Genomic DNA, 175,484 nt, shown 5'->3' on the forward strand with positions numbered 1-175,484 from the left:
GCGGCGTGAACGCCTTATCCGGCCTACAAAACCATATAAATCAATATGTTGTTCTCATTGTAGGCCGGATAAAACGCACAAGCGTTGCATCCGGCATATAAACCCATATAGATCAGTATGTTGCGCTCATTGTAGGCCGGATAAAACGCGCCAGCGTTGCATCCGGCATATGGCACCGATTGCCGGATGCGGCGCATCCGGCAATACCCACAATCACATCACTTCTTACGTGCGTATTTCAGTGAATCCAGCGCCACGGCGAAGATAATAATCGCCCCTTTGATGATGTACTGCCAGTATGGGTTTACGCCGATGTACGTCAGGCCATAGTTGATGACGGTAAAAATAATCACCCCGGTCACCACGCCAATCACCGTCCCCACACCGCCGCTGAACGATACGCCGCCCACCACGCACGCCGCGATAGCATCCAGTTCATACATAAAGCCGAGGTTGTTGGTGGCAGAGCCGATACGTCCGGCTTCTAACATCCCGCCGAAGGCATAGAACACGCCAGACAACGCGTAGATCATCAGCAGGTTCAGGCCGACGTTGACACCAGATACTTTCGCCGCTTCCGGGTTACCGCCAATGGCAAAAATGTTCTTACCGAAGCGGGTTTTGTTCCACAACACCCAGACGAACGCCACCGCAATCAACGCGTAGAAGGTGATGTAAGAGAGACGGAAACTCCCCAGCGCGACAAAGCCCTGAGCAAAGGTAGAGAAGCCACTGTCGAAACCAGAAATCGGCGACGCCCCGACAAAGTCGTAATAGAGCGAGTTGATGCCATAGACGATGATCATCGTGCCGAGCGTGGTAATGAACGGCGTCACGTTGAGATAGGCGATAATCAGACCGTTGATCAAACCGATCACCGCACCAATGGCACAGACAATCAGAATAACCAGCGCAATCGGCATCGTCGCCATTTCCGGGAACACTTTGTTGGCGTTATCCATGGACTGCAATAACGTCGCCGCTACTACTGCCGCCAGCCCCACCTGGCGACCTGCAGAAAGGTCGGTCCCCTGGGTGACAATTAACCCTGCCACACCGAGCGCGATAATAATACGCACCGATGACTGGGTGAGAATATTACTTAAGTTCAACAGACTTAAAAATGTTGGGTCCTGGAAAATAATAATTGCCAGCAAAACTAAAAGAACGACGTAAATACCGCCCTCTTTCAGGTAAGTAAGAAAACTTTTCTTATTTAACGCACTCATGGGAAGCCCCTAATCTTAAAGGTGCAAAGACGCAAGACGCAGAATTTCGTTTTGCGTTGTTGTTTTTGTATCGACAATTCCGGAAACGAGACCATTGCTCATGACCAGAATACGGTCTGTTATCCCTAACAACTCAGGCATTTCAGAGGAGATAATAATAATCCCTTTGCCTTTCTTCGCCAGTTCGGCAATTAACTGATAGATCTCAAACTTCGCTCCGACATCAATACCGCGCGTCGGTTCATCGAGCATTAATATTTCTGGTTGCGTTAGTAGCCAGCGACCAATAATCACCTTTTGCTGATTACCGCCGGAGAGCGAACCAATTTGCGTCCGATGCCCCGGTGTTTTTACCCGCATCGAATCAATCACCCACTGGGTATCGCTTTTCATCCGCGAGTTATCCAGTAAACCAACTTTATTTTTGTAGTTGCGAATATTGGAAATTAACGAGTTAAAACCGATATCCAGATAGGCATAAATTCCCGTTGAGCGGCGCTCTTCAGTTACCAGTGCAAATCCGTGGTTTATGGCTTCGTTGGCATTATGGTTATTGATCTTTTTGCCGTGCAACGTAATGGTGCCAGCCGATTTCTCGCGAATACCAAATAACGTCTCAACAATATCGGTACGTTTCGCCCCCACCAGACCGGCAATACCGAGGATCTCCCCTTTATGCAGATCAAACGAGACATCGCGAATCGACGGCTGGCGCAGCGACGTCAGGTTACGCACTTCAAGAATCACTTCGCCCGGCTTGTTTTCTTTGTCAGGGAAACGCTGGTTAAGAGAACGCCCAACCATCATGGCGATGATCTTGTCCATCGTCAGTCCTGCCAGCGGTTCAGTGGCGATCCACTGACCGTCGCGCAATACGGTAACTTCATCACATAACTGGAAGATTTCTTCCATTTTATGTGAGATATAAACAATACCGCAGCCGCGCTCTTTTAATTTACGAATAATAGTGAACAGATGATTGACCTCTTTTTCGGTTAACGAAGAAGTCGGTTCATCCATAATCACAATTTTCGCGTTATAGGAAAACGCTTTGGCGATTTCGATCATCTGCATTTGCGAAACGGATAATGTGCCGACGCGCGCACGCGGATCGATATCAATATCCAGTTCATCAAAAATCGCTTTGGTTTCGCGGTACATTTTGTCCTGATCGACAAACATGCCTTTGGTGGGATATCGCCCCAGCCACATGTTATCCATCACCGAACGTTGTAATACCAGGTTTAACTCCTGGTGTACCATCGAAATACCATTTTCCAGCGCTTCTTTGGCAGAATGGAAATCGATCTCTTTACCCTGGAATAAAATGGTGCCGGAGTCTTTTTGATAAATACCAAACAGGCATTTTAATAATGTTGATTTTCCTGCGCCGTTTTCCCCCATTAATGCATGGATAGAATGTGGCCGGACTTTTAAATTAACGTTATCAAGTGCCTTAACACCAGGAAAAGACTTGTTGATACCGCTCATTTCCAACAAGTATTCTCCGGAAGACGGAGTCGTTGAGCTGACCATATAATTTTACCTTGTTGGCCATACAATAAGGGCGCAGCAAACGACTGCGCCCAATCAGTCTTATTTCTTGCTGAATTCAGCCAGGTTGTCTTTATCTACGCCAACATAAGGTACGCGGACCACTTTGTTGTCGATTTTCCAGTTGGTGCCATCAGCCGCACCTTTACCATCGGCCAAGTTTTTCGCCAGATCAAAGGTCGCTTTCGCCTGGTTGTTAGCATCGTTCAGTACGGTGCCCGCCAGTGCACCGGATTTCACCAGCGCCAGCGCTTCTGGCAGCGCATCGACGCCAAACACCGGAATGCTGGACTTGTTGTGTGCTTTCAGTGCTTCTACCGCGCCCATTGCCATCGCATCGTTGTTGGCGATAACCACTTCGATTTTGTTGGCGTTCGGGCCAGACAGCCAGGCGTCCATCTTATCTTTCGCCTGAGCGGTGTCCCACATAGCGGTATCTAACTGTAACTGTTCAGTTTTGATGCCTTTGTCGTTCAATTCTTTAATCACGTAAGTGGTACGTGCTTCTGCATCCGGATGGCCCGGTTCACCTTTCAGCAGTACGAACTGAATCTGACCGTCTTTGTTCAGATCCCACCCCTGATTCGCCGCCCAGTGTTTAGCAATCAAATCGCCCTGAATAATGCCGGACTCTTTGGAGTCAGTGCCAACGTAGTAGGCTTTGTCGTAGCTATCCAGCGCCTTACGAGACGGTTCTTTGTTAAAAAAAACCACCGGCACGTTTTGCCCACGCGCTTTCTCAATCACCGTACCCGCAGCTGCCGGGTCAACCAGGTTGATTGCCAGTGCCTTCACCCCTTTCGCCAGCAATACGTCGATCTGATCGTTCTGCTTGGACTGGTCATTCTGAGAATCATTCATCAGCAGCTGAACATCTGGCGCGGCTTTCGCATCTTGCTCAATAGCCTTGCGCACCACAGACATAAAGTTATCGTCGTACTTGTAGATTGTTACACCAATGCGAGTATCAGCAGCGTGTGCAGCGGCACCGAATAACATGCTGGCCATCACAGCAGACAGGGTTAACACCTTCTTATTCATGGTATCTCCGGTTTTTCTTATGCAGGGTAGTGCTTGAGATAAATGCTCGGCGGAGCAGTAGAGTTAATGAAGTGTTACTGAACGCCGAAGCTCACTTTTTAAAATTCGTTCTTCCATGCCCGGTAACGCTCCAGAAAACGGCTTTAATTGTTGTTATGACGCTATTACCTCGGTGAAAGTGATTATTCACTGTTACATACGGGTTACAACGTTAAAACGGTGCAATCATAGCTATCGCATTGTTAAGATACTGTGAAATCACTCACAGATTGAAAGCGGTTACATCGCCTGATTTGTTGAGTTAGTGATCGCCGCCGCATTCTGGCGTGTTGCGACAGAATGGCGACGCACTAACGTCGGCATAAAACAGTGGCTGGCACGAGGATCAATATTGCCTGCTGCCCCCTGCAAGGCCAGTTCGGTGGCTAATTTCGCCATTGAAGCAATGGGATAACGTACGGTCGTTAATTGCGGGTCGGTGTAACGGGCGATGGGAATATCATCGAAACCGATGATGGAGAGATGTAACGGAATCGCAATGCCATTATCTTTTAATGCTGTCAGTGCGCCAGCGGCCATATTGTCGTTATAAGCAAATACAGCGGTAAGTTGTAGATTGCGCCCCAGCAGTTCAACCATCGCCGCCTCACCGCCCGGCATGTCAGGCGTGCCAGTGCCAATCCAACTTTCCGGCGGAATAATATCCTGCTCTTTCAACGCACTCATCCAGCCTGCTTTACGCATGGCGTCATCTTCAATGCCGTGGCTGGAAGAAAGATAACCAATACGTTGATGACCGTTATTCAGCAACATGCGCGTCGCCATTCGGGCACCGCTGAGATTATCCAGGCAAACGCAACGATGGGCGTACCCCGGCACAACGCGGTTGATTAACACCATACCGGGAATGTTATCCATAAATTGTGCCAGTTCATCGTCACTCAATGCTTTTGAGTGAACAATCAATGCATTACAACGCTGGCGAATTAACACCTCAATGGCGTGACGCTCTTTTTCCGCTTCATGATAGCTATTGCCGATTAGCACGTATTTCTGATGCTGCTGGGCGACCAGATCCACCGCTTTTACCAGCGCGCCGAAAAACGCATCAGAAACGTCCATCACCACCACGCCAATGGTGTCGCTAACCTGAGTTGCCAGCGCCTGGGCATTGGCATTTGGTCGATAATCCAGCTCACTAACGGCTTTCATTACTGCTTCACGCGTGTCGGCACTGACCAGCGTGCTGTTATTGAGCACTCGGGAAACCGTTGCCACAGAGACGCCAGCCTGACGCGCTACATCACGAATGGTGATCATATTCACTACCTGTTATGAGATTGCAGTAAATGACTGCTTGCTGGCGGCTATTTTGTCAGCACTGAATACAGGACTTCGTGAATCGAGTCACAGCAATGGAAACGGTTACAGCCGTTTTGTTAACGAATGTGATCCAGATCGTTATCTTGATGTTTTAGATATTGTCGGTCCGACAGCACGCAAAGTTAACTGACGCCAGAGCCATTCCACCGGCCCCTGGCGGAAGTAACGCAGCCAGATAACAGAGAAGAAGATATTCGCCAGCCATACCGGAATAACAAACGCCAGCAGCTCCAGACGGTCAAACTGCATAAACAAACCGAGGTGGTAAAAAAGCGTAGTACAAATCAGCGTTTGCAATAGATAGTTGGTCAGTGCCATCCGTCCGACACAGGCGATTGCCAGCACCAGCTTAAAGCGGCTTAATTGCGGCCAGAAGCCATAAAACAGCGACGCATAGCCAATCGCCTGAAACGGCGCACTCAGTTCCCGCGGCATTTGAAGTAAGAAGGCACACCAGCGATACGCCCAGTCCAGCTGCCATTGCAGGGCGATGGCAGGAAGGTTAATGGTCACCCCAATCGCCACCAGCACAAAACCAGTACGACGATAGTGACGTAAGCTGAACTGCCCTTTCAGCCAGCCGCTGCGCATCAGCGCCGCACCAATGAGCATCATCCCTGCCAGTTGCCAGCCATACTGTGCGCCCAGTGCCAGTAAACTGTTGCCAACACCATCGGCACGATTACCGATCGCTTCAACGCCGCCGTGAAGTTTCCAGTACTTTTCATACAAAATAGCCGATGCATCAGGTGTCCAGGCGCGGCTGGTCTGGCTATCGGAAATCAACCCCAATAACAGCAAAACGCCAAGACCCACCAGATAAAGCATGACGCCGGTATTAAACAGGCTTTTTACCGATGGCGCATCGCGCACCAGCCGCCAGCAGATTAAGCCCACCAGCCCGTAAGCCAGCAGAATATCGCCGTCCCAGAACAATAAACCGTGAATAAAGCCCAGCAAGACTAACAGCGTTAACCGCGACTGGATCCAGCGTCTGCCACGGGGCAGCAACATTTGCAGGCCAGCACCAAACAGCAGCGCAAAAAGCGTGAGGAATTTCACCTGGCCGATGAGATCGAGAAATGCCCAGGTCCATGCATCCTGTGGCGTAATAGCGCCGTACCAGGCGGGATTGAGATAAGCCGCCTTTGGTAGCCCAAAGGCGCTGATGTTTAATAGCAGGATCCCCAGAATGGCGACGCCGCGAACAAAATCGAGCGTGACGTTGCGCTCCACGGTTCCTGCCTTTTTATCAGTTGTGATGACGCACAGCGCGCAGAAACTCGTGGCGCGTATTCTGACTGGATTTGAACAATCCACCAAGAGAGGTCGTTGTCGTGGCACTGGTTGCATCGCGGATGCCACGAGCCTTCACGCAGTAATGCACCGCGTCGATAGAGACAGCCACATTATTGGTGCCCAGCAGCGTTTGTAGCGCAATGAGAATTTGCTGCGTCAGACGTTCCTGTACCTGCGGACGCTGGGCAAAGAACTGCACGATACGGTTAATTTTTGACAGGCCGATCACCGAATCTTTCGGGATATAAGCCACCGTCGCTTTGCCATCGATGGTAACAAAATGGTGTTCACAGGTACTGGTCAGAGTGATATCGCGCACGGTGACCATTTCATCGACCTTCATTTTGTTTTCAATGAGGGTGATTTTCGGGAAATTGGCGTAATCCAGACCGGAGAAAATTTCATCGACATACATTTTAGCGATGCGATGCGGCGTTTCCATCAAACTGTCATCAGCCAGGTCGAGATTCAGCAGCTGCATGATTTCGGTCATATGACCAGCAATAAGGCTTTTGCGCGTTTCGTTATCCATTTCATGCACGGGCGGGCGCAGCGGTGTTTCCAGTCCTCGCGCAACTAACGCTTCATGAACCAGGGCCGCTTCTTTACTGAGTGATGGCATTTATGATTTCTCCTGCAGGTGTGACGCCTCCGCCCTGCGTGGGGGCAAAGTTATTAAGCTGATTTACAGCCTGATTATTGTGCGTGAGGCGGCGCACATAATCCAGTATTCACAGCGATAATTATTGTAATTGCCGCTGCCTTTCATCAGCAGATGTTAAAACATCGTTATGCAAATACGGAAGTGAAAGTTACTCACAGCACATTGAATAAACGGTATGATGAAGAAATTGCAAACAACACAACAAGGAGCCACGCATGGAAATGCTCGAAGAGCACCGCTGTTTTGAAGGCTGGCAGCAACGCTGGCGACACGACTCCAGTACCTTAAACTGTCCGATGACGTTCAGTATCTTTCTCCCACCACCTCGTGATCACACCCCGCCACCAGTGCTGTACTGGCTTTCCGGATTAACCTGCAATGACGAGAACTTCACCACCAAGGCGGGTGCCCAGCGCGTGGCGGCAGAACTGGGGATTGTACTGGTGATGCCAGACACCAGCCCGCGCGGCGAACAGGTTGCCAACGACGATGGCTACGATTTAGGCCAGGGCGCAGGCTTTTATCTTAATGCCACGCAACCGCCGTGGGCGACGCATTACCGGATGTATGATTATCTGCGCGATGAATTACCGGCGCTGGTTCAGTCGCAATTTAATGTCAGCGACCGCTGCGCTATTAGCGGTCATTCAATGGGTGGTCACGGTGCGCTGATTATGGCGCTGAAAAACCCGGGCAAATACACCAGCGTTTCCGCCTTTGCGCCGATTGTGAATCCATGCAGCGTACCCTGGGGCATTAAAGCGTTTAGCAGCTATTTAGGTGAGGACAAAAATGCATGGCTGGAATGGGACAGTTGTGCGCTGATGTATGCCAGTAACGCGCAGGATGCGATCCCGACGCTTATCGATCAGGGTGATAATGATCAGTTTCTTGCCGACCAGCTGCAACCCGCAGTGCTGGCAGAAGCCGCCCGCCAGAAAGCGTGGCCGATGACGCTGCGTATTCAGCCGGGATATGATCACAGTTACTACTTCATCGCCTCTTTTATAGAGGATCACCTGCGCTTCCATGCGCAGTATTTACTGAAGTGAAAGTCCGCCCGGTTCGCCGGGCATCTTCTCATCAGAAGCGATAATCCACTGCCATAAAGTAACGACGTCCGTCTTCGTTATAGCTGTAGTCGTCACGACTGAGATCCTTGTCGCCAAGGTTCAGCACGCCTGCGCGCAGTTTGACGTCTTTAGTCACCTGCCAGGCCGCACCGGTATTCCAGATGGTATAACCGCCCGGTGTTTTAGCCGTCGCGCTGTCGGCGCGTTTCTGCCCAGTATAGTGTCCGGAAACATAGAATGACCAGTCTTCCAGCGCCAGCGGTTTCCAGTCCAGCGTACCGTTAGCGGTATGGAACGGCAGATCGGATAAAGGTTTATTTTCGCCGTTGCTGACATCACGACCATCGTTGTAGGTGTAGTTGAGTGACAGTTTCCATTCATCGTTGAACGGAATTATCAGCTCGGTTTCCACGCCCTGAATACGTGCTTTGTTAACGTTGTAGTAGCTAAATACCGGCACACCGTTCGCTGTAAAACCAACAAAGTTTTGGTAGCCTGGTGCAGCATTGACGTCAGACGTACGGCTGATGCTGATACGATCTTTCACATCGTTACGGAAAACGGTAACGCTGGATTCAACCCCTTCCAGCCAGCCTTCTTCGCCCATGTAGTAAAGCCCCAGCTCCCAACTTTCGCTGGTTTCTGGTTTCAGATCCGGGCTACCCACAATCTTACATGCGCCACGGCAGGAATTGCTCGTCCAGTCAGGGCTAAGTTGCAACAGAGAAGGTGCTTTAAATGCCGTCGCCCAGCCCCCTTTCACCGTTACGGTGTCGGTGGCGTTATAAACCAGGTAGGCACGCGGACTCCAGTGTTCACCGTAGGTTTCATGATCGTCCATACGTACGCCGGTCGTCAGCGCCAGCGGCTCGAAGATCCGCCATTCATCTTCAACAAATAGCGCGTACTGGCTTGCAGATGTTTTGGAGCTGGTTCCCCCAGTCAGGTTCACCGCATCGCTAAGTTTGTCGTGACGCCATTCACCGCCAACCGTGAGAAACTGATTAATCGCCGTCAGCGGCAACGTGTATTTGCCGTCGACCGTATTGCTTTCGGAAGTTATCGGGCTGCTGTTGCCAGGGTTTTTGTTCTCGACTTTCTCACCGTAGTATTTCAGTTCGCTGGTGCCGTAATCCCAACGCCCATTATGGCTGACGGAGTAGTTCTGGCGTTCCAGGCGGTTTTTGTCCAGCGAGTCGGAATCACGATCCTGACGGTCGAAACCGTATCCGGCAGTAAAATCGTGATTTTGATTCGGTGTCCAGGCAAATTCCACATTGCCGTCGCGGCTGGAGAATCCTTCAATACGCGGCGTTTCTCCGGTATCGGTGGTCGTTGAGTTTTGCGGGTCATCCTTTTCACGTTTTGCCAGGCTGCCGTAAGCTTTCATTCCCAGCACACCATCAATTAATGGTCCGCTGGTAAAGAACTGACCGTTATAGGTATCACCGCGATCGCGATGTTCCTGAATGGTGGTATCGACGGTAACGGTACCCGACCATTTCTGACCGATTTTTTTGGTGATGATATTCACTACACCGCCGAGCGCATCGGAACCGTACAGCGACGACATCGGGCCACGGACCACTTCAATACGTTCGATGGAATCGACCGGGATCCAGTTCAGATCGAAATCATTGTGGCGGAAGACGGCATTGCGGGAGTTAACGCGTTTACCGTCGACGAGAATCAGGGTGTAGCTGCTGTCCAGACCACGAATACTAACGCCCTTACGGTTATCCCCTTCGTTCGTCAGTTGTACGCCAGGCACTTCTTTGAGGACATCCTTCAGATTCTGTACCGGTTTTCGCTGCAGGTCTTCCTAGGTAATGACGCTGATACTGGCGGGTGCATCTTTAAGGTTTTGCTCAACGGAAGATGCAGTGACAACCATCGTTTCGCCATCATCATCGACCGCTAACACAGGCCATGCACAAGAAATAGCGGACAAACACAGCCCGACCCGTACGAAAGGGTTCAACCTAAACATTCCATATCTCCATGAGGTAACTACGAAAATAAAATGGGTTATCGCTCACATCTTCTTCACGTCCCCTTGCGTATGGCAGCATCGCGGTGGACTTATTTGTATGCAGGTGATCATCCCAGAAAGCCAGACCAGCCTCTGATTTGTCAGCCTTTTTTGATTGCGGCGTAACGATAATGCAAACGATAACAATTATCAATCCAAATGTTAAATTTTATATCCGCATGATTTGTCAGGGAAATGGAATTGAAAAAGCCCTCTCGGTTGAGAGGGCTTAGCAAGGAAGGGAGGAAACTTATTTCTTATCGTTCTGCGGGAACTTCATTTCGCTGTAACGTACGAAGTGAGTTCCTTTAATCAGCTTGTAGCCGAACCAAATAATCAGGAACAGCGGGATACCAATATACGTTGCCGCTACGCCGCCCCAGTCAATGGTATCTTTCAGGAACGCTTCGTAGTTCTGGCCCAAAGTGATAATCAGACACAGAATGAATGCGAAGATCGGCCCCAGTGGGAAGAAACCTGAACGGTACGGCAGATCGTTAATGTCGTGTCCCTGCAATACGTAACCGCGACGGAAGCGATAGTGGCTAATGGCAATCCCCAGCCAGGCGATAAAACCGGTCATCCCGGAGGTGTTCAGCAGCCACAGGTATACCGTCTGGTTGCCAAACATGGAGGTCAGGAAGCACAGACCGGCAATCACCGTCGTCGCATACAGCGCATTACGCGGCACGCCACCACGCGACAGTTTAGCGAAAATGCGCGGCGCTTTACCGTCACACGCCAGGGTGTACAGCATACGAGTAGACGCATACATACCGGAGTTACCCGCTGACAGCACCGCCGTCAGAATAACTGCGTTCATCACCGCCGCCGCAGAGAGCAGACCCGCGTGCTGGAACACCAGGGTGAACGGACTGACGCTGATGTCTTTAACATCGTTACGCAGCAGGCTCGGATCGGTGTACGGAATAATCAGGCTGATAATCAGGATCGCGAACACATAGAACAACAGGATTCGCCAGAACACCTGACGTACCGCGCGTGGAATGTTTTTCGCCGGATCCTCGGACTCGCCTGCAGCAATACCGATCAGCTCGGTTCCCTGGAAAGAGAAGCCGACAATCATAGCTACGCCGATCATCGCCGCAAAACCACCAGCAAACGGCGCTTCGCCGATTGTCCAGTTGCTCCAGCCCGCAGGCTGCGCGCCTTTGAAGATACCGATAATCATCAGCACGCCAACGATGATAAAGACAATAACTGTCGTGACTTTGATCAGTGAGAACCAGTATTCCGCTTCACCAAAGCCGCGAACTGAGATGTAGTTCAGCAGGAAGATAACGCCGAGGAACAGCGCACTCCAGATCCAGCCCGGTGTATCCGGGAACCACCAGCTCATGACCAGCTGAGCTGCAACCAGGTCAACGGCGATAGTCACCGCCCAGTTGTACCAGTAGTTCCAGCCCAGCGCGAAGCCAAAGCCTTCTTCAACATAGTTCTGACCATAAGTGGCAAACGAACCGGAAACCGGCATATATGCAGCCAGTTCACCGAGACTGGTCATCAGGAAGTAAACCATCAGGCCAATCAACATATACGAGAGCAATGCCCCGCCCGGACCTGCCTGAGAAATCGTTGCGCCAGAGGCAACAAAAAGACCTGTACCGATGGAACCGCCAATGGCAATCATCGTCAGGTGACGCGCCTTTAATTCACGGCGTAAGCCCGGCGCTTCTGTGGTTTTAGTTTCGGAAACCATACAAAAATGCTATCCATCTTAAAAATGAGGCGCGATTGTAGCAGACGATTGGCAATCCTTCCGGCAGAAATACACGGTTATAAGACACCTTCATGATCGCCCAGGGATTATAAGTAAAGCAGCCAATCTCTTTTCTGGCGAATGCATGCTGAGGGCGCTGCGTCACGAAATCGACACAGCACCAGCATGTTCTTGTACAGCAACTTAACGCGGTACATTCGCGGGATCGCAATAGTCCAGAAAGCGCCTTAGCGCGTTGGAAAGGTGTTTTTGCCGATGATGTATACGCCACAACGTACGCATCAGGCGCGGCAGAGGGACCGCAACTTCACTTAATGTGCCTGCCTGCAATTGATCTTCAATCACCCGTCGCGACAGGCAACTAATTCCCAACCCATGACGCACCGCATGTTTGATTGCCTCGGAGTTACCTAATTCCATCGCCATCTCAAACTTCGGTAAATGTGACAGCAACAGATAATCGACAATCTCCCGCGTGCCGGAGCCGCGTTCACGCAGGATCCACGGCGCAGCGGCCAGCTGTTCTAAGGTGACCGGACCACGAGCCAATGGCGAAGTCGGCGCGGCGAAAACCACCAGCTCGTCTTCCAGCCACGGTTCAGAAATGATTTCAGTGCTGTGGCACGGTCCTTCAATAAAGCCAATATCAACGCGGAAATCCAGCACCGCTTGCATCACGTCCTGGCTGTTCCCAACGCTAAGTTCAATCGGCAACTGCGGATAATCATGGCGATAACGGGCAATGACTGCAGGCAGAATGTAGTTACCGATAGTACTACTGGCATAGATACGAATCGCGCCGTTGTCTTCGCGAAACAGTTGTTCGATTTCAACCGCCTGTTCAAGCAGTGCCAACGCGCGCGGATAGAGCAGCCGCCCGTGTTCATTAACAACCAGTCTTTTCCCCACGCGATCAAACAGTTGCACGCCAAGCTGCCCTTCCAGGTCGGTCAAGGCTGCGCTCACTGCTGATTGCGACAACGCCAGCATCACCGACGCCTGGGTGGTTGATCCACTTTTCAATACTTCTGCAAAAACTTCCAACTGTCGGAGGGTGATGTGCATAGTCGCTTACCACTTATAAAGATTAATTATAAATATATAATCAATTTTATTTTTAAACCAGTTAGTCGTAACCTTATGCCCGGTTAAAGGAGAGGGTTATGACGAATATCACCTTACAGAAACAACATCGTACACTGTGGCATTTTATTCCGGGGTTAGCCCTGAGTGCAGTTATCACCGGGGTCGCCCTGTGGGGTGGTTCCATTCCCGCGGTTGCGGGTGCCGGGTTTAGTGCCCTCACCCTCGCAATCTTGTTGGGGATGGTTTTAGGCAACACCATCTATCCGCACATCTGGAAAAGCTGTGACGGTGGTGTGCTGTTTGCCAAGCAATATTTATTACGTCTGGGTATCATTCTTTATGGCTTCCGTCTGACGTTCTCGCAAATTGCCGATGTCGGTATCAGTGGGATCATCATTGACGTGTTGACGCTGTCCAGTACCTTCCTGCTGGCTTGCTTCCTGGGGCAGAAAGTGTTTGGTCTGGATAAGCACACCAGCTGGTTGATCGGTGCCGGTAGCAGTATCTGTGGTGCTGCCGCGGTACTGGCGACTGAGCCGGTAGTGAAAGCGGAAGCCAGTAAAGTAACCGTGGCTGTTGCAACCGTTGTTATCTTCGGGACCGTGGCGATTTTCCTCTACCCGGCGATATATCCGCTGATGTCTCAATGGTTTAGTCCGGAAACTTTCGGTATCTACATTGGTTCTACTGTGCACGAAGTGGCGCAGGTGGTGGCGGCAGGTCATGCCATCAGCCCGGATGCAGAAAACGCAGCAGTTATTTCCAAAATGCTGCGCGTGATGATGCTGGCTCCGTTCCTCATCCTGCTGGCGGCGCGTGTTAAACAGCTGTCTGGGGCGAACAGCGGCGAGAAAAGCAAAATCACTATTCCGTGGTTTGCCATCTTGTTCATCGTAGTTGCCATCTTTAACTCGTTCCACCTGTTACCGCAGAGCGTGGTGAACATGCTGGTAACGCTGGATACCTTCCTGCTGGCAATGGCGATGGCGGCGCTGGGTCTGACCACTCACGTCAGCGCGCTGAAAAAAGCCGGGGCGAAACCTCTGCTGATGGCACTGGTACTGTTTGCCTGGCTGATTGTTGGTGGTGGTGCGATTAACTATGTGATTCAAAGCGTCATCGCATAAACCACTACATCTTGCTCCTGTTAACCCGCTATCATTATCGTTTTCCTCCAGCGGGTTTAACAGGAGTCCTCGCATGAAATACATTGGAGCGCACGTTAGTGCTGCTGGCGGTCTGGCAAATGCCGCAATTCGCGCCGCCGAAATCGACGCAACCGCGTTTGCCTTGTTCACCAAAAACCAACGTCAGTGGCGTGCCGCACCGCTCACGACGCAAACCATCGATGAATTCAAAGCCGCCTGTGAAAAATATCACTACACATCGGCGCAAATTCTTCCCCACGACAGTTATCTGATTAACCTCGGACATCCGGTCGCTGAAGCTCTGGAAAAATCGCGCGATGCGTTTATAGATGAAATGCAGCGTTGCGAACAGCTGGGGCTTTCTTTGCTCAACTTCCACCCTGGCAGCCATCTGATGCAGATTTCAGAAGAGGATTGCCTTGCGCGTATTGCCGAATCCATCAACATTGCGCTGGATAAAACTCAAGGTGTGACAGCGGTGATTGAAAACACCGCCGGTCAGGGCAGTAACTTAGGGTTTAAATTCGAACATCTCGCGGCGATTATCGACGGCGTGGAAGATAAATCCCGCGTCGGCGTCTGCATTGATACCTGCCATGCTTTCGCTGCCGGGTATGATTTGCGTACTTCTGCCGAATGCGAGAAAACGTTCGCGGATTTTGCCCGTATTGTCGGCTTTAAGTATCTGCGCGGGATGCACCTTAACGATGCGAAAAGCACCTTTGGCAGCCGCGTTGACCGCCATCATAGCCTCGGTGAAGGCAATATCGGTCATGATGCGTTCCGCTGGATCATGCAGGACGACCGTTTCGACGGCATTCCGCTGATCCTTGAAACCATCAACCCGGATATCTGGGCAGAAGAGATCGCCTGGCTGAAAGCGCAACAAACTGAAAAAGCGGTGGCCTGATCGATGAACGACAGGGAAAAGCAGATTCTTAAAATTTTACGGCGTAACCCGCTGATTCAACAGAACGAAATTGCGGATATGCTGCAAATCAGCCGTTCGCGCGTTGCGGCGCATATTATGGATTTAATGCGCAAAGGCCGGATTAAAGGCAAAGGTTACATTCTCACCGAGCAGGAATACTGCGTAGTGGTGGGGACAATCAATATGGATATTCGCGGGATGGCGGATATCCGTTACCCGCAAGCGGCTTCTCATCCCGGTACCATTCATTGCTCGGCAGGCGGCGTTGGACGCAATATCGCCCACAATCTGGCGCTGTTAGGCCGCGACGTCCATTTGCTTTCAGTGATTGGCGATGACTTTTATGGCGAAATGCTCCTGGAAGAAACGCGCCGCGCCGGCGTGAATGTCTCCGGCTGCGTTCGTTTACATGGCCAAAGCACATCGACGTATCTGGCAATTGCCAATCGAGACGATCAAACCGTGCTGGCGATTAACGATACCCATCTGCTGGATCAGTTGACACCGCAACTACTGAACGGGTCGCGCGATTTACTTCGTCATGCGGGCGTGGTACTTGCTGATTGTAACCTGACAGCCGAGGCGCTGGAATGGGTCTTTACCCTCGCTGATGAAATCCCGGTGTTTGTCGATACCGTTTCAGAATTCAAAGCGGGCAAAATCAAACACTGGCTGGCGCATATTCACACCCTGAAACCCACTTTACCGGAGCTGGAAATTTTATGGGGACAGGCGATCACCAGCGATGCTGACCGTAATGCCGCAGTGAATGCGTTGCATCAGCAAGGCGTTCAGCAACTGTTTGTTTATTTGCCCGATGAGTCAGTTTATTGCAGCGAAAAGGATGGAGAGCAATTTTTGCTGACAGCGCCAGCGCATACGACAGTAGACAGTTTTGGTGCTGACGATGGTTTTATGGCGGGCCTGGTATATAGCTTTCTGGAGGGAAACAATTTCCGTGACAGCGCCCGTTTTGCGATGGCCTGCGCGGCAATTTCACGCGCCAGCGGCAGCTTAAACAACCCTACCCTGTCTGCCGATAACGCGCTTTCATTAGTGCCGATGGTGTAACAATGTTGCCGGATTCGACGCTTGACTACATCTTATCCGGCTCATAACTCGCGCACTACGCTAAGCCAATAAAGAATCCTGCAATGGTTGCACTCATCAGGTTAGAAAGTGTCGCCGCCGCCAGCGCGCGTAAACCAAGCTGGGCGATTTCCGGTGCACGGTGTGGCGCAACCGCAGAAAACGCCCCCACCACCACCCCGATAGAACCAAAGTTAGCGAAACCGCACAACGCGAAGGAAATAATCGCCACGGTTTTAGCATCCAGAGTGCCAGCTGTTTGCAGATAAGGTGAGAAATTGAGGTAAGCGACAAATTCATTTATTGCCAGTTTCTGTCCAATCAAACTCCCGGCAAGATTCGCATCACTCCAGTCAACACCCATTACCCACGCCAGTGGGGCCAGCAGGTAACCTAAAATGGACTCCAGCGAGGCATGTTCAAAGCCAAACCAGCCGCCAACGCCGCCGATAATACCGTTAATTAACGCAATGATGGCGACAAATGCCATCACTACTGTCGCCACACCTGCGGCGATTTTCAGCCCGGTCATTGCCCCTGTCGCAGCGGCTTCAATAATGCTTTTTGGCGGTGTTTCGGTGAAAGAGAGGTTATTAAAGGAAACCTGCGAAGATTCTGTTGCCGGGCTTAACAGGCGGGCAAACAAGATCCCGCCGGGGATCGCCATTAACGATGCCGCCAGCAGATATTCCACAGGCACGCCCAGTGCGGCGTAACCAATCATTGTCGAACCAGCAATCGAGGCCATCCCGCTACAAATCGCTGTAAATAATTCATTGCGATTCAGACGATTGATAAAGGGTTTGACGATTGCCGGAATTTCGTTTTGCCCGAGGAAAATGGTAGTGACCGCGACGAATGACTCAATCTTGCTGATATTCAATGCTTTCTGGAATATACCGCCGAGAATGCGAATTAAGATCCCCATCACACCGATGTAGTAGAGAATACTCACCAGTGCTGTAACGAAGATAATTGCCGGTAATACCCTGAAACCAAAGATAAATCCTGCGCCATCAAATAAGGTATCCATTTTTGGTCCGACCAGAGAACCAAAGATAAATGCGCTACCTGCATCGCTGTACGCCATCACTTTATGCACGCCAAAAGCGACTTTTTCTGCGACCCAACGCCCTGGTGGTAACCAAAGCATAATGCCGCCAATCACGACCTGTAACACTAACGCCGCGCCAACGGTACGCAGGCTGATCTTCTTCTTGTTTACTGACAGCAAAAACGCAATTGCCAGCAATACCACCATTCCCAGAACACTTCTCATGACATCCATAGTTATTATCTCTTCATGTCATTTTGGGCGACGGCTTTCTGCCCATCAGAAATAGCCGGGCCTGCATCTTGCGATACTGTCCCGGCTTGTTATCAACACTTAATGGGTTTTGATGTAGCCGCGCACGCACTCTTCGACTAATCCCCAGAACCAGTCAGTATCAATAGTGATGCCGACTTTGGTATTGGCGGGCTTGCCAAGAACGCCCAGCTCGTCGCAGACCGTACGCCCGTAGCAAGGGCCGCTGTTAACGTCCACTTCGACGTACATCTCCTGGGTTTTAATGCCATCAGGGTTAATCAGATAACCGATGCAGGTGGCGTCATGCACCGGGCCGCCAGCCAGGCCGTAGTTTTCGAACTGGGTTTTGAGAGTGAAGTTCATGATGTCGCTGAACAGCTCTCCGGCAGGGCCGCCTGCCCTTTCCATCCGAGCAATCACGTCCGGGGTGCAAACGGTCTGGTTGGTGAGATCGAGGCCCATCATCACTAATGGAACGCCGGAGGTGAACACCACGCGTGCGGCTTCCGGGTCAGCAAAGATGTTGAACTCGGCAGATGGGGTGAAGTTGCCAGTACCGTAAGCGCCGCCCATCAGCACAATTTCACGGATTTTCGGCAGGATCGCGGGTTGCATACGCATTGCCACCGCGATATTTGAAAGTGGGCCAACCGGCACCAAAGTGATATCGCCATCGCTTGCCATCAGGGTATCAATGATATATTTCACCGCATGAGTGCTTTCTGCCTGGCGGGTCAGCGGCTCGAATACCGGGCCATCCAGTCCGGTTTCACCGTGAATATTATCGGCAACGATTTGTTGACGCATAATGGGCTGTGGCATCCCCGCATAAACCGGAACATTAATCTCCAGTTTCTGGCAAACATTCAGGCCATTAATTAATGTTTTATCAAGCGTCTGATTACCCGCCACAATGGTGATACCTAATAAATCAATCGCCGGATGTTTCGCTGCCATCATTATGGCAATAGCATCATCATGACCCGGATCACAATCCAGAATAATTTTTCTCTTTTCCATTGTTTATTTCCTCTGTTTCCAGTTGCGTTATTTTTTCTACAGCAAAGAAAATTCGATCGGGCCGATGATTGAATCTTAACAACAGCGTAAGTATGCTAAATATGAGAAATCTCATAGCGGATAAACATCGTGAAAGAAATCCACAATAATGACCTTAAGCAGCAATTGATGAGTGAATCTGCGTTTAAGGATTGCTTTTCAACGGATGTTTCAGCCGATACGCGGCTGTTTCATTTTTTAGCGCGTGACTACATTGTGCAGGAAGGGCAACAGCCGTCATGGCTGTTTTATCTGACGCGAGGCCGCGCCAGGCTTTACGCCACGCTTGCTAATGGTCGCGTGTCGCTGATCGATTTCTTTGCCGCTCCCTGTTTTATTGGCGAGATTGAGTTAATCGACAAAGACCATGAACCGCGTGCGGTGCAGGCTATTGATGAGTGTTGGTGCCTTGCGCTCCCTATGAAACATTACCGCCCGCTGTTATTAAACGACACGCTATTTTTACGAAAACTCTGCGTCACCTTAAGTCATAAAAATTATCGTAATATTGTTTCTTTAACTCAGAATCAATCATTTCCGTTAGTGAATCGCCTGGCAGCTTTTATATTACTCTCGCAGGAAGGTGATCTTTATCACGAAAAGCATACGCAAGCGGCAGAGTATTTAGGTGTTTCTTATCGACATCTTTTATATGTTCTCGCGCAATTCATTCACGACGGTTTATTAATTAAAAGCAAGAAAGGGTATCTAATTAAAAACAGAAAGCAGTTGTCAGGACTGGCACTGGAGATGGACCCGGAAAATAAATTCTCAGGGATGATGCAGTAAAAATTATTTGCAATAGAGCGATTGCCGGATGTGACGCTTAATAAGCGCGTACATCCGGCAATGACACTCAAGCTAAACCAATAAAGAACCCGGCAATGGTCGCGCTCATCAGGTTGGAAAGCGTTGCTGCTGCCAGCGCCCGTAAACCAAGCTGGGCGATTTCCGGTGCGCGTTTTGGCGAAATAGCCGAAAATGCGCCAACGACAACACCGATAGAACCAAAGTTAGCAAAACCACAAAGCGCAAAGGAGATAATCGCAATGGTTTTCACTTCCAGCGTGCCGCCCGTTTGCAGGTATGGGGAGAAGCTCAGGTAAGCGACGAATTCGTTAATCGCCAGTTTCTGCCCAATCAGGCTACCCGCCAGGTTGGCATCACTCCAGTCCACACCCATGATCCACGCCAGCGGTGCCAGCACATAGCCAAAAATACTTTCCAGAGAGGCATTGGCGAAACCAAACCAGCCGCCAATTCCGCCGATAATGCCGTTGATCAGCGCAATAATTGCGACAAACGCCATTACCACCGTCGCCACACCAGCGGCGATTTTCAGCCCGGTCATCGCACCGCTCGCCGCCGCTTCGATAAAGCTTTTTGGCGGCGTTTCGCTGAACGACAGATTTTCAAATGTCACCTGCGAAGGCTCGGTGGCTGGGCTAAGAATACGTGCAAACAAAATACCACCAGGGATCGCCATTAGCGATGCCGCTAACAGGTAATCAATTGGTACGCCCATTCCGGCATAACCAATCATCATCGAACCAGCAATGGACGCCATCCCGCTACAAATTGCGGTAAACAACTCGTTGCGATTCATGCGATCGATAAACGGTTTAACGATCGCCGGGATCTCATTTTGCCCGAGGAAAATAGTGGTAACCGCAACAAAAGATTCGATTTTGCTGATGTTGAGGGCTTTCTGGAAAATGCTGCCAAGGATGCGAATCAGCAGCCCCATCACGCCAATGTAGTACAGCAGACTGATGAGCGCAGTGACGAAGATAATCGCCGGAAGTACGCGAAAGGCGAAGATAAAACCCGCACCGTCAAAGAGGACATCCATTTTCGGCCCGACCAGCGAACCAAAAATGAAGGCGCTACCGGCATCACTGTAAGACATCACTTTATGAACGCCTAATGCCGCCTGTTCTACCGCCCATTTTCCTGGTGGAAAATAGAGCATGATTCCGCCAATGGCGATTTGTAGCAGCAACGCGGCTCCAACCGTGCGCAAACTGATGCTCTTTTTATTCACTGACAACAGAAATGCTATTGCCAGTAACACCACCATCCCCACAACACTTCTCATTATATCCATATTGATTTTCCCTTCATGCCAGTAAACCCGGCGTCAGCGCCAGGTTTTGGTATGCTTGATGAGTACGGGCGACGGCTTTCTGCCCGTCAGAAATTAACCCGCGAGACGCTGGTATTCTTTGGCTATTTCACTCGCCAGGATGGCGTTGTTGAACACCAGCTGGATGTTGGATTTCAGGCTGTCACCGCCGGTCAACTCAGCAACGCGCGCCAGCAGGAATGGCGTACTTTCTTTACCAATAACACCCTGCGCTTCAGCTTCAGCTACCGCCTGATCGATCGCCGCATTGATAGTGTGTTCCGGCATAGCAAACTGTTCCGGAATCGGGTTCGCTACCACGAGGCCACCGTTCAGCCCGCTTTGCCATTTCACCGCCATTGCACGGGCAATTTCGCTGGCGCTGTCGAGACGAATGCTCACGTCAAACGGGCTGGTGCGGCAGAAAAACGCAGGCAGCGCTTTGGTCTGATAGCCAATTAGCGGTACACCGAAAGTTTCTAAATATTCGGTAGTTAAGCCTAAATCGAGAATAGATTTCGCCCCGGCACAAACAACGGTGACATTAGTATTTGCCAGTTCTTGCAAATCGGCAGAAATATCGAAGGTATGTTCCGCCCCGCGATGCACACCACCAATTCCCCCCGTGGCAAATACTTTAATTCCGGCAAGCGCCGCAATAATCATCGTTGAAGCAACGGTGGTTGCGCCATTTTTTCCGGCGGCAACAACAAAAGGTAAATCGCGACGACTAACTTTGGTCACGTTATGCCCTTCACGACCCAGCAATTCAATTTCTTCTTTGCTTAAACCCACTTTCATCACGCCGCCAATAATGGCGATAGTGGTAGGTACAGCACCCTGTTTACGAATAGTTTCTTCAACCTCAATTGCGGTCTGGGCATTTTGTGGGAACGGCATCCCGTGAGAAATAATGGTCGATTCCAGCGCCACAACCGGTTTTTTGTTTTTTAAAGCGTCCTGCACTTCTGGGGAAATTTGTAATAATTCAGGGGAAATTTTTAATTCAGACATTCTGCGTTCTCCACTAACGATATAACGTTGGCAATCGATAAATCGGGGTTATTGGTGTATTCACAGGAGAGCGCCATTGACGAACATCCCTGTGCGAAACGAACAGATTCGGCAAACGGCATTCCGTCTACCCAACACGAAGCAAGCCCCGCCATCATGGCATCGCCCGCTCCGGTAACATTAATGACATTGGTTTTGATCGGCGCAGACCAACCACTTTCACCGCTGATATCACTGTAATAAACGCCGTCGCCGCCCATGCTCAATACCATTCGGTTCAGGCCATGTTGATGGAACCAGGCAGCAACTTTTGCCACATCTTCACGCCCTGACAGCGTAATCCCACTCAGGGTTTCCGCTTCAAGGCGGTTTGGCTTCAGGGTGTGGATCTGATTTAGACGGTCGCGCACTTTGACACATTTCCATGCCGAAACCGGATCGACAAATACAGGTACATTGGCGGCATTATCCAGAATCCATGCCAGTGCCTCTTCACTGATATTACAGTCTGCGACAATGACCTTTGCCCTCTGAATAAATTCACGGTGCTGTGCGAGATATTCAGCTGTAATAGCGTTGCTAATATTCATGTCATTTATAGCAACCAGCATTTCACCGGTATTATCGAGTAATGATAAATAGCTTGACGTATTTTCTCCCGGCACAATCAAGCATTTATCGACATAAACGCCAGATTGATTGGTTTGCGTTAGCAGCGATTGACCATAAAAATCACTGCCTACGGCGCTCAGTAGCCAGGCTTTGTTCCCCAGCAACGCCAGGTTTTGTGCAATATTGCGCCCGACTCCACCAGGCGTAAATTTTATTTTACCTGGATTTGAATCCGCATAATTTAATGATTCATGTGAATATCCGGCGACATCAATATTCGCCGAACCTATAATTACGACATAATCCTTTTCGCGCATAGCACGTCCTCTGGTAAAAAATTACCAACCCTGTCAATCCACAAGAATATTGATACTGCAAAGACGGTTTAAACATGTGTTCATATTTAAACATGTGCTCATAGTATGCATGTTTTACGTAAAGTAAATTACCGCCAGAGAGGCAAAATGGGCAGATTTGAGCAGGCTCACAAAACGCGATTAAATGCCTGAATTATAAAAACGGGGAATTTGTGACGGGATGCACAGAACAGGAACAATAAAAAAGGGCAGAAATTAATCTGCCCTTGAGGAAATAACCTTAGTGTTTGATGAAGGTTTCAGGTTTCTACTAAAAGATAAAACCATTTAAATTCATAAAATTACATTCACAAACCGGTCATTCTCTTTGCGCGCATCAAATGTTACAGGGCAGGAAATTTCTGCCCTGTAACACACCTTTTATTACGCTGCTTTCGCTACTGCGTCCACTTCCGGACGTTTCAGGAAGGCATAGGCCAGACCCGCCACCAGCGTACCGGCAATAATGGCTACCAGGTAACCCAGTACCGGCGTAATAGCGCCAGGGATCAGCAGAACAAACAGACCACCGTGTGGTGCCATCAGTTTCGCACCAATCGCCATTGAGATTGCGCCAGTCAGCGCCCCACCAACGATACAGCACGGTAGCACACGCATCGGATCACGAGCAGCAAACGGAATTGCACCTTCCGAAATAAAGCACAGACCAAGTACCAGAGCGGCTTTGCCACCTTCCTGCTGCGCTTTGTCGAATTTGCGACGCGCCACCATTGTTGCCAGACCCATTGCCAGCGGTGGCACCATACCTGCCGCCATAATCGCCGCCATCGGGCCATAGGTTTGAGTACTCAGCAGACCCACACCGAATGCGTACGCTGCTTTGTTTACCGGACCGCCCATGTCAGTACACATCATGCCACCGAGGATCGCCCCCAGCAGAACCGCATTCGCAGTCCCCATGGTCTGCAGCCAGTGAGTCAACCCTTCGAGAATGCCAGCAACCGGTTTACCGATCAGGTAGATCATCGCCAGACCGACCACCAGACTGGAAATTAGCGGAATGATCAGGATCGGTTTCAGCGCCTCCATACTCTGCGGCAGTTTCAATTGCGTACTGATTAACTTCGCAATGTAACCAGCCAGGAAGCCCGCAATAATACCGCCAATGAAGCCAGAACCGGTGCTGACCGCCAGCATACCGCCAATCAGACCCGGCGTGAGACCCGGACGATCGGCAATGGAAAAGGCAATATAACCTGCCAGTACCGGCACCATCAACGCAAAGGCTGAACCACCACCAATCTGCATCAGCGCCGCAGCCAACGTACCCGGCTCTTTAAACGCTTCGATACCAAAAGCAAAAGAAAGCGCGATACACAGACCACCTGCAACGACCATCGGCAGCATGTAAGAGACGCCCGTCAGCAAGTGACGGTAAGCGCCTGCACCCTCTTTCTTACTTTCAGTGGTCGCTGTTTGAGCTTTGCCCGCCGGTTCATACGGCGTTGCTTCAGCAACCGCTTTATCCAGTTCCTGCGCGGTTTTCTTCAGCGCCAGACCGGTAGAGGTGCGATACATCGGTTTACCAGCAAATTTCGCCAGATCCACTTCGATATCTGCCGCCACAATCACCAGATCCGCTGCTGCGACTTCTTCGGGAGTGATTGCATTACCCGCGCCAACCGAACCACGGGTTTCAACTTTCACCCACCAGCCACGTTTTTTCGCTTCGGTTTCAATGGCTTCAGCCGCCATAAAGGTGTGTGCTACGCCAGTCGGGCAAGCAGTCACCGCAACTACGCGTTTCGGACCGCTGGCGGCAACCGGTGCTGCCGCAGCGACCGGCGCAGTGTAAGGTTTCGCATGGCCTTTGGCTTCACTCAGGAACAGCTCAGGGTGCGCAACTGCCCGGGAAATATCACCCAGCCAGACATTTTTACCGTTCAGCGCGCTGTCATTCGGGATGGAATCACCGAGAACAATCGCCATTTCTGCGTCGTTCGGATTGTCGATGATTTCCAGTTTTGCTTTTCGCGCCGCCGCGCCCAGCAGGGTCTTCGCCATATAGGCGCGTGCCTGACCGAGATTAGCGTCAATAATCAGCAGCGTTTTCATTATGCCTCTCCTGCTGTCAGTTAAAAGGTTGTAAGTCGACGCGCGCCATCATTGCGGCCAACTGCGGACGATCGGTAATACCCACATTGCTTTGACTTACCGCCAGGGCTGCAACAGCTGTCGCCAGACGCAGTGTGTGTTCACTGGATTCACGCATCAGCAAGCCATAAATCAGGCCACCAACCATAGAATCCCCTGCGCCAACGGTGCTTACGACATCGACTGACGGTGGTTTGGCGATCCATTCGCCGGAGGCATTAACCCAAAGCGCGCCTTCGGCACCCAGTGAAATAACAACATGCGCGATGCCTTGTTCACGCAGCGCATGCGCAGCTTCAATCACATCTTTCATTTCAGGCAGTTTACGGCCTGCCCAGATTTCCAGCTCGCGGCGGTTAGGTTTCACCAGCCACGGTGCCGCTTTCAAACCTGCTACTAACGCTTCACGGCTACTATCAAAGATAATGCAAGGACACTGACTACGCAGGCGAGTCATCCAGTCGGTGAACGCTTCCGGGCTGACGCCTGACGGTAAGCTTCCGCTGACACAGACCATATCGAACTGACCGAGCCAGCTCAGAGAATCAGTCACAAAGCGTTCCCAGTCGGCGGGGGTGACTTCAAAACCCGAGAAGTTGAAGTCGGTCACTTCGCCGTCTTTTTCCGTCAGCTTAACGTTAATTCGGGTGCGCCCCTGTACAACCTGGAAACGGTTGGCAATGCCCAGCTCGCTGAACAGTTGCTGAAAACCATCCTGATTGTCTTTACCCAGGAAGCCGCCAACGGTGACATCAATTCCCAGGTCTTTTAATACTTTGGCCACGTTGATGCCTTTACCCGCCGCATGCAGACCGGTGGTTTTCACCAGGTTCACTTCGCCGCGTTCAATTTCCGGGCAGAAACCAACAAGGTCATAAGCCGGATTAAGGGTGATCGTAGCAACACGTCTACTCATTATGCGCCCTCCCCAAGACCAGCAGCGATAGCGTCGCCAATGGCTTTCAGCGCCTGTTCAGCATCTGCACCCTGGGCGGTAAAGCGTAGGCGATGACCTTTCTTAACGCCAAGTGCCACAACTTTCATCAGACTACGTCCGTTTGCCGGTTTGCCGGTGCCATCAAGGTTTGTCACGGTAATATCACTGTTAAATTGTTTAATGGTATTGACCAGCATGGTACCTGGACGAGCATGCAGGCCGTGTTCATTGCGCACCACAAACTCCGCGCTTAACACGTCGTCGGTCGGCGCATCATCGCTGGTCAGCAGCGCCAGCAACGTTGCCGCATCCGCTTTCAGCAAGCGGTCAGCTTTATTATCGAGCAACAAATCAGCGAGACGCTTAAGAACCGCGATGGGCTGATCGTCATTCATCGCCACACTCACCAGCATGGCTGCCGTTTCGCCGTCCACATCAAAAGCATTTGCCGCACGGCTTACCGCAATCGCGCTACGCAGATTGCCTTCGGCGCTATCGCTCAGCCAGATACCCTGCCCGAGGTTCAGCGGTTGTTCATTGATGGCTTTGGTGACGAAAGTGGCGTCAACTGCCCCCGCCTCTTTCAGACGCGCAGCGTTCAGCGCCTGAAGAGTCAGCAGATCGCTGGCGACGATATCCAACGTCAGCATTTCGTTGTCGAGCTTCAGCTGCTCACTCTGCTTTTCGTCCATCAGCAATGCGCGAAGTTCTTCTGCTGTTGTTGCTGACTTCAGTTGTTCAGCAACGGAATCATCGCTCAGTACGTGGGTCAGCTGGCGTAGCAGGCCCAGATGTTCATCCGAGCTGGCAGCAATACCGATCGCCACGTACGCTACCTGGCCGTCACCCCAGGTGACGCCTTCCGGGAACTGAAATACCTGAACGCCGGTTTTCAGCACCTGATCGCGGGTGTCGGTAGTGCCGTGTGGAATAGCAATACCATTGCCGAGGAACGTTGAGGTTTGCTGTTCGCGCGCCAGCATGCCATTGACGTAGCCTTCAGCTACATTACCGGCCTGCACCAGCGCCGCAGCGACCTGGCGAATCGCCTCTTCTTTGTCTCCGGCCTTTTCGCCCGGATGGATGTCCTGTACGGATAACTGGAACATAGTTCTCCTCTCTTGCTGAATTGAAACGATTCAGCTCCTATGAGAAAAAAGCGCCAACCTGGCTTAGGGTTAAAGACAAGATCGCGCTGAAACGTTTCAAGAAAGCATAATACTTTTGTTTCAGCACGCAAGGAAAGCCGTAAAGTTATGAGCAAAAGTTTGATGTGCTGCACAATTTTTTGTCATTTTTCCTAATTGCTGATGGGAAAATCCGTTATCAGCAATTTCATTTCAGCAGCGTCAGCAGCCAATCAGCAACAGTGAAATGGCATTTTGATTATTCGTGGCGCTTTTGATTTCGCTGTCTGTTTATTTTCTGACAAGCAGCGTAAACTCCGCGTCTTCCTCTTCCAGTGATCGACCAGCATGCATAACTCCCCCGCAGTCACCAGCGCGAAATCGTTTGACCTGACCTCGACGGCGTTTTTAATCGTTGCCTTTCTCACCGGTATTGCGGGCGCTCTGCAAACCCCGACACTCAGTATTTTTCTTACTGATGAAGTACATGCCCGTCCGGCGATGGTGGGATTCTTCTTTACCGGCAGCGCTGTCATTGGGATTCTGGTGAGTCAGTTTCTCGCCGGGCGCTCTGATAAGCGCGGCGATCGCAAATCGCTGATTGTCTTTTGCTGCCTGTTAGGCGTGCTGGCCTGCACCCTTTTTGCCTGGAATCGCAACTACTTTGTTTTGCTATTCGTTGGCGTCTTTCTTAGCAGCTTTGGCTCAACCGCTAACCCGCAAATGTTTGCCCTTGCCCGTGAACATGCTGACAAAACCGGACGTGAGGCGGTGATGTTCAGCTCTTTTTTACGCGCTCAGGTTTCACTGGCATGGGTCATTGGCCCACCGCTGGCTTATGCCTTAGCGATGGGTTTCAGCTTTACGGTAATGTATCTGAGCGCAGCGGTAGCGTTTATTGTTTGCGGCGTGATGGTGTGGCTGTTTTTGCCGTCGATGCAAAAAGAGCTTCCGCTGGCGACCGGCACGGTTGAAGCGCCGCGCCGTAACCGTCGCGATACGTTGCTGCTGTTTGTCATTTGTACATTGATGTGGGGCTCGAACAGCCTGTACATCATCAACATGCCGCTATTTATTATCAACGAACTGCATCTTCCCGAGAAACTGGCCGGTGTGATGATGGGGACCGCCGCAGGGCTGGAAATCCCGACCATGTTGATCGCCGGATATTTTGCCAAACGTCTGGGTAAGCGCTTCTTAATGCGCGTTGCTGCCGTGGGTGGCGTCTGTTTTTACGCAGGAATGCTGATGGCGCATTCACCTGTCATTCTGTTGGGCTTGCAGCTGCTAAATGCTATTTTTATTGGCATTCTGGGCGGCATCGGGATGCTCTATTTTCAGGATTTGATGCCCGGTCAGGCAGGTTCAGCCACCACGCTCGATACCAACACGTCGCGCGTGGGCTGGATCATCGCAGGATCAGTGGCGGGCATCGTCGCCGAGATCTGGAATTATCACGCTGTGTTCTGGTTTGCGATGGTGATGATTATCGCTACTCTGTTTTGCTTACTGCGAATTAAAGATGTTTAAGGCGCGGTCAGCATTTCCAGATCGATAAGCCAGGTCATTGCCTGCTGACGCGAGTTACCGCACATTTCAGCGCTGGCTTGTAAGCCTGCACAGACTTTCGGTCGCAGTGGCGAGGTGAAAATTTTACAGCGTTGCTGTTCATCAAGCTGAATGCAGGGCGTATTGGCGGGCTTGCCATCTGGCATACCGGGAATAGGGCTGGAAATTGAAGGGGCAGTGCAACACGCCCCGCAACCCGGACGGCATTCCATACGTTGTTCTCTTAAGGTTAACCACCGGATTGATGAGCGCGCACAGTACCACCTTTTTTGCACCAGCAAAAGTGCGAATACCACTTGCCCGAAAGGCCCGTCGCGAGTACTTTGTCGCGATATTTTTGACATTTTCGACTACAGGAATTTTTCGATGCCAAGAGCGAACGAAATTAAAAAAGGTATGGTACTGAATTACAACGGCAAACTGCTGCTGGTTAAGGACATTGATATTCAGTCGCCCACTGCCCGCGGTGCCGCTACGCTGTACAAAATGCGTTTTTCTGATGTCCGTACCGGGCTGAAAGTAGAAGAGCGTTTCAAAGGTGATGATATCGTTGACACCGTGACGCTGACCCGCCGTTACGTTGACTTCTCCTATGTCGATGGCAACGAATATGTCTTTATGGATAAAGAAGACTATACCCCGTATACCTTCACCAAAGATCAGATTGAAGAAGAGTTGCTGTTTATGCCTGAGGGCGGCATGCCGGACATGCAGGTGCTGACCTGGGACGGTCAACTGCTGGCGCTTGAGCTGCCGCAGACCGTTGATCTGGAAATCGTTGAAACTGCACCAGGCATCAAAGGGGCATCTGCCAGCGCCCGTAACAAACCGGCGACATTGAGCACTGGTCTGGTGATTCAGGTACCAGAATACTTAAGCCCGGGCGAAAAAATTCGTATCCATATCGAAGAACGCCGTTATATGGGGCGTGCTGACTAACTTCAGCCGCATGCAGAAAAGGGATAGCTCAGGCTGTCCCTTTTTTAATTTATTATACCAATCTTCTATTTTGCGCTTCCTGAACACCTTACACCCGCAATATTCACTCGTTGATTGATCGCCCTCACACTTCATCGCATTAACAATCCAGACCAATTTCAATTGCTGTCATATAACTTTACACTGTCATTGTTAATTAATCGTTACTAAGACGTGACTCCTATGAATACAATCGCCTCCGTTACGCTCCCGCATCATGTACACGCTCCACGCTACGATCGCCAGCAGTTGCAATCACGTATCGTTCATTTTGGCTTTGGAGCCTTTCACCGCGCTCATCAGGCGTTACTGACCGATCGTGTGCTGAATGCCCAGGGCGGCGACTGGGGGATCTGTGAAATCAGCTTGTTCAGCGGTGATCAACTGATGAGCCAGCTCCGCGCACAGAACCATTTATATACCGTGCTGGAGAAAGGGGCGGACGGCAATCAGGCGATAATTGTCGGTGCCGTTCACGAATGCCTTAATGCAAAACTGGATTCCTTAGCGGCAATTATTGAGAAATTTTGCGAGCCACAGGTGGCAATTGTTTCCCTGACGATTACCGAAAAAGGCTATTGTATTGACCCAGCCACCGGTGCACTCGACACCAGCAATCCGCGGATTATTCACGATCTTCAAAATCCTGAAGAACCTCACTCCGCGCCGGGTATTCTCGTCGAAGCACTGAAACGACGCCGTGAACGCGGCCTTGCACCGTTTACCGTACTCTCCTGCGACAATATTCCCGACAATGGCCATGTGGTGAAAAACGCGGTGCTGGGGATGGCGGAAAAACGTTCACCAGAACTCGCCGGGTGGATAAAAGAACACGTCAGTTTTCCGGGAACCATGGTCGACCGTATTGTTCCGGCAGCAACCGACGAATCACTGGCGGAAATCAGCCAGCATCTGGGGGTGAATGATCCCTGTGCGATTAGCTGCGAACCGTTTATCCAGTGGGTGGTGGAAGATAACTTCGTCGCTGGGCGTCCTGCCTGGGAAGTCGCAGGTGTACAAATGGTGAATGATGTCCTGCCATGGGAAGAGATGAAACTGCGTATGCTTAATGGCAGCCACTCTTTTCTCGCTTATCTGGGTTACCTCTCAGGATTCGCGCACATCAGTGATTGCATGCAGGATCGCGCATTTCGCCATGCCGCCAGAACATTAATGCTGGATGAGCAAGCGCCGACACTGCGGATTAAAGATGTCGATTTAACACAATATGCGGATAAGTTAATTGCACGTTTTGCTAACCCGGCGCTGAAACATAAGACCTGGCAAATCGCAATGGATGGTAGCCAGAAATTACCGCAACGTATGCTGGCAGGTATTCGCATACATCTGGCGCGCGAAACGGACTGGTCGTTGCTGGCATTAGGCGTTGCAGGCTGGATGCGTTACGTCAGCGGCGTTGATGATGCCGGAAATACCATTGATGTTCGCGATCCGCTTAGCGATAAAATTCGCGATCTTGTTGCGGGCAGCAGCAGTGAGCAACGCGTCACCGCCCTGCTTTCCCTGCGTGAAGTTTTCGGTGATGATCTGCCAGATAACCCGCATTTTGTGCAGGCCATCGAACAAGCCTGGCAACAAATCGCACAATTCGGCGCGCATCAGGCGCTATTAAACACCCTCAAAATTTAACGATTTCTGCGGTTAAAGCGGATGAAGCTCGCCTTCGTCCGCTCTCCCCTTCTCTTTTCTGCCGTTTTTAGCCAGGATTAACGCTCAGTTAACTTTTAAGAGTATTGCGGAGCCGTTGTGACCAGGACCAACCTCATCACCGGTTTTCTCGGCAGCGGGAAAACCACGTCGATTCTTCATCTGTTAGCCCATAAAGATCCCAACGAAAAATGGGCGGTACTGGTTAATGAATTTGGGGAAGTCGGAATTGATGGTGCTTTGCTCGCCGATAGCGGCGCATTGCTGAAAGAGATCCCCGGCGGCTGCATGTGCTGCGTTAATGGTTTACCCATGCAGGTAGGATTGAATACCTTACTGCGTCAGGGAAAACCAGACCGCTTGTTGATAGAGCCGACCGGACTGGGTCATCCGAAACAGATCCTAGATCTCTTAACCGCGCCCGTGTATGAACCGTGGATAGATCTGCGCGCCACGTTGTGCATTCTCGATCCACGCCTGCTGCTGGACGAAAAAAGCGCCAGCAATGAAAACTTCCGTGACCAGCTGGCTGCCGCAGACATTATTGTCGCCAATAAATCCGACCGTGCGACGCCCGAAAGTGAGCAAGCGCTACAGCGCTGGTGGCAGCAAAATGGTGGCGATCGGCAATTAATTCACAGCGAGCATGGGAAAATTGACGGTCATCTTCTGGATTTGCCGCGTCGCAATTTAGCCGAGTTGCCCGCCAGCGCCGCGCATTCTCATCAGCATGGCGTGAAAAAAGGGTTAGCAGCGTTAAGCCTGCCAGAGCATCAACGCTGGCGTCGCAGTCTGAACAGCGGGCAAGGATATCAGGCCTGTGGCTGGATATTCGACGCTGATACGGTATTCGACACCATTGGCATTCTGGAATGGGCGCGACTTGCACCGGTGGAACGCGTCAAAGGCGTGATGCGTATTCCCGAAGGGCTGGTGCGAATCAACCGTCAGGGCGATGACCTGCACATTGAAACGCAAAACGTTGCGCCACCGGACAGTCGTATTGAGCTGATTTCCAGCAGCGAAGCTGACTGGAATGCCTTGCAGAGCGCGCTGTTGAAGCTTCGTTTAGCGACCACCGCGTAAGGTTGCCTGCGTTTTTCAGTAAGATAATTAGAGAAAATATGATTAAAAATTTGCCGCAAATAGTGTTGTTGAATATTGTCGGCCTCGCGCTGTTTCTTTCCTGGTATATTCCCGTTAATCATGGATTCTGGTTGCCGATTGATGCGGATATTTTTTATTTTTTTAATCAGAAACTGGTCGAAAGTAAGGCCTTTTTGTGGCTGGTTGCATTGACCAACAATCGCGCTTTCGACGGTTGTTCACTGCTGGCGATGGGAATGTTGATGCTGAGTTTCTGGCTGAAAGAAAACGCCCCAGGCAGACGACGTATCGTGATTATTGGTCTGGTCATGCTATTAACTGCAGTGGTATTAAACCAGCTGGGTCAGGCATTAATTCCTGTAAAACGGGCCAGCCCAACATTGACTTTTACCGATATTAACCGCGTCAGCGAACTGCTCTCTGTTCCCACGAAAGATGCCTCACGAGATAGCTTTCCCGGCGATCACGGTATGATGCTGCTTATTTTTTCGGCATTCATGTGGCGTTATTTCGGCAAAGTTGCAGGCCTTATCGCCCTTATTATTTTTGTGGTGTTTGCGTTTCCCAGAGTAATGATTGGCGCACACTGGTTTACTGACATCATTGTCGGTTCGATGACCGTGATATTGATCGGTTTGCCCTGGGTGTTGCTGACGCCATTAAGTGATCGATTAATCACCTTTTTTGACAAATCACTACCGGGAAAAAACAAACATTACCAAAACAAATAACTCACAGTAATTAACATCATCAGGTTTATTTTCATAGAGAGGATAATCCTGATGATGCCCCCCTGCTTTAATCCATCGTACGCAAAAATCATTCTCTAAGTAAATGAATGGATTGCATGCGCTTCACTCAATCGTACTTTAATTGACCAATCCCGCTTATTAACTTTCTGTATCACTTTTTCTTATAAAAAATCATGTAAAACCGCTCGCCAAGACCGCACCAATCGGGTAATCTCGAACTCGTTTTGCCTCGGCGGTAGATTATCCTCACAGCATATAATTTTGTGCGTTAGTCCACAGATTTGGCCTTAAGGAATTGTTTCAACATGCCCAGGTAATTAGTCTCGTGTCGCTTGGCATTTTTTTATAACGATATTTGTCGTTAAGGACTTCAAGGGAAAACAAACAACATGGTCAAATCTCAACCGATTTTGAGATATATCTTGCGCGGGATCCCCGCGATTGCAGTAGCGGTTCTGCTTTCTGCATGTAGTGCAAATAACACCGCAAAGAATATGCATCCTGAGACACGTGCAGTGGGTAGTGAAACATCATCACTGCAAGCTTCTCAGGATGAATTTGAAAACCTGGTTCGTAATGTCGACGTAAAATCGCGAATTATGGATCAGTATGCTGACTGGAAAGGCGTACGCTATCGTCTGGGCGGCAGCACTAAAAAAGGTATCGATTGTTCTGGTTTCGTACAGCGTACATTCCGTGAGCAATTTGGCTTAGAACTTCCGCGTTCGACTTACGAACAGCAGGAAATGGGTAAATCGGTTTCCCGCAGTAATTTGCGTACGGGTGATTTAGTTCTGTTCCGTGCCGGTTCAACGGGACGCCATGTCGGTATTTATATCGGCAACAATCAGTTTGTCCATGCTTCCACCAGCAGTGGTGTTATTATTTCCAGCATGAATGAACCGTACTGGAAGAAGCGTTACAACGAAGCACGCCGGGTTCTCAGCCGCAGCTAATAAACCGTTTGGATGCAATCCCTTGGCTATCCTGACGAGTTAACTGAAAGCACTGCTTAGGCAGTGCTTTTTTGTTTTCATTCATCAGAGAAAATGATGTTTCCGCGTCTTGATCCAGGCTATAGTCCGGTCATTGTTATCTTTTAAATGTTGTCGTAATTTCAGGAAATTAACGGAATCATGTTTATACGCGCTCCCAATTCTGGACGTAAGCTCCTGCTTACCTGCATTGTTGCAGGCGTGATGATTGCGATACTGGTGAGCTGCCTTCAGTTTTTAGTGGCCTGGCATAAGCACGAAGTCAAATACGACACACTGATTACCGACGTACAAAAGTATCTCGATACCTATTTTGCCGACCTTAAATCCACTACTGACCGGCTCCAGCCGCTGACCTTAGATACCTGCCAGCAGGCTAACCCCGAACTGACTGCCCGCGCGGCGTTTAGCATGAATGTCCGTACGTTTGTGCTGGTGAAAGATAAAAAAACATTCTGTTCATCTGCGACTGGTGAGATGGACATTCCACTAAAAGAATTGATTCCGGCGCTCGACATTAATAAAAATGTCGATATGGCGATCTTACCCGGTACGCCGATGGTGCCGAACAAACCCGCAATCGTCATCTGGTATCGCAACCCGTTGTTGAAAAATAGTGGCGTGTTTGCCGCGCTGAATCTCAATCTGACGCCTTCTCTCTTTTATAGTTCACGGCAGGAAGATTACGATGGCGTCGCCCTCATTATTGGTAATACTGCGCTATCTACCTTTTCTTCACGTTTGATGAACGTTAATGAATTAACCGACATGCCGGTCCGTGAAACTAAAATTGCGGGCATTCCTCTGACCGTTCGGCTTTATGCAGATGACTGGACATGGAACGATGTGTGGTACGCATTTTTACTGGGTGGCATGAGTGGAACTTTCGTTGGACTTCTCTGCTATTACCTGATGAGTGTGCGTATGCGCCCAGGCAGAGAAATCATGACCGCCATCAAGCGCGAACAATTTTACGTGGTGTATCAACCGGTGGTTGATACACAAGCTTTGCGGGTAACGGGCCTGGAAGTACTGCTACGCTGGCGGCATCCAGTAGCAGGTGAAATCCCCCCGGATGCCTTCATTAACTTTGCCGAAGCGCAAAAGATGATTGTGCCACTGACTCAGCACCTGTTTGAGTTGATTGCCCGCGATGCCGCAGAATTAGAAAAAGTACTGCCGGTAGGCGTCAAATTTGGCATTAACATTGCGCCGGCCCACTTGCACAGCGAAAGCTTTAAAGCGGATATCCAGAAACTGCTCACTTCCCTGCCCGCACACCATTTCCAGATTGTGCTGGAAATTACCGAGCGCGATATGCTGAAAGAGCGAGAAGCCACACAACTCTTCGCCTGGCTGCACTCGGTCGGCGTAGAAATTGCTATTGATGACTTCGGCACCGGGCACAGCGCGCTTATCTATCTTGAGCGTTTTACGCTCGATTATCTGAAAATTGATCGTGGATTTATCAACGCCATCGGTACGGAAACGATCACTTCACCCGTACTTGACGCGGTGCTGACACTGGCGAAACGTCTCAATATGCTGACAGTTGCTGAAGGGGTCGAAACGCCAGAACAGGCACGATGGCTAAGCGAACGCGGCGTTAATTTCATGCAAGGCTACTGGATTAGTCGCCCGTTACCGCTGGACGATTTTGTTCGCTGGCTGAAGAAACCGTATACGCCGCAGTGGTAAGGTGTGCTTACGTCCCTTATTATTCATAGTGAAAGCATGCCGGATTGCGGCTAATGATGAGTAAAAGGAAATCCGTTGCAGATGATTGTGCGCATACTGCTGCTGTTTATCGCTCTGTTCACCTTTGGTGCGCAGGCGCAGGCTATCAAGGAAAGCTATGCCTTTGCCGTACTGGGCGAACCCCGGTACGCATTTAATTTCAACCATTTTGATTATGTGAACCCCGCCGCGCCAAAAGGTGGGCAAATAACGTTGTCCGCCCTCGGCACCTTCGATAATTTCAACCGCTATGCACTACGCGGCAACCCGGGCGCACGCACCGAGCAGCTGTACGACACGCTATTTACGACTTCCGATGACGAACCAGGCAGTTATTACCCGCTGATTGCTGAAAGCGCACGCTATGCTGACGATTATTCCTGGGTGGAGGTCGCTATTAATCCGCGCGCCCGTTTTCATGATGGTTCGCCCATTACTGCCCGCGATGTAGAGTTTACTTTTCAAAAATTTATGACCGAAGGCGTGCCGCAATTTCGTCTGGTCTACAAAGGCACCACCGTCAAAGCCATTGCGCCGTTAACCGTGCGCATTGAGTTAGCTAAACCCGGCAAAGAAGATATGCTGAGTCTGTTTTCGCTGCCGGTATTTCCAGAAAAGTACTGGAAAGATCACAAACTTAGCGACCCGCTCGCCACGCCTCCGCTTGCCAGTGGTCCGTACCGCATTACGTCCTGGAAAATGGGGCAAAATATTGTCTATTCCCGCGTGAAAGATTACTGGGCAGCAAACTTACCGGTAAACCGTGGACGCTGGAATTTCGACACCATTCGCTACGATTATTACCTCGATGATAATGTCGCCTTTGAAGCGTTTAAAGCAGGTGCCTTTGATTTGCGTATGGAAAACGACGCCAAAAACTGGGCCACGCGCTATACCGGTAAAAATTTCGATAAAAAATACATCATCAAAGATGAGCAAAAGAACGAATCAGCCCAGGATACGCGCTGGCTGGCGTTTAATATCCAACGTCCGGTATTCAGCGATCGCCGGGTCCGGGAAGCGATCACTCTCGCCTTTGACTTTGAATGGATGAACAAAGCGTTGTTTTACAATGCCTGGAGTCGCACGAACAGTTATTTTCAGAATACCGAATATGCGGCCAAAAATTACCCCGACGCCGCGGAACTGGTGCTTCTGGCACCAATGAAAAAAGATCTACCGCCAGAAGTCTTCACGCAAATCTACCAGCCGCCGGTATCCAAAGGCGATGGCTACGATCGTGACAACCTGTTAAAAGCCGACAAACTTCTCAACGAAGCAGGCTGGGTGCTGAAGGGTCAGCAACGCGTTAATGTCACAACGGGTCAGCCACTCAGCTTTGAATTATTGCTTCCCGCAAGCAGCAATAGTCAGTGGGTATTGCCGTTCCAGCACAGCCTGCAACGGCTGGGTATCAACATGGACATTCGCAAGGTGGATAACTCGCAAATCACCAACCGCATGCGCAGTCGCGACTATGACATGATGCCGCGCGTATGGCGGGCGATGCCGTGGCCCAGTTCCGATTTACAGATTTCCTGGTCATCGGAATATATCAATTCCACTTATAATGCCCCCGGCGTGCAAAGCCCGGTTATCGACTCGCTGATCAACCAAATCATTGCCGCGCAGGGAAATAAAGAAAAATTACTGCCGTTGGGGCGAGCACTGGATCGCGTATTAACGTGGAATTATTACATGCTGCCAATGTGGTACATGGCGGAAGACCGTCTCGCCTGGTGGGATAAATTCTCCCAACCCGCTGTACGCCCTGTTTACAGTTTGGGTATCGATACCTGGTGGTATGACGTTAATAAAGCGGCCAAACTGCCGTCAGCCAGACAACAGGGAGAGTAGATGGGCGCTTATCTGATTCGCCGTCTGTTGCTGGTGATCCCAACGTTATGGGCGATTATCACTATCAACTTTTTCATCGTGCAAATTGCGCCTGGCGGTCCGGTCGACCAGGCCATCGCCGCCATTGAGTTTGGTAATACTGGTGTATTACCCGGTGCAGGCGGTGAAGGTGTTCGCGCCAGCCATGCACAAACGGGCGTCGGTAATATCAGCGACAGTAATTACCGTGGCGGACGCGGATTAGATCCAGAAGTGATCGCCGAGATCACTCATCGCTACGGTTTCGATAAGCCGATCCACGAACGTTACTTCAAAATGCTCTGGGACTACATCCGTTTTGATTTTGGCGACAGCCTTTTTCGCAGCGCCTCGGTGCTGACGCTGATTAAAGACAGTCTGCCGGTCTCCATCACCCTCGGATTGTGGAGCACGCTGATTATCTATCTGGTGTCGATTCCGTTAGGCATTCGCAAAGCTGTTTATAATGGGAGCCGTTTTGACGTCTGGAGTAGTGCATTTATCATCATCGGCTACGCCATTCCGGCCTTTTTGTTTGCCATCCTGCTGATTGTCTTCTTCGCGGGCGGCAGCTATTTCGACCTGTTCCCTCTGCGCGGCCTGGTTTCCGCTAACTTTGATTCGCTGCCGTGGTATCAGAAAATCACCGATTATCTGTGGCATATCACGCTGCCGGTGCTGGCGACAGTGATTGGCGGCTTTGCGGCTCTGACCATGCTGACAAAAAACTCATTCCTTGATGAAGTGCGTAAGCAATACGTGGTGACGGCACGTGCGAAAGGGGTAAGTGAAAAAAATATTCTCTGGAAACATGTGTTCCGCAACGCCATGCTGCTGGTGATTGCCGGTTTTCCGGCGACGTTTATCAGCATGTTTTTTACCGGCTCGCTGCTGATTGAGGTGATGTTTTCACTCAATGGTCTTGGCTTACTGGGCTACGAAGCGACCGTCTCGCGCGATTATCCTGTAATGTTTGGTACCTTGTATATTTTCACCCTGATTGGCCTGCTGCTGAATATTGTCAGTGATATCAGCTATACGCTGGTCGATCCGCGTATAGATTTTGAGGGACGTTAATGTCGCGACTCAGCCCCGTCAATCAGGCCCGTTGGGCGCGTTTTCGTCATAACCGTCGCGGCTACTGGTCGTTATGGATTTTCCTCGTCTTGTTTGGTTTGAGTTTGTGTTCTGAACTTATCGCCAACGATAAACCGTTGCTGGTGCGTTATGACGGCAGTTGGTATTTCCCGTTGTTGAAAAACTACAGCGAAAGCGATTTTGGCGGCCCGCTGGCAAGTCAGGCTGATTATCAGGACCCGTGGCTGAAACAACGGCTGGAAAATAACGGCTGGGTACTGTGGGCACCGATTCGCTTTGGTGCTACCAGTATCAACTTTGCTACCGATAAGCCCTTCCCTTCTCCACCCTCCCGGCAAAACTGGCTGGGAACGGATGCCAATGGCGGCGATGTGCTGGCGCGCATTCTCTATGGCACGCGGATCTCGGTTCTGTTTGGCCTGATGCTGACTCTCTGTTCCAGCGTGATGGGCGTGCTGGCGGGGGCGCTACAAGGCTATTACGGCGGTAAAGTCGATCTCTGGGGGCAACGCTTTATTGAAGTATGGTCAGGGATGCCGACGCTGTTTTTGATTATTTTACTTTCCAGCGTCGTACAGCCTAACTTCTGGTGGCTGCTGGCAATTACCGTCTTGTTTGGCTGGATGAGTCTGGTCGGCGTGGTGCGGGCGGAGTTTTTACGTACCCGTAATTTCGACTACATCCGCGCGGCGCAGGCGCTTGGCGTCAGCGATCGCAGTATCATCCTGCGTCATATGTTGCCAAATGCCATGGTCGCTACCCTCACCTTTTTACCGTTTATTTTATGTAGTTCGATAACCACCCTGACCTCACTCGATTTCCTCGGCTTCGGTCTGCCGCTCGGTTCACCGTCACTCGGCGAACTGCTGTTACAAGGGAAAAATAACCTTCAGGCCCCGTGGCTTGGGATCACCGCCTTCTTGTCGGTGGCGATATTGTTGTCTTTGCTGATCTTTATTGGTGAAGCCGTCCGCGACGCATTTGATCCTAATAAGGCGGTGTAGCATGACGCAAACTCTGTTAGCGATTGAAAATTTGTCGGTGGGTTTTCGCCATCAGCAAACCGTACGCACAGTAGTCAATGATGTTTCACTTCAGATTGAGGCTGGCGAAACGCTGGCGCTGGTGGGTGAGTCAGGTTCAGGCAAAAGCGTTACCGCGCTGTCAATTTTACGCCTGCTCCCTTCCCCGCCGGTTGAATATCTCTCCGGCGATATTCGTTTTCATGGCGAATCGCTGCTTCATGCCAGCGATCAAACGTTACGCGGTGTACGCGGTAATAAGATTGCCATGATTTTTCAGGAACCGATGGTGTCGTTAAATCCATTGCATACCCTGGAAAAACAGCTTTATGAAGTGCTTTCACTCCACCGCGGGATGCGTCGGGAAGCGGCTCGTGGCGAAATTCTTAACTGCCTTGATCGCGTCGGTATCCGCCAGGCGGCAAAACGGCTGACAGATTATCCGCATCAGCTCTCCGGCGGCGAACGCCAGCGGGTGATGATTGCGATGGCGCTGTTAACGCGACCGGAATTATTAATTGCCGATGAACCAACCACCGCGCTGGACGTCTCTGTCCAGGCGCAGATTTTACAGCTGTTGCGCGAACTGCAAGGCGAGCTGAATATGGGTATGCTGTTTATTACTCATAACCTCAGCATTGTCAGAAAACTGGCCCACCGCGTGGCGGTAATGCAAAACGGTCGCTGTGTCGAGCAAAATAACGCCGCTACGCTATTTGCCTCACCCACTCATCCTTACACACAAAAGCTACTCAACAGTGAACCGTCAGGCGACCCGGTCCCATTGCCAGAACCTGCCTCAACGTTGCTGGATGTTGAACAGCTTCAGGTTGCCTTCCCCATTCGCAAAGGGATTTTGAAGCGCATTGTGGATCATAATGTGGTGGTGAAAAACATCAGTTTTACGCTACGAGCGGGTGAAACACTGGGTTTAGTGGGCGAGTCTGGTTCCGGGAAAAGCACGACGGGACTGGCGCTGCTGCGACTGATTAACTCTCAGGGCAGCATCGTCTTTGACGGTAAGCCACTGCAAAATTTAAATCGCCGCCAGCTGTTACCTATTCGTCATCGCATTCAGGTGGTATTTCAGGATCCAAACTCCTCGCTCAACCCACGACTCAACGTTTTGCAGATTATTGAGGAAGGCTTACGGGTTCACCAGCCGACGCTTTCTGCCGCGCAACGCGAACAACAAGTGATAGCCGTGATGCATGAAGTGGGATTAGATCCTGAAACACGCCACCGTTATCCGGCGGAGTTCTCTGGTGGTCAGCGGCAACGTATTGCGATTGCCAGGGCGTTAATTCTTAAGCCCTCGCTGATCATTCTTGATGAACCAACATCATCACTCGACAAAACGGTGCAGGCGCAAATATTGACGCTATTGAAATCATTGCAACAAAAGCATCAACTGGCCTATTTGTTTATCAGCCACGATTTGCACGTTGTCCGCGCGTTATGTCATCAGGTTATCGTACTGCGACAAGGGGAAGTAGTGGAACAAGGACCGTGCGCGCGCGTGTTTGCCGCACCGCAGCAGGAGTATACGCGTCAGCTACTGGCGTTGAGCTGACGCTTAAAAAGGATTGTAGTTTGAAAAGGGTTCGGCAATTGCCACACCAAAATTTTTCAATCGGCATGTTGCAGCAAATTCGTCCTGGCGATTTACAAACAGGCACGGCTCACCTTCACACTCCAGCACCGAACATGGAACTTCGATGTCGCTTAACGCCTGGCTTAGTTTGTACATCACCGACCATGCATTATCACCATCCGGGCTAAGCAATTTAAGCGCCACCAGGCTGTTGTCACCGCACGGTCCATTTTGCGGAATCGGTTCAACCTTCGAACCTGCGAAACCAGCAGACCAGCGATAGTTCTGCGGCAGTCGATGGACGATTGAGAGTTGTAATGAAGTCACTTATTTTCCCCGGAAGTACATTTTACTTCACAATTTGTTTACATCAATTTTAACACATCATCAACAATCCGTCTTTATACAGATCGTAAAGATTGATGCCTCGCCTGCGTGGCCTCTATGGCTCTGATTTAAATAATATCTGCGGGCGTGGTCACGTTTGCGGGGCTATATGTACCCGTTTCTGCGATCTAACTCAACCTTTTTAACTACAATGATGTGACTTTTTACATAAATTGATTTTACATAAAATAAACATATATCGGGGGAATGATAGATTTGTGGTTGACATGCATCAACAAAGGAAGCCTTTTAGCTTCCTCGTTGTGCAATAGATCACCGTTTTTTCGGCCGACTGGCGTACAAACAGAAGAGAATGGAGCTGGTTGCGCAGAATGCAATTGACCAAATCATCGGCCATGCAGAGTTAAAGGTCGCAAGAGAAAGTAATGCGCCAACAATTGCCCCTATGCCGAAACGGAAGGTTCCTGCCAGCGAAGATGCCGTTCCCGCCATATGGGGAAACTCATCAAGAATGACCGCCATCGCATTGGATGACACCATCGACACGCAGCCCACAAACGCCGCAACGCCAACCACCAGCGACCAGAATCCCAGCCCCAGCAGTGCACTGATGACCATCCACGCTGCCATAATAAACTGTATCCACAACCCCGAGCGGAACATATTTAACGCGCCAATACGGCGGACGAAGCGGCTGTTAAAGATGGTCATCACGAACAGAAAAAGAATGTTTAGCGCAAAGTAATAACCAAAGTTTTCCGGCGCGACGTGGTTGATTTCAATGTAGACAAACGGTCCGGCGCTTAAGAATGAGAACATCCCGGCAAAGCTGAAACCGCTGGCCAGCATATAACTCAGGACACGCTTATGACGGAACAGCGCCGCAAAGTTACCAATAGTGGTACGAATGTGAAAAGGCTGGCGACGCTCCGGTGGTAAGGTTTCTTTGATCAGAAAGAAGATCATTGCCGAAGCCAGAATCGCCGCCACGGCGAGGATCCAGAAGATGTAATGCCAGCTCAGCCACACCAGCACCCAGCCGCCAACTATCGGTGCCATCAGCGGTGCAATGGTCGTCACCAGCATGACAAACGACATCATCCGTGAGAACTCTTCTTTCGGGTAGATATCACGCATCAAAGCGTTGATAACCACGCTGGCCGCAGCCGCAGCCAGCCCGTGGAAGAAACGCATCACAATCAGCTGATCGATGGTTTGTGCCAACGCACACGCCACCGCGGCGGCGGCAAACACCAGCGTACCGCCAAGAACCACCGGCTTACGCCCGAAGCTGTCTGCCATCGGCCCGTAGATTAACTGCCCCAACGCAAAGCCCAGAATATAAGTACTGAGGGTCATCTGCGTACTGCCCGCCGGTACACCAAACTGAGCTGAAATTACCGGTAGCGCAGGCAGATACATATCAATCGACAGCGGCATCAACATGGCCAGCAGGCCAAGGATAAAAACAATAGCAAACGACGAATGCTGTCGGGTGGTCACAACGGGCTCCTGAAAGTCATTGAAAAGTTAGACGACGCTGGCAATTTCTTCTTCAGTTAACGGACGATATTCACCGGGGGCTAAATCAGCATCCAGCGTAATGCCGCCAATACGTTCACGATGCAGCTCAACCACATGGTTACCCACGGCGGCGAACATACGTTTCACCTGATGATAACGCCCTTCGCTGATGGTCAAACGAACCTGCGTTGGGGTAATCACTTCCAGCACCGCCGGCTTAGTGAGATCTTTTTCGTTATGCAGCTGCACGCCTTTAGCAAATTGCTCTGCCGTATCGTCAGCTACGGGTGATTCCAGCGTCACCAGATAGGTCTTCTCGCAATGATGGCGCGGGGAAGTAATGCGGTGCGACCACTGACCATCATCTGTCATTAGTACCAGACCGGTGGTATCGATATCCAGACGCCCTGCAGCATGCAGTTTCCACGCTACCGGTTCATCCAGAAAATAAAGCACCGTTGGGTGATCCGGGTCGTCCGTGGAGCAAACATAGCCCTGAGGCTTATTGAGCATGAAGTAACGTGGACCGTGTTGCTGCACCAGCGGGTTGCCATCGTAAGCGACATCATGTTCAGGGAGCAGTTTGAACGCTGCATTACGGACGATTTCGCCATCGACGGTGACACGATTGCCGCGGATTTCACGCCCGGCAATAGCACGGCTAACGCCGAGTTGCTGTGCGATAAATTTATCAAGTCGCATGTGTGTGATTTTGCCTGTAAAAAACGGAGGTCGGGTAATGACCCGAAAATCTGAACTGTTGTCTGCCCAGTATAGCGGTCTAACAACATCCCTCAAGGGAAAAAGATCCATGGCATACTATTAGCAGAATAATCTACCTACGCGAGACCATGATTTTTACACTTCGCCCATATCAGCAAGAAGCCGTGGATGCCACGCTCAACCATTTTCGTCGTCATAAAACCCCTGCCGTTATCGTGCTGCCCACCGGTGCAGGTAAAAGCCTGGTGATAGCGGAACTGGCGCGGCTGGCGCGTGGTCGCGTGCTGGTGCTGGCACACGTTAAAGAACTGGTGGCGCAAAACCATGCAAAATATCAGGCACTGGGACTGGAAGCCGATATTTTTGCCGCCGGACTAAAGCGCAAAGAGAGCCACGGTAAAGTGGTATTTGGCAGCGTGCAGTCGGTCGCCCGTAATCTTGATGCCTTTCAGGGTGAATTTTCGCTGTTGATTGTCGATGAATGCCACCGTATTGGTGACGACGAAGAGAGCCAGTATCAGCAAATCCTCACTCACCTGACCAAAGTGAATCCCCACTTACGCCTGCTGGGGCTGACTGCCACGCCTTTTCGACTGGGCAAAGGCTGGATTTATCAGTTCCATTATCACGGCATGGTACGCGGCGATGAGAAAGCCCTTTTCCGTGACTGCATTTATGAGCTGCCGCTGCGTTATATGATTAAACACGGCTATCTGACGCCGCCAGAACGGCTGGATATGCCAGTCGTGCAATACGATTTCAGCCGCTTGCAGGCACAGAGTAACGGACTGTTCAGCGAAGCCGATCTCAACCGCGAGCTGAAAAAACAGCAACGCATTACGCCACACATCATCAGCCAAATCATGGAGTTTGCTGCAACGCGCAAAGGGGTGATGATTTTCGCCGCGACGGTCGAACACGCAAAAGAGATTGTGGGATTACTGCCTGCCGAAGATGCAGCACTGATTACTGGCGACACACCCGGCTCTGAGCGCGATGTGTTAATTGATGATTTTAAAGCCCAGCGTTTTCGCTATCTGGTCAACGTCGCGGTACTGACCACCGGATTTGACGCCCCGCACGTCGATCTTATCGCCATTCTGCGCCCTACCGAATCAGTGAGTCTTTACCAACAAATTGTCGGGCGCGGTCTGCGCCTGGCCCCCGGCAAGACTGATTGCTTAATTCTTGATTATGCGGGTAACCCTCACGATCTCTACGCGCCGGAAGTTGGTACACCGAAAGGCAAAAGTGACAACGTTCCGGTACAGGTTTTCTGCCCTGCCTGCGGTTTTGCCAACACCTTTTGGGGGAAAACGACCGCCGACGGGACATTGATTGAACACTTTGGTCGTCGCTGTCAGGGATGGTTTGAAGATGACGACGGACATCGCGAACAGTGTGACTTCCGTTTCCGTTTTAAAAATTGCCCGCAATGTAACGCAGAAAATGATATTGCCGCTCGCCGCTGCCGCGAATGTGACACGGTACTGGTTGATCCGGATGATATGTTAAAAGCGGCGCTACGACTGAAAGACGCGCTGGTATTACGCTGTAGCGGCATGTCTTTGCAGCATGGACACGACGAGAAAGGCGAATGGTTGAAAATCACCTATTACGATGAAGACGGCGCGGATGTGAGTGAGCGTTTCCGTCTGCAAACGCCCGCCCAGCGTACCGCCTTCGAGCAGCTTTTTATCCGCCCGCATACGCGCACACCGGGCATCCCTCTGCGCTGGATCACCGCCGCCGATATCCTCGCCCAGCAAGCATTACTGCGACACCCGGATTTTGTCGTCGCCCGCATGAAAGGTCAGTACTGGCAAGTGCGTGAAAAAGTGTTCGATTACGAAGGTCGTTTTCGTCGGGCGCACGAATTACGCGGTTAATGGTAGTTTTGATTGATGTATAAGGCGATTGAGTATAGAATCTCGCCCGCTTTTGCATACGCAAAGCAGATCACTTACCTGTTGCTGGGTCGCCTGTAGCAGGATTAATTTAAGAGAGAAAGAAATGTTTACTATCAACGCAGAAGTACGTAAAGAGCAGGGTAAGGGTGCGAGCCGCCGCCTGCGTGCCGCTAACAAGTTCCCGGCAATCATCTACGGTGGCAAAGAAGCGCCGCTGGCTGTCGAACTGGATCACGACAAAGTCATGAACATGCAAGTTAAAGCTGAATTCTACAGCGAAGTTCTGACCATCGTTGTTGACGGTAAAGAAATCAAAGTTAAAGCTCAGGACGTACAGCGTCACCCGTACAAACCGAAGCTGCTGCACATCGACTTCGTTCGCGCTTAATTGCTGAATAAGTTGTAAAAAACCCCGCTCCGGCGGGGTTTTTTGTCTCTGCAAATTATGCCTGATTACGGTATTGCTATTTTTTGCAGGCCAGATAAGGCGTTCACGCCGCATCTGGCATTCAGAACACAAAACCGATTAATTGCCGCCAGACGTCCGGCGCTGCAATTGATCGCGCAAGTTCGGCGGCGTGCCTTTAATGGTCAGGGTATCGGTTGCTGGATCCCAGAAGATGCGTTCACCTAACAGCATCGCATCAAAGTTAATAGTCAAGCCACCGCCGCTACCGGCAAACTTCGTCAACTGACGCAGTGTGCTACGGTCTGCCGGGAAGCTCTCTTCCAGTTCGTAGCCTTTTTCAGCCGCAAACTCCGTGAAGCTCACTTCGCTGACGCCTGCCAGCTCTTTCGACAGCGATTCCAGTTCAATCTCTTCACCTGCCTGCAGCTGCTCATTACAGTAGCTATAAACCTGCTGGCGCACGTTCTGTCGCTCTGCTTTATCCAGTTGTGCTTCGGCAGTGAAATCATCGACCGCTTGCAACAGCCCACGGTTTTGCGCTTTCGCGTTTAACCCTTCGCTGGCACCGAGGAAATCCATAAAGAAATCCGCCACTTTGCGCCCTACTCGCCCTTTCAGGAAAGTGAGATAGCGGGTCGACTCTGGATTGGTTTCCCACTCGGTTAAATCGATACGCGCAACAATATCCGCATGATTGATATCAAGATAATGGGTTGGGTTGATGTCGAGATTTTCGTTAACACGCATACTGCTCAGGTTGCTCAGAACTGCCACCAGCAGATACTCCACCGCCAGATAGCGATAGTGGCAAAACAGCACGAATCCACCGTCAGCAAAAGGATATTTCGCTAATTCGTCACGCAGGCGACCGGTTGCCGCGCGGCTAAATGCCAGAAAGTCCTCTTCGCCCTGACGCTGTAAGCGCAGCGTCTGCGCCAGTTCACTCTCTTCGCTAAACAAGCCGTAAGCTTTATTTTTGGCGCTATAGACCCGATGCAGTTCTGCCACCATCTCAACGACGGTTTCCGTCGGTTCCAGCAATGAATCGCGCAACACCAGCTCAAGGTTCTGCTCATCACGCTTGATAAGCTGGTGCAGAGCAATCTGGTTGATATCCAGACTCATGATAAACTCTCCTTTAAGACCGGGCGGTATTCAACCACCGCCGGTTAAGCGACGCAATAAAAGATGGCGGTCATTTTACAGAAGGCGGCGTAACGAGAATGATTTAACGCATAAAAAAGCAGAAAAAAAACCGTTGCTACGGTAATATGTTGCCCTTTCATCAACTAACTGATTTCGATTTATGCCACAAATTTCCCGCTACAGTGATGAACAGGTTGAACAATTGCTCGCAGAGCTGCTCAACGTACTGGAAAAACATAAGGCTCCGACCGACCTTTCCCTGATGGTGTTAGGCAACATGGTCACTAACCTTATCAACACCAGCATTGCCCCGGCCCAACGCCAGGCAATTGCCAACTCTTTTGCCCGCGCCTTACAGTCCTCTATCAACGAAGACAAAGCGCACTAAGGGAAACAGATAACAGGTTATGGTAACTCATCGTCAGCGCTACCGTGAAAAAGTCTCCCAGATGGTCAGTTGGGGGCACTGGTTTGCACTGTTCAATATTCTGCTTTCGCTCGTCATTGGCAGCCGTTACCTGTTTATCGCCGACTGGCCGACAACGCTTGCTGGTCGCATTTATTCCTACGTAAGCATTATCGGTCATTTCAGCTTCCTGGTGTTCGCCACCTACTTGCTGATCCTCTTCCCGCTGACCTTTATCGTCGGCTCCCAGAGGCTGATGAGGTTTTTGTCCGTCATTCTGGCAACGGCGGGAATGACGCTATTACTGATCGATAGCGAAGTCTTTACTCGTTTCCATCTCCATCTTAATCCCATCGTCTGGCAGCTGGTTATCAACCCAGACGAAAATGAGATGGCGCGCGACTGGCAGCTGATGTTCATCAGCGTGCCGGTTATTTTATTGCTTGAACTGGTGTTTGCGACGTGGAGCTGGCAAAAGCTGCGCAGCCTGACGCGTCGTCGGCGCTTCGCGCGCCCGCTGGCCGCATTCTTATTTATCGCCTTTATCGCCTCGCATGTGGTGTATATCTGGGCCGATGCCAACTTCTATCGCCCGATCACCATGCAGCGCGCTAACCTGCCGCTTTCGTACCCGATGACGGCGCGACGTTTTCTTGAGAAGCATGGCCTGCTTGATGCGCAGGAATATCAACGCCGTCTTATTGAGCAAGGTAATCCAGACGCCGTTTCCGTTCAGTATCCGTTAAGCGAACTGCGCTATCGCGATATGGGCACCGGGCAGAATGTGCTGTTGATTACTGTCGATGGCCTGAACTACTCACGCTTCGAGAAGCAGATGCCTGCGCTGGCAGGTTTTGCTGAGCAAAATATTTCGTTCACGCGCCATATGAGCTCCGGCAACACTACAGACAACGGCATCTTTGGCCTGTTCTATGGCATCTCGCCGAGCTATATGGACGGCATTCTGTCGACTCGTACGCCTGCGGCGTTAATTACTGCGCTTAATCAGCAAGGCTATCAGCTGGGGTTATTCTCATCAGATGGCTTTACCAGCCCGCTGTATCGTCAGGCATTGTTGTCAGATTTCTCGATGCCGAGTGTACGCACCCAATCCGACGAACAGACCGCCACGCAGTGGATCAACTGGCTGGGCCGCTACGCACAAGAAGATAACCGCTGGTTCTCGTGGGTCTCTTTCAATGGCACAAACATTGACGACAGCAATCAGCAGGCATTTGCACGGAAATATAGCCGGGCGGCAGGCAATGTCGATGACCAGATCAACCGCGTGCTCAATGCACTGCGTGATTCTGGCAAACTGGACAATACGGTGGTGATTATCACTGCCGGGCGGGGTATTCCGCTGAGCGAAGAGGAAGAAACCTTTGACTGGTCCCACGGTCATCTGCAGGTGCCATTAGTGATTCACTGGCCAGGCACGCCGGCGCAGCGTATTAATGCGCTGACTGATCATACCGATCTGATGACGACGCTGATGCAACGCCTGCTACATGTCAGCACACCTGCCAGCGAATATTCGCAAGGTCAGGATTTGTTCAACCCTCAACGCCGCCATTACTGGGTTACCGCCGCGGATAACGATACGCTGGCAATTACCACCCCGAAAAAGACACTGGTGCTGAACAATAACGGTAAATACCGCACTTACAACTTACGTGGTGAAAGAGTGAAAGATGAAAAACCACAGTTAAGTTTGTTATTGCAAGTACTGACAGACGAGAAGCGTTTTATCGCTAACTGATTAATTATAAATCAGTTAGCAAAATATCTTACTTGCAATCGGTGTGGAAAACGGTAGTATTAGCAGCCACGAGTCGGCACGTAGCGCAGCCTGGTAGCGCACCGTCATGGGGTGTCGGGGGTCGGAGGTTCAAATCCTCTCGTGCCGACCAAAAATCCCAAGAAAACCAACCTATTGCGGTTGGTTTTTTTATATCTGCATTTAATTCGATAAACAGACCGCGACACATCACGGCCTGTTTATTTTCTGTTATCAGAACGTCCAGACCACACCCGCCTGAGTTGTGCTGCTTTCTTCACGGGAGAAACGGCTGTCGATACCGAGCGTCAGGCCCGTCAATGTTTGCTCAAAGCCAGCTCCCGCATCAGTGTTCACGTTGTTGCGGCTGTTAATTGCCGAACTCCACATCGCCGTATCGTAATTAACGCCTTTTACGCTACCAAGACGCCCACGCACGGTGTCCAGTTCTGCATCAAATACCAGCGGTTGTGCTGCCGCCATATTCAGCACATCCGTGGTTGAAGGGGGCATTTGTACGCGATTCTCTGCGAGACTCCAGCTATGGTTGCCATTATCCAGCAAGGTATATTCATACGTACTGATATCAACAACGCTTCCGGCATTGCCCAACGTAAATGCCGCATCACCGCGCCCTCCTTTAATCGTGGGATCAGTCGCCGCGCCATAAACCTGTAGCACTCCATTATTGATCGTAGTCTGGTTTGCCGCACCACCCATTTGAACAATTTGATAACCGTCATTTAATACTGAGTATTCTGCGGTGCCATTCATTTCAATGTACTGATACCCGCCGTTAATTTCAGTATTACTACTTACACCAAATTCTTTAATATGCTGTTCTCCGCCAGGATTGATTTTCGTATTATTGGCGGTCCCTTAAACCAGCTGGATATCTTTTTCCAGGACAACACCATCAACTGTCTCACCATACTCAACTGTTGATGCCAATGCTATGGGTGAATATAACGCTGTAGCCACCAGAACAGATATTGCGGAACGACAAAGAGAAACAGAACCAGATTGATGCATTGAGCTTTCATCCTATGAAATTAATTGCTGTTAAAAGCATTGGGTAGAGAAAATACCCATAGCTCCATACCCGGAGTCAGTTTTTAAAAACTGTTTAAAGAAATGCACAAGTATTGTGATTGATTTTTTAGTTGTTTTTCTTGATGAGAAGCTGATGCAAAATTCCGTCTTTATAATGAAAATGATGCCAAAGCGAACGACAAGGTTGTAGTTTTCGCTACATGTCCATACATAAAATGGGGTAACATTCACGCGCCTGGTAGCGTTACCAACGCTACGCTCAAACATAATGATTCTAATAAAACCTCAGGAGACTACTATGCCTGAAGCAACGCCTTTTCAGGTGATGATTGTGGATGATCATCCACTTATGCGACGCGGTGTTCGTCAGTTACTGGAGCTTGATCCTGGCTTTGAAGTGGTCGCCGAAGCGGGCGACGGCGCGAGCGCGATCGATCTGGCGAATAGACTGGATATCGACGTGATCTTGCTGGATCTCAATATGAAAGGTATGAGTGGCCTGGATACCCTCAATGCCTTGCGCAGGGATGGCGTTACCGCGCAAATTATTATCCTGACCGTATCCGATGCCTCCAGCGATGTCTTTGCGCTGATAGACGCAGGCGCAGACGGTTATCTGTTGAAAGACAGCGACCCGGAAGTGTTGCTGGAAGCGATTCGTGCCGGAGCGAAAGGCAGCAAAGTCTTTAGCGAACGCGTCAATCAGTACTTACGTGAACGTGAAATGTTTGGCGCAGAAGAAGATCCCTTCAGCGTGCTGACGGAGCGCGAGCTGGATGTTCTGCACGAGCTGGCACAGGGGCTGTCAAATAAACAGATTGCCTCGGTGTTGAATATTTCCGAGCAGACAGTAAAAGTACACATTCGCAATCTGCTGCGTAAACTCAATGTCCGCTCACGCGTGGCGGCCACCATTCTGTTCCTGCAACAACGCGGGGCACAATAAAAATAGCCCGATGGCATCACCATCGGGCCTCTTTTTATTTACTCTCCTGCGGCGACAAATGTTGCATCGCCTGCGCGATACTACGTTCAATCACCGCACGGCGAGTATCGTTGGCAGGTAAGAGTTTCGACATCATCTCCCACGCGGCAACGGCTTCGCCAAATCGCTGCTGCTCAAAGGCATTAAACGCATACATGCTTAGCACACGGATATTGCTGTGGTCAGTTCTCACCAACTGGCGTAGCAGTTCACCACCGAGGCGGTTGTCGTTGGGATCAGATGAACGTGTCAACGCTTCAGCGTATCCCAGTGCAGCATCGCTGTTTTTCGGATCGAGGCGATACGCAGTGGCGTATGCATCGGTGGCGATACTGGCGTTACCCAGCGCCATGCCAACGCGGCCCAACATAATCCAGCCTTCTATATCTCCCGGATTTTTTTGCAGTTGAGTACGCATCCCCAGCGCAAGGCGCGACATCTCTTCTTCGTTGAGCGGATCGGCTTTCGGATCCAGCGCCCTGTCCAGTAACGCCGGAGCCTGTGCCGTGGCCTGCTGCCAGATTTTCACCTGCTGATAATTGCCAGTCTGGTAGTAGCTGACGCCAGCCACAATTAACGCCACCACAATACCCGGCAGATAAACAACATATCCGGCACGCTTACCTTCCGGCACGCTTTGTTCTGGAAACGCTTCCGGCACCACGCGTACCCGACGCCGCGAACGGGCGTATATGACCCAACCGCCAATGCCAATAGCCACTACTGGCAGCACCCACAGCAGCACGGTCAGCGGCGTTAACGGCGGATCGTAAGTGACGAAGTTGCCGTAACGCGCCACCATATAATCGACAATCTCTTTCTTACTTTTGCCTTCCTGCATCAGTTCATACACTTTCTGGCGCAGGTCGGTGGCAATCATCGAGTTGGAATCGGCAATGCTGTTGTTCTGGCATTTCGGGCAGCGCAGTTCTTCAGTGAGCTGACGGAACTGTTGTTCCTGTGCTTCATCTTTAAACTGCAACACGTCGATGGTCGCCAGCGCTGAGCCGGAGATCATCAGCATCAGCACGCCCAATAAAAACCTCATTGTGCGGCCTCCTTACTGTATTTCTCCCACAGTGGCTTGATCTCTTCTTCCCAGACGCGAGGATTGAGATCGCCCGCATGGCGATAGCGAATGATGCCGTTGCCGTCGATGAGGAACGTTTCTGGCGCGCCATAGACACCGAGATCCAGTCCTAACATGCCGTCGCCATCAAACAGGCTTAGTGCGTAAGGATTGCCCAGCTCTTTCAGCCAGCTGATTGCCTTCTGGCGATCGTCTTTATAGTTCATACCAACTACGCGAATGCCCTGCGCAGAAAGCTGATTCAGATATTGATGTTCCGCACGGCAGGTCGGACACCAGGTCGCCCAGACGTTAAGCAGCACTGGTTTGCCCTGAGTCAGCACATCCGCCTGATAAAACTGCCCCGGATTGTCCAGTGATTCGAGGCGAAACTTCGGCACCGGCTTGCCAATAAGCGCGGATTCCAGATTGGTCGGATCATCCCCTTCGGCATTACGCGCCAGCTGCCACAGCAGCGCCGCGGCAATCGCCAGGAAGATAATCAACGGAATTAACAATACTTTGCGCTTCATACAGCCTCCGGCGCAGTTTTCTGCGGGTTCACGCGCTTACGATAGCGAGGATCAAACAGACACAGCAGTCCGCCCAACGCCATCATCAGCCCGCCCGCCCAAATCCAGCGAACAAATGGTTTGTAGTAAAGACGCACGGCCCACGCGCCGTTTTCCAGCTCTTCACCGAGCGCCGCGTACAGGTCACGCGTGATGCCACCGTCAATCGCCGCTTCGGTCATCATCGACCCGGCAGTGTTGTAATAACGTTTTTCTGCATACAGCACTGTTTCCGGCTTGCCATCTCGCGTTACGCCGATAGTCGCCACACCGCCACGCCAGTTCGGACCGGTCACCTCTTTGACATCACGGAAGGTGAAGCGATATTCATGAATATCGACGCTATCGCCGGACTTCATGCGCACATCACGCTCAACGCTATAGTTCTGACTAAAAGCAATGCCAACAATTGTCACTGCCAGCCCCAGGTGAGCCGCCACCATCCCCCAATAACTGAAGGTGGTTTTCGTGCCGCGTGAAATACGCAGCGCAGCTTCCGCAATTGCCAGCACCGCAATCCAGCAGGCCATTGCCAGGCCGAGCACTGTCATCGCCACAACTTTGCTTTCGAACAGCCACGGCAACAGCAGCGACAGCACCAGCGTAGAGATGAAGGCGATAATCAACAAATTGCGGATTTTACGTGGGCGATCGCGCCCCCAGCGCACCAGAGGACCGACACCGAGCAGCAGCGCAAACGGCACCATCAGCCAGGTAAACATGGTGTTGAAGAACGGTTCGCCAATCGAAATACTGCCCAGTCCCAGTTGCTTGTGCACCAGCGGCAGCAGCGTCCCCAGTAATACCACCAGCATCGCGGCGACCAGCAAAACGTTGTTCGCTAACAGCAGAGATTCCCGCGACCACAGCGCATTGTTTACGCGTGAGCGAACTTTGTGTCCACGCGCGGCAAACAGCAGCAGCGAACCGCCAATCACCAACACCATAAAGGCGAGGATAAACATACCGCGCGCCGGATCAGAGGCAAACGCGTGTACCGATACCAGCACGCCGGAACGCACGAGGAAAGTCCCCAACAGACACAACGAGAAGGCACTGATTGCCAGCAGTAATGTCCACGCTTTGAAGCTGGCGCGTTGTTCAGTGACCGCCAGTGAATGCATCAGCGCAGTCCCCACCAGCCACGGCATAAACGAGGCGTTTTCTACCGGATCCCAGAACCACCAGCCGCCCCAGCCGAGTTCGTAATAGGCCCATGCGGAACCGAGCACAATGCCGAGCGTCAGGAAGATCCACGCCGCCAGCGTCCACGGGCGGGTAAAACGCGCATAGGTGCTGTCCAGACGCCCACTCAACAAAGAAGCAATGGCGAAAGCAAACGCCACCGAGAAACCGACGTACCCCATATAGAGCAGAGGCGGATGGAAGATCAGCCCCGGATCCTGCAACAGCGGGTTAAGATCGCGCCCTTCAATCGGGAAATTCGGCAGCGTGCGTGAGAATGGGTTAGAGGTAAAGAGAATGAACAGCAAAAAGCCGACACTGACCATCCCCATTATCGCCAGTACGCGGGCCACAATATCCAGCGGAATACGCTGACTAAAAATCGCCACCGCAAAGGTCCAGCCGCTCATCAGCAGCACCCACAGCAGGAGCGAGCCTTCATGCGCGCCCCAGGTAGCCGCCACGCGATACCACACCGGAAGCTGGGTATTGGAGTTGCTGGCAACATAGGTGACGGTGAAGTCGTTGACCACGAAAGCATTGACCAGCACCAGAAATGCGCCAGCCACAGACATAAACAGCAGCCAGGCAAACAAGCGGGAAGACGCCATCATGCGCGCATCTCCGCGCGCCACGCCCCATAGCGGATACACGGACAGCAGCAGCGCAATTCCCAGCGCCAGGCACAGCAGCCCGTTACCAATTTCCGGCATCATGATGCTGGGTCCTTATAAACACTCGCCGGGCGACGGTGGTTAGCTTCCATCGCTTTCTCAACTTCTGGCGGCGTATAGTTTTCATCATGTTTCGCCAGCACTTCTTTCGCGAGGATATGATTGCCTTTTTCCAGCTCGCCCTGCACCACAACGCCCTGCCCTTCACGGAACAGATCCGGCAAAATGCCTTCGTAAGAAACATCCACTGAGCCTTCAGCATCGTAAATGGTGAAGGTCACTTTCAGCGAATTGGGATCGCGCTGCACACTCCCCGGCATCACCATCCCGCCAACGCGCAGACGCTGACCGACTTCCGGCATTTGCTGAGTTTCACGCTTGCCGTAGAGAATTTCCCCCGGCGTATAAAAGAGATCGATATTCGAGCGCAGCGCATATAGCACCAGACCGATAGTCAGCGCCAGCCCTGCCAACACGGCACAGGCAATCCACAAGCGGTTTTTACGGCGAATATTCATGCAGCCTCCTGCTGTTGCGCAGCACGTAAACGCGCCTCACGCGCCCGCTGTTGCGCCACGCCACGCAGAATTGCGCGATGTTGCATCACCGAGTGCACGACCAAAACCACCAGCGGAATAACGGTCATCACCACCGCCAACCAGACAAAAAAGGCGTAACCGCCCATTGCGAAAAATTCATTCCAGGAAGCAAATGCAGGGGTCATTTACGGCCTCTTTTCAGTATCAGTTCACTCACCCACGGACGGCGTTTTTCCATCAGCAAAATCAAATTACGCATCCGCATCAGCGTCAGCGTGGCAGACAGGAGCAGGAAGCCAAAAATCGACCAGCGCAGCGGCGAACGCATCGCCGGATCGATACTTTGCTGCATCCGCGTTGATCCCTGATGCAGGGTGTTCCACCACTCAACGGAGTAATGAATAATCGGCAGATTCACCACGCCAATCAGCACCAGGATACCTGCCGCACGGCCAGCCAGACGACGGTCGTCGAAGGCGTGCCACAGGGCAATGACACCAACATACAGAAACAGCAGCACCAGTTCAGAAGTCAGACGTGCATCCCATACCCACCAGGTGCCCCACATCGGTTTTCCCCATGCAGAGCCGGTAACCAGGGCAATAAAGGTAAACACGGCACCAATGGGGGCCATCGCCGCCACCGCCAGGTTGGCCATTTTCATCTGCCAGACCAGGCCAATAAACGCTGCCACCGCCATTGATGCATAAATGCCCATCGACCAGATCGCCGCAGGCACATGCAGGTAGATAATGCGGTAGCTATTTCCCTGCTGATAATCAGCCGGAGCAAAGCCGAACCCCCAGATCCAGCCGACGGTAAGCACGACCACACTGGCAATTGCCAGCCACGGTATAAACCAGCCACAGATTTGATACAGCCGTGGTGGGATCGCCAGTTGATGCAGTGTTTTCCACATAGTTTCGATACCAGACTCGAACAAAAATCAGTAATCCAGCGTTATTGAATGCTGATTCGTAACGCTGCCGCCGTCGCAAAAGGACTTAATGTCGCGGTGCCTGCCAGCAACGCGCCTAAAATTGCCAGATACCCATCAACGGGCAAATGCATAGAAGCCGCGTCCATCGCGGCGGTGGCAAAGATGAGTAATGGGATAGTCAGCGGTAACACCAGTATGCTGAGCAGCACACCACCGCGCTTAAGTCCCACTGTCAGCGCCACGCCCGGCGCACCAAGAAAGCCAAGCGTAGGGGTTCCCAGCAGTAGCGTTAACGCCATCACTTGCCAGCCATAAACATCCATTCCCAGTAGCATTGCTACCAGGGGCGAAAGGATGAGTAACGGCAGACCGGTTACCATCCAGTGCGCCATCACCTTCGCCAGCACAGCGGCGGGCAAGGGTAACGGCAACAACATCAATTGTTCAAGACTGCCGTCCTGCAAATCGTCACGGAACAGTCGCTCGAGTGCCAGCAAGGATGAAAGCAGCGCGGCAACCCAGATAATGCCCGGCGCAATACGCGCCAGCAGTTGCGGCTCCGGACCGATACTGAGCGGAAAAAGGGTAATTACAATCAGGAAGAACCACAGCGGGTTGGCGATTTCGGCGCTATGGCGAAACGCTACGCGCAGCTCAAGACGGAAAATGCGCCAGAACATCATGCGGCCCCCGTTTGCGTCAGTGAAATGCGGCGAATTTTACTTTCAGCAACGTTGAGCGGCTGGTGGGTAGTCAGAATCACAATCCCCCCCTGCTCCGTATGCTGCGCCATACGCTGGGTCAGACGATCGACGCCGTTAACGTCAATCGCGGTAAAAGGCTCGTCGAGTATCCATAACGTGGCACGGGTCAACCACAGACGCGCTAAAGCGACGCGGCGTTGTTGCCCGGCAGAAAGTTGATTTACCGGAATATCTTCGAATCCGGCAAGCCCGGCCTGCGCCAGGGCTTCCAGACATTGTGCGGTATCGCCATCGCGATGATAAAAGTGCAGATTTTCTAACGCCGTCAGCCGGGTTTTGATCCCCGGCTGATGGCCTATCCATAACAGGTTTTGATGGTAGCTGTCGCGTACCTGATGCAAGGGCTGCCCTTGCCAGAGAACGTCACCCGCATCAGGGCGAGACAACCCCGTCAGCAAACGGAGAAGCGTTGTCTTCCCCGCGCCGTTGCTACCGGTGATTTGTACCCACTCTCCTGCGTTCAGCGTAAATGACAAGCCACTAAATAAGGTTCGTTCATCCCGCTCGCAAAGTAACTCTCTGGCTTCAAGCATACCCACGCAATAACCCTGTTAAAAACCTGGCTCGACTTCGCGCATATCGGGCAGCTTGTGCGCTATCCCTTTATGGCAATCAATACAGGTTTGCCCATCTTTCACCGCCTGGTCATGCATCTTCGCGGCAACCGATTTCTGGGCGGTTGTATCCATATACTCGAAGTTGTGACAGTTACGGCACTCCTGCGAGTTATTGTCCTTCATGCGCCGCCACTCATTCTGTGCCATCGTCAGGCGATGAGCTTCAAATTTCTGCGGCGTGTCAATAACGCCAAAAATTTTACCATACAGCTCTTTACTTGCTTTGAGCTTGCGTATCATCTTCGGCACAAACTCGTGCGGAACGTGACAATCCGGACAGGTCGCACGGACGCCGCTACGGTTGTTGTAGTGCACGGAATCCATGTATTCCTGATACACCGTGTTACGCATTTCGTGGCAGCTAATGCAGAACTCTTCGGTATTGGCTTTTTCCATCCCGGTGTTAAAGCCGCCCCAGAAGACGATGCCGCCGACAAAACCGATCAACAGCAGCGTCCCCAGCGCCAGACGGCTGGGGGTACGCCACCATTTCCACAGGCGCTTAATCAGACCAGGCTTACGGTCAGAATTTCCCATAATAACCTCTTATTTCCCGTAACCTTTTGATGGGGTAAAGGTATTCCCCACGATTGGCGCGGTATCGGCCTGCGGTACGTGACATTGCAGACAGAAATAACGACGCGGAGCCACTTCCGCGCCCACTTTGCCGTCGCTGTCCATAAAGTGAGTAGGACTAATGCGCGGCGCGCCAGTGGTGCGATAACTTTCGACACCGTGGCACTGCAAGCAGCGGTTGGTATTGGTCGTTACCTGATAACCTTCAACGCTATGCGGGATCATTGGCGGCTGATTCACATAGTTCAGCGGCATCCGATCCTGCTCTTTTGGCATCCGAATGGCCCCTTCCTGCGTCCCGGATACTTCCGGCGACTGGCTAAAATCGACGCCATTAGCCGCCCAAACCGCGCCGCTTACCACCAGGGCCAGCATCGCCGTCCATTGACACAGCGCTTTCTTCAGGTCATGGCTTTTCATGATTTCGCTCCCGAACTCCATCGTGTAGTTATTGTAAATACATCCTCAGAACAGACATCCACGCAGCGACCGCACGTCATGCAATCGCGGCTGGTGACCTGCACCGGGCTTTGTTCATCCAGCACCGGGGCACGTAGCACATGCGGTTCCGGGCAAACATGAAAACAATCCATACAGCGGTTACATTTCTGCCGATCGGTGGCCGCAACGGTAATCACACCTTTGCTACCCAGCACACCATACAGCGCGCCAACCGGACAAATGTGCCCGCACCAGCCGTGTTCAACGACCAGTAGATCAAATAAAAACAGCGCGAGAATAAGCAGCGCACCGCTGCCGAATCCCATTACCAGGCTGCGCCCCATCAGAGAAACGGGGTTGATCCATTCCCAGATGAGCGTGCCAGTTAAGGCTGATCCCACCAGAATGACCACCAACAACACGTAGCGAATGTGGCGTGGGATCGTCGCAGACTGATTGAGGTCAAAGCGCCTGCGTAACCAGTTCGCTAAGTCGGTAATCGGGTTCAGCGGGCAGACCCAGCTGCAAAATAATCGCTTTCCTGCCAGGGCGTAGAGCACGGTGATAATCACCGCACCAGTCAGCGCTACCGTGGCAGGCAGATGACCGCTGGCAAGGCTTTGCAGCGTCATCAGCGGATCGGTCAGCGGAACGGTGTCGAATAACAGGCTACTGCTGTAGTTGCCGTGCAAGATCCACACACCAAACCACGGACCGCTCAAAAACATCCCCAGCACGAAGAACTGACAAAGGCGACGTAACACTAACCAACGGTGACTGCGCCACCAGCCTTTTTTCTCCAGCGCCTCGCGCCCGGCGTCACGTTTACGATTTGCCATTGTTCCCCTCCAGCCAGCCGAAGCGGTAATGGTGACCTAACTCCCCTTTCGCTAGTGACAGCGGTAACACCTTGATTGCCGGTTGTTCCAGCACGCACACTTTTTCGCACTTACCGCAACCGGTACAGGCGTCGCTGTGAACCGTCGGCAGAAAGCGGGCGTGCTTACCGGTACGCGTGTTGCGCTCCAGCTCCAGGGTGATGGCCTCATCAATTTTCGGGCATTCGCGATAACAAACATCGCAGCGCAGCCCCTGAAAGTTGAGACAGTTTTCCTGGTCCACCAGCACCGCCAGCCCCATCCGCGCGTCGTCGATCGATTCGATCTCACGATCCAGCGCACCGCTCGGGCACACTTTGGCGCACGGAATGTCCTCACACATTTCGCAAGGAATATCCCGCGCAACAAAATATGGCGTGCCCGCCGACAGGCCAGAAGCCAGCGTCGCCAGTTTTAAGGTGTCGTAAGGGCAAGCCTGAACACACTGACCGCAACGCACACAGGCACTGGCAAAGGCGTTCTCGTTTATGGCTCCGGGCGGGCGCAACCGCACGCCAGATGCGCGTGCGGTTTGCTGTTGTAACCCCAGCGCCACACCCACGGCAGCCAGCCCGCCTGCTGTGCGAACAACATCGCGCAGAAAGCGGCGGCGACCATTTTGAGGTTTCGCTGACCGGGACATAATGGCTTACACCTTCTCCAGTTTGACCGCGCACTTCTTGAAGTCCGTCTCTTTCGAGAGCGGATCGGTCGCGTCCAGCGTCAGTTTGTTAACCAGCTGTGCGGCGTCGAAGAACGGCATGTACACCAGGCCCTGCGGCGGACGGTTACGACCGCGCGTTTCGACAATCGAGATCACTTCGCCACGGCGAGAAACCACTTTCACTTTGTCGCCACGACGCAGATCGCGCGCTTTCGCATCCAGCGGGTGAATAAACAGGACCGCTTCAGGGAAGGCGCGGTGCAGTTCCGGTACACGGCGAGTCATACTGCCGGTATGCCAGTGCTCCAGAACGCGTCCGGTAGAGAGCCACAGGTCGTACTCTTCATCCGGTGCCTCCGCCGCCGGTTCGAACGGCAGCGCGAAGATCACCGCTTTGCCATCCGGTTTACCGTAGAACTTGTAGCCTTCGCCCGCTTTCACGTACGGGTCGTTACCTTCGCTGTAACGCCACTGCGTTTCTTTACCGTTCACCACCGGCCAGCGCAGACCGCGTGCTTTGTGGTAGTCATCGAACGGCGCGAGATCGTGACCGTGACCGCGACCAAACCATGCGTACTCTTCGAACAGCCCTTTTTGCAGATAGAAGCCCAGCTCGCGGGATTCATCGTTCAGCTGATCTTCCGCCAGTTCGGATACCGGGTATTTGCTCACTTCCGGGGTGGCATACAGCACTTCGTACAGCGTTTTGCCACGCAGTTCCGGTTTCTTCGCCAGCAGCTCTTCCGGCCATACTTCTTCTGTTTTGAAGCGGCGGGAGAACTGGACTAACTGCCAGAGATCCGATTTCGCTTCGCCCGGTGCCTGTACCTGCTGACGCCAGAACTGAGTACGGCGTTCGGCGTTACCGTAAGCGCCCTCTTTCTCTACCCACATTGCGGTCGGCAGGATCAAGTCGGCGGCCAGCGCACTGACTGTCGGATACGGATCGGAAACGATGATAAAGTTGCGCGGATCGCGCCAGCCCGGCATACGCTCTTCATTAATGTTCGGCCCGGCCTGCATGTTGTTGGTACACATGGTCCAGTAAACATTCAGCTTGCCGTCTTTCAGCGCACGGTCTTGTGCCACCGCGTGCAGACCGATTTTCGCCGGAATGGTGCCGCTCGGGATATTCCACTTCTTCTCGCAGATATCACGGTGTTTCTCGTTAGTCACCACCATGTCCGCAGGCAGACGGTGAGCAAAGGTGCCCACTTCACGCGCAGTACCACACGCGGAAGGCTGCCCGGTCAGGGAGAACGGACCGCAACCCGGCTGGGAAATTTTGCCGGTCAGCAGGTGCAGGTTGTAGACCAGGTTGTTGGCCCACACACCACGGGTATGCTGGTTGAAGCCCATCGTCCAGTAGGAGATGACTTTCTTGTTCGGATCGGCATACAGCTGCGCCAGTTGTTCTAACTGGTCTTTCGGCACGCCGGTCATTTCGGCGGTTTTTTCCAGCGTATATTCAGCAACGAAGGCTTTGTAATCTTCAAAGCTCATCGGTTCGGAGGCGTCAGAACCCGGATTCTTCGCTGCTTTTTCCAGCGGATGGGTCGGACGTAAACCGTAGCCGATGTCCGTCGCCCCTTTGCGCAGGTTAACGTGTTTGCTGAAGAAGTCCTGATTTATCGCATTGTTTTGAATGATATAGTTGGCGATATAGTTCAGGATCACCAGGTCAGATTGCGGCGTAAAGATGATGCCGTTATCCGCCAGCTCGAAGCTACGATGCTGGTAGGTAGAAAGCACCGCCACGGTAACGTTCTGGTTAGAGAGACGACGGTTAGTGATGCGCGACCAGAGGATCGGGTGCATCTCCGCCATGTTTGCGCCCCACAGCACAAACGCGTCAGCCTGCTCGATGTCGTCGTAGCAGCCCATCGGCTCATCCATACCAAAGGTACGCATAAAGCCAACTACTGCCGACGCCATACAGTGACGCGCGTTCGGGTCGATGTTGTTCGAACGGAAGCCCGCTTTAAACAGCTTGGACGCGGCATAACCTTCCCAGATAGTCCACTGACCAGAACCGAACATACCGATCGATTCCGGCCCTTTTTCTTTCAGGGCAGTCTTAAATTTCTCTTCCATCACATCGAAGGCCTGATCCCAGGTGATTGGGGTAAATTCGCCTTCTTTGTCATATTTACCGTTTTTCATACGCAGCAGCGGCTGCGTCAAACGGTCTTTACCGTACATGATTTTGGGCAGGAAATAGCCCTTAATGCAGTTCAGGCCACGGTTAACCGGTGCGTCCGGGTCGCCCTGACAGGCCACCACACGCCCCTGCTGCGTTCCGACCAGAACGCCGCAACCCGTACCGCAGAAACGGCACGGCGCTTTATCCCATTTAATGGCTTCCTGCTGACCAACAACGGCGCGGGCAACGCCCGGCACGCTGAGACCGGCAGCCGCCGCAGCGGCCGCAACGGCGTTAGCTTTCATAAAGCTACGACGACTGAGTTTCATGGTGTTTCCTCACCTTGCTCTTCCTGCTGGTGATAAACCAGCGACACCGCCAGCACGCCCTCTACGTTGCGTACTGACTCAATGGTTTGGATCAGCGTTTCGCTGTCTTCTGCTTCTACCACCACAATCAACTGACCGCTCGGCGCGTCGCTGACAGCAACTTCACAGCCGGTAAAGGCGTTCAGTTGGGTGCTGATGTCTGAAATTCGTTCGCTTTTGGCCTGCACGACCAGGCTGCAAACTTGCCAGTTAGTGTGCATGGAGATACTCCGCAGTTATGGCTGATACCGGACAGCTGGCTGCACATGCTCCACATCCGTTGCAAAGTTGGCTATTAAGTTGCGGCTGGTAGATCCCGGAGAGCGTCGGGCGAAAGACAATTGCCATTGGCTCACAGCTATCCTGACAGCGGCGGCATTCAACTGACTGATACGCCAGGCACGCGTCCCCAATGGTGAACTGCAAATCCCAGGCCCTGGTGTGGCGCGGAGAAAATAGCGATTCGGGGCAAGCCTGCGCGCAGGCGTAACAGAAGCTGCACTCGTTATTTTTGAAATTAACGCTCGGATAGCCACCCGCGCCGCGTTGCAGAATGTTGTTTTCACAAGCATTAATACAGACATCACAGCGGGTGCAATGGGTCAGAAAATGAGATTCATCACCGGACCAGGGCGGACGGATACCGTTACTGGCTTTGCGCCAGCGACCAGTGAGTATGCCCCGACGGGATGCATCAATCTTCACATTGACCTTCCATCATTAACGCGCTCTGAAAATTGAGAGCGACCAAATAAACCGCATAATTAATAAGCCATTTTTATAGCCGCTAAGATATTAAAGGATGTGTCAAAGATGCATACCCCGATCGGGGTAAAACCTGTAGCAGGATCAAAAGAGTGGCGGGAAGCGTGGCAAAAACGGGCTTTTGCTCACATTTCAAATGGTTATAAACATATTTATATAGCGATTAATTCGCCAGAGATATTTCTGCTGGTTTGTTTTCTCATCAGAATTTAACACTAAAAGAGCAGGTAAAATTATCTGAATGTTCTTTAAGTTATTCATAAAGCAAATTAATAAATCTGATGAATATGTTAACCTTCAGCAACATCATCGGTGAAAACCTATAAATGAAGAAGGAAAGCAAAAAAATGAAGACCATTCTACCTGCAGTATTGTTTGCCGCTTTCGCCACCACTTCCGCCTGGGCGGCAGAAAGCGTCCAGCCACTGGAAAAAATCGCACCTTATCCACAAGCTGAAAAAGGCATGAAGCGTCAGGTGATTCAGTTAACTCCGCAAGAAGATGAATCTACCCTGAAAGTAGAACTGTTAATCGGTCAGACGCTGGAAGTCGACTGCAATTTGCATCGTCTCGGCGGGAAGCTGGAAAGCAAAACGCTGGAAGGCTGGGGCTATGATTATTATGTCTTTGATAAAGTTAGCTCGCCGGTTTCCACGATGATGGCCTGCCCGGATGGCAAGAAAGAGAAGAAATTTGTCACCGCGTATCTGGGCGATGCTGGAATGCTGCGTTACAACAGCAAGCTGCCGATCGTGGTGTATACGCCAGACAATGTGGATGTGAAGTACCGTGTCTGGAAGGCGGAAGAGAAAATTGACAACGCGGTTGTCCGCTAAACTGCTGTGAAGTGCTGCAACCTGTAGGCCGAATAAGGCGGTTACGCCGCATCCGACATCTAACGCCCGAGCCGGTTGCCTGATGCGACGCTGAAGCGTCTTATCAGCATACGCCACATCCGGCAAACCATGCCGGATGTGGCACATCATTACAACGCAATATCCGCCACTTCTTTTTGAACGGGTTGCGGTTTCAACTGCGGTTTCGGCGTACTATCTGCTGCCTGCGGCTTGTCGTATTTCAGCCCCAGCACTTCGCTGGTGTACTGCAACTCGCGTTCTGTTGCCGCTACATCACCGTTCAGCTTGCGTCCATAAGACGGAACGATCGCTTTCAACGTAGCCTGCCATTGCGGGCTGGAAACGCGATCGCCAAATACTTTTTCCAGCAGATTCAACATAATCGGCGCGGCGGTTGACGCTCCTGGCGATGCCCCCAGGAGCGCGGCAATGGTCCCTTGCTGGTCACTGACGACTTCAGTACCCAGACGCAGTACGCCACCTTTATCGGCATCACGCTTGATAATCTGCACGCGCTGCCCCGCTTGCCACAAACGCCAGTCCTCTTTTTTCGCCTGCGGATAGTACTCTTTCAACGCTTCAAAACGATCCTCTTCACTCAACATCACCTGACTCACCAGATATTTCACCAGATCGAAATTATCCAGCCCAACGTGCATCATCGGCATCACGTTAGAGGTGGTGGTGGAACTCATCAGATCCCACAATGAACCGTTTTTGAGGAATTTGGTTGAGAAGGTGGCAAATGGCCCAAACAGCACTACGCGTTTACCGTCAAGAACACGGGTATCGATATGCGGAACCGACATCGGTGGTGCGCCAACGGATGCTTTACCGTAAACCTTCGCCAGATGGTGATTAACCACGTCCGGGTTTTCCGAAACAAGGAACTGTCCGCCCACCGGGAAACCGGCGTAGTCTTTCGCCTCCGGAATCCCCGATTCCTGTAACAGTTTCAGCGCCGCACCGCCCGCGCCGATAAAGACAAATTTGGCGCGGATGTTCTGTGCAGTGCCGTTTTTCAGATCGGCAACGGTGACGGTCCAGCTGTTATCGTCATTACGCTTTAGGGCGCGGACTTCGCTGCTGAGTTGCAGCGAGAAGTTAGATTTCTTCTGTAAGGAGGCGATCAACTGGCGGGTGATCTCGCCATAGTTCACATCAGTGCCAATTTCTGTGCGTGTTGCCGCTACTTTCTGTTGCGGATCGCGCCCTTCCATCACTAACGGTGCCCACTCTTTGATCTGCGCGTGATCTTCAGAGTAACGCATACCGCGAAACAGCGAGCTTTGTTGCAACGCGGCGTAACGGGCGCGCAGGAAATTAACGTTATCCTCGCCCCAGACAAAGCTCATATGCGGAACGGTATTGATAAATGAACGCGGAGTACGCAGCACACCGCGCTCGACCTGGTGCGCCCAGAACTGGCGGGAAATCTGAAATGCTTCGTTAATGGCGACTGCTTTTTCAATACTGATGCTGCCGTCGGCATTTTGCGGGGTGTAATTGAGTTCCATCAGTGCAGAATGCCCGGTTCCGGCGTTGTTCCAGCCGTTCGAACTCTCCTGCGCGACACCTTCCAGGCGCTCCACCATGGTCATCGACCATTCAGGCTCCAGCTCGCGTAAATAGGTCCCCAACGTGGCGCTCATAATGCCGCCGCCAATCAACAGTACATCAGTTTCCTGCTCCTCGGACGCTTTCGCTTTTGCCGCCATCGAAACGGCATTAAGCCCCACGGCCATCGAGAAGAGCATGGCAGTCACTTTTTTCATCTTGTTAATGCCTTACTTTTAGTCGCTTTATTGCAGGTGAGATTTGCGCGGCATCAACGGTAACACTTAAGTAACAACATTTAAATAATGTTTATAAATTATATTCTAATTTTAGAAACATTATAATTTCGTTGATTAATTATAGGGTTATTAGAAACGAAGGTATTTTTAGAATATTGACCTGGCGGCAGCAGTCCGCCAGGTCAGCGTCGTAATATTATGCCGTCCGGGCAACGGCATCACGCGAAGCAGCATCGCGCTCTTCGCCTGTCAGCTCGCTAAGTTGCCCGTTGCGCATTTCCAGCAGGCGGTCAGCGTGGATAAAGTAATGATCATCATGACTGATGGCGAATATGGTTTTACCCATCTCCTGCATCAGCGGCAGCAGCACCTGATAAAACTCACGACGGAAGTGTGGGTCCTGATCCGCCGCCCATTCATCCAGCAGGATAATATCGCGTTCTTCTGCCAGCGCCAGCAACAGCGCCACGCGTTTTTTCTGCCCTTTTGATAACTTCAGGTTAACAATACGCCCGTTGCTTAACTCAAGCTTATGAGCCATTTTCAGCTGCACCAGCCACTTCTCAACCAGTTGCGGGTTAGCGGGTTGCCCCTCCGGCCCCAGCAGTTGATCAAACAGCCAGACATCGGTAAACACTGCCGAAAACAGTTTGCGATAATCTTCCGGTTGTTCGCCGCTGACAGGTTTGCCATCCAGCAAGATTTCGCCGCTTTGTGGCTGATACAAGCCCGTCAGCAACATCGCCAGCGTCGATTTTCCGCTACCGTTGCCACCAATCAGAAACAGCAGTTCACCACGTTTGATGGTGAGGTTAATCGGCCCAACGGAAAACGCGTTATCCTGATAAGCAAACGTCACGTTACGCAGCTCCAACGTTTGCCAGTTGGGAAACGCCTGCGGGCGCGGAAACTCTGCTTTGAAAGGCGCGAGCGCGAATTTGTTCAGCTTGTTAAACGCCACCTGCGCCGTCAGCAGCGTCGGCAATGCGCCAACCGCCGAAAGCAGCGGCGTACGCAGGAATAAAAGCGTCAACGAATAGGTCGCGGCAACGTTGGTATCAGCCCAACCGAGACTGTTCGCCATCCAGAACACCAGGCCGATAGCGCCCAGCATCATGATGTTTGACCAGTTCACGGCACTAAGATGGAAGGTGTCTGCGCGGATAATATGATGGCGATACTCTTGCGCATCAGGAATGTAGAGGTTGTTAAACACATACTCGGCGCGTTCCCGGTTCAGAGTCAGCTCTTTGCGCCCTTCGAGTACGGTTTGAAAATCCGTGTACAGCTTATCTTCGGTTTCACGCAGGGTCGCCATATGTTTGTACACCCGCGCCACCAGCACAAAACCGCCCCAGATGGTGACTGCCATCCAGATAGCCGTTACCAGCAACATTTTGCCCGACAGCATCCACAAATACGCCGCGGAACCGATAGTGAGAATGATCCCCTGCACCAGTTCCGGCAGACGCACAAAAGCAATGGTGATATTGCGCACATCGCTGGTTAACCCCGCCAGCAACGAAGCGCTACCAAGTTGTTCAATGCGCTCGACGTGGGTATCCAGAACCCGCTTGATAAATTCACTACGCAGTCGGTAAACGAAGTGATGCCCCAAAGTGGTGAGCGCCAGTTGCGATCCGAGAGTGACGGCCATCAACAGCAGCAATAACCCCAGAAACTCCGGCAATACCAGCAGACTGGTATCCGCCGTTTCGATAAGGCGCTGATTGATAAAAGCAATTAAGCCAATGCCTAATGCCGCACTGGCGAGGCTTAGCGCCATCACACTGATAAATGGCCAGCGATACTGCCGCCAGACAAGTACAAGAAGTTCCATGCAGAAAACCCGGACAATGAATTACAGCCCGCAGTTTAAACATCTTCGTGCGCACAGCAATAATAATTCTTATTTTTATTCTTTTTTACCTGCCTGACGGAATGTCAGGTTGTAGCGGCAGTCGGTGGTGAGTGGATGAACCCCCACTTTCAACGGTTGAATGCCATGATAAAACAGCCGCGACTCACCACCCCATACCACCACATCGCCATGTTCCAACAACAAACGTTTGAGCGGATCATTTCGTTTCAGGCCGCCAAATTGAAAAATCGCGGGTAAGCCCAGAGAAACAGAAACAATTGGCGCGCGCAGATCCGGTTCGTCTTTATCCTGATGCAGCGACAGTTTCGCGCCAGGAACGTAGCGGTTGATCAAACAGGCATCTGGCTGGAAATCTGGATAGCCCGCTGCCGTAGCCGCACGTTGACATAAATGATGAAAACTCTGCGGCATGGCGGGCCACGGTTTATTTGTTTGCGGATCAATGGGCGAATAGAGATAACCTTGCCGATGGGTCGTCCAGCCCAGATGCCCACAGTTGGTCATCGCCACCGACATGGTATATCCGCCTGGAGTGACCATCTGGCGAAACGGCGACTGGCTGGCAACGTCATTAATATCGCGGATCAGTTGCTCCGCAGCGTTAAAAGCAAAACGGTGCAAAATCACCGCTCCAGCCGCCAGTGGTTCTTGCCACGGTTCAGCATCGGCAAACAGATCCAACATTACCTTTCCTCATTTTCAGCTTCGCGGCGCAGCAGTTGCGCTTTGCGCGACACGCCCCAGCGGTAACCGGAAAGTGTGCCATCACCACGGACCACCCGATGACAAGGTATAACGATAGCTAGCTTGTTGGCGGCACAGGCGCTGGCAACGGCCCGTACCGCTTTCGGTTTGCCAATGGCGTTAGCCAGTTGCTGATAACTGACGGTTTCACCGCAAGGTATCGTGCGCAGTGCCTGCCAGACTTGTTGCTGAAAAGCAGTGCCGCGAATGTCCAGTGGTAACGTCAGCGGCGTATCGCGTTGATTGAGGCTGGCGATCACTTCACGCACATGTTGCTGAAACGTAAGATCGGCAGGCGCGCTGTCGGCAGCGGGAAACATCTGCTGTAACTCGCTGATTAGTGTCGCGTCATCATCGCCCAGTAATATCGCGCAAATCCCCCGCTCACTTTCTGCCACCAGGCAACGGCCCAGCTCACAATCAGCCAGCGCGTAACGCACCGCCAGATTTTCGCCACCGTGACGGAATTGTTTAGCCGTCATGCCCAGCGTTTCGTCGGCTTTACGGTAGTAACTGCTGCCGTCGGGGAATCCGGCACTGAGAATCGCCTGAGTCACGCTCTCCCCTTTTGCCAGAGACTCCCGCAATCGGCGAGCACGCCAGGCCTGCTGCCAGGCTTTCGGCGTCATTCCGGTAGTCGCTTTAAACAATCTATGCAAATGGAACGGACTCATCGCCAGCTGTTCGGCTAAGGATTCCAGCGTTACAGGCGTTTCCTGTTCCAGCAGTCGGCAGGCGTGGGTGATTTTATCAAGGCGATGTTGTTGGGGATTGGCTTTGTCTGGCTGACAACGTTTGCAGGGGCGAAAGCCAGCGGCAAGCGCCTCACTGGCATCGGCATAGAAAGAAACGTTTTCCCGCAAAGCATGTCTGGCGCGGCAAGACGGACGGCAAAAGATGCCTGTGGTGCGCACGGCGAAAACGAATTCGCCGTCGGCATTCGGGTCGCGGGCTAAGACAGATTGCCAGCGTTGATCGTCAGTTAAGCATGTGGCGTTTTTCATAATCAGCTCCCTGGTTAAGGATAGCCTTTAGTCTGCCCGGTCACCATTGCACAAAAACCAACAATCTTGCGCTTTAATTTTTTTCGCTGATAAGGAAGCTTTTAAACTGCGGCGACATCCAGGTTTTAAAACTATCACCCTCTTTGGTGATCATGTAGACCGCCAGTCCTTCCCGGCGAACAACCTCTTTGGCTTTCTCCGGCCCGAGCACCATTAAGCCAGTATCCCAGGCATCGGCCTCCAGCGCCGTCGGGGCAATCACCGTCACGGATACCAGATTGTGTTCGATAGGACGCCCGGTTTGCGGATCGATAACATGGGAAAGACGTTTGCCGTCCAGTTCGTAATAGTTACGGTAGCTGCCAGAGGTGCTAATGCCATGACCGTTGATATCCACCACCGCCTGAACCGCGTTTTCTTTATCGGTTGGTTTTTGAATCGCTACCCGCCACGGCTGGCCTGCACCGTTCATACCACGGCTGTTCAGCGCGCCGCCCACCGACACCAGATAGCGGGAAATCCCTTCCTGCTCCATCAAGCGTGCCAGGTGATCCGCCGCATAACCTTCACCGACGGTAGAGAGATCGACATATAAATCCGGCAGGTCTTTTTGCAGATATTGCTGGTGGGACTGATTAATCACCGTCAGGTGCTGTAAGCCGGTTTTGGCTTTCATCGCATCGATCTGTTCCTGGCTCGGAATTTGAACCGGCTGTTGTTCCGGGCCAAAGCCCCACAGATTCACCAGCGGCCCGACGGTAATATCCATCGCGCCATCGGTCTTCGCGCCAATGCGTAGCGAGGTGGTGACGATATCGGCCATCGCTTCACTTACTGGCCACGGCGACAAACTTTGCGAGTCGTTAAAGCGCATCAGCGCGGAATCTTTTTTATAGGTCGAAAGCAGCTGATCGTCGGCGTCCAGCTGGGTCTGAATCTTTTCTTTAAGTTCGGCACTGCGTTTGGCGTCAATGCCCGGAATGCTGGCACGCCAGAAGGTACCCATGGTTTTGCCTTCAAGAACGGTAACTTCAGTAGCGTGGGTTTTGGCGGGTTGTGGTTTTTGATCGCAACCAACAAAGAAGAGCGCGGCAGCCAGCAGTGCCACGCGGGTAAAGCTTATTTCCATACGTGATTATCCTCATGCGAACGGTCGCAAGAGTACACCAAAAAACTGTGTTTGTACGCTGAAAACAATGAAAAAAGGGCCCGCAGGCCCTTTGTTCGATATCAATCGAGATTAGAACTGGTAAACCAGACCCAGAGCTACGATGTTATCAGTGTTGATGCCAGCGTCACGAGTGAACTGGTTGTCGTCCAGCAGGTTGATTTTGTAGTCAACATAGGTGGACATGTTTTTGTTGAAGTAGTAAGTAGCACCAACATCAACATATTTCAGGATATCTTCGTCGTCGTAGTTACGAGTACCGATGGTGCCCAGGTTTTTACCTTTAGACTGCAGGTATGCTACAGACGGGCGCAGACCGAAGTCGAACTGGTACTGAGCAACAGCTTCGAAGTTCTGTGCTTTGTTCGCCCAACCCAGGGAACCTACGCGAGTTGCGTTGTAGGTCTGGGTGTACTGAGCAGCCAGGTAGATGTTGTTAGCGTCGTATTTCAGACCACCAGTGTAGGTTTCAGCACGGTCGCCAGTACCGATCAGACCAGTGTTGTTCTGATCCCAGGTACGTTTGGAGCTGGAGATCGCACCACCGATACCAAAGCCTTCGTAATCATAAGTGATAGATCCGCCAACGCCGTCGCCGTTCTGACGCAGAGCTTTACGACCATTGTTGGTGATGCCATGGCCAGTGAAATCCGGATCACTTTCACCGCTTACGCTACCATTCTGGCCCTGGTACTGAACAGCAAAGTTCAGGCCATCAACCAGACCGAAGAAGTCAGTGTTACGGTAGGTCGCGAAGCCGTTACCACGCTGCTGCATAAAGTTGTCAGAACCGTAAGTGTCGCCACCGAATTCTGGCAGTACGTCGGTCCAGGAAGTTACGTCGTAAACTACGCCGTAGTTACGACCATAGTCGATAGAACCGATGTCCTGGAATTTCAGACCAGCAAATGCCACACGGGTCCAGGAGTTGTTTTCGCTTTCCGGAGCGTTGCCCTGGATCTGATATTCCCACTGGCCGTAACCGGTCAGTTGGTCAGTAACCTGAGTTTCACCTTTGAAGCCAAGACGCATGTAGGTCTGGTCGCCATCTACAGACTTGTCGTCAGAGAAATAGTGCAGGCCGTCTACTTTACCGTACAGATCTAATTTGTTGCCGTCTTTGTTGTAAACTTCAGCAGCGTTTGCTGCGCCTGCTACCAGCAGAGCTGGGACCAGGAGGGACAGTACTTTAACTTTCATGTTATTAACCCTCTGTTATATGCCTTTATTTGCTTTTTTATGCCACTGCATACTGATTAACCCTCATTAATCAGTCGGCAAGTCCATTCTCCCCAAAAATGCAGAATAATCCAACACGAATATGATACTAAAACTTTTAAGATGTTTCATTTATCGCTATAGATGTTTCAGAATGTAAATGAAAGGGAACTTTTTAAGATTATTGCGGAATGACCAAATAAGCACCTAACATCAAGCAATATTAATTCAAGGTTAAAATCAATAACTTATTCTTAATTATTTGACAGCACTGAATGTCAAAACAAAACCTTCACTCGCAACTAGAATATCTTCCGCTATCATCATTAACTTTATTTATTACCGTCATTCATTTCTGAATGTCTGTTTACCCCTATTTCAACCGGATGCCTCGCATCCGGTTTTTTTTTACCCTTCTTTACACACTTTTCATTATTCTGTGCTACCACAGAAAAACTATAACGCTTGTTAACTATTTCACAAATAATTAACATCAGCATAATTTCCAGCAATCTTCGTTTATTTGCAATTAATTTCGTTAGGCTTTTTGTAGGTTATTTGTACAGCAAAATGGCGCTTGTACATCTATTTCCCCCAATGCAGGATGATAAATATCACGGGAGAATAGAGAATCATCAATCCGGTAAGAGTCTGGAATTTCACACTGTACCCTTTATACTGCCCTATCACTTCGCGAAGTTTTAACAGGTCATAAACACGAATGCGTCAGAAAGAGACAACGGCCACGACCCGCTTTTCACTCCTACCGGGGAGCATTACCCGCTTCTTTTTACTGTTGATCATTGTGTTACTGGTGACGATGGGTGTAATGGTACAAAGCGCCGTTAACGCCTGGCTGAAAGATAAAAGTTACCAGATTGTCGACATTACCCACGCTATCCAAAAGCGCGTCGATACCTGGCGTTACGTGACCTGGCAGATCTACGACAACATTGCCGCGACGACCACCCCCTCCTCCGGCGAAGGTTTACAAGAGACGCGCCTGAAACAGGATGTCTACTATCTGGAGAAACCACGCCGCAAAACGGAAGCGTTAATCTTTGGCTCTCACGACAACTCAACGCTTGAGATGACTCAACGGATGTCCACTTATCTGGATACATTGTGGGGCGCAGAAAATGTACCGTGGTCGATGTATTACCTGAATGGTCAGGATAACAGTCTGGTGCTGATCTCAACCCTGCCCCTCAAAGATCTCACCTCCGGATTTAAAGAATCGACCGTCAGCGACATTGTTGATTCACGTCGTGCAGAGATGTTGCAACAGGCCAACGCCCTCGATGAACGCGAAAGCTTTTCTAACATGCGCCGCCTGGCCTGGCAGAACGGTCATTACTTTACCTTGCGTACCACGTTCAACCAGCCGGGACATCTGGCAACGGTTGTGGCTTTTGATCTGCCGATTAATGATTTGATCCCACCGGGTATGCCGCTGGACAGTTTCCGCCTTGAGCCAGACGCGACGGCAACGGGAGACAATGATAATGAGAAAGAAGGGACGGATAGCGTCAGTATCCACTTTAACAGTACGAAGATTGAAATCTCCTCGGCACTCAACTCTACCGATATGCGCCTGGTCTGGCAGGTTCCTTATGGCACCTTATTGCTGGATACGTTGCAAAACATTCTGCTGCCACTGCTGCTGAACATCGGTTTGCTGGCGCTGGCGTTATTTGGCTATACCACATTTCGCCATTTCTCCAGTCGCAGTACAGAAAGTCTACCCAACACGGCGGTCAATAACGAATTGCGCATTTTACGGGCAATCAATGAAGAGATAGTCTCACTACTGCCGCTCGGCCTGCTGGTTCACGATCAGGAATCGAACCGCACTGTCATAAGTAACAAAATTGCCGATCATTTGCTGCCGCATTTGAATCTGCAAAACATCACCACCATGGCGGAACAGCATCAGGGGATTATTCAGGCGACGATCAATAACGAGCTGTATGAGATCCGCATGTTCCGCAGCCAGGTTGCGCCGCGCACACAAATTTTCATTATTCGCGATCAGGATCGCGAAGTGCTGGTAAACAAGAAACTCAAGCAGGCGCAGCGTCTGTATGAGAAAAACCAGCAGGGGCGGATGACCTTTATGAAAAACATTGGCGATGCGCTGAAAGAACCCGCACAGTCCCTGGCGGAGAGCGCGGCTAAACTCAACGCCCCGGAAGGCAAACAACTGACGAATCAGGCGGATGTGCTGGTGCGGCTGGTCGATGAAATACAGTTAGCGAACATGCTTGCGGACGATAGCTGGAAAAGTGAGACGGTGCTGTTCTCCGTGCAGGATTTAATTGATGAAGTTGTGCCTTCAGTGTTGCCTGCCATCAAGCGTAAAGGTCTGCAACTGCTGATTAACAATCATCTGAAAGCACACGATATGCGCCGCGGCGATCGCGATGCCTTACGACGTATTTTGCTGCTACTGATGCAATATGCCGTGACCTCAACGCAATTGGGAAAAATCACCCTTGAGGTTGATCAGGATGAGTCCTCCGAAGACCGCCTGACGTTCCGCATTCTGGACACGGGAGAAGGCGTAAGTATTCATGAAATGGATAATTTGCACTTCCCGTTTATCAACCAGACCCAAAACGATCGCTATGGCAAGGCGGACCCGCTGGCATTCTGGCTGAGCGATCAACTGGCGCGTAAACTGGGCGGTCATTTAAACATCAAAACGCGGGATGGGCTTGGTACTCGCTACTCTGTGCATATCAAAATGCTCGCAGCTGACCCGGAAGTTGAAGAGGAAGAAGAGCGTTTACTGGATGATGTCTGCGTAATGGTGGATGTTACTTCGGCAGAAATTCGGAATATTGTCACTCGCCAGTTAGAAAATTGGGGTGCAACCTGTATCACACCCGATGAAAGATTAATTAGTCAAGATTATGATATCTTTTTAACGGATAATCCGTCTAATCTTACTGCCTCTGGCTTGCTTTTAAGCGATGATGAGTCTGGCGTACGGGAAATTGGGCCTGGTCAATTGTGCGTCAACTTCAATATGAGCAACGCTATGCAGGAAGCGGTCTTACAATTAATTGAAGTGCAACTGGCGCAGGAAGAGGTGACAGAATCGCCTCTGGGCGGAGATGAAAATGCGCAACTCCATGCCAGCGGCTATTATGCGCTCTTTGTAGACACAGTACCGGATGATGTTAAGAGGCTGTATACTGAAGCAGCAACCAGTGACTTTGCTGCGTTAGCCCAAACGGCTCATCGTCTTAAAGGCGTATTTGCCATGCTAAATCTGGTACCCGGCAAGCAGTTATGTGAAACGCTGGAACATCTGATTCGTGAGAAGGATGTTCCAGGAATAGAAAAATACATCAGCGACATTGACAGTTATGTCAAGAGCTTGCTGTAGCAAGGTAGCCTATTACATGAACAATATGAACGTAATTATTGCCGATGACCATCCGATAGTCTTGTTCGGTATTCGCAAATCACTTGAGCAAATTGAGTGGGTGAATGTTGTCGGCGAATTTGAAGACTCTACAGCACTGATCAACAACCTGCCGAAACTGGATGCGCATGTGTTGATTACCGATCTCTCCATGCCTGGCGATAAGTACGGCGATGGCATTACCTTAATCAAGTACATCAAGCGCCATTTCCCAAGCCTGTCGATCATTGTTCTGACTATGAACAACAACCCGGCGATTCTTAGTGCGGTATTGGATCTGGATATCGAAGGGATCGTGCTGAAACAAGGTGCACCGACCGATCTGCCGAAAGCTCTCGCCGCGCTGCAGAAAGGGAAGAAATTTACCCCGGAAAGCGTTTCTCGCCTGTTGGAAAAAATCAGTGCTGGTGGTTACGGTGACAAGCGTCTCTCGCCAAAAGAGAGTGAAGTTCTACGCCTGTTTGCGGAAGGTTTCCTGGTGACCGAGATCGCTAAAAAGCTGAACCGCAGTATCAAAACCATCAGTAGCCAGAAGAAATCTGCGATGATGAAGCTGGGTGTCGAGAACGATATTGCTCTGCTGAATTATCTCTCTTCAGTGACGTTAAGTCCGGCAGATAAAGACTAATCACCTGTAGGCCAGATAAGACGCGTTAGTGTCTTATCTGGCATTTGCACCGATTGCCGGATGCGGCGTAAACGCCTTATCCGTCCTACGATTCCCATTATTTCAACAGATTACATTAAAGTAGGCCAGATAAGACACGTCAGCGTCGCATCTGGCATTTGCACTGAATGCCAGATGCGGCGTAAACGCCTTATCCGTCCTACGAATCCCGCGATTTCCTGACCCTCTCGGCATATACCGTTAGCGTCTGTTTTATCACATCCAGCGTTACCGGCTTCGACAGGCAGCTGTCCATACCGGACTCCAGACACCGCTGCTTCTCTTCAGCCAACGCATTAGCAGTTACTCCGATAACCGGCAACGTCAGTCCCAACTGACGAATGCGTTGCGTCAAGCGGTAACCATCCATATTTGGCATGTTGACGTCGCTAAGCACGATATCAATATGATTCTTGCTAAGTACATTAAGCGCATCGACGCCATCATTCGCGGTTTTACATTGATAGCCCAACGATCCCAACTGATCTGCCAGCAGACGCCGATTAATCGGATGATCATCCACGACCAGAATCATCATATCGTCATTATCGCTGACCGCTTTGTCCGTTAACGGCAGAGCGTTAGCAGGATCGTCGCTCTCCATCTCGATCAAATAAATACGCGCCAACAATGCCGGTAGCTCATGCGGGGCAGCCACACTGTGTACCCACTCTCCTGGCGCTTTCTCCAGCGGAATACCAATATGGCGACGACAGAAGGTCACAACCGCTCTACCCTGCCATTTTTTGCTCACTACCTCGTCAGTGATTAACACATCTTCGGGAGTCGGTTCCTGCCCTTCGTATGTTGTAACGACGATGCCGCTGCGCTGCAAACTGGTTTCCAGGAACTGACAGAGCGACGCATTGCGGACCGCCAGCCAGCAACGTTTACCACTCAACCCTTCCACGCCTTTTTTCTGCGGGTACTGAGCGCCGTACAACGGAATACGCACGGTAAACTGGCTGCCCATTCCCGGTTCTGAATCTACCGAGATGTCGCCGTCCATCATGCTGATCAGTTTTTCACAAATCGCCAGACCCAGACCGGTCCCCTGGAAGTTACGCTGTACGCCCGTTCCGACCTGGAAGAAGGGATCAAACAAGCGCACCACTTCTTTCGCCGGAATCCCTACGCCGGTATCGCGAACACGGATAGAGAGATAATCGCCATCAGCGCGAACATGCAGAACTATACAGCCGGTATCGGTGAATTTTATGGCGTTACTCAACAGGTTGGAGATGACCTGCTGTAAACGCATCGGGTCGCCATTTAAGGCCACTGGCACATCCGGTTCAATAAAGCAGTACAAGCCTAGCTGCTTGCGTACCACCAGCGGTAAATAGTTGGCGGTGATGTGGTTCATCACTTCACGCGGTGAAAACTCACGCGGTTCGATCTTCAACTGTTCCGATTCAATCTTCGAGAAGTCGAGAATATCGCTGATAATTTTCAACAACAGGCTGGAAGAGTTGTTCATTGCCGTCACCAGACGATCGACGCCTTTCGGTAACTCTTTGGTTTGCAACAGATCCAGGTTACCGATAATGCCATACAGCGGCGTTCGCAGCTCATGACTGACGGTGGCAAGGAACATCGATTTTGACTGGCTCGCCTGTTCCGCTGCTTGTGCCATCTCCTGCAACGACTCTTCCATCTTCACGCGCGAAGAAACATCCACCAGCACACAAATGGCCACGTTTTCATTACGATAGCGCGAATGGACGAAGCTGATTTGCAGGTTGGTATTGTTGCTGGTCAGGACATCAACAAAATTGACCTGCTGCCCACAGATAATTTGTGTCAGCCGTTGGCGGTCCTCATGCGTAAGCATATTGAGATAGGTATGCGCCAGTTCGTTACTTAAAATATTGACGCCATCAGCGGTACGCAAAATGCAGATACCCACTGGCGCGGAGGCGACAATCTTGCGATTAAACTGCTCATGTTCTTCCAGTCGCAGGGCGTCGCTTTCCGCCGGAATGAAAATACGCCGCTCGTACATCCGCGCGAGAGTAAACAATGCAGCTCCGGCAAGCACATTCAGCAAAATTGCGTTAAGGATCAACATGCGAATGCGTTCCAGCACCTTATCAACTGGCACCGAATACACGATGCTTAGCGATGAGGGTGGCAGATTTTTCTTCAGCACCAGCTCCCGGAACCCTTCCGTATAGCCAAACCAGGAGCGTTCCTGCATCCAGCGAGGATCGCCCTTAATTTTACTTTCTGGTCCGGTAAGCGAAATCAGGGTATGACCATTTTCATCAAGAATGGTAACCCCCATCGGCAACGTACCAGGTAAGAAAAAATTCTCCATCCGGATAGTCTGCTCGACACCCAAAAGCGCCTGCAACCGGTTCGCCAGATAAACTGGCGTCAAGGCGTAAAAATACCCGACGCCAGGGCGCGGACCTTCGCTGATCCAGTAGAGGTTACTGCCGCTATCATCTTGTGGTGCATTTCGATATTTATTGATGCGTTCATGCAACGCTTTCAACGCGGTATCGCGTTCCACTGGCATATCACGCAGACCGAAATTGGCCATGCAGAGGTTATCGCTGCCGATTAAAAATACCCGGTTGAGATCGTAAGCCGCAGAAAAATTATCGCGCCAGTAGCGCATAAACCACGCCAATGACTCCAGAGAGCCTCGCCAGGTGTTACTCATTGCGGAACAATCAGAGTCAGCAAACAGCGGTTCAAACGCAGGCACATCCGTCTGCGTTTCTCGTCCACGCGGGGAAAGCACACCGTTTTCTGCCGATAAGCGATTTTCGGCAATGTACTTCAGCTCTTTCATCACATCAGAGGTGCGTTGAATAAAGCGCTGAGCCTGATCGGAACTCAGATTAAATTCCTGACGAATTTCCGATTCTCGCTGATGTAACGCATTCACGATGTAAAAAACGGATGAAAAAGCAATCAACAGCCAGAGCACTAACGCCAATGCTCTGAACATGTAGCGCGAGGCTTTCAGGGTTGTACGAAAAGAAGCAAGGTATTTCAAAGGGGCGAAGCTCCGCCTCAGGTGACCGATGGAGTGTGGTTAAGGTAGCGGTAAAAGCGTGTTACCGCAATGTTCTCTCTTCTCTGGAATATGATACACCGCCGAGAAATCATCACCTTAACCTCTGATAATCGTCATATACCGGACAAGACTAGTGGATTTCAGCATGCATTATATGAAGTGGATTTATCCACGCCGCTTACGCAATCAAATGATTCTGATGGCAATCCTGATGGTCATTGTCCCAACGCTTACTATTGGTTATATCGTAGAAACAGAAGGACGTTCAGCAGTCTTATCTGAAAAAGAGAAAAAACTTTCTGCCGTGGTCAACCTGCTTAATCAGGCGCTAGGCAATCGCTACGATCTCTACATCGACTTACCGCGTGAGGAGCGTATCCGCGCATTAAATGCAGAACTTGCCCCCATTACCGAAAATATCACTCACGCCTTCCCTGGCATCGGCGCTGGTTATTACAACAAAACGCTGGATGCGATAATCACCTACGCGCCTTCAGCGCTATATCAGAATAATGTGGGCGTTACCATTGCCGCAGATCACCCTGGTCGCGAAGTCATGCGTACAAATACCCCTTTGGTTTATTCAGGCAGGCAGGTACGCGGCGATATTTTGAATTCAATGATTCCCATTGAGCGTAATGGTGAAATCCTCGGCTATATCTGGGCCAATGAATTAACCGAAGATATTCGCCGCCAGGCCTGGAAAATGGATGTGAGGATTATCATTGTGCTCACCGCCGGTTTGCTGATAAGCCTGCTGTTGATTGTCCTTTTCTCCCGTCGCCTGAGCGCCAATATTGATATCATCACCGATGGCCTCTCGACTCTGGCGCAAAATATTCCCACTCGATTACCACAATTGCCCGGTGAAATGGGGCAAATCAGTCAGAGTGTTAACAACCTCGCCCAGGCACTGCGTGAAACGCGGACACTTAACGATCTGATTATTGAAAACGCTGCCGATGGCGTCATTGCCATTGACCGCCAGGGTGATGTAACCACCATGAACCCGGCAGCAGAAGTCATCACTGGCTATCAACGTCATGAACTGGTAGGGCAGCCTTACTCCATGTTGTTCGACCATACTCAGTTCTACAGTCCAGTACTGGATACGCTGGAACATGGCACCGAACATGTGGCGCTGGAGATCAGTTTTCCAGGCCGTGACCGCACCATTGAACTCAGTGTCACTACCAGTCGTATTCATAACACGCATGGTGATATGATAGGTGCTTTGGTGATTTTCTCTGATTTAACTGCCCGCAAAGAAACCCAGCGCCGCATGGCGCAAGCAGAACGCCTCGCCACACTGGGTGAGCTGATGGCTGGCGTGGCGCATGAAGTACGTAATCCGCTAACGGCTATTCGTGGTTATGTACAGATCTTGCGCCAACAAACCGGTGACCCAATACATCAGGAATATCTGTCCGTAGTACTCAAAGAAATCGATTCAATTAACAAAGTTATTCAGCAATTGCTCGAATTTTCACGTCCACGCCACAGTCAATGGCAACAAGTCAGCCTCAATGCATTGGTTGAAGAAACTCTGGTACTGGTACAAACCGCTGGCGTACAAGCGCGGATCGACTTCATAAGCGAACTGGATAATGAATTAAGCCCGATTAACGCCGATCGTGAACTGCTCAAACAGGTACTACTGAATATCCTGATCAATGCCGTCCAGGCTATCAGTGCACGAGGGAAAATTCGCATTCGAACCTGGCAGTACAGCGACTCACAACAGGCCATTTCGATAGAGGACAACGGCTGTGGCATTGATCTCTCGCTGCAAAAAAAGATCTTCGATCCCTTTTTCACTACCAAAGCCTCAGGAACCGGGCTTGGTCTGGCGTTAAGTCAACGCATCATTAATGCCCATCAGGGTGATATTCGCGTCGCCAGTTTGCCGGGCTACGGCGCAACCTTCACGCTTATTTTACCGATCAACCCGCAGGGAAATCAGACTGTATGACTGCTATTAATCGCATCCTTATTGTGGATGATGAAGATAATGTTCGCCGTATGCTGAGCACCGCTTTTGCACTACAAGGATTCGAAACACATTGTGCGAACAACGGACGCACAGCATTACACCTGTTTGCTGATATTCACCCTGACGTGGTGTTGATGGATATCCGCATGCCAGAGATGGACGGCATCAAGGCACTAAAGGAGATGCGCAGTAATGAGACCCGGACACCCGTTATTCTGATGACGGCCTATGCTGAAGTGGAAACCGCCGTCGAAGCGCTACGCTGCGGGGCCTTCGACTATGTTATTAAACCGTTTGATCTCGATGAGTTGAATTTAATCGTTCAGCGCGCTTTACAACTCCAGTCAATGAAAAAAGAGATCCGTCATCTGCACCAGGCACTGAGCACCAGCTGGCAATGGGGGCACATTCTCACCAACAGCCCGGCGATGATGGATATCTGCAAAGACACCGCCAAAATTGCCCTTTCTCAGGCCAGCGTCTTGATTAGCGGTGAAAGCGGCACCGGGAAAGAGTTGATTGCCAGAGCGATTCACTACAATTCGCGGCGGGCAAAGGGGCCGTTCATTAAAGTCAACTGCGCGGCGCTGCCGGAATCGTTGCTCGAAAGTGAACTGTTTGGTCATGAAAAAGGTGCATTTACTGGTGCACAAACCTTGCGTCAGGGATTATTTGAACGTGCCAACGAAGGTACTCTGCTCCTCGACGAAATTGGCGAAATGCCGCTCGTACTGCAAGCCAAATTACTACGCATTCTGCAGGAACGGGAATTTGAACGGATTGGCGGCCATCAGACCATAAAAGTTGATATCCGCATCATTGCTGCCACCAACCGTGACTTGCAGGCAATGGTAAAAGAAGGCACCTTCCGTGAAGATCTCTTTTATCGCCTTAACGTTATTCATTTAATACTGCCGCCTCTGCGCGATCGCCGGGAAGATATTTCCCTGTTAGCTAATCACTTTTTGCAAAAATTCAGTAGTGAGAATCAGCGCGATATTATCGACATCGATCCGATGGCAATGTCACTGCTTACCGCCTGGTCATGGCCGGGAAATATTCGAGAGCTTTCCAACGTTATTGAACGCGCCGTCGTGATGAATTCAGGCCCGATCATTTTTTCTGAGGATCTTCCGCCGCAGATTCGTCAGCCAGTCTGTAATGCTGGTGAAGCAAAAACAGCCCCTGTCGGTGAGCGTAATTTAAAAGAGGAAATTAAACGCGTCGAAAAACGCATCATTATGGAAGTGCTGGAACAACAAGAAGGAAACCGAACCCGCACTGCTTTAATGCTGGGCATCAGTCGCCGTGCATTGATGTATAAACTCCAGGAATACGGTATCGATCCGGCGGATGTATAACGCCAAAACTTGCTATGCAGAAATTTGCACAGTGCGCAATTTTCTGCATAGCCGCTCATTCTCCTTATAAATCTCCATCCAATTTATCCCTTCATATTCAATTAGTTAAATAACAAAATCCAATAATCTCATTCTGGCACTCCCCTTGCTATTCCCTGACTGTACCCACAACGGTGTATGCAAGAGGGATAAAAAATGAAAACAAAATTGATGACATTACAAGACGCCACCGGCTTCTTTCGTGACGGCATGACCATCATGGTGGGCGGATTTATGGGGATTGGCACTCCATCCCGCCTGGTTGAAGCATTACTGGAATCTGGTGTTCGCGACCTGACATTGATAGCCAATGATACCGCGTTTGTTGATACCGGCATCGGTCCGCTCATCGTCAATGGTCGAGTCCGCAAAGTGATTGCTTCACATATCGGCACCAACCCGGAAACAGGTCGGCGCATGATATCTGGTGAGATGGACGTCGTTCTGGTGCCGCAAGGTACGCTAATCGAGCAAATTCGCTGTGGCGGAGCTGGACTTGGTGGTTTTCTCACCCCAACGGGTGTCGGCACCGTCGTAGAGGAAGGCAAACAGACACTGACACTCGACGGTAAAACCTGGCTGCTCGAACGCCCGCTGCGCGCCGACCTGGCGCTAATTCGCGCTCATCGTTGCGACACACTTGGCAACCTGACCTATCACCTTAGCGCCCGCAACTTTAACCCCCTGATAGCCCTTGCGGCTGATATCACGCTGGTAGAGCCAGATGAACTGGTCGAAACCGGCGAGCTGCAACCTGACCATATTGTCACCCCTGGTGCCGTTATCGACCACATCATCGTTTCACAGGAGAGCAAATAATGGATGCGAAACAACGTATTGCGCGCCGTGTGGCGCAAGAGCTTCGTGATGGTGACATCGTTAACTTAGGGATCGGTTTACCCACAATGGTCGCCAATTATTTACCGGAGGGTATTCATATCACTCTGCAATCGGAAAACGGCTTCCTCGGTTTAGGCCCGGTCACGACAGCGCATCCAGATCTGGTGAACGCTGGCGGACAACCGTGCGGCATTTTACCCGGCGCAGCCATGTTTGATAGCGCCATGTCATTTGCGCTAATCCGCGGCGGTCATATTGATGCCTGCGTGCTCGGCGGTTTGCAAGTAGACGAAGAAGCAAACCTCGCGAACTGGGTAGTGCCTGGGAAAATGGTGCCCGGTATGGGTGGCGCGATGGATCTGGTGACCGGGTCACGCAAAGTGATCATCGCCATGGAACATTGCGCCAAAGATGGTTCAGCAAAAATTTTGCGCCGCTGCACCATGCCACTCACTGCGCAACATGCGGTGCATATGCTGGTTACTGAACTGGCTGTCTTTCGTTTTATTGACGGCAAAATGTGGCTCACCGAAATTGCCGACGGGTGTGATTTAGCCACCGTGCGTGCCAAAACAGAAGCTCGGTTTGAAGTTGCCGCCGATCTGAATACGCAACGGGGTGATTTATGATTGGTCGCATATCGCGTTTTATGACGCGTTTTGTCAGCCGGTGGCTTCCCGATCCACTGATCTTTGCCATGTTGCTGACATTGCTAACATTCGTGATCGCGCTTTGGTTAACACCACAAACGCCGATCAGCATGGTGAAAATGTGGGGTGATGGTTTCTGGAACTTGCTGGCGTTTGGTATGCAGATGGCGCTTATCATCGTTACCGGTCATGCCCTTGCCAGCTCCGCTCCGGTGAAAAGTTTGCTGCGTACTGCCGCCTCCGCCGCAAAGACGCCCGTACAGGGCGTCATGCTGGTTACTTTCTTCGGTTCAGTCGCTTGTGTCATCAACTGGGGATTTGGTTTGGTTGTCGGTGCAATGTTCGCCCGTGAAGTCGCCCGGCGAGTACCCGGTTCTGATTATCCGTTGCTCATTGCCTGCGCCTACATTGGTTTTCTCACCTGGGGTGGCGGTTTCTCTGGCTCAATGCCTCTGTTGGCTGCAACACCGGGCAACCCGGTTGAGCATATCGCCGGGCTGATCCCGGTGGGCGATACTCTGTTCAGTGGTTTTAATATTTTCATCACTGTGGCGTTGATTGTGGTGATGCCATTTATCACCCGCATGATGATGCCAAAACCGTCTGACGTGGTGAGTATCGATCCGAAACTACTCATGGAAGAGGCTGATTTTCAAAAGCAACTACCGAAAGATGCTCCACCGTCCGAGCGACTGGAAGAAAGCCGCATTCTGACGTTGATCATCGGCGCACTCGGTATCGCTTACCTGGCGATGTACTTCAGCGAACATGGCTTCAACATCACCATCAATACCGTCAACCTGATGTTTATGATTGCGGGTCTGCTGCTACATAAAACGCCAATGGCTTATATGCGTGCTATCAGCGCGGCAGCACGCAGTACCGCCGGTATTCTGGTGCAATTCCCCTTCTACGCGGGGATCCAACTGATGATGGAGCACTCCGGTCTGGGCGGACTCATTACCGAATTCTTCATCAATGTTGCGAACAAAGACACCTTCCCGGTCATGACCTTTTTTAGTTCTGCACTGATTAACTTCGCCGTTCCGTCTGGCGGCGGGCACTGGGTTATTCAGGGGCCGTTCGTGATGCCCGCAGCCCAGGCGCTGGGCGCTGATCTCGGTAAATCGGTAATGGCGATCGCCTACGGCGAGCAATGGATGAACATGGCACAACCGTTCTGGGCGCTGCCAGCACTGGCAATCGCCGGACTCGGTGTCCGCGACATCATGGGCTATTGCATCACTGCCCTGCTCTTCTCCGGCGTCATTTTCGTCATTGGTTTAACGCTGTTCTGACGGCAACCCTACAGACAGAAGGAATATAAAATGAAAAATTGTGTCATCGTCAGTGCGGTACGTACTGCTATCGGTAGTTTTAACGGTTCACTCGCTTCCACCAGCGCCATCGACCTGGGGGCGACAGTAATTAAAGCCGCCATTGAACGTGCAAAAATCGATTCACTACACGTTGATGAAGTGATTATGGGTAACGTGCTACAAGCCGGGCTGGGGCAAAATCCGGCACGTCAGGCGCTGCTAAAAAGCGGACTGGCTGAAACGGTGTGCGGATTCACGGTCAACAAAGTGTGCGGTTCAGGTCTGAAAAGCGTGGCGCTTGCTGCACAGGCGATTCAGGCAGGTCAGGCACAGAGCATTGTGGCGGGGGGTATGGAAAATATGAGTTTAGCGCCCTACTTACTCGATGCAAAAGCACGCTCTGGTTATCGTCTTGGAGACGGACAGGTTTATGACGTAATCCTGCGCGATGGTCTGATGTGCGCCACCCATGGTTATCATATGGGGATTACCGCCGAAAACGTGGCTAAAGAGTACGGAATTACCCGTGAAATGCAGGATGAACTGGCGCTACATTCACAGCGTAAAGCGGCAGCCGCAATTGAGTCCGGTGCTTTTACAGCCGAAATCGTCCCGGTAAATGTTGTCACTCGGAAGAAAACCCTCGTCTTCAGTCAAGACGAATTCCCGAAAGCGGATTCTACGGCTGAAGCGTTAGGCGCATTGCGCCCGGCCTTCGATAAAGCAGGAACAGTCACCGCTGGGAACGCGTCAGGTATTAACGACGGTGCTGCCGCTCTGGTGATTATGGAAGAATCTGCGGCGCTGGCAGCAGGCCTGAATCCCCTGGCACGCATTAAAAGTTATGCCAGCGGTGGCGTGCCCCCCGCATTGATGGGTATGGGGCCAGTGCCTGCCACGCAAAAAGCGTTACAACTGGCGGGGCTGCAGCTGGCAGACATTGATCTTATTGAAGCCAATGAAGCATTTGCTGCACAGTTCCTTGCCGTTGGGAAAACCCTGGGCTTTGATCCTGAGAAAGTGAATGTCAACGGTGGGGCCATCGCGCTGGGGCATCCTATCGGCGCCAGCGGTGCGCGTATTCTGGTCACACTATTACATGCCATGCAGGCACGCGATAAAACGCTGGGTCTGGCAACGTTGTGCATTGGCGGCGGCCAGGGAATTGCGATGGTGATTGAACGATTGAATTAACATGTAAAAACGCCCGATAGCGAAAGTCATCGGGCGTTTTCTTGAACATTGACAGTAAAGATAACCCCATTAATCACCAGTCAAAACTTTTCACCAGCGTCAGCTCGCCAGCATTACGCATCGGTACAATAAATGTTTCCTGTTTCTCATTGACCGATCCTTCATCGGTGATCAGCGTCAGTTGGGCGGTCGTCAATTCCGTTTCGCTGCGTCCGCCATAGTAGTTGATATACACCTGATAACGTCCGTGAATCGGCGCTGGCATGGCGAAAATCTCGGGTCCGTACCCCGTCGTGACATCCATATCCAGTGCACCACTGTTTTTCAGCACCGTGTTACCGTACCAGGCGTGTTCGCCATCGGGCGTGACAACATGGAGATCGAGATCGGTATTGTCCGTATCCCACGAGAGAACCAGCCGTAAACGTGCACGAATCGTTCCTGTACCCGGCGTTGAGTAAAACTGCATTTTTTGCCGGCTTTGCCCATCCGGGCTGATGACCTGTACGCTGTTGCTGCCTTCCGTGAAAATATAAGGGCGTGCAAATGAACCATCGGATTCAATTCTCTGCGGCATACTGGCACCGTTGACCACCAGCCGGCCCTGCTGAACTTTACCCGCCGCAGCATAATTCTTTATTTTGCCGCGGATCTGCGCTGAGATATTTTGATCATCTGCCATGTTGACGGACGACGCCGGGTAATTGATCGATTGTGAAAAACTGGCATCTTCACCCTCTGCCGGATGCCAGCCAGAGAGCGGTGCATCAATCTCGACTTCCTGCACACCTTCACTGTGAGCGACAGGCGAAAGCGCCACCAGTAACAACGGAAGAAAAATCTTTCGCATAGCATTAGTCCATTAATAATTGTCGGGTAAGCGTTTCGATATAGTTCTCATCAAGCCCGGTGGGATAACCATCAAAGGCCAGGTGCAGATACTCATGGGTTAAATCCAGCCGATCCTGAAGCGTAAAGAAGTTACGAATAAACAGCCGTTTCTGCTGCCGATCGGTATAGGGGAAACCTGAGACTAAACGGCAAACCGCAAACACGTCTGGTTCGTTGTACCCCGTCTCACCTTGTAATATACGCCGCCACTGCGGCATTTTTTTCGCCAGCCAGGCTTTCGCTTTGGGTAATAACTGGCAGGTTGAGCGTGGCGCTCCCCAGCGGCTAAGGCTATTGTCGGGATAAGCAAACGCGAGTATCTGATCGTAACGCTCTCCCTGCCCCGCCTGGGCCGTGGCTTGCCGCCAGGAAAGCGTCCCTTCGGTAGCGCGACTGCCGTGATAATGAACCGGATCGCCCGCATAGATAAGATCCTGCGTCCAGGCGGTCATCGTTCGCGCCCCCGTGGTAGCTGGCGAAGCAGAAACACGCTGCGTGGCGCTGCTGTCAGGGATGGTCAGGCAATCGCCTTCCCGATTGGCGTTTTGCTGTAAAAAAGTGCGTATCGCCACGGTCATGGCTTTCGCTGCCTCAGGTGGCGTACTTTTCGCCTCACGATCCAGAACTCTGGCAACGTACTCTTCACGATCGAGATGCGACTGCAATTTCAGTTTGCCCTTTTCGCTCAGTAAGGTCGTCTCACCGTGGCTGACAAACATAATGTGGTTACCATTGGCAAACGTCACACGATAGCGCCCATTAAGTACGCCGGGTTTTACTGCCGTCGAACTCTTTTCCGCCGTGATTTTCTTCAGCGGATAGCGGGCAAACAGCTCCACCAGGACACATTGCCCACTGGCAACTTGCGTCGGCACTGGCAAAACCCGATTAAGCACCGTCGCATAACGGGTCAGTACCGTTTTGCTGGTGCCACTGCAGTCACCCACAGCGGTGTACCATCGGTTAACCAGCCGGCAAAACCACCCTGACGGATTTCCTGTTTATCATCGGCAAACCAGCTCCAGGTTTTCACCCGTACCCGACTGCCGAGCATGGATGCGACACCGATTTTCGCCTCGTCCAGCACCACATCCAGTAAGACTTCCTGAGCTTTGTTTTGCGCAGGTAACGTCGCTAATGAATCAAGCAGCGAGTTAACCGTTACCGAGGTTTCTGGCTTCAGCGTAGTAAGAGACGCTAACCACGCAGGTGCCTGACGCTGTTGCCAATATTGCCCCCACACATCTGCGCCAATATGCAACCGCTGCGGCGCAAAATAGAGCCCACAGGAACGTACCAGCGCGGTATCGCGCGTTATACTCTCCCCAGCCTGACAACAATAAACCTCTTCCGGGGAGTTTCCGCGACACTGGTAGGGCTGCTCCGGTTGATGGGTATCCTCCAGCCAGGCGTAAACATACAGTTTCCACAAACTCCCTAACGGCGTGGTGAGCGTGTCAGGTAATGCCGAGACTTTGGTCACGCCTGATGACGACAGCTGATACAGTTGATCGTGCTGCGCACCGCGCAGCACCAGTTGTAACGGCGTCTCCTCCGCAAGCGTTGGCAGAGTAACCAACGCCAATAGCCAGACGATTCTGCGCCAGTTCACTTATTTCACCTGCATCCCGGTCCATTCGCTCCCTGCCGCAACACTTTGCTGTGCAGGTGCATAGGAACGCACATAACGAGCAGGAGACAGAACGAATTGCCCTTTTTGCGAGAAGCGCAGCAAATGGCGGAAAGTGACCGTTCCCGTCAGTTCTTTCACCGGCACCATATAGGCCAGTTTGCCCATTTCATTTCGCGCTTTTTCCAGCAACTGCCCCTGCTGTTTTCCAGCGTTCGGTTTATTGACCGAAATGCCCCACGTAGTCCTCTCAACGTCAGCCCCTGGCGGGAGCGGTACTTCCACCTGACCGTAGCGCAGAACGGCATTCTGCTCGCTGGTAAGCGTAATTTCATCGAGATACAGCGCATCGCTGTCAATCTCATTGCTGGTCACCGGCTGCAGAGTAAAGCTCATCTCTTCTTCACCGGGGATAAGCCGATACAACTGGCGTTCAACGGTCACCGGAATGTTACTTTGTTGAGCCGTTTTTGCCGGTTCACGCCAGCGGACCTGCACATTTTGCGGCGATAATTCGTCACCAAAAGAGAGAATGTCCGGCACACCCTGACCAACCCAACGCCAGTCTTCGCCCCCTCCAGTTAACTTATGTTTAGCCCATGCGCCCGCAGGCGCAGGCAAAACAACTGGAGGCATTGTCGCCATATATTTCGCCAGCCAGTTCATGGCCAGCGCGCGCTCAATAGTGGATTGCTCAGCGGTCAAACCACTTAAAATAGCGGCCGCCTGGGTAGCGTCACCACCGCTATTGAGCAGCACAACCGTGTGCGCCAGCGGCTGATTGCTGTTTGCCGCTTTATCCCACGCATATTGCTGAACCTGTGGCATCACCGTGGACTTCAACTGCGCTTTTTTCAGCAACGTCATGGTTAAGACGTTTGCCACCGCATCTGCCAGTGGAGATTCCGGTGTATCGAGGATCAGGCTGTCATTGATATCGCTGGTGTCTTCCTCAGAGAAATCTTCAGTTTTAGTTCCGCGCCGGGCGATAGCTTCATCCAACCCTTTCAACAACGTTTTGCACGGTAGATTCATCTCCTGTGCCCACGCCAGCACCAGCGCGCGATGCAATATCGGCATGTTATCTGCCTGCTCGGCATAACTGTCGAGCATATGTTGCCAGTAATCCGGTTGCTGCGTTACGCCGAGCGCCTGGCTGGCCTGCCAGTCGGCGTACCATGCCCATGCCGTCAGGAAGGCGTCGCCATTGCCATCTTCACCCCACCAGGTAAAGCGCGCTCCGGGCCCCGCCAGTTGCATCAGCCGCAGACGGTTATCCTGAATCATCTGACGAATGTCGTTAGCGGCGGCACTTTGATGATCGGCAAGTGAACGCCAGGCGAGACTGAGCGGGATCAGACGGCTACCGGTGTTGATCACGCCCCCCCACGGTTCATCGACTAACGCATCAAGATTGTTACGGAAAATCTCCTGCGGCGTTTCGCTACTTTGTAGCTGGATATTGCTCGCCTGCTCGGGCAACATCAGCGCGTTATCGCCACCGCCGAGCATGACGTTTTTCTGCTGTTCAACGGGCCAGCTGTTATCCACAAAAGACAGTTTTGTGCTAATGCTGTCCTGTACTTGCCCATTTTGTTGCAGTTCTGCACTTAACAAGCCAGATTGCTGAATATTCTGCGTCAGCGAAATATAATTCGCCCCTTTGTGCAGCGTCAGCGTCTGGCGCATCTCAGCACCTGCAAATTTAGTCACCAGCGCCACCGGTTCGTTATCCTGCTGACTGAAGATAAACAGTCCTGCTGCCGGTTTGTCGCCCATGCGATACACCGTTGGCATACTCCACTTCATGTAGAGATTTTTTTCCGAACGCAGATAAGCACGCCCCTGCCCGACCAGCCCGTCGCCGTTCATCCCACGCGCGGTGATGCGCCAGCGGGTTAACGAATCAGGCATCAGGAACGTGAAATACGCTTTGCCTTGTTTATCGGTTGTGAGTGACGGCATCCATGCCGCGGTATCCACCTCTTCACGCCGTGGACGTTCAAGCATTTTTACTCGCCGCTCGCTGCGGTTAGTCGCGCCAGGCGCAACCGGCTCGCTGGAGAGCGCCTGGTCGTAGCTGATAAACGACAGACTGGAGCTGGTACGCACATTGTTACGCCCCAGCGGATAGAAAAATTTGCCGATATTCGGCGCGATTTCCGGTTGCAGCGCGTAGATCATTTCATCGACCACACCAACCGTTAGCTGCGCAGAAACAGGTTTACCTTTCAGCGACGAGGTTAATTCGACATTGACCAGTTCACCAGGCTGGTAATGGTTTTTTTCCGTTTTCACCCGGATATCCAGCTGGGGAACGGCAACTTTGATCCCGGCGTTCTGAAAACTGTACTGACCGTTACGGGTATACAGCACCGAAAAAGTGATGTTAGGCGCAAAGGAATTGCTCACTGGTATGCGGGCTTCATACTGGGTATCGTTTAAACGTTGTAACGTCAGCCAGTTTGCCGGATGCGATAGCAGCGACTGCTGTTCAACGCGATCGCGTTCCAGCGTCAATAATGCTTCATCAATTGGCTCCGGGAAGGTAATCAGCATCTTCGCGGTTTCGCCTGGCTGGTACAGCGTTTTATCCGCCACGATATCTACCGTACCCGTATGCGCCGTGCTGCCCTTACCGCTGACTGCATGGCTTAACCCGGCGAGAATTAAGCCGTCTTCATCGCGTAATGTCAGATTGTAGTTGCCAGGTTTATCGAAATTGACGGTAAAGGATTTGCCGCCTGACGGTAGATCTCCGCTATGGCTCGTGCGGTCTTCGAGACGCAACCATTCATACGTAACAGGAACCTGTTTTGAAGATTCCAGCGCGGCATAACGGAACACAACCGACTCGCCGCTATTACTGTATTGTGCGGTGGTACTTAAAGAGTAATGCGCCAGGCCGCGTTCAATGAGGATCTCTTTGGTGGTGGTGACGCGATACGCCGCGCCGTCACTGGCGGAGACGGTTAACAAATAGCGGCTCGGTTTATCGGCGGCGGGGAGATTTAAAGCCACATGACCGCTATCATCGGACACCGTTTCGCTGCCTTCCAGCGACACGGGAAAACGTCCGGCATAACGCAAATCGTTACCGACCATTGATAATTGCTGAGCGCGCAAACTTAACTGCACGCGGGCATCTTTTACCGGCTCACCATCCGGGTAAAGCAGTTGCAGTTTGCCGCTGACCGCTTCGCCAGTTTTGAACTCTTTTTTGTCGAGAGCTAAACCAATCTCGAAATGTGGCTTGATATAGTTGGCTACGCGAAAACTACTGCTATAGACCTGATTGCGGTAAGCCAGGCGTAACTCATAACCTCCGGCAACGGCATTTTCTGGCAGGCGGAAACTCCCCTGCCCGCCATTGCGCGCATCCAGCGTGACATTGACGGTTTGCAACAGACTGCCGTTAGCGTCCAGCACCGAAAGCTTCGCCGGGGCGCTGACGATGGGGGATGAATGCAACGGGTCGTGGAACTCGCGGCCCATCACTTTGACATCAACACGATCGCCTGCACGATACAGAGGGCGGTCGGTAAAGATATACAAGCGGGTGTTGTAGATTTCGCTTTCGTAGAAAAAATTCTCGGAGACAAAAACGCCGCCTTCAGCATCTTTACCCAGAATGTATGAACGTTCCGGCGATATATGTTGTAACTGCAAGGTACCGCTGTCATCGGTCACACCGCGGGTCATCACGCCAAGACCGTCAGTCCACAAGATCTCTGATCCCGGCTTCGCTTCCCCCTGTTTTTTACCCGCGGTCCACACCAGAAGCTCGTTACCTGACACTTTGCTAAGCGCCACGGTATCGGAAACAAACACCACCGTCGTCGCCCGATACCCACCTACCATCGCCTCGACGAGGTACAGCCCCGGCTCTTGCTTGCCTAGCGGAATATAGATGTTGCCCGGCTGCGGCGAGATGAAATTGCTGGATGCGCCTTCCAGTTTTACCCCTTGCTGCGGCTCGACCGGTTTAGCCTGCCATAATGGGTAACGGAACTGTTCCACCAGGGGATATTTTTTCAGCGGTGAAAACTGGTTGTTCTGTACATAACGGGAAGGTTTAATAATGGCATTACCGAGCTGTAATTCGGGTAACGCCTGAGTCACATTCTGCCGAGACTGAGAAGAAAAAGTACGCTGCATCACGCGGCGAGATTTGCCGTACCAGTTATCCCACAGCCAGGTCAGCGTATTGTTCAGCCCGTCGCCCAAATATTGCGGTTGCACCACAATGCGATGCAGGTTTTTCTGCTGGCGCAAAAATGCCATCGGGTCAGGAATACGATACAGGCGAACGTCCACGCCGCCGTACTCTTCCATCTGATAGCGTCGATAATCACGCCCCGGCGCTTCCAGTCGCACTTTCGCCTCTTCACTGCTGCTAAAACTGCTGTCAGCGAGCAAAAAGAATGTTCCCCCGGCGGGCGGCGCATAGTTGCTGGAAGGAAGCGAATCATCAGCATTGGCAAGCCCTGTTCCCACAAGAGACAGGGACAAGCACGCTGCTATCGCGCCAGAAAATTTAAACGATAAATGCCAATGAAATTGGGATTGGAATCGTTGGGTATCCATCGGGTGTCCTTCCATGTCATAAGTTGTTGCAGACTGACTGCGCGCATTCCGTTGTCAGTTTTCGTGGCGCTTCCGGTGTGGTAGATGACGTAACGCCCCATCCAGACCATTAAGTGCTGGGCATCGCCCTGATCGAAAAAAATCATATCGCCAGGCAGCGCCTGGTTTATGTCCTGGCCAATAAATTGGCTGTTGTACTGAATCAAATTAATTGCGGTCACGTAGGGGCCGGTTTTCCCGTTCCCCTGATTCCAGTTTTGCGCCAGTTGCCGCTGTTCAGGTGTTAGCGTCATCTCTGGCGGCAAATACTGGTTAGATAACCCGTTACTTTTTAGCCATTTACTGTCGTGAACTTTCAGCGTCTCGTTCGCTGCAAATCGCACCAGGCCCGCACAATCCTGCTGATACCAGCGTGGACTTGGCCCCTGGCGGAGCTGTTCCTGTGCAATGCGTACAAACCAGGCGCGAAACAGCCCGGATTGTTCGACATTCAGCATTTCGCTATGGGCAACAACACAACACAGCCAGCAAATCAGCGCCAGCAGCCCGTGTCTCATAGCGGTTGCCAGGTTATGGGTAGCCACTGCCAGGCGGCACCGGGTTCCATCTGGGCCAGCTTCATGACATAACGCGGTTGTTGAGATAAAGCGTCCAGCTTCGGCATTAATAAAGTTTGTGCGGCGTTATAAAAAACCGGTTCGAGATTCTTCGGCAGACTGGTCAGCGTTTCGTTACGCAGCAGTTTCGCCATTCCTTGTGGATTGATATAGAGCGGAACGATGCCATCAGTGGGTATTACATCCACCATTGCCGGGCGGGTTTTATTCAGTGCTTGAAGGGCGTTATTAACCAGCGTGTCATCGAGGGAGAAAAGCAGCGTTTTGTTTTGCATCGCCAGCGACACGCGGAAAAAATAATCCGACATTAATTGATCGGGTTGCGCCGCCTGCGCTTTCGGATACTGACCGTATCGGGAACTCACTTCGCGACGCCAGATTTTCGCTTCGCCCTGCTGAGTCTGGCTTACCGGCAAAACACCTTCTGGCGCTTTGCTTTCGTGCGCACCAATATTTTGCGTAAACAGTTTCCCAGGCAGTTGTGCCTGTTCGGCTGAGCCATCAAATTGACCAACAAATAGCGGGGTTTGTAATTTTGAGTCTTCATACCAGCACAGCCCGGCTGCACCATCTAACGCCCCGTTCAGCTTGTCGTTTTCCTGGCTGATGTGCGAAAGCATCTCTTCGGCAATACCATGCGAATACGGCACCGCCACACAGAAGCTGGCCCCGGCAGGCATACTGTTCCATACCGGCGTAAAATCGAAACTGGCATCTACGCTGGCGGATTCATCATTTAACGCCACAAAGCTATGCCAGCCGTCGTTGCTCATTTCGAAGCGTACGCCAGCAAAAGAAGGCATTAATCGCTGGTAGCCAAACCCCAGCAACCTGGCGCTGACAACAATACGCTGGCGTACTGGCGTTTTTTCAGCAGCACGCTCTTCCAGGCCAAAGCTGGCTTGCCAGCGTTTTTTACCGCTCAACAAATCACTTGCGATCGCCGTGGCTTCGGTATCCTGCTGGTCATCTTTAAACAGCATATCCGTACTGGAAAACACCAGCATCTTGTCCTGATAAGTCGCGAACATCAGGGCGTTATTGCCGTTATAGCGCAACTGATAAACCGGGATGGTTTCACTATTTAGCTTAATACTACTGATTTCCGTTTTGCTTAACTGGCTGTCGCTGGTAGCGGCAAACAACAATGGCTCCAACAGTTTGCTTAAACCACTGCGCTGGATCAGCACCATGTAATGTGAAAGATGGCCTTGTTTATCGTGCCATAGCGCCGCCTGCGCGGGCTGATCTAAGAGTGACGAAAAGAGCTTATCTTTCAGCGTGAGATCGTGTTCATAGACAATGCGGCGAATGCTGCCTTCAATGCCCAGACGATCGGCATGATTCTGATAATAGAAAACGAAATCTTCACTCAGAACATCGTGGAGAAACGGAATGGTAAGGAGGTCTTTGGGAAGCTGGCTCAGAGAGTCGCTGTCGAGAAAGAGGTCCGGCTCATTGAGATCGATTTGCAGATTGTTGTGCACCACCAGCGGCGACAACGTTTTTTCTGGCCCACTGCCAGCATATTGCAACGCCCAGACGCCAGCGGAAAGCAGTACTATTGCGCCCAAACCTACAAGACCATAGAACCGCCAGCCTTTCGCCTTTTTTTCACCACTCATTGCCACATTCCTTGTGTAAAGCCAGCCATTTTTTACGAGCACAGCAAAACTTTACCGCGCCCTAATACGACAAAAGCCCAGACTTTGCAGCCTGGACTTTTCAATTCAAACAAGGGAGATAGCTCCCTTTTGGCATGAAGAAGTAAAATTATTCTTCTTCTGGCTCGTCGTCAACGTCCACTTCCGGAGCGATTTCATCGTCCCCTTCCGCGGCACTGCCGTCGATGGTATCCAGATCTTCCTCGTCAACCGGTTCAGCAACACGTTGCAGACCCACTACGTTTTCATCTTCCGCAGTACGGATGAGGATCACGCCCTGGGTGTTACGGCCCACGATGCTGATTTCCGAAACGCGAGTACGTACCAGCGTACCGGCATCGGTGATCATCATGATCTGGTCGCAGTCATCTACCTGCACCGCGCCAACCACTAAACCGTTACGTTCGGTAACCTTGATGGAGATAACCCCTTTCGTCGCACGCGACTTGGTTGGGTATTCCGCCACTGCGGTACGTTTACCATAACCGTTCTGCGTTGCGGTGAGGATTGCGCCATCGCCACGAGGCACGATCAGAGAGACGGCTTTATCGCCTTCGCCTAAACGAATACCGCGAACACCGGTGGTGTTGCAGCCCATCGCACGGACAGAAGACTCTTTAAAGCGCACCACTTTACCTTCGGCGGAGAACAGCATTACTTCGTCTTCGCCGCTGGTCAGGTCAACGCCGATCAGCTCATCGCCTTCAACCAGTTTGATCGCCACTTTACCGGCGGTACGCAGACGGTTGAACTCGGTGAGGACGGTTTTCTTCACAGTACCGTTAGCGGTCGCCATGAAGACTTTCACGCCTTCTTCAAACTCGGTCACCGGCAGGATCGCAGTGATACGTTCGTCCTGCTCCAGCGGCAGCAGGTTGACGATCGGACGACCACGCGCGCCACGAGTGGCTTCTGGTAACTGGTAGACCTTCATCGAATAGACGCGGCCACGGCTGGAGAAGCACAGAATATGGTCGTGGGTGTTCGCCACCAGCAGTCGGTCGATAAAGTCTTCTTCTTTAATACGTGCGGCAGATTTACCTTTCCCGCCACGACGCTGCGCTTCATATTCAGAAAGCGGCTGATACTTCACGTAACCCTGGTGAGAAAGCGTGACCACCACATCTTCCTGGGTGATCAGATCTTCCAGGTTGATGTCGGCGCTGTTAGCGGTGATTTCAGTACGACGTTTGTCACCGAACTGTTCACGAACCAGTTCCAGCTCTTCGCGGATCACTTCCATCAGACGATCGGCACTGCCAAGAATACGCAGCAGTTCTGCGATCTGATCCAGCAGCTCTTTGTATTCGTCGAGCAGTTTTTCATGCTCAAGGCCGGTCAGTTTCTGCAAACGCAGATCCAGAATCGCCTGAGCTTGCTGTTCGGTCAGGTAGTACAGACCATCACGCACGCCGAACTCTGGCTCCAGCCATTCCGGACGCGCAGCATCATCGCCCGCACGTTCGAGCATGGCGGCAACGTTGCCCAGCTGCCACGGATTAGCCACCAGCGCAGTTTTCGCTTCTGCAGGCGTCGGCGCATGACGGATCAGTTCGATGATCGGGTCGATGTTCGCCAGCGCTACGGCTAATGCTTCAAGGATATGAGCACGATCGCGAGCTTTACGCAGTTCGAAAATAGTACGACGAGTCACCACTTCGCGGCGGTGACGAACAAACGCCGCGATGATGTCTTTCAGGTTCATGATCTTCGGCTGACCATGGTGCAATGCCACCATGTTGATACCGAAAGAAACCTGCAACTGGGTCTGGGAGTAGAGGTTGTTGAGCACAACTTCACCGACCGCATCGCGTTTCACTTCAATCACGATGCGCATACCGTCTTTGTCAGACTCGTCACGCAGCGCGCTGATGCCTTCCACGCGTTTTTCTTTTACCAGTTCCGCAATCTTCTCGATCAGGCGCGCTTTGTTTACCTGATACGGAATTTCGTGGACGATAATGGTTTCACGTCCGGTTTTGGCGTCAACTTCCACTTCAGCACGGGCGCGGATATATACCTTGCCGCGACCGGTACGGTAAGCTTCTTCAATACCGCGACGACCGTTAATGATTGCCGCCGTCGGGAAGTCCGGCCCGGGGATGTGTTCCATCAGCCCTTCAATGCTGATGTCTTCATCATCGATATACGCCAGACAACCGTTGATGACTTCCGTCAGGTTGTGCGGCGGGATGTTGGTTGCCATACCTACGGCGATACCGGAAGAACCGTTCACCAGCAGGTTAGGAATTTTGGTTGGCATGACGTCGGGAATTTTTTCCGTGCCGTCATAGTTATCTACGAAATCGACCGTCTCTTTTTCGAGATCGGCCATCAGTTCATGGGCAATTTTCGCCAGACGGATTTCCGTATAACGCATTGCCGCCGCAGAGTCGCCGTCGATGGAACCGAAGTTACCCTGACCGTCTACCAGCATGTAACGCAGCGAGAATGGCTGCGCCATACGGACGATCGTGTCATAAACCGCCAAGTCACCATGGGGATGGTATTTACCGATTACGTCACCAACGACACGGGCAGATTTTTTATAGGCTTTGTTCCAGTCATTGCCTAGTACGTTCATGGCGTAAAGTACGCGACGGTGTACCGGCTTCAGGCCATCTCGGACATCTGGCAGCGCACGGCCAACAATGACCGACATCGCATAATCCAGATAGGAGCTCTTCAGCTCTTCCTCAATGTTGACCGGTGTAATTTCTCTCGCAAGGTCGCTCATCTAACCGCTATCCCTCTACTGTATCCCGGATTCAAAGGTCGCAAATTATAACACAGCCGCGCAGTTTGAGGTAAACCTATACGCTTTATTCACCTCCAATGCCTGATATACTCGTTTGTCTTGCCAATTACGGAGTAGAAGTGCCAATGAATGCCGAAAAATCGCCGGTAAACCATAACGTAGACCACGAAGAGATCGCTAAATTTGAAGCTGTCGCCTCCCGCTGGTGGGATCTTGAAGGTGAGTTCAAACCGCTGCACCGCATTAACCCGCTGCGTCTGGGCTATATTGCCGAGCGTGCTGGCGGTTTATTTGGCAAAAAGGTGCTCGATGTCGGTTGTGGCGGCGGCATTCTGGCCGAGAGTATGGCGCGCGAAGGTGCGACGGTGACCGGTCTGGATATGGGCTTTGAGCCATTGCAGGTGGCAAAGCTGCACGCGCTGGAAAGCGGCATTCAGGTGGATTACGTGCAGGAAACCGTGGAAGAGCACGCGGCAAAACATGCCGGGCAGTATGATGTGGTGACCTGCATGGAGATGCTGGAGCACGTCCCCGATCCGCAGTCAGTGGTCAGAGCCTGTGCGCAACTGGTGAAACCGGGCGGCGATGTCTTTTTCTCGACGCTTAACCGCAACGGCAAGTCATGGCTGATGGCGGTGGTTGGCGCGGAATATATTTTGCGCATGGTGCCCAAAGGCACGCATGATGTGAAGAAGTTTATTAAACCGGCAGAGCTGCTGGGCTGGGTAGATCAGACAAGCCTTAAAGAGCGACATATAACCGGGTTACATTACAACCCGATCACTAATTCCTTTAAGCTCGGCCCCGGCGTGGATGTGAACTATATGCTGCACACGCAGAATAAGTGAGGTTGTTGTTTGGATTCATCCGGCAACCGCGCCAATGCCTGATGCGACGCTTGCCGCGTCTTATCAGGCCTACAAATGCTCTCCGTAGGCCAGATAAGGCGTTTACGCCGCATCCGGCAATAGTGATGGTCAGACAGCGATTACCATTTCACCGTCATCGACAAAAACCCTGCCGTCTGGGCAAAATCATCACTCCCTTTCTGCCACGCCACGCTGCCGCGCAGGGACACTCGCTGACTGATATTGCCCGTGACTCCCACTTTTATTTCACCCCGTTGCTTCACCCCATCGTCACTGATAGTGCTGCCATCTTCTTCAATTTCCGTCGCATGGGGATCGTGATAATAATTCAGATCTAATGTTGGTATGACATGAACAGCGGTACGCCATTCGCTGTGTAAACCCAGCCGCGTCTGAATATCATCACCCTGCGATTGTGACACGCGCGCATGGTTAGCGGCGGTAAAATCATCCTGCTGCACGCCCTGATAAATCACCTGCGCCTGCGGTTCAATCACCACACCACGCCCCGGTAACCATTGATACCCGGCTTCCAGCGAGGCGATAATCCCCGACGAGTGGTAATGATCCACGCCATCGTCTTGTTCAGAAACATCATTGTTAAACCACGCATATTACAGCCAGCTATCCAGCCAGACCCCCTGCTTCTGATTACCGTGCTGATACCAGCTTGAGGTCAGCCCAACGGCATAACCGTGGTTCTGGTTATCGGCGCGAGTTCCGCTCATATTCGAGCGGCTGTCGCCCTGGTTATCGCTGTAGCCACCAACAATCCCAAGCATCCACTCGCCATCATCACCCCAGTGCCTGCTAAACAGATCGCCGCTAAGCTGCACCGTAGAAGTGTCTTCATGCTGAGCCAACTGCCCTACCGCCGTGTAATGATAACGCCCGCCGATAACGCGTAAATTCAGCGTCTGACCATCGCCACCTGCGTGATCGCGTCGCTCCATCACAAATGCCTGATTTGCCGCACGTAGGTTATTAAAATATCCACCAACTTTGGCATTCAACACCGGCTGGTAAGCAGGCGTAGGTTCAGGGTCGGGGGTTGGGTCGGGATCCGGCGTGGGATCAGGATCTGGAGTTGGGTCTGGAACAGGCGGCGGCGTCGGATTGACTTCTTGTGATCGCAGATACCAGTCGTTGTTATCTTCCACCAGCGTGTAATCATACGCCCCCATATTGACGTAGCCGCTTCCTGCCAGACGGAACTGCGCATTGTTTTGAAACTGCGTGGGATCAGCTGCGAAATCAACCACTTTAATACCTGTAGATGTCGGCTCACCAATACCCGTAATGGGGTTAATTACCACGGCCGTGTTGCCAGCAGTATTACCGTTCAATACCAGTTGGTCACTTGCCGAGTCATCGCCGTTTAATTCGCTGTCGAGCAGTAGCGTACCGCCGCCGGTATAATCACCATTTACCGTCAGCGTGTCGCCAGCGACGCCATTTTGCAGGCTAATCGCACCGGACGTATTGGTCAGATTGCCATTAACCGTCACGTCGGAAAGATAAGTCAGGCTGTCAGTTTCAAGGTTGGTATTAAGCTCGCCTGTCAGCGTCACGCCATCGGTGGCATTCACCAACGTACCGTCGCCGCTAAACAGCGAGGCATCCAGCACCTGGTTCGTATCCTGCTGCGTCAATCGCAACACAGTACCATCGGTTATGTCGATATCGCCGCCAGAGGTGGCATCGATTGAGCGAATATCCTGATTTTGCCCGGTTTCAAAAACACCGTCTTCCCCCACCCACAGTGAAGAAACATAAGGAATAATATTCTCCGCTTCACCTTTTAGCGTTCCGTCCTCCACACGTACCGCAGACGTCGCAGTGCCGCTGGCGGTCAACTCCAGCGTACCGCCGCCACTTTTAGTCAACGTGCTTACGCTCTCCAGTTGTTGCCCGGTACTATCCGCCATCAACCCGCCCCATTGCGTATCTACGCCATCCTCAACGTGTATTTCGCCATCAGCGCGCATTTCAATATTCCTGCCCTGACCTGTTGTAGCCGAGCGAGTGTCAACATCAGTCGTCACATCCATTTCACTGTGTTGTTGGGGATCTGTGAAGATCACTGAACGGTTGTAACTTGTGTCCCCCAATTGCGAATTATCGCTGACTTCAAGCGTACCGGAGGCGATTTGCGTATTACCGAGATAACCGTTGTTATTCGCCAGCGTTACGCGCTGATCCCCCGCATTAATGACGACATAAACGCCATTCTGGCTGGCATCACTGCCGCCAATATGTAAATCATCGCCACTGCTGATATCAACGACATCATTACTGCCAATCACTGTCCCCCCGCTGCCGCTGATTTGCAGACCGTCATTGTATGAGCTATCGCCATCCCAGGTGGTGAAATCAGAGAGATCCAATACTCCGCCATTTAGCACGATCGATTGCGGATCGCTCTGCATTGCCCGTAAATCGGCCTGATTCCCCGCTAGCGACAATACGGCGTTATCTTCCACCACAATATCGCCGGTTAATGCCATCGACTGCGCCCCTGTCAGGAGATAGCTGCCATCTTGCGCTACCGTCAACTGTCCTTCACCCTGAATCGAGCCGGAAAAACCGCCCTGGTTTACGGTAACATTGCCGCCTGCGTCGATATTCAAAATGCCATTAGCAAAACCGGTTAATGAGTGCACAAACGTTTGTTGTGTATTGCCAACATTCAGTTCTGCCTGATACTCAGAATGAACAGTGCTGCCGACCATCAGACCAAAGCAATCCTGCGGATCGCTCTGACAGTGCGTGTCGCCGACATTCATTAACTCATCGCTGCGCCCCAACGTCACCTCGCCATTCTGGATACTTATCTCGCCGGTAAACGCATTATTGTCGGCATTGAGGACTAACTCTCCCGCTCCCTCTTTAACGATGACTCCCGTTCCGGCAAGAGAATCAATCGCGCCATCGTTGCTGGTATTGCCTATTACCAGCGTTTTATCGGCGGCAATGTTAAATTCAGCCACACTATGACCGATATACATAAAGCCCCCCGCCGCTGCCGTCGCCGAATGGTCATATCCCGAGGCGCTGTTATTTTCATCAATCATCACACCATTGTTTTGGTCATAATTATCATCAACAGAAATATCAATAAGATACGGGGATGTGGTGCTGCTGGTATAAATTGCTCCGCCATAACCTTCTGCATAGTTATTGGTAAAGGAGGTATTATTAATTATCGTTTTTCCTGAAAGATGTTTGTTATCCGTACTATTATCCGTAACATCAATGGCACCGCCGTCCCCATCACTATAGCTGGTTGATGTATATGCCTGATTATTATCAAAAATGACATCACTTAAATAAATATCATTATTGATAGAATAAATAGCGCCACCTTTACCATCATTGGCGATATTATTCTCAAATATTGCATTAGTGATATTTAAATCCATATCACCGGCATCGTTTGTTCCCGCAGAATAGATTGCTCCGCCATAGCCTCCTGCAACGTTACTGTCGAAAATAACATTCGCAAGATTTATCGTTGAGTTTTCTTTAGCAAAGATAGCTCCGCCATTATTATATTCGCCACTAATCGAGTTATTAGCAAACAGGGTCATCCCTGTTTCATTTTGTGGTGATATCGTAAATTCAGCACTTTGCTGCAAAAATACGGCGCCACCGCTGGCATTATTGGCCATACCCGAAAAAATCACCCATTGCCCATCGGCGATGCTCCAGTCCTGCGTAATGCCTGAAAGGCTTTGCCTGCTGGCCTGACAACTCGCTTTGATATCATATCCCTGGCATGAATCCAAAACCTCCGCGACACTGTTAACAGAGAAAAGAGATGCAATCATTGACGGGAGTAAAGATAAATACTCCTTGCGTAGAAAAATAATCCGCATATTAATCTGACCATCATTTTCTATAAGACGGCATATTTAATCGCATTATACGATATGGGTTATTTTTCTTTTGTAAATTGTTCAACCCAGTGCAATGGCTATTTTGTTATTATTTCATGAATAATATCAGTGCGTCATAATTCAAGTTAATCACCTTAAGGGATATCAGTTATGTTTAAACTGAATTAAAGTAATGAATAATTTTCTTATAATATAAGGTAAATTAACAAAATGGCTTCGCATTTAACAACAACCGAAGAGAAAACAACCATTTCGACATCAACAATCGCTTACATTCGCTTATATATTGACCATAACTGATACATCAGATTATGTGATGACTCGTGCTTAGATCAATTTTTGCAATCATTAGCCAAAAGATTAATAAACCATCTATATCAATTTATCTAACCTATTCTTCCGTTCAAGAAATCGCCGAACAGTTATTTTTAACAAATTTTTCTCTTCCCATTGACTTTCCCGGACACCTTGTCTGACCTAAGGTGCGCGAAAGCCACTTTTTCCTTCCTGAGTTATCCACAAAGTTATGCACTTGCAAGAGGGCCATTTTCACACTATCTTGCAGTGAATCCCAAACATACCCCCTATATATAGTGTTCTAAGCAGCTTCCCTCACTACAGGTAGTCTGCATGAAACTATTGCGGAAAGAATTCCAAAAACAGGTACGACATACATGAATCAGAATCTGCTGGTGACAAAGCGCGACGGTAGCACAGAGCGCATCAATCTCGACAAAATCCATCGCGTTCTGGATTGGGCGGCAGAAGGACTGCATAACGTTTCGATTTCCCAGGTCGAACTGCGCTCCCACATTCAGTTTTATGACGGTATCAAGACCTCTGACATCCACGAAACCATTATCAAGGCTGCCGCAGACCTGATCTCCCGTGATGCGCCGGATTATCAGTATCTCGCCGCGCGCCTGGCGATCTTCCACCTGCGTAAAAAAGCCTACGGCCAGTTTGAGCCGCCTGCGCTGTACGACCACGTGGTGAAAATGGTCGAGATGGGCAAATACGATAATCATCTGCTGGAAGACTACACGGAAGAAGAGTTCAAGCAGATGGACACGTTTATCGATCACGACCGTGATATGACCTTCTCTTATGCTGCCGTTAAGCAGCTGGAAGGCAAATATCTGGTACAGAACCGCGTGACCGGCGAAATCTATGAGAGCGCCCAGTTCCTCTATATTCTGGTTGCTGCGTGCCTGTTCTCGAACTACCCGCGTGAAACGCGCCTGCAATACGTGAAGCGTTTTTACGACGCGGTTTCCACATTTAAAATTTCGCTGCCGACGCCAATCATGTCCGGCGTGCGTACCCCGACTCGTCAGTTCAGCTCCTGCGTACTGATCGAGTGCGGCGACAGCCTGGATTCCATCAACGCCACCTCCAGCGCGATTGTTAAATACGTTTCCCAGCGTGCCGGGATCGGCATCAACGCCGGGCGTATTCGTGCGTTGGGTAGCCCGATTCGCGGTGGCGAAGCATTCCACACCGGCTGTATTCCGTTTTACAAACATTTCCAGACAGCGGTGAAATCCTGCTCTCAGGGCGGTGTGCGCGGCGGTGCGGCAACACTGTTCTACCCGATGTGGCATCTGGAAGTGGAAAGCCTGCTGGTGTTGAAAAACAACCGTGGGGTTGAAGGCAACCGCGTGCGTCATATGGACTACGGGGTACAAATCAACAAACTGATGTATACCCGTCTGCTGAAAGGTGAAGATATCACCCTGTTCAGCCCGTCCGACGTACCGGGGCTGTACGACGCGTTCTTCGCCGATCAGGAAGAGTTTGAACGCCTGTACACCAAATATGAGAAAGACGACAGCATCCGCAAGCAGCGTGTGAAAGCCGTTGAGCTGTTCTCGCTGATGATGCAGGAACGTGCGTCTACCGGTCGTATCTATATTCAGAACGTAGACCACTGCAACACCCACAGCCCGTTTGATCCGGCTATTGCACCAGTGCGCCAGTCTAACCTGTGCCTGGAAATCGCCCTACCGACCAAACCACTGAACGACGTCAACGACGAGAACGGTGAAATCGCGCTGTGTACGCTTTCTGCTTTCAACCTGGGCGCAATTAACAGCCTGGATGAACTGGAAGAGCTGGCAATTCTGGCGGTTCGCGCACTCGACGCACTGCTGGATTATCAGGATTACCCGATCCCGGCCGCTAAACGTGGAGCGATGGGGCGTCGTACGCTGGGTATTGGTGTGATCAACTTCGCTTACTATCTGGCGAAGCACGGTAAACGCTACTCCGACGGCAGCGCCAACAACCTGACGCATAAAACCTTCGAAGCCATTCAGTATTACCTGCTGAAAGCGTCTAATGAGCTGGCGAAAGAGCAAGGCGCGTGCCCGTGGTTTAACGAAACCACTTACGCGAAAGGGATCCTGCCGATCGATACCTATAAGAAAGATCTGGATGCCATCGCTAATGAGCCGCTGCATTACGACTGGGAAGCACTGCGTGAGTCAATCAAAACGCACGGCCTGCGTAACTCCACGCTTTCTGCCCTGATGCCGTCCGAGACCTCTTCGCAGATCTCTAACGCCACTAACGGTATTGAACCGCCGCGTGGTTACGTCAGCATCAAAGCGTCGAAAGACGGTATTCTGCGCCAGGTGGTGCCGGACTACGAGCATCTGCACGACGCCTATGAACTGCTGTGGGAAATGCCGGGTAACGATGGCTACCTGCAACTGGTGGGTATCATGCAGAAATTTATCGATCAGTCGATCTCTGCTAACACCAACTACGATCCGTCACGCTTCCCGTCAGGAAAAGTGCCGATGCAGCAACTGCTGAAAGACCTGCTCACCGCCTACAAATTCGGGGTCAAAACGCTGTATTATCAGAACACCCGTGACGGTGCTGAAGACGCACAAGACGATCTGGTACCGTCAATCCAGGACGATGGCTGCGAAAGCGGCGCATGTAAGATCTGATATTGAGATGCCGGATGCGGCGTGAACGCCTTATCCGGCATACGGCTCGGTTTGTAGGCCTGATAAGACGCGCCAGCGTCGCATCAGGCACAGGATGCGGCGTAAAATGCCTTATCCGGCATTAAACTCCCAACAGGACACATTCATGGCATATACCACCTTTTCACAGACGAAAAATGATCAGCTCAAAGAACCAATGTTCTTTGGTCAGCCGGTCAACGTGGCTCGCTACGATCAGCAAAAATATGACATCTTCGAAAAGCTGATCGAAAAGCAGCTCTCTTTCTTCTGGCGTCCGGAAGAAGTTGACGTCTCCCGCGACCGTATCGATTACCAGGCACTGCCTGAACACGAAAAACACATCTTTATCAGCAACCTGAAATATCAGACGCTGCTGGATTCCATTCAGGGTCGCAGCCCGAACGTGGCACTGCTGCCGCTGATCTCGATCCCGGAACTGGAAACCTGGGTAGAAACCTGGGCGTTCTCAGAAACGATTCATTCCCGCTCCTATACCCATATCATCCGTAATATCGTTAACGATCCGTCTGTTGTCTTTGACGATATCGTTACCAACGAGCAGATCCAGAAACGTGCGGAAGGGATCTCCAGCTATTACGATGAGTTGATCGAAATGACCAGCTACTGGCATCTGCTGGGCGAAGGTACCCACACCGTTAACGGTAAAACCGTAACCGTTAGCCTGCGCGAGCTGAAGAAAAAACTGTATCTCTGCCTGATGAGCGTTAACGCGCTGGAAGCGATCCGCTTCTACGTCAGCTTTGCTTGTTCCTTTGCCTTTGCAGAACGCGAACTGATGGAAGGTAACGCCAAAATTATTCGCCTGATTGCCCGCGATGAAGCCCTGCACCTGACCGGTACTCAGCATATGCTGAATCTGCTGCGCAGCGGCGCGGATGATCCGGAGATGGCGGAAATTGCCGAAGAATGTAAGCAGGAGTGCTATGACCTGTTTGTCCAGGCGGCACAGCAAGAGAAAGACTGGGCGGATTATCTGTTCCGTGACGGTTCGATGATTGGTCTGAATAAAGACATTCTCTGCCAGTACGTTGAATACATCACCAATATCCGCATGCAGGCAGTCGGTTTGGATCTGCCGTTCCAGACACGCTCCAACCCGATCCCGTGGATCAATACCTGGCTGGTGTCTGATAACGTGCAGGTTGCTCCGCAGGAAGTGGAAGTCAGTTCTTATCTGGTCGGGCAGATTGACTCGGAAGTGGACACCGACGATTTGAGTAACTTCCAGCTCTGATGGCTCGCGTTACCCTGCGCATCACTGGCACACAACTGCTGTGCCAGGATGAACACCCTTCCCTTCTGGCGGCGCTGGAATCCCACAATGTGGCGGTTGAGTACCAGTGCCGCGAAGGTTACTGCGGTTCCTGTCGCACGCGCCTTGTTGCAGGCCAGGTGGACTGGATTGCCGAACCGTTAGCCTTTATTCAGCCGGGGGAAATTTTGCCCTGTTGTTGCCGGGCAAAAGGCGATATTGAAATCGAGTTGTGATCGGGTACTAGCGCCAGATACGACGCTTACGCGTATTATCTGGCCTACAACGATTACATGGCGTAGTAATACGCTTTCACCTGCTCCCAGTCCGCTTTAGGGATCGGCTCCAGATATTTTTCCAGCTGGCGGAAGTCATGATTAATCGCTTTATCACGACGCAAGCGGCGACGACTTTTCTCCAGATCAAGAAAACCAGCTTCTGCCTTACCTTCTGTTTTCACATAGATATGGCGAACATAACAACAGCCATGCTGACGATTAACGCTATGCATTTTCTTAAACGCCAGCGCCACTGCTTTCAACATGGCTTGCCGTACTTCGTCAGAATAAGGCGATACTGCATGCCGGGCATACCAGTCAGCAATGCTGATGAACCCCGCCATATCTTCAGTCACCAGCAACGCGCGCCATTCACCCTCAATTTTCACCGCTTCACCAAAAACGATCTTCGGCACGATGACACCGGCCCGTTCCAGTTCTTTAATTACCGCAACCTCACGGACAATCGTTGGTCGGCCGAACGGATAACGTACGGAATGAAACAGATGATGCGTCATGCGCTTTACATACAGCTTTTTGCCGTTGCGCTCGACGCATTGCACCCCGCTCATACCATTACGGCGATAGTTAGGCTCTTCAACCCAGTCGCCCTCTGTTGCCCACCAGTGATTAAATTCGTCGTGCTTTGCTGAAACTGCCATACCCTATCGCCTGTCGTTTTTTATTAACGACAATGACTATAGATGTTTAGCTGAGGAAAATCTTAATAATACGTGTTGTATTGACGAGTATCTTATGCCGGGAACAAGTCATCTCGCTCAAAATAATTGCAATTAAGGATAACCCACAGACTTTAATGAAGAGTGGTATCGGATAGCACATAAGTGCCATCCGGTAGTTAATTTACTCTTTATTAAGGAATTTTACTGCCTTATCAGGGAAATCAGTAAATAGCCCATTTACACCCGCTTTGTTATACAGAGCATCATATAACTGATTCACATCAGTAGTGTATTCAGGCAGTTTATCTGACCGCACGGTATAAGGATGCACTACCAGTTTATTCTGCTGAGCATCTTGCACCATGCCAGTGAGTTTGATATTACCCGGCTGCGATGTCTCCTCAATCAACATATGGTAATCCGGACCAATACCATCAGCATATTCCGCCACCTGTTTCATAGCCCCCGGCTTAAACATCCAGTCGTAGTTGTAATTAACCCAGCTTCCGTCCGGCTGTATCTGCTGCGTTTCGTTCCAGTCGGTATAGGCAATCAGTTGTACCAGATTGAGATCCATACCCATTTTAGGTTCCAGCTCATTCTTAATACGCTTCAGCTCATCAGCATCAAAACATTGCAAATAAACTTTGTCGTCCTTACCGGTGTAACCATATTTCTTCAGCACTTCCAGCGTTTTTGCCGCAATATCCTTCCCTTCCTGATGATGGAACCACGGCGCTTTAATTTCTGGATAGATACCGATATTTTTCCCGGTAGAGTGGTTTAACCCCTGAACAAATTCAATCTCTTCTTCAAAGGTGTGCACCCGGAAGTCAGATTTACCCATTGGGAAACGCCCCGGATAAGTCTGCACTTTTTTACCGTTTTCAATATCGAAACCTTCGGTAAATTTCAGCGACTTAATTTCATCCAGCGTGAAATCTATCGCGTAGTAACGACCGTCTTTGCGCGCCCGATCCGGGAAACGATCGGCAACATCAGTAACACGATCGAGATAATGGTCATGCAGAACAACCAGATGGTCGTCTTTGGTCATCACCAAATCCTGTTCCAGATAATCCGCTCCCTGCGCATACGCCATCGCTTTTGCTGGCAGCGTATGCTCCGGCAAATATCCACTGGCACCGCGATGGGCGATGACTATTTTTTCGTTGCTGTCCGCCGCCATTGCACTGCTTCCCATGACTATAGTGCTCATCATGATCGCCATGCTAAGGTTTTTCAGCGTCAATTTCATGCCATTAGCCTCCGTTGCGTTTTTGCAGTAATTGTTCATGGCGACGTTTTTCGCCAATCATCACAACAATCAACAAGATAACCGCCAGAATGCTGCCGCCAATCATTACCATAAAGCCGCCATCCCAGCCGAAGAAGTCCACGGTGTAGCCAACAATCGCGCTCGCCGCCACCGAACCGCCGAGGTAACCAAACAGCCCGGTAAAACCCGCTGCCGTACCTGCCGCTTTTTTCGGTGCCAGTTCCAGCGCATGTAGACCGATCAGCATCACAGGGCCATAAATCAGGAAGCCGATAACAATCATACAAATCATATCGACGGTTGGGTTACCTGCCGGGTTCATCCAGTAAACGATAGTCGCGATGGTCACCAGTGTCATAAAGAAGACGCCGGTTGCCCCACGGTTACCACGAAAGACTTTATCCGACATCCAGCCGCACAGCAGGGTGCCCGGAATACCTGCATATTCATAAAGGAAGTAGGCCCAGGAGGATTTATCCAGCGCGAAATGCTTAACCTCTTTCAGATAAGTCGGTGACCAGTCGAGGATGCCGTAACGCAGCAGATAAACGAACACGTTGGCAATGGCGATGTACCACAGCAGTTTGTTCGGCAGCACGTACTGCATGAAGATCTGCTTCGCGGTCAGCTCCTGTTCCGCTTTTTCGTTATAGTCGTCCGGATAATCATTTTTGTACTCTTCGATCGGCGGCAGGCCACAGGATTGCGGGGTATCGCGCATCATCGCAAAGGCGAACAGTGCCACCAGAATGGCACAGAAAGCGGGCATATAGAGCGCCGCGTGCCAGTCATTGAACCAGGCCATCCCCAGCAGGAACAGCAGCGGCGGAATACCACCACCGACGTTGTGCGCACAGTTCCACACTGACACAATACCGCCACGTTCTTTCTGCGACCACCAGTGCACCATAGTACGACCACACGGCGGCCACCCCATCCCCTGGAACCAACCGCAGAGGAACAACAGTACAAACATCACCGCAATGCTCGACGTCGCCCATGGCACAAAGCCCATAAACAACATCACTGCCGCCGCCAGAATCAAACCTGCGGGCAGGAAAACGCGCGGATTCGAGCGATCCGATACCGAACCCATGATGAATTTCGAAAATCCATAAGCAATCGAGATCCCCGAAAGGGCAAAACCTAAATCACCGCGTGAGAATCCCTGCTCAACCAGATAAGGCATAGCGAGCGCAAAGTTCTTACGAACCAAATAGTAAGCAGCATAGCCAAAGAATATCCCCAGGAAAATTTGCCAGCGCAATCGACGATAAGTCGGATCGATCTCCGCGGCAGGTAAGCGCGCTTTGTGTGGCGCTGGTTTAAAAATACTCAACATTGATAGCCTCCGTGGCCCGTGGTCTTATTTATGATTAACAGCCTGATTCAGTGGGAGAACCTGCCGTTTCTTGAGTTGCCGCGATGTTAAGAAAACATTCATAAATTAAATGTGAATTACCGCACACATTATTAAATACGATGGTTGAAATGTTCAGAATGACGCATGAAATCACGTTTCACTTTCGAATTATGAGCGAATGTGCGCGAAATCAAACAATTCATGTTTTTACTATGGCTAAATGGTAAAAAACGAACTTCAGAGGGATAACAATGAAAACTCGCGACTCGCAATCAAGTGACGTGATTATCATTGGCGGTGGCGCAACGGGAGCCGGGATTGCCCGCGACTGTGCCCTGCGCGGGCTGCGCGTGATTTTGGTTGAGCGCCACGACATCGCAACCGGTGCCACCGGGCGTAACCACGGCCTGCTGCACAGCGGTGCGCGCTATGCGGTAACCGATGCGGAATCGGCCCGCGAATGTATTAGTGAAAACCAGATTCTGAAACGCATTGCACGTCACTGCGTAGAACCAACCAACGGCCTGTTTATCACCCTGCCGGAAGATGACCTCTCCTTCCAGGCCACTTTTATCCGCGCCTGCGAAGAAGCAGGGATCAACGCAGAAGCCATTGAGCCGCAGCAAGCGCGCATTATCGAACCTGCCGTTAACCCGGCACTGATTGGCGCGGTGAAAGTTCCGGATGGCACCGTTGATCCATTTCGTCTGACAGCAGCAAACATGCTGGATGCCAAAGAACACGGTGCCGTTATCCTTACCGCTCATGAAGTCACGGGGCTGATTCGTGAAGGCGCGACGGTGTGCGGTGTTCGTGTACGTAACCATCTCACCGGCGAAATTCAGGCACTTCATGCGCCTGTCGTAGTTAATGCCGCCGGGATCTGGGGGCAACACATTGCCGAATATGCCGATCTGCGCATTCGCATGTTCCCGGCGAAAGGATCGCTGCTGATCATGGATCACCGCATTAATCAGCATGTGATCAACCGCTGCCGCAAACCTTCCGACGCCGATATTCTGGTGCCTGGCGATACCATTTCGCTGATTGGCACCACCTCTTTACGTATTGATTACAACGAGATTGACGATAATCGAGTGACGGCAGAAGAAGTTGATATTCTGCTGCGTGAAGGGGAAAAACTGGCCCCCGTGATGGCGAAAACGCGCATTTTGCGGGCCTACTCTGGCGTACGCCCGCTGGTTGCCAGCGATGACGATCCGAGCGGACGTAACGTCAGCCGTGGCATCGTGCTGCTCGATCATGCTGAACGCGATGGTCTCGACGGGTTTATCACCATCACCGGTGGCAAACTGATGACCTACCGCCTGATGGCGGAATGGGCTACCGACGCGGTATGTCGCAAGCTGGGCAACACGCGCCCCTGTACAACCGCCGATCTGGCACTTCCTGGCTCACAGGAACCGGCAGAAGTCACGCTGCGCAAAGTGATCTCCCTGCCCGCTCCGCTGCGCGGTTCCGCAGTTTACCGGCACGGCGATCGCACACCAGCCTGGCTGAGCGAAGGCCGCCTGCACCGCAGCCTGGTATGTGAGTGCGAAGCGGTAACTGCGGGTGAAGTGCAGTACGCAGTAGAAAATTTAAACGTTAACAGCCTGCTGGATTTACGCCGTCGTACCCGTGTGGGAATGGGCACATGCCAGGGCGAACTCTGCGCCTGTCGCGCTGCAGGACTGCTGCAACGTTTTAACGTCACGACGTCCACGCAATCTATCGAGCAACTTTCCACCTTCCTAAACGAACGCTGGAAAGGCGTGCAACCCATAGCATGGGGAGACGCACTGCGCGAAAGCGAATTTACCCGCTGGGTTTATCAGGGACTGTGTGGTCTGGAGAAGGAGCAGAAAGATGCGCTTTGATACTGTCATTATGGGCGGCGGCCTCGCCGGATTACTCTGTGGCCTGCAACTGCAAAAACACGGCCTGCGCTGTGCCATTGTCACTCGTGGTCAAAGCGCGCTCCATTTCTCATCTGGATCGCTGGATTTGCTGAGCCATCTGCCAGATGGCCAACCGGTGACAGACATTCACAGTGGACTGGAATCTTTGCGTCAGCAGGCACCTGCCCATCCTTACACTCTTCTAGGGCCACAACGCGTACTCGATCTCGCTTGCCAGGCGCAGGCATTAATCGCTGAAAGCGGTGCGCAATTACAGGGCAGCGTAGAACTGGCCCACCAGCGGATTACGCCACTCGGCACTCTGCGCTCAACCTGGCTAAGTTCGCCAGAAGTCCCCGTCTGGCCGCTGCCCGCGAAGAAAATATGTGTAGTAGGAATTAGCGGTCTGATGGATTTTCAGGCGCATCTTGCAGCGGCTTCATTGCGCGAATTGGATCTTAAAGTTGAAACCGCTGAAATTGAACTGCCGGAACTGGATGTGCTGCGCAACAACGCCACCGAGTTTCGCGCGGTGAATATCGCCCGTTTCCTTGATAATGAAGAAAACTGGTCGCTGTTACTTGATGCGCTTATTCCTGTCGCCAATACCTGCGAAATGATCCTGATGCCCGCCTGCTTCGGCCTGGCCGATGACAAACTCTGGCGTTGGTTGAATGAAAAACTACCTTGTTCATTGATGCTTTTGCCAACGCTGCCGCCTTCCGTGCTGGGCATTCGTCTGCAAAACCAGTTACAGCGCCAGTTTGTGCGCCAGGGTGGCGTGTGGATGCCAGGCGATGAAGTGAAAAAAGTGACCTGTAAAAATGGCGTAGTAAATGAAATCTGGACCCGCAATCACGCCGATATCCCGCTGCGCCCACGATTTGCGGTGCTTGCGAGCGGCAGTTTCTTTAGTGGCGGACTGGTGGCAGAACGTGACGGCATTCGCGAGCCGATTCTCGGCCTTGATGTGCTACAAACCGCCACGCGGGGTGAATGGTATAAGGGCGATTTTTTTGCGCCGCAACCGTGGCAGCAGTTCGGTGTAACCACTGATGAGGCACTACGCCCGTCGCAGGCAGGGCAAACCATTGAGAACCTGTTTGCCATCGGTTCGGTGCTGGGCGGATTTGATCCCATCGCCCAGGGATGCGGCGGCGGTGTTTGTGCCGTCAGTGCTTTACATGCCGCTCAACAGATTGCCCAACGCGCAGGAGGCCAACAATGAACGACACCAGCTTCGAAAACTGCATTAAGTGCACCGTCTGCACCACCGCCTGCCCGGTGAGCCGGGTGAATCCGGGATATCCGGGGCCAAAACAAGCCGGGCCGGATGGCGAGCGTCTGCGTTTGAAGGATGGCGCACTGTATGACGAGGCACTGAAATATTGCATCAACTGCAAACGTTGCGAAGTCGCCTGCCCGTCCGATGTGAAGATTGGCGATATCATCCAGCGCGCGCGGGCGAAATATGACACCACACGCCCGTCACTGCGCAATTTTGTGTTGAGTCATACCGACCTGATGGGTAGCGTTTCCACGCCATTCGCACCAATCGTTAACACTGCTACCTCGCTGAAACCGGTGCGACAGCTGCTTGATGCGGCGTTAAAAATCGATCATCGCCGCACGCTACCGAAATACTCCTTCGGCACGTTCCGTCGCTGGTATCGCAGCGTGGCAGCCCAACAAGCGCAATATAAAGACCAGGTGGCTTTCTTTCACGGCTGCTTCGTTAACTACAACCATCCGCAGTTAGGCAAAGATTTAATTAAAGTGCTCAACGCAATGGGTACCGGTGTACAACTGCTCAGCAAAGAAAAATGCTGCGGCGTACCGCTGATCGCCAACGGCTTTACCGATAAAGCACGTAAACAGGCAATCACAAATGTAGAGTCGATCCGCGAAGCAGTGGGAGTAAAAGGCATTCCGGTGATTGCCACCTCCTCGACCTGTACGTTTGCTCTGCGCGACGAGTACCCGGAAGTGCTGAATGTCGACAACAAAGGCTTGCGCGATCACATCGAACTGGCGACCCGCTGGCTGTGGCGCAAGCTGGACGAAGGCAAAACCTTGCCGCTGAAACCGCTGCCGCTAAAAGTGGTTTATCACACTCCGTGCCATATGGAAAAAATGGGCTGGACGCTCTACACCCTGGAGCTGTTGCGTAAAATCCCGGGGCTTGAGTTAACGGTGCTGGATTCCCAGTGCTGCGGTATTGCAGGTACTTACGGTTTCAAAAAAGAGAACTACCCCACCTCACAAGCCATCGGCGCACCACTGTTCCGTCAGATAGAAGAAAGCGGCGCAGATCTGGTGGTTACCGACTGCGAAACCTGCAAATGGCAGATTGAGATGTCCACAAGTCTTCGCTGCGAACATCCGATTACGCTACTGGCCCAGGCGCTGGCTTAAAACTCCCATCTGATGCCCGGTAAGCATGTTGTTACCGGGCATTTTTGCGTCCACGATTCCGCGCTCAATGTATACGTTGCAACGCAGTGAAAATTCCTCTGAAAACGTCTCGCAAAGGCTGAAACTGGCAGATGTCAAAGGCCTGGGATAACCGTAATGTCGCGTTATCATAAATATCAGGTGACGGACAACCATGACCGAATCAACAACCTCCTCCCCGCATGATGCGGTATTTAAAACCTTTATGTTCTCGCCCGATACGGCGCGAGATTTTCTCGAAATACATCTGCCAGAGCCGCTGCGCAAGCTTTGCAACCTGCAAACCTTACGCCTGGAACCCACCAGCTTTATTGAAAAAAGTTTACGCGCTTACTACTCGGATGTTTTGTGGTCGGTGGAAACCAGCGACGGTGACGGCTATATCTACTGCGTGATTGAACATCAAAGTTCTGCAGAAAAGAATATGGCTTTTCGACTAATGCGCTATGCCACTGCCGCCATGCAACGTCACCTGGATAAAGGCTATGACAGAGTTCCGCTGGTGGTGCCATTGCTGTTTTATCATGGCGAAACCTCGCCCTACCCGTACTCACTCAACTGGCTGGATGAGTTTGACGATCCGCAACTTGCCCGGCAGTTGTACACCGAAGCTTTTCCGTTGGTGGATATCACCATCGTACCTGACGATGAGATCATGCAACATCGGCGTATAGCTCTGCTGGAACTGATTCAAAAGCATATTCGCGACCGCGATTTAATCGGTATGGTCGACAGGATCACCACGCTTTTGGTTAGAGGCTTCACTAATGACAGCCAGCTACAAACGCTGTTTAATTATCTGCTGCAATGCGGCGATACCTCCCGTTTCACCCGCTTTATTCAGGAGATTGCCGAACGTTCACCACTACAAAAGGAGAGATTAATGACTATTGCTGAACGGCTACGGCAGGAAGGACATCAAATTGGCTGGCAGGAAGGTAAATTAGAAGGCTGGCAGGAGGGGAAATTGGAGGGTTTGCAGAAAGGCAAAGTAGAAGGTATGCATGAACAAGCCATTAAAATTGCCTTGCGCATGCTGGAACAGGGCTTTGAACGTGAGATTGTGCTGGCGACAACCCAACTCACTGATGCTGATATTCCGAACGGTCATTAAAAGGAGAGATTAATGACTATTGCTGAACGGCTACGGCAGGAAGGACATCAAATTGGCTGGCAGGAAGGCATGCATGAACAAGCCATTAAAATTGCTTTGCGCATGCTGGAGCAGGGCATTGATCGTGATCAGGTGCTCGCGGCCACTCAGCTAAGCGAAGCCGATCTGGCAGCGAATAACCACTAATTAACACAGGCCCACAGCCGATCCCCATGGGCCTTTGATATCAATAACTACCTTTTACGCGTGGCCCATTTTTGCCTGATTTAAACATCGCCAGTCGTTGATCCAGGGCATCGCTGTAGAGCATCGTGTCAACGCCAACAGCGACAAAGTTCGCTCCCCACGCCAGGCATTGCTGCGCCATATCAGGAGCCACAGCCAGAAAACCAGCCGCTTTACCCGCAGCACGGATCCGCCGAATGCTGGTTTCAATAATTCGCTGCACTTCCGGGTGCCCGGCGTTATCCGGGTAGCCCAACGACGCAGAAAGATCCGCAGGTCCAATAAACACGCCATCAATCCCTTCAACATCGAGGATTTCGTCCAGGTTATCCAGTGCCGTTTTACTTTCCACCTGCACCAACAGACAAAGCGAATCGTTGACTTGCGCCATGTAATTCTCAATGCGTCCCCAGCGCGCAGCCCGTGCCACACTGGCCCCAACACCACGCTCACCGTAGGGAGGATAGCGCGTGGCAGACACCACCTGACGTGCCTGATCGGCAGTATCGACCATTGGGATCAGTAGAGTTTGCGCGCCAATATCCAGGACTTGTTTAATCAGCGGCTTACTGCCTTCCACCGGACGGATCACGGGGTGGCTGGCATAGGGCGCTACCGCCTGTAGCTGGTGATAAAGATCCTGAATGGTGTTTGGCGCATGCTCCCCGTCAATCAGCAACCAGTCATAACCGGAAGTGGCGGCAATTTCTGCCATATAGGCAGTCGTTGAGCTTAACCACAGACCAATTTGCACTTCGCCCTTGCGTAAACGTTCTTTAAAGGGATTGGTTAATAATGCGTTCATCGTGTTCCTTAACTATTTAATGATGTGCCACGTCGGTCTGCGCAACAGTGCGATTTACACGCAGAGTGAAAATAATCAGCGAACCGATGACCGCCACCGCTGCCAGCGTCAGTAATCCCGCCGCATCGCTGGAAAATAACGTTTCTGCTTTCACGCGCAGGATCGGGGCAATAAACCCGCCCACTGCACCAAACAGGTTTATAAAACCAATCCCCGCAGCCAGCGCCGTACCGGAAAGAAGCTGTGTCGGCATCGTCCAGAACACTGGCTGTACGGCAATAAACCCGATGGCTGCAACACACAGCGCAACGATCGCCAGTACTGGAGAAAGCAGCCCGGAGAGACCAATACCAATGCCTGCCGCCAGTAATGTCAGCGCCGCGACATTACGCCGCTCGCCGGTTTTATCGGAATAGCGCGGAATAAGCCAGGTCCCAAACAAGGCCGCGCCCCACGGAATGGCGGTGACCACCGACGCCGTAAAGCCCACTTTTGTCCCCAACAATGCAGCAACCTGCGTCGGCAGGAAGAAAATTAATCCGTAAACCGCCACCTGAATGGTCAGGTAGATAATCGCCAGTTGCCAGACTCGCCCATTACGCAGCGCATCGCTCAGTCGAGAAGTCACTTTCTGTTGTTCTTCACTTGCCAGTTGGTTGATAAGCAACGTTTTTTCTTCTTTACTCAGAAAACGTGCCTGCTCCGGCGTGTCATCAAGCCAAAAGAATGTGAATACCCCAGCGCCGACTGCCAGCAATCCTTCAATCACAAACATCCAGAACCAGCCGGGATGCCCCATAAATCCATGCATCTCCAGCAGCGCGCCGGAAAGCGGTGATCCCAGTGTTAACGCCAACGGTGCGCCCATATAGAACAGCCCCATAATGCTGGCGCGATTACGCTGCGGAAACCATTGCGAAGTGAGATAAATCATACCAGGGAAAAAACCGGCCTCCGCAGCACCAAGCAGAGTGCGAACGATCAGAAATTTCGCTTCAGTATCGGCCCATGCCATGGCAGCCGAAAGAAATCCCCACAGCAGTGTTGTCGTACCAATCCAGGTTCTGGCCCCCAGTTTGCGCATCAAAAGATTCGCCGGAACACCCAGAAACGCGTATACCACAAAGAAAATGCCTGCTCCCAGACCAGCCCTTCGATAATACTTTGCTGTACAGCTGCAGGTTGCCAGGCAAGCAGGCATTTACCTATTCCGGAGCGATAAAGCGAAAGGCTTTTTCCTTCATGGGAACGCACGCTGATAGTGGCTGATGACTCCACTTTCAAAATGTAATAAGCGCTGCCGTTATCAATAATCCCCAGGTGACATAACAGCCCAGTGGTATCCATCAGTTGCGTCAAACGCGGTCGAGCCAGTTCCCGGAGATCCATCTTGCTTAACGCATGACCGGAAAGCTCCACCAGCCTGGTCCACAAACAAAAATTTTCCTGGTGATCAAGGCTAAGAAAACGCTGACGCCTGAGTTCATTAAGCAGCAAATAGGCCGTGCTTTTAGGGATCCCCAATGTGTCAATGATCGTCGCAGCACTACAGGGACCAATGCGGGCAATCAAATTGAGAATATCAATAGCCCGTGTCAGGGCGGGAACTTTGCTTGATTCCAACATACTGGACTCCAGTCTTAGATACTGGAATCAGTCTCGTTACTCAGGGGGAGTAAAATTGTGAAGCGCATCAAATCCCGCTCCTCGTCCAGCGGACTGGAGAAATTACGCACAAATTTGTGAATTAGCGCACGGATTTTTTCTTATTGAGTACAACAGGTTGGACAAATTTTGCCGGAGGGGGAATGTGCCGGTGCAGTAAACCGGCACAGAGTGGCGGAATCAGACAGATAAAGTCATGGACTCAACAACCTCAATCCAGCCATGCTCACTGGCGATGTCCTGGCCGTTTAACCAACGGCGCAGCATATTCAGTGCCATCATTGCGCACACTTCCTGACGGATAGCCAGGCTGTAGCGCGTAGTGCTGAAACGCACACGCAGAGCGAAAGTGCCGTCTGGCGTGGCTAGCGCAAAGTTGAGATGCTCGTTCTCGAAACCCGAAACAGCCAGTGCCAGCCCGGCAAAATGGTTGGCCCGCCGTTCTGTAATCCAGTGCGCAGTTTGCGCCAGGGTTTCTTCCTGTGAAGGAACCACTTCACACGCCAGCAATGGAGCACCTGCGCGAGAAAGTTGCAAAACCAATAAACCGCCGGTGAATTGCTCGCTCAACGTCAGGCTGAACTGGCGGTTTTGCAATTCGCGACTGATCTGCGCGGGCAGTCCTTCGGTGCCTTCGAAAATCACGCTCTGTCCGGCAACACGTTTAACGTCCAGCCACAGTTTTTCCATCGCCTGTTGCTCGCTTGCCGGTCCGGTGAGTTTCAGTTCGATGATAGGCATTGAGGAGCGATAACCCATTGTTACGCCCGGCGGCAGTTGTAGAGTGTCCAGGCTTTGTGCCAGATCGCTTTCCGAACGACCAAAGGTAGTTAAACGCAGACAAACCGGCGGCTGTGGTAAAGAAAAACGCTCGCGCAGGCGCGGCAGGATTTCGTGCTCGACCATCACCTTAAATTCTGACGGTACGCCGGGGGTAAAGAACATCAGGCAACGATTAAGCTGCACGGCAAAACCACAGGCGGTGCCTACCGGGTTATTGATAAATTCAGCACTGGCAGGCAGCTCCGCTTGTTTACGGTTGCTCGGTGCCATTACTCGTCCACGTTCGTGGAAATAGCGTTCCATCTCTTTGAGCCAGGCTTCATGCAACACCAGGCCTTCACCTTTTGCTGTCGCAGCGGCGAGTGCGCTTAAATCATCGCTGGTCGGTCCCAGCCCGCCGTTAACGATCAGCACATCGGCGTGCTGACTACGTTCGCGAAGAATGGTGACTAAGTCATCAAGGTTATCCCCCACCGTATTGCGGCGAGATAATGGCAACCCCTGATGAAAGAAAAAATCGGCCAGCCAGGCAGCGTTAGTGTCAACGATTTGCCCGTGTAACACTTCATCCCCGGTGGATAGCATTTCCACTTTTAACATGGTTATCTCCTGCTTTTGTTATCGAATCACTATAACGCAAAGGGAGATAAGGCGTAGTAAGAAACTGAATGGCGCGACAGAATGCCGCGCCGGAAGGGATCAGAAACTGGCGTTAACCCCCACATACGGGCCGTCAGCCACTGCGTTGTCGCGGTTACCGTCTTTACCCGACAGATTCAGGTAGCGATAACCCGCCTCAATACTGACTGGACGCATAATGGTGTAACGCGCGCCAGCATTCGCTTCCTCATAACTTTGAATACCGCTGGAGAGCGAATCCGGAGAGTAGTAATACTCGCCAAACAAACGGAAGCTGTTGCCAATTTTCCACTGCAAACCACCTCCTACCGCTGCGGCATAACCTTCATCGCCGTAATTCGGGTTGGTGTAAACGCCTTTTCCGCCAACGGTCGCCATTAACGGCCCGAGAGGCAGATTCAACCCCAGCCCCACGCCAGCGACGTCACCGTCGTCGTCGTTATGTGTCCAGTTACCGCTTAACGCCAGGCCCGTCGATTCAGTCCCAAAACCGACACCAATATTGGTGTATTCTTTACCCGCCTGGCCGCTGATGCTCATTGCATTGACCGATGCAGAAACCAACAGCATTCCGGCCAGACCTGCTAGCGCAATTTTTTTCATTTTCCCCTCTCCCACAAGCAATAAATCAAAATTCCCAAAGCTGCGGGATTGTACTGCCTGGCACAGAGGATTCAATGAGCGAAAAAAGGGATCTAGTCACTTATTGTAACTAAATACTTCTTAAATAATTAAACGCCGAAAAAATAAACATACTTTACCGATACACACAAAAATAATAATAAGTGCAGTTATCATCGCAAAAGAGATTACTGTCACTTTCACATATTTCTGAGTTACCGTATTCTCATGGTTTCTTTTTATTTATAAGGAATACCCCTGTGCGACAACGGACTATTGTATGCCCTTTGATTCAAAATGATGGTGCTTATTTGCTGTGTAAAATGGCCGACGATCGCGGCGTTTTCCCTGGTCAATGGGCGCTTTCGGGTGGCGGCGTGGAGCCTGGCGAACGAATTGAAGAGGCACTACGCCGCGAAATTCGCGAAGAGCTGGGAGAACAGCTGCTTTTGACAGAAATCACGCCGTGGACCTTCAGCGATGATATTCGCACCAAGACGTATGCAGATGGTCGCAAAGAAGAGATTTATATGATTTACCTGATTTTTGACTGCGTTTCTGCCAACCGAGAAGTGAAAATAAACGAAGAGTTTCAGGACTACGCGTGGGTAAAACCTGAAGATCTGGTGCATTATGATTTGAATGTTGCCACCCGAAAAACGTTACGTTTGAAAGGTCTTCTTTAACAATGATGACAGCCATCACTGGCTGTCAGATTGAAAATTTAGTGGTTAACGAATTCCCCATCCAGATAAACTTTGCCTTTTTCCACATGCATGACTAAACCATCCAGATAATCAGGTTTAAATGTCGCATCACGCTTATCTTTAGCAATATATGTCAGGCAATGATTATGGGTAAAAATAACGATATTTTTATCAGGCGCTTTGCGTTGTAAGTCTTTAATTGCACTATAAATCTCATTACCGCATTGAAGAAGTCGTTTATCTACCGTCAGCTTTTTACCCGCTGAAAACCAGGTCGCCGACTGAATGGTCCGGACGGTATTACTGGAATAGAGATCGAAATCAGGGATATCAGCACTAAAAGCGTTGCCCAGTTCACGGGCATCCTGGGTACCTTTGACCGTAATACCTGTTTTATCTGACAAGCATTGATTGGTTGAACGATCGCAACGTTCAGCATGGCGAAACAAAACGACAACCGGATGCTGCTGTGCCAGTCTGGCCAGCGTTTTATTGTCGATACGTGGCAAACCATTGCTACTCCAGGCGGCATGAGTACCCAGTCCGGCAATTGCAGCGAGCGCCAGTAAAATGATGAAATATTTTTTTGACTTCAACGAAGAGCGGCAAAAAGCTAACACGTAAACTCCACCTATAGACAAGCGCAACCAGACAATTACCGTGAAATTGAGCGACATTTCTGGCGATAATTAGCAGTTGGTGTAATATTAAAAATCCTACGATGCCGGCAAAATGCCTCAAAATTTTGCCAAATGCAAAGCCTAAATAAGAAAAAATATAAAAATTTCAATATTTACGTCTAATATTAGTTTCTTAAGGTTAAGTTAATATTCTATCCTTAGAATTTCGCTCCAAATGGCAAAATATACACAACACTCTTTATAGCAAATATAAGTGGACAGGTATTCAATGGCGGAAGGAAAAGCAATGTCAGAATTTTTGCCTTTTTCGCGACCAGCAATGGGCGTGGAGGAACTCGCAGCAGTTAAAGAGGTTCTCGAATCCGGTTGGATCACAACCGGTCCGAAGAATCAGGCGCTTGAACAAGCCTTTTGCCAGTTGACGGGAAATCAGCATGCCATCGCGGTCAGTTCAGCCACCGCCGGAATGCATATCACGCTAATGGCGTTGGAAATTGGCAAGGGCGATGAAGTGATTACGCCTTCCCTGACCTGGGTTTCAACCCTCAATATGATCTCCTTGTTGGGTGCAACGCCGGTAATGGTGGATGTCGACCTCGATACGCTGATGGTCACGCCTGAAGCGATCGAGTCAGCCATTACGCCACGCACTAAAGCCATCATTCCGGTACATTATGCCGGTGCGCCAGCAGATATTGACGCCATTCGCGCCATTGGCGAACGTTACGGCATCGCAGTTATCGAAGATGCTGCCCATGCCGTAGGTACGTATTACAAAGGGCGACATATTGGCGCAAAAGGTACCGCTATTTTTTCGTTTCACGCCATCAAGAATATTACCTGTGCGGAAGGTGGCCTGATTGTTACAGATAATGAAAACCTTGCCCGCCAGCTACGGATGCTAAAATTTCACGGTCTGGGTGTCGATGCCTATGACAGACAAACCTGGGGCCGTGCACCGCAAGCTGAAGTCTTAACGCCGGGCTATAAGTACAATCTGACCGATATTAACGCCGCGATTGCCCTGACACAGTTAGTCAAATTAGAGCACCTCAACACCCGTCGGCGCGAAATTGCCCAGCAATATCAGCAAGCACTGGCAGCTCTCCCCTTTCAGCCATTAAACCTTCCCGCCTGGTCACACGTTCACGCCTGGCATCTGTTTATTATTCGTGTCGATGAACAACGTTGTGGTATCAGTCGCGATGCGTTGATGGAAGCGTTAAAAGAAAGAGGCATTGGTACCGGGTTACATTTCCGCGCCGCTCACACACAAAAATATTATCGCGAGCGTTTTCCCACGCTGTCGTTACCGAATACCGAATGGAATAGCGAACGCATCTGTTCGTTGCCGCTGTTCCCGGATATGACCACCGCCGATGCCGACCGCGTCATCACAGCCCTTCAGCAACTCGCAGGACAATAAGCCATGTTTGAAATCCACCCTGTTAAGAAAGTCTCGGTGGTTATTCCCGTTTATAACGAGCAGGAAAGCTTACCGGAATTAATCAGGCGCACCACCGCAGCCTGTGAATCACTGGGGAAAGAGTATGAAATCCTGCTGATTGATGACGGCAGTAGCGATAATTCCGCGCATATGCTGGTCGAAGCCTCACAAGCGGAGGGCAGCCATATTGTGTCTATTTTGCTTAACCGCAATTACGGGCAACATTCAGCGATTATGGCGGGATTCAGTCACGTCACCGGCGACTTAATTATTACCCTCGATGCCGATCTCCAGAATCCGCCAGAGGAAATCCCCCGTCTGGTGGCAAAAGCCGATGAAGGTTACGACGTGGTAGGGACTGTACGCCAGAACCGCCAGGACAGCTGGTTTCGTAAAACCGCTTCGAAGATGATTAACCGGCTTATTCAGCGCACCACCGGCAAAGCGATGGGTGACTACGGTTGTATGCTGCGCGCCTATCGCCGTCATATTGTCGATGCGATGTTGCACTGCCATGAACGCAGTACCTTTATCCCGATTCTGGCGAATATCTTCGCCCGCCGTGCCATTGAAATTCCAGTGCACCATGCCGAGCGTGAGTTTGGTGAATCCAAATACAGTTTTATGCGCCTGATTAATTTGATGTACGACCTGGTGACCTGCCTTACCACAACGCCGCTACGTATGCTGAGTCTGCTCGGCAGCATTATTGCGATTGGCGGTTTTAGCATTGCGGTGCTGCTGGTGATTTTACGCCTGACCTTCGGACCACAATGGGCGGCAGAAGGCGTCTTTATGCTATTTGCCGTGCTGTTTACTTTTATTGGCGCTCAGTTTATCGGCATGGGATTACTCGGTGAATATATCGGCAGGATCTACACCGATGTCCGCGCCCGCCCCCGCTATTTTGTTCAGCAAGTTATCCGTCCATCCAGCAAGGAAAATGAATAATGAAAACCGTCGTTTTTGCCTACCACGATATGGGATGCCTCGGTATTGAAGCCCTGCTGGCTGCCGGTTACGAAATTAGCGCTATTTTTACTCATACCGATAATCCCGGTGAAAAAGCCTTTTATGGTTCGGTAGCTCGTCTGGCGGCGGAAAGAGGCATTCCGGTTTATGCGCCAGATAACGTTAATCATCCGCTGTGGGTGGAACGTATTGCCCAACTCTCACCAGAGGTGATTTTCTCTTTTTATTATCGCCATCTTATTTGCGACGAGATTTTGCAGCTCGCTCCCGCAGGTGCATTTAATCTGCATGGTTCGCTGTTACCAAAATATCGTGGTCGCGCGCCGCTGAACTGGGTGCTGGTCAACGGTGAAACGGAAACTGGCGTTACATTGCACCGAATGGTGAAACGTGCCGATGCCGGGGCCATTGTGGCGCAACTGCGCATTGCCATTGCGCCAGACGATATCGCCATTACGTTGCATCATAAGTTATGTCATGCCGCGCGCCAGCTACTGGAGCAGACATTACCCACCATTAAACACGGTAATATTCTGGAAATCGCCCAGCGCGAAAACGAAGCTACCTGTTTTGGTCGCAGAACGCCGGATGACAGTTTCCTCGAATGGCATAAGCCGGCATCCGTACTGCACAACATGGTACGTGCCGTTGCCGATCCGTGGCCGGGTGCCTTCAGCTATGTTGGCAATCAGAAATTCACCGTCTGGTCGTCGCGTGTTCATCCTCATGCCAGCAAAGCACAGCCGGGGAGCGTGATTTCTGTAGCGCCACTGCTGATTGCCTGTGGCGATGGCGCGCTGGAAATCGTCACCGGACAGGCGGGCGACGGCATTACTATGCAGGGCTCGCAATTAGCGCAGACGCTGGGCCTGGTGCAAGGTTCACGCTTGAATAGCCAGCCTGCCTGTGCCGCCCGACGCCGTACCCGGGTACTCATCCTCGGGGTGAATGGCTTTATTGGCAACCATCTGACAGAACGCCTGCTGCGCGAAGATCATTATGAAGTTTACGGTCTGGATATTGGCAGCGATGCGATAAGCCGTTTTCTGAATCATCCGCATTTTCACTTTGTCGAAGGCGATATCAGTATTCATTCCGAATGGATTGAGTATCACGTCAAAAAATGTGATGTCGTCTTGCCGCTGGTGGCGATAGCCACGCCGATTGAATATACCCGCAACCCGCTGCGCGTATTTGAACTCGATTTTGAAGAGAATCTGCGCATTATCCGCTACTGCGTGAAGTACCGTAAGCGAATCATCTTCCCGTCGACTTCAGAAGTTTATGGGATGTGTAACGATAAATACTTCGATGAGGACCATTCTAATTTAACCGTCGGCCCGGTGAATAAACCACGCTGGATTTATTCGGTGTCAAAACAATTACTTGATCGGGTGATCTGGGCCTATGGCGAAAAAGAGGGTTTACAGTTCACCCTCTTCCGGCCGTTTAACTGGATGGGACCACGACTGGATAACCTTAATGCAGCGCGAATTGGCAGCTCCCGCGCTATTACGCAACTCATTCTCAATCTGGTAGAAGGTTCACCAATTAAGCTAATTGATGGCGGAAAACAAAAACGCTGCTTTACTGATATCCGGGATGGTATCGAGGCGTTGTACCGCATTATCGAAAATGCGGGAAATCGCTGCGACGGCGAAATTATCAACATTGGCAATCCTGAGAACGAAGCGAGCATTGAGGAACTGGGCGAGATGCTGCTGGCGAGCTTCGAAAAACATCCGCTGCGCCATCACTTCCCGCCGTTTGCAGGCTTTCGTGTTGTCGAAAGTAGCAGCTACTATGGCAAAGGATATCAGGACGTAGAGCATCGTAAACCGAGCATCCGCAATGCCCGCCGCTGCCTGGACTGGGAACCGAAAATTGATATGCAGGAAACCATCGACGAAACGCTGGATTTCTTCCTGCGCACCGTTGATCTTACGGATAAACCATCATGACCAAAGTAGGCTTACGCATTGATGTCGATACCTTTCGTGGCACCCGTGAAGGCGTGCCGCGTCTGCTGGAAATCTTGAGTAAGCATAATATTCAGGCCAGCATTTTTTTCAGCGTCGGCCCGGACAATATGGGCCGCCATCTCTGGCGACTGGTGAAGCCACAGTTTTTGTGGAAGATGCTGCGCTCAAACGCGGCATCGCTTTATGGCTGGGATATTTTACTGGCAGGTACGGCCTGGCCGGGTAAAGAGATTGGTCATGCCAATGCCGATATCATTCGTGAAGCGGCTAAACATCACGAAGTCGGCCTGCACGCCTGGGATCACCATGCCTGGCAAGCCCATAGCGGTAATTGGGATCGGCAAACAATGATCGACGATATCGCACGCGGCCTTCGCACCCTGGAAGAAATTATCGGCCAACCGGTAACCTGCTCCGCAGCCGCTGGCTGGCGTGCCGACCAGCAGGTGATCGAAGCAAAAGAAGCGTTCCATTTGCGCTACAACAGCGATTGTCGTGGGGCGATGCCGTTTCGTCCACTGCTCGAATCAGGAAACCCTGGTACTGCGCAAATTCCGGTGACCTTACCCACCTGGGATGAAGTGATTGGTCGGGATGTGAAAGCAGAAGATTTTAACGGTTGGTTACTCAATCGCATCCTGCGAGATAAAGGCACGCCGGTTTATACCATTCATGCAGAAGTTGAAGGCTGCGCTTATCAGCATAATTTTGTGGATCTCCTTAAACGGGCAGCCCAGGAAGGCGTGACATTTTGCCCTTTAAGCGAACTGTTATCAGGGATGTTGCCGCTCGGACAAGTTGTTCGCGGAAATATTGCCGGACGTGAAGGCTGGCTGGGTTGCCAACAAATTGCGGGTAGTCGCTGATGAAATCGGTACGTTACCTTATCGGCCTCTTCGCGTTTATTGCCTGCTATTACCTGTTACCGATCAGCACGCGTCTGCTATGGCAACCCGATGAAACGCGTTATGCGGAAATCAGTCGAGAAATGCTGGCATCCGGCGACTGGATTGTGCCCCATCTGTTAGGGCTACGTTATTTCGAAAAACCCATTGCCGGATACTGGATTAACAGCATTGGGCAATGGCTATTTGGCGCGAATAACTTTGGTGTGCGGGCAGGCGTTATCTTTGCGACCCTGTTAACTGCCGCGCTGGTGACCTGGTTTACTCTGCGCTTATGGCGCGATAAACGTCTGGCTCTACTCGCCGCAGTGATTTATCTCTCATTGTTTATTGTCTATGCCATTGGCACTTATGCCGTGCTCGATCCGTTTATTGCCTTCTGGCTGGTGGCGGGAATGTGCAGCTTCTGGCTGGCAATGCAGGCACAGACGTGGAAAGGCAAAAGCGCGGGATTTTTACTGCTGGGAATCACTTGCGGCATGGGGGTGATGACCAAAGGTTTTCTCGCCCTTGCCGTGCCGGTATTAAGCGTGCTTCCATGGGTTGCAACGCAAAAACGCTGGAAAGATCTCTTTATTTACGGCTGGCTGGCGGTCATCAGTTGCGTACTGACGGTTCTCCCCTGGGGACTGGCGATAGCGCAGCGGGAGCCTGACTTCTGGCACTATTTTTTCTGGGTTGAGCATATTCAACGCTTTGCAATGGATGATGCCCAACATAGAGCTCCGCTCTGGTACTACTTGCCGGTCATCATTGCCGGTAGCCTGCCGTGGCTGGGATTACTCCCCGGAGCACTGTACACAGGCTGGAAAAACCGCAAGCATTCCGCAACCGTCTATTTATTGAGCTGGACGATAATGCCGCTGCTGTTTTTCTCCGTCGCTAAAGGCAAATTGCCCACCTATATTCTTTCCTGCTTTGCACCTCTGGCAATGCTGATGGCGCATTACGCTTTGCTGGCAGCAAAAAATAATCCTCTGGCGCTGCGGATTAATGGCTGGATTAACATCGCTTTTGGTGTCACTGGCATTATTGCCACATTTGTGGTCTCCCCCTGGGGACCTATGAGCACGCCGGTGTGGCAAACCTTCGAGAGCTATAAAGTCTTTTGTGCCTGGTCTATTTTTTCGCTATGGGCATTTTTCGGCTGGTACACCTTAACAAACGTCGAAAAGACCTGGCCTTTTGCCGCGCTTTGCCCGCTGGGGCTGGCGTTGCTGGTAGGATTTTCAATTCCTGACAGAGTCATGGAAGGAAAACATCCGCAATTTTTTGTCGAGATGACACAAGAATCACTTCAGCCAAGCCGCTATATTCTTACTGATAGCGTCGGTGTTGCCGCAGGTCTGGCATGGAGCCTGCAACGCGATGACATCATCATGTATCGCCAGACAGGTGAGTTGAAATATGGCCTTAATTATCCGGATGCAAAAGGGAGATTTGTCAGCGGTGATGAGTTCGCAAACTGGCTTAATCAACATCGTCAGGAGGGGATTATTACACTCGTGCTTTCGGTTGACCGCGATGAAGATATCAATAGTCTCGCCATTCCGCCCGCAGATGTCATCGATCGTCAGGAGCGTCTGGTGCTAATTCAGTATCGGCCCAAATGATCTGGCTAACATTAGTCTTTGCCAGCTTGCTTAGCGTTGCCGGGCAGTTGTGTCAGAAACAGGCAACCTGCTTTGCGGCGGTAAACAAACGGCGCAAACATATCGTGCTGTGGCTGGGACTGGCGCTGGCTTGTCTTGGCCTTGCCATGGTGCTCTGGCTGCTGGTCTTGCAGAACGTACCGGTAGGTATTGCCTACCCGATGTTAAGTCTGAATTTTGTCTGGGTGACGCTGGCTGCGGTAAAACTGTGGCACGAGCCGGTATCGCTGCGTCACTGGTGTGGGGTGGCGTTCATTATTGGCGGCATTGTGATCCTCGGGAGTACGGTGTAATGGGCCTGATGTGGGGATTATTCAGCGTCATTATCGCCTCCGCTGCGCAATTAAGCCTGGGTTTTGCGGCGAGTCATCTGCCGCCAATGACGCACTTATGGGATTTTATCGCGGCGCTGTTAGCTTTTGGCCTGGATGCCCGGATACTGTTACTCGGGCTGCTGGGTTATCTGCTTTCCGTTTTTTGTTGGTATAAAACACTACATAAACTTGCGCTAAGCAAAGCCTATGCCTTGCTCAGTATGAGTTATGTGCTGGTATGGATTGCTTCAATGGTACTTCCAGGCTGGGAAGGGACTTTTTCGCTGAAAGCACTACTGGGAGTAGCCTGTATTATGAGCGGGTTGATGCTGATTTTCCTGCCCACAACAAAACAACGTTACTGAGTTTTCCCTGCCGCTTTACACTGCCGTTCCCACTCATCGGGGCTATAACAGCTTGCAGAAAGGACTTTCACCGTGTGCAGCTTTTCACGATTAATACAGTAAAGCGCATTCTGCAAAGGCGAGAGTAAATCCCCCACTTTCACGGCGAAGTCACTCTTCACTTCGGCGATCATTTTTATCGCGCCGCCAGCATCGCAGAGCATAATTACATGTCTGTTATCTTGTTTATTGCAGCACGATTTTTTGACCAGCCATTCCATTGCATTATCCTGTTTGCTAAGAGTTTTCACATCAATTTACAGATTAACAGATAAACTCTTTATCAACGGCAATGGAATGGCAGAAATGAGAAGTGAAACGGAGGGTTAATTATTGCTGGCGTTGCACCCACTCTTTTAGCGCCTGACGTGAAATTTTAATACCGCCGTTTTTCAGCTCCGGCGGCAGATTCAGCCAGCGCACCGGTTGTTGAAAACGAGCCAGCTTGTCTTTCACCCATTCGTCAAGATCAACGGTTTGCTGGTCATACTCCACCACCGCCACCGGTCGATGACCAAACTCCTTGTCGGCAACGGGGACGATAAACACCTGCAAAACCGCAGGATGTGCAGCAATTACGCGCTCGACTTCTTCCGGCTGAATACCCTCTCCGCCACTGAAGAATAGATTGTCTAAACGTCCGACAATGGTCAGCTTGCCATTATGCATCTCACCGCGATCGCGCGTAGCGTACCAGCCTTCGTCATTAACCAGTGAAACCAGTTGCCCGTTACGCCAGTAACCTTCTGCCATACTGGCAGCCCGCAGCCACACTTCATCATTAACGATTTTCACTTCCCGACCCGGCAGCGGCGAACCAACGTCTGCCAGACCGTCGGCTTCTTTCGCACACACCGTGGAGGCAAACTCGGTCAGACCATAGCCGCAAAAGCAACGAATCCCCTGCTCGCGCGCCTGTTCCGTCAACTCGACCGGGATAGCCGCGCCGCCAAGTAACACCGCTTTCAGGGAAACGGAACTGCGGTTAACCAGCAAACGCCAGAGTTGTGTTGGCACCAGTGAAGCGTGAGTACAGCCTGCCAGCATTTGCTCCAATGGCTGTTTATCACGCACCGTCATCCGCGCACCAGCGTATAACCAGCGCCACATAATTCCCTGACCGGAGACGTGAAACAGCGGTAAAGAGAGCAACCAGTCATCGTGATCGCCAAACGGAATCAACGATAACACCCCTTCGGCACTGGCAAGATGGGCCTGATAAGTATGGACAGCGGCTTTCGGCAGCCCGGTAGAACCCGAGGTCAACGTCATTGAGCACAGACGCGTCGGCTGCCACGTAGCGGCATGTGCGCCTTCAACCCGCTGAATGTGCAGCGACGTTAATGCCGGAAACGTGTTTTCCCCATCCGGCACCAGCGCAAATTGCAGCGTAAGATTGGGGAGCAATTCCTCAAGTAACGGTTGCGGCAGCTGTGGATTCACGGGCAGCACCCGCGCCCCGCATTGCAGTAACGCCAGCCAGGCCAGCAGCGTTTGCGGCGTATTCCACGCCCGCAACATCACGCCGCTGCCCTCAACCACACCCTGCATCGCAAAGCTGGAGGCTAATTCATCGACGCGAGCACAAAGCTCGCGCCAGTTGAGTTGCTCGTCATTAAGACGTAAGGCGATGGCTTCTCCCCGCACTTGCCGCCAGTGACGCCACGGCCAGTCAGAGAAGATCATAACAGCCGCTCCAGTGCATCAACGTCCACTAACGGCAGCAGGCTCCCCGGCCAGCGACGAACCTGCTGCGCCTGCATCAGATCCAGCGTGTCCAGTCCCGGAATGGTGTCTGGCGTTAACCAGGCAGCAATCCGCGCCAGTTGCGTTAGACCTAAGCTCGACTCAATGGAAGAACTGATCACCGCCGTCAGCCCCAGCGCATGCGCCGCCTGCACTTGCTCGCGTACTTTCTCCAGGCTGCCCGTGAGCGTGGGTTTGATAACTACCGCGCGCACGCCCTCTTCAGCCACAAAGGCAAAATCCGGCTCGCGCAGGCTTTCATCCCAGGCAATGGCAATGCCGGTTTCACGGGCAAACGCACGGGAATCATCGCGGGTTTTGCACGGCTCTTCGAGAAACGCGATGCGGTCGCGATAATCCGGGTTAACGTATTTGGCAAACTGCTGGCCTTTCAGCGGCGTCCAGGCGCGGTTCGCGTCAAGACGCAAATGCAGATCCGGAATTGCCTCCAGCAACAGATTGACCACCATGCCGTCGCGCACGGCTTCGTACAATCCCACTTTGACCTTCGCCACTTTCTCGCCCGGCATATCGGCAAGTTTCAGGATCAGATCGTCCGGATCGCCATTACACAGTGGTGCCGCACGATAATTGGCCGCCTGCGGGAGCGTGTCTGCCAGCTCCGCCAATGCACAGCTTACGCCAAAGGCGACGGAAGGCATTTGCGGTAGCTCGCTATCACCTGCCAGCCAGTTATTTACCCAGGCAAGCAGCCCGCTTTGTGCCTCTTCCCAGGTTTCCTGGCTGAAGCCCGGTAGTGGGGAGATCTCCCCCCACCCTTCGCGCTCGCCCTCACGCAGGCAAACATACAGCCCGTCGCGGGTTTTTAACCGCCTGTCGCGCAGAACCACCCCCGCGTCCATGGGGATCTGCCAGCGGTATACCTGCGCGCTACGCATTACGGATTCCGTTTAAATTTGCTGAAATCAGGCTGACGTTTCTGGTTGAAAGCGTTGCGACCTTCCTGACCTTCTTCCGTCATGTAGAACAGCATGGTGGCGTTGCCCGCCAGCTCCTGCAGACCCGCCTGACCGTCACAGTCGGCGTTCAGTGCAGCTTTCAGGCAGCGCAGCGCCATCGGGCTGTTTTGCAGCATTTCACGGCACCAGCGCACGGTTTCTTTTTCCAGATCCGCCAGCGGCACCACGGTATTTACAAGGCCCATATCCAGCGCCTGTTTCGCGTCGTACTGACGGCACAGGAACCAGATTTCACGCGCTTTTTTCTGCCCGACGATGCGCGCCATGTAGGAAGCGCCCCAGCCGCCGTCGAAGGAACCGACTTTCGGGCCAGTCTGACCGAAGATGGCATTATCTGCCGCGATAGTCAGGTCGCACATCATGTGCAGAACGTGACCGCCACCAATGGAGTAGCCAGCCACCATCGCGACAACCGGTTTCGGGCAGGTACGGATCTGACGCTGGAAGTCCAGCACGTTCAGGTGATGTACGCCGGAATCATCCTTATAGCCGCCGTAATCACCACGCACTTTCTGGTCACCGCCGGAGCAGAACGCTTTATCGCCTGCGCCAGTCAGAATGATCACGCCGATGTTGTCGTCATAACGCGCATCTGCCAGTGCCTGGATCATCTCTTTTACCGTCAGAGGACGGAAGGCATTGCGCACCTGCGGACGATTAATGGTGATTTTTGCGATACCGTCGGTGGATTTTTCATAACGAATGTCCTCAAAACCTTCGGAGCAGTCGTGCCATTCAACCGGTGCGTAAAGCATTGCTTCATCAGGATAAATCATATTGTGTCCTTTAGTCAGAAACGCAAGATCTGCGCCAGACTTGCGATTACGCCAGCGGGATTTTCCCGGTGCGCGTTATGTCCGGCGCGAGGAATGACATGGCATTCGGCAGCCAGTTCCGCCGCCAGGGCGCGGAATTTGCTGTCACGTTCACCACATAAATAATAAAACGCAAATGTGCGGGCGCTAAGGTTAGCACGTAAATCGGGCTGGACGGCGAGAGAAGTCGCCTCCAGCATGGCGGCAAGTGTTGCGCCATTATTGTTGCTGCGCAGCGCAACCAGCTCCCGGCGTTGTTCGTCATTGAGTGAGGCAAAAACAGGCTGTTGATACCAGTCAGCAAATACCGCCGTTAACGGTTCTGTGCGAAAACGCTGCGCCCATTGGCGATCGGAACGCTGACGTTCCGTGCGTTGTTCAGCATTTTGCAACCCAGGATGCCCGCCTTCGACAACACCCCCACAAAGCCCCGCCAGCCCCCGGCAAGCCGCCATCATCGCCACCCGTCCGCCAAGCGAGTACCCCACCAGCCAGAAGTTAAGGATGTTGTAACTAACTAAGGTTTTACGCAGTAAGTCGGTGACATCATCAAATCCATCGACGCTAATCGCCGCCGAACCACCGTGACCTGGGAGATCAACATACAACCGTGAGTAGTCGGCAAACGCCTCGCCCACTTCTTGCCATTCATGGCAATCGCCGGAAAAACCGTGCAAAAACACCAGCCAGGGTAAACCTGGTTTACCGTGTTTTGCCTGCGCGTGCAGGATCATAAATGGCTTACCTGCGCCAGCAGTTGCTGGAGGGTTTGCGCACCATCGGTGTCGTTAACCACCATTTCAATTACCGTGGTGGTCGGCGTGCGCCAGGCGTCGGCAAGTGCCGTTTCAAGTTCCTGCCAGTTTTGCGGACGATGATATTTCAGCTCGAACATCGCGGCGGCGTGCTCAAAATGGACGTTTTGCGGCATCAGATAGAAACGCTCACGCTCGTTTTTCGGCGTTGGCAACAGCGAGAAAATTTGCCCGCCGTTGTTGTTCACCACAATTAATACCAGCGGCGCGGAAACCTGACGTAATAACGCCAGCGCGTTGAGATCGTAAAGTGCTGAGAGATCGCCCACAATCGCCAGCGTCGGTTTGCCACTGGCCCGCTGAACGCCAGCGGCGGTCGAGAGCAGCCCGTCGATACCGCTGGCACCACGGTTGCTGTACACCGGGTAACCTGCCGGAAGTTGCGAAAGCGCATCAATCAGACGTACCACCAGGCTGTTACCAACAAACAATTGACCCTGTTCAGGCAGATAGTCGCTGATGCGATGCGCCAGTTGCGCTTCGCCAAACGCATCGCGACGGGCAATAACCGCCTGCATTGCCTGTTCCGCCAGGCGCGGAATTTCAACGCACCAGGGCTGGCGTTTTTCTGCCGGATGCTGCTCCAGCCAGTCGGCAATATTGGCAATTAAGCGACGTCCACGATGGTGTGCCGGATCAAGTCGCCCTTCGATGTCATCAACAATCCAGTACTCTTCCGGTTCACAGCTTGCCTGCCATTGCAGGATCCGTTTGCCCGTCAGGCTGCTTCCCAGTTGCACCACAATTTGTGCCTGTTGCAGTTCGCTGGTCGCTTTGGCATTGCCTAACCAGAGATCGGCACACGGCAGCGGCTGTCCGGTTTGCGACAGCACGTCGCCAATCAGCGGCCAGCCAAGAGTTTGCGCCCACAGTGCAACTTTTTTGCCCTCTTCCGCACTCATGCGCCCGGCAACCACCACGCCGCGCTTTTGCCGCCAGAAGAACCAGTCGCGCTGTTTTTCACTTTCCAGACGAGGCGCTTCACGCAGCCACGGTTTGTCGTCCTGCCACCAGTCGCCCAGCCGCTGTTGCCAGCTAAGCCCGGTGTCGTCCATTTCGCCATACAGCGGTTCAGCAAACGGGCAGTTGATATGGACTCCGCCCGCATGAAGCGTACCGAGAGCATGGTCGATGGTAGAAACCAGCCAACGTGCAGGAATATCCTGAGTCGGGCGCGGCAGTGAAATACTGTGCGTGGGGTGAGAGGCGAACATTCCCGGCTGACGAATCGCCTGATTCGCGCCGCAGTCAATTAGCTCCGGCGGGCGATCGGCGGTTAACAGGATCAGTTTTTCTCCGGTTAACCCAGCTTCAATCAGTGCCGGATAGAGATTTGCTACCGCCGTGCCGGAGGTCACAATCACCGCCACCGGCTGCTTGCTGACTTTCGCCAGCCCCAGCGCCAAATGCCCCAGTCCACGCTCATCGAAATGGGTGTGGTGAATGAATGCGGAATTCTCCGCCGCCGCTAACGTTAACGGTGTAGAACGCGAGCCAGGGGCGATACAGATGTGTCTGACGCCGTGACGCGTTAATGCTTCCAGAATGACCGCCGCCCAGCGTCGGTTAAATGCGCTTACTGACATGAGTTTGTCCGGTATCAATATTGCGGCTAAGTATAAGGAGCTACAAAAATAGATTATTGATATGAATCGGTAATGATGCGACTCATTACTATTCCATTTGTAATAAAGTACGCAGCCCTGCCGCTTTGTTATCGATTTCCTGCCACTCTTGCTCGGGGTCAGAACCACGGACAATGCCCGCGCCAGCATATAGCCGCACGACATTGCCACTGATTTTTGCTGAGCGCAGGGAAACGCAGAATTCGCTTTGTTGTAAAGAGAGATAGCCCGCAGAACCGGCGTACCATTCTCGGGTGAACGGTTCGTGACGGGCGATAAACTGTCGCGCCAGATCGCGCGGTAAGCCAGCAACTGCTGCCGTTGGCTGCAACTGATGTAAACAGATCACATCATCCGCTTTGTTGAGTGCAGTCCAGATACAGCGGCGAAGATGCTGCACTTTACGCAGACGCAGTACCTGCGGCGGTAAAACATCCAACGTCTGGGTATCGGCCTGCAATCGTTGGCAGATATCCTCCACCACCAACATGTTCTCGCGCTGGTTTTTATCATCCGCCATCAGCCACTCACCTAACTGCTGCGCCTGCTTATCATCAGGATGATTTGCTACCGTTCCCGCCAGCGCTTCAGTACGCAGCGCTTTGTCACGCCGCCGCCATAACCGTTCCGGTGAAGAGCCAAGAAAAGCAATTTCGCCATCAAAGGCCATGTAAAAATGGTAGCAATTCAGATTCAGTCGACGACTGGCAGCCATCATCGCCGCCGCATTGACCGGACTTGCGAAATGCAGGTCAGTTGCCCGAGCAAGCACCACTTTGTCGAGCTCACCTTCGGCGATGGTTTTCGTTGCCAGTTCGATTAATTGCGTCCAGCCCGTTTTGTCCGGCCAGTGTTGTTCTCGGGTGGTGGTTAAATGTAACCCAGGCAAGGGTTTAATACTCACCAGTGTGGCGATAAATTCTTTTGCCTTAATCGCATCATGCTGAAGGGAGCTTTCGCTGAATAGCGTCAGCCGCAGCGTGGCTTTACCGCCACAGCGTCGCCATTCGAGGCGTGGTAAAAGTAAATTGCCCTGCGACGGGTCAAACGCATTTAGCCCCCAGATGCGTAAGTCGGCGTGTTCCGGGTGCTGACGAAGAAACGTTTGTGCCTGGTCCAACGACGTAAAACGGGTAATCGCGCCCAGGACGGCAGCTTCTTCATCACCATTACGTTGTTGCCAGTAGAATTGCGGGTACGTTTGCTGACTGGCCAGCCAGCTCAAGGCATCAAAAGCGTCTTTGAGAGGGAAAGGAATACCAATAACCCGAATGCCGGGTGTCGCCGGAATCTCTTGCGACAAATGGCGCAGTAGATTTTCCAGCGCCGTAGTAAGTGATTGCACGCGGACCTCTCCCTGTTAAAAGCCTCACATTATACGGGGTACGACAAAAAAAATGCAGTACCCCGGTGTAGGGAGGTTTTAACGGCGTGCCAGCAACAGTCCTAGTACCAGCCCAACGGCCGCGCCCACACCAATTCCTTGCCAGGGTTTTTCGTGGACGTAGTCATCAGCACGATAAACAGCCTGCTTCGCCCGATAGTAATAACTGTCTGAAGCCTGGCTAACCCGTTTTTTCACATCATCCAGCGCTTTTTCTGCACGCGCTTTCAGCTCAACATATTTCTGATCGGCGGGATCGCCAGAGGAGCGGAGCACCTCTTCCAGTGTTTCACTAAGCAGCGTCAGGTCATCATCAATACGTGTATCACCAAACTGATTAGACATTCTCGTTCTCCATTTGTGTAAAACCTGTCACTAACTATAGACAAGGGTTATTGATTACGCCTGAATTACCTCGCGTGCCATCCCAATGTGTGGGATACCATCTTCTTCATAAATATCGGTCACAGGGATGAAACCAAATTGCCCATAAAAGTTTTGTAAATGCGCCTGCGCCCCCAGATAAATCGGCTTCTCCGGCCAGCGGCGAGTACACGATTCCAGCGCCTTACTCATCAATTGCTGACCGATTTTTTCACCGCGTAAGGCTTCGCTGACAATCACCCGACCAATCACAACGGGTTGCAGTTCGTCGTCACTTTTCAGAATCCTCGCATACGCCACCAGTGTCCCGTTATGCCAACCGAGAATGTGGCGATTTTCTCCCTCCAGATCGTCACCATCGATATCCTGGTAAGGACAGTTTTGTTCCACTACAAATACCGCACAACGCAGTTGTAATAAGGCATAAAGCTGAGAAACGGATAAATCAGAATGATGCAGATCTTGCCAGTCGATCATGGAAGGCTCCTTTGTGCTGTTTGCTTTATACTAGCCGGAATATTTTCAGCAGCGTGATGAACTCATGGAATTAATTTTTTTAGGTACTTCAGCCGGTGTGCCAACCCGTACGCGCAATGTCACGGCAATATTACTTAACCTGCAACATCCGACCCAGAGCGGTCTTTGGTTGTTTGACTGCGGTGAAGGCACCCAGCATCAGCTACTGCATACCGCCTTTAACCCTGGAAAACTGGACAAGATTTTTATCAGTCACCTTCATGGCGATCATCTCTTTGGTTTACCCGGCTTGCTGTGCAGTCGTTCTATGTCAGGCATTATCCAACCCTTAACGATTTATGGTCCGCACGGTATCCGTGAATTTGTGGAGACCGCGCTGCGGATTAGCGGCTCATGGACCGATTATCCGCTGGAAATTGTCGAAATTGGCGCTGGCGAAATTTTCGATGATGGCCTGCGCAAAGTGACCGCTTATCCGCTGGAACACCCACTGGAATGCTATGGCTATCGTATTGAAGAACATGATAAACCGGGTGCATTAAATGCTCAGGCATTAAAAGCTGCTGGCGTGCCGCCTGGCCCACTGTTTCAGGCATTAAAAGCGGGCAAAACAATCACGCTGGAAGACGGAAGGCAGATTAACGGCGCAGATTACTTAGCCGCTCCAGTGCCAGGTAAAGCGCTCGCTATTTTCGGCGATACCGGCCCCTGCAATGCCGCACTTGACCTGGCTAAAGGTGTCGATGTCATGGTGCACGAAGCGACGCTGGATATAACCATGGAAGCCAAAGCCAATAGTCGCGGTCATAGCTCTACACGCCAGGCTGCGACACTGGCCCGTGAGGCTGGAGTCGGTAAGCTAATCATTACCCACGTCAGCTCGCGCTATGATGACAAAGGGTGTCAGCACCTGTTACGTGAATGCAGGTCAATTTTCCCGGTGACTGAACTAGCGAATGATTTCACCGTGTTTAACGTTTAACTCTGCTTATTATTAAAAACAGGGCGAAACTTGCCCTGTTATCGCAACCCGCGCTACATATATCCACCCACACGGGTATATTGAGCGATTTTTGATATTTATTCATCTCCTCACGCACTATATTCAGAGCAATAAGTTGCCTCTTTTTATCTTCATTCAGCACAACCTTTGCAACTAAAAGGAGCCTATGATGGTTACAGTTGTCAGCAATTATTGTCAATTATCTCAAACCCAACTCTGTCAGACATTTGCAGAAAAATTTACTGTGACCGAGGAATTACTGCAGTCTTTAAAAAAACACTTATAACTCATTACAAATAATGATGAAATAACGCTTTTTATTGATAATTTACATATGAAAAAAATGACATCTCTTTGTTTTATACCATTACTACTATCGCTTACTTTTATTATTTTTTACCAACCCTGGGTCAGGGCATTACCACCAACGCCCCGACACGCTAGTCCTGAGCAATTAGAAAAAACAGTTCGTTATCTTACACAAACTGTGCATCCACGTAGCGCCGACAATATTGATAATCTGAATAGGTCCGCAGAGTATATAAAAGAGGTCTTTATCAGTAGCGGTGCCAGAGTTACCGCGCAGGATGTCCCCATTACGGGTGGCCCCTACAAAAACATTGTTGCTGATTATGGTCCTGCCGATGGACCGCTGATTATTATTGGTGCGCACTATGACTCTGTCAGTAGTTATGAAAACGATCAATTGACCTATACGCCGGGCGCGGATGATAACGCCAGCGGCGTGGCAGGATTACTCGAACTGGCGCGTTTGTTACAGCTGCAGACTCCAGGGATTGGCGTCCAACTGGTCGCCTATGCGTCGGAAGAACCGCCCTTCTTTCGTAGCGATGAAATGGGGAGCGCGGTACATGCAGCTTCGCTTGAGCGTCCAGTGAAATTAATGATAGCGCTGGAGATGATTGGTTATTACGACTCAACGCCTGGTAGCCAGGATTACCCATCCCCGGCAATGTCCTGGCTTTATCCCGATCGGGGAGACTTTATTGCCGTGGTCGGCAGAATGCAGGATATCAACGCCGTTCGTCAGGTAAAAGCGGCATTGTTGTCATCCCGGGATTTATCTGTTTATTCTATGAATGCCCCAGGTTTTATTCCCGGTATTGATTTCTCTGATCACCTTAATTATTGGCAACACGATATTCCCGCCGTAATGATTACTGACACCGCTTTTTATCGTAATAAACAATACCACTTGCCCGGTGATATCGCAGACAGATTAAATTATCAGAAAATGGCTCAGGTAGTAGATGGAGTTACAACCTTGTTATACAACAGTAAATAATAAAAATTTCTCGAGGCGGATCCAGAAAAAGCAACATGCGCATTTTATTTTCTTTCGTCTGTTTTAAGATGCGAAACATGAAATTCAACGGAGGAAAAATAAATGGGAATGATTGGCTATTTTGCAGAAATTGACTCAGAAAAGATTAACCAACTGCTTGAGTCTACTAAAAAACCTTTGATGGATAATATACATGACACGCTTTCAGGATTACGCCGACTGGATATTGATAAACGCTGGGATTTTTTACACTTTGGCCTGACGGGTACATCTGCATTTGACCCCGCGAAGAATGACCCGCTAAGTCGCGCAGTGCTTGGTGAACACAGCCTAGAAGATGGCATAGATGGCTTCCTGGGATTGACCTGGAATCAGGAGTTAGCCGCGACAATCGACCGACTGGAAGCTCTGGATCGAAGTGAGCTGCGTAAACAGTTTTCCATTAAGCGACTCAATGAAATGGAGATTTATCCGGGAGTAACCTTTTCAGAAGAGTTAGAGGGGCAACTCTTTGCTTCGATCATGCTTGATATGGAAAAGCTGATTAGCGCGTATCGACGTATGCTGCGACAAGGGAATCATGCGCTGACGGTTATTGTTGGGTGATGGTGTCAGGGCACCAAAAAAAACCGCCGAACATGTCGGCGGCTTTCTGACTTACAAACTGACTGCTTACATCAGCGGCATTGCTAACCGCACAATGCTAATCAGCGGTTGTGGCCATACACCCAGCACCAGTACCAACAGTGCAGAGATCAGCACCACGATACCGCCTGCGCTGTACTGCCAGTTTGATGGTGCATCGCGACCCGGTTGTTCCGGAGCGTGAAGGTATAAGCTCACCGCCACGCGCAGGTAGTAGTAGAGGCCGATTGCCGAACCGACAACTACGGCACCCACCAGCCACCACAAGTGTGCCTGGACACCGACCGCCAGCACGTAGAACTTACCGATAAAGCCCAGCGTCATTGGGATACCAGCCAGTGAAAGCATCATCACCGTCATCACTGCCGCGAGGATCGGACGATGCCAGAACAGACCGCGGTAAGAGAACAGGGAATCAGCATCCGGGCCACGATACGGGCTGGACATCAGGCTGACCACGCCGAACGCGCCGAGGCTGCTGAACAGATAACCTGCCAGGTAAACCCCTACCGCTTCCATCGACATCTCGCCAGTTTGCAGCGCAATCAGCGCCACCAGCAGATAGCCGAGGTGAGAGATAGATGAGTAACCGAGCAGACGTTTGATATTGGTCTGGCTCAGCGCCATCAGGTTACCGAAGATGATGGAGGCAAAGGCGATAATCGCCAGCACCACGCGAATCGCTTCGCTGTCACCCACCGGTGCGTAGAGGAACAGACGCATCACCACACCGAAGATAGCGATTTTGCTCGCCGTCGCCAGGAAAGTGGAAACCGGCGCAGGCGCGCCCTGGTATACGTCTGGCGTCCACAGGTGGAACGGCACCAGAGAGAGTTTGAAGCCGAGGCCGACAATCATCAGGCCGAAACCTGCCAGCAACAGCGGCTCGTTGAGCATACCGTCGCCGAGGTTTTTACCCAGCGCGACAAACGACAGGTCGCCAGACTGCGCATACACCAGCGCCATACCGAACAGCAGGAAAGAAGACGCTGCGGCAGAGAGAATGGTGTATTTGATACTGGCTTCCAGCGAACGTTTCTGGCGGAAAGCGTAACCGACCAGGCCAAACAGCGGCAAAGAGATCAGTTCGATACCGAGGAACAGAGACGCCAGATGGTTGGCATTCGCCAGCAGGATCCCGCCCAGGGCGGCAATTAACACCAACAGGTAGAACTCGTCCTTGTTGTCGTTATAGCCTTCAAGCCACGGGTAGGCGAAAGTACAGGTGGCGAGGCTCGCCAACAATACCAGCCCGGTGTAAAGCATGGCGAAACCATCAACGCGCATCAGTGGCGTAACGTCCATAGCGCCCGCCTGGCCGACAAACCAGAGCGAAACCAGCGCCGCGTTAAGCCCAATAACCGAGAGCGTAGCGTTGAGGAAATGATTGCGTCGCCACGCAATGGAGAGCATCACCACCACCACCGTCAAGCCGACGATCAGCAACGGTAGCAGTGCGATCAGGTTTTGTGGAGTTATTGTCATGGCGATTTACGGCCTTGTAGTAGTAACGGAATTAACAAACCACTGCTGGATATTGCCAATCGCGGAGTGCGAGGTATCCAGAATCGGCTGCGGATAGAAGCCCAGCAGTACCAGCAGCACCACCAGCAACAGGATCATAAACAGCTCACGCAGCGACATCCCTGGCAGTTCCTGGCTGGCAATCTGGCTTTTCGCTTTACCGAAGTAAGCGCGATGTAACATCGCCAGCGAATAAACAGATGCAAAGACCAGCCCAAAGGTAGAGATAACGGTAATCACCGGGACAACCTGGAAGCTGCCGAACAGAATCATAAATTCGCCGACGAAGTTACCGGTGCCAGGCATCCCAAGCGTTGCCACCGCAAAGAACAGCGACAGTGCTGGCAGCCATTTCATCTTGCTCCACAGACCGCCCATCATGCGCATGTCGCGGGTATGGATACGTTCATAAAGCTGACCGCAGAGAATAAACAGACCCGCCGCCGACAAGCCGTGCGCAATCATCTGGATTACCGCGCCCTGGTAGGCCAACTGGCTGCCAGTGTAGATAGCAATCAGCACGAAGCCCATGTGGGAAACCGAGGTGTAGGCGATCAGACGTTTGATATCGGTCTGGGCGAAGGCCATCCACGCACCGTAGAAGATGCCGATAACACCCAGCCACATAGCGATTGGCGCGAACTCTGCCGACGCGTTCGGGAACAACGGTAGGGAGAAACGCAGCAGACCGTAAGCGGCGGTTTTCAGCAAGATCCCCGCGAGGTCAACGGAACCGGCGGTTGGAGCCTGTGAGTGCGCATCCGGCAGCCAGCCATGCAGCGGAACCACCGGCATTTTCACCGCAAATGCGATGAAGAAGCCCAGCATCAACAGATATTCCACACCACTGGACATTGGCGTATTCAACAGCTCTTCATAGTTGAAGGTCCAGACGCCGGTCGCATTGTAGTGAACAAAAACCAGCGCCAGGATGGCGATCAACATCACCAGACCACTCGCCTGGGTGTAAATGAAGAACTTGGTTGCCGCCGTGATACGCGTTTTACCGTCAGAGGCTTTATGCCCCCACAGTGCGATCAGGAAGTACATCGGCACCAGCATCATTTCCCAGAAGAAGAAGAACAGGAACATGTCGATGGCAAGGAACACGCCGATAACGCCGCCCAGGATCCACATCAGGTTGAGGTGGAAGAAGCCCTGATATTTTTCGATCTCTTTCCACGAACAGAGTACCGCCAGCACACCGAGCAGACCGGTCAGCACGACCATCAGCAGCGACAGCCCGTCAATGGCGAGATGGATAGAGATACCAAAACGCGGGATCCACGGCATGTCGAATTCAGACTGCCACTGCGGAATTCCGGCGGATTGCGTCAGTGAATAACCGCCCTGCAACCACAGTTGCAGCGACAGCGCCAGCGTCAATCCCATGGTGATCAGCGCGATCCAGCGCGGCACCTTGACGCCAAAGCGTTCGGTCTGCCAGCACAGGAAGCCGCCGATAAAGGGGATTAGTATTAACCAGGGTAATAACATAGCTAAGTATGTCCCTTATATTTACTCCTGCTCAGGCTATCTCACTCGCCAGCCCGAATCCCGGCAGTGCTCGCAATCCTCACGTACTTAAGTACGCTCCGGTTGCTGTGCGCTGGCGGTATCCGGTCTGACTTCGCCGATGACGCCTGTACTTCAGGAACAGTTACCTAAAATTTATTCTTAGTTCACAGACCCGGCGCAACGCCGGGTATATTCACTCAGCCAACAACTCAACGCAGTACCATCAACAGTGCCAGCACCACGACCGCACCGATGCTCATGGATGCCACATACCAGCGCAGATAACCGTTCTCGCTTAACAGCAGACCTTTACCTGCAAAGCGGGAAAAGACAGCCGGGATGTTCATCATTGAGTTCAGCGGATCGCGTTTCAGCAACCAGGCAATACCCAGGAACGGCTTGACGAACACTTTGTCGTACAGCCAGTCAAAGCCCCAGGCGTTGTACCACCAGGTGCCCAGCAGACGGCCCGGCGCACTGTTGGCGATGGAGGTCACCAGAGTACGTTTACCCAGCCACAGCCAGGCTGCCAGCAGAATGCCGACCACCGCGACTACGCCAGAGGTAATTTCCAGGGTCAACATGCTGCCGTGCGCCAGTTCCGTCGTTTGCGGAAGCACGCCCTGCAGCGGCGGTACAATCAGTGCGCCAACGAAGGTGGAAAGGATCAGCAGCACAATCAGCGGCAGGCTGTGAGTTACCCCTTTCACGGCGTGAGCGTGAATTTGTTCTTTTCCGTGGAAGACGATGAAAATCATACGGAAGGTGTAGAGCGAGGTCATAAACGCACCGACCAGACCTGCCACCATCAGATTGATATGACCATTCGCCATCGCACCCGCGAGGATCTCATCCTTACTGAAGAAGCCCGCAGTGACCAGCGGCAGTGCCGACAGTGCTGCGCCGCCCACCAGGAAGCAGAGATAAACCAGCGGAATAGATTTACGCAGACCGCCCATCTTGAAGATGTTCTGTTCGTGATGGCAGGCCAGAATGACGGAACCGGATGCCAGGAACAGCAGCGCTTTAAAGAACGCGTGGGTCATCAAGTGGAAAATCGCCGCATCCCATGCCTGCACGCCAAGCGCGAGGAACATGTAGCCAATCTGGCTCATGGTAGAGTAAGCGAGAACACGTTTGATATCGGTCTGTACCAGCGCGGCAAAACCGGCCAGCAGCAGCGTAACCGCCCCGACAATGCCCACCAGATGCAGAACTTCCGGCGTCATCAGGAACAGGCCGTGGGTACGAGCGATCAGGTAGACACCCGCGGTTACCATCGTTGCGGCGTGGATCAGCGCGGAGACAGGCGTCGGGCCCGCCATCGCGTCGGCAAGCCATGTCTGCAACGGCAACTGCGCAGATTTACCGACCGCACCGCCCAGCAGCATCAGCGTCGCCCACATCAGCATGTTATTGCCGTCAGCAAAGTGCGCTGGTGCCAGTTCCACCATTTCGCGGAAGTTCAGGGTGCCCAGTTCGTTGTAAAGAATGAACAGCGCGAAAGCGAGGAACACGTCACCCACACGGGTCACGACGAACGCTTTCATTGCCGCTGCGCCATTCTTCGGATCGGTGTAATAGAAACCGATCAGCAGATAGGAGCACAGGCCCACGCCTTCCCAGCCGAGGTACATCAACAGTAGGTTATCGGCGAGAACCAGAACTACCATGCTGGCGATGAACAGGTTGGTGTAAGCGAAGAAGCGAGAGTAGCCCTCTTCTCCGCGCATATACCAGGAGGCATACATGTGAATAAGGAAACCCACACCAGTGACCACTGAGAGCATGGTCAGCGACAGGCCGTCCAGCACCAGATTGAAACCGATGTTAAAGTCGCCTACCGACATCCACGTCCACAGCGGCTGGCTGTATGCCTGCTCACCGTTAGCGAAGAAGTCAACGCCGATAAAGGCGGTTACCAGCGCCGCCAGGCCCACAGAGCCAACGCCGACGATCGCCGAGACGTTTTCAGACCAGCGTCCACGGGAGAACGCCAGCAGGACGAAGCCAATCAATGGCAAAATAATGGTTAAGGCAAGCATGTTCATCCGCGCATCTCACTTACTGAATCGATGTTCAGGTTCTGGCGACGACGGTGAAGTTGCAGCAGCAGCGCAAGGCCGATACTCGCTTCCGCCGCCGCGAGGCTGATGGCGAGAATGTACATCACCTGACCGTCGGTCTGGCCCCAGTAGCTTCCGGCGACCACAAAGGCCAGCGCAGAGGCGTTAATCATGATTTCCAGACCAATCAGCATAAACAGCAGATTGCGACGGATAACCAGACCGGTTAAGCCAAGAACGAATAAGATTGCCGCGAGGATCAGTCCATGTTGTAAGGGGATCATGCGTGCTCCTCCGTTTTTCTTTTCGCGCTGTCGTCTTTACGATTGCTCAGCACTTCACCCGCACGCTCTTCACGACCAACGTGGAAGGCCACAACCAGACCAGCCAGCAGCAGCATAGAAGCCAGTTCCACCGCCAGTACGTAAGGCCCGAACAGCGTAATACCCACTGCTTTAGCACTGATTGGCGTACCGTCGATACCCTGATCATTAACACCAAGGATGGCGTAAACAATCACCACCAGCATGATGGCCGACAAAATCGCCGGACCAATCCACACCTGCGGTTTCAGCCACTGGCGTTCCTGTTCGATTTCTGAACCGCCCAGGTTGAGCATCATCACCACGAACACGAACAGCACCATAATGGCACCCGCGTAGACGATAATTTCCAGCGCACCGGCGAAGTAAGCGCCCAGTGAGAAGAACACCCCAGAAATCGCCAGCAGCGAAATAATCAGGTACAGCAGCGCGTGTACCGGATTGGTATGGGTGATCACTCGCAAGGTCGCAAGTATGGCTATCAGGCCACAGATATAAAAAGCGAACTCCATTGCCCCTCTCCTTACGGTAACAGGCTCTTGACGTCGATAGGCTTGGCTTCGTTCTCTGCTTCGCCCTTATCTTTGCCGTCGATTGCCATACCTGCCATCCGGTAGAAGTTATATTCCGGGTATTTGCCCGGACCGGAGATCAGCAGATCCTCTTTCTCGTAAACCAGATCCTGGCGCTTGTATTCCCCCATTTCGAAATCCGGGGTTAACTGAATCGCCGTGGTCGGACAGGCTTCTTCGCACAGACCACAGAAAATGCAGCGTGAGAAGTTGATGCGGAAAAATTCCGGATACCAGCGACCGTCTTTGGTTTCTGCTTTTTGCAGCGAGATACAGCCGACCGGGCAGGCTACCGCGCAGAGGTTACAGGCTACGCAACGCTCTTCGCCGTCCGGATCGCGGGTCAGAACGATACGACCACGATAACGGGGCGGCAGATAGACCGGCTCTTCCGGGTACATTCGCGTTTCGCGTTTGGCGAACGCGTGCAGGCCGATCATCCAGATACTACGAACCTGGGTGCCGAAACCTACTAACAATTCTTTTAAGGTCATGGTCTTATTGCCCCTTATTGCGCCTGCCAGAGAATGACAGCCGCCGTTACCAGCAAGTTGATCAGCGTCAGCGGCAGGCAGATCTTCCAGCCGAAGGACATTACCTGGTCATAACGCGGACGCGGTAACGACGCACGAATCAAAATGAACATCATCATAAAGAACGCGGTTTTCAGCGCGAACCAGATGAATGGCGGTAACAACGGGCCTTGCCAGCCACCGAAGAACAGCGTCACCATCAGTGCAGAGATGGTCACAATCCCGATGTATTCGCCCACGAAGAACAGACCGAACTTCATGCCGGAATATTCAATGTGGTAACCATCCGCCAGTTCCTGCTCGGCTTCCGGCTGGTCAAACGGGTGACGGTGACACACCGCCACGCCCGCGATGGCAAAGGTAATAAAACCAAAGAATTGCGGGATGACGTTCCACACATGCGCCTGGCTGTTGACGATGTCGGTCATGTTGAATGAACCGGCCTGCGCCACCACGCCCATCAGGGAAAGCCCGAGGAACACTTCGTAGCTCAGGGTCTGCGCAGAAGCACGCATCGCACCCAGCAGCGAGTATTTGTTGTTACTTGACCAGCCCGCAAACAGCACCGCGTAAACCGCCAGACCGGCCATCATCAGGAAGAACAAAATCCCGATGTTCAGGTCGGCAACCACCCAACCCGGACTGACTGGCACAATCGCAAAGGCCAGCAGCAGCGAGGTAAAGGCAATCATCGGTGCCAGGGTAAAGATGACGCGATCCGAGAATTTCGGGATCCAGTCTTCTTTAAAGAACATCTTGATCATGTCCGCGACCAGCTGGAGCGAACCGCCCCAGCCAACACGGTTAGGTCCGTAACGGTTCTGGAACAGACCCAGCAGGCGACGTTCGCCAAAGCTCATGAATGCCCCACAGGTGACAACCACCAGCAGGATCACCACCGCTTTGAGGATGGTCAGCAGGATCTCAATCAGTTCCGGTGATATCCAACTCATTGTTGTGCCTCCTTGAGATCCTCAAGATGCGCGCCAGCCAGCACCGGAGCAATGCCGGACATACCCATCGGCAAGCCCACCTGCCCTGCCGTCAGTCCTTCGGCGATTTCAACCGGCAGCGTGACCGTGTTGCCATCGTAACTAAAGGAGACGCGTGTACCCGCGTTCACACCCAACTTCGCGGCATCCGCTGGGTTGAGTTTGATGTACGGCTGCGGCATACGGCTCTGGAAGACCGGAGCACGCTGTGACAATTCATCGCTACCAAACAGGTGGTAGTACGGCGCGATACGCCATTTCCCGTCCTGCGGCTGGAAGCGTGCCGGTACGCTGGTGAAGTAATCCAGACCATTTTCGCTGGTTTCAAACAGACGCACGCCCGGATCGCCAAAGCGCAGTTTGCCGCCCACTTCGTCCTGGAATTTGTTCCACGCCTGCGGGGAGTTCCAGCCTGGCGCCCAGGCAAACGGCACTTGCGAACGGTGCGCGGTCGGCTGGTTGTTACCTTCCATCGAGAAGGTGAACATGGTGTCAATATCCTGCGGCTGACGCGGCTCATGAACGCTGATATTGGCGCGCATGGCGGTACGACCGCTGTAACGGTGCGGTTCACGGGCCAGTTTCTGCCCACGAATACGGAATGTCGCATCCGGCGCAGCATCTTTGATACCCGCCAGTTCCGGGATTTTCGCCACAACAGCGTCAATCACATGGTCGAGCTGCGTCCAGTCCACTTCACGGCTCAGCAAGGTGCTGTGCAGCGAGTGTAACCAACGCCAGCTTTCCAGCATGACAGTTTTGCTGTCGTAATAAGCCGGATCGTAAACCTGGAAGAAACGTTGGGCACGGCCTTCGTTGTTAATCACCGTACCGTCGCTTTCAGCAAAGCTGGCAGCAGAAAGTACCAGATGGGCGTTTTCCATAATCGCTGTGCGTTGATGGTCAACCACCATCACCAGCGGCGCTTTAGCCAGCGCAGCATTCACGCGGGTAGCGGAAGCGTGACGATGCAGATCGTTTTCCAGCACCACCACCGCGTCGGCGCGTCCGGTTTCCAGTTCGGTTAACGCTTCTTCAAGCGATCCACCGCCCATAATGCCCAGCCCCATGCTGTTGACGGAACGGGCAATCATGGTGATACCGACGTCAGCGCCGCGACCTTTCAGGGCTTTCGCCACGTTAGCCGCAGCCTGAATCACTTCAGCGCTACCGGCGTTCGTCCCGGAGATAATCAACGGTTTCTTCGCACCTGCCAGTGCCTGCACGATGACGTCGATTTTGCTTTGCAGCTCAGGTTCAATACCGTCAACCGCTGGCGCGGAGTTATCCAGCGCATGGGCGATGGCAAAACCTAAACGCGCCTGATCTTCAACCGGTGCGCGGTAAGTCCACGCCGCGATATCATCCAGACGGGTGTCATCAACGTTGGTAACAAACAGCGGATGCTTCGCACGTTGGCCGATGTTGAGGATTGCCGCAATCTGCCAGTCAGCCACTTTCTGTGCTGCCGCCATTTCGCGCGCTTTACCTTTCACCGCCTGACGAACTGCCAGCGCGACGCGCGCGCCGGTCTGGGTAACGTCTTCGCCCAGCACCAGTACCGCATCGTAAGATTCGATTTCGCGCAGAGCCGGAGTATAAATGCCGCCTTCACGCAGCACTTTCAGCGCCAGTTGCAGACGTTCCTGCTCACCGTGAGCGATACCGGTGTAGAAGTTTTCTTCGCCCACCAGCTCACGCAGCGCAAAGTTGCTTTCCACGCTGGCGCGCGGAGAACCAATGCCGATCACTTTCTTCGACTGACGCAGAATATCTGCTGCGCCCTGCATTGCCTGTTCGGCGTTGAGGGTAATGAAATCATCGCCACGACGCTGTACTGGCTGACGCGGACGATCTTTCAGGTTGACGTAGCCGTAACCGAAACGACCACGGTCGCAGAGGAAGTAGTGGTTTACCGTACCGTTGTAACGGTTTTCGATACGACGCAGTTCGCCATAACGCTCGCCGGGGCTGATGTTACAGCCGATGGAACATTGCTGGCAGATGCTCGGCGCAAACTGCATATCCCATTTACGGTTGTAACGCTCGGAGTGCGTTTTGTCGGTAAATACGCCGGTCGGGCAAATTTCGACCAGGTTACCGGAAAATTCGCTTTCCAGCGTGCCGTCTTCCGGGCGACCGAAGTAGACGTTATCGTGCGCACCATAAACGCCCAGATCTGTACCGTCAGCGTAATCTTTGTAGTAACGCACGCAGCGGTAGCAGGCGATGCAGCGGTTCATTTCGTGAGAGATGAATGGCCCCAAATCCTGATTACGGTGGGTACGTTTGGTGAAACGGTAGCGACGGAAGCTGTGTCCGGTCATCACGGTCATATCCTGAAGATGACAGTTACCGCCTTCTTCACATACCGGACAGTCGTGCGGGTGGTTGGTCATTAACCACTCGACCACACTTTCACGGAACTGTTTCGCTTCTTCGTCGTCAATGGAAATAAAGGTGCCATCGGAAGCCGGTGTCATACAGGACATCACCAGGCGACCACGCGTGTCTTCCGCGTTTTGGTATTGCTTCACCGCACACTGGCGGCAAGCACCGACGCTTCCCAGCGCCGGATGCCAGCAAAAGTAAGGAATATCAAGGCCCAGAGACAGACAAGCTTCCAGCAAGTTGTCCGCTCCATTGACCTCGTATTCTTTGCCGTCTACATGAATTGTAGCCATTAGCATGCTTCCAGTTTTCTCGGTCAGGGACCGAGCGTTAATCGAAATTCGGTTACCAGCGCTCTTTCAGCAGGTTCGGCTGAATCCCATTAATCAAATGGGTATTGCTGAACGGCTGTTTGATTCCCGCCTCAAATTCTTCGCGGAAATATTTGATGGCGCTCTGTAACGGCTCCACTGCACCAGGTGCGTGGGCACAGAAAGTTTTACCCGGGCCTAAGAATCGACACAGTTGCTCAAGTGTTTCGATATCTCCCGGCTGACCTTCGCCACGCTCCAGCGCACGCAGAATTTTCACGCTCCACGGCAGACCGTCGCGGCACGGCGTACACCAGCCGCAAGACTCACGGGCGAAAAACTCTTCCAGGTTACGCACCAGCGACACCATGTTGATCTCATGGTCAACCGCCATCGCCAGCGCCGTACCCAGACGGCTTCCCGCTTTACCGATACTTTCGAATTCCATCGGCAGGTCAAGGTGCGCTTCAGTCAGGAAGTCAGTACCCGCGCCGCCTGGCTGCCAGGCTTTGAATTTCAGACCGTCACGCATACCACCGGCGTAATCTTCGAGGATCTCGCGTGCGGTGGTGCCGAATGGCAGTTCCCACAGGCCCGGATTTTTCACCCGACCGGAGAAGCCCATCAGCTTGGTGCCAGCATCTTTACTTTTCGAGATGTTCTGATACCACTCCACGCCGTTAGCGAGGATCGCCGGAACGTTACACAGGGTTTCGACGTTGTTGACACAGGTCGGTTTGCCCCATACGCCGGAGGTTGCCGGGAAGGGGGGTTTCGAGCGTGGGTTAGCACGACGCCCTTCCAGGGAGTTGATTAACGCTGTTTCTTCCCCGCAGATGTAGCGCCCTGCACCGGTATGGACGAACAGTTCGAAGTCGAAACCTGTTCCCATAATGTTTTTGCCAAGCAAGCCCGCTTCAGTCGCTTCGGCAATGGCGCGGCGCAGATTCACTGCCGCTTCAATATATTCGCCACGCAGGAAGATGTAGCCACGGTAAGCTTTCAGCGCAAACGCGGAGATAAGCATACCTTCCACCAGCAGGTGCGGCAGTTGCTCCATCAACAGGCGGTCTTTATAGGTGCCTGGCTCCATTTCATCGGCGTTACACAGCAGGTAACGGATGTTCATGGATTCGTCTTTCGGCATCAGGCTCCATTTCAGGCCAGTCGAGAAGCCCGCGCCGCCGCGCCCTTTCAGACCAGCGTCTTTTACCTGATTAACAATTTCGTCCGGAGACAGCCCGGTCAGCGCCTTACGCGCCCCTTCGTAACCGTTTTTGCTGCGGTATTCGTCCAGCCACACTGGCTGTTTGTCATCGCGCAGACGCCAGGTCAGCGGATGCGTTTCGGGAGTACGGATAATGTTTTTCATTTATACCGCTCCAGCAGTTCAGGGATCGCTTCCGGGGTCAGATGCGCGTGAGTGTCCTCATCGATCATCATGTTTGGCCCTTTATCACAGTTTCCCAGGCAGCAAGTTGGCAGCAGCGTAAAGCGGCCATCAAATGTCGTTTGCCCTGGTTTGATGTTCAGCTTTTTCTCGAGCGCCGCCTGAATACCCTGATAACCGTTGATATGACAGACCACGCTGTCGCAATAACGGATCACATGGCGGCCAACCGGCTGGCGGAAGATCTGGCTGTAGAACGTTGCCACGCCTTCGACGTCGCTCGCCGGAATACCCAGCACATCGGCGATCGCGTGGATCGCGCCATCCGGCACCCAGCCACGCTGCTTCTGAACGATTTTCAGCGCTTCAATGGACGCCGCACGCGGGTCTTCGTAGTGGTGCATCTCGTGCTCAATCGCTTCACGCTCTGCCGCACTCAGCTCAAAAGCCTCGGTTTGTGGTTGTTGATTCTCGTGCATAATTAGCGGTCCACATCTGACATAACAAAATCGATACTGCCCAGATAAACAATCAGGTCAGACACCAGGCTGCCGCGGATCGCCGCCGGAATTTGCTGCAAATGCGCATAACTCGGCGTGCGGATACGGGTGCGATAACTCATTGTGCTGCCGTCGCTGGTCAGGTAGTAACTGTTGATCCCCTTGGTCGCCTCAATCATCTGGAAAGATTCATTGGCTGGCATCACCGGCCCCCACGACACTTGCAGGAAGTGGGTGATCAGGGTTTCGATATGTTGCAACGTGCGCTCTTTCGGCGGCGGCGTAGTCAGCGGATGATCCGCTTTGAACGGGCCTTCCGGCATGTTGTTGAGGCACTGCTCAAGAATGCGCAGACTCTGGCGCAGCTCTTCCACTTTCAGCATTACGCGGGTGTAGCAGTCAGAAACACCACCACCCACCGGGATTTCAAAGTCGAAGTTTTCATAGCCAGAATAAGGACGCGCCTTACGCACGTCGAAGTCGATCCCGGTGGCGCGCAGGCCCGCGCCAGTGGTGCCCCACTCCAGCGCCTCTTTCGCGCCATAGGCGGCAACGCCCTGGGAACGACCTTTCAGAATGGTGTTTTGCAGCGCCGCTTTCTCGTAAGACGCCAGACGTTTCGGCATCCAGTCGAGGAACTCACGCAGCAGGCGATCCCAGCCGCGCGGCAGGTCGTGCGCTACGCCGCCAATACGGAACCACGCCGGGTGCATACGAAAACCAGTGATTGCTTCCACCAGATCGTAAATTTTCTGACGATCGGTAAAGGCGAAGAACACTGGCGTCATCGCGCCGACGTCCTGAATAAAGGTGGAGATATACAGCAGATGGCTGTTGATGCGGAACAGCTCAGAAAGCATTACGCGAATGACGTTAACGCGATCCGGCACGGTGATCCCGGCCAGTTTCTCTACAGCCAGCACGTAAGGCATTTCGTTAACGCAGCCGCCGAGGTATTCGATACGGTCGGTATACGGAATGTAGCTATGCCAGGACTGGCGCTCGCCCATTTTCTCCGCACCACGGTGGTGGTAGCCGATGTCTGGTACGCAGTCGACAATCTCTTCGCCATCGAGCTGCAAAACGATACGGAAAGCCCCGTGCGCCGACGGGTGGTTCGGGCCGAGGTTGAGGAACATGAAGTCCTCGTTTTCGGTGCCGCGCTTCATCCCCCACTCTTCCGGTTTGAAGGTCAGGGCTTCCATCTCCAGATCCTGTTTGGCTTTGGTCAGCTCAAACGGCGAGAATTCGGTAGCGCGCGCCGGGTAATCTTTACGCAGCGGGTGACCTTTCCAGGTTTGCGGCATCATGATGCGGCGCAGGTTCGGGTGACCGTCGAAAGTAATGCCAAACAGATCCCAGGTCTCACGCTCATACCAGTTAGCGTTCGGGAACAGTTTGGTGAAGGTCGGTACGTGCAGGTCGTTTTCTGCCAGCGCCACCTTCAGCATGATGTCGCGGTTACGATCGATAGAAATCAGATGGTAGAAAACGGAAAAATCCGCGGCAGGTAATCCTTCGCGGTGTGTGCGCAGACGTTCGTCCATGCCGTGTAAGTCAAACAGCATGACGTAAGGTTTCGGCAGTTTCTTTAAGAAATCGCCAACTTCCAGTAATTGTTCACGCTTGATCCACACAACGGGAACCCCGGTGCGAGTCGCCTGAACAGTAAAGGCATCCGGCCCAAAACGGTTGCGCAGTTCGCCAATCACCGGATCATCAAGATGATCGCGGGTCTGCCAGGCGGGTTCTTGCGCGGTTAAGTCGGTCATATTGTTCACCATTGCAAATGGTCCGTGGTGACTGTCGGCGCAGTAAGCTTCGCGAAATAGATTTAGGAATAAGCGAAGAAAAATCCCTTTGCCGACAGGCGCAAATTAAATCTCGTCAGGTGTACGCAGGTTGGTTACGGCAATGCGTTCACCGCGCTTGCGTTCGCGCTCTGATTGCATATTGGCGCGATAAACGCCCTGATCGCCAACCACCCAGGAGAGCGGACGACGTTCTTTACCGATAGATTCCTGCAACAGCATCAGTGCCTGCATGTACGCTTCAGGACGCGGCGGGCAGCCCGGGATATACACATCAACCGGGATGAATTTATCGACGCCCTGCACAACGGAATAAATATCGTACATACCGCCAGAGTTGGCACAGGCACCCATTGAGATAACCCATTTTGGCTCCAGCATCTGGTCATACAGACGCTGAATAACCGGTGCCATTTTGGTAAAGCAGGTTCCTGCCACCACCATCAGGTCAGCCTGACGCGGCGAAGCTCGCAATACTTCTGCGCCAAAACGCGCCACGTCATGCACCGCGGTAAACGAAGTCACCATCTCAACGTAACAGCAGGAAAGACCGAAGTTATACGGCCAAATTGAGTTTTTACGACCCCAGTTAACCATGTCATTGAGCTTGCCCATAAACACGTTTTTGTTAACTTCTTGCTCCAGAGGGTCGGTTACGATCTCCTGCTTTTGCAGGGGGTAACGGTCGTTCTCACCGTTGGGATCTATGCGGGTGAGCGTATAATCCATCTTAATGCCTCGCGGTTAGCGTTGACGATTAGCGATACTGTTCGTTTCCGGGTTCATACGCTCGCGGCGTGAACGCGCGGGCGTCCAGTCCAGCGCGCCAATACGCACCAGATAAACCAGACCTGCCAGTAACACAAAAATAAAAATTGCAGCTTCCACAAAGCCTACCCAGCCGCTTTCGCGGATAGAGGTTGACCATGCGAACAGATACAGCGCTTCAACGTCGAAGATAACGAAGAACATGGCCACCAGATAAAACTTGGCGGACAGGCGTAAGCGGGCGGAGCCGACCGAGTCGATACCGGATTCAAACGGCACGTTTTTCGACCTCGCGCGTGCGCGACCGCCTAAAAACCAACCGCCTACCAGCATCAGGCAACACAGGCCAATGGCAACGATAAGAAAGATAGCGAATGCCCAGTGATGAGCGATGACTTCAGTGGATGTTGACATACTCATTGCTTACTCATCAAAAGTAGCGCCAGATTCACTGCTCTTCACGGCAGATGGACGCCACATCGATTCATGGGGAGGAATAAAAAAAACCTTACAATCACTGTAGAAATTCTTTTATACAGCTAATTGATGTGGTCTTTTACTCCTTTCTATAACCTTTTGTCAACTTTAACAAAAGTTTCTTCACATTAGTTTACATAATATCAACACCATTAGCATTTAATGCCCTTTCACCCCAGATCCTTGACGACTCCAGGATAATTAGATGTTGTTGAATCGTGTCCGTTGTGAAGCAATGGAAAAAATACGGGTCTATTTTGACAGGAATTTGTGTCGATTCCTCCCCCCAAAAGAGAGTATTTTCTTGATCTGTGACACGCTTTTGTCATTCCATAACAAAAACGCAGCAACAAATTTACGTATTTTTTAACATCATTGTAGCAGGTGATTTTTTTCAGGCGATTATTTGTGCGTTCGGGACGTGAATCTCTGGTGATTGAAAAATGAACAGTTTTGTACGTTCTGCACGATACGAGGAAGGCTTTTTACTAAAAAAAAGCCGCTGGGGTTTAAAACACCCCCAGCGGCTCGTTTTTACACTATTGTCTCAGAAATTATCTATGGTCCGTCGATTACTCGATATCCCTTTCAATCAACAATGAGTCATCGCCTTCCGGAGCAGACATTGGGCTGTATTGCCACGGATTATGGTAGCTCTCCATCGCCTGATAGATCACCTGGGCCAGCTCATTATTACTGGACGGGTCATAGCACAGCAAATATTCGGTATCGGGTAGCGGCGGTAAGCCATCTACTCCACTCAGCACACGCAGGTCTGGACTCATCATCTCGACCGGCCTTGCCGTCACGCCAAGACCGGCTTTTACTGCCGCACGAACTGCCGGAAGCGTCGAGGCGACATAAGCCAGTCGCCATGGAATATCTGCTTTATTAAGCGTCGCCAGCACCATATCGCGAAACGGGCTAGGATCATCCAGCAATACAAGAGGGATCGGCTCGCCTTTTTGCAATACGTATTCCGCTGCGCAGTACCAGTGTGTTGGCGAGGTACGCAGGTTCAATGCCTTAAACGTTGAAGGACGATGGGTGGTTACCATCAAATCCACTTCCTGGGATTCCAGCATTTCTGCCATATAGGCATTACGTTTAACGCGGACATCCAGCGCTAGTTTCGGATAAACCGAACTCACGCGATTTAACAGGAAAGGTAAGATCGTATCGGCAGATTCATCTGAAGCACCGATAGTTAACACGCCCTGAAGATTACTGAACATTAATGATGAGCAGGCCTCATCATTAAAACGCAGAATTTTTCTGGCGTAACCAAGAAGTTGAATGCCATGTTCAGTTAACAGTTTGTTGCGACCGTGACGAGCGAACAGTTCTTTCCCAACGAGTTGTTCCAGACGCTGCATTTGCTGACTTACGGCGGACTGAGTACGACACACAGCGGCAGCTGCGGCAGCAAAAGTGTTCAGATCGGCAACAGCAACAAATGTTCTCAGCAGATCGAGGTCGAGGTTAATTATCGGACGATTTGCACTTATCATATATTATCACTTACTGGCGGCTCATACTGAGCTGGTTAATGCTGTGCACACACAAACAAGCAATTCCATTTGTAATGTGCCTCCCTGGCAGTTTCATCCGGAACCCGGACGAAAGTAAAAATGCATATGAGTTGCACTAAAAAAGCGACTCACATTGTTCCGTTATAATGCCTGAAGTAGATCACAGAATATATCTTCAGGAATCACATATCTATTAAGTTACTCACTCTTTTGTATTTATGACATGCGCGTGTTTGTATAAATGTAAATGTGAGTCCTTGTTCCACTCTCGTGCAGCATCGCTGGTCATACGCGAACACGTACAAACAGCAATGGTGAGGCGGCATCAAGAGCAGGGATCCGTCATTTATGCGAGCATTTTACCCCAAAAACCTTTTATTTATAAGGGTCATTGCGAATTATCTGATGCAAAGTTATGTTATGTTAGGCAAAGTAATCTTCTATTATTAATAAGCACAACAAAACCTTTTTGAATATTAAATAATAATTAATTAGCATCATCCTCATTCATTAATCCCGCTTAACAATAGTTTCACACCTTGCACCCATTACGACACCTCGGAAATCATCACGCTGTTAAACTCTCCGTAATGCGGAAATATCATCATCACGATTCATTAGTGAATTCTTAAACGAGGCATTTTCAAACAATTATCTTACAGATAAAAAAACCACACTCACAATTAATAATCAGAATAATTCACTACATAACATTAATTATTAAGCATATACACCTCATTATTTTGCCATTATTAAGTTATTAACAGCACAATCAAGCCTTCCACTCTGGCAAAATCTTATTCTGCAGACCTTCAAAACGCCGTCCTGGGGGAGTACATTGTTCTAAGCTGACTTCCACGGCAGGGAGTGGCGATAACAGCAAAAAAGGTCAAGATTCATGTCCCCCATTGAAAAATCCAGCAAATTAGAGAATGTCTGTTACGACATCCGTGGTCCGGTGCTGAAAGAAGCAAAACGCCTGGAAGAAGAAGGTAACAAGGTACTGAAACTGAACATCGGCAACCCTGCCCCGTTCGGTTTTGACGCGCCAGATGAAATCCTCGTTGACGTGATTCGCAACCTGCCTACCGCTCAAGGGTATTGCGATTCCAAAGGGCTTTACTCCGCGCGTAAAGCCATCATGCAGCACTACCAGGCTCGTGGCATGCGTGATGTTACCGTGGAAGATATTTACATCGGCAATGGTGTATCGGAGCTTATCGTTCAGGCAATGCAGGCATTGCTGAACAGCGGGGACGAAATGTTGGTTCCTGCACCTGATTACCCACTATGGACCGCGGCGGTTTCGCTCTCCAGCGGTAAAGCGGTGCATTATCTTTGCGATGAATCCTCTGACTGGTTCCCGGACCTTGATGATATTCGCGCTAAAATTACGCCTCGTACGCGTGGGATCGTTATTATCAACCCAAATAACCCAACCGGCGCGGTATATTCCAAAGAGCTTTTAATGGAGATAGTGGAGATTGCACGTCAGCATAATCTCATTATCTTCGCCGATGAAATTTATGACAAAATTCTCTACGACGACGCTGAGCATCACTCAATTGCGCCGCTGGCACCTGATCTGCTGACCATTACCTTTAACGGACTGTCGAAAACGTACCGCGTTGCTGGCTTCCGTCAGGGGTGGATGGTGTTGAACGGGCCGAAAAAACACGCCAAAGGTTACATCGAAGGTCTGGAAATGCTGGCTTCAATGCGCCTGTGTGCTAACGTTCCTGCGCAACACGCCATTCAGACCGCGCTGGGCGGTTATCAGAGCATCAGTGAATTTATTACCCCTGGCGGTCGTCTTTATGAGCAGCGTAACCGCGCATGGGAATTGATCAATGATATTCCGGGCGTTTCCTGCGTGAAACCGCGCGGTGCGCTGTACATGTTCCCGAAAATCGACGCCAAACGCTTTAATATTCACGATGATCAGAAAATGGTGCTGGATTTCCTGTTGCAGGAAAAAGTTCTGTTGGTGCAAGGGACGGCATTCAACTGGCCGTGGCCGGATCACTTCCGCATTGTCACGCTACCGCGTGTCGATGATATCGAGCTGTCTTTGAGCAAGTTCGCGCGTTTCCTTTCTGGTTATCATCAGCTGTAATCTTAATTTCACTGCCGGAGATTGCATCCGGCAGTGTTATCCCGCCACAATGACCTGATGATGTCATCATACGTAAGGTCACTATGAAACAGAGCCATTTTTTTGCCCATCTCTCCCGCCTGAAACTCATTAACCGCTGGCCGCTAATGCGCAACGTGCGGACGGAAAATGTGTCCGAACACAGTTTGCAGGTAGCGATGGTCGCCCATGCGCTGGCTGCTATCAAAAATCGGAAATTTGGCGGTAATGTCAACGCCGAACGTATCGCTTTACTGGCGATGTACCACGATGCCTCAGAAGTGCTTACCGGCGATCTCCCTACCCCGGTGAAATACTTCAATTCGCAAATCGCTCAGGAGTACAAGGCGATTGAAAAAATCGCTCAGCAAAAACTGGTCGATATGGTTCCGGAAGAGCTGCGGGATATCTTTGCGCCGTTAATTGACGAGCATGCATATAGCGATGAAGAGAAATCTCTGGTGAAACAGGCAGATGCACTGTGTGCATATCTGAAATGTCTGGAAGAACTCGCGGCGGGAAATAATGAATTCTTGCTGGCAAAAACGCGACTGGAAGCGACGCTTGAAGCGCGCCGCAGCCAGGAGATGGACTACTTCATGGAAGTCTTTGTTCCCAGCTTCCATCTTTCGCTCGATGAGATTAGCCAGGATTCACCGCTGTAAGCAGCCGGAGTCTGCGTCGCATCAGGCAATAAGCGCCGGATGCGACATCAGGCTCTTGTCAAAACGGAAACAGCATCGGGATCATCACCACACAAACCGCCATCACGATAATGGTGAACGGTACCCCCAACTTCACAAAGTCACTGAAGCTGTAATTTCCCGGGCCTAAAACCAGTGTGTTAACAGGTGAAGAAACCGGTGTCATAAAGGCGGCGGATGCTGCCATCGCCACGACCATCGCAAATGGATAAGGCGACACACCCATCGTTTTGGCAGCAGCCAGCGCAATCGGAGCCATCAACACCGCCGTTGCGGTATTAGAGATAAATAGCCCAATAACCGCCGACAAGACAAACAAACAACCCAGCATCATATGTGGCCCGTAACCGCCGCCAATGTCCATCAGCCCTTTCACCGCCAGCGCGACACCTCCCGTTTTCTGTAATGCCACAGCAAACGGCATCATCCCAACGATCAAAATAATGCTCGGCCAGTGTATGGATTTATAGGCGCTTTCAGCATCGATACAGCGGAATTTCCCCATCAGCAGGCAGGCGATGATAGCGGCAACAGGATTAGGAATTTCATCGGTCAGCATTAACGCCACCATTAGCACCAGACAGAAAATCGCATGGGGTGCCTGGCTGTGCGCGGGCGATGCTTCACTCACCTCTTCCGGTAAGTTCAGCGCTACGAAGTCGCGGCCCTGTTTGGCCAGCATACCGATCAGTTTCCAGTTACCCACAACCAGGATGATATCGCCCAGCAGCAGAGGCTCATCCGCCAGCGAACCTTCCATCGCCTCGCCATTGCGCTTTAGCCCCACCACATTCAGTCCGTAGCGGGTACGAAAACCAATTTCGCGCACCGATTTACCAATAAGTTCAGACTCAGGAATTAATGAAATCTCTGCCATGCCCACATCAAGGGCCTGGTCAGAAAAATACTCGCCGCGCAGTACCATCGGCTCCAGCAATTGCTCACTACAAAATTGCCGGAGATCGACATCAGCCGCAGACATATCAATAAGCAAAACGTCACGCGCGCGAAATTCAGAAACCCCATTAACGTTCACGATAACGCGACGAAAACGCCGCCAGCGTTCAACACCGATGACGTTAGCGCCATAACGCTCACGTAATTTGAGATCGTCCAGCCGTTGACCAATCATTGGCGAACCGGGGCGAATAGCCAGACGACGCGCACGCCCGGTCAGTCGATATTCACGGATAAGATCGCGAAAGGTTCGACGCGTCCAGCCTTCGCGCTGCGGGGTCTGGGTATCCCCTTTCAGCATGAAACGCATCACTAACATATACAAAATACCCAGCACCAGCACGACCAGGCCAATAGGTGTTACGCTAAAGAAACTGAAGCCGTGATAGCCTTCACGCAGCAATTCACTGTTGACTACCAGGTTCGGCGGCGTCGCCACCAGCGTCATCATGCCGCTAATCAGCCCGGCAAAACTCAACGGCATCATCAGGCGCGACGGCGAAGTTTGCATACGCATGGCAACGCTTAACACCACGGGAATAAAGATAGCGACAACGCCGGTTGAACTCATAAACGCGCCAAGCCCCGCGACGGTCAGCATCAACAAAACCAACATTTTGATTTCACTGTTGCCCGCCACTTTGACCAGCCATGTCCCCATTACAGTGGCAACACCGGTACGGACCAAACCATCGCCAATAATAAACAAGGCGGCAATCAGGACAACGTTAGGATCGGAAAAGCCGGAAAATACTTCGGGGACCGTCAGCGTTCCGCTTAATGCAAACGCGACAATAACAAACAAAGCGACCGCATCCATACGCACTCTGCCCGTCGCAAACAAGACGATGGCAACGGCCAGTAATGAAAGAACCCAAATCAATTCACCGTTCACAACTTATCCTTGTTAATTGAGGGGGATGACTTGATTCTGCCATAAAAAAGCCCCGACGAGACGGGGCTAAATCATGATCAGGTGTTTCACTGAATAATAACATCGCCATTTGGCTGTTTGGTCACAGTAATTTGCTCCAGACTGTGGAGGACCAAATCGACCTCATTCAGGCGCGGGGTATCTGCCGGAGCGTTAACCGCAATGACATGGCAACCCGCCGCCAGGCCAGAAAGCACGCCAGCGGGAGCATCTTCCACCACTACACACTCCTGCGGCGCAAGCCCCAGCAGCTGCGCGCCTAGCAGATACGCATCAGGTTCTGGTTTTCCGCGCTTCACTCGCTCAGCGGTCACAAACACCTCTGGCGCGGGAAGCCCAGCTATTTTATGGCGCGCTCGCGCTACCGGCATGGAGCCAGAAGTCACAATGGCCCACGGAATACCTGCTTTATTCAAATGATTGAGTAAGGCGATTGCCCCCGGAAGTGCGGTAATACCCTCGGTTTCCGTGGCCTCGATTTGCTCCAGACGCGTAAACTCGGCGGCAATATCAGCCTCGGATTTGCCCGCCATAAAATGGCGCAAAGAGGTGATCGCCTGTTTACCGTGAATAAAAGCCAGCACCTCTTCCGGCGCTAACCCATGACGTCTGGCCCAGTTGCTCCACGCCCGTTCTACCGCAGGCAGGGAATCCACCAGCGTTCCATCAAGATCAAACAGAAAACCTTTGCACCGCACGCGGGCCTCCTCAGGCGTTGATAATTTGATTAATTTCGTTGGCGCTCAAATGGTACTGACGCGGGCAGGCATGCCACACATTAAGCATGCGCTGATATTTTTCCCACATTGGCGTCTGGGCGTTAAAACCGTGAGTTCCGGCATCAAAATGGGTATAGCGTCCTTCCACATTAACCATAAAGCGGACATAACCGAGGTAACGTGCTTCAGTGGCGGCGTCAAAGCCGAGGAAGGTGACACGACGTTCATCGATGGATTGCTGGTCCTGCAAATTAGACCAGGAAACATGCAACGCATGATACATCTCCATAATGTCGATGATAGTGCGGCAGGTTTCTTCTTTCAGCTCGCCAAACTCGCGATCCAGTTCACGCATCTGTAATCCATAACCACGCTCAATGATTGTTTGCAGGCGACGGTAACGTTCAGCATTTGCCGGATCGAGCATAGTCATCATCTTGTACTGGTTAGACAAAATAAGACGTTGCGCGTTGGTCATTTCCATTGTTGACTCCTGTATCACTCTACTACGGTGAAAAAAAAAGAAGGCTGAGTATGCCTTCTTTTATATGCGTAATCAGGGGTCAATTACAAATCATCAAGGAAAGTTTTATCCAGTTGTTTGAAGGCGCGCTTAAGCGTGTCAGCTAATGCCTGGTAATCAGGCTTGCCTTCAACGGGTGCCAACACCTGTCCAGACTCCTGCAATTTACCGCGAACTTCATAAAACCAGTTAAGGATTGCAGGGGGTAATGGCGTTACAGAACGTTTGCCCAGCCACCACAATCCCTGCATGGGTAAACTTAAGGCGAACAGCGCAGTGGCAACTGCCGGCCCAAGCTGACCGCCCAGGGCAATCTGCCAGCAGAGAGTAAATACGGCGATCGGCGGCATAAAACGGATCGCATAACGCGTCATCTTGATAACGCGATTTTCGACAAAGACCGGGGCAAGGCGTTTTTCCAGCGGCCACGTCTTTGAGTAATGCTGTCCCCGGCGAAACAAGCTAAAAAAATTAACAGAACGATTATCCGGCGTTGACATGCTTCACCTCAACTTCACATATAAAGATTCAAAAATTTGTGCAAATTCACAACTCAGCGGGACAACGTTCAAAACATTTTGTCTTCCATACCCACTATCAGGTATCCTTTAGCAGCCTGAAGGCCTAAGTAGTACATATTCATTGAGTCGTCAAATTCATATACATTATGCCATTGGCTGAAAATTACGCAAAATGGCATAGACTCAAGATATTTCTTCCATCATGCAAAAAAAATTTGCAGTGCATGATGTTAATCATAAATGTCGGTGTCATCATGCGCTACGCTCTATGGCTCCCTGACGTTTTTTTAGCCACGTATCAATTATAGGTACTTCCATGTCGAGTAAGTTAGTACTGGTTCTGAACTGCGGTAGTTCTTCACTGAAATTTGCCATCATCGATGCAGTAAATGGTGAAGAGTACCTTTCTGGTTTAGCCGAATGTTTCCACCTGCCCGAAGCACGTATCAAATGGAAAATGGACGGCAATAAACAGGAAGCGGCTTTAGGTGCAGGCGCCGCTCACAGCGAAGCGCTCAACTTTATCGTTAATACTATTCTGGCACAAAAACCAGAACTGTCTGCGCAGCTGACTGCTATCGGTCACCGTATCGTACACGGCGGCGAAAAGTATACCAGCTCCGTAGTGATCGATGAGTCTGTTATTCAGGGTATCAAAGATGCAGCTTCTTTTGCACCGCTGCACAACCCGGCTCACCTGATCGGTATCGAAGAAGCTCTGAAATCTTTCCCTCAGCTGAAAGACAAAAACGTTGCTGTATTTGACACCGCGTTCCACCAGACTATGCCGGAAGAGTCTTACCTCTACGCCCTGCCGTACAACCTGTACAAAGAGCACGGCATCCGTCGTTACGGCGCGCACGGCACCAGCCACTTCTATGTAACCCAGGAAGCGGCAAAAATGCTGAACAAACCGGTAGAAGAACTGAACATCATCACCTGCCACCTGGGCAACGGTGGTTCCGTTTCTGCTATCCGCAACGGTAAATGCGTTGACACCTCTATGGGCCTGACCCCGCTGGAAGGTCTGGTCATGGGTACCCGTTCTGGTGATATCGATCCGGCGATCATCTTCCACCTGCACGACACCCTGGGCATGAGCGTTGACGCAATCAACAAACTGCTGACCAAAGAGTCTGGCCTGCTGGGTCTGACCGAAGTGACCAGCGACTGCCGCTATGTTGAAGACAACTACGCGACGAAAGAAGACGCGAAGCGCGCAATGGACGTTTACTGCCACCGCCTGGCGAAATACATCGGTGCCTACACTGCGCTGATGGATGGTCGTCTGGACGCTGTTGTATTCACCGGTGGTATCGGTGAAAATGCCGCGATGGTTCGTGAACTGTCTCTGGGCAAACTGGGCGTGCTGGGCTTTGAAGTTGATCATGAACGCAACCTGGCTGCACGTTTCGGCAAATCTGGTTTCATCAACAAAGAAGGTACCCGTCCTGCGGTGGTTATCCCAACCAACGAAGAACTGGTTATCGCGCAAGACGCGAGCCGCCTGACTGCCTGATTTCACACCGCCAGCTCAGCTGGCGGTGCTGTTTTGTAACCCGCCAAATCGGCGGTAACGAAAGAGGATAAACCGTGTCCCGTATTATTATGCTGATCCCTACCGGAACCAGCGTCGGTCTGACCAGCGTCAGCCTTGGCGTGATCCGTGCAATGGAACGCAAAGGCGTTCGTCTGAGCGTTTTCAAACCTATCGCTCAGCCGCGTACCGGTGGCGATGCGCCCGATCAGACTACGACTATCGTACGTGCGAACTCTTCCACTACGACGGCCGCTGAACCGCTGAAAATGAGCTACGTTGAAGGTCTGCTTTCCAGCAATCAGAAAGATGTGCTGATGGAAGAGATCGTCGCAAACTACCACGCTAACACCAAAGACGCTGAAGTCGTTCTGGTTGAAGGTCTGGTCCCGACACGTAAGCACCAGTTTGCCCAGTCTCTGAACTACGAAATCGCTAAAACGCTGAATGCGGAAATCGTCTTCGTTATGTCTCAGGGCACTGACACCCCGGAACAGCTGAAAGAGCGTATCGAACTGACCCGCAACAGCTTCGGCGGTGCCAAAAACACCAACATCACCGGCGTTATCGTTAACAAACTGAATGCACCGGTTGATGAACAGGGCCGTACTCGCCCGGATCTGTCCGAGATTTTCGACGACTCTTCCAAAGCTAAAGTAAACAATGTTGATCCGGCGAAGCTGCAAGAATCCAGCCCGCTGCCGGTTCTCGGCGCAGTGCCGTGGAGCTTTGACCTGATCGCGACTCGTGCGATCGATATGGCTCGCCACCTGAATGCGACCATCATCAACGAAGGCGACATCAATACTCGCCGCGTTAAATCCGTCACTTTCTGCGCACGCAGCATTCCGCACATGCTGGAGCACTTCCGTGCCGGTTCTCTGCTGGTGACTTCCGCAGACCGTCCTGACGTGCTGGTTGCCGCGTGCCTGGCTGCCATGAACGGCGTAGAAATCGGTGCCCTGCTGCTGACTGGCGGCTACGAAATGGACGCGCGCATTTCTAAACTGTGCGAACGTGCTTTCGCTACCGGCCTGCCGGTATTTATGGTGAACACCAACACCTGGCAGACTTCTCTGAGCCTGCAGAGCTTCAACCTGGAAGTTCCGGTTGACGATCACGAGCGTATCGAGAAAGTTCAGGAATACGTTGCTAACTACATCAACGCTGACTGGATCGATTCTCTGACGGCCACTTCTGAGCGCAGCCGTCGTCTGTCTCCGCCAGCGTTCCGTTATCAGCTGACTGAACTTGCGCGCAAAGCGGGCAAACGTATCGTTCTGCCGGAAGGTGACGAACCGCGTACCGTTAAGGCAGCCGCTATCTGTGCTGAACGTGGTATCGCAACTTGCGTACTGCTGGGTAATCCGGCAGAGATCAACCGTGTTGCAGCGTCTCAGGGTGTAGAACTGGGTGCAGGCATTGAAATCGTTGATCCAGAAGTGGTTCGCGAAAGCTATGTTGGTCGTCTGGTCGAGCTGCGTAAGAACAAAGGCATGACCGAAACCGTTGCCCGCGAACAGCTGGAAGATAACGTGGTTCTCGGTACGCTGATGCTGGAACAGGATGAAGTTGATGGTCTGGTTTCCGGTGCTGTTCACACTACCGCAAACACCATCCGTCCGCCGCTGCAGCTGATCAAAACTGCACCGGGCAGCTCCCTGGTATCTTCCGTGTTCTTCATGCTGCTGCCGGAACAGGTTTACGTTTACGGTGACTGTGCGATCAACCCGGATCCGACCGCAGAACAGCTGGCAGAAATCGCGATTCAGTCCGCAGATTCCGCTGCGGCCTTCGGTATCGAACCGCGCGTTGCTATGCTCTCCTACTCCACCGGGACTTCTGGTGCTGGTAGCGACGTAGAAAAAGTTCGCGAAGCAACTCGTCTGGCGCAGGAAAAACGTCCTGACCTGATGATCGACGGTCCGCTGCAGTACGACGCTGCGGTAATGGCTGACGTTGCGAAATCCAAAGCACCGAACTCTCCGGTTGCAGGTCGCGCTACCGTGTTCATCTTCCCGGATCTGAACACCGGTAACACCACCTACAAAGCGGTACAGCGTTCTGCTGACCTGATCTCTATCGGACCGATGCTGCAGGGTATGCGCAAGCCGGTTAACGACCTGTCCCGTGGCGCACTGGTTGACGATATCGTCTACACCATCGCGCTGACTGCGATTCAGTCTGCACAGCAGCAGTAATCTCGTCATCATCCGCAGCTTTACGCTGCGGATATCTGAACCGGAAATAGTCACTATTTCCGGTTTTTTATTCTCTTAATTTGCATTAATCCTTTCTGATTATCTTGCTTAACTGCGCTGCATCAATGAATTGCGCCATCTCAATTTGCATACTTACCACTTTGTTTTGTGCAAGGGAATATTTGCGCTATGTCCGCAATCACTGAATCTAAACCAACAAGAAGATGGGCAATGCCCGATACGTTGGTGATTATCTTTTTTGTTGCCATTTTAACCAGCCTTGCCACCTGGGTAGTTCCGGTGGGCATGTTTGACAGTCAGGAAGTGCAGTATCAGGTTGATGGTCAAACAAAAACACGCAAAGTCGTAGATCCACACTCATTTCGCATTCTGACTAACGAAGCAGGCGAACCTGAGTATCACCGCGTACAGCTGTTCACGACGGGCGATGAACGCCCGGGCCTGATGAACTTCCCGTTTGAAGGGTTAACCTCAGGATCGAAATACGGGACAGCCGTTGGCATCATCATGTTTATGCTGGTGATTGGCGGCGCGTTTGGCATTGTGATGCGTACAGGAACCATTGATAACGGTATCCTGGCGCTTATTCGCCATACCCGCGGAAATGAAATTCTCTTTATTCCTGCGCTCTTTATTCTGTTTTCACTTGGCGGCGCGGTATTTGGTATGGGAGAAGAGGCCGTCGCCTTTGCCATTATCATCGCACCGCTAATGGTCCGGCTGGGCTATGACAGTATTACCACCGTCCTGGTGACCTATATCGCCACGCAAATCGGTTTTGCCAGTTCGTGGATGAACCCGTTTTGTGTGGTTGTTGCTCAGGGGATTGCCGGCGTTCCGGTGCTTTCTGGCTCCGGGTTGCGCATCGTGGTGTGGGTTATCGCCACTCTGATTGGCCTGATCTTTACCATGGTGTACGCCTCACGAGTGAAAAAGAATCCTCTTCTGTCACGCGTGCATGAGTCCGACCGCTTCTTTCGTGAAAAGCAGGCGGATGTTGAACAACGTCCGTTTACCTTTGGTGACTGGCTGGTATTGATTGTCCTGACCGCCGTAATGGTCTGGGTGATTTGGGGCGTGATCGTTAATGCCTGGTTTATTCCAGAAATTGCCAGCCAGTTCTTCACCATGGGTCTGGTGATTGGCATCATCGGCGTTGTTTTCCGCCTTAACGGCATGACGGTTAATACCATGGCTTCATCCTTTACCGAAGGGGCGCGAATGATGATCGCCCCTGCCCTGCTGGTGGGTTTCGCCAAAGGGATTTTGCTGCTGGTCGGTAATGGTGAAGCGGGTGATGCCAGCGTGTTAAATACCATCCTCAACAGCATTGCCAATGCCATTAGCGGTCTGGATAACGCGGTCGCGGCCTGGTTTATGTTGCTCTTCCAGGCGGTATTTAATTTCTTCGTGACATCTGGTTCTGGTCAGGCGGCGTTAACCATGCCGTTACTGGCACCGCTTGGCGATCTGGTCGGTGTAAACCGTCAGGTTACCGTTCTGGCGTTCCAGTTTGGTGATGGCTTCAGCCACATCATTTACCCGACCTCAGCTTCGTTAATGGCAACGCTCGGTGTTTGCCGGGTGGACTTCCGTAACTGGCTGAAGGTGGGCGCGACACTGCTTGGACTGCTGTTTATTATGTCCAGCGTCGTGGTGATCGGCGCTCAGTTGATGGGCTACCACTAAAAATGTTAAGAGCCGCAATTGCGGCTCTTTTTTCATTCTGCCGTTTCAGTCTCTACGGCTTCATTTTTGGCATTGCGCTTCATCCACAACGCCAGCGCTTTCAGCGAGTCTGGAGTGAACTCATCGCAGCGTGCGGTGATTTCTTCCGGCGTCAGCCAGCAAACTTCGCTGACTTCATCTTCCTGTAGGGCGAAGGGACCGTGAGAGACGCAGCTGAACAACGCGCCCCAGACACGGCAATTTTTATCTTCGAAATAGAACTGCCCGTGCTCGGCAAAGGGGACACCGGCAATGCCCAACTCTTCTTCCGCTTCGCGACGCGCGGATTCCAGCAGTTGCTCATCGGCCTGGACTACACCGCCTGCGGTCGCATCTAACATGCCGGGTAAAAAGTCTTTTGTCTCGGTACGACGCTGGACCAGAATTTTGCCCATGCCATCATGCACGACGATGTAAGTTGCACGATGACGCAGACACTGTGCCCGCATTTGTTCCCGGCTGGCTTGTGCAATGACTTCGTTCTCTTCATTGACAATATCCACCCATTCAGTACTTGCCAAACGACGCTGTTCCATTATCAGGAAACCTTCTTTTTCTGGCGCTCTTACGGCGCATTTTGAGTTGTGGGTAAATTACGGATTAATCGCGACCTGCGCAATGATACTTTGATCATTGAGTGCGATTACACTAAGTACGTCATTATCCAGCATGCCATAACTCGCCGGATTACCGCCTTTAGGAATACTCACCGAGCCGGGGTTGAAGTGGAAAATCTCCCCCCGCTGTTCTGCCACTGGCAGATGGGTATGACCGTACACCAGCACATCGTTCTGGTTTAAAGCAGGTAGGTTTTCCGGGCCAAACAGATGACCATGCGTCAAAAACAGACGTTGTTTTTCCAGTAATACCTGTTGCCACGGCGCGGTTATCGGGAAATGCAAAAGCATTTGATCCACTTCGCTGTCGCAATTGCCGCGCACAGCGATAACCTTATGTGCCACTTCATTAAGCCGTTCAGCGACTTTGGCTGGCGCGTAACCCTCCGGTAAAGCATTACGCGGGCCGTGATTCAACACGTCGCCAAGGATCACCAGCCACTGGGCACCACTTTGGGCAAACAACTCCAGAACACGTTCCGTCGCCGGTAACGACCCATGAATGTCCGATGCAAACATCAGTTTCATCACTCACTCCTCGTCGAAAAAACGTAAGCTATGATACTGGATTCTGTCGTTGCTATCAGCCAGATTGCTTCGCCGAAAGAGCAATAAAACGCTGGACAGACGCTCGCTGCCACTGGAATGTTGCATAATCCACCAGGCGTTCTGGCACCTCATCGCCATGTAGTACCAGGCGGTTAATCATTAGCGCCAGATCAGTATCAGCAATGCACCATTCACCAAATAAATTCGGCTGACCCAGTGCTAACAAATGTTCTGCCATCGCGAACAGTTTCTCTGCACTGGCTTTTCCCTCCGCCGTTAATGGCGCTTTTTTCGCACCCGCAAAAACGACATCTGTCGAACGTTCTTCGCGGATGGGCATCAGATCGCTACGCAGCCAGGCCTGAATCTGTCGTGCACGCGCACGATTTTCTAAATCAAGCGGATAAATGCGTTCCCAGGTCGGTGGCGCAAATCGATCTTCCAGATACTCCGCAATGGCAGAAGATTCACTCAACTCAAAATCATCGATTTGTAATAACGGCACACGGCGTGTCTGACCGTAACCTTGCCACGTCGGCTGCAAATGTTCACCGCTGTCGAGGTCGATGGTCTTGATATGAAACGACAGGCCTTTTTCCTGCAACGCCACCCAGGCGGATAACACATAAGGGGAGAAAAAATGGGCATCTGACCAAAGCGTGATAGCGGGTTTACTCATTATGACCTCGGCAATAAAGGGGGCTGGCTATCAAACTATAGAGCCTTTTTGTCACTGTCACGTGACGAATACTCACGCAAGTCGCCGCGCTTTCTATACTTGTGGTGTTCAGATGATTAGACAACCGGAGCTGCAATGATCGATCTCTATTTCGCCCCGACACCAAATGGTCACAAAATTACGCTGTTTCTCGAAGAAGCAGGGCTGGATTATCGCTTGATAAAGGTAGACCTGGGGAAAGGCGGTCAGTTTCGCCCGGAATTTTTGCACATTTCGCCTAACAACAAAATTCCGGCAATTGTTGATCATTCTCCAGCCGATGGCGGCGAACCGCTAAGCCTCTTTGAGTCTGGTGCCATTTTGTTGTATCTGGCTGAGAAAACAGGACTCTTTTTGAGTCATGAAACGCGTGAGCGCGCCGCCACATTACAGTGGTTATTCTGGCAGGTAGGCGGACTGGGGCCGATGCTTGGGCAAAATCATCATTTTAATCACGCAGCCTCCCAAACCATTCCTTACGCTATTGAACGTTATCAGGTTGAAACTCAGCGTCTGTACCATGTACTGAACAAGCGGCTGGAAAACTCGCCCTGGCTGGGTGGCGAGAACTACAGCATTGCGGATATTGCCTGCTGGCCGTGGGTTAATGCCTGGACTCGCCAGCGAATTGACCTCGCAATGTATCCGGCAGTCAAGAACTGGCATGAGCGGATCCGTTCGCGCCCTGCCACTGGGCAGGCACTGCTAAAAGCACAACACGGTGATGAGCGTTCGGATAGTTAACAGAAACAGGTTCTCGTGTATTATTTCATCCTAAGTAAAACAACGGAGAACCTGCAATGGCACAACCTGCCGCTATTATTCGTATAAAGAACCTTCGTTTACGTACGTTTATCGGAATTAAGGAAGAAGAAATTAACAACCGTCAGGATATTGTTATCAATGTGACTATCCACTACCCCGCCGATAAAGCGCGCACCAGCGAAGATATCAACGATGCGCTGAATTATCGCACCGTGACGAAAAACATTATTCAGCATGTAGAGAATAACCGTTTCTCTTTGCTGGAAAAATTAACTCAGGATGTGCTCGATATCGCACGTGAACATCACTGGGTGACGTATGCTGAAGTGGAGATCGATAAACTGCACGCGCTGCGCTACGCCGATTCGGTATCCATGACCTTAAGCTGGCAGCGTTAACCGCCATATCGGGAGGCTGCATGAAGATAGTGATCACCGGAGGGACAGGATTAATTGGTCGCCATTTGATTCCACGTTTGCTGGAGCTGGGCCATCAAATCACGGTAATGACGCGTAACCCGCAGAAAGCCAGTTCTGTTCTCGGCCCTCGGGTGGCACTATGGCAAGGGCTTGCCGATCAAAGCAACCTCAACGGCGTTGATGCGGTAATCAACCTGGCCGGAGAACCGATTGCTGATAAACGCTGGACTCACGAGCAAAAAGAGCGTCTCTGCCAAAGCCGCTGGAATATCACGCAAAAACTGGTCGATTTGATTAATGCCAGCGACACGCCGCCGTCGGTACTCATTTCCGGCTCGGCAACGGGCTATTATGGCGACTTAGGTGAAGTGGTGGTTACCGAAGAGGAACCGCCGCATAACGAATTTACTCATAAACTCTGCGCCCACTGGGAAGAAATTGCCTGCCGGGCGCAAAGTGACAAAACGCGAGTGTGCCTGCTGCGTACCGGCGTAGTGCTGGCACCGGATGGCGGTATTCTCGGTAAAATGCTGCCGCCGTTTCGTCTTGGCCTGGGCGGGCCGATTGGTTCCGGTCGGCAGTATCTGGCCTGGATTCATATTGATGATATGGTCAACGGCATTCTCTGGCTGCTGGATAACGAGCTGCGCGGGCCATTTAATATGGTTTCGCCCTACCCGGTACGCAATGAACAATTTGCCCATGCGCTCGGTCATGCTCTGCATCGCCCGGCTATTTTGCGCGTCCCCGCAACCGCCATTCGGCTGTTAATGGGCGAATCTTCAGTACTGGTATTAGGTGGACAACGCGCGCTGCCTAAACGGCTGGAAGAAGCGGGTTTTGCGTTTCGTTGGTACGATTTAGAAGAGGCGCTGGCGGATGTCGTTCGCTGATGTGGTTTACTGCAAACATCCGCCAGTTAACTCCCGGTGTTACAGGGTTAGTGGCTTTGCGCGATAAGATCGTCTGGTGAAAGTCGGGTCACCATCATAACTAACTCTCGGTCTAAACCTCTCTCCAGCATCTCCTGAGCAATACGCAGGGCTTCTTCGCGTTTGCCAAGAATTAATCCATCATTCCGCCCTTCTTCACGTAATCTGTCAGCAATAGTCATCAGTTTCTCCTTTTCTTGTGGTGCGCGTTCCGCTATCTCACCAATAAATGCACGGAAACGCTGGGCATCCCCCGTTTGTAATACGTAATTAAACAGGGCTTTTAGCTGTCTGTCATTAGTGTTCCCTGTAACTAGCAGCGAAACAATTTGGTCGACTAATCCCAACAGATCGCGCTGACGAATATGTTTCTGAATTAACTCCAACAGCGCCATTTTGCGATGTTGCATAATCTCGTCATCCGGCACCACGGTAATATCCACCAGCGGAAAAGCCGATGAATAAATTTTGCGGGCTATAGCAGGCTCGGCAAATTCATCAAGCCAGCAGGTGATGCTGCCAACTTACTGATTTAGTGTATGATGGTGTTTTTGAGGTGCTCCAGTGGCTTCTGTTTCTATCAGCTGTCCCTCCTGTTCAGCTACTGACGGGGTGGTGCG

Annotated in this window: 146 protein-coding genes, 1 tRNA gene and 8 pseudogenes; 62 read left to right on the top strand and 93 right to left on the bottom strand. The window is 51.7% G+C overall.

The window, feature by feature from the left end; genetic code table 11:
* Positions 1–218 precede the first annotated feature (218 nt).
* The 6 genes from mglC to folE all read right to left on the bottom strand — a co-directional run bounded on the left by mglC (position 219) and on the right by folE (position 7,128).
* A complete protein-coding gene (mglC, locus tag ACJHWT_RS01965; RefSeq protein ID WP_001275118.1) occupies positions 219–1,229 on the bottom strand; it encodes a galactose/methyl galactoside ABC transporter permease MglC in 1,011 nt (336 codons plus the stop codon).
* A 15-nt stretch (positions 1,230–1,244) separates the two neighbouring features.
* Positions 1,245–2,765: a galactose/methyl galactoside ABC transporter ATP-binding protein MglA gene (mglA, locus tag ACJHWT_RS01970; RefSeq protein WP_000255032.1), complete on the bottom strand. Its 1,521-nt coding sequence runs from the start codon at positions 2,763–2,765 to the stop codon at positions 1,245–1,247.
* 60 nt (positions 2,766–2,825) lie between these two features.
* Entirely contained in the window at positions 2,826–3,824 is a 999-nt protein-coding gene (mglB, locus tag ACJHWT_RS01975) for a galactose/glucose ABC transporter substrate-binding protein MglB (RefSeq protein ID WP_001036964.1), read from the bottom strand.
* Between the two features lie 279 nt (positions 3,825–4,103).
* Positions 4,104–5,144: an HTH-type transcriptional regulator GalS gene (gene galS, locus ACJHWT_RS01980; RefSeq protein ID WP_000628659.1), complete on the bottom strand. Its 1,041-nt coding sequence runs from the start codon at positions 5,142–5,144 to the stop codon at positions 4,104–4,106.
* 141 nt (positions 5,145–5,285) lie between these two features.
* Complete coding sequence (yeiB, locus tag ACJHWT_RS01985; RefSeq protein WP_410232308.1) at positions 5,286–6,443, bottom strand: DUF418 domain-containing protein YeiB; 1,158 nt, start codon at positions 6,441–6,443, stop codon at positions 5,286–5,288.
* 16 nt (positions 6,444–6,459) lie between these two features.
* Positions 6,460–7,128, bottom strand: coding sequence for a GTP cyclohydrolase I FolE (folE, locus tag ACJHWT_RS01990; protein ID WP_001139613.1), 669 nt, complete (start codon positions 7,126–7,128; stop codon positions 6,460–6,462).
* A gap of 257 nt (positions 7,129–7,385) precedes the next feature.
* On the opposite strand from folE, the gene yeiG reads away from it, so the two are divergent.
* Positions 7,386–8,222 carry an S-formylglutathione hydrolase gene (gene yeiG, locus ACJHWT_RS01995; RefSeq protein WP_000425462.1) on the top strand — a complete coding sequence of 279 codons (837 nt, stop codon included), beginning with the start codon at positions 7,386–7,388 and terminating at the stop codon, positions 8,220–8,222.
* 31 nt (positions 8,223–8,253) lie between these two features.
* On the opposite strand, the pseudogene cirA reads toward yeiG, so the two are convergent.
* From cirA to yieE, 3 genes and pseudogenes are all read right to left on the bottom strand, one after another.
* Positions 8,254–10,233: pseudogene (gene cirA / locus ACJHWT_RS02000) on the bottom strand (catecholate siderophore receptor CirA).
* 292 nt (positions 10,234–10,525) lie between these two features.
* Positions 10,526–11,995: a lysine-specific permease gene (gene lysP, locus ACJHWT_RS02005; protein WP_000253273.1), complete on the bottom strand. Its 1,470-nt coding sequence runs from the start codon at positions 11,993–11,995 to the stop codon at positions 10,526–10,528.
* Positions 11,996–12,199: 204 nt separating this feature from the next.
* On the bottom strand, positions 12,200–13,081 hold the full coding sequence (yieE, locus tag ACJHWT_RS02010; RefSeq protein ID WP_000548294.1) for a DNA-binding transcriptional regulator YeiE: 882 nt from the start codon (positions 13,079–13,081) through the stop codon (positions 12,200–12,202).
* A 98-nt stretch (positions 13,082–13,179) separates the two neighbouring features.
* Between yieE and ACJHWT_RS02015 the strand changes: the two genes are divergently transcribed.
* The 3 genes from ACJHWT_RS02015 to ACJHWT_RS02025 all read left to right on the top strand — a co-directional run bounded on the left by ACJHWT_RS02015 (position 13,180) and on the right by ACJHWT_RS02025 (position 16,252).
* Positions 13,180–14,229 (top strand): YeiH family protein, encoded by a 1,050-nt coding sequence (locus ACJHWT_RS02015; RefSeq protein ID WP_000182053.1) that lies wholly within the window; start codon positions 13,180–13,182, stop codon positions 14,227–14,229.
* A gap of 73 nt (positions 14,230–14,302) precedes the next feature.
* Entirely contained in the window at positions 14,303–15,160 is an 858-nt protein-coding gene (nfo, locus tag ACJHWT_RS02020; RefSeq protein WP_001561664.1) for a deoxyribonuclease IV, read from the top strand.
* A gap of 3 nt (positions 15,161–15,163) precedes the next feature.
* The gene (locus ACJHWT_RS02025; protein WP_021539255.1) at positions 15,164–16,252 is read left to right on the top strand and encodes a sugar kinase; all 1,089 of its coding nucleotides are present in this window, start codon (positions 15,164–15,166) and stop codon (positions 16,250–16,252) included.
* Positions 16,253–16,307: 55 nt separating this feature from the next.
* On the opposite strand, the gene ACJHWT_RS02030 is transcribed toward ACJHWT_RS02025, so the two are convergent.
* Both ACJHWT_RS02030 and rihB read right to left on the bottom strand, forming a co-directional pair.
* Positions 16,308–17,558 carry a NupC/NupG family nucleoside CNT transporter gene (locus ACJHWT_RS02030; protein ID WP_021539256.1) on the bottom strand — a complete coding sequence of 417 codons (1,251 nt, stop codon included), beginning with the start codon at positions 17,556–17,558 and terminating at the stop codon, positions 16,308–16,310.
* A 99-nt stretch (positions 17,559–17,657) separates the two neighbouring features.
* On the bottom strand, positions 17,658–18,599 hold the full coding sequence (gene rihB, locus ACJHWT_RS02035; protein WP_000415429.1) for a ribosylpyrimidine nucleosidase: 942 nt from the start codon (positions 18,597–18,599) through the stop codon (positions 17,658–17,660).
* Positions 18,600–18,728: 129 nt separating this feature from the next.
* Between rihB and ACJHWT_RS02040 the strand changes: the two genes are divergently transcribed.
* Complete coding sequence (locus ACJHWT_RS02040) at positions 18,729–19,427, top strand: transcriptional regulator YeiL (RefSeq protein ID WP_021539257.1); 699 nt, start codon at positions 18,729–18,731, stop codon at positions 19,425–19,427.
* Positions 19,428–19,494: 67 nt separating this feature from the next.
* Here ACJHWT_RS02040 and ACJHWT_RS02045 read toward each other — a convergent pair whose 3' ends face one another.
* The 6 genes from ACJHWT_RS02045 to fruB form a co-directional block, all read right to left on the bottom strand.
* Positions 19,495–20,745, bottom strand: coding sequence for a NupC/NupG family nucleoside CNT transporter (locus tag ACJHWT_RS02045; protein WP_000353878.1), 1,251 nt, complete (start codon positions 20,743–20,745; stop codon positions 19,495–19,497).
* A gap of 93 nt (positions 20,746–20,838) precedes the next feature.
* Positions 20,839–21,777, bottom strand: coding sequence for a pseudouridine-5'-phosphate glycosidase (gene psuG, locus ACJHWT_RS02050; RefSeq protein ID WP_021539258.1), 939 nt, complete (start codon positions 21,775–21,777; stop codon positions 20,839–20,841).
* Positions 21,765–22,706: a pseudouridine kinase gene (locus ACJHWT_RS02055; RefSeq protein ID WP_021539259.1), complete on the bottom strand. Its 942-nt coding sequence runs from the start codon at positions 22,704–22,706 to the stop codon at positions 21,765–21,767. Before ACJHWT_RS02055 ends, psuG begins: the two co-directional genes overlap by 13 nt.
* Positions 22,707–23,129: 423 nt before the next feature.
* Entirely contained in the window at positions 23,130–24,821 is a 1,692-nt protein-coding gene (gene fruA / locus ACJHWT_RS02060) for a PTS fructose transporter subunit IIBC (protein WP_021539260.1), read from the bottom strand.
* A gap of 16 nt (positions 24,822–24,837) precedes the next feature.
* Positions 24,838–25,776: a 1-phosphofructokinase gene (fruK, locus tag ACJHWT_RS02065; RefSeq protein ID WP_000091263.1), complete on the bottom strand. Its 939-nt coding sequence runs from the start codon at positions 25,774–25,776 to the stop codon at positions 24,838–24,840.
* Positions 25,776–26,906 (bottom strand): fused PTS fructose transporter subunit IIA/HPr protein, encoded by a 1,131-nt coding sequence (fruB, locus tag ACJHWT_RS02070; RefSeq protein ID WP_021539261.1) that lies wholly within the window; start codon positions 26,904–26,906, stop codon positions 25,776–25,778. Before fruB ends, fruK begins: the two co-directional genes overlap by 1 nt.
* Before the next feature lie 366 nt (positions 26,907–27,272).
* On the opposite strand from fruB, the gene setB reads away from it, so the two are divergent.
* Entirely contained in the window at positions 27,273–28,454 is a 1,182-nt protein-coding gene (gene setB / locus ACJHWT_RS02075) for a sugar efflux transporter SetB (RefSeq protein ID WP_021539262.1), read from the top strand.
* Here setB and ACJHWT_RS02080 read toward each other — a convergent pair.
* Positions 28,451–28,705: a YkgJ family cysteine cluster protein gene (locus ACJHWT_RS02080; RefSeq protein WP_000389030.1), complete on the bottom strand. Its 255-nt coding sequence runs from the start codon at positions 28,703–28,705 to the stop codon at positions 28,451–28,453. The genes setB and ACJHWT_RS02080 overlap by 4 nt on opposite strands.
* Before the next feature lie 154 nt (positions 28,706–28,859).
* On the opposite strand from ACJHWT_RS02080, the gene yeiP reads away from it, so the two are divergent.
* The 10 genes from yeiP (at position 28,860) to yejF (ending at position 41,298) form a co-directional block, all read left to right on the top strand.
* Complete coding sequence (yeiP, locus tag ACJHWT_RS02085; protein ID WP_001136827.1) at positions 28,860–29,432, top strand: elongation factor P-like protein YeiP; 573 nt, start codon at positions 28,860–28,862, stop codon at positions 29,430–29,432.
* A 222-nt stretch (positions 29,433–29,654) separates the two neighbouring features.
* Entirely contained in the window at positions 29,655–31,121 is a 1,467-nt protein-coding gene (locus ACJHWT_RS02090) for a mannitol dehydrogenase family protein (protein ID WP_001091918.1), read from the top strand.
* Positions 31,122–31,238: 117 nt separating this feature from the next.
* A complete protein-coding gene (yeiR, locus tag ACJHWT_RS02095) occupies positions 31,239–32,225 on the top strand; it encodes a zinc-binding GTPase YeiR (protein WP_000198811.1) in 987 nt (328 codons plus the stop codon).
* Positions 32,226–32,263: 38 nt separating this feature from the next.
* Complete coding sequence (lpxT, locus tag ACJHWT_RS02100; protein ID WP_001317950.1) at positions 32,264–32,977, top strand: Kdo(2)-lipid A phosphotransferase; 714 nt, start codon at positions 32,264–32,266, stop codon at positions 32,975–32,977.
* A gap of 410 nt (positions 32,978–33,387) precedes the next feature.
* On the top strand, positions 33,388–33,954 hold the full coding sequence (gene mepS / locus ACJHWT_RS02105) for a bifunctional murein DD-endopeptidase/murein LD-carboxypeptidase (protein WP_000241011.1): 567 nt from the start codon (positions 33,388–33,390) through the stop codon (positions 33,952–33,954).
* A gap of 180 nt (positions 33,955–34,134) precedes the next feature.
* Positions 34,135–35,691, top strand: a complete 1,557-nt coding sequence (locus ACJHWT_RS02110) for a cyclic di-GMP phosphodiesterase (RefSeq protein WP_000470583.1) — start codon at positions 34,135–34,137, stop codon at positions 35,689–35,691.
* 81 nt (positions 35,692–35,772) lie between these two features.
* A complete protein-coding gene (locus ACJHWT_RS02115; protein WP_001317951.1) occupies positions 35,773–37,587 on the top strand; it encodes an extracellular solute-binding protein in 1,815 nt (604 codons plus the stop codon).
* A complete protein-coding gene (locus ACJHWT_RS02120; protein ID WP_000501617.1) occupies positions 37,588–38,682 on the top strand; it encodes a microcin C ABC transporter permease YejB in 1,095 nt (364 codons plus the stop codon). It abuts the gene before it with no gap.
* Positions 38,682–39,707 carry an ABC transporter permease gene (locus ACJHWT_RS02125; RefSeq protein ID WP_000088916.1) on the top strand — a complete coding sequence of 342 codons (1,026 nt, stop codon included), beginning with the start codon at positions 38,682–38,684 and terminating at the stop codon, positions 39,705–39,707. Before ACJHWT_RS02120 ends, ACJHWT_RS02125 begins: the two co-directional genes overlap by 1 nt.
* A gap of 1 nt (position 39,708) precedes the next feature.
* The gene (gene yejF / locus ACJHWT_RS02130; RefSeq protein WP_000194916.1) at positions 39,709–41,298 is read left to right on the top strand and encodes a microcin C ABC transporter ATP-binding protein YejF; all 1,590 of its coding nucleotides are present in this window, start codon (positions 39,709–39,711) and stop codon (positions 41,296–41,298) included.
* Positions 41,299–41,301: 3 nt separating this feature from the next.
* Here the strand turns inward: yejF and ACJHWT_RS02135 are convergent, their stop codons facing one another.
* The 3 genes from ACJHWT_RS02135 to rsuA all read right to left on the bottom strand — a co-directional run bounded on the left by ACJHWT_RS02135 (position 41,302) and on the right by rsuA (position 43,893).
* Positions 41,302–41,646, bottom strand: a complete 345-nt coding sequence (locus ACJHWT_RS02135; RefSeq protein ID WP_000202798.1) for a YejG family protein — start codon at positions 41,644–41,646, stop codon at positions 41,302–41,304.
* A gap of 333 nt (positions 41,647–41,979) precedes the next feature.
* Positions 41,980–43,170: a multidrug efflux MFS transporter Bcr gene (gene bcr, locus ACJHWT_RS02140; RefSeq protein WP_000213379.1), complete on the bottom strand. Its 1,191-nt coding sequence runs from the start codon at positions 43,168–43,170 to the stop codon at positions 41,980–41,982.
* 27 nt (positions 43,171–43,197) lie between these two features.
* Entirely contained in the window at positions 43,198–43,893 is a 696-nt protein-coding gene (rsuA, locus tag ACJHWT_RS02145; RefSeq protein WP_001234854.1) for a 16S rRNA pseudouridine(516) synthase RsuA, read from the bottom strand.
* A gap of 149 nt (positions 43,894–44,042) precedes the next feature.
* Between rsuA and ACJHWT_RS02150 the strand changes: the two genes are divergently transcribed.
* Both ACJHWT_RS02150 and rplY read left to right on the top strand, forming a co-directional pair.
* Complete coding sequence (locus tag ACJHWT_RS02150) at positions 44,043–45,803, top strand: DEAD/DEAH box helicase (protein ID WP_000578065.1); 1,761 nt, start codon at positions 44,043–44,045, stop codon at positions 45,801–45,803.
* Between the two features lie 124 nt (positions 45,804–45,927).
* On the top strand, positions 45,928–46,212 hold the full coding sequence (gene rplY / locus ACJHWT_RS02155) for a 50S ribosomal protein L25 (RefSeq protein ID WP_000494186.1): 285 nt from the start codon (positions 45,928–45,930) through the stop codon (positions 46,210–46,212).
* A gap of 138 nt (positions 46,213–46,350) precedes the next feature.
* Here rplY and yejK read toward each other — a convergent pair whose 3' ends face one another.
* Positions 46,351–47,358: a nucleoid-associated protein YejK gene (gene yejK, locus ACJHWT_RS02160; protein WP_000050789.1), complete on the bottom strand. Its 1,008-nt coding sequence runs from the start codon at positions 47,356–47,358 to the stop codon at positions 46,351–46,353.
* A 181-nt stretch (positions 47,359–47,539) separates the two neighbouring features.
* Here yejK and ACJHWT_RS02165 point away from each other — a divergent pair, with 181 nt between their 5' ends.
* The 3 genes from ACJHWT_RS02165 to ACJHWT_RS02175 all read left to right on the top strand — a co-directional run bounded on the left by ACJHWT_RS02165 (position 47,540) and on the right by ACJHWT_RS02175 (position 49,698).
* A complete protein-coding gene (locus ACJHWT_RS02165; RefSeq protein ID WP_001135667.1) occupies positions 47,540–47,767 on the top strand; it encodes a YejL family protein in 228 nt (75 codons plus the stop codon).
* A 19-nt stretch (positions 47,768–47,786) separates the two neighbouring features.
* Positions 47,787–49,547, top strand: a complete 1,761-nt coding sequence (yejM, locus tag ACJHWT_RS02170; protein WP_000256203.1) for an LPS biosynthesis-modulating metalloenzyme YejM — start codon at positions 47,787–47,789, stop codon at positions 49,545–49,547.
* A gap of 74 nt (positions 49,548–49,621) precedes the next feature.
* Positions 49,622–49,698: transfer RNA gene (locus ACJHWT_RS02175), tRNA-Pro, on the top strand.
* A 101-nt stretch (positions 49,699–49,799) separates the two neighbouring features.
* Here ACJHWT_RS02175 and ACJHWT_RS02180 read toward each other — a convergent pair.
* A pseudogene (locus ACJHWT_RS02180) lies at positions 49,800–50,597 on the bottom strand (pertactin-like passenger domain-containing protein).
* 319 nt (positions 50,598–50,916) lie between these two features.
* Here ACJHWT_RS02180 and narP point away from each other — a divergent pair.
* Complete coding sequence (gene narP / locus ACJHWT_RS02185) at positions 50,917–51,564, top strand: nitrate/nitrite response regulator protein NarP (RefSeq protein ID WP_001113637.1); 648 nt, start codon at positions 50,917–50,919, stop codon at positions 51,562–51,564.
* 34 nt (positions 51,565–51,598) lie between these two features.
* Here the strand turns inward: narP and ccmH are convergent, their stop codons facing one another.
* From ccmH to napF, 15 genes are read right to left on the bottom strand one after another with little or no spacing between them, the layout of a single operon-like run.
* Positions 51,599–52,651, bottom strand: coding sequence for a cytochrome c-type biogenesis thiol:disulfide oxidoreductase CcmH (ccmH, locus tag ACJHWT_RS02190; RefSeq protein WP_001211577.1), 1,053 nt, complete (start codon positions 52,649–52,651; stop codon positions 51,599–51,601).
* Positions 52,648–53,205 carry a thiol:disulfide interchange protein DsbE gene (gene dsbE, locus ACJHWT_RS02195; protein ID WP_000824439.1) on the bottom strand — a complete coding sequence of 186 codons (558 nt, stop codon included), beginning with the start codon at positions 53,203–53,205 and terminating at the stop codon, positions 52,648–52,650. Before dsbE ends, ccmH begins: the two co-directional genes overlap by 4 nt.
* Positions 53,202–55,145, bottom strand: coding sequence for a cytochrome c-type biogenesis heme lyase CcmF (gene ccmF / locus ACJHWT_RS02200; protein ID WP_000982446.1), 1,944 nt, complete (start codon positions 55,143–55,145; stop codon positions 53,202–53,204). Before ccmF ends, dsbE begins: the two co-directional genes overlap by 4 nt.
* Entirely contained in the window at positions 55,142–55,621 is a 480-nt protein-coding gene (ccmE, locus tag ACJHWT_RS02205) for a cytochrome c maturation protein CcmE (protein ID WP_001026418.1), read from the bottom strand. The genes ccmF and ccmE overlap by 4 nt, the downstream gene beginning before the upstream one ends.
* Positions 55,618–55,827 carry a heme exporter protein CcmD gene (gene ccmD, locus ACJHWT_RS02210; RefSeq protein WP_000186540.1) on the bottom strand — a complete coding sequence of 70 codons (210 nt, stop codon included), beginning with the start codon at positions 55,825–55,827 and terminating at the stop codon, positions 55,618–55,620. Before ccmD ends, ccmE begins: the two co-directional genes overlap by 4 nt.
* Positions 55,824–56,561 carry a heme exporter protein CcmC gene (ccmC, locus tag ACJHWT_RS02215; protein ID WP_001295447.1) on the bottom strand — a complete coding sequence of 246 codons (738 nt, stop codon included), beginning with the start codon at positions 56,559–56,561 and terminating at the stop codon, positions 55,824–55,826. Before ccmC ends, ccmD begins: the two co-directional genes overlap by 4 nt.
* Positions 56,562–56,602: 41 nt before the next feature.
* On the bottom strand, positions 56,603–57,265 hold the full coding sequence (ccmB, locus tag ACJHWT_RS02220) for a heme exporter protein CcmB (protein WP_000971720.1): 663 nt from the start codon (positions 57,263–57,265) through the stop codon (positions 56,603–56,605).
* Positions 57,262–57,885, bottom strand: coding sequence for a cytochrome c biogenesis heme-transporting ATPase CcmA (ccmA, locus tag ACJHWT_RS02225; RefSeq protein ID WP_000525567.1), 624 nt, complete (start codon positions 57,883–57,885; stop codon positions 57,262–57,264). The genes ccmB and ccmA overlap by 4 nt, the downstream gene beginning before the upstream one ends.
* A 12-nt stretch (positions 57,886–57,897) precedes the next feature.
* The gene (gene napC, locus ACJHWT_RS02230; protein WP_000528376.1) at positions 57,898–58,500 is read right to left on the bottom strand and encodes a cytochrome c-type protein NapC; all 603 of its coding nucleotides are present in this window, start codon (positions 58,498–58,500) and stop codon (positions 57,898–57,900) included.
* Between the two features lie 9 nt (positions 58,501–58,509).
* A complete protein-coding gene (napB, locus tag ACJHWT_RS02235) occupies positions 58,510–58,959 on the bottom strand; it encodes a nitrate reductase cytochrome c-type subunit (RefSeq protein WP_000835174.1) in 450 nt (149 codons plus the stop codon).
* Positions 58,956–59,819: a quinol dehydrogenase ferredoxin subunit NapH gene (gene napH, locus ACJHWT_RS02240; RefSeq protein ID WP_000013515.1), complete on the bottom strand. Its 864-nt coding sequence runs from the start codon at positions 59,817–59,819 to the stop codon at positions 58,956–58,958. Before napH ends, napB begins: the two co-directional genes overlap by 4 nt.
* A complete protein-coding gene (gene napG / locus ACJHWT_RS02245) occupies positions 59,806–60,501 on the bottom strand; it encodes a ferredoxin-type protein NapG (protein ID WP_000091291.1) in 696 nt (231 codons plus the stop codon). Before napG ends, napH begins: the two co-directional genes overlap by 14 nt.
* A gap of 6 nt (positions 60,502–60,507) precedes the next feature.
* Positions 60,508–62,994: a nitrate reductase catalytic subunit NapA gene (napA, locus tag ACJHWT_RS02250; protein WP_000778069.1), complete on the bottom strand. Its 2,487-nt coding sequence runs from the start codon at positions 62,992–62,994 to the stop codon at positions 60,508–60,510.
* Complete coding sequence (napD, locus tag ACJHWT_RS02255; protein ID WP_000557384.1) at positions 62,991–63,254, bottom strand: chaperone NapD; 264 nt, start codon at positions 63,252–63,254, stop codon at positions 62,991–62,993. The genes napA and napD overlap by 4 nt, the downstream gene beginning before the upstream one ends.
* Positions 63,244–63,738 carry a ferredoxin-type protein NapF gene (napF, locus tag ACJHWT_RS02260; RefSeq protein WP_065203318.1) on the bottom strand — a complete coding sequence of 165 codons (495 nt, stop codon included), beginning with the start codon at positions 63,736–63,738 and terminating at the stop codon, positions 63,244–63,246. Before napF ends, napD begins: the two co-directional genes overlap by 11 nt.
* A gap of 108 nt (positions 63,739–63,846) precedes the next feature.
* Between napF and ACJHWT_RS02265 the strand changes: the two genes are divergently transcribed.
* Positions 63,847–64,011, top strand: coding sequence for a hypothetical protein (locus ACJHWT_RS02265; RefSeq protein WP_001296243.1), 165 nt, complete (start codon positions 63,847–63,849; stop codon positions 64,009–64,011).
* 113 nt (positions 64,012–64,124) lie between these two features.
* Positions 64,125–64,634 (top strand): serine protease inhibitor ecotin, encoded by a 510-nt coding sequence (gene eco / locus ACJHWT_RS02270; protein WP_000712252.1) that lies wholly within the window; start codon positions 64,125–64,127, stop codon positions 64,632–64,634.
* Between the two features lie 149 nt (positions 64,635–64,783).
* On the opposite strand, the gene mqo is transcribed toward eco, so the two are convergent.
* The 6 genes from mqo to ompC form a co-directional block, all read right to left on the bottom strand.
* Positions 64,784–66,430, bottom strand: a complete 1,647-nt coding sequence (gene mqo / locus ACJHWT_RS02275) for a malate dehydrogenase (quinone) (RefSeq protein ID WP_000758050.1) — start codon at positions 66,428–66,430, stop codon at positions 64,784–64,786.
* 217 nt (positions 66,431–66,647) lie between these two features.
* Positions 66,648–68,291 (bottom strand): microcin J25 efflux ABC transporter YojI, encoded by a 1,644-nt coding sequence (gene yojI, locus ACJHWT_RS02280; protein ID WP_000422234.1) that lies wholly within the window; start codon positions 68,289–68,291, stop codon positions 66,648–66,650.
* Between the two features lie 75 nt (positions 68,292–68,366).
* The gene (alkB, locus tag ACJHWT_RS02285; RefSeq protein WP_000884929.1) at positions 68,367–69,017 is read right to left on the bottom strand and encodes a DNA oxidative demethylase AlkB; all 651 of its coding nucleotides are present in this window, start codon (positions 69,015–69,017) and stop codon (positions 68,367–68,369) included.
* Positions 69,017–70,081, bottom strand: coding sequence for a bifunctional DNA-binding transcriptional regulator/O6-methylguanine-DNA methyltransferase Ada (ada, locus tag ACJHWT_RS02290; RefSeq protein ID WP_000786347.1), 1,065 nt, complete (start codon positions 70,079–70,081; stop codon positions 69,017–69,019). The genes alkB and ada overlap by 1 nt, the downstream gene beginning before the upstream one ends.
* Positions 70,082–70,154: 73 nt before the next feature.
* Entirely contained in the window at positions 70,155–71,210 is a 1,056-nt protein-coding gene (apbE, locus tag ACJHWT_RS02295) for an FAD:protein FMN transferase ApbE (RefSeq protein WP_000406059.1), read from the bottom strand.
* 111 nt (positions 71,211–71,321) lie between these two features.
* Positions 71,322–72,449 carry a porin OmpC gene (gene ompC / locus ACJHWT_RS02300; RefSeq protein WP_000865545.1) on the bottom strand — a complete coding sequence of 376 codons (1,128 nt, stop codon included), beginning with the start codon at positions 72,447–72,449 and terminating at the stop codon, positions 71,322–71,324.
* Between the two features lie 739 nt (positions 72,450–73,188).
* Between ompC and rcsD the strand changes: the two genes are divergently transcribed.
* A complete protein-coding gene (gene rcsD, locus ACJHWT_RS02305) occupies positions 73,189–75,861 on the top strand; it encodes a phosphotransferase RcsD (RefSeq protein ID WP_001249154.1) in 2,673 nt (890 codons plus the stop codon).
* Positions 75,862–75,877: 16 nt separating this feature from the next.
* A complete protein-coding gene (gene rcsB / locus ACJHWT_RS02310; RefSeq protein ID WP_001061917.1) occupies positions 75,878–76,528 on the top strand; it encodes a response regulator transcription factor RcsB in 651 nt (216 codons plus the stop codon).
* 199 nt (positions 76,529–76,727) lie between these two features.
* Here the strand turns inward: rcsB and rcsC are convergent, their stop codons facing one another.
* Positions 76,728–79,577 carry a two-component system sensor histidine kinase RcsC gene (gene rcsC, locus ACJHWT_RS02315; protein ID WP_000876056.1) on the bottom strand — a complete coding sequence of 950 codons (2,850 nt, stop codon included), beginning with the start codon at positions 79,575–79,577 and terminating at the stop codon, positions 76,728–76,730.
* Between the two features lie 166 nt (positions 79,578–79,743).
* On the opposite strand from rcsC, the gene atoS reads away from it, so the two are divergent.
* From atoS to atoB, 6 genes are all read left to right on the top strand, one after another.
* Positions 79,744–81,570, top strand: a complete 1,827-nt coding sequence (atoS, locus tag ACJHWT_RS02320) for a two-component system sensor histidine kinase AtoS (RefSeq protein ID WP_001317952.1) — start codon at positions 79,744–79,746, stop codon at positions 81,568–81,570.
* Positions 81,567–82,952, top strand: coding sequence for an acetoacetate metabolism transcriptional regulator AtoC (atoC, locus tag ACJHWT_RS02325; protein WP_000125298.1), 1,386 nt, complete (start codon positions 81,567–81,569; stop codon positions 82,950–82,952). Before atoS ends, atoC begins: the two co-directional genes overlap by 4 nt.
* Positions 82,953–83,147: 195 nt before the next feature.
* Positions 83,148–83,810: an acetate CoA-transferase subunit alpha gene (gene atoD, locus ACJHWT_RS02330; protein WP_000850538.1), complete on the top strand. Its 663-nt coding sequence runs from the start codon at positions 83,148–83,150 to the stop codon at positions 83,808–83,810.
* Positions 83,810–84,460, top strand: a complete 651-nt coding sequence (gene atoA / locus ACJHWT_RS02335) for an acetate CoA-transferase subunit beta (protein WP_000339055.1) — start codon at positions 83,810–83,812, stop codon at positions 84,458–84,460. The genes atoD and atoA overlap by 1 nt, the downstream gene beginning before the upstream one ends.
* Positions 84,457–85,779 carry a TIGR00366 family protein gene (locus tag ACJHWT_RS02340; protein WP_000580278.1) on the top strand — a complete coding sequence of 441 codons (1,323 nt, stop codon included), beginning with the start codon at positions 84,457–84,459 and terminating at the stop codon, positions 85,777–85,779. Before atoA ends, ACJHWT_RS02340 begins: the two co-directional genes overlap by 4 nt.
* A 30-nt stretch (positions 85,780–85,809) precedes the next feature.
* Positions 85,810–86,994 (top strand): acetyl-CoA acetyltransferase, encoded by a 1,185-nt coding sequence (atoB, locus tag ACJHWT_RS02345; RefSeq protein WP_000786539.1) that lies wholly within the window; start codon positions 85,810–85,812, stop codon positions 86,992–86,994.
* A gap of 73 nt (positions 86,995–87,067) precedes the next feature.
* Here the strand turns inward: atoB and ACJHWT_RS02350 are convergent, their stop codons facing one another.
* The 6 genes and pseudogenes from ACJHWT_RS02350 to gyrA form a co-directional block, all read right to left on the bottom strand.
* A complete protein-coding gene (locus ACJHWT_RS02350; protein ID WP_001225852.1) occupies positions 87,068–87,844 on the bottom strand; it encodes a YfaP family protein in 777 nt (258 codons plus the stop codon).
* Positions 87,845–87,848: 4 nt separating this feature from the next.
* Positions 87,849–89,497 (bottom strand): annotated as a pseudogene (locus ACJHWT_RS02355) (YfaQ family protein).
* Complete coding sequence (locus ACJHWT_RS02360; RefSeq protein ID WP_000536556.1) at positions 89,498–94,012, bottom strand: alpha-2-macroglobulin family protein; 4,515 nt, start codon at positions 94,010–94,012, stop codon at positions 89,498–89,500.
* A 23-nt stretch (positions 94,013–94,035) separates the two neighbouring features.
* The gene (locus tag ACJHWT_RS02365; RefSeq protein WP_001362325.1) at positions 94,036–94,659 is read right to left on the bottom strand and encodes a DUF1175 domain-containing protein; all 624 of its coding nucleotides are present in this window, start codon (positions 94,657–94,659) and stop codon (positions 94,036–94,038) included.
* Positions 94,656–96,344, bottom strand: a complete 1,689-nt coding sequence (locus ACJHWT_RS02370; protein ID WP_000012343.1) for a DUF2138 domain-containing protein — start codon at positions 96,342–96,344, stop codon at positions 94,656–94,658. Before ACJHWT_RS02370 ends, ACJHWT_RS02365 begins: the two co-directional genes overlap by 4 nt.
* 148 nt (positions 96,345–96,492) lie before the next feature.
* Positions 96,493–99,120, bottom strand: coding sequence for a DNA topoisomerase (ATP-hydrolyzing) subunit A (gene gyrA / locus ACJHWT_RS02375; RefSeq protein WP_065203316.1), 2,628 nt, complete (start codon positions 99,118–99,120; stop codon positions 96,493–96,495).
* 146 nt (positions 99,121–99,266) lie between these two features.
* On the opposite strand from gyrA, the gene ubiG reads away from it, so the two are divergent.
* Positions 99,267–99,989, top strand: coding sequence for a bifunctional 2-polyprenyl-6-hydroxyphenol methylase/3-demethylubiquinol 3-O-methyltransferase UbiG (gene ubiG / locus ACJHWT_RS02380; RefSeq protein ID WP_000990764.1), 723 nt, complete (start codon positions 99,267–99,269; stop codon positions 99,987–99,989).
* 140 nt (positions 99,990–100,129) lie between these two features.
* On the opposite strand, the pseudogene yfaL reads toward ubiG, so the two are convergent.
* A pseudogene (yfaL, locus tag ACJHWT_RS02385) lies at positions 100,130–103,888 on the bottom strand (AIDA-I family autotransporter adhesin YfaL/EhaC).
* Between the two features lie 424 nt (positions 103,889–104,312).
* Positions 104,313–104,456: a protein YpaB gene (ypaB, locus tag ACJHWT_RS02390; RefSeq protein WP_001300064.1), complete on the bottom strand. Its 144-nt coding sequence runs from the start codon at positions 104,454–104,456 to the stop codon at positions 104,313–104,315.
* A 127-nt stretch (positions 104,457–104,583) separates the two neighbouring features.
* Between ypaB and nrdA the strand changes: the two genes are divergently transcribed.
* The 3 genes from nrdA (at position 104,584) to yfaE (ending at position 108,399) form a co-directional block, all read left to right on the top strand.
* Positions 104,584–106,869, top strand: coding sequence for a class 1a ribonucleoside-diphosphate reductase subunit alpha (gene nrdA, locus ACJHWT_RS02395; RefSeq protein ID WP_001075170.1), 2,286 nt, complete (start codon positions 104,584–104,586; stop codon positions 106,867–106,869).
* A 145-nt stretch (positions 106,870–107,014) separates the two neighbouring features.
* On the top strand, positions 107,015–108,145 hold the full coding sequence (gene nrdB, locus ACJHWT_RS02400; protein WP_000332037.1) for a class Ia ribonucleoside-diphosphate reductase subunit beta: 1,131 nt from the start codon (positions 107,015–107,017) through the stop codon (positions 108,143–108,145).
* The gene (gene yfaE / locus ACJHWT_RS02405) at positions 108,145–108,399 is read left to right on the top strand and encodes a ferredoxin-like diferric-tyrosyl radical cofactor maintenance protein YfaE (protein ID WP_000135039.1); all 255 of its coding nucleotides are present in this window, start codon (positions 108,145–108,147) and stop codon (positions 108,397–108,399) included. Before nrdB ends, yfaE begins: the two co-directional genes overlap by 1 nt.
* Positions 108,400–108,452: 53 nt before the next feature.
* Here the strand turns inward: yfaE and inaA are convergent, their stop codons facing one another.
* The 3 genes from inaA to glpT form a co-directional block, all read right to left on the bottom strand.
* Positions 108,453–109,103 (bottom strand): lipopolysaccharide kinase InaA, encoded by a 651-nt coding sequence (gene inaA, locus ACJHWT_RS02410; RefSeq protein WP_000301031.1) that lies wholly within the window; start codon positions 109,101–109,103, stop codon positions 108,453–108,455.
* A 202-nt stretch (positions 109,104–109,305) separates the two neighbouring features.
* The gene (gene glpQ, locus ACJHWT_RS02415) at positions 109,306–110,382 is read right to left on the bottom strand and encodes a glycerophosphodiester phosphodiesterase (RefSeq protein ID WP_000779080.1); all 1,077 of its coding nucleotides are present in this window, start codon (positions 110,380–110,382) and stop codon (positions 109,306–109,308) included.
* Between the two features lie 4 nt (positions 110,383–110,386).
* Positions 110,387–111,745 (bottom strand): glycerol-3-phosphate transporter, encoded by a 1,359-nt coding sequence (gene glpT, locus ACJHWT_RS02420; RefSeq protein ID WP_000948732.1) that lies wholly within the window; start codon positions 111,743–111,745, stop codon positions 110,387–110,389.
* A 272-nt stretch (positions 111,746–112,017) separates the two neighbouring features.
* Between glpT and glpA the strand changes: the two genes are divergently transcribed.
* From glpA to ACJHWT_RS02445, 5 genes and pseudogenes are all read left to right on the top strand, one after another.
* On the top strand, positions 112,018–113,646 hold the full coding sequence (gene glpA, locus ACJHWT_RS02425) for an anaerobic glycerol-3-phosphate dehydrogenase subunit A (RefSeq protein WP_000857228.1): 1,629 nt from the start codon (positions 112,018–112,020) through the stop codon (positions 113,644–113,646).
* Positions 113,636–114,895 (top strand): glycerol-3-phosphate dehydrogenase subunit GlpB, encoded by a 1,260-nt coding sequence (gene glpB / locus ACJHWT_RS02430; protein ID WP_001209940.1) that lies wholly within the window; start codon positions 113,636–113,638, stop codon positions 114,893–114,895. Before glpA ends, glpB begins: the two co-directional genes overlap by 11 nt.
* Positions 114,892–116,082, top strand: coding sequence for an anaerobic glycerol-3-phosphate dehydrogenase subunit GlpC (glpC, locus tag ACJHWT_RS02435; RefSeq protein ID WP_001000377.1), 1,191 nt, complete (start codon positions 114,892–114,894; stop codon positions 116,080–116,082). The genes glpB and glpC overlap by 4 nt, the downstream gene beginning before the upstream one ends.
* A 193-nt stretch (positions 116,083–116,275) precedes the next feature.
* On the top strand, positions 116,276–117,235 hold the full coding sequence (locus ACJHWT_RS02440; RefSeq protein WP_000140533.1) for an ISNCY family transposase: 960 nt from the start codon (positions 116,276–116,278) through the stop codon (positions 117,233–117,235).
* Positions 117,236–117,421: pseudogene (locus tag ACJHWT_RS02445) on the top strand (hypothetical protein); the annotation flags it as partial.
* 40 nt (positions 117,422–117,461) lie between these two features.
* Here ACJHWT_RS02445 and yfaU read toward each other — a convergent pair.
* The 5 genes and pseudogenes from yfaU to ACJHWT_RS02470 form a co-directional block, all read right to left on the bottom strand.
* On the bottom strand, positions 117,462–118,265 hold the full coding sequence (yfaU, locus tag ACJHWT_RS02450; protein WP_000992976.1) for a 2-keto-3-deoxy-L-rhamnonate aldolase: 804 nt from the start codon (positions 118,263–118,265) through the stop codon (positions 117,462–117,464).
* Positions 118,266–118,281: 16 nt separating this feature from the next.
* Complete coding sequence (locus tag ACJHWT_RS02455; RefSeq protein WP_001110518.1) at positions 118,282–119,466, bottom strand: MFS transporter; 1,185 nt, start codon at positions 119,464–119,466, stop codon at positions 118,282–118,284.
* A pseudogene (locus tag ACJHWT_RS02460) lies at positions 119,397–119,891 on the bottom strand (IclR family transcriptional regulator); the annotation flags it as partial. The gene ACJHWT_RS02455 and the pseudogene ACJHWT_RS02460, both read right to left, overlap by 70 nt.
* A 219-nt stretch (positions 119,892–120,110) precedes the next feature.
* Positions 120,111–121,313, bottom strand: a complete 1,203-nt coding sequence (locus tag ACJHWT_RS02465; RefSeq protein WP_000921627.1) for a nicotinamide mononucleotide deamidase-related protein YfaY — start codon at positions 121,311–121,313, stop codon at positions 120,111–120,113.
* A gap of 99 nt (positions 121,314–121,412) precedes the next feature.
* Positions 121,413–121,955, bottom strand: a complete 543-nt coding sequence (locus ACJHWT_RS02470; protein WP_000717009.1) for a YfaZ family outer membrane protein — start codon at positions 121,953–121,955, stop codon at positions 121,413–121,415.
* Between the two features lie 278 nt (positions 121,956–122,233).
* Here ACJHWT_RS02470 and nudI point away from each other — a divergent pair, with 278 nt between their 5' ends.
* The gene (gene nudI / locus ACJHWT_RS02475; protein ID WP_001249884.1) at positions 122,234–122,659 is read left to right on the top strand and encodes a nucleoside triphosphatase NudI; all 426 of its coding nucleotides are present in this window, start codon (positions 122,234–122,236) and stop codon (positions 122,657–122,659) included.
* 38 nt (positions 122,660–122,697) lie between these two features.
* On the opposite strand, the gene ais is transcribed toward nudI, so the two are convergent.
* Positions 122,698–123,300 carry a lipopolysaccharide core heptose(II)-phosphate phosphatase Ais gene (ais, locus tag ACJHWT_RS02480; RefSeq protein WP_001317957.1) on the bottom strand — a complete coding sequence of 201 codons (603 nt, stop codon included), beginning with the start codon at positions 123,298–123,300 and terminating at the stop codon, positions 122,698–122,700.
* Positions 123,301–123,607: 307 nt separating this feature from the next.
* Between ais and arnB the strand changes: the two genes are divergently transcribed.
* From arnB to arnF, 7 genes are read left to right on the top strand one after another with little or no spacing between them, the layout of a single operon-like run.
* Complete coding sequence (arnB, locus tag ACJHWT_RS02485) at positions 123,608–124,747, top strand: UDP-4-amino-4-deoxy-L-arabinose aminotransferase (RefSeq protein WP_024188406.1); 1,140 nt, start codon at positions 123,608–123,610, stop codon at positions 124,745–124,747.
* Between the two features lie 3 nt (positions 124,748–124,750).
* Complete coding sequence (gene arnC / locus ACJHWT_RS02490; protein WP_000461633.1) at positions 124,751–125,719, top strand: undecaprenyl-phosphate 4-deoxy-4-formamido-L-arabinose transferase; 969 nt, start codon at positions 124,751–124,753, stop codon at positions 125,717–125,719.
* On the top strand, positions 125,719–127,701 hold the full coding sequence (gene arnA, locus ACJHWT_RS02495) for a bifunctional UDP-4-amino-4-deoxy-L-arabinose formyltransferase/UDP-glucuronic acid oxidase ArnA (protein ID WP_000860280.1): 1,983 nt from the start codon (positions 125,719–125,721) through the stop codon (positions 127,699–127,701). Before arnC ends, arnA begins: the two co-directional genes overlap by 1 nt.
* Positions 127,698–128,588 carry a 4-deoxy-4-formamido-L-arabinose-phosphoundecaprenol deformylase gene (gene arnD / locus ACJHWT_RS02500; RefSeq protein WP_000169711.1) on the top strand — a complete coding sequence of 297 codons (891 nt, stop codon included), beginning with the start codon at positions 127,698–127,700 and terminating at the stop codon, positions 128,586–128,588. Before arnA ends, arnD begins: the two co-directional genes overlap by 4 nt.
* Complete coding sequence (gene arnT / locus ACJHWT_RS02505; protein ID WP_000844021.1) at positions 128,588–130,240, top strand: lipid IV(A) 4-amino-4-deoxy-L-arabinosyltransferase; 1,653 nt, start codon at positions 128,588–128,590, stop codon at positions 130,238–130,240. The genes arnD and arnT overlap by 1 nt, the downstream gene beginning before the upstream one ends.
* Positions 130,237–130,572, top strand: coding sequence for a 4-amino-4-deoxy-L-arabinose-phosphoundecaprenol flippase subunit ArnE (arnE, locus tag ACJHWT_RS02510; RefSeq protein WP_000638016.1), 336 nt, complete (start codon positions 130,237–130,239; stop codon positions 130,570–130,572). The genes arnT and arnE overlap by 4 nt, the downstream gene beginning before the upstream one ends.
* Entirely contained in the window at positions 130,572–130,958 is a 387-nt protein-coding gene (arnF, locus tag ACJHWT_RS02515; RefSeq protein WP_000523864.1) for a 4-amino-4-deoxy-L-arabinose-phosphoundecaprenol flippase subunit ArnF, read from the top strand. The genes arnE and arnF overlap by 1 nt, the downstream gene beginning before the upstream one ends.
* Here the strand turns inward: arnF and pmrD are convergent.
* From pmrD to ACJHWT_RS02560, 9 genes are all read right to left on the bottom strand, one after another.
* Entirely contained in the window at positions 130,952–131,218 is a 267-nt protein-coding gene (gene pmrD, locus ACJHWT_RS02520; RefSeq protein WP_001297897.1) for a signal transduction protein PmrD, read from the bottom strand. The genes arnF and pmrD overlap by 7 nt on opposite strands.
* Before the next feature lie 109 nt (positions 131,219–131,327).
* Entirely contained in the window at positions 131,328–132,683 is a 1,356-nt protein-coding gene (gene menE / locus ACJHWT_RS02525; protein ID WP_000577586.1) for an o-succinylbenzoate--CoA ligase, read from the bottom strand.
* Complete coding sequence (menC, locus tag ACJHWT_RS02530) at positions 132,680–133,642, bottom strand: o-succinylbenzoate synthase (RefSeq protein WP_001255597.1); 963 nt, start codon at positions 133,640–133,642, stop codon at positions 132,680–132,682. The genes menE and menC overlap by 4 nt, the downstream gene beginning before the upstream one ends.
* A complete protein-coding gene (gene menB, locus ACJHWT_RS02535) occupies positions 133,642–134,499 on the bottom strand; it encodes a 1,4-dihydroxy-2-naphthoyl-CoA synthase (RefSeq protein WP_000639996.1) in 858 nt (285 codons plus the stop codon). The genes menC and menB overlap by 1 nt, the downstream gene beginning before the upstream one ends.
* 14 nt (positions 134,500–134,513) lie before the next feature.
* A complete protein-coding gene (gene menH / locus ACJHWT_RS02540; protein WP_000600509.1) occupies positions 134,514–135,272 on the bottom strand; it encodes a 2-succinyl-6-hydroxy-2,4-cyclohexadiene-1-carboxylate synthase in 759 nt (252 codons plus the stop codon).
* On the bottom strand, positions 135,269–136,939 hold the full coding sequence (gene menD / locus ACJHWT_RS02545; protein WP_001317958.1) for a 2-succinyl-5-enolpyruvyl-6-hydroxy-3-cyclohexene-1-carboxylic-acid synthase: 1,671 nt from the start codon (positions 136,937–136,939) through the stop codon (positions 135,269–135,271). The genes menH and menD overlap by 4 nt, the downstream gene beginning before the upstream one ends.
* 88 nt (positions 136,940–137,027) lie before the next feature.
* Positions 137,028–138,323, bottom strand: coding sequence for an isochorismate synthase MenF (menF, locus tag ACJHWT_RS02550; RefSeq protein ID WP_065203314.1), 1,296 nt, complete (start codon positions 138,321–138,323; stop codon positions 137,028–137,030).
* A 78-nt stretch (positions 138,324–138,401) separates the two neighbouring features.
* Positions 138,402–138,707 (bottom strand): stress response protein ElaB, encoded by a 306-nt coding sequence (gene elaB / locus ACJHWT_RS02555; RefSeq protein ID WP_000070621.1) that lies wholly within the window; start codon positions 138,705–138,707, stop codon positions 138,402–138,404.
* A 54-nt stretch (positions 138,708–138,761) separates the two neighbouring features.
* Positions 138,762–139,223: a GNAT family N-acetyltransferase gene (locus ACJHWT_RS02560; protein ID WP_000568142.1), complete on the bottom strand. Its 462-nt coding sequence runs from the start codon at positions 139,221–139,223 to the stop codon at positions 138,762–138,764.
* A gap of 64 nt (positions 139,224–139,287) precedes the next feature.
* Here ACJHWT_RS02560 and rbn point away from each other — a divergent pair, with 64 nt between their 5' ends.
* The 4 genes and pseudogenes from rbn to ACJHWT_RS02580 all read left to right on the top strand — a co-directional run bounded on the left by rbn (position 139,288) and on the right by ACJHWT_RS02580 (position 142,138).
* The gene (gene rbn / locus ACJHWT_RS02565) at positions 139,288–140,205 is read left to right on the top strand and encodes a ribonuclease BN (protein ID WP_000419110.1); all 918 of its coding nucleotides are present in this window, start codon (positions 139,288–139,290) and stop codon (positions 140,203–140,205) included.
* Between the two features lie 187 nt (positions 140,206–140,392).
* Positions 140,393–140,503, top strand: a pseudogene (locus ACJHWT_RS02570) (deubiquitinase); the annotation flags it as partial.
* A gap of 57 nt (positions 140,504–140,560) precedes the next feature.
* Entirely contained in the window at positions 140,561–141,532 is a 972-nt protein-coding gene (locus tag ACJHWT_RS02575; protein ID WP_001317959.1) for a M28 family metallopeptidase, read from the top strand.
* A 102-nt stretch (positions 141,533–141,634) separates the two neighbouring features.
* A complete protein-coding gene (locus tag ACJHWT_RS02580) occupies positions 141,635–142,138 on the top strand; it encodes a YfbM family protein (RefSeq protein ID WP_000525372.1) in 504 nt (167 codons plus the stop codon).
* Between the two features lie 66 nt (positions 142,139–142,204).
* Here the strand turns inward: ACJHWT_RS02580 and nuoN are convergent, their stop codons facing one another.
* The 14 genes from nuoN to lrhA all read right to left on the bottom strand — a co-directional run bounded on the left by nuoN (position 142,205) and on the right by lrhA (position 158,864).
* Complete coding sequence (gene nuoN, locus ACJHWT_RS02585; RefSeq protein WP_000156701.1) at positions 142,205–143,662, bottom strand: NADH-quinone oxidoreductase subunit NuoN; 1,458 nt, start codon at positions 143,660–143,662, stop codon at positions 142,205–142,207.
* Between the two features lie 6 nt (positions 143,663–143,668).
* Complete coding sequence (nuoM, locus tag ACJHWT_RS02590) at positions 143,669–145,198, bottom strand: NADH-quinone oxidoreductase subunit M (RefSeq protein WP_000926441.1); 1,530 nt, start codon at positions 145,196–145,198, stop codon at positions 143,669–143,671.
* A 230-nt stretch (positions 145,199–145,428) separates the two neighbouring features.
* The gene (gene nuoL / locus ACJHWT_RS02595; RefSeq protein ID WP_001056616.1) at positions 145,429–147,270 is read right to left on the bottom strand and encodes an NADH-quinone oxidoreductase subunit L; all 1,842 of its coding nucleotides are present in this window, start codon (positions 147,268–147,270) and stop codon (positions 145,429–145,431) included.
* The gene (gene nuoK / locus ACJHWT_RS02600; protein ID WP_000612644.1) at positions 147,267–147,569 is read right to left on the bottom strand and encodes an NADH-quinone oxidoreductase subunit NuoK; all 303 of its coding nucleotides are present in this window, start codon (positions 147,567–147,569) and stop codon (positions 147,267–147,269) included. Before nuoK ends, nuoL begins: the two co-directional genes overlap by 4 nt.
* Entirely contained in the window at positions 147,566–148,120 is a 555-nt protein-coding gene (gene nuoJ / locus ACJHWT_RS02605) for an NADH-quinone oxidoreductase subunit J (protein ID WP_000393511.1), read from the bottom strand. The genes nuoK and nuoJ overlap by 4 nt, the downstream gene beginning before the upstream one ends.
* Positions 148,121–148,131: 11 nt before the next feature.
* The gene (nuoI, locus tag ACJHWT_RS02610) at positions 148,132–148,674 is read right to left on the bottom strand and encodes an NADH-quinone oxidoreductase subunit NuoI (protein WP_000172749.1); all 543 of its coding nucleotides are present in this window, start codon (positions 148,672–148,674) and stop codon (positions 148,132–148,134) included.
* Between the two features lie 14 nt (positions 148,675–148,688).
* Complete coding sequence (nuoH, locus tag ACJHWT_RS02615) at positions 148,689–149,666, bottom strand: NADH-quinone oxidoreductase subunit NuoH (protein ID WP_000118507.1); 978 nt, start codon at positions 149,664–149,666, stop codon at positions 148,689–148,691.
* Positions 149,663–152,389, bottom strand: coding sequence for an NADH-quinone oxidoreductase subunit NuoG (gene nuoG / locus ACJHWT_RS02620; protein WP_001296257.1), 2,727 nt, complete (start codon positions 152,387–152,389; stop codon positions 149,663–149,665). The genes nuoH and nuoG overlap by 4 nt, the downstream gene beginning before the upstream one ends.
* Before the next feature lie 52 nt (positions 152,390–152,441).
* Positions 152,442–153,779, bottom strand: coding sequence for an NADH-quinone oxidoreductase subunit NuoF (gene nuoF / locus ACJHWT_RS02625; protein ID WP_000789502.1), 1,338 nt, complete (start codon positions 153,777–153,779; stop codon positions 152,442–152,444).
* Positions 153,776–154,276 (bottom strand): NADH-quinone oxidoreductase subunit NuoE, encoded by a 501-nt coding sequence (gene nuoE, locus ACJHWT_RS02630; RefSeq protein ID WP_000545042.1) that lies wholly within the window; start codon positions 154,274–154,276, stop codon positions 153,776–153,778. Before nuoE ends, nuoF begins: the two co-directional genes overlap by 4 nt.
* A gap of 2 nt (positions 154,277–154,278) precedes the next feature.
* Positions 154,279–156,081 carry an NADH-quinone oxidoreductase subunit C/D gene (nuoC, locus tag ACJHWT_RS02635; RefSeq protein ID WP_000247878.1) on the bottom strand — a complete coding sequence of 601 codons (1,803 nt, stop codon included), beginning with the start codon at positions 156,079–156,081 and terminating at the stop codon, positions 154,279–154,281.
* A 93-nt stretch (positions 156,082–156,174) separates the two neighbouring features.
* On the bottom strand, positions 156,175–156,837 hold the full coding sequence (nuoB, locus tag ACJHWT_RS02640; RefSeq protein WP_000386733.1) for an NADH-quinone oxidoreductase subunit NuoB: 663 nt from the start codon (positions 156,835–156,837) through the stop codon (positions 156,175–156,177).
* Positions 156,838–156,852: 15 nt separating this feature from the next.
* Entirely contained in the window at positions 156,853–157,296 is a 444-nt protein-coding gene (nuoA, locus tag ACJHWT_RS02645) for an NADH-quinone oxidoreductase subunit NuoA (RefSeq protein ID WP_000062997.1), read from the bottom strand.
* Positions 157,297–157,925: 629 nt separating this feature from the next.
* Entirely contained in the window at positions 157,926–158,864 is a 939-nt protein-coding gene (lrhA, locus tag ACJHWT_RS02650) for a transcriptional regulator LrhA (RefSeq protein ID WP_000622290.1), read from the bottom strand.
* A gap of 919 nt (positions 158,865–159,783) precedes the next feature.
* Here lrhA and alaA point away from each other — a divergent pair.
* Entirely contained in the window at positions 159,784–161,001 is a 1,218-nt protein-coding gene (gene alaA, locus ACJHWT_RS02655; RefSeq protein WP_000074527.1) for an alanine transaminase AlaA, read from the top strand.
* An 83-nt stretch (positions 161,002–161,084) separates the two neighbouring features.
* Complete coding sequence (gene yfbR, locus ACJHWT_RS02660) at positions 161,085–161,684, top strand: 5'-deoxynucleotidase (protein ID WP_000813860.1); 600 nt, start codon at positions 161,085–161,087, stop codon at positions 161,682–161,684.
* Between the two features lie 58 nt (positions 161,685–161,742).
* On the opposite strand, the gene ACJHWT_RS02665 is transcribed toward yfbR, so the two are convergent.
* From ACJHWT_RS02665 to yfbV, 4 genes are all read right to left on the bottom strand, one after another.
* Positions 161,743–163,575, bottom strand: coding sequence for an SLC13 family permease (locus ACJHWT_RS02665; protein ID WP_001012889.1), 1,833 nt, complete (start codon positions 163,573–163,575; stop codon positions 161,743–161,745).
* 86 nt (positions 163,576–163,661) lie between these two features.
* Positions 163,662–164,312, bottom strand: coding sequence for a hexitol phosphatase HxpA (hxpA, locus tag ACJHWT_RS02670; protein ID WP_001203399.1), 651 nt, complete (start codon positions 164,310–164,312; stop codon positions 163,662–163,664).
* A gap of 10 nt (positions 164,313–164,322) precedes the next feature.
* A complete protein-coding gene (locus ACJHWT_RS02675; protein WP_000426124.1) occupies positions 164,323–164,817 on the bottom strand; it encodes a YfbU family protein in 495 nt (164 codons plus the stop codon).
* An 83-nt stretch (positions 164,818–164,900) separates the two neighbouring features.
* Positions 164,901–165,356, bottom strand: a complete 456-nt coding sequence (gene yfbV, locus ACJHWT_RS02680) for a terminus macrodomain insulation protein YfbV (RefSeq protein ID WP_000106627.1) — start codon at positions 165,354–165,356, stop codon at positions 164,901–164,903.
* Positions 165,357–165,693: 337 nt separating this feature from the next.
* On the opposite strand from yfbV, the gene ackA reads away from it, so the two are divergent.
* The 3 genes from ackA (at position 165,694) to yfcC (ending at position 170,825) form a co-directional block, all read left to right on the top strand.
* Positions 165,694–166,896 (top strand): acetate kinase, encoded by a 1,203-nt coding sequence (gene ackA / locus ACJHWT_RS02685; protein WP_000095707.1) that lies wholly within the window; start codon positions 165,694–165,696, stop codon positions 166,894–166,896.
* A gap of 74 nt (positions 166,897–166,970) precedes the next feature.
* A complete protein-coding gene (gene pta / locus ACJHWT_RS02690; protein ID WP_000086716.1) occupies positions 166,971–169,115 on the top strand; it encodes a phosphate acetyltransferase in 2,145 nt (714 codons plus the stop codon).
* A gap of 189 nt (positions 169,116–169,304) precedes the next feature.
* The gene (yfcC, locus tag ACJHWT_RS02695) at positions 169,305–170,825 is read left to right on the top strand and encodes a putative basic amino acid antiporter YfcC (RefSeq protein ID WP_001274493.1); all 1,521 of its coding nucleotides are present in this window, start codon (positions 169,305–169,307) and stop codon (positions 170,823–170,825) included.
* 32 nt (positions 170,826–170,857) lie between these two features.
* Here yfcC and yfcD read toward each other — a convergent pair whose 3' ends face one another.
* From yfcD to yfcF, 3 genes are read right to left on the bottom strand one after another with little or no spacing between them, the layout of a single operon-like run.
* Entirely contained in the window at positions 170,858–171,400 is a 543-nt protein-coding gene (gene yfcD, locus ACJHWT_RS02700) for an NUDIX hydrolase YfcD (RefSeq protein WP_000437935.1), read from the bottom strand.
* A gap of 57 nt (positions 171,401–171,457) precedes the next feature.
* The gene (gene yfcE, locus ACJHWT_RS02705) at positions 171,458–172,009 is read right to left on the bottom strand and encodes a phosphodiesterase (protein ID WP_000772452.1); all 552 of its coding nucleotides are present in this window, start codon (positions 172,007–172,009) and stop codon (positions 171,458–171,460) included.
* A 55-nt stretch (positions 172,010–172,064) separates the two neighbouring features.
* Entirely contained in the window at positions 172,065–172,709 is a 645-nt protein-coding gene (gene yfcF / locus ACJHWT_RS02710) for a glutathione transferase (protein WP_000042447.1), read from the bottom strand.
* 135 nt (positions 172,710–172,844) lie between these two features.
* Here yfcF and yfcG point away from each other — a divergent pair, with 135 nt between their 5' ends.
* From yfcG to ACJHWT_RS02725, 3 genes are read left to right on the top strand one after another with little or no spacing between them, the layout of a single operon-like run.
* The gene (gene yfcG, locus ACJHWT_RS02715) at positions 172,845–173,492 is read left to right on the top strand and encodes a GSH-dependent disulfide bond oxidoreductase (RefSeq protein ID WP_000566487.1); all 648 of its coding nucleotides are present in this window, start codon (positions 172,845–172,847) and stop codon (positions 173,490–173,492) included.
* A 56-nt stretch (positions 173,493–173,548) separates the two neighbouring features.
* Positions 173,549–173,911 carry a dihydroneopterin triphosphate 2'-epimerase gene (gene folX, locus ACJHWT_RS02720; RefSeq protein ID WP_000068457.1) on the top strand — a complete coding sequence of 121 codons (363 nt, stop codon included), beginning with the start codon at positions 173,549–173,551 and terminating at the stop codon, positions 173,909–173,911.
* 20 nt (positions 173,912–173,931) lie between these two features.
* Positions 173,932–174,825, top strand: a complete 894-nt coding sequence (locus ACJHWT_RS02725) for a TIGR01777 family oxidoreductase (protein WP_000706601.1) — start codon at positions 173,932–173,934, stop codon at positions 174,823–174,825.
* 47 nt (positions 174,826–174,872) lie between these two features.
* Here ACJHWT_RS02725 and ACJHWT_RS02730 read toward each other — a convergent pair.
* A pseudogene (locus ACJHWT_RS02730) lies at positions 174,873–175,373 on the bottom strand (Rpn family recombination-promoting nuclease/putative transposase); the annotation flags it as partial.
* Positions 175,374–175,428: 55 nt separating this feature from the next.
* On the opposite strand from ACJHWT_RS02730, the gene ACJHWT_RS02735 reads away from it, so the two are divergent.
* Positions 175,429–175,484 (top strand): IS1 family transposase (locus tag ACJHWT_RS02735; RefSeq protein ID WP_097491765.1); only part of this gene is annotated, 56 nt, incomplete at its 3' end.

Origin of the sequence: Escherichia sp. WS338 (assembly GCF_046486405.1) — a bacterium.
Taxonomy (GTDB): domain Bacteria; phylum Pseudomonadota; class Gammaproteobacteria; order Enterobacterales; family Enterobacteriaceae; genus Escherichia; species Escherichia coli.

Excerpts from the sequence above, each read along its gene's own strand:
- mglC (WP_001275118.1), bottom strand. The coding sequence starts at position 1,229 with ATGAGTGCGTTAAATAAGAAAAGTTTTCTTACTTACCTGAAAGAGGGC.
- mglA (WP_000255032.1), bottom strand. The coding sequence starts at position 2,765 with ATGGTCAGCTCAACGACTCCGTCTTCCGGAGAATACTTGTTGGAAATG.
- mglB (WP_001036964.1), bottom strand. The coding sequence starts at position 3,824 with ATGAATAAGAAGGTGTTAACCCTGTCTGCTGTGATGGCCAGCATGTTA.
- galS (WP_000628659.1), bottom strand. The coding sequence starts at position 5,144 with ATGATCACCATTCGTGATGTAGCGCGTCAGGCTGGCGTCTCTGTGGCA.
- folE (WP_001139613.1), bottom strand. The coding sequence starts at position 7,128 with ATGCCATCACTCAGTAAAGAAGCGGCCCTGGTTCATGAAGCGTTAGTT.
- yeiG (WP_000425462.1), top strand. The coding sequence starts at position 7,386 with ATGGAAATGCTCGAAGAGCACCGCTGTTTTGAAGGCTGGCAGCAACGC.
- lysP (WP_000253273.1), bottom strand. The coding sequence starts at position 11,995 with ATGGTTTCCGAAACTAAAACCACAGAAGCGCCGGGCTTACGCCGTGAA.
- yieE (WP_000548294.1), bottom strand. The coding sequence starts at position 13,081 with ATGCACATCACCCTCCGACAGTTGGAAGTTTTTGCAGAAGTATTGAAA.
- ACJHWT_RS02015 (WP_000182053.1), top strand. The coding sequence starts at position 13,180 with ATGACGAATATCACCTTACAGAAACAACATCGTACACTGTGGCATTTT.
- nfo (WP_001561664.1), top strand. The coding sequence starts at position 14,303 with ATGAAATACATTGGAGCGCACGTTAGTGCTGCTGGCGGTCTGGCAAAT.
- ACJHWT_RS02025 (WP_021539255.1), top strand. The coding sequence starts at position 15,164 with ATGAACGACAGGGAAAAGCAGATTCTTAAAATTTTACGGCGTAACCCG.
- ACJHWT_RS02030 (WP_021539256.1), bottom strand. The coding sequence starts at position 17,558 with ATGGATGTCATGAGAAGTGTTCTGGGAATGGTGGTATTGCTGGCAATT.
- rihB (WP_000415429.1), bottom strand. The coding sequence starts at position 18,599 with ATGGAAAAGAGAAAAATTATTCTGGATTGTGATCCGGGTCATGATGAT.
- ACJHWT_RS02045 (WP_000353878.1), bottom strand. The coding sequence starts at position 20,745 with ATGGATATAATGAGAAGTGTTGTGGGGATGGTGGTGTTACTGGCAATA.
- psuG (WP_021539258.1), bottom strand. The coding sequence starts at position 21,777 with ATGTCTGAATTAAAAATTTCCCCTGAATTATTACAAATTTCCCCAGAA.
- ACJHWT_RS02055 (WP_021539259.1), bottom strand. The coding sequence starts at position 22,706 with ATGCGCGAAAAGGATTATGTCGTAATTATAGGTTCGGCGAATATTGAT.
- fruA (WP_021539260.1), bottom strand. The coding sequence starts at position 24,821 with ATGAAAACGCTGCTGATTATTGACGCTAATCTCGGTCAGGCACGCGCC.
- fruK (WP_000091263.1), bottom strand. The coding sequence starts at position 25,776 with ATGAGTAGACGTGTTGCTACGATCACCCTTAATCCGGCTTATGACCTT.
- fruB (WP_021539261.1), bottom strand. The coding sequence starts at position 26,906 with ATGTTCCAGTTATCCGTACAGGACATCCATCCGGGCGAAAAGGCCGGA.
- setB (WP_021539262.1), top strand. The coding sequence starts at position 27,273 with ATGCATAACTCCCCCGCAGTCACCAGCGCGAAATCGTTTGACCTGACC.
- ACJHWT_RS02080 (WP_000389030.1), bottom strand. The coding sequence starts at position 28,705 with ATGGAATGCCGTCCGGGTTGCGGGGCGTGTTGCACTGCCCCTTCAATT.
- yeiP (WP_001136827.1), top strand. The coding sequence starts at position 28,860 with ATGCCAAGAGCGAACGAAATTAAAAAAGGTATGGTACTGAATTACAAC.
- ACJHWT_RS02090 (WP_001091918.1), top strand. The coding sequence starts at position 29,655 with ATGAATACAATCGCCTCCGTTACGCTCCCGCATCATGTACACGCTCCA.
- lpxT (WP_001317950.1), top strand. The coding sequence starts at position 32,264 with ATGATTAAAAATTTGCCGCAAATAGTGTTGTTGAATATTGTCGGCCTC.
- mepS (WP_000241011.1), top strand. The coding sequence starts at position 33,388 with ATGGTCAAATCTCAACCGATTTTGAGATATATCTTGCGCGGGATCCCC.
- ACJHWT_RS02110 (WP_000470583.1), top strand. The coding sequence starts at position 34,135 with ATGTTTATACGCGCTCCCAATTCTGGACGTAAGCTCCTGCTTACCTGC.
- ACJHWT_RS02115 (WP_001317951.1), top strand. The coding sequence starts at position 35,773 with ATGATTGTGCGCATACTGCTGCTGTTTATCGCTCTGTTCACCTTTGGT.
- ACJHWT_RS02120 (WP_000501617.1), top strand. The coding sequence starts at position 37,588 with ATGGGCGCTTATCTGATTCGCCGTCTGTTGCTGGTGATCCCAACGTTA.
- ACJHWT_RS02125 (WP_000088916.1), top strand. The coding sequence starts at position 38,682 with ATGTCGCGACTCAGCCCCGTCAATCAGGCCCGTTGGGCGCGTTTTCGT.
- yejF (WP_000194916.1), top strand. The coding sequence starts at position 39,709 with ATGACGCAAACTCTGTTAGCGATTGAAAATTTGTCGGTGGGTTTTCGC.
- rsuA (WP_001234854.1), bottom strand. The coding sequence starts at position 43,893 with ATGCGACTTGATAAATTTATCGCACAGCAACTCGGCGTTAGCCGTGCT.
- ACJHWT_RS02150 (WP_000578065.1), top strand. The coding sequence starts at position 44,043 with ATGATTTTTACACTTCGCCCATATCAGCAAGAAGCCGTGGATGCCACG.
- rplY (WP_000494186.1), top strand. The coding sequence starts at position 45,928 with ATGTTTACTATCAACGCAGAAGTACGTAAAGAGCAGGGTAAGGGTGCG.
- yejK (WP_000050789.1), bottom strand. The coding sequence starts at position 47,358 with ATGAGTCTGGATATCAACCAGATTGCTCTGCACCAGCTTATCAAGCGT.
- ACJHWT_RS02165 (WP_001135667.1), top strand. The coding sequence starts at position 47,540 with ATGCCACAAATTTCCCGCTACAGTGATGAACAGGTTGAACAATTGCTC.
- yejM (WP_000256203.1), top strand. The coding sequence starts at position 47,787 with ATGGTAACTCATCGTCAGCGCTACCGTGAAAAAGTCTCCCAGATGGTC.
- narP (WP_001113637.1), top strand. The coding sequence starts at position 50,917 with ATGCCTGAAGCAACGCCTTTTCAGGTGATGATTGTGGATGATCATCCA.
- ccmH (WP_001211577.1), bottom strand. The coding sequence starts at position 52,651 with ATGAGGTTTTTATTGGGCGTGCTGATGCTGATGATCTCCGGCTCAGCG.
- dsbE (WP_000824439.1), bottom strand. The coding sequence starts at position 53,205 with ATGAAGCGCAAAGTATTGTTAATTCCGTTGATTATCTTCCTGGCGATT.
- ccmF (WP_000982446.1), bottom strand. The coding sequence starts at position 55,145 with ATGATGCCGGAAATTGGTAACGGGCTGCTGTGCCTGGCGCTGGGAATT.
- ccmE (WP_001026418.1), bottom strand. The coding sequence starts at position 55,621 with ATGAATATTCGCCGTAAAAACCGCTTGTGGATTGCCTGTGCCGTGTTG.
- ccmD (WP_000186540.1), bottom strand. The coding sequence starts at position 55,827 with ATGACCCCTGCATTTGCTTCCTGGAATGAATTTTTCGCAATGGGCGGT.
- ccmC (WP_001295447.1), bottom strand. The coding sequence starts at position 56,561 with ATGTGGAAAACACTGCATCAACTGGCGATCCCACCACGGCTGTATCAA.
- ccmB (WP_000971720.1), bottom strand. The coding sequence starts at position 57,265 with ATGATGTTCTGGCGCATTTTCCGTCTTGAGCTGCGCGTAGCGTTTCGC.
- napC (WP_000528376.1), bottom strand. The coding sequence starts at position 58,500 with ATGGGAAATTCTGACCGTAAGCCTGGTCTGATTAAGCGCCTGTGGAAA.
- napB (WP_000835174.1), bottom strand. The coding sequence starts at position 58,959 with ATGAAAAGCCATGACCTGAAGAAAGCGCTGTGTCAATGGACGGCGATG.
- napH (WP_000013515.1), bottom strand. The coding sequence starts at position 59,819 with ATGGCAAATCGTAAACGTGACGCCGGGCGCGAGGCGCTGGAGAAAAAA.
- napG (WP_000091291.1), bottom strand. The coding sequence starts at position 60,501 with ATGTCCCGGTCAGCGAAACCTCAAAATGGTCGCCGCCGCTTTCTGCGC.
- napA (WP_000778069.1), bottom strand. The coding sequence starts at position 62,994 with ATGAAACTCAGTCGTCGTAGCTTTATGAAAGCTAACGCCGTTGCGGCC.
- napD (WP_000557384.1), bottom strand. The coding sequence starts at position 63,254 with ATGCACACTAACTGGCAAGTTTGCAGCCTGGTCGTGCAGGCCAAAAGC.
- ACJHWT_RS02265 (WP_001296243.1), top strand. The coding sequence starts at position 63,847 with ATGCATACCCCGATCGGGGTAAAACCTGTAGCAGGATCAAAAGAGTGG.
- eco (WP_000712252.1), top strand. The coding sequence starts at position 64,125 with ATGAAGAAGGAAAGCAAAAAAATGAAGACCATTCTACCTGCAGTATTG.
- mqo (WP_000758050.1), bottom strand. The coding sequence starts at position 66,430 with ATGAAAAAAGTGACTGCCATGCTCTTCTCGATGGCCGTGGGGCTTAAT.
- yojI (WP_000422234.1), bottom strand. The coding sequence starts at position 68,291 with ATGGAACTTCTTGTACTTGTCTGGCGGCAGTATCGCTGGCCATTTATC.
- alkB (WP_000884929.1), bottom strand. The coding sequence starts at position 69,017 with ATGTTGGATCTGTTTGCCGATGCTGAACCGTGGCAAGAACCACTGGCG.
- ada (WP_000786347.1), bottom strand. The coding sequence starts at position 70,081 with ATGAAAAACGCCACATGCTTAACTGACGATCAACGCTGGCAATCTGTC.
- apbE (WP_000406059.1), bottom strand. The coding sequence starts at position 71,210 with ATGGAAATAAGCTTTACCCGCGTGGCACTGCTGGCTGCCGCGCTCTTC.
- ompC (WP_000865545.1), bottom strand. The coding sequence starts at position 72,449 with ATGAAAGTTAAAGTACTGTCCCTCCTGGTCCCAGCTCTGCTGGTAGCA.
- rcsD (WP_001249154.1), top strand. The coding sequence starts at position 73,189 with ATGCGTCAGAAAGAGACAACGGCCACGACCCGCTTTTCACTCCTACCG.
- rcsB (WP_001061917.1), top strand. The coding sequence starts at position 75,878 with ATGAACAATATGAACGTAATTATTGCCGATGACCATCCGATAGTCTTG.
- atoS (WP_001317952.1), top strand. The coding sequence starts at position 79,744 with ATGCATTATATGAAGTGGATTTATCCACGCCGCTTACGCAATCAAATG.
- atoC (WP_000125298.1), top strand. The coding sequence starts at position 81,567 with ATGACTGCTATTAATCGCATCCTTATTGTGGATGATGAAGATAATGTT.
- atoD (WP_000850538.1), top strand. The coding sequence starts at position 83,148 with ATGAAAACAAAATTGATGACATTACAAGACGCCACCGGCTTCTTTCGT.
- atoA (WP_000339055.1), top strand. The coding sequence starts at position 83,810 with ATGGATGCGAAACAACGTATTGCGCGCCGTGTGGCGCAAGAGCTTCGT.
- ACJHWT_RS02340 (WP_000580278.1), top strand. The coding sequence starts at position 84,457 with ATGATTGGTCGCATATCGCGTTTTATGACGCGTTTTGTCAGCCGGTGG.
- atoB (WP_000786539.1), top strand. The coding sequence starts at position 85,810 with ATGAAAAATTGTGTCATCGTCAGTGCGGTACGTACTGCTATCGGTAGT.
- ACJHWT_RS02350 (WP_001225852.1), bottom strand. The coding sequence starts at position 87,844 with ATGCGAAAGATTTTTCTTCCGTTGTTACTGGTGGCGCTTTCGCCTGTC.
- ACJHWT_RS02365 (WP_001362325.1), bottom strand. The coding sequence starts at position 94,659 with ATGAGACACGGGCTGCTGGCGCTGATTTGCTGGCTGTGTTGTGTTGTT.
- ACJHWT_RS02370 (WP_000012343.1), bottom strand. The coding sequence starts at position 96,344 with ATGAGTGGTGAAAAAAAGGCGAAAGGCTGGCGGTTCTATGGTCTTGTA.
- gyrA (WP_065203316.1), bottom strand. The coding sequence starts at position 99,120 with ATGAGCGACCTTGCGAGAGAAATTACACCGGTCAACATTGAGGAAGAG.
- ubiG (WP_000990764.1), top strand. The coding sequence starts at position 99,267 with ATGAATGCCGAAAAATCGCCGGTAAACCATAACGTAGACCACGAAGAG.
- ypaB (WP_001300064.1), bottom strand. The coding sequence starts at position 104,456 with ATGGCCCTCTTGCAAGTGCATAACTTTGTGGATAACTCAGGAAGGAAA.
- nrdA (WP_001075170.1), top strand. The coding sequence starts at position 104,584 with ATGAATCAGAATCTGCTGGTGACAAAGCGCGACGGTAGCACAGAGCGC.
- nrdB (WP_000332037.1), top strand. The coding sequence starts at position 107,015 with ATGGCATATACCACCTTTTCACAGACGAAAAATGATCAGCTCAAAGAA.
- yfaE (WP_000135039.1), top strand. The coding sequence starts at position 108,145 with ATGGCTCGCGTTACCCTGCGCATCACTGGCACACAACTGCTGTGCCAG.
- inaA (WP_000301031.1), bottom strand. The coding sequence starts at position 109,103 with ATGGCAGTTTCAGCAAAGCACGACGAATTTAATCACTGGTGGGCAACA.
- glpQ (WP_000779080.1), bottom strand. The coding sequence starts at position 110,382 with ATGAAATTGACGCTGAAAAACCTTAGCATGGCGATCATGATGAGCACT.
- glpT (WP_000948732.1), bottom strand. The coding sequence starts at position 111,745 with ATGTTGAGTATTTTTAAACCAGCGCCACACAAAGCGCGCTTACCTGCC.
- glpA (WP_000857228.1), top strand. The coding sequence starts at position 112,018 with ATGAAAACTCGCGACTCGCAATCAAGTGACGTGATTATCATTGGCGGT.
- glpB (WP_001209940.1), top strand. The coding sequence starts at position 113,636 with ATGCGCTTTGATACTGTCATTATGGGCGGCGGCCTCGCCGGATTACTC.
- glpC (WP_001000377.1), top strand. The coding sequence starts at position 114,892 with ATGAACGACACCAGCTTCGAAAACTGCATTAAGTGCACCGTCTGCACC.
- ACJHWT_RS02440 (WP_000140533.1), top strand. The coding sequence starts at position 116,276 with ATGACCGAATCAACAACCTCCTCCCCGCATGATGCGGTATTTAAAACC.
- yfaU (WP_000992976.1), bottom strand. The coding sequence starts at position 118,265 with ATGAACGCATTATTAACCAATCCCTTTAAAGAACGTTTACGCAAGGGC.
- ACJHWT_RS02455 (WP_001110518.1), bottom strand. The coding sequence starts at position 119,466 with ATGCCTGCTTGCCTGGCAACCTGCAGCTGTACAGCAAAGTATTATCGA.
- ACJHWT_RS02465 (WP_000921627.1), bottom strand. The coding sequence starts at position 121,313 with ATGTTAAAAGTGGAAATGCTATCCACCGGGGATGAAGTGTTACACGGG.
- ACJHWT_RS02470 (WP_000717009.1), bottom strand. The coding sequence starts at position 121,955 with ATGAAAAAAATTGCGCTAGCAGGTCTGGCCGGAATGCTGTTGGTTTCT.
- arnB (WP_024188406.1), top strand. The coding sequence starts at position 123,608 with ATGTCAGAATTTTTGCCTTTTTCGCGACCAGCAATGGGCGTGGAGGAA.
- arnC (WP_000461633.1), top strand. The coding sequence starts at position 124,751 with ATGTTTGAAATCCACCCTGTTAAGAAAGTCTCGGTGGTTATTCCCGTT.
- arnA (WP_000860280.1), top strand. The coding sequence starts at position 125,719 with ATGAAAACCGTCGTTTTTGCCTACCACGATATGGGATGCCTCGGTATT.
- arnD (WP_000169711.1), top strand. The coding sequence starts at position 127,698 with ATGACCAAAGTAGGCTTACGCATTGATGTCGATACCTTTCGTGGCACC.
- arnT (WP_000844021.1), top strand. The coding sequence starts at position 128,588 with ATGAAATCGGTACGTTACCTTATCGGCCTCTTCGCGTTTATTGCCTGC.
- arnE (WP_000638016.1), top strand. The coding sequence starts at position 130,237 with ATGATCTGGCTAACATTAGTCTTTGCCAGCTTGCTTAGCGTTGCCGGG.
- arnF (WP_000523864.1), top strand. The coding sequence starts at position 130,572 with ATGGGCCTGATGTGGGGATTATTCAGCGTCATTATCGCCTCCGCTGCG.
- pmrD (WP_001297897.1), bottom strand. The coding sequence starts at position 131,218 with ATGGAATGGCTGGTCAAAAAATCGTGCTGCAATAAACAAGATAACAGA.
- menE (WP_000577586.1), bottom strand. The coding sequence starts at position 132,683 with ATGATCTTCTCTGACTGGCCGTGGCGTCACTGGCGGCAAGTGCGGGGA.
- menC (WP_001255597.1), bottom strand. The coding sequence starts at position 133,642 with ATGCGTAGCGCGCAGGTATACCGCTGGCAGATCCCCATGGACGCGGGG.
- menB (WP_000639996.1), bottom strand. The coding sequence starts at position 134,499 with ATGATTTATCCTGATGAAGCAATGCTTTACGCACCGGTTGAATGGCAC.
- menH (WP_000600509.1), bottom strand. The coding sequence starts at position 135,272 with ATGATCCTGCACGCGCAGGCAAAACACGGTAAACCAGGTTTACCCTGG.
- menD (WP_001317958.1), bottom strand. The coding sequence starts at position 136,939 with ATGTCAGTAAGCGCATTTAACCGACGCTGGGCGGCGGTCATTCTGGAA.
- elaB (WP_000070621.1), bottom strand. The coding sequence starts at position 138,707 with ATGTCTAATCAGTTTGGTGATACACGTATTGATGATGACCTGACGCTG.
- ACJHWT_RS02560 (WP_000568142.1), bottom strand. The coding sequence starts at position 139,223 with ATGATCGACTGGCAAGATCTGCATCATTCTGATTTATCCGTTTCTCAG.
- rbn (WP_000419110.1), top strand. The coding sequence starts at position 139,288 with ATGGAATTAATTTTTTTAGGTACTTCAGCCGGTGTGCCAACCCGTACG.
- ACJHWT_RS02575 (WP_001317959.1), top strand. The coding sequence starts at position 140,561 with ATGAAAAAAATGACATCTCTTTGTTTTATACCATTACTACTATCGCTT.
- ACJHWT_RS02580 (WP_000525372.1), top strand. The coding sequence starts at position 141,635 with ATGGGAATGATTGGCTATTTTGCAGAAATTGACTCAGAAAAGATTAAC.
- nuoN (WP_000156701.1), bottom strand. The coding sequence starts at position 143,662 with ATGACAATAACTCCACAAAACCTGATCGCACTGCTACCGTTGCTGATC.
- nuoM (WP_000926441.1), bottom strand. The coding sequence starts at position 145,198 with ATGTTATTACCCTGGTTAATACTAATCCCCTTTATCGGCGGCTTCCTG.
- nuoL (WP_001056616.1), bottom strand. The coding sequence starts at position 147,270 with ATGAACATGCTTGCCTTAACCATTATTTTGCCATTGATTGGCTTCGTC.
- nuoK (WP_000612644.1), bottom strand. The coding sequence starts at position 147,569 with ATGATCCCCTTACAACATGGACTGATCCTCGCGGCAATCTTATTCGTT.
- nuoJ (WP_000393511.1), bottom strand. The coding sequence starts at position 148,120 with ATGGAGTTCGCTTTTTATATCTGTGGCCTGATAGCCATACTTGCGACC.
- nuoI (WP_000172749.1), bottom strand. The coding sequence starts at position 148,674 with ATGACCTTAAAAGAATTGTTAGTAGGTTTCGGCACCCAGGTTCGTAGT.
- nuoH (WP_000118507.1), bottom strand. The coding sequence starts at position 149,666 with ATGAGTTGGATATCACCGGAACTGATTGAGATCCTGCTGACCATCCTC.
- nuoG (WP_001296257.1), bottom strand. The coding sequence starts at position 152,389 with ATGGCTACAATTCATGTAGACGGCAAAGAATACGAGGTCAATGGAGCG.
- nuoF (WP_000789502.1), bottom strand. The coding sequence starts at position 153,779 with ATGAAAAACATTATCCGTACTCCCGAAACGCATCCGCTGACCTGGCGT.
- nuoE (WP_000545042.1), bottom strand. The coding sequence starts at position 154,276 with ATGCACGAGAATCAACAACCACAAACCGAGGCTTTTGAGCTGAGTGCG.
- nuoC (WP_000247878.1), bottom strand. The coding sequence starts at position 156,081 with ATGGTGAACAATATGACCGACTTAACCGCGCAAGAACCCGCCTGGCAG.
- nuoB (WP_000386733.1), bottom strand. The coding sequence starts at position 156,837 with ATGGATTATACGCTCACCCGCATAGATCCCAACGGTGAGAACGACCGT.
- nuoA (WP_000062997.1), bottom strand. The coding sequence starts at position 157,296 with ATGAGTATGTCAACATCCACTGAAGTCATCGCTCATCACTGGGCATTC.
- lrhA (WP_000622290.1), bottom strand. The coding sequence starts at position 158,864 with ATGATAAGTGCAAATCGTCCGATAATTAACCTCGACCTCGATCTGCTG.
- alaA (WP_000074527.1), top strand. The coding sequence starts at position 159,784 with ATGTCCCCCATTGAAAAATCCAGCAAATTAGAGAATGTCTGTTACGAC.
- yfbR (WP_000813860.1), top strand. The coding sequence starts at position 161,085 with ATGAAACAGAGCCATTTTTTTGCCCATCTCTCCCGCCTGAAACTCATT.
- ACJHWT_RS02675 (WP_000426124.1), bottom strand. The coding sequence starts at position 164,817 with ATGGAAATGACCAACGCGCAACGTCTTATTTTGTCTAACCAGTACAAG.
- yfbV (WP_000106627.1), bottom strand. The coding sequence starts at position 165,356 with ATGTCAACGCCGGATAATCGTTCTGTTAATTTTTTTAGCTTGTTTCGC.
- ackA (WP_000095707.1), top strand. The coding sequence starts at position 165,694 with ATGTCGAGTAAGTTAGTACTGGTTCTGAACTGCGGTAGTTCTTCACTG.
- yfcC (WP_001274493.1), top strand. The coding sequence starts at position 169,305 with ATGTCCGCAATCACTGAATCTAAACCAACAAGAAGATGGGCAATGCCC.
- yfcD (WP_000437935.1), bottom strand. The coding sequence starts at position 171,400 with ATGGAACAGCGTCGTTTGGCAAGTACTGAATGGGTGGATATTGTCAAT.
- yfcE (WP_000772452.1), bottom strand. The coding sequence starts at position 172,009 with ATGAAACTGATGTTTGCATCGGACATTCATGGGTCGTTACCGGCGACG.
- yfcF (WP_000042447.1), bottom strand. The coding sequence starts at position 172,709 with ATGAGTAAACCCGCTATCACGCTTTGGTCAGATGCCCATTTTTTCTCC.
- yfcG (WP_000566487.1), top strand. The coding sequence starts at position 172,845 with ATGATCGATCTCTATTTCGCCCCGACACCAAATGGTCACAAAATTACG.
- folX (WP_000068457.1), top strand. The coding sequence starts at position 173,549 with ATGGCACAACCTGCCGCTATTATTCGTATAAAGAACCTTCGTTTACGT.
- ACJHWT_RS02725 (WP_000706601.1), top strand. The coding sequence starts at position 173,932 with ATGAAGATAGTGATCACCGGAGGGACAGGATTAATTGGTCGCCATTTG.